The sequence below is a fragment of the Pseudomonas sp. LS.1a genome (assembly GCF_022533585.1).
Classification (GTDB): domain Bacteria; phylum Pseudomonadota; class Gammaproteobacteria; order Pseudomonadales; family Pseudomonadaceae; genus Aquipseudomonas.
Genome location: NZ_CP092827.1, coordinates 2,084,484 through 2,312,653, shown reverse-complemented (window position 1 = coordinate 2,312,653; position 228,170 = coordinate 2,084,484). Strand labels below are relative to the sequence as shown.

At 63.4% G+C, this 228,170-nt stretch carries 199 protein-coding genes and 4 pseudogenes (2 of these 203 cut by a window edge); 110 read left to right on the top strand and 93 right to left on the bottom strand.

What is annotated here, in order from left to right; translation table 11 throughout:
• Window positions 1-146, bottom strand: partial view of a MocR-like pyridoxine biosynthesis transcription factor PdxR gene (gene pdxR, locus MKK04_RS10590; protein WP_241106566.1) — the start only. The gene continues 1,354 nt to the left of window position 1, outside the view; only the first 146 of its 1,500 coding nucleotides appear in the window; its start codon is at window positions 144-146; the stop codon falls past the left edge of the window.
• Between the two features lie 78 nt (window positions 147-224).
• Between pdxR (MKK04_RS10590) and MKK04_RS10585 the strand changes: the two genes are divergently transcribed.
• Complete coding sequence (locus tag MKK04_RS10585) at window positions 225-1,913, top strand: M24 family metallopeptidase (protein ID WP_241106565.1); 1,689 nt, start codon at window positions 225-227, stop codon at window positions 1,911-1,913.
• A gap of 8 nt (window positions 1,914-1,921) precedes the next feature.
• Here the strand turns inward: MKK04_RS10585 and MKK04_RS10580 are convergent, their stop codons facing one another.
• On the bottom strand, window positions 1,922-2,533 hold the full coding sequence (locus tag MKK04_RS10580; RefSeq protein WP_207830642.1) for an alpha/beta fold hydrolase: 612 nt from the start codon (window positions 2,531-2,533) through the stop codon (window positions 1,922-1,924).
• A 68-nt stretch (window positions 2,534-2,601) separates the two neighbouring features.
• Here MKK04_RS10580 and MKK04_RS10575 point away from each other — a divergent pair, with 68 nt between their 5' ends.
• On the top strand, window positions 2,602-3,078 hold the full coding sequence (locus MKK04_RS10575; RefSeq protein ID WP_241106564.1) for a GNAT family N-acetyltransferase: 477 nt from the start codon (window positions 2,602-2,604) through the stop codon (window positions 3,076-3,078).
• Here MKK04_RS10575 and dapA read toward each other — a convergent pair.
• The 10 genes from dapA to MKK04_RS10525 form a co-directional block, all read right to left on the bottom strand.
• Window positions 3,064-3,930, bottom strand: coding sequence for a 4-hydroxy-tetrahydrodipicolinate synthase (dapA, locus tag MKK04_RS10570; protein WP_241106563.1), 867 nt, complete (start codon window positions 3,928-3,930; stop codon window positions 3,064-3,066). The genes MKK04_RS10575 and dapA overlap by 15 nt on opposite strands.
• A 416-nt stretch (window positions 3,931-4,346) precedes the next feature.
• A complete protein-coding gene (gene bcsC, locus MKK04_RS10565) occupies window positions 4,347-7,865 on the bottom strand; it encodes a cellulose synthase complex outer membrane protein BcsC (RefSeq protein WP_241106562.1) in 3,519 nt (1,172 codons plus the stop codon).
• Window positions 7,853-8,968, bottom strand: a complete 1,116-nt coding sequence (gene bcsZ, locus MKK04_RS10560) for a cellulose synthase complex periplasmic endoglucanase BcsZ (RefSeq protein ID WP_207830429.1) — start codon at window positions 8,966-8,968, stop codon at window positions 7,853-7,855. The genes bcsC and bcsZ overlap by 13 nt, the downstream gene beginning before the upstream one ends.
• Complete coding sequence (gene bcsB, locus MKK04_RS10555) at window positions 8,968-11,247, bottom strand: cellulose biosynthesis cyclic di-GMP-binding regulatory protein BcsB (protein WP_402801018.1); 2,280 nt, start codon at window positions 11,245-11,247, stop codon at window positions 8,968-8,970. The genes bcsZ and bcsB overlap by 1 nt, the downstream gene beginning before the upstream one ends.
• Window positions 11,247-13,856 (bottom strand): UDP-forming cellulose synthase catalytic subunit, encoded by a 2,610-nt coding sequence (gene bcsA / locus MKK04_RS10550; protein ID WP_241106561.1) that lies wholly within the window; start codon window positions 13,854-13,856, stop codon window positions 11,247-11,249. Before bcsA ends, bcsB begins: the two co-directional genes overlap by 1 nt.
• On the bottom strand, window positions 13,853-14,560 hold the full coding sequence (gene bcsQ / locus MKK04_RS10545; RefSeq protein ID WP_241106560.1) for a cellulose biosynthesis protein BcsQ: 708 nt from the start codon (window positions 14,558-14,560) through the stop codon (window positions 13,853-13,855). Before bcsQ ends, bcsA begins: the two co-directional genes overlap by 4 nt.
• Complete coding sequence (gene bcsR / locus MKK04_RS10540; RefSeq protein WP_063913611.1) at window positions 14,557-14,775, bottom strand: cellulose biosynthesis protein BcsR; 219 nt, start codon at window positions 14,773-14,775, stop codon at window positions 14,557-14,559. Before bcsR ends, bcsQ begins: the two co-directional genes overlap by 4 nt.
• Complete coding sequence (bcsG, locus tag MKK04_RS10535; protein WP_241106559.1) at window positions 14,772-16,391, bottom strand: cellulose biosynthesis protein BcsG; 1,620 nt, start codon at window positions 16,389-16,391, stop codon at window positions 14,772-14,774. Before bcsG ends, bcsR begins: the two co-directional genes overlap by 4 nt.
• Window positions 16,384-16,569, bottom strand: a complete 186-nt coding sequence (gene bcsF / locus MKK04_RS10530; RefSeq protein ID WP_207830441.1) for a cellulose biosynthesis protein BcsF — start codon at window positions 16,567-16,569, stop codon at window positions 16,384-16,386. Before bcsF ends, bcsG begins: the two co-directional genes overlap by 8 nt.
• Window positions 16,566-18,056 (bottom strand): BcsE family c-di-GMP-binding protein, encoded by a 1,491-nt coding sequence (locus MKK04_RS10525; RefSeq protein WP_241106558.1) that lies wholly within the window; start codon window positions 18,054-18,056, stop codon window positions 16,566-16,568. Before MKK04_RS10525 ends, bcsF begins: the two co-directional genes overlap by 4 nt.
• Before the next feature lie 347 nt (window positions 18,057-18,403).
• Between MKK04_RS10525 and MKK04_RS10520 the strand changes: the two genes are divergently transcribed.
• The gene (locus tag MKK04_RS10520; RefSeq protein WP_207830444.1) at window positions 18,404-20,257 is read left to right on the top strand and encodes an ABC transporter ATP-binding protein; all 1,854 of its coding nucleotides are present in this window, start codon (window positions 18,404-18,406) and stop codon (window positions 20,255-20,257) included.
• A gap of 1,132 nt (window positions 20,258-21,389) precedes the next feature.
• Here the strand turns inward: MKK04_RS10520 and MKK04_RS10515 are convergent.
• Window positions 21,390-22,217 carry an IclR family transcriptional regulator gene (locus MKK04_RS10515; protein WP_207830446.1) on the bottom strand — a complete coding sequence of 276 codons (828 nt, stop codon included), beginning with the start codon at window positions 22,215-22,217 and terminating at the stop codon, window positions 21,390-21,392.
• Window positions 22,218-22,465: 248 nt separating this feature from the next.
• Between MKK04_RS10515 and MKK04_RS10510 the strand changes: the two genes are divergently transcribed.
• Genes MKK04_RS10510 through MKK04_RS10480 form a run of 7 tightly spaced genes read left to right on the top strand, consistent with a single transcriptional unit; the run spans window position 22,466 to window position 28,980 of the window.
• Window positions 22,466-23,485, top strand: coding sequence for an ABC transporter ATP-binding protein (locus MKK04_RS10510; protein ID WP_207830448.1), 1,020 nt, complete (start codon window positions 22,466-22,468; stop codon window positions 23,483-23,485).
• A complete protein-coding gene (locus MKK04_RS10505) occupies window positions 23,482-24,351 on the top strand; it encodes an ABC transporter permease (protein ID WP_207830450.1) in 870 nt (289 codons plus the stop codon). The genes MKK04_RS10510 and MKK04_RS10505 overlap by 4 nt, the downstream gene beginning before the upstream one ends.
• A 4-nt stretch (window positions 24,352-24,355) precedes the next feature.
• Window positions 24,356-25,150 (top strand): ABC transporter permease, encoded by a 795-nt coding sequence (locus MKK04_RS10500; protein WP_025339622.1) that lies wholly within the window; start codon window positions 24,356-24,358, stop codon window positions 25,148-25,150.
• Between the two features lie 14 nt (window positions 25,151-25,164).
• Window positions 25,165-25,455 carry a (2Fe-2S)-binding protein gene (locus MKK04_RS10495; RefSeq protein WP_207830453.1) on the top strand — a complete coding sequence of 97 codons (291 nt, stop codon included), beginning with the start codon at window positions 25,165-25,167 and terminating at the stop codon, window positions 25,453-25,455.
• Window positions 25,452-26,810: an FAD/NAD(P)-dependent oxidoreductase gene (locus MKK04_RS10490; protein ID WP_241106557.1), complete on the top strand. Its 1,359-nt coding sequence runs from the start codon at window positions 25,452-25,454 to the stop codon at window positions 26,808-26,810. Before MKK04_RS10495 ends, MKK04_RS10490 begins: the two co-directional genes overlap by 4 nt.
• The gene (locus tag MKK04_RS10485; protein ID WP_233694914.1) at window positions 26,807-27,940 is read left to right on the top strand and encodes an NAD(P)/FAD-dependent oxidoreductase; all 1,134 of its coding nucleotides are present in this window, start codon (window positions 26,807-26,809) and stop codon (window positions 27,938-27,940) included. Before MKK04_RS10490 ends, MKK04_RS10485 begins: the two co-directional genes overlap by 4 nt.
• Window positions 27,937-28,980 carry a polyamine ABC transporter substrate-binding protein gene (locus MKK04_RS10480; protein WP_063913622.1) on the top strand — a complete coding sequence of 348 codons (1,044 nt, stop codon included), beginning with the start codon at window positions 27,937-27,939 and terminating at the stop codon, window positions 28,978-28,980. Before MKK04_RS10485 ends, MKK04_RS10480 begins: the two co-directional genes overlap by 4 nt.
• Window positions 28,981-29,166: 186 nt before the next feature.
• Here MKK04_RS10480 and MKK04_RS10475 read toward each other — a convergent pair whose 3' ends face one another.
• Window positions 29,167-29,937: an IclR family transcriptional regulator gene (locus tag MKK04_RS10475; RefSeq protein WP_207830463.1), complete on the bottom strand. Its 771-nt coding sequence runs from the start codon at window positions 29,935-29,937 to the stop codon at window positions 29,167-29,169.
• 154 nt (window positions 29,938-30,091) lie between these two features.
• Here MKK04_RS10475 and MKK04_RS10470 point away from each other — a divergent pair, with 154 nt between their 5' ends.
• The 4 genes from MKK04_RS10470 to MKK04_RS10455 are packed head-to-tail and all read left to right on the top strand — an operon-like array spanning window position 30,092 to window position 34,657.
• A complete protein-coding gene (locus tag MKK04_RS10470) occupies window positions 30,092-30,901 on the top strand; it encodes a shikimate dehydrogenase family protein (RefSeq protein WP_207830465.1) in 810 nt (269 codons plus the stop codon).
• 4 nt (window positions 30,902-30,905) lie between these two features.
• Window positions 30,906-32,639 (top strand): FAD-dependent oxidoreductase, encoded by a 1,734-nt coding sequence (locus MKK04_RS10465; protein ID WP_207830467.1) that lies wholly within the window; start codon window positions 30,906-30,908, stop codon window positions 32,637-32,639.
• Complete coding sequence (locus tag MKK04_RS10460; protein WP_063913626.1) at window positions 32,624-32,944, top strand: NIPSNAP family protein; 321 nt, start codon at window positions 32,624-32,626, stop codon at window positions 32,942-32,944. The genes MKK04_RS10465 and MKK04_RS10460 overlap by 16 nt, the downstream gene beginning before the upstream one ends.
• A 33-nt stretch (window positions 32,945-32,977) precedes the next feature.
• Complete coding sequence (locus tag MKK04_RS10455; RefSeq protein ID WP_241106556.1) at window positions 32,978-34,657, top strand: FAD-dependent oxidoreductase; 1,680 nt, start codon at window positions 32,978-32,980, stop codon at window positions 34,655-34,657.
• A gap of 3 nt (window positions 34,658-34,660) precedes the next feature.
• On the opposite strand, the gene tssM is transcribed toward MKK04_RS10455, so the two are convergent.
• The 3 genes from tssM to vasI are packed head-to-tail and all read right to left on the bottom strand — an operon-like array spanning window position 34,661 to window position 40,346.
• Window positions 34,661-38,287, bottom strand: coding sequence for a type VI secretion system membrane subunit TssM (tssM, locus tag MKK04_RS10450; protein ID WP_241106555.1), 3,627 nt, complete (start codon window positions 38,285-38,287; stop codon window positions 34,661-34,663).
• The gene (tssA, locus tag MKK04_RS10445; protein WP_241106554.1) at window positions 38,284-39,750 is read right to left on the bottom strand and encodes a type VI secretion system protein TssA; all 1,467 of its coding nucleotides are present in this window, start codon (window positions 39,748-39,750) and stop codon (window positions 38,284-38,286) included. Before tssA ends, tssM begins: the two co-directional genes overlap by 4 nt.
• Window positions 39,738-40,346: a type VI secretion system-associated protein VasI gene (vasI, locus tag MKK04_RS10440; protein WP_233688270.1), complete on the bottom strand. Its 609-nt coding sequence runs from the start codon at window positions 40,344-40,346 to the stop codon at window positions 39,738-39,740. Before vasI ends, tssA begins: the two co-directional genes overlap by 13 nt.
• Before the next feature lie 351 nt (window positions 40,347-40,697).
• Here vasI and tssB point away from each other — a divergent pair, with 351 nt between their 5' ends.
• The 23 genes and pseudogenes from tssB (at window position 40,698) to MKK04_RS10325 (ending at window position 69,339) form a co-directional block, all read left to right on the top strand.
• On the top strand, window positions 40,698-41,201 hold the full coding sequence (tssB, locus tag MKK04_RS10435) for a type VI secretion system contractile sheath small subunit (RefSeq protein ID WP_241106553.1): 504 nt from the start codon (window positions 40,698-40,700) through the stop codon (window positions 41,199-41,201).
• A gap of 17 nt (window positions 41,202-41,218) precedes the next feature.
• Window positions 41,219-42,709, top strand: a complete 1,491-nt coding sequence (gene tssC, locus MKK04_RS10430; RefSeq protein WP_233688261.1) for a type VI secretion system contractile sheath large subunit — start codon at window positions 41,219-41,221, stop codon at window positions 42,707-42,709.
• Window positions 42,706-43,116, top strand: a complete 411-nt coding sequence (gene tssE / locus MKK04_RS10425) for a type VI secretion system baseplate subunit TssE (RefSeq protein WP_241106552.1) — start codon at window positions 42,706-42,708, stop codon at window positions 43,114-43,116. Before tssC ends, tssE begins: the two co-directional genes overlap by 4 nt.
• 3 nt (window positions 43,117-43,119) lie before the next feature.
• Window positions 43,120-44,886, top strand: coding sequence for a type VI secretion system baseplate subunit TssF (gene tssF, locus MKK04_RS10420; protein WP_241106551.1), 1,767 nt, complete (start codon window positions 43,120-43,122; stop codon window positions 44,884-44,886).
• Window positions 44,850-45,866, top strand: coding sequence for a type VI secretion system baseplate subunit TssG (gene tssG / locus MKK04_RS10415; protein ID WP_233688264.1), 1,017 nt, complete (start codon window positions 44,850-44,852; stop codon window positions 45,864-45,866). Before tssF ends, tssG begins: the two co-directional genes overlap by 37 nt.
• Complete coding sequence (locus MKK04_RS10410; RefSeq protein WP_233688265.1) at window positions 45,863-46,426, top strand: FHA domain-containing protein; 564 nt, start codon at window positions 45,863-45,865, stop codon at window positions 46,424-46,426. The genes tssG and MKK04_RS10410 overlap by 4 nt, the downstream gene beginning before the upstream one ends.
• Entirely contained in the window at window positions 46,423-47,217 is a 795-nt protein-coding gene (tssJ, locus tag MKK04_RS10405) for a type VI secretion system lipoprotein TssJ (protein ID WP_207830491.1), read from the top strand. The genes MKK04_RS10410 and tssJ overlap by 4 nt, the downstream gene beginning before the upstream one ends.
• 52 nt (window positions 47,218-47,269) lie before the next feature.
• Complete coding sequence (gene tssK / locus MKK04_RS10400) at window positions 47,270-48,607, top strand: type VI secretion system baseplate subunit TssK (protein WP_207830495.1); 1,338 nt, start codon at window positions 47,270-47,272, stop codon at window positions 48,605-48,607.
• Between the two features lies 1 nt (window position 48,608).
• Window positions 48,609-49,484, top strand: a complete 876-nt coding sequence (gene icmH / locus MKK04_RS10395) for a type IVB secretion system protein IcmH/DotU (protein WP_207830499.1) — start codon at window positions 48,609-48,611, stop codon at window positions 49,482-49,484.
• Window positions 49,485-49,614: 130 nt separating this feature from the next.
• Window positions 49,615-50,124 (top strand): Hcp family type VI secretion system effector, encoded by a 510-nt coding sequence (locus MKK04_RS10390; protein ID WP_087500852.1) that lies wholly within the window; start codon window positions 49,615-49,617, stop codon window positions 50,122-50,124.
• Between the two features lie 91 nt (window positions 50,125-50,215).
• Window positions 50,216-52,384, top strand: coding sequence for a type VI secretion system Vgr family protein (locus tag MKK04_RS10385; protein WP_241106550.1), 2,169 nt, complete (start codon window positions 50,216-50,218; stop codon window positions 52,382-52,384).
• The gene (locus tag MKK04_RS10380) at window positions 52,381-53,313 is read left to right on the top strand and encodes a DUF4123 domain-containing protein (protein ID WP_207830507.1); all 933 of its coding nucleotides are present in this window, start codon (window positions 52,381-52,383) and stop codon (window positions 53,311-53,313) included. Before MKK04_RS10385 ends, MKK04_RS10380 begins: the two co-directional genes overlap by 4 nt.
• Entirely contained in the window at window positions 53,306-56,296 is a 2,991-nt protein-coding gene (locus MKK04_RS10375; RefSeq protein ID WP_241106549.1) for a T6SS effector BTH_I2691 family protein, read from the top strand. The genes MKK04_RS10380 and MKK04_RS10375 overlap by 8 nt, the downstream gene beginning before the upstream one ends.
• A gap of 2 nt (window positions 56,297-56,298) precedes the next feature.
• Window positions 56,299-57,192 carry a DUF6708 domain-containing protein gene (locus MKK04_RS10370; protein ID WP_241106548.1) on the top strand — a complete coding sequence of 298 codons (894 nt, stop codon included), beginning with the start codon at window positions 56,299-56,301 and terminating at the stop codon, window positions 57,190-57,192.
• On the top strand, window positions 57,189-60,179 hold the full coding sequence (locus MKK04_RS10365) for a T6SS effector BTH_I2691 family protein (protein ID WP_241106547.1): 2,991 nt from the start codon (window positions 57,189-57,191) through the stop codon (window positions 60,177-60,179). Before MKK04_RS10370 ends, MKK04_RS10365 begins: the two co-directional genes overlap by 4 nt.
• A 2-nt stretch (window positions 60,180-60,181) precedes the next feature.
• A complete protein-coding gene (locus MKK04_RS10360) occupies window positions 60,182-61,078 on the top strand; it encodes a DUF6708 domain-containing protein (RefSeq protein ID WP_241106546.1) in 897 nt (298 codons plus the stop codon).
• Window positions 61,075-61,599, top strand: a pseudogene (locus MKK04_RS26645) (toxin VasX); the annotation flags it as partial. The gene MKK04_RS10360 and the pseudogene MKK04_RS26645, both read left to right, overlap by 4 nt.
• Before the next feature lie 359 nt (window positions 61,600-61,958).
• Window positions 61,959-62,852, top strand: a complete 894-nt coding sequence (locus tag MKK04_RS10350) for a DUF6708 domain-containing protein (protein WP_241106544.1) — start codon at window positions 61,959-61,961, stop codon at window positions 62,850-62,852.
• Entirely contained in the window at window positions 62,849-65,839 is a 2,991-nt protein-coding gene (locus MKK04_RS10345) for a T6SS effector BTH_I2691 family protein (RefSeq protein WP_241106543.1), read from the top strand. The genes MKK04_RS10350 and MKK04_RS10345 overlap by 4 nt, the downstream gene beginning before the upstream one ends.
• Window positions 65,840-65,843: 4 nt before the next feature.
• A complete protein-coding gene (locus MKK04_RS10340) occupies window positions 65,844-66,737 on the top strand; it encodes a DUF6708 domain-containing protein (protein WP_241106542.1) in 894 nt (297 codons plus the stop codon).
• Window positions 66,734-66,991 (top strand): PAAR domain-containing protein, encoded by a 258-nt coding sequence (locus MKK04_RS10335; RefSeq protein ID WP_082888413.1) that lies wholly within the window; start codon window positions 66,734-66,736, stop codon window positions 66,989-66,991. The genes MKK04_RS10340 and MKK04_RS10335 overlap by 4 nt, the downstream gene beginning before the upstream one ends.
• Window positions 66,992-67,332: 341 nt before the next feature.
• Window positions 67,333-67,710, top strand: coding sequence for a histone-like nucleoid-structuring protein, MvaT/MvaU family (locus tag MKK04_RS10330; RefSeq protein WP_207830514.1), 378 nt, complete (start codon window positions 67,333-67,335; stop codon window positions 67,708-67,710).
• 303 nt (window positions 67,711-68,013) lie between these two features.
• Entirely contained in the window at window positions 68,014-69,339 is a 1,326-nt protein-coding gene (locus MKK04_RS10325; protein ID WP_207830516.1) for an MFS transporter, read from the top strand.
• 200 nt (window positions 69,340-69,539) lie between these two features.
• Here MKK04_RS10325 and MKK04_RS10320 read toward each other — a convergent pair whose 3' ends face one another.
• From MKK04_RS10320 to MKK04_RS10310, 3 genes are all read right to left on the bottom strand, one after another.
• Window positions 69,540-70,355 carry a sugar phosphate isomerase/epimerase family protein gene (locus MKK04_RS10320; RefSeq protein ID WP_207830518.1) on the bottom strand — a complete coding sequence of 272 codons (816 nt, stop codon included), beginning with the start codon at window positions 70,353-70,355 and terminating at the stop codon, window positions 69,540-69,542.
• Between the two features lie 17 nt (window positions 70,356-70,372).
• Window positions 70,373-71,425: a Gfo/Idh/MocA family protein gene (locus MKK04_RS10315; protein WP_207830520.1), complete on the bottom strand. Its 1,053-nt coding sequence runs from the start codon at window positions 71,423-71,425 to the stop codon at window positions 70,373-70,375.
• Window positions 71,426-71,565: 140 nt separating this feature from the next.
• On the bottom strand, window positions 71,566-72,342 hold the full coding sequence (locus MKK04_RS10310; protein WP_063914978.1) for an IclR family transcriptional regulator: 777 nt from the start codon (window positions 72,340-72,342) through the stop codon (window positions 71,566-71,568).
• Window positions 72,343-72,538: 196 nt separating this feature from the next.
• On the opposite strand from MKK04_RS10310, the gene MKK04_RS10305 reads away from it, so the two are divergent.
• Entirely contained in the window at window positions 72,539-74,251 is a 1,713-nt protein-coding gene (locus MKK04_RS10305) for an FAD-dependent oxidoreductase (protein WP_207830523.1), read from the top strand.
• Between the two features lie 179 nt (window positions 74,252-74,430).
• Here MKK04_RS10305 and MKK04_RS10300 read toward each other — a convergent pair whose 3' ends face one another.
• The 4 genes from MKK04_RS10300 to MKK04_RS10285 form a co-directional block, all read right to left on the bottom strand.
• Window positions 74,431-77,316 (bottom strand): HD domain-containing phosphohydrolase, encoded by a 2,886-nt coding sequence (locus MKK04_RS10300; protein ID WP_207830525.1) that lies wholly within the window; start codon window positions 77,314-77,316, stop codon window positions 74,431-74,433.
• 317 nt (window positions 77,317-77,633) lie between these two features.
• A complete protein-coding gene (locus MKK04_RS10295; protein ID WP_241106541.1) occupies window positions 77,634-79,127 on the bottom strand; it encodes an aldehyde dehydrogenase in 1,494 nt (497 codons plus the stop codon).
• 161 nt (window positions 79,128-79,288) lie between these two features.
• Window positions 79,289-80,671: an aspartate aminotransferase family protein gene (locus tag MKK04_RS10290; protein WP_207830529.1), complete on the bottom strand. Its 1,383-nt coding sequence runs from the start codon at window positions 80,669-80,671 to the stop codon at window positions 79,289-79,291.
• Window positions 80,672-80,712: 41 nt separating this feature from the next.
• Window positions 80,713-81,555 (bottom strand): helix-turn-helix transcriptional regulator, encoded by an 843-nt coding sequence (locus MKK04_RS10285; protein ID WP_207830531.1) that lies wholly within the window; start codon window positions 81,553-81,555, stop codon window positions 80,713-80,715.
• Window positions 81,556-81,837: 282 nt separating this feature from the next.
• On the opposite strand from MKK04_RS10285, the gene MKK04_RS10280 reads away from it, so the two are divergent.
• From MKK04_RS10280 to MKK04_RS10270, 3 genes are all read left to right on the top strand, one after another.
• Complete coding sequence (locus MKK04_RS10280; RefSeq protein WP_207830533.1) at window positions 81,838-83,241, top strand: APC family permease; 1,404 nt, start codon at window positions 81,838-81,840, stop codon at window positions 83,239-83,241.
• Window positions 83,242-83,502: 261 nt separating this feature from the next.
• Entirely contained in the window at window positions 83,503-85,083 is a 1,581-nt protein-coding gene (locus tag MKK04_RS10275; RefSeq protein WP_241106540.1) for an aldehyde dehydrogenase (NADP(+)), read from the top strand.
• 224 nt (window positions 85,084-85,307) lie between these two features.
• Complete coding sequence (locus MKK04_RS10270; RefSeq protein WP_207830539.1) at window positions 85,308-86,681, top strand: 8-oxoguanine deaminase; 1,374 nt, start codon at window positions 85,308-85,310, stop codon at window positions 86,679-86,681.
• A gap of 106 nt (window positions 86,682-86,787) precedes the next feature.
• Here MKK04_RS10270 and MKK04_RS10265 read toward each other — a convergent pair whose 3' ends face one another.
• Window positions 86,788-87,279 (bottom strand): GNAT family N-acetyltransferase, encoded by a 492-nt coding sequence (locus MKK04_RS10265; RefSeq protein ID WP_207830542.1) that lies wholly within the window; start codon window positions 87,277-87,279, stop codon window positions 86,788-86,790.
• A 120-nt stretch (window positions 87,280-87,399) separates the two neighbouring features.
• Window positions 87,400-89,646: a catalase/peroxidase HPI gene (gene katG, locus MKK04_RS10260; RefSeq protein ID WP_241106539.1), complete on the bottom strand. Its 2,247-nt coding sequence runs from the start codon at window positions 89,644-89,646 to the stop codon at window positions 87,400-87,402.
• 447 nt (window positions 89,647-90,093) lie between these two features.
• Here katG and MKK04_RS10255 point away from each other — a divergent pair, with 447 nt between their 5' ends.
• Window positions 90,094-90,999 (top strand): LysR family transcriptional regulator, encoded by a 906-nt coding sequence (locus MKK04_RS10255; protein ID WP_207830548.1) that lies wholly within the window; start codon window positions 90,094-90,096, stop codon window positions 90,997-90,999.
• A gap of 99 nt (window positions 91,000-91,098) precedes the next feature.
• Complete coding sequence (locus MKK04_RS10250) at window positions 91,099-91,695, top strand: ATPase (RefSeq protein WP_241106538.1); 597 nt, start codon at window positions 91,099-91,101, stop codon at window positions 91,693-91,695.
• A 106-nt stretch (window positions 91,696-91,801) separates the two neighbouring features.
• On the opposite strand, the gene MKK04_RS10245 is transcribed toward MKK04_RS10250, so the two are convergent.
• On the bottom strand, window positions 91,802-92,680 hold the full coding sequence (locus tag MKK04_RS10245) for a DMT family transporter (RefSeq protein WP_063914965.1): 879 nt from the start codon (window positions 92,678-92,680) through the stop codon (window positions 91,802-91,804).
• Window positions 92,681-92,927: 247 nt separating this feature from the next.
• On the opposite strand from MKK04_RS10245, the gene MKK04_RS10240 reads away from it, so the two are divergent.
• The gene (locus MKK04_RS10240) at window positions 92,928-93,752 is read left to right on the top strand and encodes an aldo/keto reductase (RefSeq protein ID WP_063914964.1); all 825 of its coding nucleotides are present in this window, start codon (window positions 92,928-92,930) and stop codon (window positions 93,750-93,752) included.
• 81 nt (window positions 93,753-93,833) lie between these two features.
• On the opposite strand, the gene MKK04_RS10235 is transcribed toward MKK04_RS10240, so the two are convergent.
• The 4 genes from MKK04_RS10235 to MKK04_RS10220 all read right to left on the bottom strand — a co-directional run bounded on the left by MKK04_RS10235 (window position 93,834) and on the right by MKK04_RS10220 (window position 97,001).
• Window positions 93,834-94,343: a GNAT family N-acetyltransferase gene (locus tag MKK04_RS10235; protein WP_233687695.1), complete on the bottom strand. Its 510-nt coding sequence runs from the start codon at window positions 94,341-94,343 to the stop codon at window positions 93,834-93,836.
• A gap of 116 nt (window positions 94,344-94,459) precedes the next feature.
• On the bottom strand, window positions 94,460-95,395 hold the full coding sequence (catA, locus tag MKK04_RS10230) for a catechol 1,2-dioxygenase (protein WP_087501315.1): 936 nt from the start codon (window positions 95,393-95,395) through the stop codon (window positions 94,460-94,462).
• 43 nt (window positions 95,396-95,438) lie between these two features.
• Complete coding sequence (gene catC, locus MKK04_RS10225) at window positions 95,439-95,729, bottom strand: muconolactone Delta-isomerase (protein WP_207830558.1); 291 nt, start codon at window positions 95,727-95,729, stop codon at window positions 95,439-95,441.
• A gap of 150 nt (window positions 95,730-95,879) precedes the next feature.
• Window positions 95,880-97,001 carry a muconate cycloisomerase family protein gene (locus MKK04_RS10220; RefSeq protein WP_207830561.1) on the bottom strand — a complete coding sequence of 374 codons (1,122 nt, stop codon included), beginning with the start codon at window positions 96,999-97,001 and terminating at the stop codon, window positions 95,880-95,882.
• A 135-nt stretch (window positions 97,002-97,136) separates the two neighbouring features.
• On the opposite strand from MKK04_RS10220, the gene catR reads away from it, so the two are divergent.
• Together catR and MKK04_RS10210 are read left to right on the top strand one after the other, a co-directional pair.
• Window positions 97,137-98,009: an HTH-type transcriptional regulator CatR gene (catR, locus tag MKK04_RS10215; RefSeq protein ID WP_207830564.1), complete on the top strand. Its 873-nt coding sequence runs from the start codon at window positions 97,137-97,139 to the stop codon at window positions 98,007-98,009.
• Window positions 98,010-98,209: 200 nt separating this feature from the next.
• Window positions 98,210-99,544 (top strand): D-serine ammonia-lyase, encoded by a 1,335-nt coding sequence (locus MKK04_RS10210; protein ID WP_241106537.1) that lies wholly within the window; start codon window positions 98,210-98,212, stop codon window positions 99,542-99,544.
• Between the two features lie 160 nt (window positions 99,545-99,704).
• Here MKK04_RS10210 and MKK04_RS10205 read toward each other — a convergent pair whose 3' ends face one another.
• The 16 genes from MKK04_RS10205 to MKK04_RS10130 all read right to left on the bottom strand — a co-directional run bounded on the left by MKK04_RS10205 (window position 99,705) and on the right by MKK04_RS10130 (window position 120,098).
• Window positions 99,705-100,538 carry a helix-turn-helix transcriptional regulator gene (locus MKK04_RS10205; protein ID WP_233694361.1) on the bottom strand — a complete coding sequence of 278 codons (834 nt, stop codon included), beginning with the start codon at window positions 100,536-100,538 and terminating at the stop codon, window positions 99,705-99,707.
• A 53-nt stretch (window positions 100,539-100,591) separates the two neighbouring features.
• Window positions 100,592-102,004 carry an aminotransferase gene (locus tag MKK04_RS10200; protein ID WP_207830571.1) on the bottom strand — a complete coding sequence of 471 codons (1,413 nt, stop codon included), beginning with the start codon at window positions 102,002-102,004 and terminating at the stop codon, window positions 100,592-100,594.
• A 34-nt stretch (window positions 102,005-102,038) separates the two neighbouring features.
• Window positions 102,039-103,142 (bottom strand): polyamine ABC transporter substrate-binding protein, encoded by a 1,104-nt coding sequence (locus MKK04_RS10195; protein ID WP_241106536.1) that lies wholly within the window; start codon window positions 103,140-103,142, stop codon window positions 102,039-102,041.
• A gap of 280 nt (window positions 103,143-103,422) precedes the next feature.
• Window positions 103,423-104,124, bottom strand: a complete 702-nt coding sequence (locus MKK04_RS10190) for an NAD(P)H-dependent oxidoreductase (RefSeq protein WP_207830575.1) — start codon at window positions 104,122-104,124, stop codon at window positions 103,423-103,425.
• A 43-nt stretch (window positions 104,125-104,167) separates the two neighbouring features.
• On the bottom strand, window positions 104,168-105,583 hold the full coding sequence (locus MKK04_RS10185; protein ID WP_241106535.1) for an aldehyde dehydrogenase family protein: 1,416 nt from the start codon (window positions 105,581-105,583) through the stop codon (window positions 104,168-104,170).
• A complete protein-coding gene (locus MKK04_RS10180; RefSeq protein ID WP_241106534.1) occupies window positions 105,576-106,766 on the bottom strand; it encodes a pyridoxal phosphate-dependent aminotransferase in 1,191 nt (396 codons plus the stop codon). The genes MKK04_RS10185 and MKK04_RS10180 overlap by 8 nt, the downstream gene beginning before the upstream one ends.
• A gap of 24 nt (window positions 106,767-106,790) precedes the next feature.
• Entirely contained in the window at window positions 106,791-108,020 is a 1,230-nt protein-coding gene (gene alr / locus MKK04_RS10175) for an alanine racemase (protein ID WP_207830582.1), read from the bottom strand.
• A 34-nt stretch (window positions 108,021-108,054) separates the two neighbouring features.
• Window positions 108,055-109,662, bottom strand: a complete 1,608-nt coding sequence (locus MKK04_RS10170; RefSeq protein WP_207830585.1) for a 5-guanidino-2-oxopentanoate decarboxylase — start codon at window positions 109,660-109,662, stop codon at window positions 108,055-108,057.
• Window positions 109,655-111,772 carry an acetate--CoA ligase family protein gene (locus tag MKK04_RS10165; protein WP_207830587.1) on the bottom strand — a complete coding sequence of 706 codons (2,118 nt, stop codon included), beginning with the start codon at window positions 111,770-111,772 and terminating at the stop codon, window positions 109,655-109,657. The genes MKK04_RS10170 and MKK04_RS10165 overlap by 8 nt, the downstream gene beginning before the upstream one ends.
• Before the next feature lie 17 nt (window positions 111,773-111,789).
• A complete protein-coding gene (locus MKK04_RS10160; RefSeq protein WP_063914949.1) occupies window positions 111,790-112,950 on the bottom strand; it encodes an acyl-CoA dehydrogenase family protein in 1,161 nt (386 codons plus the stop codon).
• A gap of 33 nt (window positions 112,951-112,983) precedes the next feature.
• Window positions 112,984-113,775 (bottom strand): enoyl-CoA hydratase/isomerase family protein, encoded by a 792-nt coding sequence (locus tag MKK04_RS10155; RefSeq protein ID WP_207830593.1) that lies wholly within the window; start codon window positions 113,773-113,775, stop codon window positions 112,984-112,986.
• A gap of 240 nt (window positions 113,776-114,015) precedes the next feature.
• Window positions 114,016-115,422 (bottom strand): amino acid permease, encoded by a 1,407-nt coding sequence (locus tag MKK04_RS10150; protein WP_207830596.1) that lies wholly within the window; start codon window positions 115,420-115,422, stop codon window positions 114,016-114,018.
• A 217-nt stretch (window positions 115,423-115,639) separates the two neighbouring features.
• On the bottom strand, window positions 115,640-117,892 hold the full coding sequence (locus MKK04_RS10145) for an ATP-binding protein (protein ID WP_241106533.1): 2,253 nt from the start codon (window positions 117,890-117,892) through the stop codon (window positions 115,640-115,642).
• Window positions 117,889-118,665, bottom strand: coding sequence for a substrate-binding periplasmic protein (locus MKK04_RS10140; RefSeq protein ID WP_241106532.1), 777 nt, complete (start codon window positions 118,663-118,665; stop codon window positions 117,889-117,891). Before MKK04_RS10140 ends, MKK04_RS10145 begins: the two co-directional genes overlap by 4 nt.
• Window positions 118,662-119,378: a response regulator gene (locus MKK04_RS10135; RefSeq protein ID WP_012271826.1), complete on the bottom strand. Its 717-nt coding sequence runs from the start codon at window positions 119,376-119,378 to the stop codon at window positions 118,662-118,664. Before MKK04_RS10135 ends, MKK04_RS10140 begins: the two co-directional genes overlap by 4 nt.
• A 75-nt stretch (window positions 119,379-119,453) precedes the next feature.
• Entirely contained in the window at window positions 119,454-120,098 is a 645-nt protein-coding gene (locus MKK04_RS10130) for a TetR family transcriptional regulator C-terminal domain-containing protein (protein ID WP_061551687.1), read from the bottom strand.
• Between the two features lie 102 nt (window positions 120,099-120,200).
• On the opposite strand from MKK04_RS10130, the gene MKK04_RS10125 reads away from it, so the two are divergent.
• Window positions 120,201-120,947, top strand: coding sequence for an enoyl-CoA hydratase (locus MKK04_RS10125; protein ID WP_233687702.1), 747 nt, complete (start codon window positions 120,201-120,203; stop codon window positions 120,945-120,947).
• A 165-nt stretch (window positions 120,948-121,112) separates the two neighbouring features.
• On the opposite strand, the gene MKK04_RS10120 is transcribed toward MKK04_RS10125, so the two are convergent.
• Genes MKK04_RS10120 through MKK04_RS10110 form a run of 3 tightly spaced genes read right to left on the bottom strand, consistent with a single transcriptional unit; the run spans window position 121,113 to window position 125,285 of the window.
• The gene (locus MKK04_RS10120; protein ID WP_207830609.1) at window positions 121,113-122,168 is read right to left on the bottom strand and encodes a lipocalin-like domain-containing protein; all 1,056 of its coding nucleotides are present in this window, start codon (window positions 122,166-122,168) and stop codon (window positions 121,113-121,115) included.
• A complete protein-coding gene (locus tag MKK04_RS10115) occupies window positions 122,158-124,620 on the bottom strand; it encodes an ABC transporter permease (RefSeq protein WP_241106531.1) in 2,463 nt (820 codons plus the stop codon). The genes MKK04_RS10120 and MKK04_RS10115 overlap by 11 nt, the downstream gene beginning before the upstream one ends.
• Window positions 124,617-125,285 (bottom strand): ABC transporter ATP-binding protein, encoded by a 669-nt coding sequence (locus MKK04_RS10110; RefSeq protein WP_241106530.1) that lies wholly within the window; start codon window positions 125,283-125,285, stop codon window positions 124,617-124,619. The genes MKK04_RS10115 and MKK04_RS10110 overlap by 4 nt, the downstream gene beginning before the upstream one ends.
• Window positions 125,286-125,495: 210 nt before the next feature.
• On the opposite strand from MKK04_RS10110, the gene MKK04_RS10105 reads away from it, so the two are divergent.
• On the top strand, window positions 125,496-126,563 hold the full coding sequence (locus tag MKK04_RS10105) for an aromatic ring-hydroxylating oxygenase subunit alpha (protein WP_241106529.1): 1,068 nt from the start codon (window positions 125,496-125,498) through the stop codon (window positions 126,561-126,563).
• A gap of 12 nt (window positions 126,564-126,575) precedes the next feature.
• Entirely contained in the window at window positions 126,576-127,526 is a 951-nt protein-coding gene (locus tag MKK04_RS10100) for a PDR/VanB family oxidoreductase (RefSeq protein ID WP_241106528.1), read from the top strand.
• 6 nt (window positions 127,527-127,532) lie between these two features.
• On the opposite strand, the gene MKK04_RS10095 is transcribed toward MKK04_RS10100, so the two are convergent.
• The 3 genes from MKK04_RS10095 to MKK04_RS10085 all read right to left on the bottom strand — a co-directional run bounded on the left by MKK04_RS10095 (window position 127,533) and on the right by MKK04_RS10085 (window position 131,149).
• The gene (locus MKK04_RS10095) at window positions 127,533-128,246 is read right to left on the bottom strand and encodes a GntR family transcriptional regulator (protein ID WP_207830620.1); all 714 of its coding nucleotides are present in this window, start codon (window positions 128,244-128,246) and stop codon (window positions 127,533-127,535) included.
• 205 nt (window positions 128,247-128,451) lie between these two features.
• Complete coding sequence (locus tag MKK04_RS10090; RefSeq protein ID WP_241106527.1) at window positions 128,452-129,705, bottom strand: OprD family porin; 1,254 nt, start codon at window positions 129,703-129,705, stop codon at window positions 128,452-128,454.
• Window positions 129,706-129,808: 103 nt separating this feature from the next.
• Window positions 129,809-131,149, bottom strand: a complete 1,341-nt coding sequence (locus tag MKK04_RS10085; RefSeq protein ID WP_207830625.1) for an MFS transporter — start codon at window positions 131,147-131,149, stop codon at window positions 129,809-129,811.
• Window positions 131,150-131,708: 559 nt separating this feature from the next.
• Between MKK04_RS10085 and mrdA the strand changes: the two genes are divergently transcribed.
• From mrdA to sfnR, 4 genes are all read left to right on the top strand, one after another.
• Window positions 131,709-133,604 (top strand): penicillin-binding protein 2, encoded by a 1,896-nt coding sequence (gene mrdA / locus MKK04_RS10080; protein ID WP_241106526.1) that lies wholly within the window; start codon window positions 131,709-131,711, stop codon window positions 133,602-133,604.
• A gap of 482 nt (window positions 133,605-134,086) precedes the next feature.
• Window positions 134,087-134,647: an FMN reductase gene (msuE, locus tag MKK04_RS10075; RefSeq protein WP_207830630.1), complete on the top strand. Its 561-nt coding sequence runs from the start codon at window positions 134,087-134,089 to the stop codon at window positions 134,645-134,647.
• A gap of 9 nt (window positions 134,648-134,656) precedes the next feature.
• Window positions 134,657-135,844 carry an acyl-CoA dehydrogenase family protein gene (locus MKK04_RS10070; RefSeq protein WP_063914933.1) on the top strand — a complete coding sequence of 396 codons (1,188 nt, stop codon included), beginning with the start codon at window positions 134,657-134,659 and terminating at the stop codon, window positions 135,842-135,844.
• A 9-nt stretch (window positions 135,845-135,853) separates the two neighbouring features.
• Entirely contained in the window at window positions 135,854-136,954 is a 1,101-nt protein-coding gene (sfnR, locus tag MKK04_RS10065) for a sigma54-dependent transcriptional activator SfnR (protein WP_063914932.1), read from the top strand.
• Between the two features lie 197 nt (window positions 136,955-137,151).
• Here sfnR and MKK04_RS10060 read toward each other — a convergent pair whose 3' ends face one another.
• On the bottom strand, window positions 137,152-137,466 hold the full coding sequence (locus MKK04_RS10060; protein WP_233687709.1) for a hypothetical protein: 315 nt from the start codon (window positions 137,464-137,466) through the stop codon (window positions 137,152-137,154).
• A gap of 376 nt (window positions 137,467-137,842) precedes the next feature.
• A complete protein-coding gene (locus MKK04_RS10055) occupies window positions 137,843-138,469 on the bottom strand; it encodes a glutathione S-transferase family protein (protein ID WP_207837700.1) in 627 nt (208 codons plus the stop codon).
• Window positions 138,470-138,648: 179 nt separating this feature from the next.
• Between MKK04_RS10055 and MKK04_RS10050 the strand changes: the two genes are divergently transcribed.
• Window positions 138,649-138,966 (top strand): DUF2388 domain-containing protein, encoded by a 318-nt coding sequence (locus MKK04_RS10050; RefSeq protein ID WP_207837698.1) that lies wholly within the window; start codon window positions 138,649-138,651, stop codon window positions 138,964-138,966.
• A 128-nt stretch (window positions 138,967-139,094) separates the two neighbouring features.
• On the opposite strand, the gene glcC is transcribed toward MKK04_RS10050, so the two are convergent.
• Window positions 139,095-139,859: a transcriptional regulator GlcC gene (gene glcC, locus MKK04_RS10045; RefSeq protein WP_207837696.1), complete on the bottom strand. Its 765-nt coding sequence runs from the start codon at window positions 139,857-139,859 to the stop codon at window positions 139,095-139,097.
• Window positions 139,860-140,054: 195 nt separating this feature from the next.
• On the opposite strand from glcC, the gene glcD reads away from it, so the two are divergent.
• From glcD to MKK04_RS10020, 5 genes are all read left to right on the top strand, one after another.
• On the top strand, window positions 140,055-141,554 hold the full coding sequence (gene glcD, locus MKK04_RS10040) for a glycolate oxidase subunit GlcD (RefSeq protein WP_207837694.1): 1,500 nt from the start codon (window positions 140,055-140,057) through the stop codon (window positions 141,552-141,554).
• Window positions 141,554-142,606, top strand: a complete 1,053-nt coding sequence (glcE, locus tag MKK04_RS10035; protein ID WP_207837692.1) for a glycolate oxidase subunit GlcE — start codon at window positions 141,554-141,556, stop codon at window positions 142,604-142,606. The genes glcD and glcE overlap by 1 nt, the downstream gene beginning before the upstream one ends.
• 9 nt (window positions 142,607-142,615) lie before the next feature.
• Window positions 142,616-143,851 carry a glycolate oxidase subunit GlcF gene (gene glcF / locus MKK04_RS10030; RefSeq protein WP_207837690.1) on the top strand — a complete coding sequence of 412 codons (1,236 nt, stop codon included), beginning with the start codon at window positions 142,616-142,618 and terminating at the stop codon, window positions 143,849-143,851.
• The gene (locus MKK04_RS10025; RefSeq protein ID WP_233687711.1) at window positions 143,844-144,242 is read left to right on the top strand and encodes a heme-binding protein; all 399 of its coding nucleotides are present in this window, start codon (window positions 143,844-143,846) and stop codon (window positions 144,240-144,242) included. The genes glcF and MKK04_RS10025 overlap by 8 nt, the downstream gene beginning before the upstream one ends.
• 152 nt (window positions 144,243-144,394) lie before the next feature.
• Complete coding sequence (locus MKK04_RS10020) at window positions 144,395-146,566, top strand: malate synthase G (protein WP_241106525.1); 2,172 nt, start codon at window positions 144,395-144,397, stop codon at window positions 146,564-146,566.
• 126 nt (window positions 146,567-146,692) lie between these two features.
• On the opposite strand, the gene MKK04_RS10015 is transcribed toward MKK04_RS10020, so the two are convergent.
• On the bottom strand, window positions 146,693-147,274 hold the full coding sequence (locus tag MKK04_RS10015) for a flavin reductase family protein (RefSeq protein WP_241106524.1): 582 nt from the start codon (window positions 147,272-147,274) through the stop codon (window positions 146,693-146,695).
• 195 nt (window positions 147,275-147,469) lie between these two features.
• Here MKK04_RS10015 and MKK04_RS10010 point away from each other — a divergent pair, with 195 nt between their 5' ends.
• A complete protein-coding gene (locus tag MKK04_RS10010; RefSeq protein ID WP_207837681.1) occupies window positions 147,470-147,808 on the top strand; it encodes a hypothetical protein in 339 nt (112 codons plus the stop codon).
• Window positions 147,809-148,001: 193 nt separating this feature from the next.
• Window positions 148,002-149,435: a MocR-like pyridoxine biosynthesis transcription factor PdxR gene (gene pdxR, locus MKK04_RS10005; RefSeq protein WP_233694337.1), complete on the top strand. Its 1,434-nt coding sequence runs from the start codon at window positions 148,002-148,004 to the stop codon at window positions 149,433-149,435.
• Here the strand turns inward: pdxR (MKK04_RS10005) and MKK04_RS10000 are convergent.
• Together MKK04_RS10000 and MKK04_RS09995 are read right to left on the bottom strand one after the other, a co-directional pair.
• Window positions 149,428-150,624, bottom strand: coding sequence for a cyanate transporter (locus MKK04_RS10000; protein WP_241106523.1), 1,197 nt, complete (start codon window positions 150,622-150,624; stop codon window positions 149,428-149,430). The two genes, pdxR (MKK04_RS10005) and MKK04_RS10000, sit on opposite strands and share 8 nt — an antisense overlap.
• Entirely contained in the window at window positions 150,621-151,079 is a 459-nt protein-coding gene (locus MKK04_RS09995) for a nucleoside deaminase (protein WP_063914918.1), read from the bottom strand. The genes MKK04_RS10000 and MKK04_RS09995 overlap by 4 nt, the downstream gene beginning before the upstream one ends.
• A gap of 197 nt (window positions 151,080-151,276) precedes the next feature.
• Between MKK04_RS09995 and MKK04_RS09990 the strand changes: the two genes are divergently transcribed.
• A complete protein-coding gene (locus MKK04_RS09990; protein WP_207837676.1) occupies window positions 151,277-151,714 on the top strand; it encodes a carboxymuconolactone decarboxylase family protein in 438 nt (145 codons plus the stop codon).
• Between the two features lie 130 nt (window positions 151,715-151,844).
• Here MKK04_RS09990 and MKK04_RS09985 read toward each other — a convergent pair whose 3' ends face one another.
• Window positions 151,845-152,855 carry an AraC family transcriptional regulator gene (locus MKK04_RS09985; protein WP_207837674.1) on the bottom strand — a complete coding sequence of 337 codons (1,011 nt, stop codon included), beginning with the start codon at window positions 152,853-152,855 and terminating at the stop codon, window positions 151,845-151,847.
• A 168-nt stretch (window positions 152,856-153,023) separates the two neighbouring features.
• On the opposite strand from MKK04_RS09985, the gene MKK04_RS09980 reads away from it, so the two are divergent.
• From MKK04_RS09980 to MKK04_RS09970, 3 genes are read left to right on the top strand one after another with little or no spacing between them, the layout of a single operon-like run.
• Entirely contained in the window at window positions 153,024-154,208 is a 1,185-nt protein-coding gene (locus MKK04_RS09980; protein ID WP_241106522.1) for an acetyl-CoA C-acyltransferase family protein, read from the top strand.
• Window positions 154,209-154,221: 13 nt separating this feature from the next.
• Window positions 154,222-155,070 (top strand): 3-hydroxybutyryl-CoA dehydrogenase, encoded by an 849-nt coding sequence (locus tag MKK04_RS09975; RefSeq protein WP_241106521.1) that lies wholly within the window; start codon window positions 154,222-154,224, stop codon window positions 155,068-155,070.
• 12 nt (window positions 155,071-155,082) lie between these two features.
• The gene (locus MKK04_RS09970; protein WP_207837669.1) at window positions 155,083-155,664 is read left to right on the top strand and encodes a TetR/AcrR family transcriptional regulator; all 582 of its coding nucleotides are present in this window, start codon (window positions 155,083-155,085) and stop codon (window positions 155,662-155,664) included.
• Between the two features lie 110 nt (window positions 155,665-155,774).
• Here MKK04_RS09970 and MKK04_RS09965 read toward each other — a convergent pair whose 3' ends face one another.
• The 5 genes from MKK04_RS09965 to MKK04_RS09945 are packed head-to-tail and all read right to left on the bottom strand — an operon-like array spanning window position 155,775 to window position 162,273.
• Window positions 155,775-156,152, bottom strand: a complete 378-nt coding sequence (locus MKK04_RS09965) for a response regulator (protein WP_009686481.1) — start codon at window positions 156,150-156,152, stop codon at window positions 155,775-155,777.
• Between the two features lie 43 nt (window positions 156,153-156,195).
• A complete protein-coding gene (locus MKK04_RS09960) occupies window positions 156,196-157,422 on the bottom strand; it encodes a hybrid sensor histidine kinase/response regulator (RefSeq protein WP_207837666.1) in 1,227 nt (408 codons plus the stop codon).
• Window positions 157,392-157,991 carry a chemotaxis protein CheB gene (locus tag MKK04_RS09955; protein WP_063914912.1) on the bottom strand — a complete coding sequence of 200 codons (600 nt, stop codon included), beginning with the start codon at window positions 157,989-157,991 and terminating at the stop codon, window positions 157,392-157,394. The genes MKK04_RS09960 and MKK04_RS09955 overlap by 31 nt, the downstream gene beginning before the upstream one ends.
• A complete protein-coding gene (locus MKK04_RS09950) occupies window positions 157,988-158,809 on the bottom strand; it encodes a CheR family methyltransferase (protein ID WP_207837664.1) in 822 nt (273 codons plus the stop codon). The genes MKK04_RS09955 and MKK04_RS09950 overlap by 4 nt, the downstream gene beginning before the upstream one ends.
• Window positions 158,806-162,273: a response regulator gene (locus MKK04_RS09945; RefSeq protein ID WP_207837662.1), complete on the bottom strand. Its 3,468-nt coding sequence runs from the start codon at window positions 162,271-162,273 to the stop codon at window positions 158,806-158,808. The genes MKK04_RS09950 and MKK04_RS09945 overlap by 4 nt, the downstream gene beginning before the upstream one ends.
• 252 nt (window positions 162,274-162,525) lie before the next feature.
• Between MKK04_RS09945 and MKK04_RS09940 the strand changes: the two genes are divergently transcribed.
• Complete coding sequence (locus MKK04_RS09940; RefSeq protein WP_207837660.1) at window positions 162,526-162,876, top strand: response regulator; 351 nt, start codon at window positions 162,526-162,528, stop codon at window positions 162,874-162,876.
• Between the two features lie 75 nt (window positions 162,877-162,951).
• On the opposite strand, the gene cobF is transcribed toward MKK04_RS09940, so the two are convergent.
• Together cobF and MKK04_RS09930 are read right to left on the bottom strand one after the other, a co-directional pair.
• Window positions 162,952-163,701, bottom strand: a complete 750-nt coding sequence (cobF, locus tag MKK04_RS09935) for a precorrin-6A synthase (deacetylating) (protein WP_241106520.1) — start codon at window positions 163,699-163,701, stop codon at window positions 162,952-162,954.
• 67 nt (window positions 163,702-163,768) lie between these two features.
• Entirely contained in the window at window positions 163,769-165,058 is a 1,290-nt protein-coding gene (locus MKK04_RS09930; RefSeq protein WP_241106519.1) for an OprD family porin, read from the bottom strand.
• Window positions 165,059-165,419: 361 nt separating this feature from the next.
• Between MKK04_RS09930 and MKK04_RS09925 the strand changes: the two genes are divergently transcribed.
• The 3 genes from MKK04_RS09925 to MKK04_RS09915 all read left to right on the top strand — a co-directional run bounded on the left by MKK04_RS09925 (window position 165,420) and on the right by MKK04_RS09915 (window position 166,872).
• Window positions 165,420-165,779 carry a histone-like nucleoid-structuring protein, MvaT/MvaU family gene (locus MKK04_RS09925; RefSeq protein WP_241106518.1) on the top strand — a complete coding sequence of 120 codons (360 nt, stop codon included), beginning with the start codon at window positions 165,420-165,422 and terminating at the stop codon, window positions 165,777-165,779.
• 225 nt (window positions 165,780-166,004) lie between these two features.
• Window positions 166,005-166,532, top strand: a complete 528-nt coding sequence (gene gloA, locus MKK04_RS09920; protein WP_063914905.1) for a lactoylglutathione lyase — start codon at window positions 166,005-166,007, stop codon at window positions 166,530-166,532.
• A 97-nt stretch (window positions 166,533-166,629) separates the two neighbouring features.
• Entirely contained in the window at window positions 166,630-166,872 is a 243-nt protein-coding gene (locus MKK04_RS09915) for a hypothetical protein (RefSeq protein WP_063914904.1), read from the top strand.
• A gap of 126 nt (window positions 166,873-166,998) precedes the next feature.
• On the opposite strand, the gene MKK04_RS09910 is transcribed toward MKK04_RS09915, so the two are convergent.
• Window positions 166,999-167,820: a shikimate 5-dehydrogenase gene (locus MKK04_RS09910; protein WP_241106517.1), complete on the bottom strand. Its 822-nt coding sequence runs from the start codon at window positions 167,818-167,820 to the stop codon at window positions 166,999-167,001.
• A 162-nt stretch (window positions 167,821-167,982) separates the two neighbouring features.
• On the opposite strand from MKK04_RS09910, the gene MKK04_RS09905 reads away from it, so the two are divergent.
• Window positions 167,983-168,333 (top strand): hypothetical protein, encoded by a 351-nt coding sequence (locus MKK04_RS09905; protein WP_207837646.1) that lies wholly within the window; start codon window positions 167,983-167,985, stop codon window positions 168,331-168,333.
• Between the two features lie 93 nt (window positions 168,334-168,426).
• The gene (locus tag MKK04_RS09900; RefSeq protein WP_028613209.1) at window positions 168,427-168,609 is read left to right on the top strand and encodes a hypothetical protein; all 183 of its coding nucleotides are present in this window, start codon (window positions 168,427-168,429) and stop codon (window positions 168,607-168,609) included.
• Window positions 168,610-168,726: 117 nt separating this feature from the next.
• Here MKK04_RS09900 and MKK04_RS09895 read toward each other — a convergent pair.
• A pseudogene (locus tag MKK04_RS09895) lies at window positions 168,727-168,867 on the bottom strand (chemotaxis protein); the annotation flags it as partial.
• Between the two features lie 141 nt (window positions 168,868-169,008).
• Between MKK04_RS09895 and MKK04_RS09890 the strand changes: the two are divergent.
• Window positions 169,009-169,833: a S24 family peptidase gene (locus tag MKK04_RS09890; protein ID WP_207837644.1), complete on the top strand. Its 825-nt coding sequence runs from the start codon at window positions 169,009-169,011 to the stop codon at window positions 169,831-169,833.
• 267 nt (window positions 169,834-170,100) lie between these two features.
• On the opposite strand, the gene MKK04_RS09885 is transcribed toward MKK04_RS09890, so the two are convergent.
• The gene (locus tag MKK04_RS09885) at window positions 170,101-170,424 is read right to left on the bottom strand and encodes a DUF1654 domain-containing protein (protein ID WP_241106516.1); all 324 of its coding nucleotides are present in this window, start codon (window positions 170,422-170,424) and stop codon (window positions 170,101-170,103) included.
• A 235-nt stretch (window positions 170,425-170,659) separates the two neighbouring features.
• Between MKK04_RS09885 and MKK04_RS09880 the strand changes: the two genes are divergently transcribed.
• On the top strand, window positions 170,660-171,334 hold the full coding sequence (locus MKK04_RS09880) for a polysaccharide lyase family 7 protein (protein WP_207837641.1): 675 nt from the start codon (window positions 170,660-170,662) through the stop codon (window positions 171,332-171,334).
• A gap of 428 nt (window positions 171,335-171,762) precedes the next feature.
• Here MKK04_RS09880 and MKK04_RS09875 read toward each other — a convergent pair whose 3' ends face one another.
• The 3 genes from MKK04_RS09875 to MKK04_RS09865 all read right to left on the bottom strand — a co-directional run bounded on the left by MKK04_RS09875 (window position 171,763) and on the right by MKK04_RS09865 (window position 173,334).
• Window positions 171,763-171,936 carry a hypothetical protein gene (locus tag MKK04_RS09875; protein ID WP_241106515.1) on the bottom strand — a complete coding sequence of 58 codons (174 nt, stop codon included), beginning with the start codon at window positions 171,934-171,936 and terminating at the stop codon, window positions 171,763-171,765.
• Window positions 171,937-172,321: 385 nt separating this feature from the next.
• The gene (locus tag MKK04_RS09870) at window positions 172,322-172,600 is read right to left on the bottom strand and encodes a GNAT family N-acetyltransferase (RefSeq protein ID WP_336247161.1); all 279 of its coding nucleotides are present in this window, start codon (window positions 172,598-172,600) and stop codon (window positions 172,322-172,324) included.
• 299 nt (window positions 172,601-172,899) lie between these two features.
• Complete coding sequence (locus MKK04_RS09865; protein ID WP_207837634.1) at window positions 172,900-173,334, bottom strand: MarR family winged helix-turn-helix transcriptional regulator; 435 nt, start codon at window positions 173,332-173,334, stop codon at window positions 172,900-172,902.
• Between the two features lie 360 nt (window positions 173,335-173,694).
• On the opposite strand from MKK04_RS09865, the gene MKK04_RS09860 reads away from it, so the two are divergent.
• From MKK04_RS09860 to MKK04_RS09845, 3 genes and pseudogenes are all read left to right on the top strand, one after another.
• Window positions 173,695-174,348: an HAD hydrolase-like protein gene (locus MKK04_RS09860; RefSeq protein ID WP_241106514.1), complete on the top strand. Its 654-nt coding sequence runs from the start codon at window positions 173,695-173,697 to the stop codon at window positions 174,346-174,348.
• A gap of 756 nt (window positions 174,349-175,104) precedes the next feature.
• Window positions 175,105-175,647 (top strand): annotated as a pseudogene (locus MKK04_RS09850) (integrase core domain-containing protein); the annotation flags it as partial.
• Window positions 175,648-175,797: 150 nt separating this feature from the next.
• Window positions 175,798-176,592: a substrate-binding domain-containing protein gene (locus MKK04_RS09845; protein WP_207837630.1), complete on the top strand. Its 795-nt coding sequence runs from the start codon at window positions 175,798-175,800 to the stop codon at window positions 176,590-176,592.
• Between the two features lie 314 nt (window positions 176,593-176,906).
• Here MKK04_RS09845 and MKK04_RS09840 read toward each other — a convergent pair whose 3' ends face one another.
• A complete protein-coding gene (locus tag MKK04_RS09840) occupies window positions 176,907-177,122 on the bottom strand; it encodes a hypothetical protein (RefSeq protein ID WP_402801185.1) in 216 nt (71 codons plus the stop codon).
• 306 nt (window positions 177,123-177,428) lie between these two features.
• Here MKK04_RS09840 and MKK04_RS09835 point away from each other — a divergent pair, with 306 nt between their 5' ends.
• The 3 genes from MKK04_RS09835 to pbpG all read left to right on the top strand — a co-directional run bounded on the left by MKK04_RS09835 (window position 177,429) and on the right by pbpG (window position 180,526).
• Window positions 177,429-177,764, top strand: a complete 336-nt coding sequence (locus tag MKK04_RS09835; protein WP_241106513.1) for a hypothetical protein — start codon at window positions 177,429-177,431, stop codon at window positions 177,762-177,764.
• Window positions 177,757-178,731, top strand: a complete 975-nt coding sequence (locus MKK04_RS09830; protein WP_241106512.1) for a fimbrial protein — start codon at window positions 177,757-177,759, stop codon at window positions 178,729-178,731. The genes MKK04_RS09835 and MKK04_RS09830 overlap by 8 nt, the downstream gene beginning before the upstream one ends.
• Before the next feature lie 868 nt (window positions 178,732-179,599).
• Window positions 179,600-180,526 (top strand): D-alanyl-D-alanine endopeptidase, encoded by a 927-nt coding sequence (gene pbpG, locus MKK04_RS09820; RefSeq protein ID WP_063915020.1) that lies wholly within the window; start codon window positions 179,600-179,602, stop codon window positions 180,524-180,526.
• A 53-nt stretch (window positions 180,527-180,579) separates the two neighbouring features.
• Here the strand turns inward: pbpG and MKK04_RS09815 are convergent, their stop codons facing one another.
• The gene (locus MKK04_RS09815) at window positions 180,580-181,026 is read right to left on the bottom strand and encodes a hypothetical protein (protein ID WP_063915091.1); all 447 of its coding nucleotides are present in this window, start codon (window positions 181,024-181,026) and stop codon (window positions 180,580-180,582) included.
• Between the two features lie 175 nt (window positions 181,027-181,201).
• Here MKK04_RS09815 and MKK04_RS09810 point away from each other — a divergent pair, with 175 nt between their 5' ends.
• The 9 genes from MKK04_RS09810 to MKK04_RS09770 all read left to right on the top strand — a co-directional run bounded on the left by MKK04_RS09810 (window position 181,202) and on the right by MKK04_RS09770 (window position 188,884).
• On the top strand, window positions 181,202-182,536 hold the full coding sequence (locus MKK04_RS09810; protein ID WP_241106511.1) for a lysine N(6)-hydroxylase/L-ornithine N(5)-oxygenase family protein: 1,335 nt from the start codon (window positions 181,202-181,204) through the stop codon (window positions 182,534-182,536).
• A gap of 314 nt (window positions 182,537-182,850) precedes the next feature.
• Window positions 182,851-184,044: a PepSY-associated TM helix domain-containing protein gene (locus MKK04_RS09805; protein WP_233694294.1), complete on the top strand. Its 1,194-nt coding sequence runs from the start codon at window positions 182,851-182,853 to the stop codon at window positions 184,042-184,044.
• A complete protein-coding gene (locus MKK04_RS09800) occupies window positions 184,041-184,580 on the top strand; it encodes a thiamine pyrophosphate-binding protein (protein WP_241106510.1) in 540 nt (179 codons plus the stop codon). The genes MKK04_RS09805 and MKK04_RS09800 overlap by 4 nt, the downstream gene beginning before the upstream one ends.
• On the top strand, window positions 184,577-184,897 hold the full coding sequence (locus MKK04_RS09795) for a hypothetical protein (RefSeq protein WP_063915024.1): 321 nt from the start codon (window positions 184,577-184,579) through the stop codon (window positions 184,895-184,897). The genes MKK04_RS09800 and MKK04_RS09795 overlap by 4 nt, the downstream gene beginning before the upstream one ends.
• Window positions 184,894-185,463 carry a DUF6162 family protein gene (locus MKK04_RS09790; RefSeq protein WP_241106509.1) on the top strand — a complete coding sequence of 190 codons (570 nt, stop codon included), beginning with the start codon at window positions 184,894-184,896 and terminating at the stop codon, window positions 185,461-185,463. The genes MKK04_RS09795 and MKK04_RS09790 overlap by 4 nt, the downstream gene beginning before the upstream one ends.
• A gap of 16 nt (window positions 185,464-185,479) precedes the next feature.
• Entirely contained in the window at window positions 185,480-186,382 is a 903-nt protein-coding gene (locus MKK04_RS09785; RefSeq protein ID WP_241106508.1) for a metal ABC transporter substrate-binding protein, read from the top strand.
• Complete coding sequence (locus MKK04_RS09780; protein ID WP_207833723.1) at window positions 186,379-187,125, top strand: metal ABC transporter ATP-binding protein; 747 nt, start codon at window positions 186,379-186,381, stop codon at window positions 187,123-187,125. The genes MKK04_RS09785 and MKK04_RS09780 overlap by 4 nt, the downstream gene beginning before the upstream one ends.
• Window positions 187,125-188,024: a metal ABC transporter permease gene (locus MKK04_RS09775; RefSeq protein ID WP_063915028.1), complete on the top strand. Its 900-nt coding sequence runs from the start codon at window positions 187,125-187,127 to the stop codon at window positions 188,022-188,024. Before MKK04_RS09780 ends, MKK04_RS09775 begins: the two co-directional genes overlap by 1 nt.
• Window positions 188,021-188,884, top strand: coding sequence for a metal ABC transporter substrate-binding protein (locus MKK04_RS09770; protein ID WP_233687756.1), 864 nt, complete (start codon window positions 188,021-188,023; stop codon window positions 188,882-188,884). Before MKK04_RS09775 ends, MKK04_RS09770 begins: the two co-directional genes overlap by 4 nt.
• 125 nt (window positions 188,885-189,009) lie before the next feature.
• Here the strand turns inward: MKK04_RS09770 and MKK04_RS09765 are convergent, their stop codons facing one another.
• The 5 genes from MKK04_RS09765 to MKK04_RS09745 form a co-directional block, all read right to left on the bottom strand.
• Window positions 189,010-190,062, bottom strand: a complete 1,053-nt coding sequence (locus tag MKK04_RS09765) for a DUF1615 domain-containing protein (protein WP_233687757.1) — start codon at window positions 190,060-190,062, stop codon at window positions 189,010-189,012.
• A 26-nt stretch (window positions 190,063-190,088) separates the two neighbouring features.
• On the bottom strand, window positions 190,089-190,640 hold the full coding sequence (locus MKK04_RS09760) for a hydrolase (protein ID WP_043199084.1): 552 nt from the start codon (window positions 190,638-190,640) through the stop codon (window positions 190,089-190,091).
• A gap of 57 nt (window positions 190,641-190,697) precedes the next feature.
• Complete coding sequence (locus tag MKK04_RS09755) at window positions 190,698-191,417, bottom strand: thioesterase II family protein (RefSeq protein WP_063915032.1); 720 nt, start codon at window positions 191,415-191,417, stop codon at window positions 190,698-190,700.
• Window positions 191,414-191,635, bottom strand: a complete 222-nt coding sequence (locus tag MKK04_RS09750) for an MbtH family protein (RefSeq protein WP_003256222.1) — start codon at window positions 191,633-191,635, stop codon at window positions 191,414-191,416. The genes MKK04_RS09755 and MKK04_RS09750 overlap by 4 nt, the downstream gene beginning before the upstream one ends.
• Before the next feature lie 119 nt (window positions 191,636-191,754).
• Window positions 191,755-192,156 carry a hypothetical protein gene (locus tag MKK04_RS09745; protein ID WP_063915033.1) on the bottom strand — a complete coding sequence of 134 codons (402 nt, stop codon included), beginning with the start codon at window positions 192,154-192,156 and terminating at the stop codon, window positions 191,755-191,757.
• A 264-nt stretch (window positions 192,157-192,420) separates the two neighbouring features.
• On the opposite strand from MKK04_RS09745, the gene purU reads away from it, so the two are divergent.
• Genes purU through MKK04_RS09715 form a run of 6 tightly spaced genes read left to right on the top strand, consistent with a single transcriptional unit; the run spans window position 192,421 to window position 199,244 of the window.
• Entirely contained in the window at window positions 192,421-193,287 is an 867-nt protein-coding gene (gene purU, locus MKK04_RS09740; protein WP_233694291.1) for a formyltetrahydrofolate deformylase, read from the top strand.
• Window positions 193,284-194,195 carry a bifunctional methylenetetrahydrofolate dehydrogenase/methenyltetrahydrofolate cyclohydrolase FolD gene (gene folD, locus MKK04_RS09735; protein WP_241106507.1) on the top strand — a complete coding sequence of 304 codons (912 nt, stop codon included), beginning with the start codon at window positions 193,284-193,286 and terminating at the stop codon, window positions 194,193-194,195. Before purU ends, folD begins: the two co-directional genes overlap by 4 nt.
• Window positions 194,177-195,418: an FAD-dependent oxidoreductase gene (locus MKK04_RS09730; RefSeq protein WP_241106506.1), complete on the top strand. Its 1,242-nt coding sequence runs from the start codon at window positions 194,177-194,179 to the stop codon at window positions 195,416-195,418. The genes folD and MKK04_RS09730 overlap by 19 nt, the downstream gene beginning before the upstream one ends.
• Window positions 195,419-195,429: 11 nt before the next feature.
• On the top strand, window positions 195,430-195,735 hold the full coding sequence (locus MKK04_RS09725; protein WP_233694289.1) for a sarcosine oxidase subunit delta: 306 nt from the start codon (window positions 195,430-195,432) through the stop codon (window positions 195,733-195,735).
• Window positions 195,732-198,635, top strand: a complete 2,904-nt coding sequence (locus MKK04_RS09720) for a 2Fe-2S iron-sulfur cluster-binding protein (protein WP_241106505.1) — start codon at window positions 195,732-195,734, stop codon at window positions 198,633-198,635. Before MKK04_RS09725 ends, MKK04_RS09720 begins: the two co-directional genes overlap by 4 nt.
• A 3-nt stretch (window positions 198,636-198,638) precedes the next feature.
• Window positions 198,639-199,244, top strand: coding sequence for a sarcosine oxidase (locus MKK04_RS09715; protein ID WP_241106504.1), 606 nt, complete (start codon window positions 198,639-198,641; stop codon window positions 199,242-199,244).
• A 356-nt stretch (window positions 199,245-199,600) separates the two neighbouring features.
• Here MKK04_RS09715 and MKK04_RS09710 read toward each other — a convergent pair whose 3' ends face one another.
• Complete coding sequence (locus MKK04_RS09710) at window positions 199,601-200,485, bottom strand: LysR family transcriptional regulator (RefSeq protein ID WP_207833806.1); 885 nt, start codon at window positions 200,483-200,485, stop codon at window positions 199,601-199,603.
• 146 nt (window positions 200,486-200,631) lie between these two features.
• Between MKK04_RS09710 and MKK04_RS09705 the strand changes: the two genes are divergently transcribed.
• Both MKK04_RS09705 and MKK04_RS09700 read left to right on the top strand, forming a co-directional pair.
• Window positions 200,632-201,651, top strand: coding sequence for an alpha/beta hydrolase (locus MKK04_RS09705; RefSeq protein WP_207833808.1), 1,020 nt, complete (start codon window positions 200,632-200,634; stop codon window positions 201,649-201,651).
• Window positions 201,652-201,705: 54 nt separating this feature from the next.
• Window positions 201,706-202,428, top strand: coding sequence for a pirin family protein (locus MKK04_RS09700; protein ID WP_233687761.1), 723 nt, complete (start codon window positions 201,706-201,708; stop codon window positions 202,426-202,428).
• 114 nt (window positions 202,429-202,542) lie between these two features.
• Here the strand turns inward: MKK04_RS09700 and MKK04_RS09695 are convergent, their stop codons facing one another.
• The gene (locus MKK04_RS09695) at window positions 202,543-202,836 is read right to left on the bottom strand and encodes a DUF1330 domain-containing protein (RefSeq protein WP_233687762.1); all 294 of its coding nucleotides are present in this window, start codon (window positions 202,834-202,836) and stop codon (window positions 202,543-202,545) included.
• A gap of 78 nt (window positions 202,837-202,914) precedes the next feature.
• Here MKK04_RS09695 and ribBA point away from each other — a divergent pair, with 78 nt between their 5' ends.
• The 7 genes from ribBA to MKK04_RS09660 all read left to right on the top strand — a co-directional run bounded on the left by ribBA (window position 202,915) and on the right by MKK04_RS09660 (window position 211,214).
• The gene (gene ribBA / locus MKK04_RS09690; protein ID WP_241106503.1) at window positions 202,915-204,036 is read left to right on the top strand and encodes a bifunctional 3,4-dihydroxy-2-butanone-4-phosphate synthase/GTP cyclohydrolase II; all 1,122 of its coding nucleotides are present in this window, start codon (window positions 202,915-202,917) and stop codon (window positions 204,034-204,036) included.
• Window positions 204,037-204,364: 328 nt separating this feature from the next.
• Window positions 204,365-205,390 carry an ABC transporter substrate-binding protein gene (locus MKK04_RS09685; RefSeq protein WP_063915047.1) on the top strand — a complete coding sequence of 342 codons (1,026 nt, stop codon included), beginning with the start codon at window positions 204,365-204,367 and terminating at the stop codon, window positions 205,388-205,390.
• Window positions 205,387-206,304, top strand: a complete 918-nt coding sequence (locus MKK04_RS09680; RefSeq protein ID WP_063915048.1) for an ABC transporter permease — start codon at window positions 205,387-205,389, stop codon at window positions 206,302-206,304. Before MKK04_RS09685 ends, MKK04_RS09680 begins: the two co-directional genes overlap by 4 nt.
• Window positions 206,305-206,310: 6 nt before the next feature.
• Window positions 206,311-207,120: an ABC transporter permease gene (locus tag MKK04_RS09675; protein ID WP_015270845.1), complete on the top strand. Its 810-nt coding sequence runs from the start codon at window positions 206,311-206,313 to the stop codon at window positions 207,118-207,120.
• Window positions 207,121-207,139: 19 nt separating this feature from the next.
• Window positions 207,140-208,288 carry an ABC transporter ATP-binding protein gene (locus tag MKK04_RS09670; RefSeq protein ID WP_207833817.1) on the top strand — a complete coding sequence of 383 codons (1,149 nt, stop codon included), beginning with the start codon at window positions 207,140-207,142 and terminating at the stop codon, window positions 208,286-208,288.
• A gap of 157 nt (window positions 208,289-208,445) precedes the next feature.
• On the top strand, window positions 208,446-209,753 hold the full coding sequence (locus MKK04_RS09665) for a substrate-binding domain-containing protein (protein ID WP_233687766.1): 1,308 nt from the start codon (window positions 208,446-208,448) through the stop codon (window positions 209,751-209,753).
• A gap of 396 nt (window positions 209,754-210,149) precedes the next feature.
• A complete protein-coding gene (locus MKK04_RS09660; RefSeq protein WP_207833822.1) occupies window positions 210,150-211,214 on the top strand; it encodes a TerC family protein in 1,065 nt (354 codons plus the stop codon).
• Between the two features lie 393 nt (window positions 211,215-211,607).
• Here the strand turns inward: MKK04_RS09660 and MKK04_RS09655 are convergent.
• The 4 genes and pseudogenes from MKK04_RS09655 to MKK04_RS09640 all read right to left on the bottom strand — a co-directional run.
• Window positions 211,608-212,104: pseudogene (locus MKK04_RS09655) on the bottom strand (hypothetical protein); the annotation flags it as partial.
• A gap of 124 nt (window positions 212,105-212,228) precedes the next feature.
• Window positions 212,229-212,618 carry a hypothetical protein gene (locus MKK04_RS09650; protein ID WP_241106502.1) on the bottom strand — a complete coding sequence of 130 codons (390 nt, stop codon included), beginning with the start codon at window positions 212,616-212,618 and terminating at the stop codon, window positions 212,229-212,231.
• Entirely contained in the window at window positions 212,611-214,011 is a 1,401-nt protein-coding gene (locus MKK04_RS09645) for a PAAR domain-containing protein (RefSeq protein ID WP_241106501.1), read from the bottom strand. The genes MKK04_RS09650 and MKK04_RS09645 overlap by 8 nt, the downstream gene beginning before the upstream one ends.
• A 294-nt stretch (window positions 214,012-214,305) precedes the next feature.
• Window positions 214,306-215,535 (bottom strand): acyl-CoA dehydrogenase, encoded by a 1,230-nt coding sequence (locus MKK04_RS09640; protein WP_063915055.1) that lies wholly within the window; start codon window positions 215,533-215,535, stop codon window positions 214,306-214,308.
• A 140-nt stretch (window positions 215,536-215,675) separates the two neighbouring features.
• Between MKK04_RS09640 and MKK04_RS09635 the strand changes: the two genes are divergently transcribed.
• Both MKK04_RS09635 and MKK04_RS09630 read left to right on the top strand, forming a co-directional pair.
• Window positions 215,676-216,602: a LysR family transcriptional regulator gene (locus tag MKK04_RS09635; protein ID WP_063915056.1), complete on the top strand. Its 927-nt coding sequence runs from the start codon at window positions 215,676-215,678 to the stop codon at window positions 216,600-216,602.
• A gap of 195 nt (window positions 216,603-216,797) precedes the next feature.
• Window positions 216,798-217,952, top strand: a complete 1,155-nt coding sequence (locus MKK04_RS09630; RefSeq protein ID WP_207833826.1) for a cysteine desulfurase family protein — start codon at window positions 216,798-216,800, stop codon at window positions 217,950-217,952.
• Window positions 217,953-217,959: 7 nt separating this feature from the next.
• Here MKK04_RS09630 and MKK04_RS09625 read toward each other — a convergent pair whose 3' ends face one another.
• From MKK04_RS09625 to nfsB, 3 genes are all read right to left on the bottom strand, one after another.
• Entirely contained in the window at window positions 217,960-218,397 is a 438-nt protein-coding gene (locus MKK04_RS09625) for an RES family NAD+ phosphorylase (RefSeq protein ID WP_063915058.1), read from the bottom strand.
• Entirely contained in the window at window positions 218,394-218,843 is a 450-nt protein-coding gene (locus tag MKK04_RS09620; protein WP_063915059.1) for an antitoxin Xre/MbcA/ParS toxin-binding domain-containing protein, read from the bottom strand. The genes MKK04_RS09625 and MKK04_RS09620 overlap by 4 nt, the downstream gene beginning before the upstream one ends.
• Window positions 218,844-218,942: 99 nt before the next feature.
• On the bottom strand, window positions 218,943-219,596 hold the full coding sequence (gene nfsB / locus MKK04_RS09615; RefSeq protein WP_063915060.1) for an oxygen-insensitive NAD(P)H nitroreductase: 654 nt from the start codon (window positions 219,594-219,596) through the stop codon (window positions 218,943-218,945).
• A gap of 103 nt (window positions 219,597-219,699) precedes the next feature.
• Between nfsB and MKK04_RS09610 the strand changes: the two genes are divergently transcribed.
• Entirely contained in the window at window positions 219,700-220,623 is a 924-nt protein-coding gene (locus MKK04_RS09610) for a LysR family transcriptional regulator (protein WP_207833828.1), read from the top strand.
• A gap of 155 nt (window positions 220,624-220,778) precedes the next feature.
• Here the strand turns inward: MKK04_RS09610 and MKK04_RS09605 are convergent, their stop codons facing one another.
• The gene (locus MKK04_RS09605; protein WP_207833836.1) at window positions 220,779-221,993 is read right to left on the bottom strand and encodes a sugar transporter; all 1,215 of its coding nucleotides are present in this window, start codon (window positions 221,991-221,993) and stop codon (window positions 220,779-220,781) included.
• Window positions 221,994-222,201: 208 nt separating this feature from the next.
• Here MKK04_RS09605 and MKK04_RS09600 point away from each other — a divergent pair, with 208 nt between their 5' ends.
• Window positions 222,202-223,518: a hypothetical protein gene (locus tag MKK04_RS09600; RefSeq protein WP_207833838.1), complete on the top strand. Its 1,317-nt coding sequence runs from the start codon at window positions 222,202-222,204 to the stop codon at window positions 223,516-223,518.
• Between the two features lie 139 nt (window positions 223,519-223,657).
• Here MKK04_RS09600 and calA read toward each other — a convergent pair whose 3' ends face one another.
• On the bottom strand, window positions 223,658-224,710 hold the full coding sequence (gene calA, locus MKK04_RS09595; RefSeq protein ID WP_241106500.1) for a vanillin reductase: 1,053 nt from the start codon (window positions 224,708-224,710) through the stop codon (window positions 223,658-223,660).
• Window positions 224,711-224,890: 180 nt separating this feature from the next.
• Here calA and MKK04_RS09590 point away from each other — a divergent pair, with 180 nt between their 5' ends.
• Window positions 224,891-225,796: an AraC family transcriptional regulator gene (locus MKK04_RS09590; RefSeq protein WP_063915064.1), complete on the top strand. Its 906-nt coding sequence runs from the start codon at window positions 224,891-224,893 to the stop codon at window positions 225,794-225,796.
• Between the two features lie 48 nt (window positions 225,797-225,844).
• Here the strand turns inward: MKK04_RS09590 and MKK04_RS09585 are convergent, their stop codons facing one another.
• A complete protein-coding gene (locus tag MKK04_RS09585; RefSeq protein WP_207833842.1) occupies window positions 225,845-226,441 on the bottom strand; it encodes a TetR/AcrR family transcriptional regulator in 597 nt (198 codons plus the stop codon).
• Between the two features lie 93 nt (window positions 226,442-226,534).
• Between MKK04_RS09585 and MKK04_RS09580 the strand changes: the two genes are divergently transcribed.
• Complete coding sequence (locus MKK04_RS09580) at window positions 226,535-227,131, top strand: NAD(P)H-dependent oxidoreductase (RefSeq protein WP_207833843.1); 597 nt, start codon at window positions 226,535-226,537, stop codon at window positions 227,129-227,131.
• A gap of 1 nt (window position 227,132) precedes the next feature.
• On the opposite strand, the gene thpR is transcribed toward MKK04_RS09580, so the two are convergent.
• Window positions 227,133-227,678: an RNA 2',3'-cyclic phosphodiesterase gene (gene thpR / locus MKK04_RS09575; RefSeq protein WP_241106499.1), complete on the bottom strand. Its 546-nt coding sequence runs from the start codon at window positions 227,676-227,678 to the stop codon at window positions 227,133-227,135.
• A gap of 158 nt (window positions 227,679-227,836) precedes the next feature.
• Between thpR and lpxO the strand changes: the two genes are divergently transcribed.
• A protein-coding gene (gene lpxO, locus MKK04_RS09570; protein WP_241106498.1) for a lipid A hydroxylase LpxO crosses the window boundary here: on the top strand, window positions 227,837-228,170 show its beginning. Its footprint extends 566 nt past the window's final position; only the first 334 of its 900 coding nucleotides appear in the window; it begins with the start codon at window positions 227,837-227,839; its stop codon lies off the right edge, out of view.

The following is a 228,170-nucleotide window of genomic DNA, read 5'->3' as shown; positions in this document are numbered from 1 at the left end:
TCCCGCGTGCCGGGTAACGGCGTGCCGGGGCGCAGGCGGCCCTCGGTGATCGCGGCGACCAGGCCCTCGACAATCTGCCTGTACGAAGCCTGCGGCTGCGCCCCGTCGAGCTTGAGCAGCGGCTGCCATTTGCGAAGCTGGACCATGTGAATTAACCAAAACTGGAGGTTCTACTGGTCCTGGACTATAGCAACAATCGAACCTCCATTTGCCCCGAGGTGCTCATGCAAAACCGCCATGTCATTGAATTGTCGCCCTCGGGCAAAACCTTCGACGCCAGCCAGGAGTTGCTGCTCGATGCCATGCTCGCCAGCGGCCTGCCGGTACCCTTCTCCTGCCGCCGCGGCGCCTGTGGATCGTGCAAGGTCAAGGTGGTGTCGGGGCAGTATCGGGACAAGCAGCGGGCAGCAGACACGCCCGCGCCCTGCTACCCCCTGGCAGCCGACGAAATGTTGCTGTGCCAGAGCCACGCCTGCAGTGATATGTGCCTGGAAATTCCCGGCTGGTCCCTGGAAACCCCGGCACTGGAACTCCAGGCACAGGTCCGCGGCAAACGCGAACTGAGCGCCGATATCGTCGAACTGGTGCTGCAGCCTGCACAGCCATTGGTGGTACGGGCTGGCCAGTACGTACGCTTTCGGCTCGACAACGGCGACAGCCGCTGTTTTTCCATCGCCAACCTGCCCGCCCAGGACCAGGGGCAACTGGTGTTTCACATCCGCAAGGTCAGTGGCGGCCTGTTTACCGAACACCTGCTGCCAACCCTGCAAGCAGGTGACACCTTGAAGCTTGAAGGACCGGTGGGTGCCTGCACCTGGCAGCATGAGGACCAACGCCCCCTGGTGCTGTTCGCCACCGGTACAGGTTACGCCGGCATCAAGCCATTGCTGCTGACCGCCCTGGCAGGTGATGCCGAGGTCACGTTGTACTGGGGCGGCAGATCGAACGCAGACTTCTATGACCGTGAATTTCTCGACCAGGCCTGCCGTGCACACGCTCACTTTCACTGGCACCCGGTGCTGTCGGACCAGGCGCGGGTGCAGCAGGTGGCGCTGGCCCAGGCCCATCGCTGGGCCGACACCCAGGTCTATGCCTGCGGTAATGCCGCGATGATCAGCCAGGCTCGCGAGCAGTGCCTCGCGGCAGGCCTGCAGCCCCATCGCTTTGTCGCCGAGGCTTTCGTTGCCAGCGGCGCACTGGTGCCCGAGGCTTCAACGACCAACCCATTGCACCCGGTGCTGGAAAAAGTCGGCTCGCGCTACTCGCTGGACGGCATGCTCGCGGCCCGCGAGCAATCGGTACGGGCCGTGGCGGCGATCGCCAGCCAGCTACAAGTCGGGATGACCACTGCCCAGGCGCTGGAGATGGCCGCACAGACCTTGCAGGCGATGGGCGCATCGCACACCTGGCACCCGACCTACATCCGTTTTGGCGACGACACCGTGCGCACGCCGCGCCAAGGTATTGATCTGCAACGCGTATTACGTACCACGGATATCGTCGTGGTCGATGTCGGCCCGGTATGGGATGGCTATGAAGGCGACTATGGCGACACCTTCGTGTTTGGCCAGCACGACCTGCACCACGCCTGCGTCAAGGCACTGCATGAAGTGTTCGACGAAACCCGCCAGGCCTGGGGGCGTGGCCTGACCGGGCGCGAGCTGTATGACTTCGCCGAGCGCAGTGCCCAGGCGAAAGGCTGGCAGCTGGAACGCAACCTGGCTGGGCATCGCATCGCCGACTTCCCGCATGTACTGTATGGGCAGGACAAACTGGCCGAGGTGGAAATCGTCCCGAGCGAGGTGGTGTGGGTGCTGGAGATTCAGTTGTGCCACCCTACCGAGCCGGTCGGAGCGTTTTTCGAGGATATCCTGATCGGCGAGGCCAGGCCGGTCGTGGCTACGGCAGCTTGAAACGACCGTCAGGAAGCAAGGTGCGCGTCAATCAGGCGCGCGACCGCTTCGGCATGGCTATGGCCAAGGTCATGGCCGGCATCGGCAAACACCTGCAGGCTGGCGTTTGGTATCAACTGCATCAAGCACTCGCCAACAGCGACAGGGCTGATCGGGTCTGAACCTCCCCATAACAGCAGTACAGGCATGCGCAGCTCGCAGAGGCGCGCCGTCAGATCAGTGCGGTCATCGAGAAACCAGCGCGGCAGCTTGGGGTTCTCCGCTTCGAATTCTGCACGCCAGTCAGCAGCACCAAAGGCAGAAAGGTCCATGCCGCCTGAAGTCACGCTCAGGACCAGGTGCGTAATCAACGCTGGGCGCTCCAGCGCAAGGAGCACCGCAACCACCCCACCCATGGACTGCGCCACCAAGGCCGTGGGCCTGTCGACTTCGCCAAGGGCAAGGGCTGCGAGGTGCTGCAGGCAGGAAACATTCGGGTTGGCTGGTACGTTGCCGAAACCGGGCCAGCCCAGGTGCCGGACGATTGCTGGCGTACTCATCGCCGCGGCGGCCGGGTGCCAGAAGGCAACGTTGCCAGAGGCGCCGGGCAGGAAAAGGATCTTTTCCGGTGAAGTCGTCATGGCTCTCTCCTTGATCCAGTAACAGGCTAAAGTTGGCAACAGGACAATACCAGACACGGACGACTGCCATGCAAATACGCAAACTCACCCCTGACGACCTCACCCATGCCAGCGCCGTGTGCCTGGATGCCTTCATGCAGGCGGTCGCGCCCTCGCTGTCGGCACAAGGCATCGAAACCTTCACCAGGGTGGCCGCGCCCCTGGCGTTTGCCGAGCGCATGCAGGGCGACAACCTGATACTGGTGTGCATCGTGGACGGTGTCATCACGGGGTTGATCGAACTCAAGGAAGGCCGCCACGTGGCGATGCTGTTCATTGCACCAAGGTGCCAACGTCAAGGCATCGGCGCGCGCCTCATGAGCGCCGCGCTTGAGCATGCCAGGGCTGAAATCGTCACCGTCAGGGCATCGTTGTCTTCGGTGCCGGCCTACCAGCGCTACGGTTTCAACCTGGCAGGTGAAGTGGGCGAGTTCGCCGGACTGACCTACCAGCCGATGGAAATGCCCTTGCGGCCACGTGCTGCAGCCGCCTCAGGCGCCGAGTGAGTCCAGCACGCCTTGCAGCTTGCCCCGGGTGGTTTCCGTGCAGGCCTGCATGGGCTCGCGCAGCTCGTCAGCAATCAGGTCTTGCATCTGCAATGCTGCCTTGATCACGGCCGGGTTAGGCTCGGCAAAGGCCATTTTCATCCACGGCAGCAACTGGTAAAACGTCCCTCGCGCGGCTAGCCAGTCGCCATGGTCGACCTGCTGCAACATGCGCACGTACAGGTCAGCCCGCACATGCGCCGAAGCCGAAATGGCCCCCGCACCGCCCAGGCACAGGTTGTTGAAGATCTGAACGTCCTCACCGGCCAGCACCTGGGCGTGGCCGTCCTGGATCAGGGCCATGGTGGTCTCGCTATCACCGCTGCAGTCCTTCACCGCTGCAATGCGCGGGTGGCGCACGATGCGGCGCAGGGTTTCACGCTCGATGCGTACCCCGGTACGGTAGGGAATGTCGTAGACGATCACCGGCACGCTGGCGGCATCCGCCACGGTGCTGAAGAACGCCTCGATGCCGGCCTGCGAAGGCCGGATGTAGCACGGTGCAGGGACCAGAAGCCCGCCAATTTCACGCTGCTGGATTTCAGCCTGGAAGGCCAACAGTTCGCACAGGTTGTAACCCGACAGGCCCATCACCACCCTGCCCGGTTCCACCCAGGCCAGCACAGCGTCCAGCACGGCCAGTTGCTCGGCCTTGGACAGCGCCGCCGCTTCGCCCGTGGTGCCACATACCACAAAACCGGCGACACCCTCTTCGAGCAGCTTCTTCACCAGTTTTTCCAGGCCAGTAAAGTCGATTTCATTGGCGCGCAATGGCGTGACGAGGGCGACCCAGATACCACGGAAATTCGACATGCAAAAACTCCTGATGTTGACCGAAAGTCAGCGTCAGCAGGGCGAAGAGTGGAAGTGGTCTGGCAGGGATACCTGGCGCCTTCTGTCTCGTCAGCCCACCTGACGAGACAGCGCGCCTCGGTCAGATGAGCGGCTGTTTCTTGGATTTCTTGGCAACGGCAACGCACGCGCCTGCCTGGGCGATGAAGCCCGAAGCGGAAATGGCGTGGTTGGAGATGGACATGCAGGGAAGCCCGTTGCGTGGATATGGCTGGATAATGGGGCGGCGGCGTACCCGGTGTCAACACCGGGATAGCAAACCCGTTGGGGCTGCGCTGTCGCGTAGAGAACTGAATTCGCAAGCGATACGCGTACCCTGCGGGAGCGGCTTTAACCGCTCCCACAGGGCCCCCGCTCCTAAAGGTGACACATCTTCGTCAACGCCACTCGCTGTAGGGTTCCAGCGGTGTCACCGGCAGCGCCAGGTTGCCCCGCCACGGCTCGAACAGGTAGCGCAGGTAGAGCATGCCATGGCTAGGCGCATAGTCATCACTGTGCTGCCAGTCGAAGCCGGCGCCCAACACCCAATGGTCGCTCAGGCGCCGCTCGAACAGCCCACGCAGGCGGTAGCCCAGCCCGCTGCTGTCGCTGGCGTCGTTCATGGCGTCGAGGTTGGAGTCAACGTCATACTGCGCCAGTACCTTGCGGTTGACGTGCGCGTCCGGGTACAGGCGGCTGCGGCCGCTGTGGGCCTGGGACCAGCTGACGGAGCCTTCCAGCAGCACCGACCAGTCGTAGTTGCGCCAGGCATAACTGACCGGCACGCCAATCGATGTGTAGCGCTCCGGGCTGTAGTAGCCGCCCTGCCCCAGGCTGTAGCCACCCAGGTCCTTGTCGTGACGCCAGTGCATCAGCGTCAGGCCCACGCGCACACGCTCATCGGCTTTTTCCACCACGCGGTGGTAATAGCCGGCCATGGCCCGGGTGCGCTGGTTGTCGGCGACGTTCTCGCCATACAGCCAGTGGTGCCCCAGGCTGGCCCAGACCCCGTTATCACCGCCCTGGTCCCAGCTCAGGCCGAGCGTGGCGCCATTGGCCGTGACCCCACCCCAGCGCACGCCCGTCGGGCGGTCACGTACTCCCGCAAAGGATAACAGCGAGTTGCTCATCGGCCGTCGCGAAGCGGTCAGCGACCAGCCGACCTGGCCAAGGTCACCGTTGACCGTGGCGCCCCCCAACCAGTTGTTGATCGCGTAGCCCTGGGTGGTCCCCAGGTCGAAGGCCCAGCGCTTGCCCTGCCAACCCAGCGCCAGCACGCTACCGTCCGCCGTTTGCGAACCACCCTCGCACGCAGGGAGCGACTTCCCGTCAGCGGTGCGGCCCACAAACTGGCAGCTACCGAAGTCCGGGGTATAGCGCCTTTGGTCGTTCTGCTCGAATGAGCCCGCATCCATGCCGATGCGCTCCACCCGCGCAAAGGCAGTGCCGTCCTGCCAAGGGGTATCGACATGCAGCAAGGTCGACTGGGTACTCAGTTCAGATGTGCCCGGCGTACCATCGTCCTCGCGCCAACCGTAGTCGTGCATCAACGTCACATGGGTATTGCGCTGGCGATACAGTGCATCGACGTCGCTGCGCAGGCTGCGTGCCAGCCAGTCGTCGTCATCCTGCTCACGGCTGGCCAGCGTCAGTGCACGGTCATCCCGTGGCGACACGGCGGCACGCTCGAGCAACTGCGCATCTGCCATTGCTGCGGCGTAAAGGTCCAGCGCCCGTTGCGGGTCATCCTGCGCCACCAGGCGGGCAGCGTCACGCCGCAACAAGGGGTCGGGGCGAGGCTGCTGCGCTGCGATCTGGTCGAGCATTCTGGCCGCCTGGTCGTGTTCGCCCAAGGCGACCCAGACAGCTGCCAGGCGCCGCTGGGCGTTGCTGTCATCAGCAGCCAGTTGTGGCACCTGCACAGCCAGCATGTGCCGGGCCTGTGCCAGGTTGCCTTCGGCCACCGCGCTTTCGATCAGGCCAAGGCGCGCTTGCGGTTGCCCAGGCTGCGCAGCAAGCACGCGCTGGTAATAGCCGCGCGCTTTACCAGGCTCACCGTTCGCCGCCGCCCAGTCAGCCAACAGCATCAGGTCGTCGGTGCTGCCTTCACCACGCGCCAGGCTGGCCTCGAGCAGGCTGGTCGCTTCAGCCGTGCGGCCTTGCGCTTGCAGTTGCTGCGCCGAGGCCAGGGTCATGCGACGGCGTATACGCTGCTCCAGTGCATGCATGTCAGCACTCCAGGCCGTCTGCGGTACGGCGCCCAGGCTGTCCAGGGCCAGCGCATCGCGGTCGCTGGACTCCAGGAACAGGCCGTGGGCATAGCGGGTAGAGGCATCGCCCGGCTGGCGCTGCACGATCCTGGCGAATGCCGCGTCGGCCTCGGCGGTACGCCCCAGATGGCGCAGGCTGTTGGCCAACTGGTAGACCAGCCATGGCTCGTCGGGCGCCAAGGCCGTGGCCTGGCCCAGCGCCTGGCTGGCCGCCGCCCAGTCTTGGCGCTGCAAAGCTTGGTCACCTTGCTGGCGCAGGCGGGCGAGTTCCAGGCTGCGGCGCAGGCTGGCGAACTGCGCTTGCTGCCGAGGCGGCAGGCTCTCCAGGTACGCCCGCGCCTTGTCGGGCGATTGCGCCTGATACACGCGCACCAGGCCGCGCACGGCACTTTCGTTATCCGGTGCCATGCGCCGAACCTGCAGGAATTGCCGCTCGGCGGCCGCTGTATCGCCCTCGGCCAGCGAGACATCCGCCAGGCCCAGCAAGGCATACTCCTCTTTCGGGCGCTGCTGTCGTGCCTGCTGGTAGAAGGCGCGCGCACCGCGCATGTCTTTCGCCTGCAGGGCCCGCTCACCTTTGTTGAGCAGGGCCCAATACTGGCTGGACGACTCCAGGTCCTTCCACTGGCTGATCCAGTAGGTGTCCTGCTCCTTGGCACTTGCCGCCCGGAACGCCGCATTGGCCTCCTCATAGCGGCTTTGCCGCATCAGCGCATACCCCAGGGAGCCGTGCAAGCGGGCATCGTCCGGGTACTGGCGCAGCGCCCGGCGCAACTGCGCCTCGGCTTCAGCGTTACGGCCCTTGTCGAGCAATGCCATGCCCCGCTGGCCAGCCTGCCAGGATGGGTCGGCCAGCAGCTTGCGTTGCTGCTGCAGGGTCTCGCTGGCTTGCGCCTGCAAGGGTGAGGCCGGGTAGCGCTGGAGAAACGCTTGCCAGGCCGCCGCGCTGGCGGCACTCACCGCTTGCCCGGACAGGTAGTCGAACTCACGCTGGGCTGCGGCATCCCGTGCGCCAGGGTCGCGTGCCAGCTGATCGAGCAAGGCCAAGGCTTCGCGGTCGCGATTTTCGGCGAACAGCCAACCCGCCAGGGTCTGGCGCAACCCGGCACTGCCCGGGTACTGCCGGTCCAGTTGCTGCAACTGGCTGATCGCTTCAGGGCGCTGGCCTGGCAGGTTGCCGCGCACGCGCCAGTAGTCCAGGGCCAGTTCAAGGCTTGGTGGCTCGCCAGCGAACAGCTGTTCATAGGCCGCCAGCGCCTCTTCATTGCGCCCGGTGACAGCCAGCAGGCGGGCCTGCTGCAATTGCCGCGCGCGCTCCGGTTGCTGCAGCTCAAGCAGACGCCTGGCCTGGCGTGCCTGCAAGCTGCCGGGCGCAATGGCACTGATCCGGGCACTCAACTGCTCGGCCTCGATGCTGTTCTTTTCGCGCAATGCCAGACTCAAGGCTGCCAGCAACACGTCCGGGTTGCGCGGCTCGAGCAGTTGCAGCCGCCCCAGTGCGTCGCGCACCAAGTCGTCACGATGCAGCGCCTCGCCGCGACGCACCTGGTCCAACAGCCATTGGCGCTGTTCGCCGGCATCTTTGGGTTGCGCGGTGGCCTGGCAGGTCACCGCTGCTAGCATCAGCACACCAATCATTCGCTGCATGGCGTGCTCCAGACCGGCAACAGGCGGCCGTGCGGGTCAAAACGGTAACGGCCTTGGTCCCAACCCTGGCCAAACAGCGCCAGCACCTGGCTGTAATAGGCCTTGGCTTCGACTGGCTGCTCGCGCAAGCGCTGACGCTGGGCCGCCAGGCCTGCGACGTGCTCCGGCGATGCCGCCAGCAACGGCAGCAACGCCGCAGAGAAACCTGTCGGGCCATGGCCACTGGCAACACCGCTGTGCGCATCCACATGCTCTGGCGGCAGCCCCTGGCGCGCGGTCAATGCCGCCATCGGGGCATAGTGGGCCACCAGCTCGGCACGCTGTGCCGCGTCCTTGGCCAGCATGCCCACCCACAGGTAGACGCGAATGGCGTCGTAGTCACCTTCACTGCCATGTTGCGGGTCCGCTGCCAATTCACCGGCTGGCGTCCACAGCAGCCAGTCCGGGGCAAAGCCCTTTGGTGACGAAGCCAGCCACAAACGCCGTGTGTTGGCCGCCAGTTCGCCCCACAACGGGTCAACCAGGTTGAAGCGATCGAACAACTGCAGCGGCAAATAGCTGGGGTTCAGGCGGGCGCCGCGGGCGTCCTCGAAACCGTAGTCCCCCGGCAGCAGCATCAGCCCGAGGCCCGGCAGCTTGCGCACGGTCTGCGCGGCGATACGCCACAGCAAACGCTGGCCCAGCTGCGTGTAGGCCGGCTCGTCCCACAGCCGCCCGGCTTCCAGCAGGCTGTAGGCAATCCACAGGTCGGCATCGCTGGCGTTGTTGGCATCCAGTACCTGCCACTGCTGCTGGCCATTACGGCCCCACAGCCAGGCGGGCAGATGCCGGGCCAGGTCGCCCTCTGCCAGGTTGTTGCTGGTCCAGCGCAACACCTGCGCGAAGGTTTGCCGGTCATTGCCCACCAAGGCGAAGAACAGCGCATAGCTCTGCCCTTCCGAGGTGGTGATCAGGCGCTCATCGCTCGGGTCGATGACCCGACCGTCGACGCTCACCAGCTCAGCCTTGAAGCGGTCCCAGGCGGGCCATGGACAGGCCGGCGCGGCGTTGACGAAAACGGGCAGGCCCAAGGTGACCAGCCCTACCAGCAACCGACGCATCATCACCCCGCCTCACCCAGGCGACGCTTGCCTGCCCAGCGCAGTGCCCGCCACAACAGGAAGGCGAACAACACCACGCAAATGGCCGCGATCGCCGCCAGCAGCACCGGGTGTTCGGACAGGTGGAACCACAGCAGCAGCCACCACGGCAGCGCGCCAACAAAGTAGTGCTCGCCTACGAACTGGCTGGTGACGCCGCTGCTGCGCACCAGCGTCACCGAACCGGCCACTGCATCAAGCTTGCCGACATCGCCGAGCACATCGCGCAGCAACGCATAGTCGCTATCGCTGTTGGCCAACAGGGCGACAACGCTGCGCTGCTCGTGGAACGGCGACTTCAGCCCGGTAATGGCCGCAATCGGCGCCTGCGCGCTGACGGCCACACGGCTGCTCGCGGCCACCGGCGCAGTATCGAAGCGCTGGCTGCCCGGCAGACCCGCGCTACGGCCTTGCAGCAGCCAGTCCCGCTGGGCGCTGAGCAGCAGGCCAAGGTTGGGCGCATCGCCCAGCGCCTCGGGCAGGCTGCCAAGCAGCAGCAAGTCGGCGTCGGCCGCTGCAGCCTGCTTCCAGTCATCGACCAGCTGCAGGCCAAGCGACGGGTAGCCGATCTGCCCGGCCAGCCCACCGACCGCATCGAGCAAGGTACCCACCTGCATCGTCGTGGGCTTGGCCGGCATGATGACCAGCGTTTCGGAAAGGTCGGCCATGCGGCTGAACGGGAAGCCGCTGCGGGCGAATGCGCGCAGGTCGGGCATGGCGATGTAGTGGTGGTAACCGGACAGGTCGATCGTGGAGTTGTCGTCGATCGCCGCACGCACATCCACCGGCAACGAGGTCTGGCAGCGGTCGCGCTGGGCGCTGCCCAGGGTGCTGGCAAAGCTGAAATCGAAACGCAGGCGGTTGCGGTCGCCGATCTTCAACGCCGGTACCAGCGACTTCTCGGTCAATGCGGTGTTGTCACCGGACAGCACCGCCAGGCGCATTTCCTCCAGTGTGCCGCCGCGCCGGTCATTGCCCACCAGCGGCATGCTGGTGATGTACTGGTCGTTGACGCTGATGCTCAGCCGCGATTCGTCGGTCACTGCCGGGGCCGTGTAGCGGTACAGCGTACGCAGCGGAATGCCCTGGTTGCGCCAGACGAACAGGTCGGGCGGCAGGTTCAATTCCAGCGTCACCGGCCGCGGTTGCAGGCCGCTGACCTGCAGCTGCTCGGGGTAATCGAGCAGCTCGGCGAAGCGTACCGGGCGATCGGTGCGTGTCCAGTTCGGCGCATCGTAGGGCTGGCGCGGTTGCAGTGCCGTCATCTGCTCGACTTTCACCCGGGCACCGCGGAACAGGTTGTTGCCAACCGCCAGCGCCGAGGCGGCCTTGACCAGGTCATCGTCGTTGCGGCCCAGCACCAGCAGCACTTTGCTGAAGCGGTCGTCCGGGTGGTCGATCATTTGCAGTACCGGGCCGTCGACCGGCGGGAACTGCTGCAGGTCGGCGAGGAAGGCCGGGCGACGGTCGTTGCTGGCAAACACGATGCTCGGCGTGGGTTTATCGCCACGGGCCGGCAGGCTGTTGTACAGCACCGGGAAACTGGCCTTGCGCCAGCCGGCCTGGCTGCCGAAGTAGGACGCCAGGATCGCCGCCGCACGCTGCTCTCCCAGGCTCGGCACGCCGCTGAACACCACCGGCAGCGTTACCTTGCCGGTGTCGCGCACGTCAAAGAACGGCAGCGGGAAGTACGCCAGGTCGTTGTCCAGGGCCAGGGCCTGTTCGTGCAGCTGCACCTGGCTCTTGCGGTTCAGGTTTAGCCACAGGCCGCTGTGCGCCGGGTCTTCGCAGATGTCGGTGTAATGCCCGACGAACTCCAGGCGAACCCGGTTGAAGTCGCTGAGCAGCTTAGGGTCCAGTGGCAGCTGGCGGCGCACACGCTGGCCAAGCTGGTCTTTCTCCACTGGCACCACACCCATCAACTCGTCATTGAGATACACGCGCAGGTGCGACAGGTTCGGCAACAGCGCGGGCGAAGGTGTGTAGTCCAGCTGCAGGCTGGCGTCGGTGGCCAGGCGATCGCGCCGCAGGCCGAATTCGATATGCTCGCTGTTGCGTACCCCCAGCAGCAGGCTGTCGGACGCATGCCCGAGCTGCTCGAAGGTTTTCGCAACCGGCCAGTTCGGTACCGTGGGTACGGCCGGCTCGGCAAGCGGGGCTACGGAGGCGGCAGCGGCGCTCTGCGACAAGGCAGCAAGCAGCGCCATCGCCAGGCCCCAGGTACGCGCGGGATAACCAGTCATCATGCGTCTCGATCAACAGGGTTCATGGAAAGGACAGGCCGTGGTGTGCGGGGCCTGTAGCTGGCCAGCCAGTGCGCCAGCGTGCGCAGTGGGCGCAGCCACGCCCGCAGCCATGGCGGCAGGTGCTCGACCAGGCGCAGGTAACCGACACCGCCCAGCTTCAGCACGTCGACCAGGCTGCGCAGCGGGCGATCGACCTCGTGCTGCTCGTTCCAGCCAAGCCAGGCATCGGCGCGGGCAAAGGTGCAATGGACCAGGTCGATACGCTGTTGCTGGCTGAGGTCTTGGAACACCAGGCCCACGTGTTGCCCGACAGTACGGGTGACACAGGCCTGGAAGGCGAACTCGCGCTGGCCACGGTTGAGCAGCAGGCGCACCTGCTCCCCCGCTTTCAACTCAAGGCCCTGGTGCAAATGCAGGCCGACACCGCCGTCGGAGTAGTCGACCAGGGTGCAGGGGTAGGCGTGACCGCTGGCCAGCACCAGCCCCGCCGGCAAGCGCATCTGCACCCGGTGGGCACGGCGCACCTGGCGCACTTCGGCGGCAACGGCAACGGCGGCGCCGATGATCAGCAGGTTGTAGATCACCCACAGCGAGCTGACGATCACCGTGCCGATTTCCGCCGCCGGGCCGGTGAACAGGCGCCACACGGCAAAGCCCAGGCCGGCGACGTTGAGCGCCGCCAGCCACAGGTAGGGTTGGGCGATACGCCAGTCGAACTGTTCCTGCTCCATCAGGCCGCCCTTGGCGGTGACGTTGAACTTGCCCTTCTTCGGCGCGAACAGCGCGACCGTGGTCGGGCGGGCGATATACCAGGCCAGCACGGTCTCGTACACCTCCCCCCAGAAGGTCTGCCGGTACTTGCCCTGCATGCGCGAGTTGGTCAGGCTGGCGTGGATCATGTGCGGCAGCACGTACAGCAGGATCATCAACGCCGGTGCATAGATGATGTAGGCATGCAGCAACAGGAACGCCAGGGGCGCGGTCAGGAACACCAGCCTTGGCAGGCCGGCCAGGAAGTGCAGCATCGCGTTGGCATAGCACACCCGCTGGAACAGGCTCAGTCCACGGCCGAGCAGCGGGTTGTCGGTGCGGAAGATCTGCACCATGCCACGGGCCCAGCGAATGCGTTGGCCGATGTGCGCCGACAGGCTCTCGGTGGCCAGGCCGGCCGCCTGCGGAATGCTCAGATAGGCCGATGACCAACCCTGGCGGTGCATGCGCAAGGCAGTATGGGCATCTTCGGTCACGGTTTCGACGGCAAAGCCGCCGATGCTCTCCAGCGCGGTACGTCGCAGCACGGCACACGAGCCGCAGAAGAACGCCGCGTTCCACATGTCGTTGCCGTCCTGGATCAGGCCGTAGAACAGCTCGCCTTCATTGGGGCGACGGCGGAACGAGCCCAGGTTGCGCTCGAACGGGTCGGGCGAGAAGAAATGGTGCGGCGTCTGCACCAGCGCCAGCTTCGGGTCCTTGAGGAACCAGCCCACGGTCATTTGCAGGAAGGAACGCACCGGCACGTGGTCGCAGTCGAAAATGGCGATCAGCTCGCTGTCAGCCACGCCCAGCGCATGGTTGAGGTTGCCGGCCTTGGCGTGCTTGCTGTCCGGCCGCACGATGTAGCCCACCCCCACTTCGTCGGCGAACGCACGGAACGCGTCGCGCCGGCCGTCGTCGAGGATATAGATGCGCAGGCACTCGCGCGGCCAGTCCAGGCCAAGGGCCGCCAGCACCGTGGTGCGCACCACCGACAAGTCTTCGTTGTAGGTGGGGATCATCAGGTCGACGGTCGGCCAGTGCGCCGGATTTGCCGGCAGGTTCGCCGGCTTGCGCTGCAACGGCCAGCTGGTCTGGATGTAGCCCAGGATCAGCACGAACCATGAATAGGTTTCTGCCGCCAGCAGGATCACCCCGCACACCAGGCCGGTGGTGTCGTTCCAGTTCAGGGTCGAGGTGTAGCGCCACCACAGGTAGCGGCAGGAGATGAGGGTCGATAGCACGATCAACATCAGAGTCGGGAAGCGGCCCGGAATGTGCCGCACCAGCATGGCGATGCCCAGTAGCAGGAAGATGAACACCAGCTGCGCCAGGTAGCCGAACGGTTCGGTCACGCACAGCACGGCCAGGCCGATGGCGCCCAGGGTCAGTACGCTGTAGAACGCCCACCGGGCGAACACGCTCAAGCCGCGCAAGCGTGCCGAAGCCTCCTGCTTGAAAGCACTGGCGTTGTAGCGCGCAGGCAGCTGCTGCAGGCGGGCGATCAGCAGGCTACGGTAGTGGCGCAGCACCTGCAGCACGCCGCGCAGCTGCGTACGCACCGCGCCCCAGGCTCGGCGGGCAACCCCCGGTTCGCGTGGTAGCGGTTGGCGCCGGACCAGCAGCCACAGGCTCTGGATCAGCAGGCGTAGCGGGTCGCCCAGGCTTGGGCGCTTGCCCGCCAGTTGCGGGTACAGGCGCTGCCGCTCGGCCAACAGAGCCTGCCAGGCGGGCGACTCCAGACGCAGGAACAGGAAGGCCAGCCACACGCCAAGGGTAAACAGCCAGGCGACCGGCTGCCGCGCGCCACGCGTGCTGAACCAGCTATAGGCAGACAAGGGGTTCAGGGTCACGACCGGCGCCTCGTCAGGCAGCGCACCGCCAGGCTCTGCACGTCCCGGCAAGCCAGGCTCTGCGGCGCGTAGTGGCCAAGCGGTGCCTTGCACGCCAGGGCCTCGAGAAAGGCCTCGTCACGGTGCACCACCTGGATTGGCAAACGATCACGGAACAGGTCGCGCCACACCATCAGCAGGTCGCTCTGCAAGCGGCTGGCCGGGTCGTAGCGGTTGACGAGCAGCAGGTCGTACTGCTCGACCGGCCGGCGCCCGAGCAGCAGATGGCTGGCCATCTCGGCCTCAGCCACCAATACCCGCACGTCGGTCTCGATGCTCTGGCCAGCAACATCAGCCGGCAGTTGCGGCAGGTCGAACAGCAACCAGTCGAAGTGTTCGGCCAACTCGACCTGGCGAGCGCGCCAGGCTTCAGCGTCGGGCAACGGCTGCCGCGTGCCGGCAGGCAGATTGCCGAACGGCATCAGGCTCAGGCCATCGAGCACCTCGTACAGGGCATCGCTGAACGGCCGCCCTTCCCACTCGGCAAGCGCCCATCCCTCGCGCATGTCGAGGGGCAGGTTGAAGTGCAGCCCAAGCAGATTGCTTGGGCACAGGTCGACCAGCAGGACCCGCTCCCCTGCCCCCTGCAACGCATAGCCCAGCGCGGCCAGCAAGGCACTGCGCCCCAGGCCACCGCGCACCCCGTGCAACGCCAGGCTGGTCATGGCGACAGCACCTCACGCCGCGGCGCCGTCGTGTACAACGTGCCCTGGGCGCTGGCCCGGCAGCTTTCGCCCAGCAGCGGCCAGCGCTGCAGGGCCTGCTGGACACCCACCAGCAAAGAGATGTCCTGATAGTTCAGGTCCGGCATGTCCAGGTGCTGGCGCAACTGGGCGATATCGTCGCTGCGGTCGGCAGGGTCTGCCTTGCCAGTGATCATGGGCGCTCCTTCGGGATAGGCTGCCAGTCGGGCTGGCCTTGCAGGCGCATGTAGGCGCGCCCCTGGTAGTTCAGTATCTGCGCACCTGCGGTTTCCGCGACCGGTTCGGTGGTCGGCAGGTCGCTCAACAGGCTGGGCACATCCAGCACCTGCTGCTCGCCCAGGCCCGCATACACGCGCGAGATCAGCTCGGACAGCGCCAGGTAGCTGGTGGGTGCCGAAACATGCAGCGGCTCGCTGCGGGCAGGCTGGCCCATGCCGATGAACTTCAGGCCCACCGGCACATGGGTAATCGACGGTGTGGGGATTTCACGCATGCCCGACAGCTGCATGCGGTCGCCATGCAGCGCGGCGCCATGTTCCGGGACAAAGGCCACGACCACGCGACGGCCGCTGCGCTCCAGTTCATCGAGGAAGCTGCCCAGCTCGCCGAACAGGCGGGTGGCGCGGGTGGTGTAATCGGCCACACGGGTACCGCCGTCGGCGGTGACGATACGGTTGCCGTCATGCAGGCTGATGCTGTTGTAGAACAGCGACACATGCTCGGCCGACGCGCCTTGGCGCTGCCCCCACCAGCGGCGCAACACCTCGAGGTCGCTGGCGATCGGCGAGCCGTCGAAGCCGACCAGTGCCCGCGGGAAGTCGGTGTTGCGCAGGCCAGGTTGTGGCATGTGCTGCTGGGTGATGTCGCCGATGAAGTTGTCGAAGCGGCCGCTGTGGTTGAGCAAGGTGTTGCTCTGGAAGCCGAGCCTGGCCAGGTTCTGGAACAACAGGCATTGCTCCGGGGCGGCCTGGTAAAGGCCGGCGTGGGACGACTGCCCGCAGCTGGCTCGCAGCACGCGGATGGCAGCCGGCCCGCTGTAGGACGTGGCCGAGTTGAACTGGTCAAAGATCACGTCCAGGCGCGAGAACAGCGGGTTGTCTCGCAACCCGACGGCGGACAGGTCATCCCAGGCCAGCGAACAGATGTTGATTACCAGCAGGTCAAACGGCTGCTCATCGGCCTTCATGGCCGGGAATGCTGTCACCCGTTCACGCTCACTGGCGAAGAACCGCTCGAGCCAGCTGTCGAGCGTGGCGTTGTCGGCAACCGCGGTGGCCTGCGCCTGCTCGGCGGGGCTGGCAGCCGCGGCGCCAGGTGCCTGGCCCGCGTTGAACCCCAGCGATGGCAGGCCGCCAACGGCCAACCACGCCAGACCCAGCAGGCTCAGGGTACTCAGCCGCAGCCAATGGCGCAGGTACAGGTAGCCCACCAGCAACAACGCCAGCGCACCCAGCAGGTTCCAGTTGATGAACCGGCCGAGCAGTTCGAGCAGGTAGTCCCACGAAAAATCGAACACCCCCGGCTGCGCCAGCAGGCGGCTGAAGGGCGGCAGCCAGGTGTCCTGGTAGAACAACGCGATGCCAATCGGTACTGCGGCCAGCTGCCGCGCAATACGCAGCCACTTGCCCGGCAACGGCACCAGTAGAAACGCGGCGAACAGCAGGTTCGGCAGCGCCTGGAAGTCGAGCATGCCAAGGGCGACCAGCAGGAACTTGGCCAGGAAATAGAGGTTCCACCCTCCCAGCCCAGGCCAGCGGGCCAGTACCGGGAACGTGGCGGATGTATTAGTCATTACGGGGTTCCTGGCGTGCAGCGCGGTGGCGTACACCCCGCGGTTTCAGGTAACGGGGTGGAAGGCGGCGGCGCAGCCAGTCGCGCAGCGTGGCACGCAGGCGCAACAGCAGCAGGGCCAGCGCCAAGGTGACCAGCGCCGTAATGCCGATCACTTGCAGCAGTTGCACGAAGTTCATGCGGTACCCCGCTTGCCCAAGGCAACCCGGCGCGGCGCCAGGGCCGGCCGTGCCTGGGCAGACAGGTGCGCTGCCGCGTCGAGCCGGGGTGGCCGTGGCACACTGTCGTCGAGGAAGGCAGGGCTGGCCAGGCTATCGACACCGGCAAGCACCTCCTGGCTGATGAACAGCTCTTTCCACGACAACTGGAAGATGTGGTCAAGCGCTTGTTCGACGCCTTCGGAGCGGCAGGCGAACAGGAACAGGAACAGCACTTCGCCCACCACGCAGGCGATGTCACCGTCGCGGCGAAACACCGTACGCGAGCAAGCTTGCAGCGGGGTCAGGCCAGGGGCCGGGCGCAACACCAGCAACTGGTGGACGATTTCGCCGTTGCGCACCCCGTGCCACATGGTCTGCACGGCTTCGGCGAACGCGCTCGGCGCCACCAGCCCGCAAATGGCCAGCGGCCGCAGGCGTGCGAGCAAGGCATCGAAATCGCTTGGCAGGTGCCGGCGCCAGAGGTATCCCTGGATGCTCTCGACCATGGTCAGGAAGCGAGACAGGCTGGCACCGAACGGCACGATCTGGCTGGCCCCGCAGGCCAGCAACAGCTGTTCGTCCTGGTAGCGCAGGGTCGGCGCCATCTCGCGCACCACCAGCTTCAGAGCACTGCCACGCAACTGGCGCAAGCGGTGCAGCTGGCGCGCCAGGCTATCCAGCCGCTGCCCGCCATCCATGGCAAAGATGACCGTGGCGGAAACCGCCCGGCTGGCTTTGGCGCCCAGTTCCTCAAGGCTCTCGCAGACCTGCCAGTGCTCGGAGAAGGCTGGCGCACCTTCCAGCACCGGGCGCTGGGCCAGGCACAACAGCTCGTCGCCACCGGTGTCGCTGGGTGCCTGCGGCGCCCCGGCAGCGGCAAAGCCCGCGTCAAGCCGCGTAAGTTCCACATCACGCGTACCGGTTTTGCCGAGCGGGTTGCTCCAGAAATGCTGCAGGTAGCGTACCCCGCCTTTGCCGCGGTACACCTGGGCCAGCCCATCGACACTCTGGTTGAACACGCGCAGGCGCTCTACCAACCCGGCGCTCTGGCCGCTACTGATGACCAGCAATAGCGCGGCCTCGGCCAACAACACCGGGCGCAGCGTATTGCACCAGCGTTCAACGTTGCCGGTACCCCAGGCGTCGGCGGACCCCAGCAGCACCAGCACACGCCCGGCAGCGTCGATACGCGGCAGGTCATCGACCAGGTGCTGGACGGCTTGCGGGTCAGCTTCGTACAGCGCCAGTTCGGCAGGGCCCTGCGCGGCATCGAGCGCACCCAGCACGTCACCCATGGCTTGCGCATCGGCGACCAAGGCTGCCCGAACGGGCTTGAGCAGCCCCCCGAGCACCTGGCGGCATAGCAAGGTGGCGTCTTCTGTGCTGTCACAGGCCAACCAATACAGTCCTTGTACATGAAGCTGACTGCTTTCGGCGCCTAAGCCGGAAATAGCCAACAACGGCATTCCATTCGTCAAAACACTGGCTCTGCAAAATTAGATTGAACGGTTTGGAAGGCAACGGTAGCTCATCTGCAACTGGGGCATCATGACATACGTCAAAAAAACGACAAGTAGATGAGAGACAGCCTAAAACGTCAATTCTACAGCACATAGGAAAAACGAGATAAAGCAGAAATGTAATAAATTGCAAAGTTTTGTTAACAACCGCCGTAGGGCCAGTGTCAGTCAGTTAAGGTTTGCCGGTTTGACCAGGGCTGCTTTGCAGCCCACGCCCGGCTTGTCGACAGGCGAATGCCTCGCTGTGCGTTATGGTTACCGGCTAAGCGAAAACGGACTTTCCGGAGACAAGCATGCTTCGTATCTTTGAGCGCTGGCTCGACCCCTTCCCACCCGACGAGGTGCCACCGCCGCCGATGGGCCTGTTGCGCTTCATGTGGGCCTGTACCCGCGGCGCCCGTGGCTACATCCTGGCACTGGCATTGCTCAGTGCCGGGGTCTCGATCTACGAAGCCTGGCTGTTTGCCTTCCTCGGCCAGGTGGTCGACCTGCTCGCGGCATGGCAAGCCGGCGGCGCCGTTGGCCCTGAAGAAAAGCGAGTGCTGTGGGGCATCGGCATCGTCCTGCTGGTCAGCATCGGACTGGTGGCGCTGCGTACCATGGTTCAACATCAGGTACTGGCGATCAACTTGCCGCTGCGACTGCGCTGGGACTTTCACCGGCTGATGCTGCGCCAGAGCTTGTCGTTCTTCTCTGACGAGTTTTCCGGCCGGGTCACCACCAAGGTGATGCAGACGGCACTGGCAGTACGCGATGTGTTGTTCACCCTCATCGAAATCCTGCCCGGGATCGGCGTGTACTTCATCGCGATCATTGCCCTGGCCGGTGGCTTTGCCCTGAAGCTGATGCTGCCATTCATTGCCTGGGTCGTGCTGTTCGGCCTGGCCATGCTGTATTTCGTACCACGCCTGGGCAAGGTCGGCCAGGAGCAGGCCAATGCCCGATCGTCGATGACCGGGCGGGTTTCTGATGCCTACACCAATATCACCACGGTGAAATTGTTCTCGCACGCCAATCGCGAAGCGCACTTCGCGCGCGCCGCCATGGAGGACTTCAAGCAGACCGGCTTTCGCCAGATGCGTCTGGTCAGCCAGTTCGAAATCGTCAACCAGGCGCTGGTGGTGGGCTTGATCATTGCGGCTGGCGGCTATGCGTTGTGGTTGTGGCACCAAGGCCAGGTCGGCACCGGGGCGGTGGCGGCGATCACCGCCATGGCCTTGCGTATCAACGGCATGTCGCACTGGATCATGTGGGAGATCACCTCGCTGTTCGAAAACATCGGCACCGTGCAGGACGGCATGGCCACCCTCACCCGCGGCCCCAAGGTAAAGGATGCGCCGGATGCTGTGGAGCTGGTAACCACGGGGGGCGCGGTGAGTTTTGACAAGGTCAGCTTCAACTACAACGGCGAGCGTCAGGTGCTCAACGACCTGAGCCTGCACATCCGCCCGGGCGAAAAAGTCGGCCTGGTCGGCCGCTCCGGCGCCGGCAAGTCCACCTTGATCAACCTGCTACTGCGCTTCTACGACGTGGATCGTGGTGAAATCCGCATCGACGGGCAGAACGTGGCCAAGGTCACTCAGGACAGTCTGCGCGGCGCCATCGGCATGGTCACCCAGGACACCTCGCTGCTGCACCGTTCGATTCGCGACAACATCGCCTATGGCCGCCCCGATGCGACCGAGGCGCAGATCCGCGCCGCTGCGGCCAACGCCCAGGCCGATGGCTTCATCAGCCAGCTCAGCGACCGCCAGGGCAACATCGGTTACGACACCCTGGTGGGTGAGCGCGGCATCAAGTTGTCAGGTGGTCAGCGCCAGCGCATCGCGATTGCCCGGGTGATGCTGAAGAACGCGCCGATCCTGCTGCTGGACGAAGCCACCAGTGCGCTGGACTCGGAAGTGGAAGTGGCCATCCAGGAGAGCCTGGATGAAATGATGCAAGGCAAGACCGTCATCGCCATCGCCCACCGGTTGTCGACGATTGCTGCCATGGACCGGCTGATCGTGATGGATGAAGGGCGCATCATCGAGCAAGGCACCCATGCGCAACTGCTGGCGAAGAATGGCACTTATGCGCGGTTGTGGCAGCACCAGAGCGGCGGGTTCCTGGGTGAAGACCAGGGCGTGGCCGAGGCGACGGAGTAGGCAGGTATGCGAAGCCGGTGCCATCCACCGCGTTGCCTGCTTCGCGGGTGAACCCGCTCCCACAGGGACAGCATCCGGCCCAGGCCTGCTCCGTACCGGCAGAAACAACTGCCCTGACCAGCACCTCGAACGTTTGCTCGGTTCAGTGTGGGAGCGGGTTCACCCGCGAACACCGGCGAAGCCGGTGCCATCCACCGCGTTGCCTGCTTCGCGGGTGAACCCGCTCCCACAGGGACAGCATCCGGCCCAGGCCTGCTCCCTACCGGCAGAAACAACTGCCCTGACCAGCACCTCGAACGTTTGCTCGGTTCAGTGTGGGAGCGGGTTCACCCGCGAACACCGGCGAAGCCGGTGCCATCCACCGCGTTGCCTGCTTCGCGGGTGAACCCGCTCCCACAGGGACAGCATCCGGCCCAGGCCTGCTCCCTACCGGCAGAAACAACTGCCCTGACCAGCACCTCGAACGTTTGCTCGGTTCAGTGTGGGAGCGGGTTCACCCGCGAACACCGGCGAAGCCGGTGCCATCCACCGCGTTGCCTGCTTCGCGGGTGAACCCGCTCCCACAGGGACAGCATCCGGCCCAGGCCTGCTCCCTACCGGCAGAAACAACTGCCCTGACCAGCACCTCGAACGTTTGCTCGGTTCAGTGTGGGAGCGGGTTCACCCGCGAACACCGGCGAAGCCGGTGCCATCCACCGCGTTGCCTGCTTCGCGGGTGAACCCGCTCCCACAGGGACAGCATCCGGCCCAGGCCTGCTCCCTACCGGCAGAAACAACTGCCCTGACCAGCACCTCGAACGTTTGCTCGGTTCAGTGTGGGAGCGGGTTCACCCGCGAACACCGGCGAAGCCGGTGCCATCCACCGCGTTGCCTGCTTCGCGGGTGAACCCGCTCCCACAGGGACAGCATCCGGCCCAGGCCTGCTCCCTACCGGCAGAAACAACTGCCCTGACCAGCACCTCGAACGTTTGCTCGGTTCAGTGTGGGAGCGGGTTCACCCGCGAACACCGGCGAAGCCGGTGCCATCCACCGCGTTGCCTGCTTCGCGGGTGAACCCGCTCCCACAGGGACAGCATCCGGCCCTGGGCTTGCCCCGTACCGGCAGAAACAACTGCCCTGAGCAAAATGGCCCTCAACCAAACACATGCGAAGGCCGGCGCAGCACCGGGTCGAACGGGTTGATCCGCTCGCCAATCGCCGCCGCCTCACGCTTGAGCAGCGCCACCACGGTCGGCATGCGGTTGGGCCCCAGGCGGTCGCTGATGGTCGCCACGCTCAGGGCCGCCACCGCATGGCCGTTGCGATCGAGGATCGGCACCGCCAGGCCGGCCATGCCATCGAGCACACCGGTGTTGCGCCCCGCATAGCCGAGGCTGCGCACATTGTCGATTTCGGCGCGCAACATGACTTCGTCGTAATGGTGGAAATCCTTCAGCCGCGGCAGGTTGTAACGGATCACCTCGTCACGCTCCTCCTCTGGCAGGAAAGCCAGGATAGCCAGGCTGCCCTGCCCCACGCCCAAGGCCACCCGGCCGCCAATATCGCCAGTGAAGGTACGGATCGGGTATGGCCCTTCGCTACGGTCCAGGCACACCGCATCAAACCCCGAACGCGCCAGCAGAAACAGCGAATCACCCAGCGAGGCCGACAGCCGCAGCAGGCTCGGGCGCACCACATCGCGCAGGTTGCCCGCTTGCCCGGCCTTGGCCGCCAGGGCAAAGAAGTCCAGGCTCAGGCGGTAGCGCTTGCTGGTCGCGCACTGGTCGACCATGCCTTCTTCAATCAGGCTGCGCAACAGACGGTGGGTGGTGGGTTGCGCCAGGCCCACCCGCTGTGCCAGCTGGCTGACCTTCTCACCCTCGCCGCCGCAATCGCCCAGCGCTCGCAACACGGCGAACAAACGGGACACCGCACTGACACCCACTTCCCTGGCCTGTTCGTTTCGTTTATCGGAATCCATTTTTCGCTAAACCCCTGCAAATTTCAGTCAGTGGAATAATTTCAAAATAGCTGTCACTGAGTGAAATTACCCTTTGTCGACATCCTAATCATTGCCCTACTCTCCGGTCCATAGGGCGATATCACAACATCGGCCGCCGCCACAGCAGCGAGCGCCAACGTCCGTAAAGCTTTGCTTTTCGCCGCTGGCGCTCTGCCCACCCTGAAACTGCCGGTTGACCCCGGTTCCGTTTGCGATGGAGCACAGCCATGACCTTTCTGTTGATCGACAAGCTTTGCAAGCGCTATGGCGCCACGGAGGCAGTGGCCAGCTCGTCACTCGCCATCGAAAAAGGCGAGTTCGTCTCCCTGCTAGGCCCTTCCGGCTGCGGCAAGACCACCACCCTGCAAATGATTGCCGGCTTCGTCGAGGTCACCAGCGGCCGCATCGTCCTCGACGGCCGCGACATTACCCACGCCAAGCCGGCCAGCCGAGGCCTGGGCGTGGTGTTCCAGAGCTACGCACTGTTCCCGCACATGACCGTGCGCGACAACGTCGCCTTCGGCCTGCGCATGCGCAAGGTGGCCAGCGCCGACATCGCCCGCCGGGTCGACCAGGCCCTGGCGCTGGTGCGCCTGGACAAGCATGCCGAGCGCTACCCACGCGAGCTCTCCGGCGGCCAGCGCCAGCGTGTGGCCCTGGCCCGCGCACTGGTGATCGAACCACCGGTGCTGCTACTGGACGAGCCGCTGTCCAACCTGGACGCGCACCTGCGTGAAGAAATGCAGTTCGAGATCTGCCGCATCCAGAACGAGGTCGGCATTACGACCTTGATGGTCACCCACGACCAGGCCGAGGCCTTGTCGATCAGCGACCGGGTGGTGGTGATGGAGGCCGGGCGCATCACCCAGGTCGATGACCCCTACCGCCTCTACGAACACCCAGGCACACCCTTCATTTCCGACTTTGTCGGCAAGGCCAACCGCCTGCGCGGCGTAACCGGACCCGGCGGGCAACCACAGGCGAATGCCCAGGGCCCACTGACCCTCAGCCTGCGCCCGGAGAAGATCAGCCTCGGCCCGGCCGGCAGCGGCAAGCTCGCAGGCCGCATCAGCTGCCGCTACTTCCTCGGCAGCCAATGGCTGTACAGGGTCGACACCGCCCTGGGCAACCTGGCCGTGGTTCGTGCCAACGACGGCAGCACACCGCTGGATGAAGGCACACAGGTCGGCCTGGACTGGAACGATGCCCTGCTGCGGGTGCTGAACGCTGGCGAGGTGGCGGCATGAGCGCGGCAAAGCTGCACAGCAGCGCCTGGGGCTACGGCCTGAGCAGCCCGGCCCTGCTGTTGTTCCTGGCCTTGCTGGTGGTGCCACTGGGGCTGACCCTGCTGCTTTCGTTCAACGTGTTCGACTACAGCAGCGGCATCCAGGCTGGCCAGTACACCCTCGGCCATTACCTGAGCCTGGTGACCGACACCTACTACTACGAGATCTTTCTGCGCACCTTCTGGGTCAGCGCCCTGGTCACCCTGCTGTGCGTGCTGATCGGCATTCCCGAAGCCTTGGTGCTCAGCCGCATGGGCGCGCCGTGGCGCTCGATCTTCCTGATCCTGGTACTGACGCCGCTGCTGATTTCGGTGGTGGTGCGAGCCTTTGGCTGGAGCCTGCTGCTGGGCGCCGATGGTCTGGTCAACCAGGGCATCACCGCCCTCGGCGGGCAGCCAGTGAAGCTGCTGTATACGCCCTTTGCGGTGATCATCGGCCTGGTCCACGTGATGCTCCCGTTCATGATCATCCCGGTGTGGACCTCGCTGCAGAAGCTCGACCCGGCCGCCGAGCAGGCCGCGCTGTCGCTGGGCGCCAGCCAGTGGACGGTGTTCCGCCGCATCGTGCTGCCACAGATCATGCCCGGCGTGCTGTCAGGCACGCTGATCGTGTTCGGCCTGGCCGCCAGCTCGTTCGCCATCCCCGGCCTGCTGGGCGGGCGCCGGCTGAAAATGGTCGCCACCCTGATCTACGACCAGTACCTGGCCGAACTGAACTGGCCGATGGGTGCCACCATCGCCGTGGCCCTGCTGCTGATCAACCTGCTGGTGATGCTCAGCTGGAACCGGCTGGTCGAACGCCGCTACAAACGCGCACTTGGAGTCTGAACCCATGACCCGTAACGGCCCGCTGGCCCTGTCTTTTCACGCCCTGGTGATGCTGTTCATGCTCGCCCCGCTGGTGGTGGTGTGCCTGGTGGCATTCACCCCGGAAAACACCCTGAGCCTGCCCACCGCCGGCTTCTCGCTGCGCTGGTTCAGCGCCGTGTTCGAGCGTGCCGATTTCCTCGATGCGTTCTACAACAGCCTGAAGCTCGCGGCCCTGGCTGCCTCGCTGGCCACCCTGATCGCCGTACCGGCGGGCCTGGCGATCACCCGCTACAGCTTCCCCGGCCAAGGTTTCCTCAACGGCCTGCTGCTGTCGCCGATCATCATCCCGCACCTGGTGCTGGGTGTGGCCCTGCTGCGGCTGTTCGCCCTGCTGGGGGTCAATGGCAGCTTCGCCTGGCTGGTGTTCGCCCATGTGGTGGTGATCACCCCTTACGTACTGCGCCTGGTACTGGCCGCAGCCATCGGCATCGACCGCAGCGCCGAACAGGCCGCGCAAAGCCTGGGGGCTGGCCGGGTGACGCTGTTCTGCAAGGTCACCCTGCCGATGATCCTGCCCGGCGTGGCCGGCGGCTGGCTGCTGGCGTTCATCAACAGCTTCGACGAAGTGACCCTGTCGATCTTCGTCACCTCGCCCGCCACCCAGACACTGCCAGTGCGCATGTACGTATATGCCACCGAATCCATCGACCCGATGATGGCCGCCGTCTCTGCGCTGGTGATCGCCGTCACCGCCCTGACCATGGTCGCCCTGGACCGGGTATATGGCCTGGACCGCGTGCTGGTGGGCAAGCAATGACAAGGAATGCCCCTATGCCCCTGTTCAAGCGCGTGGCCGAACACGACCGCGAGCCACTGCCCTTCCTGCTCGACGGCCAACCGGCCAACGGCATGAACGGCGATACCCTGCTGACGGCGATCCTGACCAATGCCGGGCACCTGCGCGGCAGCGACTTCAGCGCCGAACCACGCGCCGGCTTCTGCCTGATGGGCGCCTGCCAGGACTGCTGGGTACGCCTGCAGGATGGCCGTCGGGTACGTGCCTGCTCGACCTTCCTGGAACCGGGCCATTGCGTGACCCGCGACCCGGGGCGCCAGCCATGAGTGCGATCGTGATCATCGGCGCCGGCCCGGCCGGCATCCGCGCCGCGCAAACCCTGGTGGCCCAAGGCATACGCCCGATACTGCTGGACGAGGCCAGCCGTGGCGGCGGGCAGATCTACCGCCAGCAGCCAGCCAACTTTCGCCGTCCGGCCAAAGCCTTGTATGGCTTCGAGGCTGACAAGGCCCAGGCCCTGCACAGCACCCTCGAACAATTGCGCGAGCAGATCGACTACCGCCCCGAAACCCTGGTGTGGAACGCCGAGGAGCAGGTGCTGGATACCCTGCAGCAGGGGCAGTTGGCCGACCGCCTGGCGTTCGACCGGGTGATCGTCGCCACTGGTGCTACCGACCGGGTGTTGCCGATACCCGGCTGGACCCTGCCCGGGGTCTATACCTTGGGCGCTGCGCAAATCGCCCTGAAGTTCCAGGGCTGCGCGATCGGTGAACGGGTGGTGCTGGCCGGCAGCGGCCCGCTGCTGTACCTGGTGGCGTACCAGTACGCCAAGGCCGGCGCTACGGTCAGCGCGGTGCTCGACACCTCGCCGTTCAGCGCCCAGGTACGTGCCCTGCCACGCCTGCTTCTGCAACCGGGCACCTTTGCCAAGGGCCTTTACTACCGCGCCTGGCTGGCCCGCCAGGGTGTACCGGTGCACCAGGGCGTGGCCCTGCTGGGTATCGACGGCGAACAACGGGCCAGCGGTATACGCTGGTCGCACAATGGCCAGCAACATGAACTGGCGTGCGACGCCGTGGCATTCGCCCACGCCCTGCGCAGTGAAACCCAACTGGCCGACCTGTTGGGTTGCCAGTTCGCCTGGAGCGCGCTCAACCGCGCCTGGCTGCCAGTACGTGATGCCCAGGGCCGGGCCAGCAGCCCCGGGGTGTACCTGGCGGGCGACGGTGCTGGCATCCTCGGTGCCGACGGTGCCGAGATGACCGGTGAACTGGCCGCCCTGACACTGCTGGCCGACCTCGGCAAGCCCGGCAATCCGCAACGCCAGCAGCACCTGGAAAAGCGCCTGGCCACCCTGCTGCGCTTCCGCCAGGGGCTGGAGCAGGCCTTTCCATTTCCCGAGCAATGGGCCCGGCAGGCCCCGGACCAGCTCACCGTGTGCCGCTGCGAGCAGATCAGCGCCGGGGAAATCCGCGCCACCGTGCGTGCCGGGCACTGGGAAATCAACCGGGTCAAGGCCATGTGCCGGGTCGGCATGGGCCGCTGCCAGGGGCGGGTGTGCGGTGCCGCTGCCGCTGAGCTGATCGCTTGCGAAAGCGGTCGGGCCATTGACCAGGTCGGGCGCCTGCGCGGCCAGGCACCGGTCAAACCCCTGCCCTTCGGCCTGGAGATAAAACCATGAAGCTGATCGAAGTGGACGCCATCATCATCGGCGGCGGCATCATCGGCAGCAGCGCGGCCTTGACCCTGGCCCGCGCTGACCAGCAAGTGGCATTGCTGGAGCGCGACTTCTGCGGCTCGCATTCCAGCGGGGTGAACTACGGCGGCGTGCGCCGCCAGGGCCGCTCGTTGGCCCAGCTGCCGTTGTCGATGCGTGCCCATGCCATCTGGGGGCAGTTGCGCGCGTGGATCGGCATCGACGGCGAATACGCCCGCAGTGGCCACCTGAAGCTGGCACGCAGCGAAACCGACTTCGATGCCTTGAAGGCCTATGCGCGGCGTACCCAGGCTTTTGACCTGCGCTTGCAACTGCTTGAACGACACGAACTGCGCCAGCGCTTCCCCTGGGTAGGCGATATCGCCGTCGGCGCCTCGTACTGCCCCGAAGATGGCCATGCCAACCCACGGCTGGTGTCACCGGCCTTCGCCCAGGCGGCCAGGCGCAACGGCGCCCAGGTGCATGAGCAGTGCAAGGTACTGCAGGTGGGCCACGACGGCCACCGCTTCAGCGTACACACCAGCAGCGGCGAGTGTTTCAAGGCACCCTGGCTGTTGAATTGCGCCGGTGCCTGGTCGGCGCAACTGGCCGAGCAGTTCGGCGAGCCAGTGCCGCTGACCGCCGCCCACCCGGCCATGCTGGTCACCGAGCCGCTGCCGCTGTTCATGACCGCCAGCACCGGGGTCGAAGGCGGCGGCATCTACGCCCGCCAGGTGACGCGTGGTAACTGCGTGCTGGGCGGCGGGCGCGGTTTTGCCCTGACCCCGACCACCGCACGCCCAGGCCAGGCCGCAGTACTCGACATCCTGCGCAATGCCACCGAGCTGTACCCGGCATTGGCCGGCGCCCAGGCCATTCGCACCTGGAGCGGCACCGAGGGCTACCTGCCCGATGACGAACCGGTGCTCGGCCCCAGCCTGTCCCAACCCGGGCTGCTGCATGGCTTCGGCTTTGCCGGTGCCGGCTTCCAGATTGGCCCGGCCGCTGGTGAAGCATTGGCGCAATGCATCCTGCACGGCGCGCCGGCACTCAGCCTGGCGGCCTTTTCCATCAAGCGTTTCCAGCCCCACCACCACAAGGAAAACCTGTCATGACGCACAAGCAACGTTTGCTCGCCCTGTTCTGCACCGTGCCCGGCCTGTTCGCCTGCCTGCCCGCCATGGCCCAACCCACGCTGTACCTGGGCATGAACGGCGGCACCATGGAGCGGCTGTTCAGCGACGACATCCTGCCAAGGTTCGAGCAGGCCAACGGGGTAAAGGTGGTGATCGTCCCCGGCACCTCGGCCGACATTCTGGCCAAGGTCCAGGCCACCCCGAACAAGCCGTCGATCCATGTGATGGTGCTGGATGACGGCATCATGTACCGCGCCATCGGCATGGGCCTGTGCAGCACGCTCAAACCCAACCCGACCTTGGCCCAGTTGCCGGAAAAGGCCCTGATCAAGGACAAGGCCGCGGCCGTCAGCCTGGGCGTGACCGGGCTTGCCTACAACAGCCGCCTGTTCAAGGCCAAAGGCTGGGCTGCGCCCACCTCGTGGAACGACCTGGCCGACCCGCGCTTCAAGGACAAGGTGGTGTTCCAGTCGATGGCATCGTCCACCTTCGGCCTGCATGGTTTCCTGATGTACAACCGCCTGCACGGCGGCAGCGATACCGACGTCAACCCGGGCTTCACGGCCTGGCAGAAGAACGTGGGCCCGAACGTGCTGGAGTACATCCCCAACTCGGCCAAGCTCTCGGAAATGGTGCAAACCGACGAAGCCGCGCTGTTCCCGCTTACCCCCACCCAGGTGACGGCGCTGAAACTCAAAGGCATCCCGGTGGAGTACGCCGCGCCCAAGGAAGGTGCCGTGGTGCTCAACCAGGCAGAATGCGTCACGGCCAACAACGACCAGCCGGAGCTTGCGCAGAAGCTCGCCGAGTTCCTGCTCAGCCCCGAGGCGCAGTCGCCGGCCCTGGAGCTGGGTGACCAGATCCCGTCCAACCCCAACACCCCAACCAGCGACAAGACCCGTGGCCAGGTCGAGGCCATGCAGACCTACCTGCAGACTGCCGTGACCATTGACTGGGATCAGGTCAACACCCAGCGCCCGGAATGGAACGCCCGCTGGAATCGCCAGATCGAGAGATAAGCCGAGGCCCTTGGCCCGCTCCCACAGGTACCGCGCATATCCGCACCAAAGCGCGCTCCCTGTGGGAGATACCCAGCCCTTTGGGCTGCGCTTTCAGGTAGAGAACTGAATTCACAAGCGGTCCGCGTACCCTGTGGGAGCGGCTTTAGCCGCGAAGAAGGCAACACGCACCCAAACCCTGACGCCTCAATCCAGCACCGGCCGCAACAGCGCCTGCGCCTCGTACAGGGTCGGCAGATACCGCAAACGTATTTCATCCACACTCAACCGCGAAGCATGGGTGGTGATGGTCAACGTCGCTTTCAGCCGGCCAGCCCGGTCCAGCAGTGGCACACCCAGCACGCGCATGCCGATTTCATACTCCTGGTCCACGATACAGAACCCCTGTCCCTTCACCCGCAGCAACTCCGCCTCCAGCTGCACCCGGTCCGTCTGCGTATAAGGCGTCAGCCCCCTCAGCGGGTTACGCGCAAAGTACCCATCCCGCTCCCCCTCATCCAGCCAGGCCAGCCAGACACGCCCGCCGGCGGTGCAATACATCGGCACCCGCGATCCCGGCCTGATCGACAACGAGGCCACATGGCTGTAGCGGCTGCGCACCAGGTGGATGATCTCGTCACCATCACGGGTGCCCACCGACACATGCTCCTGGGTCTGCCGCGCCACCTGCTCGACGATCGGCCGCAGCATGCGCGGCAGCTGCGCCGAGTCTACATACGCCTGGCCGAGGCGCAGCGCCTTGGGCGTCAGCCAGTACTCACGGCTATCGGTTTCGGCAAAGCCCTCATGCACCAAGGTCAATAGAAACCGCCGCGCGGCACTGGGGGTAAGGCCGGACAACCTGGCCGCCTGCGGCACGCTCAGGCGCGGCTGCTCGGCGCTGAACAGCTGCATCAGCGCCAGGCCTTTCTGCAAGCCGGCGATCAGGTCACGGGGGTGGATAGTGGGCGTGTTCATTTATTCGACTCGCAAGCAGGGGTATTTCAGCCGATTAACGCGATAACCGGATCAACAATGCGATTATCGCACTAAATACCCGATCAGCGCATTGTTGCCCATGCCCCCTTGCCTCACCCTTGCCCTCCATAACAACGCCAAAAAGGAGGTCAGCATGATTCGTGGTTCTACTGAACTGGTCGCCATCGTCGGTTCGCCCATTGCCCAGGTGAAGTCCCCCGAAAACTTCAACACCTGGTTCGCCAACAACAACTGCAACCTCGCCATGCTGCCCATCGACCTGCAGGAGGCCGCGCTGGAGACCTTTGCCGGCACCCTGCGCGGCTGGCAGAACCTGCGCGGTTGCGTGGTCACCGTGCCGTACAAGCAGGCCCTGGCCAGCCGCCTGGACGGCCTGAGCGAGCGCGCAGCCGCCCTCGGCTCGGTCAATGTCATTCGCCGTGAGCATGACGGCCGCCTGATGGGCGACAACGTGGACGGCGCCGGCTTCCTCGGTGCTGCGCGCAAACATGGCTTCGAGCCGGCAGGCAAGCATGCATTGGTGATCGGTTGCGGCGGGGTCGGCAGTGCCATCGCCTATGCGCTGGGCGAGGCCGGCATCGCCAGCATCACCCTCAGCGACCCCAGCACAGCGCGCATGGGCGCTGTGTGCGAACTGCTCGGCAATGCCTTCCCCACGGTCGAAATCGCCACCCGGGTCGACGGGCTGGAAGGCTTCGATCTGCTGGTCAACGCCTCCCCGGTCGGCATGGGCGGCAGCGCGGAGCTGCCGCTGCCTGCCGCACTGCTCGCCACCTTGCAAGCCGAAACCCTGGTCGCCGACGTGGTCACCTCGCCCGAGATTACCCCGCTGCTGAACCGGGCACGCCAGGTTGGCTGCGCGGTGCAGACCGGCCCGGAAATGGCCTTCGCCCAACTCGGCCACCTGGGCGCCTTCATGGGCGTCACGCCGCTGGAGATCTGAAGCCATGCCGACGCTTGAACACGCGCAACACAGTTTTGACCTGGTCGTGCTGGGTAGCGGCGCCGGAGGCTTTGCCGCTGCCGCCACGGCCGCCCGCCGTGGGTTGAAAGTGCTGGTGGTGGAAAAGGCCGAGCACTTTGGCGGCACCTCGGCGATTTCCGGCGGGGCGGTGTGGCTCTATGGTACCGATCAAGCCCGCGCTGCAGGTGCGGTGGACTCCCCCGAGGCCATCCGCACCTACCTCAAGCAGGTCATTGGCGACGGCTACGACCCCGCCCTGGTCGACGCCTTCATCGAGCATGGCCACCAGGCGCTGCGCTGGCTGGAGCAGAACACCGAACTGCGCTACGCCCTGCGCCCGCACTCGCCGGACTACTACCCGGACGCACCTGGCGCCACTCAGTTTGGCCGGGCGCTGGAGATGGTCGAGTACGACGGCAAGCAGCTCGGCCCGCACTTCAAGAACCTGAAGATGCCGCCGCCCGGCATGTTGCTGTTCGGCGGCATGATGGTCAACCGCGTGGATATCCAGCATTTTCTCAGTATTCGCCGCTCGCCCAGGTCGCTGTGGCATTGCCTCAAGCTGATGGCGCGTTACGCACGGGACCGCTTGCACCACCCACGCGGCACGCGGCTTACCACCGGCAACGCCTTGATCGCCCGCCTGGCCAGCAGCGCCTTCGCCCATGGCACGCAGCTGTGGCTGCGCAGCGAAGCCGTGGAGCTGATCGTCGAACGCGGCGTGGTCGCCGGCGTGGTGGTGCAACGCGAAGGGCGCCGTGAACGGGTGCTGGCCCGTGGCGGTGTGGTGTGCGCCATGGGCGGGTTCGCTGCAGGCGCACTCGCCGACAGCTACCGGCCCGCCCAGCCGACGCCGCACCTGAGCATGTCACCGCCCACCAATGACGGTGCTGCCCTGCGCCTTGGCCAAGCCGTGGCCGCAGCCCAGGGTGAGGGCCTGGCGGCCAACTTCTTCTGGGCGCCGGTTTCCGAACTGCGCCATGCCAGTGGCGAGCGTGAGCGCTTCCCGCACCTGGTCACCGACCGCGCCAAACCGGGCGTGATCGCGGTGAACCCGGACGGGCGACGCTTCGTCAACGAGTCCGACTCCTACCACCACTTCGTGCAGACCATGTTCGCCAACGGCATTGCCAGCTGCTGGCTGGTCTGCGATGCCGAGGCAATGAACCGCTACGGCCTGGGCCTGGCGCGGCCAAAGCCGGTGGACAACCAGGCATTGATCGACGCTGGCTACCTGCACCGCGCCGCAACCGCGCAGGCCCTGGCCCAGGCCATCGGCGTGGACCCACAGGTGTTCATGCAGACCCTGGAACAGTTCAACACCGACGCCCGTAACGGCATCGACCGCGCGTTCGGCAAAGGCGGCAACAGCTACAACCGCTACATGGGCGACCCACAACACATGCCCAACCCCTGCCTGGCGCCGCTGACCCGCGGACCGTTCTACGCCATCCGCCTCCACACCGGCGACCTCGGCTCGGCTTGCGGGCTGGTAACCAATGCCGATGCCAATGTGCTGAACCGCAACGGTCACCCCATTACCGGGCTGTATGCAGTCGGCAACGACATGAACTCATTGATGAAAGGCACCTACCCCGGACCCGGTATCACCCTGGGCCCTGCCCTCACCTTCGGCTGGCTCGCTGCCAACCACATCGCCGCGCGCCTGCAGGCGCCGACCACCCACATGGAGACCCCAGCATGTACTACGAACTGAGAACCTACACCCTCGACCCACTGAAAATGGCCGACTGGCTGAGCCTGTATCAAAGCCACGCGCTGGAGGTGCAAAGCGAGCACCTGGGTAACCTGGTCGGCTTTTTCACCAGCGAGTTCGGCGAGGTCAACCAAGTGGTGCATATCTGGGGCTATGCCAGCCTCGACGAGCGCATGGCACGCCGTACAGCCATGGCAGCGGACCCGCGTTGGGCAGAGTTCTCACGGCGTAACCGCGAGCTGGGCGCGGTGCTGCGCTTGCAGTCGCGACTGCTGCGGCCCACCGGTTTTTCACCGCTGCAGTAAAACCTTCCTCCAACACCTGAGCGGAACCCCACCATGCACCCCCTCGAATGTGACGTACTCGTCATCGGCGCCGGCGCCTCTGGCCTGGCTGCCGCCGTTACTGCCGCACATCACGGCCTGCAGGTGATCGTCGCGGAAAAAGCCAGCCAGCTGGGCGGCACCAGCGCCTGGTCGGGGGGATGGCTGTGGATACCGCGCAACCCGTTGGCCATCGCCGAAGGCATCGTCGAGCGCGACGATGCCCCGGAGCGCTACCTGCGCGCGCAAACCCACGTCAGCGACCTGGACCCGCGCCAGCTCGCCTTCCTGCGTCACGGCCCGGAGATGGTAGCGTTCTTTCAGCAGCACACTGCCGTCCAGTTCCAGTCCGGCAGCCGCATGCCCGACATGCGCGAAGGCGACGGCAGCGCACGCGGTGGCCGTTCGCTGTGTGCACTGCCATATGACGGGCGCCTGCTCGGGCCCTGGCTGCACAAGCTGCGCCCACCGCTGGACATCGTCAGCCTGGCCGGCATGGGCATTGCCGGCGGCGCCGACATGGCCGCCTTCTTCAACGCCACGCGCTCGCCCAAGGCGGCGCTGCATGTGGGCAAGCGCCTGCTGCGCCATGCCCGCGACCTGCTGCTGCACCGGCGCGGGCTGCAACTGGTCAATGGCAACGCGCTGGTGGCACGCCTGCTGCGCAGCGCCCTGGACCTTGGCGTGACGCTACTGACCGACAAGCCGGCCAGCCGCCTGCTGGGCGAAGGCCGGGTCAGGGGCGCGCAGTTTGCCGACGGCCAGGTGATCCATGCCCGCCGCGGTGTGGTGCTGGCCTGCGGTGGCTTTGCGCATGATCGCCAGCGCATCGCGCAAGTGATGCCCCATGCGCCGGACGGTACCCAGCATTACTCCGCAGCACCCAGGGAAAACAGCGGTGACGGCTTGCGCCTGGGCGAACAGGTTGGTGGCCTGGTCCAGTCGACTACGGCCCATGCGGGTGCTTGGGCGCCTGTGTCACGGGTACCGCGCAGCGATGGCAGTTTCGGCCATTTCCCGCACTTGATCGACCGCGCCAAGCCCGGCTTCATCGCCGTGCGCCGCGATGGCCGGCGCTTCGTCAACGAGGCCGATTGCTACCACGACTTCATGAACGCGCTGTTCGCCGCCACGCCGCAGGGGGAAGCGCCGGAAGCCTGGCTGATCTGCGACCACGCCGCGCAACGTCGCTATGGTATCGGCTGGGCCAAGCCCTTCCCTTTCTCCACCCGCCACTATCAGCGCTGCGGTTACCTGCACAGCGGTCGCACACTGGCGCAACTGGCGCAGCGCTGCGGGATCGATGCCGAGCAGTTGCAGCGCACGGTGGACGGTTTCAACCGCCATGCAGCCCGGGGTAAAGATCCGCTTTTCCAGCGTGGCGTATCGGCTTACAACCGGGCCCAGGGCGAGCCGTTGCAGGTACCCAATCCATCGCTGCGACCATTGCTGGACGGGCCGTATCACGCCGTGAAACTGTTGCCGGGCAGCCTGGGTACCTTTGCCGGCCTGGCAACAGACAGTACCGCCCGCGTGCTGGACCATGCAATGCAGCCGATTCCTGGGCTGTATGCGGTGGGCAACGACATGCACAGCGTGATGGGCGGGTATTACCCGAGTGGCGGTATTACCTTGGGGCCGGGGATGACGTTCGGTTACCTGGCTGGTAGAGCGTTGAGTTTGTACCGGCCCTGATCTTCATAACAGCGCCTCATCCGACTGCCTCCCCTGCGCCACCTTGGGTGGCTGTTGCAACAAACCTCGTGGCAATCGGAAGCCCTTGAAAGGCTCCTGGGTAATCGGGTTAAAGGCTTTCTCGGCATTCAACCGGTAGCGCATCACCCCGTCACCCGCTCTGAAGCTCAAATCCACACTGGTTGCCGTCCTCCCATTGAGCGAGCCACGGCTGAGCAGGCGGAACATCGACCAAGGGCCGCGGTACTCCAGGCTGCTGCTATTGCCGTTCTGCCTGAGCAAGGTAAGGTTGCTGCGCACTTGCTGCCCTTGGGTATTGGGCCAGACGATACCGGCGATCTGGCTTGGGCCATGAGTGTAGGAAATCAACTGGCCATCCAGATCCAGCAAGCTGGTGCGTTGATTCGCACTCAGCCCCAACGGCTCAATACTGAACTGCACGCTCAGGTTGCCGCGCTGGTCGAAGAAGGTTTCGCGGATGCGTTCAGCCAGCTCCAACTGCTCGATCACATCATCGCGAATCAGCGACTGATCGTGCTGACCGGACTGCAGGGCTTCGAGGTTTTCCTTCAGGAAGATCTTCAGGTACTGATCATTGAACTGTTGCAGACGCCCCTTTGGCCCGAAGAATGCCTCAAAGTCATCCAGGGAGGCATCGGGCGCCCTCACCACAAAGGGGTAGCGGCCTGCCAGGCGCTGCTGGAAGAAACTGTAAACCTCAGCATCCCAGCGGCGCTCCAACTCGCGCAGCGCTTCAACGTTCAGCACTTGCGCAGTCTGATCCGCCACCTTTCGGACTTGGTGGTTGACGGGTTCCGGCAAGCCCGTCGCCACTCGTTGCAAGGTACTGATCGGGTCGTGCCCTGTCATCGAGAAGCGCTGATGCACGGCTTGCAGAGCGGCCTTGCCTCGGTCCGGGCTGTCCTGCACTGCCTTGGCGTAGTCATGTACGGCCACGATGGCGGCTAGAGTCTCATCGTAGTAGCTCGGTTTTTCACCTGCTGCCTGCAACATGGCACTCAGGCCCGAAAATGCCCGGTGGATGGCCAACGCTTGCTGCATCTCGGGCTTGCTGCTTGCTGGTCGAAGCGCTTCTGCCTCGCTCGGTATATCAAGGCCCACTGGCAATGAAAGCGCAGTGTTGTCCCTCACCGTATCCAGTAGCCGATGCAGCGGAGCAGCGGGCCCGGTCAACTGCTCCAGGATGGCGACACCATGGTCCAGATCACGGAAATCAGCCACCGAAATGGCATTCAAGGCACGCCGCCAGCTGTCAATGTAATCGGTGCTGTACAGGCTGCGCAGGCGTTCTGTCAGCACATCACGGTCGGTGTCCGAGTAATCGAGCTGACCTCGCTCGCCCAACGCCCACTGGTCGATCATCGCCATCTCGGCGAACCGCTGGCTACGCGGTTCAAAGTATTCCTTGAAGCCTCTGGCAGTGAGCATGGGCGCAAGCAAGACACCATCATCACCCAGCCTGGAGCCAGAAGCCTGCTGATAGACCACATCGAATGCTGGCCCCACCTGATGACGCAGGTCCAAGCCTGTATGCAGCTGCTCCTGGGCCTGTTGTTTGAGGCTTGCATAGACCCGCTCCGCCAGCGGCACCTTGCGCAAGGTCTGCTGCACGTCGGCGACACGCTGGCGGTACTGTGGCAGATCGGTATCGGCATAGGCCAAGGCGTATTTCAGATGCTGCATGAGGTTGCGCTGCAGTTGCCCCTGGCCCGGGAAAGCCTGTTGCCACTGGCGGGCCATCCAGTCCTCAACCCATCCTGGCCGGCGGTTCTGGCGATCTTCGAGCATCCGGTACACCCTGAGCGTGGCCATCTGCTGCTCACTGCCTGGGGAAGCCGCGTTCATGGCGTCGATCACGCCACTGGCCAAGGCCGGCAAGAAGCGCTTGGAGAGCAAGCTCAGGTAGGCCTCATCGATCGAGGGGCCAATGGTGCGCCCCTGGTACAGGCCAAATTCAGCAACACCCGGCCAGGCCGCTCGATAATCGCCAAATACCACTACTGCATCACGGATCTGGTCCAGTGGCTCCAGCAAGTTGCGCCCGGTCGGGTCCAGGCGCTGGTCCACCTGGTGACGGCTGTACTCCCGACTCTTGGCAAGCACGCTGGCTGCCTTGGTGCCGTTGATATCGAAATAGCGCTGCCAGGTGGCAATGACGACACAGAACGCCAGGACCCCTACACCGGAACCCATCCATAACAACTGGCGCTTGTTACGTGCCACCCTGACATTGTCGCCAGCGAGGCCGGCCTCCTGGTAGATGACTCTTCGGAAGGCCTGCTGAATGAAGTAGACCAATGACTTGCCTTGCGCCTTGCCTTCACGTAGGGGGAGCTTTGTCTCGTAGGGTTGTGCCGCCTCACGAACGAATGCATTGAGCATGTCGCCTTGCTGCACGACCGACGAAAAATAGACGCCACGTACCAATGCAGGCGTGGTGAACCGATCGCTCGCCAACGTTTCACGCAGGAAACCCAGCAATATCGGGCGCAGGCCAACCAGTTGCGCATGCAAGGAGAACAGCCGCGCCCGGAGCGGTGCACTGCCCAGACCGTCAAGTTGGTCAAATACCTGCTCGAACAGCCCCCTGACCAAGCGACCGTAGTATTCATCGTATTCGTCCAACCAGGCGTCGAACGAATCGACCGCATCCAGTTTGAACGTGAACCCCAGCAGTTTCTCCCGCCGGGAGACCGAGAGCTTGCTATAGAGCTGGTCGAAGCCATCCAGCAGATCGAATTTGGATAGCACCACATACAATGGCAGGCGCGAACCTAGCTGACTACTCACCTCGTACAGACGTGCGCGCAGGAGGTGGGCCAAAGCGATACGTTGCTCGGACGTGCCATGAACCAGTGCCGGCAGGTCGATGACCAGCACTAATCCATTGAGGGCTCTCTGACTTCGATTTTGCAATAGCCATTCCAGCAGGTGGTTCCACAGTTTGGCTGGAGTTCCGGGCGGCAGGGAAGATTCAGGGGTTTTCAAGTGCTCGGATAACGAGCCTGCCGATGCTTCCTGGCGGATGAAAACACCAGGTGGGTCGATAATCACCGCGTCATTGCTGACCCACCAGCCTACCGGGTAGGCAAGCACTTCAACTTGGTGGCCGCGCGCCTGGGCGCGGTCGATGCGGGACAGGGAAAAATTCTGGTCGGTACGCTCAACGAAGCTGCTCTTGCCGGAGTGTTCATCACCCAACACCAGGTACCACGGCAACCGGTACAAGGCTCTGCGCCCGCCGGCACTGTCGAGATATCGCGCAAGCCCCTGGTTCAATGCCTTCTCTTGGGCGTGGACAAGCGGTAACGCGCGATCCAGTTCGACGGCCACCGCCTCCTTGCGTTCCGCTTGCAGCTGACGAAAGCGCATGCTTAATACAATAAGCCCGCAAAGTAGCGGTACCACCACAAGCACCAGGCTCGCCACGATGCGATGAGCCACATCGGCTAGCGGCTGTTGCTCACCCCACGTCCATTGCGGCCCGAGCCACCAGATGGCGATCAGCATCAGCACGGCGCCAAGCCCGAGTAGCAACGGCATCGCCAGGCCAATGCGGGTAACCAGGGGCAAGCCCCAGCGTTTGAGTTGTTTCCATAGTGTATTCATGAGGGCTCCGGATCCTTGTTCTGATCTGCCAATGCTGAAGATGTCGCATAGTGCTGGAGCCCTTGGAAAACCTCGGGTTCCCAGGCAGCAGCAGTGGTTTGCTGCATCGTCCGGGCTACTCCGACGCACAATTCCCGGGCCAACCAGGAAACGCCTCGCGTCGTCAGCAAATCGGCGGCGATGAGCGTGGTGTGGGAGCGTTCACGAGGGGAATGGAGATCTGCTTGCATCCCTTGCAGCCTCAAGAGAACCTGCTCTACACCGATACCCTCCAGCTGAGAGATGAGTTCCTCCCGCAGACTGCGGAACTCTTGAAAGGCAGCGCCTTGGTCAGCCACTCTTTCTCTGCCTTTGAGCCAAGCCAGACATTGGCCATCGACGAACACCGTGCCATCGCTGAAGCACAGTTGCTGTAACGAAGGAAGGCGCTGTACAAACCGCGCGGTCGTGCTACGAATGGCCTCGCTGACCTCGGTCATCGCCAACTGTGACGCTACAGTCGCAGCCAGGAAGCTCCCGCGGATCCAGTAAGGGGCCGCCGTGATGCTTTTCTCGATCCGATGCAGTAACGCAACATCAATCGAAGTGCCAGCTGCAGCATTTTCGTAACCAGCGACAACTTCCGGCGGTACCGCTATCAGTCCCGTGCAGTGCCGCTGTTTGACTGCAGGCGCGGTCTGGATATGGGCCCATAAGCCGAAGCGACGCAGTTGGTAGCCAACCGGGTCGTAGGGATCCTGTTGATTGATGAGCTCGGCCATATTCAACACGGCACGCCGCATTTCGCGCTCGTTGCCAATTGAAGCCCGGGGCACTGGCCTTGCAATGACATCGGCCAGCGACGCTGGCTGGCTGCTTGCAATCGGGGAGATGGGCGCAGCAGCCTCGCCAACACCATTGGCAAGGTCCGTGTGTTCAAGTAACAGCCGCTCCAGCCTGCTCAGAACAGCCGCATCCAGTTGTGCGCCGTCTTGTTGCTGCATCAAACGCGTCAACGCATCCTGTGCGGCCATTCCATGAGCAGGGCTGTACGTGAAACGGTCAAGGCGCGGCAGCGCTTCGATCAAGCGATTAAGCACAAGGCCAACCAGCTTGCGTTTGCCCAGGAAGCCTTTGGGCCCCGGTTTTGGATGAGCGGCTTCCCAATAGCGCTCCACCATCCCGGCAAGTAACGCCAAGGTGACGTTCCAGCGCTCCCAACAACCGCTGCGCAGCCACACGACACTCAGGTGTGCGACGATCCGCAAGTGCTTGCACTGCTGGCCCAGATACTGACAGGACGCCTCTTCGATGTAGCTCCAGTCGATTGAAGCCTCCTGTAGCCCGCCCAGCTTGACCATCTCCTGGTCAATGGCCTGGTAGGTTTCGTCCTCCATATCGAACAGGCCAGCCGGTACTGCCGGATCGATCGGCATAAGCAACCGGGTAAGTTGCTCTTCCCCCCACCCAGTTACCAGCGACATGTGCTACGCGCCTTGCTGATCAATGGGTCCAGCCCCTGGGCATCGAACACAAGGCCATCAACCTCGGGGTTATCACTGAGCAGCCGTATGCGTTCAGCCCCGATCAACTTCTTGATCTGCTCGATGGCTGGCAGGCCTCGCCCCGCATCTAGCACCTGGCCGTTCTCCATCACCTGCCAGGGCCTTGCAACCGTGGATCCACGCATCCCCTGCAACTGCACCTTCACCCATCTCGCGTCCAGGGGCTGGGCGCTGATCAACTGCAGCCTGGAGATGCCCTCCACGCAGCTGATAGCCAGGTACGGGCGTAGGTCAGCCGATGCAATTGCCGGTGCTGATATCACCAGCCCGTGCAACCGCCAATCCCCCTCATCCGTACTTGCGAGGAAGGTCAGGTCATCTGGCCCTCGCGCGGTTTCGTTTGCCATTACTCGTAGCACACTGGGTGCCTCTTGCTCGGGTGCTGACCACTGCCGCTTTGTTACATATGCAGGCGTATTCGCTGCTTCATCAAAGCAAGCCAGACGCTCCACGTTAGACACAATTCTAGGGCAGTCCCGCACTGGGCTCGCCAACACCGGCGGCAGACCAAACATCAACGAGAGAACAATGCCACAGGAATAGCGGGCAATCATCTTGAGTCCACTCTCTTTTTGAAATAGTAAACACATCCCACATGATAAGTCGCACTTTCCTACAAAATCAGCCAACCACACCGAACAAAGTGCAAAACACCAAACCGAACGATATCGACCGGAGCCTAGTACATCACCAAGAGATAACACAAACAAATATTTTCTTACATCTTTTCACTCGACTCCCGCCACACTCAAAGCGCATGGTTTTTATGCACCAACAGACTTAAGCAAGGGCACATGTTTATTATTACACACGAATTTGTAGGACACTTCCTACATATAAGCTGAAACATTCAAGGATATCAGTCAATGAGCAAGTCCTCCGGCTCCGTTGCGCCCCAAGAGCGCATCAACATCAAATACGTACCGGCCACCAGTGGGGAACAAGCCGAAGTAGAGCTACCTCACAAGATGCTTGTTTTGGGCGACTTCGGCCTGGATGACAACCGCGCCCTGGAAGACCGTACGGTCATGCGTATTGACAAACACACCTTCAACAATGTGCTGAGCGATGCCGAGGTGCGCCTGGATATGTCGGTGCCATCCATGCTCGGCGCAGCGCAGGATACGGAACTGGCGGTCAATCTGCAGTTCAAGTCGATCAACGACTTCGGGCCCGATTGCATCGCTCGCCAGGTGCCGGAGCTGAACAAACTGATTCAACTGCGAGAGGCGTTAGTCGCCCTGAAAGGCCCGCTGGGCAACGTGCCAACTTTCCGCAAGCAACTGCAACATCTGTTGAACAACGAGCAAGCCCGCAAACAACTCGCGAAAGAACTCGACCTGGTGCTCGAGGCGCCAAAAGAAGACTGAGACAACGGAGCGTCCCAATGCCAAAGCCAAGCAACACTAGCGTCGCCGCTGAAGCAACTACCGAGACAATGAGCAATACCACCTTGCTCGACCAGATCATGGCAGGAACCAAGTTGGTGCCCGCTCAAGAGGGCTATCAGGTTGCTCGCCAGGGTGTATCTGCGTTCATTGCCAAAATTCTCATGAGCAATGACCCAGATCAACTAATCAACAAGCATCGCGTCGACCAGATGATTGCAGAGCTGGATCGGGTACTCAGCAAACAGATGGATGCCATTCTTCATCAGCCCGAGTTCCAACAGCTTGAATCGTCGTGGCGTAGCCTCAAACTTCTGGTGGACCGCACGGACTTCCGCGAGAACATAAAGCTTGAGGTGTTGCATGTTTGCAAGGAAGACCTGCTCGATGACTTCGAGAACGCGGCCGACATCACCTGCAGTGGCATTTACAAACACGTCTACACCGCAGGTTACGGCCAATTTGGTGGTGAACCAGTTGCAGCTATGGTCGGCAACTACAACTTCGGCCCTTCCTCCCCGGACATCAAGCTACTGAGCTACATGGCCTCTGTCGGTGCCATGTCGCATGCGCCGTTCCTGGCGGCACCTTCTCCGGAGTTCTTCAACCTCAGCAGCTTTGAGGAGTTGCCGAACCTCAAGGAGATCAAGGACATCTTCGCCGGCCCACGGCATGCCAAATGGCGTGCTTTCCGGGAAAGTGAAGATGCCCGTCACACTGCACTGACCGGGCCGCGCTTCATGCTCCGCTCCGCCTACCACCACCAGGAGAAATCGATCGAGAGCTTCAACTACGACGAGGACATCGCCGGCCGGCATGACAACTACTTGTGGGGCAACTCCGCCTTCCTGCTGGCCAGCTGCATCAACGACAGCTTTGCCCGCTACCGCTGGTGCCCGAACATAATCGGCCCGCAGTCAGGCGGCGCTGTCGAAGATCTGCCGGTGCATCTGTACGAATCCCTGGGTCAGATGCAGGCCAAAATCCCTACTGAGGTGCTGATTTCCGACCGAAAAGAGTTCGAACTGGCCGAAGAGGGCTTCATCGCCCTGACCATGCGCAAGGACAGCGACAACGCCGCTTTCTTCTCGGCCAATTCGGTGCAGAAACCGAAGAACTTCCCCAAGACACCCGAAGGCCTGCAGGCCCAGACCAACTACAAGCTCGGCACTCAGTTGCCCTACCTGTTCATCGTCAACCGGCTGGCCCACTACATCAAGGTGCTGCAGCGCGAGCAGATCGGCAGCTGGAAAGAACGGCGCGACCTTGAGTGCGAGCTCAACAAATGGATCAAGCAGTATGTCGCCGATCAGGAGAACCCTTCTGCCGATGTACGCAGCCGCCGGCCGCTACGCGCTGCCAGCGTTGAAGTTTCAGACGTTGCCGGTGATCCAGGCTGGTACCAGGTCTCGCTCGCCGTACGCCCGCACTTCAAATACATGGGTGCGAACTTCGAAATCTCCCTGGTCGGGCGGCTCGACAGGCAATGAGAGGCTTTTTTGATCGCTTGATAGCGGATCAGTCTGCCAATCGGGAGCCATCTCGGCAGGAGAACGCCTCCCACAAGTTCTCCGCCATCAAGCGCCATCTCGAAACACTGCTCAACGCCCGCCAAGGTTGCTCACAGAGCAGCCCTGAGCTGGGCCTGCGCGACTTCAACGGGCACGACACGAGCAGCGGCGATCTGCTTAAGCAAGTGAGCATTGATATTCGCCGCACCATCCAGCGCTTTGAACCACGCATACAGGTGCATGCGCTCAAAGCAGTGCCCGATTGTTACTCCCCGCTGGAGTTGCATTTCAGGCTGGACTGCCAGGTACAGGTCAATGACCACACGGAGCAGTTGCAACTGGAGCTGCTGGTCAACGGGCACAACCGCTATACCCGAGTGAGGTGACCCATGTCACTGAAGGACCGATTCAACGAAGAACTGCGCTACCTGCATGAGTTGGGAAGCGACTTCGCCAAGGACAACCCACAGCTGGCTCGGCTGCTTGGCAACGGCGGTAGCGACCCCGATGTCGAACGCCTGATGGAAGCCTTTGCGTTCCTGACGGCCAAGCTACGACTGAAGCTGGAAGACGACTTGCCAGAACTGACGCACCCTATGCTGCAGTTGCTGTGGCCCAACTACCTTCGGCCGCTGCCCAGCGTAACGATCATCCAGTTCACGCCACGCAAGCAATCGCTCAGCCAGTCACAACAGATCCCCAAGGGTTCAAGGTTGTTCTCAAAACCCGTGGACGGTGTCGCCTGTGAATTTCGCACCTGCACAGCTGTAAACATTCATCCGTTCGAAATCGACGCGGTAGGCGCAACCCAAACCCTCGACAACTCCGTGGTTCACATCGATCTTCAAACCCTGGTGAAGCGGCCGTTGAATACCTTGGGCTGTGCCAGCCTCGATTTCCACCTCAGCGGTGATCACCGCACCGCCCGCACGCTCTATTTATGGATCTCTCAATATCTCGAACATGTCAGCGTAACCATCAATGGCGAGGTTCGCCGATTGCCGGCCAGCAGCATCGCCTTTCCGGGTTTCAACCCTGATGAAGCCCTGCTGCCCTATCCGCAGAACGTCTTCGATGGCTACCGGATCCTGCAGGAGTACTTCATCTTCCCACAGCGCTTTCACTTCTTCGCTGTCAGCGGACTGGAACGCCTGTGGCCCGCAGAACAAAGCGCCAAGGTACGTATCAAGCTGCACTTCACCCGCCAGCTTCCCGACTCGCTGCGTGTCGGCAAAGCAGACTTCAGGCTGTTCTGCACAACTGCAGTCAACCTGTTCAAGCACAGCGCCGAACCTATCGACCTGTCCAGCGACGTTGCTCAGGTCGAGCTGAAGCCTAAAGGCGCAGAGCGCTACGCTTACGAGATCTTCAGCATCGATGAGGTGATCAGTACCCGCACCACGACTGACGGCAGTACCGGCGAACACCTGAGAACCTTCCGCCCATTCGAATCGTTCGCCCATGAAATCGAGCATGTACAAGGGCGCACGGCGTTGTATTACCGCTACCAGCTCGAAGAATCCCTGCGCGGCGATGGCGTCACGCATCGCATCGCTTTCGTGCGCGCCGATGCCAACACCTACATTGGCGAGCTGGAAACGGCGTCCATCGACCTGACCTGCACCAATCGCGACCTGCCACTGGCGTTGGGCATCGATGACATCAACGTGCTCACCGAAATCACGCCACCCCTGGCTACCTACACCAACATCTGCGCCCCCACCCGCCCGTACAGGCCGGTGCTGGATGGCCAGTTGCAGTGGGCCTTGATCTCCAACATGTCGCTCAACTACCTGTCGCTGCTCTCGGTCGACCCACTGAAAGCGGTCATTCGCGCCTATGACTTCGCCGCGTTGCACGACATCCAGCAAACACGCACCACCCGCAAGCGCCTCGATGGCATCCGCGATGTTCACACAACACCCTTGGATTGGCTTATCAAGGGGCAACCCATTCGTGGCCTGCACACCCGGCTGAAGCTGGACCAGGCCGCCTTCCTCTGCGAAGGCGACTTGTACCTGTTCAGTTGCGTGCTCGCGCACTTCTTCGCGCTGTACGCCAGCATCAATTCCTTCCATCAACTGGAAGTAATCAACACCACCAATAACGAGCACTACACATGGCCAATCCAGACCGGCAAACAACCGCTGATCTAGCCGACAAGCTGCTCGCCGAGGCGCACCAGTACAACTTCTTCCAGTTGCTGGAGCGCTTGCACGGCCTGCATGGTGATGACCTTGAACCACGCTGGCCGAGCGAGGCCACCCGGTTACGTGTGCGCCTTGCCAGCGACCCGCGGCTGACCTTCCCCGTTTCGGACGTATACAAAGCCGAACGGATGCCCGGCGAGGAACAGCGCTATCGCGTGTGCGCCACTTTCATGGGTTTGCACGGTACTGACTCGCCTTTGCCCACCTATTACCTGGAACAGGTGGCATACGAGCATGCACAGGGTATTGGTGTGCGGCCGGCTTTCTTCGATTTCTTCAACCACTACCTGCTCAGCCTGCTGCATCGAATCTGGCGTAAATATCGCTACTACATCCGCTTTCAGCCGGGAGCCACCGATGGGTTCTCACAGTACGTCTTTGCGCTGCTTGGTTTGAACGACAAACAGCTGCGAGGGGACACGGCACTGCCCTGGAGTCGGCTGCTCAGTTTTGCCGGTGTCATTGCCAGCCGCAGCCGTGCACCGGGAACCGTGGCCGGCATCATTGCCCACTGTTTCGACCTCAAGCATGTGCAGATCCGCGAGTTCGAAACCCGCTCGGTCCCCACTACTGCCAAACAGCTTGTTAGCCTCGGGCGCAGCAATGGCGAGCTGGGCAGCACGTTCATGGTCGGCAGCCGCACGCGCACGCGGAGCAGCAAGTTCACCATCGTGATCAGCGAACTGGAACAAACGCAATTGCGCGACTTGCTCCCCAGCGGCATCAACTTCGGCCGCTTGCGCGCGCTAATCGACTTTTTACTGCGTGATGGCTTGGCCTACGACCTGGAACTGCGCCTGAAGCAAAACGCGCTGTCATCTTTCTGTCTGCACCGCAGCCGAGGCGCCTATCTGGGCTGGACCAGCTTTGTCGATGACCGCCACGGCCAGATCAGCCCCGTCGTCCGGTTCCGGGGGCGCTCATGAATACATTGACCTTGAACATTACCAATCTCGATCAATTGCAGCACACCGTCACCGCGCGGTATCGGTTCGATTGCACGGGCGGCACCATCGGCAGCAAGGCAGCCACCTGGCTGATCAATGACCGTGACCAGACCGTTGCACCAATTCACTGCGAAATCCGCTGGATCGAGGGCAGCTTCTGTGTGATCGATCACTGCAATCGCACCTATCTGAACGACAGCATCGTCAGCCTGGGAGAGATAACTGCGAGACGGCTTCTTGAGGGTGATCAGCTTCATGTCGGCGCTTATCGGCTGTTGGTTCAGTACTCACAAACCGATGCGCGCTCGCTTGAGGATCTGTTCAACCCTGGCCATAGGGTACTCGACCAGCTGATCGCCGAAATGCCGACCGAGACTTGGCAACCAAAGCCTCCAACTGCCCGGGCTACCACTGAGATCTGCTCGGTCTTCGAGCTGGACGTGGGGAATGATCCCTTGGCGGCATTGGATGCAGTGACAGTAAAGGGGTTATCGCACGAAACCCCACTGCAACGCCTGATTGCAGGAGGACACTCATGACGCGACATCCGCTCGCAGTCACCCTGTTGACCATGTTGATCGGGCTGTCAGGCTGCACTTCCCTGAGCAGAGTGAGCCAAGTGGTCATGGACCCTTCGCTGCCCATTGGACCGCCCAAGGATCACCCAACCGAGGTCGCGTTCAGCATCAATGCCAGCCCTACCCTCAATGTCAACCCGAACAGCCTGGATATCGCAACTGAACATGTAAGCGTCCTGGAGCCTAGCCCCTACGCCGTGAGCCTGAGTGCAGGAGACCCCTACGCACTGACCGAAAAAGTAGGAACGTTGTTCGAATATCTCCAGGAGCAATTTCCCGCTGTATCGCCGGTCGTCATGGACGAGGACGAAAGCAATGACCTGGCTTATTCGCCACTGGAGGAAAGCACACCCGGTAGTTACGACGACCCGACAGTGGTGCTTACCTTGCCGCGCACTACAACCCTGCCCACAGAGCCGGTCGCTACGCCCATTGCCATCAAGATCCTGCAGTTAAGCGACGACTCTCTGCTACGCAACAGCGTGTATCAACTGCTGGACAAGGACCCGGCCAAGGTTCTGCGCAGCACCTACATTCGTGATGATGATTACCTGCTGCGCCCTGGCCAGTTCAAGTTCATCCCCTTTGCGCCCATCGAGCCCGAGACCCGCTTCGTAGCGGTAATTGGCGACTACCGAAGCCAGGAAAACGCAACCTGGCGCCAAGTGCTGCGCATTCCTCCACGCGGACACCAGATCATTCTGTCGGTGTTGGTCAACGACACGCAGATCCTGCTCAAGGAAGAAGACTGATGGCGCTACCTGTCCTGTCCTTTTCGCTTACTCACGCTGACATGGAGCGCACATGAGTTCACGTAATCCCGTCCTTTGGCCTGAGGGCCTGTTCGTCAAACCACAGCATTTCCAGCAGGCGGCCCGGGCTAGCGAAGCAGCCTTGCACCAACGCCTTGGTAGCCTAAATGCAGCCTTTTACGGTTTCAGCGAACTTCAGCTTAATGACGAGTACCTCACCCTGGGCAAAATCGCCATTACCCGGGCCCGGGGTATCATGCCAGACGGCACGGTGTTCGATATCCCCGCGGATCTTCCACCACCACCGCCGCTGGAAATCGAAGATGACGCTTCGAAGGACAGCGAAGTGTATCTATGCCTGCCCCTGCGCACCGATGGTGGCCGTGAAGTGAGCTGGCCAGACAATACCGTCGACTCCCGTTACATCGCCCAGGCACAGGAAATCAAGGATACCCATAGCGCTGACGGCGACCTGGTGCAGGTCGACCTGGCCGTCCCCAACCTGCAGCTCAAACGCAAGGCCGAAGACAGCAACGCCTACACCCGCCTGGCCTTGGCACGCATTCTGGAGCGCCGTCCCGATGGCAGCCTGCAGCTGGATGAAGCGTTCTACCCCACCTGCGTGGCAGTGCGGGCAATACCGGCGCTGCAACGTTTTCTTGAAGAAATTACCAACACCATGCGCGAACGGGGGCGCAACCTCGCAGCACGCATTGGCGGAGCAGGCCAGTCTGGCATCGCCGATATTCGCGACTTCAATCTGCTGCAAGCCATGAACCGCTGGTGGCCCTGCTTCCAGCACCTGGCCAGGCAAGCCCAGACACACCCCGAACAGCTCTACCTGAGCATGAGCCAGGCCTGTGGCGAATTCGTGACCTTTACCGATGAAAATCGGCTGCCACAGGAATACCCCGCCTATCACCACACAGCACTGCGCACCTCGTTCAAGCCGCTGGAAGACACGTTACGCCGAGCACTAGGTACTGTCCTGCAACCGCGCGCCGTGTCGTTAGCACTGAAGACACTGGACTATGGCGTGATGACGACCACGCTGGAGGATCGCCGGCTGATCGATGAGGCTGACTTCATCCTTGCGGTGCGCGCCCACCTGCCCCCTCAGGTGTTGCGCCAGATGTTCGTGCAGAAAGTCAAAGTCACTTCACTCGAATCACTGAACGAGCTGGTGCCATTGCAACTACCAGGTATCCCGTTGACCCCATTACCGGTGGCGCCTCGCGACCTGCCTTTCCATGCAGGCTTCAACTATTTCGAACTGGATCGGCGTGACCCGGCGTGGGCACGCATGAAGACCGCGAGCGGCTTCGGTATCCACATTGCGGGGGACTTCCCCGGCCTTGAACTGCAATTTTGGGCAATCAGGAGTGAATGAGATGGAAGAGAAAAGCAATGCCCCCATCGAAACCACAAATGTCGAAGGCACACGGCTGTACTCGAGGCTCAAGACGCCATTGCCCAGTAACCCACCCACCTCGACAACGTCTGAAGCCGACGAGCAGAAGCCAAAGTCAGAGCCAGAGCCCGTTCATGAAGGCTACCCGGCTGATCCAGACTTCCAGCTACGTGGCGGCTACGACAATCTGATGCTGGATGCAGCTGCACCGCTGTTCGGCCTGGTCATACGCCTGCGCACACTGGATGAATTGCCAAACATCAAAGATGTACACCAGAAAGTGCGCAAGCAGATCGAGAACATCCAGGAAGAAATGCGCCAACACGGCTACGAGCCCGCCCAAACGCTGGCGTATTCGTACGCTCTGTGTCTGTACATCGATGAAGCGGTGATGGAACGGCCCTGGGGCAAGAACAGCTGCTGGAGCCAGGAACCACTGCTCAGCATCTTCCACGACGAAACCTGGGGCGGGGAGAAATTTTTTACGGTGCTGTCCCGCCTGATGCAGGAGCCCGCTCGCTACCAGGACGTACTGGAGTTCATGTACTTCGCGTTGTGCCTTGGCCTGAGGGGCAAGTACGCCATTGCGCCAAAGGGCGAAGAAACGCTGAACGCACTCATCCACCAACTTCACGGGATGCTACGTGAATTGCGTGGGCCTACCCCGGAAGAAGTATGTGACCCCTACACCCATGTGGCTCCGCGCAACTTTCGTATGAACCGGCAATTTCCGTGGTGGAGCCCTTTGGTGATTTCCGTCCTTGCCATGGCCGTGGCCTATGGAATCTATAGCTATCGCCTGCACCTGATTACTACCGAGGTGCTGGAATCACTCAACGGAATTTTACAGCAGTAAATAGCTGAAATTCGAAACCCCTGACTTCAACGATATGGCGAGGCTCCGCCTCGTTAACAAGTCCATCGTTTCCGATGGCCACGCCTTTATAAATATTGGCGTGTACACCTACTGAAATTGGGAGCACATCATGGCATCACCAGCTTATTTAAAAATCAACGGCAAGGTACAAGGCAACATCAGTGAGGGCGCCAGCACTTCCGAGTCGATTGGTAATATTTATCAATCGGAGTTCGCCGATGAGATCATGGTGCAAAAAATCGAGCACGAGATAAACACCCCAATCGACCCACAGAACGGCCAGCCCTCGGGAAAGCGCGTCCATGGCCCTTACAAAGTCACCTTCACAACCAACAAATCAAAGCCCTTGCTGCTGGAATCGATCTGCAAGGCCGAGTTGCTCCCAGAAGTTGTAATCACGCAATACAGAGCAACCAGCGAAGATCCAAATGAGCTGTATTACAGAACCACACTTACGGACGCGACCATCATCAAACTGAGAACCGAGCAGCCCCACGCACAAGAAGACACACCGACGCCCCGACACCAAGAGGTTGAAGTCTGGTTCTCCTACCGGAAAATCACTGAATGCCATGAGGTCTGCGGTACCGAAGGATCCGATGACTGGCAAAAGACTTGAAACACCAACACTCCACTGAGGCATTGAGTGTTCCGGGCAGATTTGCTGCCTGGACACCCTCAAACTATCAGACGGCAGATAAGGAATTCTTATGCCTAGCCAATCTGGACTGCATTACAGCTTTCGACCTCTCGCTAGCCGATTAGAGTTCGAGGTGGTTTCCTTTACCCTCAAGGAAGGTATTAGCACTAATTTCCAATTAGAGCTTGAATTGATCAGCCATGAAAACGATTTAGACTTCGGTCAATTGCTCGACAAACCTGCACTGTTCACCATCTCCCGTGCAAACTGCCCTTTGCGACATGTCCATGGTCTGATCAGCAGGTTCAACCAAGGCGATAGTGGCCCTCATCGCACACGCTATAGCGCGGTAGTCGAACCGCAACTGGCGCGCGCCAACCTGCGCTCGAACTGGCGTATTTTCCAACACAAGACCGTTCCGCAAATTCTTGAATTGATGCTCAAGCGCCAAGGCATCGCACAGTACGAACTGCGGGCAAGCATGGACCACCAGATTCGCGAATTCTGCGTTCAGGCCGGCGAGACAGACCTTGAGTTCATCGCTCGCCTGGCTGCTGAAGAAGGCTTCGTCTACCGCTTCGAGCACAGTGAAAAACTTCACAAACTGATCATCACTGACCGGCTGCAATCGCTTGGCCTGATCAGCCATGGGGTCAAAAAGGCCAAGGATGAAGACGAGAGCTTTCTCGAAGTGGATGGACTGCTCGATCCCAATACAGTCCTCTATCAAGCCAATAGCGGTGGTGCCCAGGCGAAACCCTGCCTGCGGCGCTTGCGCTACAGCGAACAGGTGCGCACGGCACGTCAGGTTCAGCGCGACTACACCTTCACCAACCCGGCCTATCGCCAGGAACACAGAGCCACCGGCCCCTTCCTGGAACATCAATCCAGCGAGTACGAATGCTTCGATTACCCTGGCCGCTACAAGCGCGATGCCGTAGGCAAACCGTTCACTGAAAACCGCATTACCGCACTGCGACACGATGTACGTGTTGCCGAAGTCGGGGGTGATGATGTACGCCTGCAGCCCGGCCTCGGTTTTACACTTGCGGGCCACCCCCGCGCTGACTTCAACGTGCATTGGCGAGTAACTGCGGTCACTCATGAAGGTAGCCAGTTCACCAGCCTGCAAGAAGAAGCCGCCGGCGTCGACCAAAGCACACGCTACGAGCAAATCGCACAGCTCGTCCCCGGCAGAACGGAGTGGCGCCCTGCTCCGCTGGATAAACCTCGCGTCGATGGGCCGCACATGGCGACCGTCGTGGGCCCGCGCGGTGAAGAGATCTATTGCGATGAATGGGGCAGAGTCAAGGTCAGCTTCCCTTGGGACCGTGAAAGCCAGGACAACGAATTCAGCTCCTGCTGGGTGCGGGTATCCCAAGGCTGGGCCGGTGGCAGTTGGGGCTCGATGGCCATTCCACGTATTGGTCAGGACGTGATCATCCAGTACGTCAATGGCGACCCCGACCAGCCAATGATCACCGGGCGCACCTACTGCGGTAATCAGTTGCCGCCCTACGACCTGCCCCGACACAAAACACGCATGACGATCAAAAGCCAGACGCATAAGGGCGATGGCTTCAACGAACTTCGTTTTGAAGATGAACTGGGCCAGGAAGAGGTCTTCATCCACGCACAGAAAGACCAGAACATTGTGGTCAAGCACGATGAGACGACACAGGTCGGCAACGACCGAAAGGAACAGGTCAATAACGACGAATCGATTCTGATTGGCCGTGACCGCACTGAAACGGTTGGCAATGATGAGCGCGTCACCATTGGGCATGACGCTGCTCTCGACATCGGTCGAAACCAGACAATCAAGATAGCCAAGGATCGTATTGAAGCCATCGGCAATCACCGCCACGACCAGATCGCAGCCAATCACCACACCAGTATCGGCGGCAACCTCGAGCAGCGGGTCGAGGGGCATGCCGAACTTGAAGCCCGGGGCGAAATCCGCAGGCGTACCCGCCGCTATGAGCTTCGCACAGCAGAAGCCGTGATCATCCAGGGCCCTGGGGGCTCCATTCAGATCGATGAGACAGGCATCACCCTGGACAGCCCGACAATACGCATCAACGGCCAGATGCTGAAATCGGCAGATGGGGCAACCAACCTGTTTTCCATCAGCGGTGCGCCGGTCAATGGCAACCCGCTGGATCGTCAGTGCGGGCGCCGCCCCGATGGTTCCTGCCCGTTGCCCGACTGCCGCTGCACCAGAGGGCCAGGTCGATGAAAACAGCGCCCTCAAACACGCTGCCAAGCGTGCATTTCGGGAGCAATGCGCGCTTTCTGTTGCTCATGACCATTGTGCTCGAGCACTCGGCCTACCGGCCAATATCCCAGATACTCCCGAATGGCGAGCTGGTCCCGGCCTATGCCCCTTCGGTACTTGAACTTATCAATGAAGTCAGCCGCAACACCCAGCATGCGTGGCTGTGGCGGGGTAGTGCTGTGGATGACCGCCATGACTTTGGGCCGTTGCTGGTAAACGTGTCAGACGCGCCCGAACTGCTTGCCCATGCCATATCTACCTGGATGCCCATTGGCGGTGCCATCGCGCTGAATGCCGATATTGGCTTTACCGAGCTGGTAGACCATTTCTCCAGCCTTGTACAGATCTCGCTTCCGGGTCAGGGGCTGGCCACTTTCCAGTTCAGGCCAGACCACCTTGCAGCCTGGCTGGATGCGCTGGATGACGACCATCGGACTACCTGGCTTGGGCCTGTGTGTTCGCTGGCCTGGCGAATCAACTGGGGGCCGGCTCACGAGTGGAAAACACTTGAACGCAGCCCGACCACTGCCCGTTCTTTTGCGCAAGCCCCACTCTCCCTGCGCAAGCTTGAACTTGAGCGGCTGCAAGCAGGCATGCATGAACACTTCGTGCTCACGTTGGCACACGAGGTGTTAGCCCTGCCACAACACGACCTCCACACACTGGCCGACATCAGGCACTGGATTGAAAGCCTGCTGCCGCAACTGAAAGCCCTCAACTTTCGTGACGAGGAAGTCGCCGGGCAGTTCATCAGGCTGATTGCCAGGCACATGTGGCTCATGAGCAACGATGAGGCAGGGAAGATCTACACCAACCTCGAGGAGTCACCCCAGAGCCGCCTTCGCGAACTGCACGCATTGATCGAGAGCAAGGAGCCCGTCCATGAATGACGCCAGTGTCAGCAGCGCCACCTCCGGCCCTGCCTGTAGCGCACGCATTCCCATCCTGCCGGTGCGCTATGCCATCGTGCCACGCACCGGCGATATGCCCGCCTGCCGCTATGCCGATGCAGGCTTCAACCTCGAACAAGGCTTCGGGCCACTGCAACACTCCGCCTACACCCTGCGCGCGCTGCGCCCGGGCTATGTCTACGTGTTCATGCAAGGCACCCTGGGCCAGAAACTGGTCATTCACGAGTACGTCGGCGCGGGCCTTTACAAGGAACTGCGCTACCGTGGGCTGGACGACTACCACCGGCGTGATCGCTACCTGTCCAGCCGCACCCTGGGCTGGGTGTGGGCCGATACCTGCCCCGATACCGCCAGGGAAGTGTGGATCGGCTACAGTCCGCACCTGTGGACCAACGCCATGACCGCCCGCATCACCAGTTCAGCCGCCTTGCGCCAACGGCACATGCGCCAGCTGGACATGGCCGAACTGGTAGCCGGCAACCAGGTACCCTCAACCCAACGCCATGTCTTGCCGGTCAGTGCCCTGCAAACCTGGGTCGAAGACTTCAAGCCCACCGAGCGGCGCATGCCCCTGACCTGGAGCAGCGACCCGATCACCGAAACCTTGCCCATCGGCAACCTCGTTGCCATCGGCCGGCACTACCCCTACACCCAGCCGAAAGTACCGGTAGTGGTGGCGCTCACCGATGCCGAAGGCATGGCCCTGGACCTGAGCCTGACGGTGTCGGCCTACCAGCATCAACTGCGCGACCTGATGCCCGCCGAACAGCTGGAGCACATGAAGCCGGCACAAGGGCCCGAGCAGGAACGCGTACCGGCGTGCTACAAACTGGATGCCGAACAGCTGAGCGTGCAAAGCCACGATTTCCACCACCGCAACCTGGTGGCCATGCTGCTGAACAAGACGCTGGAAAGCCTGTACCCGGCGGATGCCCCTTCACCGGAACTGGCCGAGTTCCGGCTTGGCACCGAGCGCCGCGGCCCCGCCCTGTCGCCGTCCGAGTCACGTTTTCAGGCCCTCACCCACGAAGACTACTCACCCAACGGCGCCCGCCTGGCACAGCGCCTCGACCTCGCCAAGTACCGGCACTTCCTCACCGAGCGCGATGAACTGGAACGCCGGATCATCGCGTTGCGCAACCAGGCCTTGCAGGCCAGCCACGACCATGACGCCTGGCTCGGGACCGCCGAACCCGAGCATGTCGATAACCCCTACAGCCTGGCTGCGGCCCTGGCCTGCTACGACCGCGACGAAATCACTTCCGCCCGCGGCCTGGAAATATCCTTGGCGCTGCTGATTCAGTCGATGGGCCAGCCAGCGCCCGGCACTGAAGAACTGGACCCGCGACTCAAACGTCTCGAACAGTGGCTGGACCAGCACGACAGCCCGCTGTACACCGCCCTGGCGCCATTCAACCCGTTCAAGGACAAGGCGGATTCGATCGGCAGCCTGTTCGGCGCCAGCGACAACGTGATCGAAGGGTTGGCCGGTCGCTTTCCGGCCATGGCCGACATCACCGACCTTACCGCCCAGTCGGTCACCACCGTGGTGCTCAAGCGCCTGCGTGGGCAGACCCGCTGGGATGCCAGTCATGGCCTGCGTCGGCAAGTGTTGTTGGCGGCGAGCGAGGCCAATGCCGAGAAAGCGCTGGGACTGCTGGCAGCGCGTTACCAGATCACAGAGCAGGCTATTCGGGACAATCCTTTCAGTCAGGAGGTGGAGAAGTACCTGAAGAACGGCATGGCGCAAGTTGAAGAGATGAAAGAGCTACGCATCTCGGGAAGCCGGACGGTGTCAATCGAACTGACCACCACCGCGCGAGCTAAACCCAACTTTCTCGGGTTACTCACGACGGGCGGTGGCGGTGGATTGAATGCGGGAATGCTGTGGTTCAACGTGATTTCGCTCAAGACCACCTACCACAGCCTGCAGCAGAGCGATGCACCGGAATACACCATGGGGTTCGCTTCATCGATTTTCGGGGTGATTGGTGCGGCATCGGCGACATTAGTCAGCGTGCGGGCAACGCAGAAAGCAGTGATGCTCAGGCTAAGTTCAACCGCCTCTGGGATGGCCTTTGGAAATGGGATTATAAAATTCTTAAGCAGTAATCTCTATGCGCGTTTGACAGGATACCCAGCGATAGCATTTAGCCTGTTCTCTGATTTCGCCAAGGCGTGGCGCCAGAACGAGAACGGAAACCAAGGTGCCGCTGCATACACGCTGACAGGTGGAATAACCATGGCACTTGGATCTGCTGTCGTCCTTGAGGCTGGACTTGCAATTGCTGGCGTTACAACGCTAGTGCCCTTTGCCGGATGGGCCGCAGCTGCGCTGGTACTTGTAGGAACCGTAATCATTGCAGGAGGCCTCTACCTTCACGCGAAGGCACATGAACGTCTTCACAGCCCAATTGAGCTTTGGGCAGCGCGTAGCATCTTCGGCAATCGCATTAACGATGGAGAAGTCCGCGCTGAGCTCTCCTTGGACCATGATGAGAAACTACTTGCATTCCCCACAGTGCACGCAGAAATCAAAGCTTGGCACGATGAGCACTATGGGCCAAAACTACTGTCAGCTGAACAGGCCTTATCACTCGGTGTAAGCAAAGTCGATACCCTATGGCACGATAACAATCACTGGTCACCGCCGAACTGGACAGCTATCACTCATAACGAAGTGGCCACATCTCAACCGACCGTTGAGTTCGCAGTACTTCTACCGGGTTTCGTGATCGGGACAAGCCAGTGGTCAGGAAGTTTAAGCGCCTTCCGTGAGGGCCTAGCAATGGACGTATTTCCAATCGCCCCAACCGGTCAAATTGTCGGCGCCGGGTTGGTTCTACATTTCGAAAAAACGTTACACAACCAAAGCCACCTCTCACTGCATCTATCCTACAGCGCCAACCAAGGGCTAGACGAAGACAATGAGATCCATTCAACTTTCCGTCTTGAGCGCTGATCATGGCAACCATTTGGCTATTCAACACAACATCCGACTCAGGTCATAAACCTGCTATTAACGGACAGCTATTAAGCTTTTCCGAAAATACTTTATACCTACGAAATCCTTGGATAATAGACTCTGTATTCATGGGAAAGCTGTACTGTGCATTGATCCTCGCATTGATGATCGGATTCTACCCGGTCCTACTATCCGATAAAGCCTGGAAGCCATCTACCTTCAACCCTATCTTGATCACCGGAACAGCGCTTGGGCCGTTCACCTTCCTTCCATTCCTAATTTATCGAATATATTTCATAAAACGATTGTCAAATTTATGCCTTAACCGGAAAACTCAAAAAATCTACTATCAACGCTTGAGCAAAGTAATAATTTTTGATTGGAATAATATCGGCGGAGGTATTTTTAAACGTACTGAATTTGGTGGCTCATCATTCAGCACCAGCTATGCCCTCGCCTTCGCCCCTCGCCGAGAGGACGGCAGCCTTCACCAAAAGGATTGCCTCTGGGTCGACAGCAACGAACCTACCGAACCCGGCGTCAAACACGTCGCCGAAGTCTGGGAATACCTCCGCCACTTCATGGACCACGGCCCGGACAAACTTCCCCCACCTGGCGAACCCAACTGGTGGCACAAGCCACTGCACGCGATCTGCCTGACCCCGGCAGAAGCCTGGCGCCACTACGTCCCTTGGCGAACCGGCGAACCCGGCGAAATGCAAGGCAAGAAGAACTGGCAACTGCCGTTCTGGGCCGTGCTGTTCCCCTACAACATCACGCTTGCCATCTGCTGGTACGGCATCTGCCGGCTGTTCAATGTTCGAGCAGCCCCACCGCCCGCAGAAGCGTTTGAGGAAGCCCCGGCACATTTAGTCAAAAGGAAGCGTACATGAACGACGCCTCCGTCAGCAGCGCCACCTCCGGCCCGGCCTGTAGCGCACGCATCCCCATCCTGCCGGTGCGCTATGCCATCGTGCCACGCACCGGCGATATGCCCGCCTGCCGCTATGCCGATGCAGGCTTCAACCTCGAACAAGGCTTCGGGCCACTACAACACTCTGCCTACACCCTGCGCGCGCTGCGCCCGGGCTATGTCTACGTGTTCATGCAAGGCGCCCTGGGCCAGAAACTGGTCATTCACGAGTACGTCGGCGCGGGCCTTTACAAGGAACTGCGCTACCGCGGGCTGGACGACTACCACCGGCGTGATCGCTACCTGTCCAGCCGCACCCTGGGCTGGGTGTGGGCCGATACCTGCCCCGATACCGCCAGGGAAGTGTGGATCGGCTACAGCCCGCACCTGTGGACCAACGCCATGACCGCCCGCATCACCAGTTCAGCCGCCTTGCGCCAACGGCACATGCGCCAGCTGGACATGGCCGAACTGATAGCCGGCAACCAGGCACCCTCAACCCAACGCCATGTCTTGCCGGTCAGTGCCCTGCAAACCTGGGTCGAAGACTTCAAGCCCACCGAGCGGCGCATGCCCCTGACCTGGAGCAGCGACCCGATCACCGAAACCTTGCCCATCGGCAACCTCGTTGCCATCGGCCGGCACTACCCCTACACCCAGCCGAAAGTACCGGTAGTGGTGGCGCTCACCGATGCCGAAGGCATGGCCCTGGACCTGAGCCTGACGGTGTCGGCCTACCAGCATCAACTGCGCGACCTGATGCCCGCCGAACAGCTGGAGCACATGAAGCCGGCACAAGGGCCCGAGCAGGAACGCGTACCGGCGTGCTACAAACTGGATGCCGAACAGCTGAGCGTGCAAAGCCACGATTTCCACCACCGCAACCTGGTGGCCATGCTGCTGAACAAGACGCTGGAAAGCCTGTACCCGGCGGATGCCCCTTCACCGGAACTGGCCGAGTTCCGGCTTGGCACCGAGCGCCGCGGCCCCGCCCTGTCGCCGTCCGAGTCACGTTTTCAGGCCCTCACCCACGAAGACTACTCACCCAACGGCGCCCGCCTGGCACAGCGCCTCGACCTCGCCAAGTACCGGCACTTCCTCACCGAGCGCGATGAACTGGAACGCCGGATCATCGCGTTGCGCAACCAGGCCTTGCAGGCCAGCCACGACCATGACGCCTGGCTCGGGACCGCCGAACCCGAGCATGTCGATAACCCCTACAGCCTGGCTGCGGCCCTGGCCTGCTACGACCGCGACGAAATCACTTCCGCCCGCGGCCTGGAAATATCCTTGGCGCTGCTGATTCAGTCGATGGGCCAGCCAGCGCCCGGCACTGAAGAACTGGACCCGCGACTCAAACGTCTCGAACAGTGGCTGGACCAGCACGACAGCCCGCTGTACACCGCCCTGGCGCCATTCAACCCGTTCAAGGACAAGGCGGATTCGATCGGCAGCCTGTTCGGCGCCAGCGACAACGTGATCGAAGGGTTGGCCGGTCGCTTTCCGGCCATGGCCGACATCACCGACCTTACCGCCCAGTCGGTCACCACCGTGGTGCTCAAGCGCCTGCGTGGGCAGACCCGCTGGGATGCCAGTCATGGCCTGCGTCGGCAAGTGTTGTTGGCGGCGAGCGAGGCCAATGCCGAGAAAGCGCTGGGGCTGCTGGCAGCGCGCTACCAGCTCACCGGGCAAGCCATTCGGGACAATCCGTTCAGCCAGGAGGTGGAGAAGTACCTGAAGAACGGCATGGCGCAAGTTGAAGAGATGAAGGAGCTACGCATCTCGGGAAGCCGGACTGTGTCAATCGAACTGACCACCACCGCGCGAGTAAAACCTAACTTTCTCGGGTTACTCACATCGGGCGGCGGCGGTGGATTGAATGCGGGAATGCTGTGGTTCAACGTGATTTCGCTCAAGACCGCCTACCACAGCCTGCAGCAGAGCGATGCACCGGAATACACCATGGGGTTCGCTTCATCGATTTTAGGGGTGATCGGTGCGGCGGCGGCGACATTGGTCAGCGTACGCGCAACGCAAAAGGCCGTCATGCTGAGGTTGAGCTCAACGGCGCCTGGCATGGCCTTTGGCAATGGGATTATAAAATTCTTGAGCAGTAATCTGTTTGCGCGTTTAGCGGGATACCCGGCAATAATAACAGGACTAATTTCTGATGTACTTAAGGCACAGCGTCAGCGCAACAATGGTAACCAAATGGCAGCCAGGTATACAGCGGTTGGCGGGGCAACCATGGCTGCTGGCTCCATTGTCATACTTGAAGCAGGACTTGCAGTTGCTGGCGCTACGTCGTTGGTGCCCTTTGCTGGATGGGCTGCAGCTGCGCTTGTCCTTGTAGGTGCAGCAATCCTCGCAGGAGGCTTCTATCTTCACGCCAAAGCACATGAGCAACTTCACAGCCCAATTGAGCTTTGGGCAGCACGCAGCATCTTCGGCAATCGTACTAACGATGGAGAGGTCCATCCTGAAATCACCTTGGACTATGAAAAAAAACTGCCTGCATTCCCATCGCTGCACGCGGAAATCGAAGCTTGGCACAATGAGCATTTTGGGCCAAAACTACTTTCAGCTGAGCAGGCAATATCACTCGGTGTAGCTAAAGTCGACACCCGATGGCATCAGAACGATCACTGGACGCCGCCAAACTGGACAGCCATAACACATAACGAAGTAGCCACTGCTCAGCCAACCGCTGAGTTCACAGTGCTTCTGCCAAGCTTCGTGTTAGGGGTAAGCGAATGGTCAGGAAGCCTAAGTAGCTTTCGTGACAATGGGGGGCTGGATGTTTTCCCAATCGCGCCCTCTGCCCACCTTGTAGCTGCGGGTTTGGTTCTGCATTTCGAGAACACGCTATCCAACCAACACCATGTCTCACTACATTTAGCCTACAGTGCCAATCAAGGGTTGGAAAAAGGCAATTGCATCCATTCAATTTTCCGTCTTGGGCGCTGATCATGGCTACCATCTGGCTATTCAACACGACATCCGACTCAGGCCATAAACCGGCTATTGGCGGACAGATATTGACCTTATCCAAAAATACTTTATGCCTTCGAAACCCCTGGATTACAGACTCAGTTTTCATGGGAAAACTTTACTGCGCATCAATAATGATAACAATGATCAGCATCTACCCTTCCTCTTTTTTCTCAAGCGATGCCTGGAACCCCTATACATTTGACCTAGCGCTGATGATCGGATTTTCACTTACCCCCTTCATATTCCTCCCCTTCCTCGCCTATCGAATCTACCTTATAAAAAGTTTATCTAGTCTCTGCCTCAACCGGTCAACTCGAAAGATTTACTATCAACGCTTGAGCAAGGTATTAGTTTTTGATTGGAATAATACCGGAGGGGGGATTTTCAAACGCACCGAATACGGCGGCTCATCCTTCAGCACCAGCTATGCCCTCGCTTTCGCCCCTCGTCGAGAGGACGGCAGCCTCCACCAAAAGGATTGCCTCTGGGTCGACAGCAACGAACCCACCGAACCCGGCGTCAAGCACGTCGCCGAAGTCTGGGAATACCTCCGCCACTTCATGGACCACGGCCCGGACAAACTCCCCCCACCCGGCGAACCCAACTGGTGGCACAAGCCACTGCACGCGATCTGCCTGACCCCGGCAGAAGCCTGGCGCCACTACGCCCCCTGGCGAACCGGCGAACCCGGCGAGATGCAAGGCAAGAAGAACTGGCAACTGCCGTTCTGGGCCGTGCTCTTCCCCTACAACATCACGCTTGCCATCTGCTGGTACGGCATCTGCCGCCTGTTCAATGTCCGAGCAGCCCCACCGCCCCCAGAAGCTTTTGAGGAAGCCCCGGTATATTCAGTCAAAAGGAAGCGGCCATGACCGAGGCCTCCGTCAGCAGCGCCACCTCCGGCCCTGCCTGTAGCGCACGCATCCCCATCCTGCCGGTGCGCTATGCCATCGTGCCACGCACCGGCGATATGCCCGCCTGCCGCTATGCCGATGCAGGCTTCAACCTCGAACAAGGCTTCGGGCCACTACAACACTCTGCCTACACCCTGCGCGCGCTGCGCCCGGGCTATGTCTACGTGTTCATGCAAGGCGCCCTGGGCCAGAAACTGGTCATTCACGAGTACGTCGGCGCGGGCCTTTACAAGGAACTGCGCTACCGCGGGCTGGACGACTACCACCGGCGTGATCGCTACCTGTCCAGCCGCACCCTGGGCTGGGTATGGGCCGATACCTGCCCCGATACCGCCAGGGAAGTATGGATCGGCTACAGCCCGCACCTGTGGACCAACGCCATGACCGCCCGCATCACCAGTTCAGCCGTCTTGCGCCAACGGCAAATGCGCCAGCTGGACATGGCCGAACTGATAGTCGGCAACCAGGCACCCTCAACCACTAAAGTCGACACCAGATGGCATCATAACAATCACTGGTCTCCGCCAAGCTGGACAGCAATCACTCGCAACGAAGTAGCCACACCTCAACCAAACGTTGAGTTCACAGTGCTGCTGCCTGGCTTCGTGCTTGGAGTAAGTGAATGGTCAGGAAGCTTGAGCGCACTCCGTAACGACCAAGGAATTGACGTTTTTCCAATCGCCCCGACCGGCCACATTGCAGGTGCTGGCTTAGTTCTTCATTTCGAGAACACGTTAGGCACCCAAAATCATGTCTCACTGCATCTAGCCTACAACGTCAATCAACGGTTGGATGAGGACAATGAGATCCTGTCAACTTTCCGTCTTGAGCGCTGATCATGGCAACCATCTGGCTATTTAACACAACATCACACTCAGGACATAAACCTGCTATTGGCGGACAGCTACTCAGTTTATCCAAAAACATTTTATACCTGCGAAACCCCTGGGTTACAGATTCAGTTTTCATGGGAAAATTGTACTGCGCAATGATTATCGTATTAATGATTGGCCTATACCCCGACCTACTATCCTACGAAGCCTGGAGCCCATATACCTTTAGCCCTATCCTGATCATTGGAACAGTGATTGGACCATTTATTTTTCTTCCGTTTCTTGCTTATCGAATATATTTCATAAAACGTCTATCAAGCATCTGTCTCAACCGAACCTCCAAAAAAATCTACTATCAACGATTAAGCAAGACATTAGTCTTTGATTGGAGTAATACCGGAGGGGGGATTTTCAAGCGCACTGAGTTTGGCGGTTCATCGTTCAGCACCAGCTATGCCCTCGCTTTCGCCCCTCGCCGAGAGGACGGCAGCCTTCACCAAAAGGATTGCCTCTGGGTCGACAGCAACGAACCTACCGAACCCGGTGTCAAACACGTCGCCGAAGTCTGGGAATACCTCCGCCACTTCATGGACCACGGCCCGGACAAACTCCCCCCACCCGGCGAACCCAACTGGTGGCACAAGCCACTGCACGCGATCTGCCTGACCCCGGCAGAAGCCTGGCGCCACTACGTCCCTTGGCGAACCGGCGAACCCGGCGAAATGCAAGGCAAGAAGAACTGGCAACTGCCGTTCTGGGCCGTGCTGTTCCCCTACAACATCACGCTTGCCATCTGCTGGTACGGCATCTGCCGGCTGTTCAATGTTCGAGCAGCCCCACCGCCCGCAGAAGCGTTTGAGGAAGCCCCGGCACATTCAGTCAAAAGGAAGCGTACATGAACGACGCCTCCGTCAGCAGCGCCACCTCCGGCCCTGCCTGTAGCGCACGCATCCCCATCCTGCCGGTGCGCTATGCCATCGTGCCACGCACCGGCGATATGCCCGCCTGCCGCTATGCCGATGCAGGCTTCAACCTCGAACAAGGCTTCGGGCCACTACAACACTCTGCCTACACCCTGCGCGCGCTGCGCCCGGGCTATGTCTACGTGTTCATGCAAGGCGCCCTGGGCCAGAAACTGGTCATTCACGAGTACGTCGGCGCGGGCCTTTACAAGGAACTGCGCTACCGCGGGCTGGACGACTACCACCGGCGTGATCGCTACCTGTCCAGCCGCACCCTGGGCTGGGTGTGGGCCGATACCTGCCCCGATACCGCCAGGGAAGTGTGGATCGGCTACAGCCCGCACCTGTGGACCAACGCCATGACCGCCCGCATCACCAGTTCAGCCGCCTTGCGCCAACGGCACATGCGCCAGCTGGACATGGCCGAACTGATAGCCGGCAACCAGGTACCCTCAACCCAACGCCATGTCTTGCCGGTCAGTGCCCTGCAAACCTGGGTCGAAGACTTCAAGCCCACCGAGCGGCGCATGCCCCTGACCTGGAGCAGCGACCCGATCACCGAAACCTTGCCCATCGGCAACCTCGTTGCCATCGGCCGGCACTACCCCTACACCCAGCCGAAAGTACCGGTAGTGGTGGCGCTCACCGATGCCGAAGGCATGGCCCTGGACCTGAGCCTGACGGTGTCGGCCTACCAGCATCAACTGCGCGACCTGATGCCCGCCGAACAGCTGGAGCACATGAAGCCGGCACAAGGGCCCGAGCAGGAACGCGTACCGGCGTGCTACAAACTGGATGCCGAACAGCTGAGCGTGCAAAGCCACGATTTCCACCACCGCAACCTGGTGGCCATGCTGCTGAACAAGACGCTGGAAAGCCTGTACCCGGCGGATGCCCCTTCACCGGAACTGGCCGAGTTCCGGCTTGGCACCGAGCGCCGCGGCCCCGCCCTGTCGCCGTCCGAGTCACGTTTTCAGGCCCTCACCCACGAAGACTACTCACCCAACGGCGCCCGCCTGGCACAGCGCCTCGACCTCGCCAAGTACCGGCACTTCCTCACCGAGCGCGATGAACTGGAACGCCGGATCATCGCGTTGCGCAACCAGGCCTTGCAGGCCAGCCACGACCATGACGCCTGGCTCGGGACCGCCGAACCCGAGCATGTCGATAACCCCTACAGCCTGGCTGCGGCCCTGGCCTGCTACGACCGCGACGAAATCACTTCCGCCCGCGGCCTGGAAATATCCTTGGCGTTGCTGATTCAGTCGATGGGCCAGCCGGCGCCCGGCACTGAAGAACTGGACCCGCGGCTCAAACGTCTCGAACAGTGGCTGGACCAGCACGACAGCCCGCTGTACACCGCCCTGGCGCCATTCAACCCGTTCAAGGACAAGGCGGATTCGATCGGCAGCCTGTTCGGCGCCAGCGACAACGTGATCGAAGGGTTGGCGGGTCGCTTTCCGGCCATGGCCGACATCACCGACCTTACCGCCCAGTCGGTCACCACCGTGGTGCTCAAGCGCCTGCGTGGGCAGACCCGCTGGGATGCCAGTCATGGCCTGCGTCAGCAAGTGTTGTTGGCGGCGCGCGAGGCCAATGCCGAGAAAGCGCTGGGACTGCTGGCAGCGCGTTACCAGATCACCGAGCAGGCCATTCGGGACAATCCTTTCAGTCAGGAGGTGGAGAAGTACCTGAAGAACGGCATGGCGCAAGTTGAAGAGATGAAAGAGCTACGCATCTCGGGAAGCCGGACGGTATCAATCGAACTGACCACCACCGCGCGAGCTAAACCCAACTTTCTCGGGTTACTCACATCGGGCGGCGGCGGTGGATTGAATGCGGGAATGCTGTGGTTCAACGTGATCTCGCTCAAGACCGCCTACCACAGCCTGCAGCAGAGCGGTGCACCGGAATACACCATGGGGTTCGCTTCATCGATTTTCGGGGTGATCGGTGCGGCGGCGGCGACATTGGTCAGCGTGCGGGCAACGCAAAAAGCCGCAACAATGAAGTTAAGTTTTACGGCTCCTGGCTTCGCGTTTGGCAATGGAATTATAAAGCACTTAGGAGGCAATATATTCGCACGCACTTCTGGCTACCCCGCAATTATACTGGGATTAACTTCAGACATATTAAAAGGATATCGACAGTCACAAAACGGCAGCGCCATATCAGGTGCTTATACTGCTGCTGGTGGATTCACATCTGCCGCAGGGGCCGCTCTTATGTTAGAAGCTAGCCTCGCCATCGCTGGCCCAACGTTTTTAATTCCCTTTGCGGGTTGGGCTGCAGCAAGCCTGGTGCTTGTCGGTGCCACCGTGCTTGCCGGGGGGGGTTACCTACACTCCAAAGCGCATGAGCGCCTCCATAGTCCGATAGAACTATGGGCCAGCAGAAGTATTTTTGGCACAAAAGAAAACGATGGAGAGGTCCGCTCCGATATGAAGTTAGACTACCAAGGTTTTCTCCCAGGCTTCGCCACTATCAATGAAGAGCTTGAATCCTGGCATGCTCAAGTCTACACCCCCATTGCACTGACGGCTGAACAAACAGCACTCCTGAATCTTGAAGGGCTTACCACAGAATTGAGTTCAGACAATCACTGGCCAACACCTGATTGGGCAACAATCATCCATAGTCATGTAAACGAAGGCATGACCACTATAGAGTTCACCGTACTTCTGAAAGACTTCCTTATAGGGCAAAGCCAATGGCGCGGCACCTTGAAAGCCTTTGACTTCGGACACACTTCAATCCCATTACAAGCGGAGCCGACCTGCCACTTAACTACCGCAGGACTTATTTTACATTACAAGATCGATAGAACCAAAACAAAAAGCGCCACACTATCAATAAAGTACCACCCAAATCAAGGCTTATCCCCCAACGCTAATTCAACCTCAAGCCTATATATCGAGATATAACACCATGGCAACAACATGGCTATTTAGCCCACGCAAAAAAACTGATATAAGTCCAAAAATCCACGGACAGATTTCTAATTTAACCGACACACTAGCACAATTGAGAAACCCATGGATTTCCGATTCAGTTTTTATGGCCAAGATGTATACCGCTACAATTTTAACCATAGCGCTTGTATCCTACGTAGGATTCATGAAGTACCCGATCAATTACGAACTGGAAGGTGCACCTGCACTTATTGCAATACAACTACTTGGGCCATTTATTTTTACACCATTCTTAGCCTACCGAATCTTTTTCATAAAAAATCTTTCTGACATATGCTTCAATAGATCCACCAAGAAAATCTATTACAAACGAATAAATAAACTCATAGTCTTTGATTGGAATAACACTGGAGGTGGTGTATTCAAACGCACCGAATTCGGTGGCTCTTCTTTCAGCACTAGCTATGCCCTCGCTTTCGCCCCTCGCCGAGAGGACGGCAGCCTCCACCAGAAAGACTGCCTGTGGGTCGACAGCAACGAACCCACCGAACCCGGCGTCAAGCACGTCGCTGAAGTCTGGGAATACCTCCGCCACTTCATGGACCACGGCCCGGACAAACTCCCCCCACCCGGCGAACCCAACTGGTGGCACAAGCCACTGCACGCGATCTGCCTGACCCCGGCAGAAGCCTGGCGCCACTACGCCCCCTGGCGAACCGGCGAACCCGGCGAAATGCAAGGCAAGAAGAACTGGCAACTGCCGTTCTGGGCCGTGCTGTTCCCCTACAACATCACGCTTGCCATCTGCTGGTACGGCGTCTGTCGGCTGTTCAACGTCCGAGCAGCCCCACCGCCCCCAGAAGCCTTCGAAGAGGCCCTTGTCCGACCAAGCAAAAGGAAGCGCAAATGAAACCCATCGTACTCGTAGGTCATCGTCATAGCTGCCCAATCCATGGTGTAGGTACCGTGAAAACCGGTGCTAGCGCAACATTCGTCGATGGCAGGGCCGTCGCACGTGTGGGTGATCGCATCAGTTGCGGTGCCGTCATCGAAACTGGCGCTGCCTGCACGATCATCGAGGGACAACCAGCGGCCAGGGAAGGAGACACAACCAGCCACGGAGGGACTCTGATTGAGGGAGATCCAGGCTGGCTCATTGATTGAAAGCATAAGCCAGCCACTTCGACGATAGCGGTTGAACAGCCGCAATCAATTCCCGGATAGAAACAGGCCCATAGGCTGAAGCCTGACAGTCGAGCTTTCTGGGCCGCCCTGCGGCCCATCACCGGCGAGCCAACTCCCACCAGCATGCCCATACCAACTTGCTCTATTTCAAAAAATATCGCCGGGTAGGAATATACTTACACTGGCATCTAAAAACCAAACAGACCCAACAACGGCAGCACCACCATAGGCACCTAAAAACATTTCACAAATTATTTCATTGCTTGCATTCCCACTTAATACCCACTAACACTACATCCATCAACCGATGGAGAAACGACATGTCCAGACTTGCTGAATTTCGTGCGCTCGAGCGCCTTCTTGCTGCCAAAAAGTCCGAGCTCTCCTTCATAAAAATCAACCCCCACCTAAAACGCGAGTTCGAATTCGAAAGCAAACTCCACGCGCTGCTTGATGAATACCAATTCGACTTATCTCATGTCCTGGCCATTAGTGAATGTGAAAGCTACAAGACTCAACACCCGTGGTTACCACTTCCACCACTCCCACACTTCAGGTCGCGGCAAAGCAAGTACTACGTAAACCCGTACACCGGCGAGAAGGTAGAAGCGAAAAGCACCTTGCACAAAACCCTTCAAATGTGGATTCAGCAGTATGGCCGCGCGGAGGTCGAACGCTGGGCAACGGTATGGTTCTGATTGCTCCAGAAACAGTTCATGCCCAGCCTGGAACACGACCGCCCTTCCCTCCCACCAGCACCTCACCAGCCTGCGGTATTGAGCAACGAGTGGCCACGCCGTCTACCCTCAATATACGTTGACCCGTTGCCTCACCCGCAGGCCAACGCAACCGTTCGATAACCGAACACTAGCCCCTCCCTTGAATTGACGCTGCCGCCTTCACTGCTCACCATGCACCGGCCTTGCGTGTCCCCCTGCCTGGGAACCGGTCACGCACCCGTAGCACCGCAGCTGAATACAATTTCAAGAAACGAGCAGTTTATGAACCACTCCAGGATCACCCCCGCCGCCCCCCGGATGCCCCAGGGCTCGATCGGCGACAAGCTTCGCGGCGCCTTCGGCGTCGGCAAGACCCGTTGGGGCATGCTTGCCCTGGTGTTCTTCGCCACCACCCTGAACTACATCGACCGTGCCGCGCTCGGCATCATGCAGCCCGTCCTGGCCAAGGAAATGAGCTGGACGGCGATGGACTACGCCAACATCAACTTCTGGTTCCAGGTCGGCTATGCGGTCGGCTTCCTGCTGCAGGGCCGGCTGATCGACAAGGTCGGGGTAAAACGCGCGTTCTTCTTCGCCGTGCTGCTGTGGAGCCTGGCCACCGGCGCCCATGGCCTGGCCACTTCGGCCGCCGGCTTCATGGTCTGCCGCTTCATCCTCGGCCTGACCGAGGCCGCCAACTACCCGGCCTGCGTGAAGACCGTGCGCCTGTGGTTCCCGGCTGGCGAGCGGGCCATCGCCACCGGCCTGTTCAATGCCGGCACCAACGTCGGCGCCATGGTCACGCCGGCCCTGCTGCCGCTGATTCTGGCCGTATGGGGCTGGCAGGCCGCGTTCATCGCCATGGGCAGCCTTGGCCTGGTGTGGGTGGTGCTGTGGCTGCTGAAGTACTACAACCCTGAAGATCACCCACGCGTACGCCAGAGCGAGGTGGCATACATCCAGCAGGACGACGAGCCCGAGCCGACCCGCGTACCGTTCAGCCGCATCCTGCGCCTGCGTGGCACCTGGGCGTTCGCGGTGGCTTACGCGATAACCGCGCCGGTGTTCTGGTTCTACCTGTACTGGCTGCCACCGTTCCTCAACCAGCAGTACAGCCTGGGCATCAACGTGACCCAGATGGGCATCCCGCTGATCATCATCTGGCTGACAGCGGACTTCGGTAGCATCGGCGGCGGCATCCTGTCTTCCTGGCTGATCGGCCGCGGCGTGCGCGCCACCACGGCGCGGCTGGTGTCGATGTTGATCTTCGCCTGCACCATGGTCAGCGTCACGCTTGCCGCCAACGCCAGTGGCCTGTGGGTCGCGGTGGCGGCCATCTCGCTGGCAGTGGGTGCACATCAGGCGTGGACGGCGAATATCTGGAGCCTGGTGATGGACTACACGCCCAAGCACCTGGTGAGTACCGTGTTCGGTTTCGGCAGCATGTGCGCGGCGATTGGCGGGATGTTCATGACGCAGATCGTCGGTAGCGTACTGACCGCTACCAATAACAACTATGCCGTGTTGTTCACCATGATACCGGCGATGTACTTCCTGGCGCTGGTATGGATGTACTTCATGGCGCCGCGCAAGGTCGAGCGCGCCTGAGCGCGCTAGCCACTTTCCTCTACGGGGCCCTTGCGGGCCCTTTTTTTGGCCAGTCGGCAAACAGCAATTCTTGCCTGCCTCGGCCACATCGCCGGCAAGCCAGCTCCCACAGGGGCAGCGGCTTGCGCAGTCCACCCTGTGGGAGCGGGCGCGCCCGCAAACACGGGCGATAGCCCGTGCCATGCGCCGCGTTCTATCAATCAGACTCTGGCCAGCACTGCCATGGCCTTCTCCAACGCCATGCGCGCACGCTGTTCGCCACTTATGCCCTGCTCCAGCAACTGCCGCGTGGGGATCTCCAGGCTCAACGGCACACTTGGCGGCAAGCCGCGCAGCAAGCCGACCAGGTCGGCATCGCCCTCGCCCGGGAAGCGCCGTTCATTGCGCGCCTGGCGCAGGATCTCGTCCATGTCGGCCGGTACCGGGCCAGCAACGTCGCACAACTGGGCATAGCGCATGCGCTGCGGCGCCAGTTGCGCCAGGTCGTCCAGTGAGGCGCCGGAGCGGTTGAAGTGGAAGGCATCCACCAGCACACAGCCATTGGCGCGGTCGGCGTTGGCCACCACCCGCATGGCCTGGCGCAGGTCACGCACCTCGGTCCAGGGCATGAACTCCAGATGCGGATAAATGCCAAACCCTATCGCCAGGTCACACAACGCGGCAAAGCGCTCGGTCAGCCGCGCTTCATCCGGGTCGTTGCCAGCCACCAGCAGCTCCGTGCCGCCCAACTCGGCACCCACCGCCAGAATCGGCTCGAAATCGGCCACGCAGGTTTCCGGCTTCAGCCGCAGGATTTCCAGGTCGAGCACCTTGATACCGGTGTCGCGCAGGCGCGCCTGGGTTTGTCGGCGCAGGCCGGCATCGGCCACCAGCGGGAAATGCTGTTCCTGCTCGGTGGCGGGCACCAGGCGCAGGCCTACATGGCTGTAACCGGCGCGGGCTGCTGCCTCGACCATGTCCGGCGGGGACAGCTCGAGCACCGTCAGGGCTGCCAGGGAGAAAATTCGATCAGTCATTATCGTCACCAAACACGTTAAGCAATGTGCTCGGGCGCACAGGCCCGGCCAGTTTCCGCTGCCTTGCGGATCGCCTCGATCAGCGCCAGGGTACGACCACCGTCGGCGGCATCGATCAGCGGCGCCTGCTCACCCCGGGCAACCCGCACGAAGTGTTGCAGCTGCAAGGTCAATGCTTCGCCGACAGGGATGCTTTCCTCGCTCTGCAACAACGGCGTGTGCCAGCCCGATCCGGCCTCGGCATAGTGCCAGCGCTTGAGTTGCGGAATGCTCAGCGCCCCTTGGGTGCCGGCCAGCAGGTAGCACGGCTGGCCATCCTGGCGTGGGTACACCGGGCTTTCGCCGGAATCCAGCTCCCAGCTCCACGGTGCGGCCACCGCGTCGGAGCCAGTCAGGCTGCCCAATGCACCATTGGCGAATTGCAGTAGCACCGCTGCGCTGTCTTCGTTGGCAAAACCGCGCACATCGTTGCGGGTGAACGCCTGCACCTGCACCACTTCGCCGCACAGGTGGCGCAGCAGGTCGAGGTCATGGATCAGGTTGGTCAGCAAGAAGCCAGCGCCCGGCTCGCGGCGCCAGGGGGTTTCGAAATAGCTGTCGGGCTTTTGCAACTGCCAGAGCGCGGTGACGTTGATCAGCCGGCCCAGCTTGCCGTCGGCAATCACCTGGTGGGCCTTGGCGATAAGCGGGTTGTGCCGACGGTGGTGGCCAACCAGCACAGGTACCCCCCGGCGTCGCGAGGCCTCCACCAGCGCGCGGACTTCATCCAGATGCACGCCCACCGGTTTTTCGACCAGCACCGGTACGCCAGCCTCGACGCAATCCAGGGCGGTGGCGACATGCAGGTTGTTCGGGTTGGCGACGATCACTGCCTCGGGGCGCACGTGCTCCAGCATCTGGCGGTGGTCGGCAAAACAGGGCACGCCGCATTCGGCCGCGAAGGCCTCGGCCTGCGGGCCCGGGTCGGCCACGGCGCACAACTGGGCCTGCGGCACATTGAGCAGATGCTGGTAATGCTGGCGGCCCATGTTGCCGGCGCCGATCAAGGCAATACGAAGGGGTGCGTTCAACAGCCTGTCCTCTTGTCATTGTTGTCATATGAATTCTGAAACGAGGTTCCACAATCCACACTCGACAATTTAGAACCATGTTCAGCTTTTCAGAAGAACCGGCAGAACAGACTGTGCGGTAATCGACCGGAAATGCACCGTCAGGCGAACAGCTCGCTGGCCCGACTGGCCGCCGACAGCTCTTCTGCCGCCGCCAGCAACAGCGGCGCCAGCTCTGCCAGACGGGTTTGCGCCAGGCGGGCACTGGGCCCGGCGATGCTCAGTACACCGATCACCTCGTCACTTTGCGGGCGGCGCACCACCGCAGCCAAGGCCGAGGTGCCAATGGCCGAGGTTTCCTCGACCCAGGCATAGCCGCGCTCGCGGGCGCGGTGCAGGTAAGTGAGCAGCTCGTCGGTGGAGCGTGGCGCATTCGGGCCGAACTGCGCCGGGTCGGCAATGCCCTGGCGCAACACCATCTGCAGCGCCTGCTCATCGTCCAGGCTGGCCAGCCAGGCATGCCCGGACGCGGTATAGAACAGCGGTGCGTCGCGGCCCATGTCCGGGTCGTAGCGCAAACCGGAGCGAGCGCCCTGGGACTTGGCGATCCAGGTCTGGCGGGTACCGTCGATTACGCCAAGGCGCACCAGTTCGCCGCTGTCCTGGGCCAGGCGGTCGAGTATCGGCTGGATGATGTCGGCACCGCTGCTGGCCAGGTAACGAAAGCCCAGCGCCACCAGCTTGGCCGACAGCTGGTAGCGGTTGTTGTCACGGTTCTGCCGCACATAGCCCAGCCGCACCAGCTCGGTGAGCATGCGATGGGCGGCGCTTTTGGGGATGTCCAGGCGCTCGGCCAGGGTTTGCAACGGCAGCCCCTGTGGCTCGCCGGTAAGGCTTTCTACAAGACTGAAGGCGCGTTCGATCTGACTACCAGCCATGACACAGGTCCCTGAAAATTTTTTGCGAATTCTAGAAGATGATTCCACATCGCCGATAGACGCCGCAGCCTCAGCTTCGCGAACTGTCCGGTTATCGCCCATTACTTGCCCGGCGTGGTCGCCACACCCTTGCGGGACGATTCGCTGCCAATAAGAATATGGAACCTTGTTCCAATAACAATACAGGAATCCCGCAATGCCTTCCGCTCCCTTCGAAACCGAATGCGATGTACTGGTCATAGGCTCTGGTGCCGCCGGGCTGGCTGCTGCGGTGACGGCTGCCTGGCATGGGCAGAAGGTGATCGTGGTGGAGAAGGAGCCAGTGTTCGGCGGTGCCACCGCCTGGTCCGGCGGTTGGGCCTGGGTGCCGCGCAATCCGCTGGCACGCCGGGCCGGCATCGAGGAAGACATCGACCAGCCGCGCAGCTACCTGCGCAATGAACTGGGGGCCTATTACAACGCCGAACGCGTCGACGCCTTTCTCGAAGCGTGCCCGCACATGGTGGCGTTTTTCGAAAAGCACACGGCGCTGCAGTTTGCCGACGGCAACGGCATTCCCGACATGCATGGCGACACACCGGGCGCTGCCGAGGGCGGGCATCAGGTGATCGCCGCCCCCTATGATGCCCGTGAGGTCGGCGCACTGTTGCCACGCCTGCGCAAGACCCTGCGCGAAACTTCGTTCATGGGTATGCCGATCATGGCCGGTGCCGACCTTGCCGCCTTCCTCAACATGACCCGTTCGCCCGCGGCCCTGCTGCATGTGTGCAAACGCTTTGGCCGCCACTTGTACCACCTGGCCCGGTATGGCCGGGCGATGCACCTGGTCAACGGTGTGGCGCTGGTGGCCCGCCTGGCCAAATCGGCCCAGGACCTGGGCGTGCGCCTGCAGGAATCGGCGCCGGCCAAACGCCTGCTGCTCGACAATGGCCAGGTACGTGGGGCACTGGTAGCAACGCCGCAGGGCGAGCAACTGATCCGTGCCAAGGCCGTGGTGCTCGCGGCGGGTGGCTTCCCCAACGACAACGCCCGGCGCCGGCAACTGTTCCCGCGTGATGCCAGCGGCCATGACAACCTGGCCCTGCCCCCCAAGGGCTGTTCGGGCGACGGCCTGCGCCTGGGCGAATCGGCCGGCGGCGTGGTCGCCACCGACCTGAAGTCACCGGTGGCCTGGGCGCCGGTTTCGCAAGTGCCGCACCGCGACGGCAGTGTTGGCCACTTTCCGCACATCATCGAACGCGGCAAACCGGGCATCATCGGTGTATTGGCCAACGGCAAGCGTTTCGTCAACGAAGCACACGGCTACTACGACTATGTGTCAGCCATGATCGCAGCGGTGCCACAGAATGAAGAGGTGTGCTCGTGGCTGATCTGCGACCATCGTTTCCTGCGTCGCTATGGCCTGGGCCATGCCCGCCCGGCGCCGCTGCCGGTGTGGCCGCACGTGCGCAGCGGCTATCTCAAGCAAGGCGCCACCCTGGAACAGCTGGCCTTGGCCTGCGGCATCGACCCAGTAGGGTTGCGCGCCACGATCAGCGACTTCAACAGCCATGCCCGCAACGGCCAGGACCCGGCGTTTGGCCGTGGCTCCACACCGTTCAACCGCAAGCAGGGCGACCCGCAGCACAAAGGGCCCAACCCTTGTGTGGCGCCCATCGAGCATGGGCCGTTCTATGCGGTGAAGGTACAGCCCGGTTGCTTTGGCACCTTTGCCGGGTTGCGCACCGACGGCAGTGCCCGGGTGCTGGATGAGGCCGGGCAGCCGATTGCTGGCCTGTATGCGGCGGGTACCGACATGGCCAGCGTGTTTGGCGGCTGGTACCCGTCGGGTGGCATCAACCTGGGCCCGGCGCTGACCTTTGGCTATGTGGCCGGGCGGCATATTGCCGGGGTGCGGGAGTATGAGTGATTGGTCCTGTATGCCGAAAGGAATGCAGCGCCTGTAGGACCGCGCGCCGCCCGCGCGGCAAGCCCGCTCCCACAGGTACTGTGCAAGTCTTGAAGCTTGTGATGAACCTGTAGGAGCGGGTTCACCCGCGAAGAGGCCGGAAACGGCCTACAAGGAAGGGGCTAAATCTGATTTTTCGTTCAGGCCGGGCAACGCATCTGTTCCAACCAGTAGGCCACATCCACCTCGTCGATCTGCTCGGCACGCAGGAACCGCTCGGCATACTGGCGATACACCCCGCTGCTGAGAAACAGCTGCAGCAGCTGCCCGTCGATGTGCCCGTCGCGGGCCATGCCCACCAGGATCTTCACCGACTCGGACAAAGTCTTCGGCGCCTTGTAAGGCCGGTCGGCCGCGGTCAGCGCCTCGAAGATGTCGGCAATCGCCATCACCCGTTCGGCAATGCCCAGGTCCTGCTCGCCCAGCCGGCGCGGGTAGCCGCTGCCGTCCATTTTCTCGTGGTGGTTGCCGGCGATGTCCGGAACCCGCTTGAGCTGGCGCGGGAACGGCAAGGAACTGAGCATGATGATGGTCTGCACGATGTGTTCGTTGATCTTGAAGCGCTCCTCATCATTCAGCGTGCCGCGACGGATCGCCAGGTTGTACAGCTCGCCGTAATTGCTGGCGTAGGCCGGCAGGCGCATGTCGAAGCCCCAGCGGTTGCGTGGGTCGTCCTTGGCCACCGGTGGCTTGCGGGGGCCCCAGGGCACGCAATGCTCAGGCCGGTCCGCCAGCAGTGGTTCGTCAACCGGCAGCGCAGGCGCTGGCAGGTCGGCAAAACGCTCCGCCTCGTTGCGGGAAATGCCCAGGCGGTTGTCGAAGTGGCGCTGCCAGCGTTGCTGGCCAATCTGCCGCAGGCGCTCGATGTCGGCGTCCTGCATGAACTCGCCGCCGATGTTGGCCTGGGCCACGAAGGCAAAGTCGTCCTGCAACCGAGCCTGGCTGCGCGCCAGGGTGGCTTGCAGCGCCTGCGGGTCGGCACCGCTGGCCAGGCCTTGCCAATAGGCCAGCTCGGCATCGCGCCACAGCACTTCGAAGCGCATGCGTACCTCGTGGATACGGTTGTACAAGGTTTCCAGCTTGGTCGCCTTGTCCACCACATACTCGGGGCTGGTGACCTTGCCACAATCGTGTAGCCAGGCCGCCACGCGGAACTCGTAGCGTTCAGCCGCACTCATGCTGAAGCTGGCGTACGGGCCGGTTTCGGCCGCCACCGCCTGGTCCAGCAGCATCTGCGCCAGTTGTGGCACCCGCTCGCAGTGGCCGCCGGTATAGGGGCTCTTGGCATCGATGGCGTCGGCCAGCAGCTTGATCATGGCATCCAGCAGGTGTTGCTGGGCTTCGGCCAGCTGACGCGTCTCGATAGCCACCGCCGCCGCCCCGGACAGTTCCTCGACAAAGCGCCGGAACGGTTGGCCCACCTGCTCGTTTGCATATTCATCGTCCAGTTGCAGAACCAGGATGCCCAACAGCGCCTGGCTACGGTCATTCAACACCACGGCCAGGCTGCGCTCGTCCAGGCCAAGGGTCTGAATCACCGCCGCAGCCAACTGCTGCCGGGCCGTCTCATCCACGGCTAGCTCGCCCGGGTACTGCTCGCCGCGGCAGGCAGCGGCCAGGCGCAGCAAGGCGTGCTCGGCATCGAACAGGTACACCACGCCGGCATTGACCCCGGCAGCCTCCACCAGATGGGTCAGCACACTGTCGAGCATGCGCTCCAGGTTGCGCTCGCGGCTGAGTGTGAGGGTAATCGCCTGGAAGCTGTGGATGGTGCCGGACATTCGGCGCAATACGCGGCTCAATTCACGCACCTCGGACACCCGCGAGCGCACCCCGACGTCTCGGCTGAAATCAAAGCCGGCCAGACCTTGCACCTGTTCGGCCAGCAGCCGCAGCGGGCGGCCGATACGCCGCCCGAGCACACCACCGAGCACCAGCAGCACGGCCATCAGCGCTGCGGTCCAGAGCAGCTGCTCGAACAGTACATTGCGCGCGCCGCTCAGCAATTCGTGGCCTGGCACGGCAATCAGCACCTGCAGGTCCTGCCCGGCCAGGTTGGTCAGTTGCACACGCATGCCATACCAGGTCTGGCCGTCCACCTGATAAGGCTGCGGCCGGGTGCCTTGCGGCAAGTCAGCGTAAAGGTGCTCCAGGCTGGGAATGCCCAGTTCGTCGATGCGCGACAGGCGCACGGCCTGCCCTTCGTGCACGATCATCCGCTGCGGGTCCGGGTAGCCCACCACATTGCCCTGGTCGTCGACCACGACGATCTCGGTGCCGGGGGTCATGCGCAGGTCCTGGGTCTCGCTGGCCAGGTCGTCGACCGAAACGTCCATGCCGATCACCGCCCCACCGTCAACGCTGCGCTGGGCCATGGTCAGGCCGATCTCACGGGTAGTGAAGAACACATAGGGGTGGGTCAGCACGGTGGTGGGCTGGGCGCTGGCCTCGATAAACCACGGGCGTGTGCGCGGATCGTAGCGGTACTTGGGTCTGGCCTGGACCTGCAGCAGGTTCAGCGCGCGGTCATAGAAGCGCCACTCACCCTGCACCGCACCGCCCTCACGGCTGACGCTCTGCACCAGGAACGCCGTGCCCGGCGGCGCGGCGAAGCGTTGCAGCAACTGCGGCTCGCGCAAGCGGCGCACCAGCAGGAACTCACCGTTGGGGTAACCCATGTAGGCAGCGCTGAGCATGCGGTTGGCATCTAGCGTCTCGACCAGTTGCGGCAGCCGCTCCAGGCGCTGCGCGGGGGTTTGCGCGGCCGGGTTGTGGGCGAGCAGGCGGATGCTGCTGTGCACCGGATCGATCAGGCGCCGGGCGCGCTCGTCGATGGTCTTGCCAATTTGCTGGGCAGAATCACCCGCCGCAGCCACCAGGGTCTGGCGAATGCCGCGATAGCCCTGCCAGGCCAAGGCGGCACCGAGCAGCAGCATGCCCAGCACGATGGCCAGCGCCACCAGCCACTGCAGCGAAATGCCACGTCCGGCGTTGCCAGCAGCACGACCATTCGACACGCAGCCCATTCCAGGTACTCCATGCATGGCGGTTTGACGGGGCAGCCAGGACGATCATGCAGGCCGAAGCCATTCGCAGGCAGCAAGATGGGACGCCGGGTAGCGCATAGCCCTGCCCCATCTTGGCAGCAGTGTAGAGCGGGCCCGAGCGTTCTGCCGGGTTGGCGAAGAAAATTAACGGAACGCCATGAATGATCCGGCTACCGCGTCGCCTGTTTCGCGGGCTTGCCCGCTCCCACAGGTACCGCGCAGCACCTGAGGCAGTGCAGTACCTGTGGGAGCGGGCAAGCCCGCGAAACAGGCGACGCGGTACAAGATCGGATGTATCAGGCGCGCAACTGGTACCAGGTGGTCTTGAGCTGCGAATACTTGTCGAACGAATGCAGCGACAGGTCACGGCCAAACCCCGACTGCCTGCCACCGCCGAACGGCACCGTGACGTCCAGCGCATCGACCGTGTTCACCGACACGGTACCGGCCTTCAACGCCCGCGCCACGCGGTGCACCTGGTTGAAGTCATCGCTCCACACCGATGCCGCCAGCCCATAGATACTGTCGTTGGCCAGGCGCACGGCCTGCTCTTCACTATCGAAGGCGCTGACCGCCAGCACCGGCCCGAACACCTCCTCCTGCGCCAGGCTCATTCGGCCATCGACACCGGCGAAAATGGTCGGCTCGATGTAATTGTCCGAACCGTCGATAGTCAGGCGCCGACCACCACACACCAACCGCGCCCCGTCCTGCCCGGCACGGGCGATGGCGGCTTCGATCCGGCCAGTCTGCCCGGCATCGACAATCGCACCGGCTCGGCTCGCCGGGTCCAGCGGGTTGCCTGGCAGCCACTGGCGGGCCTTGGCCTGCAGGCGCTCGATGAACTCGTCATGGATGGAGCGTTGCACGTACAGCCGTGAGTTGGCCGAGCACACCTCGCCCTGGTTGAAGAAGATGCCGAATGCCGCCTTTTCCGCAGCCAGGTCCAGGTCCTGGCAGTTTTCGAACACCAGGTTGGGGCTCTTGCCACCACACTCCAGCCATACCTGCTTGAGGTTCGACTGTGCCGAGTACTGCATGAAGTACTTGCCCACCTGGGTGGAGCCGGTGAACACCAGGCAATCCACGTCCGGGTGCAGGCCCAACGCCTGCCCGGCCTGCTCGCCCAGGCCCGGCACCACGTTCAGCACACCTTCCGGCACACCGGCCTGCAGCGCCAGCTGGGCCAGGCGCAGGGCCGAGAACGGTGATTGCTCGGCGGGCTTGAGCACCACGCTGTTGCCGGCAGCCAGCGCCGGGGCGAGCTTCCAGGCAGCCATGTCGAGCGGGAAGTTCCACGGCACTACGGCGGCGACCACGCCCAGGGCTTCGCGGGTGATGGTGGCCAGTGCGTTGGGCGCGGTGGGCGCCACCTGGTCGTACAACTTGTCCAGTGCCTCGCCATACCAGGCGAACACCTGCGCCGAGCCTGGCACGTCGATGTTGTAGGCATCCATGACCGGCTTGCCCATGTTCAGCGAGTCCAGCAGGGCCAGTTCTTCGCGATGGGCCATGATCAGCTCGGCCAGGCGCAGCAGCACTTTCTTGCGCTCGCCCGGGGTCATGCGCGGCCACGGGCCATGCTCGAAGGCCTTGCGGGCGCTGGCGACGGCCAGGTCGACCTCGGCCTGGCCGCAGGCGGTGACCTGGGCCAATACGCCGTTGGTGGCGGGGTTGATGGCGGCGAAGGTGGCGCCGTCCTGGGCGTTGACGGGTTTGCCGTCGATCAGTGCATTGGCCGGGAGGTAGAGGTCCGAGGTACGTTGTTGCCAGAATTCGAGGGTGTACATTTGTACTCCTGGTGGCTGTTGGAGCAATTTTCATAGGGGCTATGCGGTTCCTGTGGGAGCGCGTGCCCGCGAATCAGGCGACACGGTGGATGGCACCGGCTTCGCCGGTGTTCGCGGGCGTGCCCGCTCCCACAGGGAAATGCGTTACCCTTGTCGGCGGTTCAGAGTTTGCCGACCAGGCGCGCCGTGCGGTCCACGGCAATGCGGGTCTTCTCCACCAGCTCATCCAGCTCGCTGTGGTTGGCGATCAGCGCCGGCGCCATGATCATCCGGCCCAGGGTGGAGCGAATGATCACCCCTTCCTCGAAACCGAAGGTGCGGCACTGCCAGGCCAGGTCGTTCTCGTTGGCGAAGCGCTTGCGCGTCGGCTTGTGCTCGGCAAACTGCAGCGCCGCCACCAGCCCGGCGCCCTGCACCTGGCCGATCAACGGGTGGTCGGCGAACACCTCGCGCAGGATGCGCTGCAGGTACGGCCCGGTGTCGTCCTTCACCTGGCGCACGATACCTTCGTCACGCAGCGCCTTCAGGTTGGCGATGGCCACCGCCGCCGCCACCGGGTGGCCGGAATAGGTCAGGCCGTGGGCGAACACCCCGCCCCGCTCCACCAGCGCCTCGGCAATGCGCTTGCTCAGCACCAGCCCGCCCATGGGCACGTAGCCGCTGGTCAGGCCCTTGGCGATCGACAGGGTGTCGGGCTCGAAGCCGAAGTATTCGTGGGCGAACCATTCGCCAGTGCGGCCAAAGCCGCCGATCACTTCATCGGCACACAGCAGCACGTCGTACTGGCGGCAGATGCGCTGGATCTCGGGCCAGTAGCTTTCCGGCGGGAAGATCATGCCACCCGCGCCCTGGAACGGCTCGGCGATAAAGCCGGCGACGTTCTCGGCACCCAGTTCGAGGATCTTTTCCTCCAGTTGCAGGGCGCAGCGGCGGCCGAACTCGGCCGGGGTCAACTCACCGCCCTCGGCGTACCAGTAAGGTTCGTCGATGTGCGCCACATCCGGGATCAGCCCGCCCATTTCGTGCATGAACTTCATGCCACCCAACGCCGTGGCCGCCAGGGTCGAGCCGTGGTAACCGTTCCAGCGGCCGATCATGACCTTCTTGCTCGGCTGGCCGACCACCTGCCAGTAGCGGCGCACGGTACGGATCAGCACCTCGTTGGCCTCGGAGCCGGAGTTGGTGTAGATCGCGTGGCTGTAGTGCCCCGGCAGCAGGCTGAACAGCAGCTCGGACAGTTCGATCACCGCCGGGTGGGTGGTGTGGAAGAACATGTTGTAGTAGGCCAGCTGGTCCATCTGCGCGGCAGCGGCAGCGGTCAGGTCGCGGCGGCCGTAGCCGAGCTGGGTGCACCACAGGCCGGACATGCCGTCCAGGTAGCGCTTGCCCTCGCTGTCCCACAGGTGCAGGCGTTCGCCACCGACGATCACCCGCGGCCCTTCGGCGTTCAGCGCCTTCTGGTCGAGGAAGGCATGGATGTGGTGCGCGGCATCGGAGGCCTGATAGTCGCGGGTCTGGCGTTGCGGGGCGAAAGGCGCATTCATTGTTGGTTTTCCTTTGCGGTGGGTTGCAGGGCTGCTGGCATTCAGCGCAGCTTGCCCATGTAGCTTTCCAGCGGGTCCTTGCCCAGCACGCCTTGGGCATTGGCCAGCGCGTCGATGAACAGGGAGAACAGCTCGGACTGGGTGCCGATGTCGAGCTTGGCGTAGACGTTCTTGCGGTGAGACTTGATGGTGTCCTCCGACACCCCCAGGCGCTCGGCCAGCGACTTGGTCGAGTGGCCACGCAGGATCAGCTGGGCGATACGGCATTCACGCTCGGTCAGCAACGAGCTGCCGAAGTTGTTCAGGGCCGCGTGGATGCGCTGCTCGAGGATGTTCTCGAAGCGCCCGGCGCGGCTGTCCAGCCCGGCAAAGTGCTTGCTGAGCACCGCCAGCACCCAGGGTGTGATACGCCCGAACAGCGCGCGGGTTTGACCATCGAGCTTGTCAGTGAACGCCAGCGATACCGCCAGGCTCTGCCCGGGTGCGACCTGCAGGATGTAGTTGAGCTCATCCTCCAGGTGCGAGTGCCGATAGAACGACTGGTAGTACTCGCTGACCTCGAAATGGTCGGGGGCCACCTCGAACAGGCCGTAGCAACCGGACTCGACCTGCTCCACACAGGCACCGTAGAACGGGTCGAGCAGGTAGAAGCCGGACAGGTAGCGGCTGACATTGCCCTCGGGCTGCCAGGGCGCCTTGTCGTCCTGCTCGAACAGCGCGCACGGCATGCCGTCGTGCGGGTACAGGTACACCGTGGTCGCCTGTATCGGCCGGATCACGCCAAGTGCAGCAAACAGGGTGGCGGCAAAGCCCGGCCGGCCGATCGCCTCGGTGACCTTGGCCAGGTGCTCGAACCACTGTTGCGAAAGCAATTGATTAGTCACTGTGGGCCTGCCGTATCAAGTAAAGGCTCCGCTGCCAGTGCGGTGCGTTGTTGGCCAGATACTCCCATGGCACTGCAAACACCGAAATCACCCTTTGGGGTGAGCAGGTACAGCCGCCTCCCGGCTCACCCCAAAGGGTGATTCCGGCTACTTGCGGGGTGTGGGAGCATCACCCCGCCCCAGCGCTGCGAGCCAACCGCTCGACCTCCTTGCACAACACCCACCGGTATCGAGCCCCGCTCGCATACCGCGGCGTCCTGCATCCCTTTCCAGGAGTTAGCAATGCATACAACAACAAGTACAGCCCATAGCCCTGCACATAGCCCTTCGAATAGCCCCGAGCATGCCCCGTCGCACCCCACCGCCAGCAACGGCCGTTTCCGCAAGTCCATGGGGATGACCGCCCTGGTGCTGTTCGGCCTGGCCTACATGGTCCCCCTTGCAGTATTCACCACCTACGGACTGGTCACCCAGATGACCAAAGGGCACCTGCCCACCGCCTACCTGCTGACCCTCGCCGCCATGCTGCTGACCGCCTACAGCTACGGACGCATGGTCCAGGCCCACCCCTACTCCGGCTCGGTCTACACCTATACACGCAAGGCCTTCGGCAGCCACATCGGCTTCATCGCCGGCTGGACCCTGCTGCTCGACTACATCTTCCTGCCGCTGCTCAGCTACCTGCTGATCGGCATCTACATGTCGGAATACTTCCCGGCCATCCACGCCTGGGTGTGGGTGGCGGGCTCCATTGCCCTGGTCACCTTCCTCAACCTGATCGGCATCGAGTCGATTACCCGGGTCAACTGGATCCTGGTGGTGGTGCAACTGGTGTTCATCATCGTGTTCGTCGCCCTGTCCATCCACAACCTCAGCGGCCAGGCGCAGCCGGTGTCGCTGCTGGCGCCCTTCCACCACGAAGGCTTCAGCGTGCCGTTGATCATGACCGGCGCCGCCGTACTGTGCCTGTCGTTCCTGGGCTTCGATGCGGTCTCGACCATGGCCGAGGAAACCAGCAACCCGACCTACCGCATTCCTGTGGCGATCCTTGCCGTGTCGCTGATCGGCGGCATGTTGTTCCTGGTGGTGTCGTACTGCGCACAGATGGTGTTCCCTGACTGGGGCAGCTTCGCCGACCCGGACTCGGCGTCGGTGGACGTGATGCGCCGGGTTGGCGGCGAGTTGCTGGTGACCGCCTTCACCGCCACCTATGTGGCCGGCTGCTTCGCCTCGGCCATGGTGTCCCAGGCCAGCGTGTCGCGGGTGCTGTTTGCCATGGGGCGCGACGGTGCGTTGCCCCGTGCGTTCGGCCAACTGGTGACGAAAAAGCGCGTCCCGGCCACGGCCATCCTGCTGGTCAGCCTGCTGTCGCTGATTGCCCTGGTGATCACCCTCGACACGGTGGCCAACATGATCAGCTTTGGCGCGCTGTTCGCCTTCTCGGCGGTGAACCTGGCCGTGGTCAAACACTACCTGATCGACCACAAGCTGCGTGGTGCTCGCAACTACCTGCTGTATGGCGCCATTCCCGGCCTGGGCTTCCTCAGCACGCTGTGGCTGTGGAGCAGCCTGACCAGCCTGTCGTTCACCATCGGTTTGTGCTGGATGGGCATGGGCCTTGTGGTGCTGCTGGGGCTGACCCGGGCGTTCCGGGTGAAGCTGCCGGAGTTGCAGATGGCCGAGTGACACACGCGCTGTAGCATTTGCGCGGTCCCTGTGGGAGCGGGTTTACCCGCGAACACCGGCGAAGCCGGTGCCATACACCGAGTCGCCTGCTTCGCGGGTGAACCCGCTCCCACAGGGGGCCGTGCATACGATGGAAACTTTTTGGAGAAGGCCGTTGCGATAACGATCCGTTATCACCTGATCCGCATTAATCATTATTCAGCACGCATTTCGCCCCCTACAGTCCCAGCCCAACGACTGTCATTGCCAACGGGAAACGAAATGTCCATCGAACATCGCCTGAACCACATCGCCGGCCAGCTCAGCGGCAACGGTGACGTGCTGCTGAACAGCGTCGACGCCCACACCGGCGAGCCATTGCCATACGCCTTCCATCAGGCGACCGGCGACGAAGTCGAAGCCGCCGTGCTGGCCGCCGAGGCCGCTTACCCGGCCTACCGCAGCACCAGCCCGGCACAGCGCGCCGCCTTCCTCGACGCCATCGCCAACGAACTCGACGCACTGGGCGATGACTTCGTCCAGCATGTGATGCGCGAAACCGCGCTGCCCGAAGCACGCATCCGCGGTGAGCGCGCCCGTACCAGCAACCAGCTGCGCCTGTTCGCCAATGTGGTGCGCCGTGGCGACTTCCTCGGCGCGCGCATCGACCGTGCCCTGCCCGAGCGCACCCCGCTGCCGCGCCCGGACCTGCGCCAGTATCGCATCGGCGTCGGCCCGGTGGCCGTATTCGGCGCCAGCAACTTCCCGCTGGCGTTCTCCACCGCCGGCGGTGACACCGCCTCGGCGCTGGCCGCCGGCTGTCCGGTGGTGTTCAAGGCCCACAGCGGGCACATGCTGACCGCCGCCCATGTGGCCGCGGCGATTGACCGCGCGGTGGCCGGCAGCGGCATGCCAGCAGGCGTGTTCAACATGATCTATGGCGCCGGCGTGGGCGAGGCACTGGTCAAGCACCCGGCCATCCAGGCGGTCGGCTTCACCGGTTCGCTGCGTGGTGGCCGCGCCCTGTGCGACATGGCTGCTGCACGCCCGCAGCCGATCCCGGTGTTCGCCGAAATGAGCAGCATCAACCCGGTAATCGTCCTGCCCCAGGCCCTGCAAGCCCGTGGCGAGCAAGTAGCCGGCGAGCTGGCCGCCTCGGTAGTGCTGGGTTGCGGGCAGTTCTGTACCAACCCGGGCCTGGTGGTGGGCATCAAGTCGCCACAGTTCGAACGCTTCGTGCACACGCTGGTGGCGCGCATGGCCGACCAGGGGCCGCAGACCATGCTCAACGCCGGCACCCTGCGCAGCTACCAGAACGGTGTGCAGCACCTGCTGGCGCACCCGGGCATCCAGCACCTGGCCGGGCAGCCCCAAACCGGCAACCAGGCCCAACCGCAACTGTTCAAGGCGGACGTGAGCCTGCTGCTGAACAGCGACCCGCTGCTGCAGGAAGAAGTATTCGGCCCAACCACCGTACTGGTGGAGGTGGCCGATGCCCCGCAACTGGTCGAAGCGCTGCGCCACCTGCAAGGCCAGTTGACCGCCACCCTGATTGCCGAGCCAGACGACCTGCGCGCCTTTGCCACGCTGGTGCCGCTGCTGGAGCGCAAGGCCGGGCGCCTGCTGCTGAACGGCTACCCGACCGGCGTCGAGGTAGCCGACGCGATGGTGCATGGTGGGCCATACCCGGCCACCTCCGATGCCCGTGGCACTTCGGTCGGCACCTTGGCCATCGACCGCTTCCTGCGCCCGGTGTGCTTCCAGAACTACCCGGATGCGCTGCTGCCGGATGCGTTGAAAAGTGCCAACCCGCTGGGGATTGCGCGGTTGGTGGATGGTGTCGCCAGCCGCGGGGCGGCGTGATCTGCTGTTGAGGTAACCTGCACCGGCCTCTTCGCGGGCACGCCCGCTCCCACAGGTACTACACAGAATTCATGAGCTGTGCAGTAGCTGTGGGAGCGGGTTTACCCGCGAAGAGGCCAGTACAGGATCACCAGCCCTGTATACAATCTGCAAATACCTTGCTTACAATGCCCTGCGCCTATGACATCGGTAATCGCCGATGCGTATTGCGACAGGCTTAAGCCATGTCATCTACAAATGCTCCAAAAACGTTACTGCTCAAAAACGCCGAACTGCTGGTCACCATGGACGGCGAACGCCGCGAGATCAAGAACGGCGGAATGTTCATCGAAGGCAACCTGATCCGTCAGGTCGGCCCCAGCGATACCCTGCCGCAGCACGCCGACGTGGTGCTGGACATGGCCGGCAAAGTGGTCATCCCTGGCCTGGTCAACACCCACCACCACATGTACCAGAGCCTCACCCGCGTGGTGCCGGCGGCCCAGGATGGCGAGCTGTTCAACTGGCTGACCAACCTGTACCCGATCTGGGCGCGCCTGACCCCCGAGATGATCGCGGTGTCGACCCAGACCGCCATGGCCGAACTGATCCTGTCCGGCTGCACCACCTCCAGCGACCACCTGTACATCTACCCCAACGGCTGCAAGCTCGACGACAGCATCCATGCCGCCGACGAGATCGGCATGCGCTTCCACGCCGCACGCGGCAGCATGAGCGTGGGCCGCAGCCAGGGTGGTCTGCCGCCTGATTCGGTGGTGGAGAAGGAAGCCGACATCCTCAAGGAATCCCAGCGCCTGATCGAGGACTACCACGATGCCAGCCACGGCTCGATGCGCCGCATCGTGGTGGCGCCCTGCTCGCCGTTCTCGGTCAGCCGCGACCTGATGCGCGAAGCAGCCATGCTGGCGCGCCAGTATGGGGTGTCGTTGCACACCCACCTGGCCGAGAACGTCAACGACATCGCCTACAGCCGCGAAAAATTCGGCATGACCCCTGCCGAATATGCCGAAGACCTCGGCTGGGTCGGCCACGACGTGTGGCACGCCCACTGCGTGCAGCTCGACCAGCATGGCATCGAGCTGTTCGCCCGCACCGGCACCGGTGTCGCCCACTGCCCCTGCTCGAACATGCGCCTGGCCTCGGGCATCGCCCCGGTGCGCAAGATGCGCGACCATGGAGTCCCGGTGGGCCTGGGGGTCGACGGTTCGGCATCCAACGACGGCGCCAGCATGATCGGTGAAGTGCGCCAGGCCCTGTTGCTGCAACGGGTGGGCTTCGGCCCCGACGCGATGACCGCACGCGAGGCGCTGGAAATTGCAACGCTCGGCGGCGCGAAGGTGCTCAACCGCAATGACATCGGCGCCCTGGCCCCAGGCATGGTGGCCGACTTCGTTGCCTTCGACCTCGGCCACGTGGCCTATGCCGGTGGTCACCACGACCCGCTGGCAGCATTGGTGTTCTGCACCCCGACCCAGGTACACACCAGCGTCATCAATGGCCGTGTGGTAGTGAAGGACGGCCAGCTGGCCACGGTCGACCTGCCACGGGTGCTGGAGCGTCACAACCAGCTGGCCCGCCAGTTGGTCAGCGGCGAATAAGCAGCCATTCGGGCCGCCTTGCGGCCCATCGCCGGCAAGCCGGCTCACACAGAATTCAATTCGCTACGCGACAGCGCAGCCCAAAGGGCCAGGCAATCTTGCGAAATCAGAGGACCATGACCATTTCATGCCAGGCCATACCGCCGTGGTCCGACGGCGACGGTCTCACGTACTGATACCCCAGCTTCTGGTACAACGCCACATGCTGTTCCTTGCACATCAGGTGAATGGTCAGCTTGCCCGCCGCCTTCATGCGGGCGATGAATTCATCCATCAACCGCTTGGCGTAGCCTTTGCCCTGGTGCGCCGGGTCCACCACCACCGACATGATCACCACGTTTGGCGCTGCCGGGTCATGCCCGACCAGCTCCTTGAATGCCTCGTCGGACATCACCACGTCGTGGGCACAGCCGCTGTTGATGAAACCGACGATCTCGCCCGCGCTCTCCAACACCAGGAAGCCTTGCGGATACTGCGCGATGCGGGTACGGATCTTCTCCAGCGTGGCCGCCTCATCGCCTTCATAGGCACCGATTTCGATGGCGTAGCAACGTTCGGCGTCGGCGGTTGTGGGGGTGCGGAACTGAGGGGCGCTCATGGCAGGTTTCCTTGGCAATGGCTAAAAACAGCCGCCATGGTAAATGAGCGCTGCCACCACAGGTACAGCATGCACTCAAAACCTGCGCTGTACCTGGGTAGAGCGCCCCCGAAAACACCGCTACTTCAAATCAAACCTGTCCAGCTCCATTACCTTCTGCCAGGCTGCCACAAAGTCCCGCACGAACTTGCCAGCGCCATCAGCGCTGCCATACACCTCGCTCAACGCCCGCAACTGGGCATGGGAACCGAACACCAGGTCAACCCGGCTACCGGTCCACTTCACCTGCCCGGTCTTGCGGTCGCGGCCTTCGAAGGTTTCGTTATCCGCCGAGGTCGGCTTCCATTCCACGCCCATGTCCAGCAGGTTGCGGAAGAAGTCGTTGCTCAGGGTACCGACCTTGTCGGTGAACACGCCCTGCTGGCTGCCGCCATGGTTGGCGCCGAGCACACGCAGGCCGCCGATCAGCACGGTCATTTCAGGCGCGGTGAGGGTCAACAACTGGGCCTTGTCCAGCAGCAGCTTCTCGGCCTTGACGCTGTAGCGGGCCTTGGTGAAGTTGCGGAAGCCATCGGCCAGCGGCTCCAGCACGGCGAACGACTCGACGTCGGTCTGCGCCTGAGAGGCATCGGTACGCCCCGGGCGGAACGCCACGCTGACGTCGTGCCCGGCGTCCTTGGCAGCCTTTTCCACTGCGGCGGCGCCGGCGAGAACGATCAGGTCGGCCAGGGAGATTTTCTTGCCACCGGCATTGAACTCGGCCTGGATCTTCTCCAGGGCCGCCAGCACCTTGCCCGTGCCCTGGTTCGCCGGCCAGTCCTTCTGCGGCGCCAGGCGCAGGCGACCACCGTTGGCCCCGCCACGCTTGTCCGAACCGCGGAAGGTCGACGCCGCCGCCCAGGCAGTGGCCACCAGCTCGCCAACGCTCAGGCCCGACGCCAGCACCTTGGCCTTGAGCGCGGCAATGTCCTGCTCGCCCACCAACGGGTGGTCGACTTTCGGGATCGGGTCTTGCCACAGCAACTCTTCGTTGGGCATTTCCGGGCCCAGGTAGCGCGCCAGCGGGCCCATGTCGCGGTGGATCAGCTTGTACCAGGCACGGGCGAACGCGTCGGCCAGCTGATCAGGGTTGTCCTTGAAGCGACGGGCGATCGGCTCGTAGATCGGGTCGAAGCGCAGCGCCAGGTCGGACGTGAGCATGGATGGCGCATGGCGCTTGGCCGGGTCGTGGGCATCCGGCACGGTGCCTGCCCCTTTGCCCTCTTTCGGCCGCCACTGGTGGGCACCGGCCGGGCTCTTGGTCAGTTCCCAGTCGAAGTTGAACAGGTTATTGAGGTACTCGTTGCTCCACCGGGTGGGGGTCGAAGTCCAGGTCACTTCCAGGCCACTGGTGATGGTATCGCCACCCTTGCCGCTGCCGAACTTGTTGGCCCAACCCAGCCCCTGCAGTTCCAGGCCTGCGGCTTCCGGTTCGGGACCGACGTTGTCGGCAGGGCCGGCACCGTGGGTCTTGCCGAAGGCGTGGCCGCCAGCGATCAGCGCCACGGTTTCTTCATCGTTCATCGCCATGCGGCCGAAGGTGTCACGGATATCCTTGCCCGAAGCCACCGGGTCGGGGATACCTTCCGGGCCTTCCGGGTTCACGTAGATCAGGCCCATCTGCACGGCAGCCAGCGGGTTCTCCAGGTTGCGCTCGCCCTGCAAGGTCCGGCTTTGCTCCTCCGGACGCTTGGCCGGCTCCGCCACCAGGTCGCCCTGGCCGGGCGGCTGGGCCTTGCCGTAGCGGGTGTCACCGCCCAGCCAGACCTTTTCCGAACCCCAGTACACATCTTCGTCCGGCTCCCACACATCGGCACGCCCGCCGGAAAAGCCGAAGGTCTTGAAGCCCATGGATTCGAGTGCGACGTTGCCGGTGAGCACGATCAGGTCGGCCCAGGAGATCTTGTTGCCGTACTTCTGCTTGATCGGCCACAGCAGGCGCCGGGCCTTGTCCAGGCTGACGTTGTCCGGCCAGCTGTTGAGTGGGGCGAAGCGCTGCTGGCCAGAGCCTGCACCACCCCGGCCATCGCCGATACGGTAGGTCCCGGCGCTGTGCCAGGCCATGCGGATGAACAGCGGGCCGTAGTGGCCGAAGTCGGCGGGCCACCAGTCCTGGGAGTCGGTCATCAAGGCGGTCAGGTCTTTCTTCAGGGCCTGGAAGTCGAGGCTCTTGAACGCCTTGGCATAGTCGAAACCCGGGTCCATCGGGTCGGACTTGGAGGAATGTTGGTGAAGAATTCTCAGGTTGAGCTGGTCAGGCCACCAGTCACGGTTGGTGGTGCCGCCACCTGCGGTTTGATGGAACGGGCATTTCGATTCGTTCGACATCTGCGGGTACCTTTGGGTCGGTTATCCAGATTTCCGGTCTGTGCCAGGTGTTCTTTCAGCCGAGCGCGTGGGCTCGTGCTACCCCTCATAAGGTCTACACGGGGCTTGCGAAGCTGTCACGACGGGGTTGGCGGGGTCTTGCACGCAAGTGCTGACATGCCGCCCGTTCGCGGAATTCGCGGGGCCCGAGGAAAGACTAGCCGAGCTTGGGCAGACTTCTAATAGAGTGGCTATTGAGGGGTGATAGCCTGGCTCTGTCAGCTTTCCTGTGGCGGCCTCTTCGCGGGTAAACCCGCTCCCACAGGTACTGTACAGCCCTCAAGACCTGTGGTGATCCTGTGGGAGCGGGTTTACCCGCGAGGAGGCCGGCACATCCATACAAGGCAATCAGGCTGCCCACATGCTTCAATACACCGCCACCCCCTCTACTCCGGAACCCGCCACCTCATGAACCGCAACGACCTGCGCCGCGTCGACATGAACCTGCTGGTACTGTTCGAAGCCCTGATGATCGAACGCAACCTGACCCGGGTCGGCGAAAAGCTGTTCATCACCCAGCCCACCGTCAGCGCCGCCCTCGCCCGCCTGCGCGAACTGTTCGACGACCCGCTGCTGATCCGCAACGGCCGGGCCATGGAGCCCACGCCACGGGCCATGCAGATCTTCGCCGAGCTGGGGCCGGCGATGGACGTGATTTCCACCGCCATCAGCCGCGCCCGTGAGTTCGACCCGGCCAACAGCTGCAACGTGTTCCGCCTGGGCCTGTCGGACGATGCCGAATTCGGCCTGTTCCCTGCCCTGTTACAGGCCCTGCGCGAAGAGGCCCCGAACATCAGCGTGGTGGTGCGCCGGGCCAACTTCCTGCTGATGCCGGGGCTGCTGGCCAGCGGCGAGATCTCGGTGGGCGTGAGCTACACCACAGACCTGCCGGCCACCGCCAAGCGCCGCAAGCTGCGCGACATCGGCGTGCGGGTGCTGCGCGCCGATGACCGCCCGGGCCCGCTGACCCTCGACGAATACTGCGCCCGCCCGCATGTGATGGTGTCGTTCTCCGGCGACATGAGCGGCAATATCGACCTTGACCTGGCGCGCATCGGCCGCTGCCGCAAGGTGGTGCTGGCGGTGCCGCAGTTCGGCAGCCTGCGCGCCCTGCTGCGCAACACCGAGATGATCGCCACGGTGCCGGACTACGCCGCCTGCGCCCTGGCCGACGACGGCAGCCTGCGCGCCGACCCGGCACCGTTCGAGATCACCGAAGCCGAACTGTCGATGGTCTGGAGCGGCGCCCAGGACAACGACCCGGCCGAGCGCTGGCTGCGCGAACGCATCCTGCAGTTCATGGCCACGCGGTGATGCATCGACCTCATCGATAGCCACCATGAATGCCATCAAGTTCCGCTGCTGCCAGCCCGGGCGGAAGATGGCGGCATTCACTGATTGATGAGGCCTCCCATGAAAACCGGCATGATCGCTGCCCTGCTCGCCTTGCTGGCCGCCCTTGGCGGTTGTGCCAGCCCGGCCGCTACCGACACGCTGCCCTATGGGCACTTCTATTCGGCCACGGCCATTTCCAGCGTCGCCCTGGCCCCCGGCCAACGGGTGGCGGTGCTGCTGGGGCGTGACACCACAGCGACCCTCGAATACCTCGATAGCCATCGCACCCAGGCCGCCGCCAAGGCCCAGGGCAAGCGCGTCCCGGTGGCGACCTTGAGCAGCGAGAGCCAGGCGTATGACTGGCTGGCGCGGTCACTGGCACAGCAGTTCGCCGACGTGACTTTCTATGACGACCTCGACACGCTGCTGGGCGACCACCCGGATGTGATCGTGCTGCTGGACACCGAAAGCCGTTTGGCCAGTGCCGATATCGAAAGCCGGGTGGTGGCGCGTTTTTTCGATGACCAGCTGACCTATATCGGCCGGGCTGAAGGGCGGGCTAGCAAGCGCCTGGGCGATGTGGCACGGGTGGTCGAGGATGAGCGTGCGGTACAGGCGGATGCACTGCGGGACTTTGACGATTCGTTGCAGGCTCTATTGAAGAGGCGCGTTTGAAGGCCCTTTCGCGGGTAAACCCGCTCCCCCAGGCACATCGCAACCCTCGGCCAGGGCGCTGGACCTGTGGGAGCGGGTTTACCCGCGAAGAGGCCATTACAGGTTGTCACTTGCCCCGCTGCATCCACGCCGCCCCCAGCCCGCTCAGGCAGATCACCGAGATGCCCACCAGGCTCAGGGTATCCGGCACCTGGCTGTAGACAACCAACCCAAGCAACCCGGCAAACACGATCTGGCAATAGCTGAACGGTGCCAGCAACGCCGGTGCCGCATGGCGGAAGGCCTGGGTCAGCAGCAGGTGCGCAGTCATGCCAAAGCCACCCAGCGCCAGCATCAGCAGCGCATGGTCCCAACGCGGCATCTCCCAGAAGAACGGCACCAGCGCACTCATCGCCAGGGTGTTGCACAACCCCGCATAGAAGTTGCTGGTGGTCGGACTGTCATGCGCAGCCAGGATCCGCGTCAGCAACTGATAGAAGCAGAAGCCCAGCGCCGAACCGAACGGATACAGGATGGCTGGGGTAAACATCGCCCCGCCCGGGTGCACCACCACCAGCACGCCGATGAAGCCCATCACCACCGCCACCCACTGCCCCACCGTCACCCGCTCCTTCAGCAGCGGCGCCGACAGCGCGGTGACCAGCACCGGGGCGAGGAAGTTGACCGCCGTGGCCTCGGCCAGCGGCAGGTACTGCAGACCGGTGGTGAACAGCAGGCTGGTACTCAGCAGGCTCAGGGCACGTAACGTCTGCAACAACGGCCGGCGGGTGCGCAGCACGTTGAGCCCGGCCTTGGGCAGGAAAATGCTGGCCATCAGCAACGTGTGCACCACATACCGCGCCCACACCACCATGATGATCGGGTACAGGCCGCCGAGGAACTTGGACAGGGCATCGTGACTGGCGAACAGGAACGTCGCCACCACCACCAGGGCGATGCCGCGCAGGGGTTGGTTGACTCCGGACAGCGGTGTGCTGGAACTCATGGCACTCTCGATGACGGCGCGGCTGGATGCGGCGCCCAGGGAAGGCCGCGCAGGCGTTGCCTGGCGGATGCATCAGATCGGATTCTAGAAGAGATACCGAAGCATAAGGAAGTTCAATTGCCGCTTGTCCAGGTCGGCTGCAGTTTCTGTTCGCTGATCGACCACTTTCCGCTCCACGCGCATGGCCCGTGCCGTGCTGATCGCCGACCATCAAGTGCGAACCCTGCACACCCTACAAGGAATTTACATGCAAAGGCTCACCACCCGTAACGGCCTGAACCTGCCCGCGATCGGCCTGGGCACCTGGCCAATGACTGGCAGCGAGTGCACCCAGGCCGTGCGCCAGGCGCTTGAAGTGGGTTACCGGCACATCGACACCGCCACTGCCTATGACAATGAAGCCGCCGTCGGCCAGGCCCTGCGCGACAGCGACGTGCCACGCGAGCAGATTCACCTGACCACCAAGGTGTGGTGGGATCGCCTGGCGCCCAAGGCCATGCGCCAGTCGCTGGAGGACAGCCTGCGCGCGCTGGGGACCGAGCAGGTCGACCTGTTCTACATCCACTGGCCCGGCCAGGACTGGGACCTGGCCCGCAGCATCGAAACCCTGGTAGCACTGCGTGACGAGGGCAAGGCGCGCAGCATCGGCGTGGCCAACTTCCCGCTGGGGTTGCTGCGCCAGGTGGTGGAAACCCTGGGCGCGCCATTGTCGGCGATCCAGGTGGAATACCACGTGCTACTCGGCCAGCAACCGCTGCTGGACTATGCCCGCCGCCACGACCTGCTGCTCACCGCCTACACCCCGCTGGCCCGTGGGCAGGCGGCGGCGCAGCCGGTGATCCAGGCGATTGCCCGCAAACATGGCGTACTGCCCAGCCAGGTGGCGCTGAAGTGGTTGCTGGACCAGGACGGCGTGGCGGTGATCCCCAAGGCCGGCAGCCGCGAGAACCAGCTGGCCAACCTGGCGGCGTTGAACGTGCAACTGGATGACGAGGACCGCATGGCGATTGCCGGGTTGCCGAAGGACCAGCGGGTGGTGAGCCCGGCGTTTGCGCCAGACTGGAACAGCTGAGCGCTGCTCAATATCTGAAAGCTGGCACGATCTCTGTGGGAGCGGCCCGCGCAAACCGTTATGCCGGCGTCATGACCTGCTTCAACCGCTCGTTCGCCGGTGCCGCCCGCCCGTCACCAGGAAATTGAGCAAGGCCGGTTCGTCATCCAGGGCTATCGCCTGCGCCGGGCGCGATAGCCCGGCCAATACGGCCTTGCAGAAGGCCACGGCAGGCGCGTCCTGTGCGTAACAGCGCAACAGCCAGTCGCCCTCGCCGCCCAGCAGCTGCAACGCCACCGCCCGGCCGATGCCCTGGCGGCGGTACTTTTTCAGGATGAACAGATCGGCCAGTTCGAACGCGTCGATACCCGGCAGCTCGCTGCGTTCAACCAGTACGAAGCCGGCGATGAAGCCATCTGCCAACACCAGGTACGCGCCCCAGCCATCGGCCTGCCAGTAACGTTGCAGGTGTTCGTCATGGATATAGAAGCGGCCGTCCACTTCCACGTCTTCCTGTTCCCAGTCGGAGGACTCGTAGGCGTAGAACTGGTAGAGGTTGCGAATCAGCGGAGCCTGGTCGGCGGTGGTCGCCAGCAGTTCGATGGGCAGCATGGTGGTGGGCTCGGGCAAAAGGCGGATTCTAGATTACCAGCCCCTGGCAGCAAAAAGCCCGGGCCCTCCCCGCACGGAAAGGCCCGGGCAAAAACCCGTCATCGATTGGTAAGGGATCAGCTGTTTTGCAACGCACGCGGGCGGTGGCTGCGCGCCTCGGCGTCCGGCGCCTTGGCCGCCTGCAGGTGAAAGTCGAACGCCAGCTCGGCAAAGCGCTCGCCCTGTACGCCGCGATCACGCGCCGCCGCAGCATCCTCGACAAAGCGCAGCTCGCCGATCAGCCCGTCACGGGTGGCATAGGCAAAGTCATCCCACAGGTACTGGTCACCGGCAAAGTTGATCTGCGTGGTCAAATGGCGGTGCCCCGGCGCCGAGATGAAGAAGTGCACGTGCGCCGGGCGCTGGCCGTGGCGGCCGAGCAGGTCCAGGCACTCCTGGGTTGGCCCCTGCGGGTCGCAGCCGTACCCCGACGGCACGATGGAACGCGCGCGGTAGCGCCCTTCGGCATCGGTGATGATGCGCCGGCGCAGGTTGTACTCGGACTGGGTCGAGTCGAAGTATGAATAGGTGCCCTGGGTGTTGGCGTGCCACAGGTCGACAGTGGCGCCGGCCAACGGCTTGCCGTCGGCGTCGAACACCTGGCCCTGGAGGAACATCACCACGCCCGGGTCGCTGCCGTCGTCCATGCGCACTTCGCCTTGCGCCAGCGGCGCCCCCGCCACATACAGCGGGCCTTCGATGGTGCGCGGGGTACCGCCGCTCAGCCCGGCCTCGGCGTCCTTGGCGTCCTGCAGCAGGTCGAGGAAGTGCTCGATGCCCAGGCCCGCAGCCAGCAGGCCGGCTTCGTTACGGGCACCCAGGCGGTTGAGGTAGTCGACGGCATGCCAGAACTCATCCTCGGTGATTTCCAGGTCTTCGATCAACCGCGCAGTGTCCTGCAGCACACGCAGGACGATCTGCTTGAAGCGTGGGTTGCCTTCGGCATGGCCCAGGCCGGCCACTTCCTTGAAGAACGCCTGAACATCGGCAGTGTGGGAAATTTTCACGGTCATCGTGCTTACCTCATCTTGTTCTTGTCAGGTAGACAGGTGCGACTCAGCGGTCGTCGCTGTGGATCGACGAGGGGTGCCGGCACAGGCCGTTGACCTCGATGTCCATGTACGGGAACAGTGGCAGCTGCATCAGGGTGTCGTGCAGCGCCTCGACGCTGGGTACATCGAACACGCTGTAGTTGGCGTAGTGCCCGGCAATGCGCCACAGGTGGCGCCAGATGCCTTCGCGCTGCAGGCGCTGGGCCAGTTCCTTTTCGTCGGCTTTGAGCTTGGCGGCCTTGGCCGGGTCCATGTCGACCGGCAGTTTCACGGTCATCTTCACGTGGAACAGCATGCTGGTATCTCCTTTCTCTTATTTGGCGCGAACACTGTGGGAGCGGGCGAGCCCGCGAACACGGGCGAAGCCCGTGCCATCCACCGCGTCGCCTGCTTCGCGGCCAAAGCCGCTCCCACAGGGGTTGTGTGTGTTTTCAGCCCTCGCGATTCAGCGACGGGCGAAGCGCGCCAGGCGCTGTTCGTCCAGGGTCAGACCCAGGCCCGGGGTGCGTGGAACATGCAACTGGAAATCGTGGTACTGCGGTGGCTCGTTGACGATTTCTTCGGTCAGCAGCAGCGGCCCGAACAGCTCGGTGCCCCAGGTAAGCTGACGCAGCGTAAGAAAGGCATGAGCCGAGGCCAGGGTGCCGATCGAGCCTTCGAGCATGGTCCCGCCATACAGGGCGATGCCGGCAGCCTCGGCAATTTGCGCGGTGCGCAATACGGCGCGGGGGCCGCCGTTCTTGGCTATTTTCAGGGCGAAGATGCTGGCCGCGCCGTCGGCGGCCAGGCTGAAGGCGTCTTCGACGCTTTCGATCGATTCATCGGCCATGATCGGCGCCGGGCTGCGCTGGTTCAGGCGCACCTGGCCGCTGCGGTTGATGCGCGAAATCGGTTGCTCGATCAGATCGATACCGTTGTCGCCGAGCACCTGGCAGGCATGGATGGCCTGCGACTCGTCCCAGTACTGGTTGACGTCTACCCGCACGCTGGCGCTGTCGCCCAGCTCGCGCTTGATCGCGACCACGTGCTTGAGGTCCTGATGCAACGGGTTGGCGCCGATCTTCAGCTTGAACACCCGATGCCGGCGAATCTCCAACATGTGCACGGCTTCGGCAATGTCGCGGGCGGTGTCGCCGCTGGCCAGGGTCCAGGCCACTTCCAGGCTGTCGCGCACGCGGCCACCCAGCAGTTCGCTGACCGGCAGGCCCAGGCGCTTGCCCTGGGCGTCGAGCAAGGCACTCTCGATACCCGACTTGGCAAAGGTGTTGCCCTTGGCCAGCTTGTCCAGCTTGAGCATGGCGGCATTGATGTTGTCTGCCGGCTGGCCGATCAGCGCCGGCGCCAGGTGCGCATCGATGTTGGCCTTGATGCCCTCGGGGCTTTCGTAGCCATAGGCCAGGCCGCCGATGGTGGTGGCTTCGCCGATGCCTTCCACACCATCGCTGCAGCGAACACGCAATACCACCAGGGTCTGCTGCTGCATGGTGTGCATCGCCAGCTTGTGCGGGCGAATCGTCGGCAGGTCGACGATAATTGCCTCAATACGTTCAATCAGCGCGCTTGTCATTGTTGCCAGGTCCCGTTATATCGGGCTGCCAACCGCAGGCCCGAGTGGTGCATTTACTTGCTTGTTCAAGCATTGCGCGAGACCCTGATAGCCGTCCAATATCGAATGAATCTCCCACCATACCCTGGAGGTCTGATGGAGCTGCGCCACCTGCGGTACTTCAAGGTCCTGGCCGAAACCCTGAACTTCACACGCGCCGCCGAGCTGCTGCACATTGCCCAGCCACCGCTGAGCCGACAGATCAGCCAACTCGAAGACCAGCTCGGCACGTTGCTGGTGGTGCGCGAGCGCCCGCTGCGGCTGACCGAGGCGGGTCGCTTTTTCTATGAACAGAGCTGCACCGTGCTGCAGCAGCTGGAGAACATCAGCGACAACACCCGCCGCATCGGCCAGGGCCAGCGCCAGTGGCTGGGGATCGGCTTCGCTCCCTCGACCCTGTACACGGTGCTGCCGGAGCTGATCCGCGAGCTGCGCCAGGACAGCGAACTGGAACTGGGCCTGAACGAGATGACCACGCTGCAGCAGGTGGAGGCGCTGAAAAGCGGGCGCATCGACATCGCCTTCGGGCGCATTCGCATCGATGACCCGGCCATACATCAGCAAGTGCTGCGCGAGGACCCGCTGGTGGCCGTGCTGCCCAAGGGCCACCCGCTGGCCAGCAGCCCGCTTACGCTTGCCCAGCTGGCTGGCGAGGCGTTCATCCTCTACCCGGCCAACCCAAGGCCCAGCTATGCCGACCATGTGCTGGCGCTGTTCGCCCACCACGGCATGAGCATCCGCGTCAGCCAGTGGGCCAATGAACTGCAGACCGCCATTGGCCTGGTGGCCGTTGGTGTGGGCGTGACCCTGGTGCCGGCGTCGGTGCAGCAGCAACACCGCACCGATATCGAATATGTCAGCCTGCTCGACAGTGGCGCCGTCAGCCCGATCATCCTCAGCCGGCGCAAGGGCGACGTGAGCCCGATCGTGCAGCGTTGCCTGGCATTGATTGCGCAGCAGGCCGAATGAGCACGCGCTCCTGGAATCAACGGTCTGGCTAAACACCTGACCCTGTGGGAGCGGGTTCACCCGCGAACACGGGCGAAGCCCGTGCCATGCACCGAGTTGCATTCTTCGCGGGTAAACCCGCTCCCACAGGGCCCGCGTCTGTCTGTAGGCGCATTTTTGTGTCACACCCCGGCCATCATCAACCAACAGGAATACCCAGCATGATTCACGGCAAGACACTGCAAGCATGGTGCAGCACCCACCCCCTGATCGATGACCTGGTGACCTTGCGCGAAACCCGCTGGTTCAACCCGAGCATCGCCCCTGCCGCCCAGGCCCTGGCCGATGTCGGCCTGAGCGCCGCCGACGTCAGTGCCGCCAGTGCCCGGCTGACACGCTTTGCCCCGTACCTGGCCGGCGTGTTCCCGGATACCGCCGCCGCCGGCGGCATCATCGAGTCGCCATTGCGCCCGCTGCCCACCCTGCACGCCACCTTGCTGCAGGCGGCGGGCCTGCCGGCCAGCGGTTCGCTCTGGCTCAAGGCCGACAGCGAGCTGCCGATCTCCGGTTCGATCAAGGCCCGCGGCGGTATTCATGAAGTACTCAAGCATGCCGAGGACCTGGCCCTGGCGGCCGGCCTGATCAGCCTCGACAGCGATTACCGGGTACTGGCCAGCGACCAGGCGCGGCAATTCTTCAGCCAGTACAAGGTTGCGGTCGGCTCGACCGGCAACCTCGGCCTGTCGATCGGCATCATGAGCGCCAGGCTGGGCTTCCAGGCCACCGTGCACATGTCGGCCGACGCCCGCCAGTGGAAGAAGGACAAGCTGCGCGCCCATGGCGTGAGCGTGGTCGAGTACGAAAGCGACTACAGCGTAGCAGTGGAGCAAGGGCGACAGCAGGCGGCGGCGGACCCGAGCTGCTACTTCGTCGACGACGAGAACTCGCCACACCTGTTCCTCGGCTATGCCGTGGCGGCCGAGCGGCTGGCGGGCCAGTTCGAGGCCGCGGGTATCAGGGTGGATGCCGAGCACCCGTTGTTCGTCTACCTGCCCTGCGGGGTCGGCGGTGGCCCGGGTGGCGTAGCGTTCGGCCTGAAGCTGATCTGGGGCGACCATGTGCACTGCATCTTCGCCGAGCCCACCCACTCGCCCTGCATGTTCCTGGGGGTGTATAGCGGTTTGCATGACGCCACCAGCGTGCAGGATTTTGGCATCGACAACCTGACCGCCGCCGACGGCCTGGCAGTGGGCCGCCCTTCCGGCTTTGTCGGCAAGGCGATGCAGCGTTTGCTCGATGGCTATTACACGGTCAGCGACGAGACGCTGTATCGGCTATTGGTGCTGGCCCATGACCAGGAGAATGCACGCCTGGAACCTTCGGCGCTGGCGGGGATGCCGGGCATGGCCAAGGTGCTTGAATCGCCTGAGTACCTGGCACGCATGGGCCTGTCGGCCGGGCGCATGGACCTGGCTACGCATCTGGTGTGGGGGACCGGTGGCAGCATGGTGCCGGACGCGGAGTTTGCGGCCTATCTGGCTAAAGGCAGGGGCTGAGAATTATTGGGGGGCAGCGCTGTACCTGTGGGAGCGGGTTCACCCGCGAACACGGGCGAAGCCCGTGCCAGCCACCGCGGTGTCTGCTTCGCGGGTGAACTCGCTCCCACAGGGATCGCGCCAGCTTTCAGATTTGAGTAAGGTTGTTGCTCATTTGCTGCTAGGCCGGCAGGTGATCGCCGCGCAGCCAATCGATGAACCGCGCAAACAACTCCGACTGCGAGTTGATCTCCAGCTTCAGGTACAGATTCTTGCGGTGCATGCGCACGGTTTCCGGCGAGATGCCCAGCTCCAGCGCGGTGGACTTCACCGAATGCCCGCGCAAAATCATGTGCGCCACCTCCCGCTCACGGTCGGTCAGCACCTGGCAGCCGAAACTGTCGAACGCCGCCTGCAGGCTGCCACGCTCGGCCGGTGCCGGGTCGGGCTCCAGATGATGCCTGGCATAGCGCCCCAGCAGTTCACGCACCATCGGCTCCAGCGCCCGCAGCAGGTCGATCTGCCCGGCGCTCAGGCGTGTGCCGCTGCAGCCCTGGAACAGGCTCAGCGACAATTTGCGGCCAGCGCTGAGGTCGACGATGTAGTAGCTGTCTTCACTGCAACCGGTACCCAGGTAATAGGCCTTGTAGTAGTCACTGTCGAAGAAGTTGTCCGGGGCGATTTCCTGCAGGTGGTAGAAGCCCTCGGCCAGGCCGCTCTGCACGGCCAGGCAGAACGGGTCGAGCAGGTAGCCGGCACTGAAGTAGCGCTCCAGCACGGCGGCGCGGTGCAGGTCGGGGATGCCTTGCTGGTACAGCAGCTGTGGCGCCCGCCCCTGGCACTCGAGGCTGATCATCATCGACTCCACCTGCACCAGCTGGCCGATGGCAGCCGCCACATGCGCCAGCGCCTCGGGCGTTTCGCTGTGGGCCAGCGCGCGCTGTAGCGCCGCATGCCATTGCTGCAGCGCGCCCAGTGAAAGGGTAAGCGGAGTGTCGGGAGAGGCCTGGGTCATGCCCGGCAGTCTAGCCTGCCAGGCACGCCCACGCACAGCCCTTTGCGCCAGGTTCATCGGCCCTGATACAGGCCAAGCGCCGTGAGTTCGCGCGCAGTTTCGATGATGCACTGGCGCAGGGTTTCGACGATCTCGTCCACTTGCGCATGGGTGATGATCAACGGCGGCGACATCACGTTCAGGTGCATGATCGGCCGCACCAGCAACCCTTTGGCCTGGGCCTTGCTGTGAATGCGTTCACCGATGTTCACCTCATCCGCGAACAGCGCCTTGCTGGCCTTGTCGGCAACGAACTCGACGCAGGCCATCAGCTTCATGCAGCGCACATCCCCCACCAGCGGCAGCTCGCGCAGGCTTTGCAGGCGTTGCTCCAGGTAGCCGCCGACGTCCTTGACGTGCTCCAGCAACTGCTCGCGCTCGATGATCTCGATGTTCTTCAAGGCCGCAGTGCAGCACACCGGGTGCCCGCTGTAGGTGAAGCCGTGGGTGAAGCAGCGGCCCTTGCCCGGCTCGGCGATCACCTGCCAGATGCGTGCGGAGAAAATGCACGCCCCCAGCGGCAGGTAGGCCGAGGTCAGGCCCTTGGCGGTGGTGATGATGTCGGGGGTGACGCCGAACAATTCCTCACTGGCAAAGAAGGTGCCCAGGCGCCCGAACGAAGTCACCACTTCGTCGGCGACGAACAGGATGTCGTAGGTCTGGCACAGCTGCCACATGCGCTGGAAGTAGCCCTTGGGCGGAATGATCACCCCGCCCGAGCCCATGATCGGCTCGGCGAAGAACGCCGCCACGTTGTCGGCCCCCAGCGAGAGGATCTTGTCCTCGAACTCGGCCACCAGGAAGTCGAGGAACTCGGCCTCGTCCATGTCGTGCGGGGCGCGATACGGGTTGGGGTTGGACACGTGGTGGATCAGGTCGTGGTGATAATCGAACTCCGGCACCCGGTCAGCAGCCTTGTTGCCGATCGACATGGTCAGGGTGGTGGAGCCGTGGTAGGCGTTGTAGCGGGCGATGATGTGCTTCTTGTGCGGTTTGCCACGGCAGTTCTGGTAGTACTGGATCAGCCGGTAGGCGGTGTCGACCGCGGTCGAGCCGCCGGTAGTGAGGAACACATGGTTCAGGTCGCCCGGCGCCAGCTGCGCGAGCTTCTGGCACAGCTCGATGGCCACATCGTTGGCCATGTCGGAAAACGGGTTGGAATAGGCCAGCTGGCGTACCTGATCGGCGATGGCCAGGGCCATTTCCTCGCGGCCCAGGCCAATGTTGGTGCACCACATGCCGCCGACGGCATCGAGGAAGCGGTTGCCGTGGGTATCGCGGATGTAGGCGCCCTCGCCGGCAACGATGTTCAGCGCACCTTGCTCGCGGTGCTCGTCGAACACATGGTAGCCGTGCATGTAGTGGGCCTTGTCGGCGTCCACCAGCGGGTCGTGGGCAATGGCGAATGCTTTGCTTGGGGTGGCCATGGGCAGCTCCTTGGCAGTGATCGTTGGGCAGTGTTCAGAAACCGGTCTTGACCGTGCTCCAGACCCGGGTGATGGCGCGCATGTCCTTCGGGCTCTGGGTTTTCTGCGCGAACAGGCGCTCGCGGGTTTGCGCGTCGGGGTAGATGGCCGGGTCATGGCGGATCTCGTCGCGCACCAGCGCAGTGGCGGCGGCGTTGCTGTTGGCGTAGTGGATGTAGTCGGTGACCTTGGCCATGGTCTGCGGCTGCAGCAGGAACTCGATGAAGCGGTGGGCGTTGGCCGCGTGCGGCGCATCCTTTGGGATGTACAGGTTGTCGAACCAGATCAGCGAGCCTTCCTCGGGGATGAAGAACGACAGCTTGATGTCCTTCTTCGCTTCCACCGCGCGGGCCTGGGCGGTGGCGTAGTCACCGGACCAGGTCAGGGCCAGGCAGACATCGCCGTTGGGCAGGCTGGTGAGGTAGTTGACCGAGTCGAACTTGCGAATGTACGGGCGAATGCCCAGCAGCAGTTGTTCAGCCGCCTTGAGGTCGGCCGGCGATGCACTGCGTGGGTCCTTGCCCAGGTACTGCAGGGCCAGCGGGATGACTTCGGTCGGCGCGTCCATCAGGGTGACGCCACAGTCGGCGAAGCGCGAGACGATCTGAGGGTCGAACAGCATGGCCAGCGAGCCGATGGGGGCATCGGGCATGCGCGCGGTGATCTTGTCGACGTTGTAGGTCACCCCCGAGCTGCCCCAGGTGTAGGGCGCCGAGTATTTCAGGCCGGGGTCATAGCCTTGCAGGTTGTTCACCACCTGCTGGTCGAGGTTGTGCCAGCTGGGCAATTGCTGCTTGTCCAGCGCCTGGAACACACCGGCGCTGATCAGCGGGGGTACCAGGGAAGCGTTGAGCATGACCAGGTCGTAGCCGGAGCGGCCGGTGAGCAGTTTGGTCTGGACTGTTTCGTAGCCATCGAAGGTGTCGTAGATGACCTTGATGCCGGTGGCCTTCTCGAAGTCGGCCAGGGTGGTTTCGCCGATGTAGTCGGTCCAGTTGTACAACCGCAACGTGTTACCGCTGTCCACCTCTGCCGCCTGGGCCAGACTGGCGCCAGACGCCAGCAGCAGACCGCCAATCACCTTCAGTACCTTGCGCATGGCAACTCCATCGTGTGAATGCTCGGGATCGAGCCGATGGGGGCACTATCGAGGGATTTGCCGAAGGGGGACATACCCCGAATGTGTGGGTGGTCGTTTTTTGGCAGGTGGATCTCAACAGCCTGCCGAATCTTTGGGGGCTGCTTTGCAGCCCTTTCGCGACACAAGGCCGCTCCCACAGGTTCACTGCCAGCTTCGAAGGCTGCGCAGTCCTTGTGGGAGCGGCCTTGTGTCGCGAAAGGGCCGCAACGCGGCCCCAGTGGCTGGCACAGGAGAAAGGTCAGGTCAGCGGGTAAAGCGCCTCGTCGAACTGCTCCAGGCGCGGGAACACCAGTGGCTGGTCGTCCGAAAGCTGCTCCAGGCGCTGCCGGTACTGCTGTAGAAAGCCCTGCCGCGCCTCGTCACTGATGTACGGCACATGCCAGGCCACGAACGGTGGCAATACCTCGAACCCGACATAGGCCAGCGTGCCGCGCAAGATCGGCCGCAACATGTCCTCCAGCGGCCCGTGGATCGCCCCGTCGCCAAACATGTGCTCGCGCCCGCCCAGGGTCACGGTCACCAGCGCCTTCTTGCCCGCCAACCCGCCCTGGTCGTAGAAGCGCTTGCCGCCATAGCACACCCCCGACACCAGCACCCGGTCGATCCAGCCCTTGAGCATGGCCGGCGCCGAGAACCAGAAAACCGGGAAGTTCAACACCAGCAAGTCGGCCCACAGCAGCTTGTCCAGCTCTTGCTGGATATCCGCGGCAATGGCGCCGCGCTTGACCCCCTGGCGCTGCTCCAGGGCATACACCAGATACTCGGGGTTCTCGCGCTGGGTGAAGTCATCGGCACTGGCCACCGGGTTCCAGCCCATGGCGTACAGGTCGCTGACTTGCACCTGATGGCCCTGGGCGCGGAAGGTTTCTACGGCCTGGTCACGCAGGGCAGCAGTGAACGATTGCGGCTCGGGGTGAGCGTGGACGATCAGTACATTCACAAACATTCTCCTCACACAAAACAGGTTGTCTTCCAGCTGTGGCTCAGCACTGCACCGCTTTCACCTCGACGAACTCCGCCAGGCCTTCCTCGCCCCACTCGCGCCCGTTGCCCGACTGCTTGTAGCCACCGAACGGTGCCTGGTAGTTGAACCCGCCACCGTTGATGAAGCATTGCCCGGCGCGTATCTGCCGCGCCAGGGCCAGGCCGTGCTCGCGACTGCCGGCCCACACCGCGCTGGACAGGCCGAACGGCGAATCATTGGCCAGGGCCAACGCCTGGGCCTCGTCGGCATAGGGGATCAGGCACAGCACCGGGCCGAAGATTTCCTCCTGGGCGATACGCATGCGGTTGTCGACGTCAGCGAACAACGTCGGCGCCACGTAGAAGCCGCGTGCGAAGCCGGCTGGCGTGTCGCCGCCGCACAGCAGGCGCGCCCCCTCCTCCTGCCCCAGGCGAATGTAGTCGAGCACGGTGCGCCGCTGGCCTGCCGAACACATCGGCCCGAGGAAGCTGGCCGGGTCACGCGGGTCGCCCATGACCAACGCGCGGGTCTCGGCCTCGGCAATCTCAAGCGCTTCGGCGTAGCGGCTGGCCGGTAGCAGCATGCGGGTCAGGGCCGTGCAGGTCTGCCCCGAATTGATCATCACGTCCTGCACGCCATGGCGCACCGCCGCGTGCAGGTCGGCGTCCGCGGTAATCAGCAGCGGCGATTTGCCGCCCAGCTCCAGGCACACCCGCTTCACCGTGGGCGCGGCCGCCTGGGCCACGCGCACCCCGGCGCCGGTGGAGCCGGTGAACGACACCATGTCCACCTGCGGGTGCCGGGCCAGGGCCTCGCCGACCTTGGCCCCCGGCCCGCTGACCAGGTTGAACACCCCGGCCGGCAGGCCGATGGCCTCGATCATCTCGGCCAGCATGAACGCATGCAGCGGCGTTTCCTGGCTGGGCTTGACCACCACCGTGCAGCCGGCGGCCAAGGCCGGCGCCAGCTTGCCGATCATCTGGTGCAGCGGGTAGTTCCATGGGTTGATGAACGCGCACACGCCAACGGCCTCGCGGTACACCAGTGAGTTACCGACTTCGCGCACCTCATCCATCAGCCCGGCCAGTTCGGCGTACTGCTCCAGCCCGGCGATCGGGCCCTCTACCTGCACCGCCTGGCACCACTGCACCGGCATGCCCAGCTCGTCGGTGATGACCGAGGCCATTTCCGCCGCGCGGCTTTTCAGCTGTGCGGCCAACGCCGTTATGTACCCGGCCCGTACGCTGGACGGCGTGCGTGACCAACCATCAAAGGCCCGCCGCGCGGCCATCACCGCCCGTTCGACATCGGCCTCGGCGCCCAACGGCACGCGGCCGATGGCCTGTTCGGTGGCCGGGTCGATCACCTCGGCCATGCCCTGCCCGCTCGATACCTGCCAGGCGCCGTCGATGTACAGCCGCGCATACTCACGCATGGGCCTGCCCCTGCATCAGTGCGGCGGCGCAGCGGGCGATGCGCTGGCAAGCGTCGGACAAGGCCTCGTTACCCAGTACCAGGCCCAGGCGGATATGCCCGGCAGCGCTGGGGCCGAAGGCTTCGCCGGCGAGCACCGACACACCCTGGCTGTCGAGCAGGCGATCGGCGAAGGCCTGGGCGCTGAGGCCGGTCTCGCGGATATCGACCATCACGAACATGCCGCCATCGGGCTTGAGCACCTTGATGCCCGGGCAACCGGACAACTGCTCGCACACCAGGTCGCGGCGCTGGCGATAGGCCTCGCGCATGGTATCGAGCTCGGGCAATTGCTGCTCCAGTGCTACCACGGCGGCGTCCTGGATGAAGTCCGGTGAACCGTACAACATGCACAGGGCAAGGTTTTCCAGGTGAGCGGCCAGCTCGGTCGAACCCACCACCCAGCCCACCCGCCAGCCGGTCATGGCATGCGACTTCGACAGGCTGTTGAGGGTGGCGGTGCGCTCGGCCATGCCCGGCAGGCTGCCGGGGCTGACATGCTCGCCGTCGTACAGCAGCTCGCTGTAGACCTCGTCGGAGATCAGCCACAAATCGTGGGCGATGCACAGTTCGGCCAGCGCTTCCCAGGTGGCGCGCGGCAGGCTCGCCCCCGAGGGGTTGTGCGGGCTGTTCAGGGCCAGGGCGCGGGTGCGCGGGGTGATGCGCGCGGCCACGTCACGCGGGCACACGCGAAAGCCGTTCTCCGGCTTGACCGGCACCGGAACCACCTTGGCGCCACAGGCACCAAACACCGCCTCGTAGGTCACGTACATGGGCTCGGCGACAATCACCTCGTCACCCGGGTCGAGCACGCACTGGGCCACGCAGTACAGCGCACACTGGGCCCCGGCCAGCACCGTCACCTGGTCGGCATTGACGGCCTGGCCGCTGCGCTGGCGGTGGCGATTGGCGATGGCCTGGCGCAGCGCCAGCTTGCCGCGCACATCGGCGTAATGGGTGTGGCCCGCACGCAGGCTGTCGATGGCCGCCTCGACGATCGGCGCGGGGGTGTCGAAGTCCGGGTCACCCACCGACAGCAGCAGGATATCCTTGCCCTCGGCCTGCAGCGCCAGGGCGCGGTAGTGGATGTCCCAGGCTGCAGCCCCGTCGCCGGCGATGCGTTGAGTGAGCTTGGCGTAGCGCATGGCAATCTCCCTTCATTGGCGGTTTCAGTCGACGAGAATCTTCGGGTTGGAACTGCCCCATACGGTGTACAAGTCGGCGAGCAACGCACCGTTGATTTCTTCCATCTCGGCCTGGGTGATCTCACCCCCGGCCTGTTTGCCAAACAGCACCACTTCGTTGCCACCCTTCACATCGGGGAAGTCGGTGACATCGACCATCAACGTGTTCATCGACACCTTGCCCACCACCGGCACACGGTGGCCGTTGATCAGCACATGGCCCTTGTTGGTGAACGCCCGGCGGTAGCCATCGGAGTAGCCGACGGTGATGTTGGCCAGGCGCGAATCACGCGCCAGGGTGAAGGTGCGGTCGTAGCCGACAGTGTTGCCTGCCGGGTAGCTGTGCACCGCCGCCACGCGCGACTTGAACTGCATGACACGCTGGTATTCGGTATGCGTCGGCACGGTGTCGCCGAACAGCGCGCCGCCGGTGCGCACCATGTCCAGGCGCGCTTCCGGCACTTCCAGCGTAGCGAAGGAGTTGGCGGCGTGCAGGGTGAGCTTGCTGCGATCAAGCTTCGCGTGCTTGATCAGCCAGTCGGTCTGCTCGTTGAACGCTGCCAGGCCTTTGCGCACATCGTCCTTGTCTTCCACGGCGAAGTGGGTCATCAGCGCGACCAGCTTGAGGTGCTTCTGGTCGGTGATCTGCAGCGCTTCGCCACGGCCGGACCAGGTGGCCATTTCCACGCCGTTGCGGCTCATGCCGCTGGAATTGAGCGCCAGATGAATGCGCAAGGTCTTGCCGTGGCGTTCGGCGAGGGCATCGAGTTGGCGGGCGAACTCGGCGCTGCCGACCAGCTCTTCCATGTCGTACTGCAGGGCATCTTCCACTTCGCTGACGCTGGCCAGGCGTACCCGTACCAGTTGCCCGGTGAAGCCGCTGGCGCGGACCACGCGGGCCTCCTCGTTGCTGGCCACCGCCACGCAGGGCACGCCCTGGGCGATGATCGAAGGCATCACCAGGCCGACACCGTGGCCATAGGCGTCGGCCTTGAGCACGGCGCACAGCTTGGACTTGCCGCCCAGCTCGGCCTGCAAGGTACGGATGTTGTGTTGCAGCGCGCCGGCACTGATTTCGACCCAGGCGTTGCTGTTCTGCACGGTCAGGGCCGTGGTGCCGTTGTCCATCGACAGCGGCGGTGCGGCATACAGCGGGGCCTGGCCAGTGATCAGCAGCGCCAGGGATGCAGCCAGGAGGGTACGGCGAAATGGCATGGTGTCTTCTCTTGTTGTTCGTGGTGTCTGCGGTTTAGCAGACGCAGGTGTGTTTAAGTTCGATAAAGGTGACGCCGGGGGTGGCGAAACCGCTGGCCAGATCGGCCTGCAGCGCGTCCAGGTCACGCGGCTGGCGCACCGTGCAACCGAAGGCACGGGCCAGACCGATGAAATCCGGGTTGCGCGGCAGAACGCCGACCGGCTCGATATCCAGCCCGAGCATGTCGTCGCGGATCTGGCCAAGGGCGTCATTGTTCCACAACAACACGACCAACGGTCGCTCCAGTTCCTCGACTGCCGTGGCCAGCTCCTGGGCGGTGTAGAGGAAGCCGCCGTCGCCCACCAGCACCAGGCCTGGGCGGTGGTCGCTGGCGAACATGCCGCCGATGCCGGCCGGCAGGCCGTAGCCGAGGGTGCCGTAGCCGGTGGGGTGCAGCCAGCTGCGCGGCGCCCGGCTGGCGAAAGCGTAGTTGCCGGTGTAGGCCAATTGGGTCATGTCACTGCTGATGAAGGCATCGTCGGGCAGCACGGCGGCAATGCGGTCGAGGATTGCCTGGTGCACGGCCTGCAATGGCGCATGCCCGCTGCGAATGGCCTGGCGCAGGTTGGCCACTGCTTCGCTGGCCTGGGCCGGGTCACGGTGCAGCACTGGCAGGTGTTCGAGCAGGCCGGCCAGGGTTTGCCGGGCATCGCCGTGCAGGGCCATGGCACAGGGGTAGAAGTCGTTGAACTTGCGCGGGTCGATGTCCACGCGCAGCAGCTGGCCAGTGATCGGCAGGCGCTCGCGCCAGAAGTCGGTGTCGGCCATTTCGGTCCCCACGGCCAGCACCACATCGGCCTGGCTGATCAGCTGCCAGCCGGGTTCGACGCACAGGCTGGCGCCGGCATTCAGTGGCGCATCCGCTGGCAGCAGGCCCTTGCCAGCCACGCTGGTGAACAGTGGGGCTGCCAGCCGGGTGCTCAGCTCCTGCAGCTGCTCGGCCGCGTGCAATGCCCCACCGCCGGCAATGATCATCGGGCGCTTGGCGGCTGCCAGCTTCACGGCAGCCTGGTCGAGGATGTCGCGGCACGGCTGGCCACGCCCGGGGCGGCGCACCACCTCATCGCTCCAGTCACGGCTGACCGGTGCGGCCAGCACGTCCAGCGGCACCGAGATATGCACCGGGCGCGGCCGTTCGCTGTCGAACACGGCCCAGGCGCGGGCAATCAGTTCGGGCAGGTCGTCGCCGCGCAGGGCCACGGCAGAGAAGGCGGTAATCGGCGCGGTCATGGCGCGCTGGTCCTGGGTTTCGTGCAGGCAGCCCCAGCCCTTGCCCAGGCTGGCGGTGTGGTTGACGCTGGAAATCACCAGCATCGGGATGGAGTCGGCATAGGCCTGGCCGATGGCAGTGGCGGCATTGGTCACGCCCGGGCCGGTGATGACGAAGCACACCCCCGGTTTGCCACTGACCCGGGCATAGCCGTCGGCCATGAAGCCGGCGCCCTGCTCGTGGCGGGTCAGTACATGGCGGATGCCGCTGCCCGGCAGCCCACGATACAGCTCCAGGGTGTGCACGCCAGGGATGCCGAATACCGTTTCCACGCCGTAGTTGGCCAGCAGGCGCACTAACGCCTGGCCGGCAGTCCGGGTGTGCTTATTCATGTCGTTCTCCTTGCGCCTGGCCGAGGCGGATCAGCGCGTCGACCGCGGTGGTGCCATGGGCACCGACCATCAATGGGTTCACATCCAGCTCCAGCAGTTGCCCGGCGTTCTCGCAGGCGTAGTCGGCCACCGCACGGATGGCTGCGACCAGCGCGTCGAGGTCGGCGGCCGGGCGGCCACGAAAGCCTTGCAGCAGGCTGGCGCTGCGCAGGCTGAGCAGCGCGGCGCGGATGGCGTTGTCAGTGGTCGGTAGCAACAGGCTGACGCTGTCCTTGAGCAACTCGACCAGCACGCCACCGGCGCCGATCACCAGGGCCAGGGCGAAGTCGTGCTCGCGCTTGATGCCGACGATCAGCTCGGCCAGCGGCGGCTCGGCCATGGGTTCGAGCAGCACCTGGTCGAACGCTACCTGGGGGGCGTAGGCGGCGATGCGCTGGCGCATCTGCACCAGCGCGATCTCGAGGGCAGCGGCATCACGCAGGTTCAGCGCCACCGCACCGGCTTCGGTCTTGTGCGGCAACTGCGCGCTGACCGCCTTCAGTACCAGCGGATAACCGACGCGGGCGGCGTCTGCCACGGCGCGTTCGGGTGTGCTCAGCACCCCGGCCGGTACCGGCAGGCCAAAGGCACGCAGGGCTTGCTTGGATTGCCATTCGTCCAACAGGCGACTCTCGCCCGCGTAAGCCTGTGGGCACAGCGGCACCCGCGTGGCCTCACCCTGTTCCAGCAGCCGCTGGCGGTTGCGCTGGTAGGCGACGATGCGGCCCCAGGCTGCCAGGCCATCCTCCACGCCCTGCAGGGCGGCGATGCCACGTGCGTGCAAGCGCTCGCGCGCGCAGGCGGGCAACAGTTCCGGGAACGCCGAAGTGACGAAGCCGATCTTGCCGTGGCGTTCCAGCGCATCGCAGTACAGCGCCAGCAGCAGGTCGCATTCCTTGCGTTCGCCGGTGAACGCCGCCGGGTAGTCCAGCACCAGCATGGCCGCGTCGGCAGCGCCGCTCAGGGTGCTGTCGAGCATACGTTGCAGGGCCGCTGCATCACCCCAGATGGCCGTGGTGAAATCCAGCGGGTTGACCAGGTTGGCATAGGCCGGCAGTACCTCGGCCAACTGCGCCACCTGCCCTTGTTCAAGCTTCGGCAGAACCAGCTGGTTGCGCTCTGCATAGTCGGCGATCAAGCCGGCATCGCCACCGGAACAGGCCAGGGCGATCAGCTCGCCATTCACCGGCAGGCGGCCACAGGCGGCGGCCTTGAGGGTTTCAACGAAGCTCACCGGGCCACTGACGCGGATCACGCCCAGGCGCTGGAACAGGCTGTCGTACAAGGCATCGGAGCCGGACAACGAGCTGGTGTGGCTGAGCGCCAGTTCGGCGCCAATCTGCGACACGCCGGTCTTCAAGGCAATGATCGGCGTGCCCTGCTGCAACGCCTTGCAGGCGGCCCGGGCGAAGCCGGGCACGTTCTTCAGGCCTTCCAGGTGCAGGCCGATGGCGGTCACCCGGGGGTCGTCGAGCAGCACGTCCATCAGCTCGGCCACGCCCAGTTGTGCCTGATTGCCGACCGAGGCCATGTAGGCCACCGGCAGCGAGCGGTCGCTCATGGACAGGTTGTAGGCAAAGTTGCCGCTCTGGGTGAGGATCGCCACGCCCTTCTCCACCTGCTGGCCACCATGGGCCACCGGCCACAGGGCAGCACCGTGCAGGTAGTCGAGCAGGCCGTAGCAGTTGGGGCCGAGCAAGGCCATGTTGCCAGCGGCAGCGAGCAGGCGTTGCTGCAGCTGGCGGCCTTCCTCGCCGCTTTCGGCAAAGCCCGAGGCGTAGCAGATGACACCGCCTGCGCCGCGTGCGGCCAGCTCGGCAACGCACTGCAAGGTCAGCTCACGGTTGGTGGCGATGAACACCGCGTCCGGGGCATAGGGCAAGTCGGCCACCCGCGCCACACAGGGGATGCCTTCAAGGCTGTCATGCTGCGGGTTGACCAGCCACAGCTCGCCGCCAAAGCCACCTTCAGCACAGCGCTTGAGCGCCCGCGCCATGCTGCGCCCGCCGACGAAGGCCAGGTGCCGGGGTGCCAGCAGGCGCTTGAGGTTGTCACGAATCGTATGCGACATGGGTGTTCTCCTGGCGCTCAGCGCAGCAGCGGGCGCAGCAGTTCGCGGGCGATGATGTGCCGCTGGATTTCCGAGGTGCCCTCCCAGATGCGCTCGATGCGTGCATTGCGCCAGATGCGCTCGACCGGCCCTTCGTCCATCAGGCCCATGCCGCCGAAGATCTGCACGGCTTCGTCGGCGACCTTGCCCAGCACCTCACTGGCGAACAGCTTGGCCATGCCGGCCTCGCCATCGGTCATGCTGCCCTGGTCCATCTTCCAGGCGGTGTGCAGGGTGAGCATTTCCGCAGCGCGAATCTGCGTGGCCATGTCGGCCAGCTTGAACGACACGCCCTGGTAGCTACCGATGGCCTGGCCGAACTGCTTGCGATCGGCGGCCCATTGCAGCGACAGGTCGAGGGCACGCTGGGCCTGGCCCACGCAGTTGGCGGCGACCATCACCCGGCCGGCGGTGAGCCAGGCGTTGGCCACCTCCCAGCCCTTGCCGACCTCGCCCAGCACCTTGCTGGCCGGTACCCGGCAGTCGTCGAAGAACAGCTCGTAGGTGTGGTAGCCACGGTTGCTCACACACTTGGGGCCGCGGCGAATGGTCATGCCCGGGGTGCCACGGTCGACCAGCAAGGCGGTTACCGCATTGCGCTTGCGCCCGTTGTGCTCGTAGGTATCGGTGACGGCAAAGACGATGGCGAAATCGGCGTGGCCGGCATGGCTGATGAAGTGCTTGCTGCCGTTGATGACGAAGTCGTCACCCTGGCGCACGGCGCGGGTCTTGATGGCGTTGGCATCGGAGCCGGCGCCCGGCTCGGTGAGGGCGAAGCAGTCGATTTTTTCGCCCTGCACGCACGGCAACAGGTAGTCGTTGACCTGCTCGTCCTTGCAGGCCATGAGGATTTTCGACGGCCGCGCAACGAACACGTGCAAGGCCCAGGACACTTTGGACAGCTCGCGCTCGATCAGCGCCTGTGACAGGTAGTCCAGGCCACCGCCGCCGACTTCCTCGGGCATGTTGAAGGCATAGAACCCGGCGGCGATAGCCTTGCCGCGGATCTGCGCAGCCAGTTCGGGCGACACGGCGTCGGCGCGATCCACCGCCTCCTCATGGGGCAGCAGCTCCTTGGCGACAAAGCTGCGTACCGCTTCCACCAACATTTCTTGTTCTTGGGTCAGTTGGAAATTCATCTGCGAAGGTCCTGGTGAGGGTCGGTTATCGGGTTACTGGCCGGTGAAACGGGGGGCGCGGCGTTCCACCGAGGCTTGCAGCGCCTCGGCACCGTCGTGGCTGCGGCCGCACAGCAGGCCGGCCTGGCGCTCGGCTTCAAGCTGCTCGGCCAGGGTGCGCCGGGCGCCGTCGCGGATCAGCCGCTTGGTCTGCGCGTAGGCGAAGGTGGGGCCGTTGGCCAGGCGCCCGGCCAGCTCGGCGGCCACGGCGGGCAGTTGCTCGTCGGCGCACACTTCGCTGACCAGCCCGGCCGCCAGGGCACGTTCGGCCCCCCACAGCTCATCGAGGAACAACAGGCGCTTGGCCTGCTCGCTGCCGATCAGTCGGGGCAGGTGCCAGCTGGCGCCGGCATCGGGGCTGTAGCCCATGCTGGTGTAACCGGCCTTGAAGCGCGCCGAGGCCGCGGCGATGCGCAGGTCGCAGCACAGGCTGAGGTCCATGCCACCGCCCACGGCGGTGCCGTTGATGGCAGCGATGGTGGGCTTGTCGAGGCTGTGCAGGCGTAACATCAGGGTGTGGGCAGTTTCGGTCCAGCCGTAGCTTTCCAGGGTGCCCTGGGCCTCGGCCGCGGCCCATTCGGCCAGGTCGGCACCGGCGCAGAAGCTGCGGCCGCTGCCGGTCAGCACCACCACGCGCACGGCCGGGTCGGTGTTGCAGGCTTCCAGCAGGGCGTGCAGTTGCTTGAGGGTGGGGATGTCCAGCGCGTTGCGCTGCTCGGGGCGGTTGAGGGTGATCCAGGCAACGCCGGCTTCGACCTTGCTCAGCAGTGACGACGGGGTGGTCATGGGGGCCTCGGTGTTGTTGTGATGGTTTTGGGAGGGCTTGATGAGGGAGATACTAAACGAGTGTTCAACAAGGCGGGATGGGCTGTTACAACTTCGCACAACTCGGTTTTTGCTGTTACGCGGTTTGCTTTCGGCATGGCATTTTCGTTGCCCGTGAGATCGAGCGCCGCGCGGGCGGCGCTCGATCTCACAGGCAATAAAAATGCTTCGACGAACACTTACAACCAACGAACCACGGCATCAAACCCCCGGCGCGCTAGGCTCGAAAGCCCCCTGCCGACGGCGGTTGACGAAGAAGTACGCCGCATAGCACAGGGCAATGAAGCCAAAGCCCCAGTACAACGACGGCCGCTGGGTTTCATCCAGCGCCAGGAACACGAACAGCGAACTGCACAGGGTGATGCACAGCAGTGGCACCAGCGGGTACAGCGGCGCCCTGTACTTCAGGTCCTGCAGTTGCCCACCGTCACGCAGGTAGGCCTTGCGGAAGCGGTATTGCGCCAGGGCGATAACGATCCAGGTCACGGTGCCAGACATGCCGCTCACCGCCATCAGCACCATGAACAGGGTGTCGGCAGCAATGAAACTGGTCATCAGCGAGATCAGCGCAAAGCACAGGGTGATGCTCAGCGCCCGCAACGGCACGCCACGCTTGCTCAGCGGCGACAGGCTTTTCGGCGCCATGCCGCTCTTGGACATGGCCCAGAGGATGCGTGTGGAGGCATACAGCCCGGAGTTGCCCACCGAGAGGATGGCAGTGAGGATGACGAAGTTCATCAGGTCGGCGGCAAAGGGAATGCCGACCATGTCGAACACCTGCACGAACGGGCTCTCCATCAACCCGGCCTGCTCGAACGGCACGATGGCCGAAAGCACGGCAATCGCCAGCACGTAGAAGATCAGCACACGGAACACCACGTTGCGCACGGCCCGTGGGATGCTCTTTTCCGGGTGCTCGGTCTCGCCGGCCGCCACCCCCATGATTTCGCAGCCCTGGAAGGCATAGACCACGGTCATCATCACCGCGAACACCGCCGACAGGCCATGGGGAAACAGCGACTCGCCCACCAGGTTGTCCAGCATCGGTGCCGGCGCCCCGCTGCTCAGCGGGATGGCGCCGAAAATCACCAGCACGCCGATGATGATGAAGCCGAGGATGGTCGCCACCTTGATCCCCGAAAACCAGTACTCCGCCTCACCAAAGGCGCGGGTGGCCAGGGCGTTGAGGCCGAACAGCACGACCACGAACAGCGCCGACCAGTACCAGATCGGCACCTCCGGGAACCAGCGGGTCATCAGCATGCCGGCGGCAGTGAACTCCAGGCCCACAGTGGTGGCCCAGCTCATCCAGTACACCCAGCCGATCATGAAGCCGGTGGCCGGGCCGATGAACTGGGTGGCGTGAGCCTGGAACGAGCCGGACACCGGCATCTGCACCGACAGCTCACCCAGGCAGACCATCACCAGGTACATCAGCAAACCTGCGACCAGGTAGGCCAGGATCGCGCCGACCGGGCCGCCCTGGTTGATGGTCACGCCCGAGCCCATGAACAGCCCGGTGCCGATCACCCCGCCCAGCGACAGCATGAAGATGTGCCGGCTTTTCAGCGCGCGGGTGAGCTGGATCTTTTCGCGGATGTCAGTCATGGCGCACCTCGCCTTGGCGGCCGGTGCCTGGCCACGCGGGGGTGCCGCGCGGGGTGGTAGGAAGGAGGGGCTGAGCGCTACGGCATGTCATTATTCTTGTCTCCAATAAGCCTCATGGACCGCGTGCAACACGGTTGCCATGGATTATTGGAAACGGATGTAAGGTGCCGTTGTACGAACGGATCGAAGATGTAAAAAGTCGTAAGTTTTTTGTACGTCAGCTCTGGATCAGCTGTTCCAGGGTGGCGCGGGCCTGGGCAAGCTCGGTGGCCAACGGCTCGCAGAGCGCTTTCAATGCCTGTTCGTCATGCTGCCGGGCAGCGCCCTCAAGGCGTCGGAGCAGCGCAGCCAGGCCAGAAAAGCCCAGGGAATCGCAACTGCCGGCCAGCCGGTGGGCCAGGTGCAGCACTTCGGTAAAGTCCTGGGCCGGCAGCGCCTCGGCCAACGCCGTGGCGTGCTGCTCCAGCGACTGGCGCAGCACCTTCAACAGGCCTTGCAGCTTCTGTTCACCCAGCAGCGAGCGGTGAGTGTCCAGCAATGACCAGTCCATTGTCGCGTCGGCGCCAGCCACTTCAGTGGGCGCCGCTTCGGCCAGCGCCTGGCGCAGGTTGTCCAGCCGCAGGGGCTTGGCCAGCACTCCCTGCATGCCGGCGGCCAGGTAACCCGGCACTTGCCCCGGTTGCACGCCGGCCGTCAGCGCCAGGATCCGGCTGTGGCGGTTCGGCCCGGGGGTGGCACGAATCTGCCGGCACAGTTCCACCCCGCTCATGCCGGGCAGGTGCACGTCGAGCAGGATCAGGTCGAAGCGCCGCTGTGCGCAGGCCAGCAGGGCCTGCCCGGCGTCTTCGGCAAAGCTCACCCGGTGGCCATCGCGCAGCAGCAGCCCACCGGCCACCTCGCGGTTCAACGCCACATCCTCGACCACCAGGATATCCAGGCTGGCCAGGGGCGAAGGGGCTGGTGCACTGGCCAGCACTGGCTGCCCGCTGGCCATGTCGAGCTCGAACCAGAAGCAACTGCCCTGCCCTTGCACGCTGTCCAGGCCAATGCAGCCCCCCAGCTTTTCCACCAGGTGCTTGCAGATCGCCAGGCCCAGGCCGGTGCCGCCGTAGCGCCGGGCCACCGCCTCGCTGGCCTGGACGAAGCGGTCGAAGACCCTGGCCTGTACCGCCGGCTCGATGCCGATGCCATTGTCACTGACCGACACCCGCACTCGCTGCGAGCCCTGGTCACTGGCCAGTACCTGCACCGCAAGCCGCACCTGGCCGTGTTCGGTGAACTTGATGGCATTGGCCAGCAGGTTGCTGAGCACCTGGCGCAGGTACTGTTCGGCACCGTGCTGGTACTCGGCCAATTGCTCGTCGATGTCCAGCTGCAGTGCGTCGCCGTTGTCCCTGGCCATGGGTTCGAGCAGCGCCAGCACTTCCTGGCACAACTGGCGTAGCGAGAAACCGACCAGCTCGGCGCGGCTCTCGCCCTCTTCGAGCCGGGCGAAATACAGCACTTCATTGAGAATCGCCAACAGCCCTTCGCCGGCCTTGTACAAGGCCTCGACGCGCAGGCGGTCGGCCGCCTCCAGCCGGCCGCCGCGCAGCAGCTCGGCCATGCCGAGAATGCCGTTGAGCGGTGTGCGCAGCTCATGGCTCATGGTCGCCAGGAAGCGTGACTTGGCCAGGTTGGCGGCTTCGGCCTCGTCCTTGGCCCGGGCCAGGCTGGCGGTGCGCCGCTCGACCATGGCCTGCAGCTCGTCGCGCTTGTCCTGCAGCGCCAGGCGGTCGCGCTCGCGGCGCTCGATATCGCTGAGGATGGCGCGGCGCATGTCATCCAGGGCATTGGCCACGGTGTCGATCTCGTCCGGGCGTGTCGACGGGCGGCGCCCCAGGCGCAACGGTTCCTGCCACTGGCCGGCGCCAATACGCCGGGCGAACTCGGCCATCACTTGCAGGTGACGGGTGACCAGGCGGTAGAACAGCCCCGACAACGCCACCGCCAGGCCACACAGGAACACGCCCATCCACAGCAGGCTGGCAAGGCCCGTGGCATACAGCCGCCGGTGCACCGCGCCCAGGTCGATGCTCACTTCCAGCTCGCCCAGGTGCCTGGCCGGCCCCGAGGGCGGCTGGTAATCGAGAGGGAAGCGTTCGATGCGCAGCGGCCCCTTGGGCTCGGCGGCACCGCGCAGCAGCTGGAAGTCGTCGCTGAGCAAGCGCACCCGGGCGACATCGGAAAAGTCCACCAGGCCGCGCAGTTGCGTATCCAGCTGTGCCTCGTCCAGGTCCCACAGGCTGCGCTCCAGGCTGGCCAGGTAGCCGGCGCGGATCAATGCCATGCGCGCCTCGATATCGCGCATTTCGCGACGGTATTCGAAGTACAGCTGCACCGAGCTGGCCAGCACGGTGAAGCACAGGCTGAACAGCAGGATGAACAGCAGCAGGCGGCGCAGCAGGCCATCGGTGCGCAGGCGGATCATCGAGTGTCCGCCGGCAGGTTGACCATGTCGCGGTAGGTCACTTCGCTCTGCTCCAGCCAGCGCTCGATCTCGCCGGCCTGGTTCATGCGCAGCAGCTGCGCGTCGATTTCGTCCATATGCTGGCTCAGGGGCGATAGCCGTGATACCGCAACGCGCAGGTAGTCCACGCTCAGGGCCGTGGGCAATACACGGATGTCCTGCGCCCCGGGCAGGTTTTCGATGAACAGCTGACCGGTGCGCCGCTCCTGGATCACGTAGTCGATGCGCCCACGGATCAGCTTGCCGAAGTTCTGCTGGCTGGACGACACCCGTTCGATGTTCTGGTGGCGAGCGACGAAACGGTCGAACTCGGCGCCGTAGCTTTCGCCGTACAGCAGGCCGCCGCGGTAGCCCGCCAGGTCCTCCAGGCGCTGGAACTGTACCGGCCGCAGGCGGTTGTAGAACACCGCCACTTCCTCGCGCACCACCGGCACCGTGGAAAAGCGCATGCGCTGGTCACGCTGGTCGCTGTTGTAGGCCAGCACCACGTCCACCCGCCCGGCGGCGGCGTCCATCAGGCAGCGCTTCCAGTTGCCCAGCACCACGGTCTGCACCTCATGACCCATGCGCCCGAACAGCTCTCGCACCACGGTGGGTGCCAGGCCGCGCACCTGGTGGCCGTCACTCCAGGAAATCGGCGGGTACACCGGGTAGTCGCAATAGCGCACCGGTTGCCCTGCGCGGGCTTGCACGGCGAACAATGCCAAGGCCAGCACCCAGGCGCTGCGGGTCATGCCGCCACGCTGGCGGTGAACAGGTAGCCGGTGCCGTGGATGGTGATGATCAGCTGGGGCTCGGCCGGGTCGTCGTGCAGCTTGCGCCGCAGGCGGCCGACCAGCACGTCGATGGAGCGGTCGTTGGGCACCCATTCGCGATTGCGGATCTGGTCCATCAGCTGGTCGCGGCTCAGGGTGTGGCCGCTGTTGCGCAGGAACACGCTGAGCAGTTGGAACTCGCCATGGGTCAGCAGGGTTTGCCCGCCACGGGCGTCGATCAGGCGCCGGCGGTCGGTGTCCAGTGCCCAGTCGGCGAACTGCTTCAGCGATTGCGCGCAGGCCGGCGCCGGGTGCACCTCGCGGGCATGGCGCACGCGGCGGATCAGGTTCTTGGCACGGGATACCAGCTCGCGAGGGTTGAGCGGTTTGATCACGTAGTCGTCGGCGCCGCATTCCAGGCCGACGATGCGGTCGATGTCGTCGTTGCGCCCCGTGATGAGGATGATGCCCACCTCCGAACGTACCCGCAGCTCGCGGGTCAGGGTGAGGCCGTCCTTGCCGGGCAGGCGGATGTCCAGCAACACCAGGTCGACATCCTGGCTGCCGAGCAGGGCTTCGGCCTTTTCCGCGGTGTCGGCGCAGTGCACGTCATAGCCTTCCTGGGACAGATAGGCCTGCAGCAAGTCACGAATAAGCGGATCGTCATCGACGATCAATACCCGAGGCGTCATTGCGTGTCGTCTCTTTTATTATTGGTGTTGTTCTACACACTCGCGACAGCAGCGTACTCGTTACTGAACAGGCGATCAACAGCCCTCCGGCGGGCTGAAGCGGCGCCGGCCACCGGCCTGCAGGCCATCGACCCAGGCCTCGCAGATCAGCACGCCCTGTTCGGGGGTGAAGGTACCGGGGTTGAGCCCCGACTCCAGCCACAGGCCGTCGAGCAAGGCACTCAGGCTGATGGCCGCGAGGTCGGCATCGAAGCCCTGCCAGCCCTCCTCCCCGGCCAGCGTGGCCAGCAGCCCGCTCAGTTCATTGCGGTATTCGCCATAGGAATGGTCATGCACCTGGTTGATCGCATCGGCGGTCTTCACCGCGCCCCAGAACGCCAGCCAGGCGTCGAGCAATTGCGGGTCGAGCAACTCGGCGCAGAACGAGGCGCGGAAAAACGCCGACAACCGCTCGCGGGCATTGGGCGCGGCCTGGGCCATGGCCTCGCGCAGCAGGCCCATCACCCGGCCGGTGACCGCCATGTAGGCTTCGGCCACCAGTTCATCCTTGCCGGCGTAGTGATGGCTGATCAACCCGACCGAAACCCCGGCCTCGGCCGAAATCTTGCGGATCGACGCGCCCTGGAAGCCATGGCGCTTGAGGCATACCAGGGTCGCCTCGACCAGGTTGGCTTTGCGCAATTCCGGCAGCATGCGGTGGTAGCGGGCTTCCTGGTTCATCGACGGCTCTCGGGCTAGGGGCTGGACTGAACGACTGTACAACAAGCCGGACTGCGTGATAAACCCTTGGCACCGATGCCCACAACAACAAAAGCGGCTGCCATGAACGACCTGATCACACGTGACCTGGACCAGGGCCTGCTGACCCTGGCCTTCAACCGCCCCGACAAGCTCAACGCCTTGAACACTGCCATGTACCAACAGCTGGGCGACCTGCTACTGGCGGCAGGTGAAGACCCTGATGTCGAAGCCATCATCATCACCGGAGGGCCGCACTGCTTTACTGCCGGCAATGACTTGCGCGACTTCCTCGACAACCCGCCCGCCGACCTGGACAGCCCGGTGTTTCGCCTGATGCGGGTGGTGATGGGCCTGGAGAAGCCGCTGATTGCCGCGGTCAGTGGCGCGGCGATAGGTATTGGTGCCACCTTGCTGTTGCATTGCGACCAGGTACTGGTCAGCCGTACGACCAAGCTGCGCGTCCCCTTCGCGCCGTTGGGGGTGTGCCCGGAGTTTGGCTCCAGCCTGCTGCTGCCACGCCTGCTAGGCCATGCCCGAGCGGCTCGCCTGCTGCTGGCAAACGAGTTGCTCGACGGCGAACGGATGGTGGCGTGGGGGCTGGCGAATGAACTGCATGAAGACGGTGAACAGTGCCTTGCCGCTGCAAGGCGACTGGCGCGGCAACTGCAAGGCTACCCACAGGCGGCACTGCGCATCAGCAAGCGGCTGCTCAAGGACAGCCAACGGGCCGAACTGGAGGCGACAGTGGCGCGGGAAAGCCGGTTGTTCATCGAGTGCCTGCGCACTGAAGAAGCGCGGGCGGTGCTGCGGGGATTGATCAAGGACTGACTGGGTTGACGCTGTCTCCTGTGGGAGCGGCCTTGTGTCGCGAAAGGGGTGCGAAGCGCCCCCAGGATCTTCGCATCACCGCAAAATTGCCGGGGCCGCTTTGCGGCCCTTTCGCGACACAAGGCCGCTCCCACAGGGACCGCGTCATGGATGGGCTATGAGGTGCTAATAGCCGGTCATCTCCAGATACCCACGCCCACCCGCACTCCCGCTCAAGCGCACCGGCCCCTCCCAATACGGGAACCGCGTCTCCATCCAGGCCTGCGGCTCCACCGCGTCGACCTGCACATCCACCCCATGCCCCGGTACCTGCACCCGCCATCGCGTCGGCACTTGCTTGCCGTTCTTCTGCCGGGCCCAGGCCAGCGCCTGCAACTGGATCTGCGCCCCCTGCAGCGCCACCACCTCACCCTGCGGGCCAACCCAGGTCCCGGCGCGATAGGCCTCCCCTTGCACCTCGCGCACCTGGAACAGCATCAGCCTGGCACCACTGCCCAGGTGCAGCGAAAACCAGTCCCACCCCGTCTGCCCGGCAGCCAGCGGCTGGCTGCTCCATTCCCGGTCCAGCCAGGCCTGGCCGGTGACAGCGATGCACTGGCCGTCACGCTGCACTTCCCCGCTCACCCGATAAAACGGTTGACTGTAATAGTACGAAGCCTGCCCCTTGCCGGACTTCTCGCTGTAACCCTGATCCCCGTGCAGCACCAAGGGCCGATCACTGTGCAGTTGCAGGTCATAGCGAAAGCCTTCACCACCGGCAACCATTTGCAGATCCTCGATGCCACTGCTGCCCTGCAACGACCAGTCATTGATCCACGCCCGGAACGGCCGGGCCTGCACGCCCGCCTGGCCGATCCCCCCACGCGCCAGGGTTTCGGCAGACTGATGAGCACCCGGCCCGGTCAGCGCCGCGTGCCCCATCCACAGGTTCGGGCTGTTCCAGCCGGCAGTCTCGGGGCCGGGGCGCAGGGCCGAGCGAAACAGCGTCCACTGCGCGCCCCAGTCCCGCCCTTGGGCGTCCTGGAGGTTGGCGGTGACATACCACCACTCGATGCGAAAGCCATCATGGGCACCGTGGTCACGCGGAAATTCCAGGCGATGGCCGCGGCTTACCTGGCTGAATTCGCCCGCCTGCTGCCCGAGCCCGGCATAGCTTTGTTCGGCCGGCTGATCACAGCCGCCCAGCAACCCACACAGCAACAGCCAGGCGTTACGTTTCATCGGCAAACGGCCTCAACAGTTCACGCGGCTGGCGACGCGCCAGCTGCCACAGTGGCCAGGCGCTGGCCAACAGGCTGGTAAGCATGCCCAGCACGGCCAGGTGCAGCAGTTGCGCAGGGAACACGTAGAGCGGCAAACGCCAGCCGAATGCCTGCACGTTCACCACCGCGACCAGGCACCAGGCCAGCAGGATGCCCAGCGGGATCGCCAGCAGCACGGTAAGGCTGCTCAGCAGCAATGTCTGCCCAAGGCTTAGCCACACCAGATGCGTGCGCCGCACGCCCAGTGCCCACAGCGGTGCCAACTGGCCCAGGCGGGTCTGGCCCAGGGTCAGCAGGTTGATGAACAGTGCTACACCAGCCACGCCAAGGGTAAGGCTGTTGAGCGCGGCGGTGGCGGCGAAGGTGCGGTTGAACACGTCGGTCGACCAGCGCTTGAGACGTGCCTGCTCGACCACGCGGCTATCATCCAGGGCAAAGCGCTGTTGCAAGGCGGCCTTGAGCGCCGACACCTGCTCGACCGCCAGATTGACACTCAACCCGGTCAGGGTTGCCTGTGGCCAGTGCCCGCGCAGCCAGTCGGCATTGACCAGCATGTGCCCTTTGGGGTTGCCGTAATCGGCGTAGATCCCCACAACCCTCAGGGCTGGCGAAGTGTCTGCGGGTTGCCTCAGGTGATCGCCCAGTTGCAGCTTCAGTCGCCTGGCCAGCTGTTCACTGAGCATCACCGCCTGCCCACTGGCCAGTTGCTGCCAGGCCTGCTCTTGCTGCGCCAGCAGCGGCCAGCGTGTGCGATAGACGGGATCATCGACGATGCCCTGAACCTGCACCGGCCAACCCTGCAGCTGCGTTTCCACACGCCAGCCGGGCAACACCACACCAACTGGAGGCTGCTGCCCGAGCCACTCGGCTATCTGCAAGCCCTGGGCGGTGTCCCTTGGGCTGACATACAGGTCGGCGGACAGGCGCAGGTCAAGCCAGCCGACAAAGGTCTTGCGAAAGCCCTCGGTCATGCTGCCCACGCCAATACTGGCGGCCAGCGCCAGCAACAGTGCCATCAACGCCAGGCTCAGGGCCGGCAGTTGCTGGCGGCTGTCGGCGACGAACCATTGCGACAAAGGCCGCCGGCAACGGCGCGCCAACCAGGCCAGCACCCGGTCGAGCAAGGCCGGCAGCAGCAGCGCCGCCGCCAACAGCAAGGCTGCCAGCAGGCCGAACGCGCTGGGCAAGCTGTCGCCCAGCACACCACAGCCCAGTGCCAGCAACAGCAACAGGCCGGCCACCAGGGCCTGACGCCGCAACCACGGCCCCTGCGCCAACCGCCACGCCTGAGGTTGCGCCAGCGCCAGCAACGGTAACCGAGCCGCACGCATTACGCTGCCCAAGCCCGCCAGCAGTGCCCCCAGTACGCTCACCAGCACGCCCATCAGCCACCACCCTGCGGGCAGGCTCAGCGTCCCGGCGACTTGCGCGCCATACAGGCCACGCAAGCTGGCGGCCACATCGGGCAACAACCACGCAGCCAGCCCGTAACCACTGGCCACGCCGGCCAGACCGCCCAGCACCGCTAACAGCCCCAGTTCCAGCACCAAGGCGCACAGCAGAGTTTGCAGGCCGATGCCACAGGCGCGCAGGTTGCGGATCAGGCCGCGCCGCTGTTCCAGTGCCAAACCGATTGCGGCATGGGCAATGAACAGGCCGACGACGAACGCCAGCAGGCCGAGGGCGCTCAGGTTGAGGTGGAAACTGTCGGTCAGCCGCTGCAAACCGCCATCATCCTGCTGGGGTTGCAGCTCAAGGTAAGGCGCGATATCCGCCGGTAACGGTCCCGGCGTGGCGGCCACCAGCAAGCGCGACAACTGCCCGGGCGCGTGCAGCAACGCCTGGGCATGGCCGATATCGACCACGATCACCCCCGGCGCCAGCGCTGGTTGCAGAACCAACGGCGGCAGCAGTTGCCCTTCACTGCCACGGACTGACGCCCCGGGGCCTGCATTCAGCTGACGCAAGGTGTCTGGCCCAACCCAGGCTTGCCCGGGCATGCCGATGAAGGCTTGCAGATCGAACGTTCGAGGCTGCACACCCGCGATGCTGCTGGCCGGCGGCAGGCTCAACGGCTCGATGCCGACCAACCGCACGCTGCGCCCCGGCTCCCCGGGCAAGCGCAAGCGCCCTTCCAGTACCGGCGTTACCGCCCAGCCCAGCCTGCGCAACTGCACATACAGCGCCTGGTCGAAGCGCTCGCCACGGCGTGGCACCAGTTGCGCCTGCAGCGGCCCGGCCAGCACCGCGCTGGCCCGGGCATAGTCGCTGCGTGCCTGGCTGTTCAGCGCCTGCACGCCAGTCCACAGCGCCGTGGCCAGCCACAGGCCGGTGAAGATGCTGACAAACTGCACGCGATGGCGCCGCCAGTGGCTGAGCAGCGCCAGCAGGGCTAGCAATAGAAGCCTCATCCGCCCTGCTCAGGCCGCACACGGCCGGCTTGCAGGTAACAACGCTGCTGCAAGCGCGCCGCCAGCCGCGGGCTGTGGGTCACCATCAGCACCCCACTGCCCGCCTCGGCGACCAGTTGCAACAGCAGGCTCAGCACTTCATCGCTGCTGGCTTCGTCGAGGCTGCCGGTGGGTTCGTCGGCCAGCAACCAGGCCGGGCGCCCGGCCAGGGCGCGGCCGATGGCGACCCGCTGTTGCTGGCCGCCAGACAGTTGCTCCGGGTAACGCGCCAGCAAATCCGCCAAACCCAGGCACTGCGCCAGGTAGGCCAGCCAAAGGGGATCATGCCGACCGGCCAGCCGGGCCTGGAACGCAAGGTTTGCCCCCACGTCCAGGCTGCTGATCAGGTTGTACTGCTGGAACACCAGGCCAATGCCCTCCCGCCGCCACAGCGCCAGCGACGCCTCGGAACGGCTGTCGAGCGGTGCGTCGTCGATCAGGATGCGGCCACTGTCGGCACGGTCCAGGCCGGCCACCAGGTGCAGCAAGGTGCTCTTGCCGCTGCCCGACTCCCCCATCAGCGCCAGGCTGCTGCCGCGGGCCAGGCGCAGGTCGACGCCCTGCAAAACCGGGATTGGGCCTTGGGGCGTAGGGAATGATTTGTAGAGGTTTTCGATGACCAGCATCGAGAGGCCTTGGTGGGTGAGGTCTGTTTAGTAATAGCAGGTCAAGCGCTGCTGGAGCATGAAAGTACCTATATTCACCACAAATGGATCCACTAATAATCCGATAACCGCACAAAACCCTTAAATAACGGGCTCTTTATATTGACCATGCGTACTCGTACGGCTCTAATGGATCCATTAAATAAAAACAAAACCCCGGAGAGCCTACCCATGTACCCCAAGAACACTTGGTACGTTGCCTGCACACCCGACGAAATCGCCACCAAGCCCCTGGGCCGACAGATCTGCGGGGAGAAGATCGTGTTCTACCGTGCCCGCGAGAACCGCGTAGCGGCCGTCGAGGACTTCTGTCCGCACCGCGGCGCGCCGTTGTCGCTGGGCTATGTCGAGGACGGCAATCTGGTATGTGGCTACCACGGCCTGGTCATGGGTTGCGACGGCAAGACCGTGTCGATGCCGGGCCAGCGGGTACGGGGCTTCCCCTGCAACAAGACCTTTGCTGCAGTCGAGCGCTATGGCTTCATCTGGGTCTGGCCGGGCGATCAGGCGCAAGCCGACCCGGCGCTGATCCCGCACCTGGAGTGGGCGGTGAGTGATGAGTGGGCCTATGGAGGTGGGCTTTTCCACATCGGCTGCGACTACCGCCTGATGATCGACAACCTGATGGACCTGACCCACGAAACCTACGTGCACGCCTCCAGCATCGGCCAGAAAGAAATCGACGAGGCGCCACCGGTCACCACCGTCACCGGCGACGAAGTAGTCACCGCCCGACACATGGAAAACATCATGGCCCCGCCCTTCTGGCGCATGGCCCTGCGCGGCAACGGCCTGGCCGACGATGTGCCAGTGGACCGCTGGCAGATTTGCCGTTTCACCCCGCCCAGCCATGTGCTGATCGAAGTCGGCGTGGCGCATGCTGGCAAAGGTGGCTACCACGCCGAGGCGCAGCACAAGGCGTCGAGCATCGTGGTCGACTTCATCACCCCGGAAAGCGATACCTCGATCTGGTACTTCTGGGGCATGGCGCGCAATTTCGCGGCACACGACCAGACCCTAACAGACAACATTCGCGAGGGCCAGGGCAAGATTTTCAGCGAAGACCTGGAGATGCTCGAACGCCAGCAACAGAACCTGCTGGCCAACCCCGAGCGCAACCTTCTGAAGCTGAACATTGATGCCGGCGGCGTGCAGTCGCGCAAGGTGCTGGAGCGGCTCATCGCCAAAGAACGTGCACCCCAGCCGCAACTGATCGCTACCAGCGCCACCCCTGCCTGAGGAACTGCCAACATGATCGATGCCGTAGTGGTATCCCGTAACGATGAAGCGCAGGGTATCTGCAGTTTCGAGCTGGCGGCGGCAGATGGCAGCCTGCTGCCGGCGTTCAGCGCTGGCGCGCACATCGATGTGCACCTGCCCGATGGGCTGGTGCGCCAGTATTCGCTGTGCAATCACCCCGAAGAGCGCCACCGCTACCTGATCGGCGTGCTCAATGACCCGGCCTCGCGGGGCGGGTCACGCAGCCTGCACGAGCAGGTGCAGGCCGGTGCCCGGCTGCGTATCAGCGCGCCGCGCAACCTGTTCCCGCTGGCCGAGGATGCACGGCGCAGTTTGCTGTTTGCCGGAGGCATCGGCATTACCCCGATCCTGTGCATGGCCGAGCAGTTGTCCCACAATGGCCATGATTTCGAACTGCACTACTGCGCCCGCTCCAGCGAGCGTGCGGCGTTTGTCGAGCGTATTCGCAATGCGCCGTTTGCCGATAGGCTGGTCATGCATTTTGACGAGCAGCCGGAAACCGCTTTGGACATTGCTCGAGTGCTGGGTAACCCACAAGGCGATATGCACCTGTATGTGTGCGGGCCAGGTGGCTTCATGCAGCATGTGCTCAAGAATGCCAAGGAGCTGGGCTGGCAGGAAGCCAACCTGCACCGCGAGTACTTTGCAGCTGCGCCAGTGGATGCCAGTAACGACGGTAGTTTCTCGGTGCAGGTCAACAGTACCGGGCAAGTGTTCGAGGTGCCGGCCGACCAGACCGTGGTGCAGGTGCTTGAACAGAACGGCATCGAGATCGCGATGTCGTGCGAGCAAGGTATTTGCGGTACCTGCCTGACCCGTGTGCTACAGGGTACGCCCGACCATCGCGACATGTTCCTCACCGAGGAGGAGCAAGCCCTGAACGATCAGTTCACGCCTTGTTGCTCGCGGTCGAAAACGCCGTTGCTGGTGCTGGATATCTGAGCCGGCTCACGAAGTCGGCAGGATGACCTTCATGCCTGGGTCTGGAGCAGCGCCGCCGAAGGTCTCGGCGTAACGAAGGGTGGCATTGGCATGCTCGCGCATGATCGCTTCGGCGCGGGCACCCTGGCGGTTGATCAAGGCATCGAACACCGCATGGTGCTGCATGTGGGCGAAGTTGAAGCGCCGGTATTCGCGGGCCAGGTTATGGCGGTCCACAGCCAGCGCGGTGACCGAAGCGAACGGCAGGTGATCGTTACGCGCCAGTGCTACGGCAATGGCCGGGTTGTGGCTGGCCTCGGTGATCACCTGGTGAAAGCGCATGTTGAGATCGTGGTAGGCCTGCAGGTCTGCTTCGGTCACGAAGCCCTTGTCGAACAGCTGGTCGCCATCAACCAGGCATTGTTGCAAGGCCGCGCAAGCTTGCGCGGACAAGCCACGTTCGGCGGCCTGGCGCGCAGCCAATCCTTCCAGCACGCCTCGCACCTCGACAGCTCCGGCGATCTCATCGGCGCTGACAGAACGCACCTGGAACCCTCGGCCACCAAAGCGTACCAGCAAGCCTTCCTGCTCGAGGGTACGGAACGCAATGCGCACCGGCATGCGTGAGACACCGAACAATTCTGCGGTGGGGACTTCCATCAAGCGCTCGCCGGCCGCCAGCTCGCCCGAGGCGATCATCTTGCGCAACGCGACAAGCACCATTTGACCGGGTTTGCTCATCCAGGCAACTTCCAGAGACATGAGCGGGTATCTTAGCGCAAGCCGAGAGGTTGTTGCTGACCTGTTCGGGCTGACGGGTTGCATGACAGCGCCCCCGCCTCAAGCCATGCGCTTTAGATGCAGGAGCGGGTTTGGCCGCAAAGTGGACGACGCGGAGCATGCGACCGGTTTTGTCCCCCACCGCAACCTCAAGGATACGACGCGCTTACAACGTCAGCGGATAGGTGATGATCAACCGTGTCTGATCAAAGTCACCATTGAATCTACGCCGGTTGGTCGCGTTGTTAAGCCGGATGTTGAGGTCCTTCAATGTCCCGCTCTGGAAGGTGTAGTTGACCTCGGTATCGCGCTCCCACTCCTTGCCATTGCTGCCTGCCGCCGTGGTCGCGTTCTCGCCGTGCCCGTAACGCACCATGGCCAGCAGGCCTGGCACGCCCAACGCGACAAAGTTGTAGTCGTAACGCACTTGCCATGAGCGCTCGTCAGCATTGCTGAAGTTGCCGTTGAACATGTCGTTGCCCAAGGTCCGTCCGCTACTGCCGTACACCGACATCCACTGGCTATCACCACTCACCTTCTGCAGCCCTAGGTACAACGTGTGGCCACTGCGCGCGGCAGACAGCAAGGTGTAGCCTGTACGGCTCTGGATACCGCCGATGCGCGCCTGGCCATCGTCCCGGTCGATGAAGTAACCGAGGTTGGCACCCAGCGTCCAATACCCTACTCGCTGACTATGCAGCAGGTTGAAGTAGCTCTGCTGGTAGATGTCCTCCAGTTGCGAATGCCAGACGCCGATCAGCGTACGCTGCTGGTTGAAACGGTACTCGGCACCGGCGTAGTTGAAACCGTCCGCAGTCACCCCTGGCGCAGCCCAGGCAGAAAGATCCTGCATGTCCGACGAGTTGCGCAGGCTAACCTCACGGTACTGGCCAGCCTGCAAGCTCAGACCTTCGATTTCGCGTGAGTCGAACATTGCGCCGCGGAAGGTCTGCGGCAACAGACGGCCATCGTCGTAGCGCAGCAATGGAATGTCCGGCAGCAGTTCACCTACCTTCAACTCGGTGGCCGAAATGCGCAGCTTCGCCGCCAACCCGGCGCGCCCATAGTCGTCAGCCGCGCGCCCCTCATCATGCACCGGCAGCAGTTCGGAGCCGCTTGTACCGCGGCCACTGTCCAGCTTTGCGCCGAACATGCCGATGCCGTCCAGGCCCAAACCGATCAATCCTGGGGTGTAGCCTGAACTGAACTTGAAGATGAACCCTTGGGCCCATTCTTCAACCTTGCTCTTGGCCGCCCCTGGGTCGCGAAAATCACGGTTGAAATAGTAGTTGCGCAGTGTCAACCCGGCCTTGGCATCCTCGAAGAAGCCCCCTTCCCCGGCCCAGGCCGGCAACCCCAGGCCTAGCGCCAGCGAAACCGCCAGGGCCGAACGGTTCAGTGTACAAGTCGTGTGCATCATTATTATTGTTCTCCGCTTTTCGTAGGCACAGCCGACCACCCCGTGCCGGCATGGGCACAGGGAGACAAGCTGCATTCAGGTGCCCGACCTGGCCGGGCAGTACTCAGTGGCTCAGTGCATCGCCAGCCAAGCCTGGCGTCGGCCTTGTTCCGCTCCGCAGCAACAGCAGGCAACCTGCGGCCAGCACGAACACGCTGGCGAATACCCCGTACAGGTGCAACGGTTGCCAGCCGCCATCGAGCAGCACACCAGCCACGGTCGGCGACAGGATCGCGCCCATGCGACCGATGCCTATGCCCCAGCCCACACCAGTGGCGCGCACCGAAGCGCCATAGACCACGGGCGACAAGGCATACAACCCGGCCACGCAGCCGTTGGAGAACAGCCCGATCAACAACCCCAATACCAACGCCGCGCTGACCGAGGCGCCATTGGCCACGAACAGCACCAGCAGCGCTGCGGTGATGAGCATGAACAGCGCCAGCACGCGGGTCAGTGGCCAGCGCGAGGCCAGGCCGCCGATCAGCGCCGCACCAAGGATGCCCCCAACGCTCAGCAGTACCCCGCCAGTAATGCCCTGCTCGGCCGAAAGCCCAGCGGCCACCAGCAGCTTCGGCGTCCAACTCATGACGAAGTAGAAGCCGAACATGACCAGGAAGAACAACAACCAGATCACCAGCGTGGTGCGGCGCATGACCGGTGTCAGCAGCTGCTTGAAACCGCTGGCTGCGCCCTGCTCCCTTGCCGCCATTGCTGGCAGTTGCACCAGTGTCGGCTGGCCGAGGCGCGCCGCCAGGCGGTTGACCCGCGCCAGGGCATTGGCTGGCCGGCGTGCCAGCAGGAAGTCCAATGACTCCGGCAACCACAACAGCACCAGCGGAATCACCAGGACGGTGACGATGCCGCCGAACAGGAACACCGAGCGCCAGCCCCAGTGCCCCAGCAGCCATACTGCCAGCAAACCGCCCAAGGTCGCGCCCAGCGCATAGCCGGTGGACTGCAGGCTGACCGCCAGGCCACGCCAGCGCTTGCTGGCGTACTCGCTGGCAATCACGTTGCTACTGGCCAGGATGCCGCCGATCCCCAAACCGGTCAGTCCACGCAATGTTGCCAGTTGCAGCGGGCTTTGGCTCAGCGACGAGAGCAACATGCCAATACCGGACAGCGCCAGGCACAACAGGATCAGCGGGCGACGACCAAGGCGATCGGCCCATGGCGCGATGAACAGCGACCCCGCCGCCATGCCGAACAAACCGGCGCTGAGCAGCAACCCCACCTGCGCCCCGTTCAGGCTCCACTCAGCAGACACCGAGGCAGCAGTGAAGGCCATGACCAATACGTCGAAGCCGTCGATCATGTTGAGAATGATGCAGATACCAATGGCCAGGCACTGGAAGCGCCCCATCGGGTCGGCGTCCAGGCGTTGCTTGAGGTTGGAATTCATGGGCTCACCTGCCGGTTCACAGGTGAGAGAAGAGATGCGCACGTGCAGGCAAAGCGCAAGGAACCCTCGCGGTTCCACACCCTTGAAAAGCCATTCATGACTGGGCCCTTTTTGTAATTGTTGTCGCATACGGCCGGAGGTTCCCGGCCGTTGTCAGGCGCTAATCAACCAGATAATGGATCCATAAACAATCATCGTGAACTCAAGAACGTAGGGTTTCGTTTAGCAATACGCCACTACATGCTTGAGATAAACAAAATAAATCTAGATTTTTCAAGGTGTTATTAGCTTAAATAAATCAAGAATTACTGTTCGTTTATCGAACAAACAAATTTTATGGATCCATAAAGGCAAAAAAACCTCCATTAAACCTTCACGGAGGGTCAGCCATGAACAAATCTTCATATAGCCCGCCAGCGCCCTGATCACGGGGCTCACAGCCGATGCCACGCTATCGCCAGATGGCACTCGCCTTGAGGCGGCATAGCGGGTTGCGTAGCATCACCCGCCCATTCGCGCGCCCGCACGGCCAAGGCGACCCCGTAGAAAAGAGCCCCTGATGCCGCAACCCATCCCCCTCAAGGACCACGAAAAGGAAAAGCACCTGGTCAACCGCCGGCTTCTGGCCTGCGCCGCCATGGTCTTCTGCCTGGTCGCCGTCCTGGTGGGCCGGCTCTATGTGCTGCAGGTGCTGCAGCACGACCAGCAGACCGCCGTGTCGGAAAACAACCGCGTGCACGTACTGCCCATCGCCCCCGAGCGCGGGCTGATCTATGACCGCAATGGCGTGGTGCTGGCCGACAACAAGCCCAGCTTCGACCTGACCATGACCCGCGAGCGGGCCGGTGGCGACACGGCCAAGGTGCTCGATACCCTGGCGCAGGTGCTGAGCCTGAGCGACGACGACCGCAAGCAGTTCGACAAGGACCTGCGCCGTGGCCGCAAGCCGTTCGAGCCGGTGACCCTGATGGTCGGCCTGAGCGAAGAGCAGATCGCCCTGGTGGCGGTGAACCAGTTCCGCCTGCCCGGCCTGGAGGTGGAACCACAGTTCATCCGCGAGTACCCGCTGGCCGAGCATTTCGCCCACTCGGTGGGCTATGTGGGGCGCATCAACGAGAAAGAAGCCAAGGCCCTCGACAGCACCGAATACCGGGGCACCCAGTCGATCGGCAAGACCGGCATCGAGCACTTCTACGAAAGCCAGTTGCACGGCCACGTGGGCTATGAGGAGGTCGAGACCAACGCCCAGGGCCGGGTGATGCGTGTGCTCAACCACAAGGCCCCGACCCCGGGCCAGGACATCGTCCTGACCCTGGACGCCCACCTGCAACTGGCCGCGGAAAAGGCCCTGGGCGACCGCCGCGGTTCGGTGGTGGTGCTCGACCCGGCCAATGGCGACGTGCTGGCGATGGTCAGCAACCCCAGCTTCGACCCCAACCTGTTCGTCAAGGGCATCAGCTTCAAACAGTACGCCGCCCTGCGCGACTCCATCGACCGCCCGCTGTTCAACCGCGTGCTGCGCGGCCTGTATGCCCCCGGTTCGACGGTGAAGCCGGAGGTGGCCATCGCCGGCCTCGACAGCGGCGTGATCACCCCGGGCAGCCGGGTGTTCGACCCGGGCTACTACGAGCTGCCCAACTACGACCACAAGTACCGCAACTGGAACCGCAGCGGCGATGGCTGGGTGGATATGTACACCGCCATCATGCGTTCCAACGACACCTACTTCTACGACCTGGCACACAAGCTGGGCATCGACCGCCTGCACGACTACATGGCCGAGTTCGGCCTGGGCCAGAAGGTGTCGCTGGACATGTTCGAGGAGGCGCCCGGGCTGATGCCGTCAGCTGAGTGGAAGCGCGCCACCCGGCGCCAGGCCTGGTTCCCGGGCGAGACGCTGATCCTGGGCATCGGCCAGGGCTACATGCAGGTCACCCCGCTGCAGCTGGCCCAGGCCACCAGCCTGCTGGCGAGCAAGGGCGTGTGGCACCGCCCGCACCTGGCCATGACCGTGGGCGGCGATGCGCCGGTCGACCCCCACCCGATGCCCGATATCGTGCTGCACGACAGGCACGCCTGGGACCAGGTCAACCAGGGCATGCAGATGGTCATGCACGACCCGCGCGGCATCGCCCGCGCGGCCGCGGCCGGTGCGCAGTACCGGATTGCCGGCAAGAGCGGTACCGCGCAGGTGGTGGCGATCAAGCAGGGCGAACGCTACAACCGCGACAAGACCCTGGAGCGGCACCGCGACAACGCCCTGTTCGTCGGCTTTGCCCCGGCTGATCACCCAAGTGTGGTGGTGGCGGTGATGATCGAGAACGGCGAGGCCGGTGGACGGGTGGCGGGGCCGGTGGTGCGGGAGGTGATGGATGCCTATCTGCTGGATGAGCAGGGGCATCTGAAGCCGGAGTATGCGGGCGGGGTAGCGCCTCGCAGCGTGCCGCATACTTGAGAATTTTGGGGCCGCTTCGCAGCCCTTTCGCGACGCAAGGCCGCTCCCACAAGTTCAGTGTTGCGTCACAGGCAGCGCGGCGCTCGATCTCACTGGCGCAGAAAGAATCAAGGCATGCTCTATGCACCACCTCAACCCCCCCAGCCATGCACTGGGCAGCTATGTGCAGCACCCGTGGGCCTTGTGTCGCGATGGGGCGCGAAACGGCCCCAGCATATTAAAATAAAAGTTGGGAATAAGAATATAAAATCTTATTCCTTTTTCATCATTCCGTAATCCTCTATAAATCCCCCAACTGCACAGCCGCCAACACCCGGCCAACTGTCTGCAGCGCAACACCCGATCAACAGGAAACGCCCGCAAGGCAACAGCGCCGCAGGCATCAGAAACGCGCTAACTGTTTGATGTAAAACAACATTAAATTTCGGCACGACGATTGCTCAAGCAAAGTCCCCCGCTCAACCCGAACCGGAGACCTGGCCATGAGCACCCCACTGAACGTCGTCGCCCTGTCCGGCGGCACTTCCCGCCCTTCGCGCACCCTGGCCCTGACCGAGGCAATCCTCGCCGAACTGGCCCAGCACCTGCACATCAAGCCGCACCTGATCGAGCTGGGCGAGATCGCCCGCCCGCTGGGCAGCGCCCTGTGGCGCAGCGAACTGCCCGAGGCCGTCGAACAGCAACTGCGCCTGGTGGAAAAAGCCGACCTGCTGGTGGTGACAACGCCGGTGTACCGCGGCAGCTTCACTGGCCACTTCAAGCACCTGTTCGACCTGATCGGCCAGGACGCACTGGTCGACACACCGGTGCTGCTCGCCGCCACCGGCGGCAGCGAACGCCACGCGCTGGTGCTCGACCACCAGCTGCGCCCACTGTTCAGCTTCCTGCAAGCCCTGACCCTGCCCATCGGCGTGTTCGCCAGCCAGGCAGAAATGGCCGACTACCGGGTATCCAGCGCAGCCCTCGCCGCCCGTATCCGCCTGGCCGCCGAGCGCGCCGTGCCGCTGTTCGGCGCCCATCACGCGCTGCGCAAGAGCGCCTGAGGAGCGGCCATGAATGCACCTGTGAATACGCCCCCGCGCCCTGCCCTGGCCATCGCCCGCGAACTGGCCGGGCAGTTTGCCCAGACCGCCGTCGAGCGCGATGAGCGCGGCGGCACGCCAAAAGCCGAGCGCGACGCCCTGCGTGACAGCGGCCTGCTGTCGCTGGTGATCCCGCAGGCCTTCGGCGGCCAGGGCGCCAGCTGGCACGACACCTTCGCGGTTGTGCGCGAATTCGCCCGGGTCGACAGCTCCATCGCCCACGTATTCGGCTTCCATCACCTGATGCTGGCCACCGTGCGCCTGTTCTCACGCCCGGACCAATGGCAGCCGTGGTTCGAGCAGACCGCCCGCAAGCAGTGGTTCTGGGGCAATGCCCTGAACCCGCTGGACACCCGCACCGTGGTCAAGCACTTCGATGGCTGGTGCGAGTTCTCCGGCAAGAAAAGCTTCTGCTCCGGCGCCAGCGACTCGGAAATGCTCATCGCCTCGGCGGTGGACGAACGTGCTGGCGGCAAGCTGCTGATCGCCGCCATCCCCAGTGGCCGTACCGGCATCAGCCTGCACAACGACTGGAACAACATCGGCCAGCGCCAGACCGACAGCGGCAGCGCCACCTTCGAGCGGGTACGGGTGGAGCACAACGAACTGCTGCTCGACCCAGGCCCCTTGAGCACGCCGTTCGCTGCCCTGCGCCCGCTGATTGCCCAGTTGCACTTCGCCAACCTGTTCCTCGGCATTGCCGAGGGGGCGTTCGAGGAGGCCCGCCAGTACACCCTCAAGGAAAGCCGGCCGTGGTTCCGCTCCAGCGCCGCCAGCAGCGCCGAAGACCCCTACGTGCTGCGCCATTACGGCGAGTTCTGGGTCGGCCTGGAAAGCGTGCGCCTGCTGATCGAACGGGCCGCGCGCCAGCTCGATGCCGCCTGGGCCAAGGAACACGCCCTCACGGCGCAAGAGCGCGGCGACCTGGCCCTGGCCATCGGCACCGCCAAGGTCGCCGCCAGCCGCCATGGTCTGGACATCTGCAACCGGCTGTTCGAGGTCACCGGCGCCCGCGCCACCCATGCCTCACTGCGCTTCGACCGCCACTGGCGCAACCTGCGTACACAAACCCTGCACGACCCGGTGGACTACCGCATCCACGAACTCGGCGAGTGGGCCCTCAACGACAAGCGCCCTGCCCCATCCTTCTATTCCTGAGGATTGCCCATGCAACTGCTGACCCTCCCCCCGTCCCCGACACTGGCCACCTCGATCCGGGCGACCGCACAGGTCTTCGAAGACCCCAGGTCGCAGGCGCTGCTCGCCCACCTGCAACAGGTCGCCCCCAGCGAAGCCAGCGTGCTGATCATCGGCGAAACCGGCACGGGCAAGGAGCTGGTCGCACGCCACATCCACAACCTCAGTGGTCGGCGCAACGGCCCGTTCGTCGCGGTCAACTGCGGTGCGTTCTCCGAGTCGCTGGTCGAGGCGGAGCTGTTCGGCCATGAAAAAGGCGCCTTCACCGGTGCCCTGGCGGCCAAGGCTGGCTGGTTCGAGGAGGCCAACGGCGGCACGTTGTTCCTCGACGAAATCGGCGACCTGCCGTTGCCGATCCAGGTCAAGCTGCTGCGTGTTTTGCAGGAGCGCGAAGTGGTGCGGCTGGGGTCGCGCAAGAGCATCCCGATCAATGTGCGGGTGCTGGCGGCGACCAACGTGCAGCTGGAAAAGGCGATTAACGCCGGACATTTTCGCGAAGACCTGTACTACCGGCTGAACGTGGTGACCTTGCAGTTGCACCCCTTGCGCGACCGCCCGGGTGACATCCTGCCGCTGGCCCGGCACTTCATCCGCAGCTACAGCGACCGGCTGGGCTACGGGCCGGTGGAGCTGAGCGCCAAGGCCCAGGCCAAGCTGGTGGAATACAGCTGGCCGGGCAACATCCGCGAGCTGGAGAACGTGATTCACCACAGCTTGCTGACCTGCGGCGACGGTATGGTGCAGGCGCAGGACCTGCGCCTGTCCAACCTGCGTATCGAACGGCAGGAGGAAGAGCCGGCGGGCAATGGTGTGGAGGATTTGCTGCAGCGGGCGTTCAGCCGCTTGTACGAGGAGCAGTCTGGCGACCTGTACGAGAAGGTGGAAAATGCCCTGCTGCGGTCGGCGTATCGGTTCTGCCATTACAACCAGGTGCATACCGCACAGTTGCTGGGGTTGTCGCGCAACATCACCCGTACCCGGCTGATTGCGATCGGCGAGTTGGTGGTGAACAAGCGGCGCGGGCAGGAACAGCAGGTGCTGGATAACCGGGTGGTGCGGTTGTCGATCTGATTGCTTGTAAACCTGTGCCGGCCCTTTCGCGGGTAAACCCGCTCCCACAGGGACCGTGCCGAGCTCAAGCTTGGCGCGGTCCCTGTGGGAGCGGGTTTACCCGCGAAGGGGCCGACACAGACACCCAAGTTGCTAGTTCTGATCGCCTCCGCGATCATCCCCAACATCATGGTCAGCCCCATCATCAGCACCATGCCCTACACCGTGGGGCTCGCCCACGTCGTGATTCGCTTCGTGATTCGCCTCATGGTTGGCTTCGTGATCAGCTTCGTGGTTGGCGCCATCATCAGCACCATTGCGCCCGCGGCCATCATGGCCTGGGCCGCCATGGCCACCGCCATCGCCGCTGTGCCCGCTGCCACTACCGCCGTGGCCACCACCCGAGCCACCGCCGCCGCTTCCACCACCTCCGCCATGACCACCGCCACCACCGCTACCACCTCCTCCGCCGCCATGGCCACCGCCACCGCCGCTTCCACCACCACCGCCACCATGGCCACCACCACCACCACCGCTACCATCCTTCGCATACGCGCTGGAGGTACCGCCAATGGAGTCAGGCACCAACACAGCCGAAGCCGACAGCACAGCACCGATAGCCAAAGCCAGCAAGCATTTCCTGAGCATGATGAGCCTCCGCTTGGAGTAGCACAGGGTTGCATGACGCACCCTGTGATTTCCGGCCCCCCCATGGGGCGACCTGCAAACCAGCGCGACCTTCCATCTGCAGCGGTTGAACGAGATCCTTCAGGGCCTGCTGGCCAAATATTTCAGAATGTTTCTTGATTTTTTTGAGCGTAGCCACCCCGCTGCGCTTGTCACCGACCGATCATCAGAATGGTTGGCTCGCCAAAGGCTACTGCACCATGGCCCGGCGAGCCGGATTGGTCAGGAGGCCGCGCGTGGCATCAGCTCATACGGGTGCTTCCACCCTGGCAACCCCTGGATCCGCGCCTTCCATGCCTCGATGTGGGTGAACTGCGCCAACGCAATGCCAGTGTCCTCCGGCATGAACACATACCCCGCCAGCGACAGGTCAGCGATAGTCAGCCGGCCACCGACCATGAACGGCGTCTTCGCCAAGTGCGCGTCGACAATACGGTAGGCCGCCGTGGCACGTTCACGCAGGAACCGGGTCACGTCCGTTTCGCCGGTTTTCTTCAGGCAGAAAAGAAAGCGCAGCGCTGCGTAGTAGCTGGTGAACTTGTGGTTGTCGAACAGCATCCAGCGCCAGATCTCGCGCTTTTCGTCTTCGTCGCGGGGGCCGAACTGCCCGGTTTTTTCTGCGAGGTAGTCAAGGATCAGGGCAGACTGGGTGATGGACTTGCCGGCGTGTTCCAGCACCGGCACCTCGCCTTGCTCGTTCACCTCTTCGCGCCAGGCTTGTTCGCGGGTTTGGCCATTGAAGAAGTCGACGAACACCGGCTGCCAGTCCTGGCCGGTGAGTTCAAGCATGAGCGCGGCCTTGTAGGCGTTTCCGGATTCGGCGAAACAGTGCAGCTTGTAGTCGGGCATGGGCGAGAACCTTCAGTGTCCTTTGAATGATTGGGCCATCAGCCCGAGCAAATCACGCCTGACTCGACATGGTCAATGCCTGTTTCCCGGGACTAACAAGGGAACTACCACCCCACCTGCGCTTTCTTAAACACTGAGTGGTTCAATTACTTGGGCTTCATGCTACTGGAGAACACACCATGCGCCACCTACTCCTCGCCCCTGCGCTGCTGCTCCTGCTGCCTGCCGGTGCTGCCCTGGCTGACGTCGACGCAGGCGACGTCGCAACCTCGGCCGGTGTTTCCGCCTCGCTTTACTCGACCTTCAAGGACGACAAACGGATCATCCCGGCGCGTGACGAACTTTCGGCCTACGTCGCCAGCGGTGGTGCAATCCGTGGCGCCTATGTGGAGTCGGCGCTGGAACAAGCCCGCAAGGACCACCCTGGCCTGCAGGCCAATGATGAAGAGCTGGCCCGGGCCATCCTCTCGCAGGATGACCGCATAGCCGATCATTGATTAAGGTAATCCTGCACCGGCCTCTTCGCGGGTAAACCCGCTCCCACAGGAACCGCACCGACTTCAAACCCAGTGTGGTCCCCTGTAGGAGCGGGTTTACCCGCGAAAGGGCCGGCACAGGCAAAACCTCAACCCCAGCCATCCATGCGCATCGTCGCCCTTACCAACCGCTGCTCTTCCTGCTCGATCTCACGCAAGCTGTCGCGGATCCCGTTGATATGCTCACGCGCCGCGCGCTGCGCCTGCTCGGGCAGTTGCTCCATCACGGCGTGATACAACCGCGCATGCTGGCGGTCGATCTGGCGCTTCTGTGCCGGACGGCAATACAGGTTGTTGACCGAGGCGAACACCGTGCTCAAGGTCAGGTCACTGAGCGATTGCAAGGTATGCACCAGCACCGGGTTGTGCGACGCCTCGCTGATCGCCCGGTGAAAGGCATGGTCGCGGCGGGCATGTTCACGGGCATCGATCGCTTCGGGGGCATCGTGCGCAGCCAGCATTTCTTCATAACGCCGACGAATCAGCAAACGGTCGACCTCGGTGGCCCGCAACGCCGCCAGGCGCGCCGATTCGGCCTCCAGCAACGCCCGTACTTCCAGCAGGTCGAACAGCGTGCGCGGCTGTGAGCTGAACAAGTGCATCAAAGGCGTGGCACCCGCCTGGCCCGTCAGGTCTGCAACGAACGAGCCGCGCCCCTGCTCGGTGTCGATGATGCCGCGCCCGCGCAGGATGCGCAGACCTTCTCGCAGCGCCGAGCGCGAGCAACCCAGCTTGTCCACCAGGCGTCGCTCCGACGGCAGCGCCTGGCCCACCTTCAGCACGCCTTCCACGATCAGCCGCTCGACCCGTTCGGCCACCTGGTCGGCGACCTTGGCCTTGCCTTCAGTACCCACTGCGCACCCTCCTACTGGTAGGACCACTTCGAACACCTGCCTCAATCTAGCCGGGCAAAGCTGTCAATAGCCAGTACCCGTAGCAAAAACTGGTAGGACCAGTTCACCCCGTGCTCGACCCCGGCCGCTGCCACGCGCAGGCTGCAAGGGAGAACGCTTTGCCAACAACAACAAAAACCGTTGCCGAGTGAGCCGATGAATATCCTGTACGACGAACGCGTCGATGGCGCACTGCCCGACATAGACCGGGGCACGCTGCTGCAGGCGCTGCGCGCTGCCCTGCCGGACCTCGAGATCCTGCACCGCGAGGAAGACCTCAAGCCCTATGAATGCGACGGCCTCTCGGCCTACCGCACGGTGCCGCTGCTGGTGGTGCTACCCGAGCGCCTGGAACAGGTGCAGGCGCTGCTCAGGCTCTGCCACCAGCGTGGCGTACCGGTGGTGGCACGCGGTGCCGGTACCGGCCTGTCGGGCGGCGCCCTGCCGCTGGCCAAAGGCATTCTGCTGGTGATGGCGCGCTTCAACCGCATTCTCGAAGTCAACCCGCAGGGCCGCTTCGCCCGTGTGCAGCCTGGCGTGCGCAACCTGGCCATCTCTCAGGCTGCCGCACCCCACGGCCTGTACTATGCGCCGGACCCGTCCTCGCAAATCGCCTGCTCCATCGGCGGTAATGTCGCCGAAAACGCCGGTGGCGTGCATTGCCTGAAGTACGGCCTGACCGTGCACAACCTGCTCAAGGTGGACATCCTCACCGTCGAGGGCGAGCACCTGACCCTCGGCAGCGATGCCCTGGACAGCCCGGGTTTCGACCTGCTGGCGCTGTTCACCGGTTCCGAAGGCATGCTCGGCATCGTCACCGAAGTCACCGTCAAGCTGTTGCCCAAGCCCCAGGTCGCACGGGTGCTGCTCGCCAGTTTCGACAGCGTCGAGGACGCCGGCCGGGCGGTAGCCGAAATCATCGCTGCCGGGATCATCCCCGGCGGCCTTGAGATGATGGACAACCTGGCCATTCGCGCTGCCGAAGACTTCATCCACGCCGGCTACCCGGTGGATGCCGCGGCCATCCTGCTGTGCGAGCTGGATGGCGTCGAGGCCGATGTGCACGACGACTGCGAACGGGTCGCCGCCGTGCTGGCGCAAGCCGGCGCGCGTGATGTACGGCTGGCCTGCGACGAGGCCGAGCGCGTGCGCTTCTGGGCAGGGCGCAAGAACGCCTTCCCGGCGGTGGGGCGCATTTCCCCGGACTACTACTGCATGGACGGCACCATCCCGCGCCGCGAACTACCGCGCGTGCTCAAGGGCATCAGCGAACTGTCCAGCGAATACGGTCTGCGCGTGGCCAACGTATTCCACGCTGGCGATGGCAACATGCACCCGCTGATCCTGTTCGATGCCAACCTGCCGGGCGAGCTGGAACGTGCCGAAGCCATCGGCGGCAAGATCCTCGAACTGTGTGTGGCCGTGGGCGGCAGCATCACCGGCGAGCACGGCGTGGGGCGCGAGAAGATCAACCAGATGTGCGCACAGTTCAACAGCGACGAAATCACCCTGTTCCATGCGGTCAAGGCCGCCTTCGATCCACAGGGCCTGCTCAACCCCGGCAAGAACATCCCCACCCTGCACCGCTGCGCCGAGTTCGGCGCCATGCATGTGCACCATGGGCAACTGCCCTTCCCCGAACTGGAGCGCTTCTGATGAGCATGGACCGCGACATCAGCCAGGCCCTGCTGGAGCAGGTCAACCAGGCGCTGAACCAGGCCACGCCGCTGCGTATCCAGGGCGGCAACAGCAAGGCCATGCTCGGCTGCCCGGTGGACGGCGAGGTGCTGGACACCCGCAGCCACCGGGGCATCGTCAGCTACGACCCGACCGAACTGGTGCTCACCGCCCGCGCCGGCACGCCACTGCGCGAGATCGAGGCGGCGCTACACGAAGCTGGCCAGATGCTGCCTTGCGAACCACCACACCTTGGCCCCGACGCCACCCTGGGTGGCATGGTCGCGGCCGGGCTGTCAGGCCCACGGCGGCCGTGGGCCGGGTCAGTGCGCGACTATGTGTTGGGCACGCGGGTGATCACCGGCCACGGCAAGCTGCTGCGCTTTGGTGGCGAAGTGATGAAGAACGTCGCCGGCTATGACGTGTCGCGGCTGATGGCGGGCAGCTTCGGCTGCCTCGGGTTGCTGACCGAAGTGTCGCTGAAAGTACTGCCCCGCCCACGCCAATGCCTCAGCCTGCGCCTGCCGATGGGCCGCCACCAGGCGCTGGCGGCGCTGGCCGAGTGGGGCCAGCAGCCGCTGCCGATCAGCGCGGCGTGCCATGACGGCGACGCGCTGTACCTGCGCCTGGAAGGCGGAGAAGGCTCGGTGCAGTCGGCGCGCCAACGCCTGGGCGGCGAAGCACTGGACAGCCGCTTCTGGAGCGACCTGCGCGAGCAGCGCCTGGCATTCTTTGCCGACCCCGCGCCGCTGTGGCGCCTGTCCGTGCCCAACGCCACCGGCGACCTGGACCTGCCCGGCCAGCAGCTGATCGACTGGGGTGGAGCCCAGCGCTGGCTCAAGTCCACGGCACCGGCACAGGACATCCGCCGGCAGGTGGCCAAGGTCGGTGGCCATGCCACCTGCCATGCCCCTGGCGCTGCCAGCAGCCCACCGCTGCCCGCTGCGCTGATGCGCTACCACCGTGCGCTCAAGCAGCAACTCGACCCCCAGGGGGTGTTCAACCCTGGCCGCCTGTACCCGGACCTGTGAGGCCAGACCATGCAAACCAACCTGAGTGAAACCGCCCGGCGCCTGGCCCGCGCCGACGAGGCCGAAAGCATCCTGCGCTCCTGCGTGCACTGTGGCTTCTGCACCGCCACGTGCCCCACCTACCAGCTGCTGGGCGATGAACTGGACGGCCCACGCGGGCGCATCTACCTGATCAAGCAGATGCTCGAAGGCGCGCCGATCACCGCCAGCACCCAGTTGCACCTGGATCGCTGCCTGACCTGCCGCAACTGTGAAACCACCTGTCCTTCCGGGGTGAAGTACCACGACCTGCTGGACATCGGCCGCGCCGTGGTCGAACAGCAGGTGCCGCGCCCGCTCGGCCAGCGCCTGCTGCGCCAGGGCCTGCGTGCAGTGGTGCCACGCCCGGCGCTGTTCAAGGCCCTGACCCGCGGCGGCCAGGCCCTGCGCCCGCTGCTGCCGGCCACGCTCAAGCGCAAGCTGCCGGCGCGAGTCACCGCCCCCGGCCAACGCCCCGCGCCGCGCCATGCGCGTCGGGTGCTGATGCTCGAAGGCTGCGTGCAACCGGCGCTGTCGCCCAATACCAATGCTGCTGCCGCACGCCTGCTGGATCGCCTGGGCATCAGCGTGGTACCGATCCAGCAGGCCGGCTGCTGTGGCGCGGTGGACTATCACCTCAATGCCCAGGAACAAGGCTTGCAGCGGGCGCGGCGCAATATCGATGCCTGGTGGCCAGCCATCGAGGCAGGCGCCGAGGCTATCGTGCAAACCGCCAGCGGCTGCGGCGCGTTCGTGCGCGACTACGGCCACCTGCTGGAAAAGGACCCACGCTACGCCGCCAAGGCCGCACGGGTCAGCGCCCTGTCCCGCGATCTGGTGGAGGTGCTGCGCGACGAGCCGGTCGAGCAACTGGGCCTGTGCGCCGAACAGCGCCTGGCCTTCCATTGCCCGTGCACCCTGCAGCACGCGCTGAAGCTGGGCGGTGCGGTGGAGGCGTTGCTGACACGCCTGGGCTTCACCTTGACCCCGGTACCGGACGGCCACCTGTGCTGCGGCTCGGCCGGCACCTATTCGCTGACCCAGCCTGAGCTGTCACTGCAACTGCGTGACAACCGCCTCAACGCCCTGGAAAGCGGCAAACCGCAAGTCATCGCCACCGCCAACATTGGCTGCCAGGCCCACCTCGACGGGGCCGGGCGCACACCAGTGCGACACTGGATCGAAATCGTCGAAGCAGCCTTGAACCCGGAGAACCACCATGCATAGCAAGTCCGTGATCGGCCAGGCCGAAGTCACCCGCGTGCTGACCGCCGCCCGCCAGGAAGCCCAGGCGCAACAATGGAACGTGACCATTGCCGTGGTCGACGACGGCGGCCACCCGCTGGCCCTGGAGCGCCTGGACGGCTGCGCGCCGGCCAGCGCCTATATCGCGATGGAAAAGGCCCGCACTGCCGCGCTGGGGCGCAAGGAGACGCGGGATTACGAGGAGATGGTCAATGGTGGCCGTACTGCTTTCGTCACGGCACCGCTGCTGACCAGCCTGGAAGGTGGCGTGCCGCTGCGGGTGGATGGGCAGGTGGTAGGGGCGATCGGCGTATCCGGGGTCAAGGCCGAGCAGGATGCCCAAGTGGCCAAGGCCGGGGCGGCTGCCCTCTGAATCCTGTGCCGGCCTCTTCGCGGGCTTGCCCGCTCCTACAGGGTTTTCACAAGACCTGAGACCTGTGCAGTACCTGTGGGAGCGGGTTCACCCGCGAAGAGGCCGGCACAGGCAACAACTTTCCAGAAGCCTGAACATAGAGCGAACAGACAATGCCAAACCATCCACTCCAGATCGCCCCCACCCTGCAGCGCTTCATCGAAGACGAAGTGCTCCCCGGCACCGGCATCGAAGCCCACGCCTTCTGGCAAGGCTTCAGCACCCTGGTCCATGACCTCGCCCCGCAAAACCGCGCCCTGCTCGCCGAACGCGAGCGCCTGCAGACCGAACTGGACAACTGGCACCGCCAGCACCCCGGCCCGATCCGTGACATGGCCGCCTACCAGCATTTCCTGCAGGGCATCGGCTACCTCGTGGAGGCACCCGCAAGCGTGCAGGTCAGCACCTGCAACGTAGACCGCGAGATTGCCGTACAGGCCGGCCCGCAACTGGTGGTGCCGCTGAGCAACGCCCGCTACGCCCTGAATGCTGCCAACGCCCGCTGGGGCTCGCTCTACGATGCCCTGTACGGCACCGATGCCATCGCCGAAACCGGTGGCGCCGAACGTGGCCAGGGCTACAACCCGCAACGCGGCGCCAAGGTGATCGCCTATGGCCGACAGTTCCTCGATACCTCTGCCCCGCTCGACGGTGCGTCGCACAACGACGCCAAGGCCTACGCGATCAACCAGGGCATGCTGCAGGTAACCCTGGCCGATGGCCGCCAGGTCGGCCTCAGGCAGCCCGCGCAACTGCGTGGCTACCAAGGTGAGCCGAACACGCCAACAGCGATCCTGTTGCAGCACCACCAACTGCATTTCGAAATCCAGGTCGACCCGGCCAACGCGATCGGCCAGCAGGACCCGGCCGGGGTCAAGGACATCCTCCTGGAAGCCGCGCTCACCACCATCATCGACTGCGAGGACTCGGTAGCTGCCGTGGACGCCGACGACAAGGTCAACGTCTACCGCAACTGGCTGGGCCTGATGAAAGGCGACCTCAGCGAGCAGGTCAGCAAGGGCGGCAAAACCTTCAACCGCACCCTGGCCGAAGACCGCCACTACCGCGGCGCTAACGGCCAGCCACTGACCCTGCCGGGCCGCTCTCTGCTGTTTATCCGCAACGTCGGCCACCTGATGACCAACCCGGCCATCCACGACCGCGATGGCCGGGAAATCCCGGAAGGCATCCTCGATGCCGTGGTCACCAGCCTGATCGGCCTGCATGACCTCAAGCGCCGCGGCAACTCCCGCGAGGGCAGCCTGTATATCGTCAAGCCAAAGATGCACGGGCCGGCCGAAGTGGCCTTTGCCGACCAGTTGTTCAGCCGCGTCGAATCGCTGTTGGGCCTGCCTGCGCATACCCTGAAGATGGGCATCATGGACGAGGAGCGGCGTACCAGCGTCAACCTGAAGGCCTGCATCGCCAGCGCCGCGTCACGTGTGGTGTTCATCAACACCGGCTTCCTCGACCGCACCGGTGACGAGATGCACACGGCCATGGAAGCCGGCGCCATGCTGCGCAAGGGCGACATGAAGGGCAGCGCCTGGATCCAGGCCTACGAGCGCAGCAACGTACTGGTGGGGCTGGCCTGTGGCCTGCGCGGCAAGGCGCAGATCGGCAAGGGCATGTGGGCCATGCCCGACCTGATGGCGGCCATGCTCGAACAGAAAATCGCCCAGCCCAAGGCCGGAGCCAACACAGCCTGGGTGCCCTCACCCACCGCCGCAACACTGCATGCGCTGCACTACCACCAGGTAGATGTGGCGGCCGTGCAGCAAACGCTGGAACAGATTGACCTGAATGCCCAGCGCGCGGAGTTGCTGCATGACCTGCTCAGCGTCCCGGTCAGCCCCGAGCGGCCCTGGAGCGCAGCCGACATCCAGGCCGAACTGGACAACAACTGCCAAGGTATCCTCGGTTACGTGGTGCGCTGGGTCGAGCAAGGGGTCGGCTGCTCCAAGGTGCCGGATATCCATGATGTGGGCCTGATGGAAGACCGCGCGACCCTGCGGATTTCGGCGCAACACATTGCCAACTGGCTGCACCATGGGGTGGTCGATGCCGACCAGGTCGAGGCGACCTTGCAACGCATGGCCCGCGTGGTCGACCAGCAGAATGCCGGGGACCCGGCGTACCGGCCGATGGCGGCCGGTTTCGAGGTATCGCATGCCTTCCGCGCTGCGCGTGAGCTGGTGTTCAAGGGGCGGCAGCAGCCCAGTGGCTATACCGAACCGTTGCTGCATGGCTGGCGCTTGCGCTTCAAGCAGGATGTCGGGCGCTGATGCTGACAGGGGCCGCCATGCGGCCCGATCGCCAGCAAGCCAGCGCCCACAGGACCACACAGGCTTCAGGCCTGGGGGATACCTGTGGGAGCCGGCTTGCCGGCGATGAGGCCGGTGCCGGTGTAATCAATTTTGCGAATCGACCACCACCGGCTCGCCAATCGCATAAAAATGCCCACCCGCCACATAGTGCAAACTGCGCCACTGCGGGTCGGCATGCTCGTAGGCCCAGTGGCCATCGCGGAACACCCGGTCATCGGCCCAGGCCGCCACCACCTCGCCAATGAACAGGTCGTAAGTATTCTGGTTGTGCGGCTCGTCGATCACCCGACACATCAACCAGGCCGAACAGCCCTCCACCAACGGCGCCGCATGCCCCTCGACCCGCGCCAGCTGCACACCAATGCTGGCGAGCTTGTCAGGCTGGTCGAACAGGCTGCGGGTACCCACCTGATGGGTCAGTTGCGCCTGCGCCGCGGTTGGCACCTGAATGACGAACCAGCCACTGCCCTCCACCAACTGCCGGGTGCGGGCGCTCTTGTCGAGCACCACGGTCACCTTGGGTGGATCGAAATCCAGCGCACAGGCCCAGGCAGCTGCCATGACATTGTCCACCCCTTCGTGGCTGGCCGACACCAGCACCGTCGGGCCGTGGTTCAGCAGGCGATAGGCCTTTTTCAGGTCGACGGCTTGGAAATGGCTGTTCATGGCAATCCTCGGCAAGGCAGGTAGCGGGCGGCAGATTGTGCCGCAGGCACCGTCCTCTCGCCAGCTTGGGGGGCATCCCGGTCGCTTCAGAAATTTCCTACAAGACGCTCGGAAGCGTCCTAATTGTGGGCCCTGCCCACTGAAAACATGATCGGCACTGGATGACGCAAGGTCGCGATCCAGAGGAGCTTATGCATGCACCCGTACGCCCGCCCCACCGCCGAATTGCGCAGCACCCTGCGCGAACTGCTGGCCCATGACATGAACAACCCGGATGAAGACCCCCACCTGTCGGGGGTGATGTTCTTCTGCGCCACCGATGAACGCTCCCGCCAACTGATCGAGCGTATCGAGTTGCTGGCCAGCGAGGTGTTCTTCGACCCGAACGGGCGGGTCATTTCCGAGCATATGAAAGCGGCGGCGGTGGAAGGCGTGCGCATCAAACGCAACCGCAAGGCGCCGGCGGACGAGACGGTGATACGCATTGCGCTGGCGGACAAGGGCTACATCACGGTGAGCACTGCCCGGATCTGAGTTTGCGTTGGCTTTCCGGGGGGGCTTCGCACCCCATCGCGACACAAGGCCGCTCCCACAGGTACAGCGCTGCATTCAAAGTCTGTGATGTTACTGTGGGAGCGGCCTTGTGTCGCGATGGGCCGCAAAGCGGCCCCCTGCCCTTCCCCAGCCAATCCGCTATCCTGAGCAATCCCCTGCTCCGGACCACACCATGGAACTGCACATTCGCCTGGAAGGCCGCAAAGGCCTGGCAGACCAGCTTTACCAGCAACTGCGTGCCGGCATCGACAGCGGCCATCTGGCCGCCGGCACTCAACTGCCGCCAAGCCGCCTGCTGGCAGTGCAGTTGGGCGTATCGCGCAAGACCGTTGCCGAGGCCTATTCCCGGCTGACCTACGACAATCTGCTAAGCGGCGTGGTCGGCCGTGGCACCTTCATCACCCCGCGCCAGCCGCTGCGCAACAGCGAATCAAGCGCCATTCCCCTGGCCGGTGCCGCCTCGCTCGAACGCTGGCAGCAACGCGCCACCGTGCTGAGCCAACGTCAGTTGGAGGCACCCTCGCGCTATGACTTTATCGGCGGGGCGTCGAGCAAGGCGCAGTTCCCGTTCGACCAGTGGCGCAGTTGCCTGAACTATGCCCTGCGCCGCAGCCAGCGTCACCCCGAGCGACAGTTCGCGGCCCAGGGCCTGCCAGAGCTGCGCGAGGCCATCGCCCACCATGTCGCCTACGCCCGCGGCGTGCACTGCAGCGCCGCCGACCTGCTGGTGTGCAACGGCGCCCAGCAGGCACTGGACCTGATCGCCCGGGTGCTGGTCGAGCCAGGTTGCCAGGTGGCCATGGAAGACCCCGGCTACCCGCCGGCGCGGCAACTGTTCCTGGCCCTGGGCGCACGCCTGCAATCGGTACCGGTGGACGATGAAGGCCTGTGCGTGGAGCAGATCGCCGACGGCACCCGGCTGATCTATGTGACGCCCTCGCACCAGTTCCCGCTGGGCATGCCGATGAGCGAGCCACGCCGGCACGCCCTGCTGGCACGGGCCGCCGAGCTGGGTGCACTGATCATCGAAGACGACTACGACTGCGAATTCCGCTACCACGGCCCCGCCGCGGATGCTTTGCAGCGCCTCGACCGCCATGGCCTGGTGGCCTATGTGGGGACCTTTTCCAAGACCTTGCTGCCCGAGCTGCGCCTGGGCTACGCCGTACTACCGCCCGCCGTGTTGAAGGCCGCCTGCGTGGCCAAGCACCTCAGCGACTGGCACAGCCCGACCCTGTTGCAGTGGGCACTGGCGCGGTTTCTCGGCGAAGGCCACCTGAACAAGCACATACGCCGTTGCCACGAGGTCTACAGCGCCCGCCGCGAACGCATCCTCGCGCGCCTGGGCGGTGACCTGGCGCCGTGGTTCAGCGCCATCCCCGCCAGCGCCGGTTTCCACCTCAGCGCGCTGGCCAAACCTGGGGTCGATGTAGAACTGCTGGCCAACCTCGCGCGCAAGGTGGAGGTCGGCCTGTACTCGCTGGCACCGTTCTTCAGCGAAGCGCCAGTGCGCCCGGGGCTGTTGCTGGGCTTCGGCGCCATCGAGCTGCTGGACATCGACCCGGCGCTGGACAGGGTGCGCGACACCCTGCAGCGCCTCAGTTGACTGGCGCGGCCTTGCCCCCGACAACCGGGCGGGCAATGGCAGCGGCATAACCGCGTGGGTTGAAGCACGCGGTTACCAGCAGCATCGCCACCACAGTCACGGTCAGCAGCGTCCACGAGGCCTGGAAATCACCGCTCATATCGCGCAACCAGCCGGTGACGTACGGCACGATGCCGGTGATGATGAAGCCGATACCCTGCACGAACGCCGCCAGGCTGCCAGCCTCGGCAGGCGTCTTCAGGTGTTCCAGGGTCAGCGTCAGGCTCTGGCTGAAGCAGGCCCCCAGGCCGAAACCGATCATCGCCACCCACAGCCCCGAGGCCAGTGTTGGTGCCAGCAGCAGGCCGAGGAAACCCACCAGCTGGATCGCCAATGCCAGGCACAGGCCCGGGCGCCGGTCTGCCCAGCGTCGCAGCAACAGTGGCAGGCCCAGTGCACCGGCCACCTGGAAGATGGTCATCAGGCCAACCAGGTCGGCGCCGCCCTGGGCGCTGCCGCCGTGCTCGATGTGATAGGCCGGCAACCAGGCCACCATGCTGGTGTAGCCGCCGTTGATCAAGCCGAAATACAGCGCCAGCAACCAGGCCCGGCGCGTACCGAACCAGTGCCCGCCGGGGGCACCGGCCAGCTTCGGCGCCTCCTGGCGTGGCCGCAGCGCGGCCCAGGCCAGCACCGCCAGTACGGCCGGGATCGCCCACAGGCCCAGGCCGGCCTGCCAGCGGCCGAAGTAGCCACTGATATGCGGCCCGAGCACGGCAGCCAGGCCGCCGCCACTCATCAGTGCTGCCGAATACAGGCCCATCGCTCCCGCCAGGCGCCCGGGGAACCAGCGGTTGACCAGCCCCGGCATCATGCCCTGCACTACCGCCACCCCCAGGCCGGCGACCACCGCACTGGCAAGCAGCGCCCAGGCGCTGTCCAGTTGCAGGCGCCACAGGCAGGCCAGAGCGATGGCAGCCAGGCCAGCGAGCATGCCGCCATGTTCGCTGATCCAGCGCCGCAACCAGGGTTGCAGCAAGGGCACCAGGCCCATGCACAGCACCGGCAACGCCGTCAGCAAGGCTGCCTGCTGGTAACCCAGGCCGGTGCTGGCGCGCATGGGTTCGAGCAACGGGCCGATACTGGTCAGGATCGGCCGCAGGTTCAGTGCCAGCAGGATGACCAGCAACAGGTTCAATGCCGCTCTCATTGTGCGTTGGCCTGTTTCCATTCAAGGTACAGACCGGCTTCGCCGCTGGGCTTCAGTGCGCGCAGCGGCAGGCTCTGCTGCTGGGGCGGGCGAGCCATCTGCGCGTATACCGCCGCGGTGGACAAACCGTAGGCTTCGCCCTCGGCGTTGTCGTAGGCAAACCAGGCCCGCTCGATGCCACACAGGTGCATGGCCGCCAGGCACATCGGGCACGGGTGGCCGCTGGCGTAGATTTCGGCGCCGTCCAGGCGCGCCTGGCCCAGGGCATGGCTGGCCTTGCGGATGGCCTGCATCTCGGCGTGGGCGGTCGGGTCCTGGGTGCTGTGGATCTCGTTGACCGCACGCGCCAGCACCTGCCCCTGGTACACGAGCACGGCGCCGAAGGGCCGGCCACCGGCCTGAATATTGGCGCGGGCCAGGTCGAGGGCTTCGCGCATGTAGCGTTCTTCGGACATGAATCGGTCCTCCTGTTGCAAGACCTGGTCATTATCCGGGCTTGAGCGGCCTGGCAGAAATGAAGAGATTGGATGCCTGTCAGTGGCCTCCCAAATGGCCGATTGGCCTCCCGCTTATGCGCGTGATTGGCTATCGGGCGGGCCAACGGGCGACGCTACAGTAGCGCCATCCCTCCCCTCACCCTTTGGAGACAGCCATGCATAACCGTATCGAATGGGCCAAGCACGCCCCCGAAGCCTACAAAGCCATGGTCGGCCTGGAGCAGGCCCTGGCCAAGAGCGGCCTGGAGAATTCCCTGCTGGAGCTGGTGCGCCTGCGGGCTTCGCAGATCAACGGCTGCGCCTACTGCGTCAACCTGCACGCCAACGATGCGCGCAAGGCCGGTGAGACCGAGGCACGCCTGCAGACCTTGTGCGTCTGGCAGGAAACCGCCTACTTCACCCCGCGCGAACGTGCCGCCCTGGCCTGGGTGGAGAGCCTGACCCGGCTGCCCGAGCATGGCGCGCCGCAGGCAGAATATGAGGCCTTGCAGCAACACTTCGAGCCGGCCGAGGTGGCCAGCCTGACCTTGGCAATTGCCACCATCAATGCCTGGAACCGCTTCGGGGTCGGGTTTGCCATGGTGCCGGCCTGATCATTGATCGGAGCCTGTACCAGCCTCTTCGCGGGCTTGCCCGCTCCCACAGGGATCTCACGGAATCTGAAAGTTGCGCCGTACCTGTGGGAGCGGGTTTACCCGCGAAGAGGCCGGCACAGGCAACATCTCAACGTCCGGCCAATCGCGCCCGGTAGCTCCCGGGGCTCTGCCCGGTCCACTTCTTGAACGCCCGGTGAAACGCACTGGGCTCCTGGAACCCCGTCTGCTCGGCAATCTCGGCAATGCTCAACTCCCCTTCGCGCAACCGCTCGAAGGCCGTTGCCCGGCGCACCTCATCCTTGATCTGCTGGTACGAACGCCCCTCCCGCTCCAGTTGCCGACGGAAGGTACTGGCACTGACCCCCTGCTGCTGCGCCAGCGCCGCCAGCGTCGGCCACTGCCCATAGCGCCGCGCCCGCAGGTGCCGATACACCTCGGCCACCAGCCCGTTCTGGTTGCGAAAGCGAATCACCAGCCCCTGCGGCGCGCTGCGCAGGAAGGTTTTCAGGGCCGCCAGGTCCTGCACCACTGGCAGGCGCAGGTAGGCGCTGTCGAACTCCACTTCGGTGCGCCCGCTGCCCAGGCGCAGGTCCGGCCCCCACAGCAGCAGGTCGTCCTCCTGGGCCGGGCGCGACACCGCCAGCTCGGTGCGGTCGATGGCGATGCGCCGCCCGGCCAGCCAGCACAGCATGCCGATCATCAGCACCAGGTAGGTTTCCTCGGCATACACCCGGGTCAGCGGGTCGGCAATGCTCGACTGCACGCTGATCAACGCCCGCCCGCCGCGCACCGTCAGGCTGCCGCGCAAGTCACGCAGGAACAGGCCGAAACCAGCCATGCACTGGCGCAAGGCTTTCTCCAGGTTCGGCTCCAGGATCAGGCCTCGGCAGATCAGGGCGAAGCTGCCCGGCGGCATGCCGTGGCTGTCGAGACGGAAGAACTCGTCGTCCAGGCGCTGGATCAGCGCCAGCCACAGCTGGGCGAAAGCCTTGGCCGGTACACGGGCCTGGGGCTGCTCGAGCAGTTGCGGGTCGATGCCCACCGCACGCAGCTGCGCATCGCGTTCGGCGGGGCAATCGCGCAGGGCGTGGAGCATGGCATTGAGGAAGTACACGGCGACCGAATCGCTATCGCGCATGGCGGTTTTCGCTGTCTATGCTGAGTGGCAAAAAGTGCCAGGTTGTTTGAACAGTTCCGGCATAGGCTGCAACAGAGCCTTTGCCTAGACTCGGACCCACTCCGGGATCGCCGGCCATTCTCGCAGAGCCTGGCCCCGTCCCGCCATGCCTTCGCAATCGGAGCCCCTATGAGCAGCGCAGAAATCTACGTCGTCAGTGCCGTCCGTTCAGCCATTGGTGGCTTTGGCGGTTCCCTCAAGGACCTGCCGCTGGCCGACCTGGCCAGCGCGATCACCCGTGCCGCCATCGAGCGCTCGGGCGTGGCCGCCGAGCAAGTCGGCCACCTGGTGATGGGCACGGTGATCCCCACCGAACCGCGCGACGCCTACCTGGCCCGTGTAGCGGCAATGAACGCCGGCATCCCCAAGGAAACCCCGGCATTCAACGTCAACCGCCTGTGCGGCTCGGGCCTGCAGGCCATCGTCTCGGCGGCCCAATGCCTGCTGCTGGGCGACACCGACGTGGCCGTGGCGGCCGGCGCCGAATCCATGAGCCGTGGCCCGTACCTGCTGCCGCAGGCACGCTGGGGCGCACGCATGGGTGACCTGCAAGGCATCGACTACACCGTCGGCGTGCTGCAGGACCCGTTCGAACACTTCCATATGGGCATCACTGCCGAGAACGTTGCGGCCAAGCACGGCATTACCCGCGAAATGCAGGACGAACTGGCCCTGACCAGCCAGCGCCGCGCCGCGCGCGCCATTGCCGAAGGCCGCTTCGCCAGCCAGATCGTCCCGCTGGAACTGAAAACCCGCAAGGGCAGCGTGCAATTCAGCACCGACGAGCATGTGCGTGGCGAGGTGACCGCCGAGCAACTGGCGGGGATGAAGACGGTATTCAAAAAGGACGGCACCGTTACCGCCGGCAACGCCAGTGGCATCAACGACGGCGCTGGCGGCCTGGTACTGGCCAGTGGTGATGCGGTACGCCGCCTGGGCCTGAAGCCGCTGGCACGCCTGGTGGGCTACGCCCATGCCGGCGTCGAGCCTGAACTGATGGGCCTTGGCCCGATCCCGGCCACCCGCAAGGTGCTGGATCAGACCGGCCTGAAGGTGCAGGACCTGGATGTGATCGAGTCCAACGAAGCTTTCGCCGCCCAGGCCTGCGCCGTGGCCCGCGAACTGGGCTTCGACCCGGAAAAGGTCAACCCCAACGGCTCGGGTATTTCCCTCGGCCACCCGGTGGGTGCCACCGGCGCGATCATCGCCACCAAAGCCATCCATGAGCTGCAACGCATCCAGGGCCGCTATGCCCTGGCCACCATGTGCATCGGCGGTGGCCAAGGCATCGCCGTGGTCTTCGAGCGCGTCTGAGGGAGCCTGACACATGAGCATTGAACAGATCGCCGTGATCGGCGCCGGCACCATGGGCAACGGCATTGCCCAGGTGTGTGCGGTGGCCGGCTACCAGGTGCTGCTGGTGGACGTTTCCGACGCAGCGCTGGAGCGCGGCGTGGCCACCTTGAGCAAGAACCTCGAGCGCCAGGTCAGCAAAGGCACCCTCGACGCCGACAAGGCGGCAGCCGCCCGGACCCGCATTCGCACCAGCACCGACTACACCCAGCTGAGCGGCGCGCAGCTGGTGATCGAGGCCGCCACCGAGAACCTGCAGCTCAAGCAGCGCATCCTGCAGCAGGTGGCCGCCAACGTCGCCGCCGACTGCCTGATCGCCACCAACACCTCGTCGCTGTCGGTCACCCAGCTGGCAGCCAGCATCGAGCACCCCGAGCGTTTCATTGGCGTGCACTTCTTCAACCCGGTGCCGATGATGGCGCTGGTCGAGATCATTCGCGGCCTGCAGACCAGCGACGGCACCTACGCCCAGGCGCTGGTGGTGACCGAAAAGGTCGGCAAGACCCCGATAACCGCCGGCAACCGCCCGGGCTTCGTGGTCAACCGCATCCTGGTGCCGATGATCAACGAAGCGATCTTCGTGTGCCAGGAAGGCCTGGCCAGTGCCGAGGACATCGACACCGGCATGCGCCTGGGCTGCAACCAGCCAATCGGCCCGCTGGCCCTGGCCGACCTGATCGGCCTGGACACCCTGCTGGCGATCATGGAGGCCTTCCATGAAGGCTTCAACGACAGCAAGTACCGCCCTGCCCCGTTGCTCAAGGAAATGGTCGCGGCCGGTTGGCTGGGGCGCAAGAGCGGCCGCGGTTTCTTCACCTACTGAGGAGCGAACGCCATGCCCCCGGTCAATGCCGCGATGCGCTGTGCCAACTTTGAAGAGCGACGTGACCGGGCCATGGCGCTGTTTGCCGAAAAGGGCTTTGGCCAGGTCAGCATGCGCGAGCTGGCGGCCCACGTGGGGCTGACCGCGGGCTCGCTGTACCATCACTTCCCCAGCAAGCAGGACTTGTTGTACGACCTGATCGAGGAGTTGTACGAGGAGTTGCAGGCCACCCTGGACCAAGGGCGCAGGGCCATGGCTCGCGGGGCGTCGGCGTTGAGCTGCCTGATTGCCGCGCACTGGCAGCTGCATGCCGAGCGGCCCATGCAGTTTCGCCTGGCGGAGCGGGACTTCTGTTGCCTGAACGACGACCAGCAGGCGCGTCTGGCCTTGTTGCGCAAGCGCTATGAGGCAGGGTTGCTGAGGTTGATCGCACCGCAGGCGAAGTTGCAGGGGCAGGCTCTGGTGGCCACGGCGCATGTGGTGGCGACGCTGCTGAACCAGTTGCCGGGGATGTTGAAGGCCTTGCCCGAAGAACAGGGGCTGGGGCTGATGGAAAGCATGCTGGTGGGTGGGCTGGAGCGGACCCTGCGCTAGCCTGTTCCGGCCCTTTCGCGGGTAAACCCGCTCCCACAGGAACTGTGCAAATCCAAAGACCTGCACAGTTCCTGTGGGAGCGGGTTTACCCGCGAAAGGGCCTGTGCGGGCTAGCGCAGGAGTGCCTGGATCTGCTCGTGCAAGGTATCCAGGTCGAACGGCTTGGCCAGGATCGGTGCCTTGCGGGTGATCGGGCTGCCTGACTCGAGAATCTCCGCCGGGTAGCCGCTGATGAAGATCACCTTCAGGTCCGGCCGCAATTTCACCGCCGGCTCGGCAATCTCCACCCCGGAAATCCCGCCCGGCAAGCGGAAGTCCGTCACCATCAAGTCGAGGTGCGGCTTGCTCGCCAGGATCGCGAACGCCTGCTCGCCATCCTCGGCCACCAGCACGTGGTAGCCCTCGCCTGCCAGGTAATCACGCAGAATCATGCGAATCGCTGGTTCGTCCTCGACGACCAGCACCACATCTTGTGCATCTTCACTCATGTCAACGCCTTGAATACTTACACCTGGCCATCAGACCCCAGGCTCAGGCAGAGGTTGCCCGTGCCTGATCGTTTTGTTGTTCGTAGGTTGCCAGTGGCAATTGCAAGGTGAAGGTGGCGCCTTTGCCCTCTTCACTCTCGACCAATATGCGCCCGCCGTGGGCCTGAACGATCTGTTCCGATATGTAGAGCCCCAGGCCCAACCCACCACTGGCCCGCTGGGTGGCGACCCGCTCGAACTGCTGGAAGATGCGTTGCTGGTTGGCTGCGCAGATGCCGATGCCATGGTCCTGCACCTGCACGCACGCCAGGCCGTCCTGCTCGAACACCCGCACCTGCACCGGCTTGCGCTCGCCATAACGCAAGGCATTGGACAACAGATTGGCCAGCACCTGCTCGATGCGAAACTCGTCCCACTCGCCCTGCAGCGGCTCGCAGCGTTGCAACTCTATATGGGTGCCCAATGCGGTGGCCTGGGCAGCAAAGTTCTCCACCAGGCCACGCACCAACTGGCCCAGGTCGAACGCTTTGGGCCGCAGCGACAGTTTGCCGGTACGGATACGCGACACATCGAGCATGTCTTCGACCAGGCGGATAAGGCTGTTGATCTGCCGCTCGTCGCGCTCGACCATGGCCTGCAACTTGTCGCCACTGAAGGCGGCCAAGTTGCCACGCTTCAGGTGCAGCTTGCGCAGCTGGGTTTCCAGGATCAGGCCATTGAGCGGGGTGCGCACCTCGTGGGACACGATCGACATGAAATCATCACGCATGCGCACGGCATGCTCCAGTTCACCCCGCGCCTTTTGCAGCTGGGCCAGCAGCAGTTCCTGCTCCTGGCGGCTGCGTTCGAGGGCCTGCAACTGGCGGTCGAGCACCTTGCGCTGGCGGTACAGGTCGACGAACACCGACACCTTGCTTTTTACCGCCAGGATGTCGAGCGGCTTGTGCAAAAAGTCCACTGCACCGCTTTCATACCCCTTGAACGCGTAATTCATCTCGCGCCCGGCGGCGGTGACGAACACGATGGGGATGTTGCGGGTCTTTTCCGTGCCGCGCATCAGCTCGGCCAGCTCGAAACCGTTCATGCCCGGCATCTGCACGTCGAGGATGGCCAGGGCGAACTCGTGCTCGAGCAACAGCGACAACGCTGCCTCGGCCGACTGGGCTTGGTGCACCTCACGGCCTTCGCCCTGGATCAGGGCGTCGAGGGCCAGCAGGTTATCTGGCAGGTCGTCGACGATCAGCAGTTTGGCGATGGTGTGGCTTGGCATGCGCTGGGTTCCAGGGCGGCGAGCAACCGCTCGATGCCACTCAGAGTAAGAATATGGTCGGGCTGGTGCAGGGCCAGAGCGGCCTCCGGCATCAGCGCCACCTGTGCGTCACAAGGGTCCTGGACCACAGTCCGGCCCCCATTGTGCTTGATATAGGCCAGGCCTTCGGCACCATCCTCATTGGCACCGGTGAGCAGCATGCCCAGCAGGCCGGCACCGTAGGCATCGGCCGCCGACATGAACAGGTAATCGATCGCCGGCCGGGAAAAATGCACCGGCGGCTCCTGGCTCAGCGACAGGGTCAGGTCACGCTCCACCGACAGGTGGTAACCTGGCCCGGCAACGTATATTTGCCCGGCGAGCAGCGGCTGCTTGTCACGGGCCTCGCACACCGGCCGCTGCAGGCGGCGCTGCAGCACCTCGGCCAGTTGGCTGTGGCGGCCATCCGGCAGGTGCAGCACGCATACCACCGGGATGGTGACGCTGGCCGGCAACGCGCCCAGCACGGTGAGCAGCGCCGTCACGCCGCCCGCCGAGGCGCCGATCACCACCGCGCGCACGCCGTTCATGCTTTGCGGTAGATCCGTTCGGGCTTGACCAGCGGCTCGAAGCGCTCGCTGTAGGCGGAAAAGTCCACCGATTCCTTGCTGCCAAGCACCAGGAAGCCGCGGTGGCACAGGGACTCATGGAACAGGCCCAGGGCTCGGTCCTGCAGTTCCTTGTTGAAGTAGATAAGCACGTTGCGGCACGACACCAGCTGGGTTTCGGAAAACACGCTGTCGGTGGCCAGGCTGTGGTCAGCGAACGTCACATTGTCGCGCAGGGTGCTGTCCATGATGGCATTGCCGTAGGCCGCCGTGTAGTACTCGGCAAAGTCGCGCCGGCCGCCGGCGATGCGATAATTTTCGGCGTACTCGCGCATGTTCTTCATTGAGTAGATGCCCTGCTTGGCCTTGTCCAGCGAATGCGGGTTGATGTCGGTGGCGTAGATGATGGTACGTTCCAGCAGACCTTCCTCGCGCAGCAGAATGGCCATCGAATACACCTCCTCGCCCGTGCTGCAGCCGGCAATCCATACCTTGATCGACGGCCAGGTGCGCAGCAGCGGCACCACTTCGTTGCGCAGCGCCACGTAGTGCCCCGGGTCGCGGAACATCTCGCTGACCGGGATCGTCAGGTACTGCAGCAACTGCATGAACATGCCGGGGTCGTGCAGCACCCGCTCCTGCAACGCCGACACCGTCAGGCAGTCGAACTGGCGCAGCGCATGCAGGATCCGGCGCTTGATCGAGGCGCCGGAATAGTTGCGGAAATCGTAGCTGTACTTGAGGTAGATGGCCTCGATCAGCAAGCGGATTTCGATATCGGTGTTACGTTCGCTAGTCAAATTCGCTCCAGTTGCGGCAGCCACACACGGATCAGCGAGAACAAGCGGTCCAGGTCGATCGGCTTGGCCAGGTAATCGTTGGCGCCGGCCTGCAGGCAACGCTGCTGGTCATCCTTCATCGCCTTGGCGGTCACGGCAATGATCGGCAGCTTGCGCCAGCGCGGTTGCTGGCGGATCAACCGGGTGGCCTCGAAGCCGTCCATTTCCGGCATCATCACATCCATCAGCACCAGGTCGATGTCGTCATGCTGCTCCAGGCGCTCGATGGCCTCGCGGCCGTTGCGGCCGATTTCGACGATCGCGCCCTTGTGCTCCAGCGCGCTGGTCAGGGCGAAAATGTTGCGCACGTCATCGTCCACCAGCAGCACCTTGCGGCCTTCGAACACCTTGTCGCGGCTGCGCGCGGTCTTGAGCATGCGCTGGCGTTCGTTGGAAAGTTGCGACTCGACCTTGTGCAGGAACAGCGTCACTTCATCGAGCAGGCGCTCCGGCGAGCGGGCGCCCTTGATGATGATCGAGCGCGAGTACTTGAGCAGGTCGGCTTCTTCTTCGCGGGTCAGGTTGCGCCCGGTATACACGATCACCGGCGGGAAGGCGCGGATGTCCTCGGCGGTCATGCGCTTGAGCAGTTCGTTGCCGAGCATGTCCGGCAGCTTGAGGTCGATGATCATGCAGTCGTAAATGTTATCGCGCAGCAACGCCAGGGCATCCTGGGCCATGGCCACGGCGGTGATCTCGACATCGTCGTCGCCGATCAGGCGGGCAATGCTCTCGCGCTGCAGGTCGTCGTCCTCCACCAGCAGGATGTGCTTGAGCTTCTGGGTCAGCTTGGCCTCCAGGCGGGCGAACACTTCCTTGAGTTGTTCGCGGCTGGTGGGCTTGACCGCGTAGCCGACAGCGCCCATGTGCATGGCCGCCTCGACCCGGTCTTCCACGGAAATGATATGCACCGGGATGTGCCGGGTGCTGGCCTGCTCCTTCAGGCGTTGCAGCACGGTCAGGCCGGAATGGTCGGGCAGGCGCATGTCCAGCAGGATGGCATCGGGGATGTACTGCGCGGCCAGCTCGAAGCCCTCGTCGGCGCCCTGCGCCACCAGGCAGCTGTAACCCAGCTCGTGGGCCAGGTCGAAGAGGATGCGGGCGAAGTTCGGTTCGTCCTCGATCACCAGAATGCAGCGGTTGCCGAACGGCGCGCGCTCGCGGTCGTCGGCGAACGCTGGTGCCGGGCGTTTCGGCGCCGCGGGCACCGGTGCCTGCGGCGCGGGTGGCAGGCTATCGACCGCCGGGCGCAGGCTGACCGCCTGGATATCCTGCGCCACGCGCTCATAGCGCTCCGGCAGGATCAGGCTGAACACGCTGCCCTGGCCGGGGCTGCTGTCGACGCTGATCTGCCCGCCCAGCAGGTGCGCCAGGTCGCGGGAAATGGACAGGCCCAGGCCGGTGCCGCCATAACGGCGGTTGCTGGTGCCATCGACCTGGTGGAAGGCGCCGAAGATCGCCTGCTGCTGGTCGGCGGCGATGCCAATACCGGTATCGCGTACGGCAAAGACGATGCCGGTGCCGGGCTGATAACCGATGTTCAGGCTGACCTGGCCGCGCTCGGTGAACTTGATGGCGTTGGACAGCAGGTTCTTGAGGATCTGCTCCAGGCGCTGGCGGTCGGTGAACAGTGTGGCCGGCACTTGCGCCTCGGTAGTCACCTCGAAGGCCAGGCCCTTTTGCCCGGCCAACGGCTCGAACAGGCCGCGCAGGCCTTCGACCAAGCGCTCCACCTGGGTGCTTTCGGGGCGCACTTCGAGCTTGCCGGCCTCCACCTTGGCGATATCGAGAATGTCATTGATCAGGCTGAGCAGGTCGTTGCCGGCCGAGTAGATGGATTCGGCGAACTTGACCTGCTCGTCGCTGAGATTGCCCTCGCCGTTCTCCGCCAGCAGTTTGGCCAGGATCAGCGAGCTGTTCAGCGGTGTGCGCAACTCGTGGGACATGTTGGCGAGGAACTCGGACTTGTACTTGCTCGAACGCTGCAGTTCCTCGGCGCGTGCCTGCAGCTCGTCCTGGGCCTGGAGCAGTTCGTCGTTCTTGCGGTCCAGCGCCTCGGTGCGCTCGCACAGCTGCTCGTTGGTCTGCTCCAGCTCCGCCTGCTGGGTTTCCAGGTGAGCCTGGGACTCCTTCAGCACGCGGGATTGTTCCTCCAGTTCTTCGTTGGCGGTTTTCAGTTCTTCCTGCTGCACTTGCAGCTCTTCGTTCAGTTGCTGGGTCTCGGCCAGCACTTCCTGCAGGCGCTGCCGGTAGCGAGCGCTTTCGATGGAGATGCCAAGGTTGCCAGCGACCCGTTGCAGCAGTTCCTCGTCACGCGCCTGCAACGGCCGCAGGAAGCCCAGCTCCAGCACGCCGTTGACCTGCCCGTCGTTGCTCGCTGGCATCAGCAGGGCACTGCGCGGCAGGCCGCGGCCCAGGCCGGAGCTGAGGTGGAAATAGTCTTCGGGCAAGTCTTCCAGGCGCAGCACCCGCGCTTCGCGCACGGCCTGGGCCAGCAGGCCTTCGTGATCGCCCAGCACCTGCTCGCGGGCCTGTTCCTGCGCATCAAGGCCATAGCTGGCCATACGCACCAGGCGGCCATGCTCGTCGCGTACGTACATGGCGCCCACCACACAGCCCAGGTAACTGGCGAAGAAACGCAGGATGTTGTCACCGAGCATGGGCAGGGTCAGTTGGCCCAGCACCTGCTCGGCCAGTTGGGTCTGCCCGTTGCGCAGCCAGGCCTGGTGCTCCAGGCGCTCGGCCGAGCGCTGCTGGGCCTTGAGGTTTTCGTCATAGGTAGCCGACAACGCCAGCAGGTCGCGCCGCCCGAGGTAGGCCAGCAAGGCGCTGAGGCCGACGATGAACAGCACGAAGGACGATATGACCGTGATGGTTACATTGCTGACCTTCTGGTTACGTGCCATACGCAGCTGTTGTTCGCTGCCGATCAGGCTGTCGAACTCCTTGCGGATCTCATCGGTCAGGCGCTTGCCGCGGCCACTGCCGATCGAGGCGCGGTAGTCACCCTGGCCGCGGCGCTGGGCGATCATCTCGTTGGCGAAGGCGTTCCAGGCCTGTTGCAGGGCAATCAGCCGGTCGATGCGTTCGACCTGTTGCGGGTTGTCCTCGACCATGCCGCGCAGGCTCTGCAGGCTGCCGAGGATGCGCGGCCTGGCCACTTCGTAGGGGTCGAGGAAACGCTCCTCGCCGGTGAGAAGGAAGCCACGCATGCCGGTCTCCATGTCGATCGACAGCTTGACCGTTTCGTTGGCATTGCCGATCACCTGGTCGGTGTGCTCGACCCACTGCATGGCCGAAAGCAGGTAGTTGATCACCGCGACAAAGGCCACGGCCCCCAGCAGGCCCACCCCCAGGGGTAGGCCGACGTTGCGGCTCAACAACTTGCGGAAGCTTCGCTGGTCCATCAAGGCTGCTTGCATCATGTGAGAACGCCCGAGCTAGAAAAGTCCATTAAAAGGTGTGGCGGATCAGTCGTTGTCGTCATCTGCCACTGTGTCGTCCCTGTCAAGCGAGTCTAACCAGCTTTGCCGGGTCTGGCAGGGCATTTAGCCAGTATTTGAAGGCGGCGTGCGCCAATCGTTCCATCTGATTGCCGGGCCCGGTATTCTCGGGAACTTCTGCTGCCGTCCGGTGCACAGATTAAAGACATACATTTTTTGCACAGGATCCTGACCATGCACCTTCTGGTAGTCGAAGACGACGACATCGTACGCATGTTGATGGTCGAAGTGCTCGACGAGCTGGGCTACGCGGTCATCGAGGCGGAGCATGCCAGCGCGGCGCTGCGCATTCTCGAGGACCCGGGCCAGGAGCTGGCGCTGATGATGACCGATGTGGGGCTGCCGGACATGCGCGGCGAAGAGTTGGCAGCCAAGGCGCGCGAACTGCGGCCGCTGTTGCCGGTGCTGTTCGCCAGTGGCTATGCCGACAGCGTCGACGTGCCGGAGGGCATGCACCTGATCGGCAAGCCGTTCGGTATCGACCAGTTGCGGGAGAAAGTGCAGGCCATTCTGGGTAACCCTTGAGAACTGCGGCGCCTGCTTCGCGGGCTTGCCCGCTCCCACAGGGTCACCACAGGTGCTGAGTGCAGATGTAGCTGACTACAGCTCCCTGCGCAACAGGTAGGTATCCATGATCCACCCCTTTCGCGCCCGCTCCCGCTCACGCACTTCCAGTATCTGCACCTTCACCGCCTGCAACGGCCCGGCAATCAGCACCTCATCCTCGGTCCCCAGGTACGCGCCCCAGTAGATCATCAGCGCCGGGTCATCGAGCCGGGCAAACGCGCACTGCCCATCTAGCATCACCAGCACATTGTCGATCTGCCCCTGCCCGGCCAGGCGCCGCCCTGGCAACACGGTCAACGGCTCACCGATACGGTTGAGCGGCACCTGATGACGCGCCGCCAACGCCTGCACGCTGCTGATGCCCGGAATTACCTGCAACCGCAGCGCCACACCGCGCTCACGGACCAAGTCAAGAATGCGCAGTGTGCTGTCGTACAGCGTCGGCTCGCCCCACAGTAGAAAGGCACCGGTTTCCCCAACGCCAATCTCCTGCTCGATCAGCTGGGCATACAGCGCCGCACGCTGCCGGTGCCAGTCCTGCACCGCGCCCAGGTAGTCATCCGCCTGGCCATCGCGTGCAGGGTCGGCCACCTGCACCAGGCGGTAGCCGCCCTCGGGGCGGTAGCGTTGCAGGATGGCCTTGCGCAGGCGCACCAGCTCGTTCTTGTCGCTGCCTTTGCAGAGCACGAAGAACACACTGGCCTGACGCAGCGCATCGACCGCCTCATAGGTGACCTGGCGCGGGTCACCCGGGCCGATGCCGATCAACAACAGGTCTTTCATTGCCCAGCCCTTTGTGGGAACCAGCAGCCATTGTCAGGTGGCTGCCGGTATTTGGCAAAGCGACCCGTTAGAAGATGGAGAAGTTGTAGCTGACAATGACCCGCGTCTCGTCCATGTCACGCGCCCACTTTTCATAGTTGCTGCGGTAAGTGGAATTGCGCAGGCGCACGCTGACGTCCTTGAATGCGCCACTTTGCACCTGGTACTTGAACTCGGTGTCGCGTTCCCACTCTTTGCCTTCGGCCGTGCTGCCTGGCACCTTGATATTGTCACCGTTGATGTAACGGGTGAAGAAGGTCAGGCCGGGCACACCCAAGGCCTTGAAGTCATAGTCATAACGCACCTGCCAGGAGCGTTCCTGGGCGGCGGCAAAGTCGTTGACCTGGGCATAGTTGACCAGGTACGGGTTGGTGCCATCCAGGTAGGGCATGGCACTGTCGCCATACATGCGCTGCCAGCCGGCACTGAGTTTGTGGCCACCCAGGCTGTAGCCGAGCATGCCGCTGAACGCGCGATGGTCGATTTCGCCGGCGCGGGCATTGCCGATGTCATCACTCTTGATCAAGCGCAGGTCGGCCGACAGGCTACCCAATGCCAACGGCTGGCTGGCCACCAGGCCGAGGAAGTGCTGGCGGTAGATGTTCTCCAGCTTGGCCACCTGGTACTGGGCACTGAACCGCTCGTTGAAACGGTAATCGACACCGGCCAGGTCAAAATGGTCAGCCTCGATATCGCAGGCATAGCGCTTGTTCTTGCAATGCACGCGAATGTCCTGGCGGTCGGTGGAATCCCGTGCGGTGTACTTGTCCAGACGGGCCAGGGTGAACTTCAGGTCGCGCACTTCTTCGGAGGTGAGCATGGCGCCATGGAACATGGTTGGCAGCAGGCGGCCATCGTTGTACTTGAGCAACGGCACATCCGGCATCATCGAACCGTACTTGAGCACGGTATTGGAAACCTTGACCTTGGCCGCCAGGCCCATCTTCGCGTACTGGTCCGCCGAGTGCCGCGGGTCGTGACCGGAAGACGGCAGCAGGCCGCTGTTACTGTCAGCCGGGCTGGAGTCAAGTTTGAAGCCGAACATGCCCAGCGCATCCACGCCAAAACCTACCGGCCCCTGGGTATAACCCGACTGCACATTGAGGATGAAGCCTTGTGCCCATTCTTCGCGTTTGGACGCACCCTGGCTGGAACTGCTGTGGCCGTCACGAAAATCCCGGTTGAAATAGACATTGCGTGCTTCGACCTTGGCACTGCTGTCTTCAAGAAAACCGGCGGCCTGGGCATTGACGCCGGCACACAACAGGAACAGGCCGGCAACACGACGCCCGGGGGCGAGGGGAAAAGGGGCAAACATGCGAGAAAACATCCAGAATCAAGGCGGGTAAACAACCTGTGGCACGTGCTGGCCACGGTACTGCGAGGGGACCGAACAATAGCCGGCCATCATCTGATGATGATCGCGCAAAGGCTCTGGCACGAGCCATTGGACCATGGTCTAGGCGCGCAACCAGGAAACCGCGAAAAAACAGGGAAATACCGCACGCGAAACTAGGAAAGTTCCCGGCTTACTTACAAAAAGTTTGCAGTTTACCCAGTACCCACGAATGACTACACTCGATATCAGCGAACAGCGGAACCCACCCGCGTGGCCGGCGTTTTATTCTTCTTCAATGTTCGTCACGCCTTGCCACGATCGACGTACAGGAGTGATTACAGTGTCCAGACTTGCAGAGTTTCGTGCTGCCGAAAAAGCGCTCCAGGAACAGATGGCGCAACTGGAAGCGTTGAAAAAGGATGCCGGCCTCAAACGCGAAATCGAATTCGAGCAGAAACTAGTCGGCCTGATGAAAAGCTATGACAAGAGCCTGCGCGATATCATCGCCATCCTCGACCCGAAGGCCGTGGCCCGGGGTTCCAGTGCAGCACCCAAGCAACAGCGCCGCCCGCGCGTGGTGAAGGTTTACACCAACCCGCACACCGGCGAGCGGATCGAGACCAAAGGCGGCAACCACCGCGGCCTCAAGGCCTGGAAGGAACAGTACGGAGCCGCCACGGTAGAAAGCTGGGTACGCTGATGAAACGTCCACACGCACTTCACACTTTTTTCACAAGGGCTGGCTCAGTATCGAGACAGCTAAAGGACTAGCGACCCCATCACGCGCCCGCACATGCGGGCCTCTAATTCCGGCGCCCTGCCTCGTGCAGGGCGCTTTCATTTGCGCAATCGGCGCACTGCCGTATCATGGCCAGCCTGTCTGTTTTGCCGGCGTCCTGCGCCCGGCCCCGTCTCAGGAGTTCCCATGAGCCTGCACGATCTGCAAACCCTGCCTGGCGTCACCGCACAACCGGATGCCGCCACCGCCCAGTTCGTCTTCAACCACACCATGCTGCGGGTCAAGGACATCGAGAAGTCCCTGGACTTCTACACCCGCGTGCTGGGCTTCCGCCTGGTGGACAAGCGCGACTTCCCCGAAGCTGCCTTCAGCCTGTACTTCCTGGCCCTGGTCGACCCTGCGCAGATCCCTGCCGATGACGGCGAACGCCACCAGTGGATGAAGTCGATCCCCGGCGTGCTGGAACTGACCCACAACCACGGCACCGAAAACGATGCCGAGTTCGCCTACCATAATGGCAACACCGACCCGCGCGGCTTCGGCCACATCTGCGTCTCGGTACCGGACGTACGCGCCGCCTGCGCGCGCTTCGAGGCACTGGACGTGCCCTTCCAGAAACGCCTGCAGGACGGGCGCATGAACTACCTGGCCTTCATCAAGGACCCGGACGGTTACTGGATCGAAGTCATCCAGCCGACCGAGCTCAAAGGCTAAGCGTTTATCGCGATTCGCTCGTCGGGCCGGGAACTCCCGGCCCCTTGCTGTGGTATATGAAGGTAACTGCTTCACATGCCACAGCGAGGTAAGGACGATGCAATCTCTTCACTGTGAATACCGCAAGCACACCATCACCGCCAGCGTGATGCCCCACCCCGACTCCCCCCTGCCCTATGCCGCCGGGTGCCTGATCACCGACCCCGACGGGCACACCAGCAAGCGCATGTCGATGCCGATGAAGTTCTTCTCCGACCTTGAGAATGCGCAGCATGTGTCGCTGGCCCATGGCCGGGCGCTGGTCGACCAGCAGCTGGATGAAGGGCACAAGGTGTTCTGACCTTGTCAATCCCTGTGCCGACCTCTTCGCGGGCTTGCCCGCTCCCACAGGTACCGCACAGGGCCTGAAATCTGTGCAGTACCTGTGGGAGCGGGCAAGCCCGCGAAAGGGCCGGTACAGGAGTAATCAGATATCTCGGGCGTACGCCACCGCCGCCTTCACCTGCGCCTGGGTCGGCCGCACCCCGGTGTACAGCACGAACTGCTCCAGCGCCTGCAGCGCAATCACCTCCAGCCCGGTGATCACCGGTTTGCCCAACGCCCGCGCCCGTCTGATCAACGGTGTGCTCTCCGGCATCGCCACCACATCGAACACCCGCTCCGCCGCAGCGATGGCGTTCTCGGAAAATGCCAGCGCCTCGGCCTCCGGCCCGCCCGCCATGCCGATCGGCGTCACGTTGACCAACATGGGTGGGCACAGGTCCCCCAGCTCCGGCACCCAGCGATAACCGCACATATCCGCGAGCTGCCGCCCGGCCTGCTCATTACGCGCAACGATGATGCCTTCGGCGAACCCGGCATCGCGCAAGGCACTGGCCACGGTCTTGGCCATGCCGCCACTGCCGCGCAAGGCAAACGCCGTTGTCGGGTCGATCTGGTGCTGTTCCAGCAACTGGCGCACGGCCAGGTAATCGGTGTTGTAGGCCTTGAGGTGGCCATTGGTATTGACCAGGGTATTGACCGACTCGATGGCCGCCGCCGACGGATCGATCTCGTCGACCAGGGCCATGCAGGCTTCCTTGTACGGCATCGACACCCCGCAACCACGGATCCCCAAAGCGCGGATACCCGCCACCGCCGCCGGCAGGTCATCGGTGCGCATGGCCTTGTAGTAGAAGTCCAGGCCCAACTGCTGGTACAGGTGGTTATGGAACCGCACACCGAAGGTGCCAGGGCGGCCCGCCAGGGAGATGCACAGCACGGTATCTCTGCTGGGAGTTGTCGACATAACCTGCTCCTTTGTCATAACTGAAACGTTTGTGCAGCGTAACAGAGGCAACCACTGGTCGTCCCTTACACAACCTTTACCGTTCCCCTGTGCTCAGCTGACAGAGAGTGGAGTCATAGTAATAGGACCCCACACTTGGGGTGTTCTTGCGAGGGTTGCTTCATGAACCGTCACATTCCCGGAATCGCCCTGCTGGTCGGTGCCCTGGCCATCAGCGGGTCCGCTGTCGCCCACGGCGGCCATGGTCATGGCCATGGTGGTTGGTATGGCCCGGGCCCGCTGCTGGGTGCGGCCGTGGTTGGTGCCGTGTTCGGGGCGACGGTTTATGGCGGGCGCGACCGTACCGTGTACGTCGAGCGCCAGCCAGTCTATTACGCGCCACCGCCGGTGTACGTGCAACCACCGCCACCACCGGTGTACTACCAGCCGTACTACGTGCCGGCGCCACCGCCCCCGGGCTACCGCACCTACTATGGCCCGCCTCCGGTGTATTACGGCCCGCCGCGCTGGTAAATGTTGATGGAACCAATGACCACTATCGAGGAAGTTAATTTCAAACCGCCCCGGCTGCTGCGTAAGGTAGGGCCATGTTTACAGGAGGTCCACATGGCCACTATCCAGATCATGTCCGTTGTCGGCAGTGCCGTCCCCACCTCACTGCGTGAGCAGGGCCTGCTGGCTTGCTGGTACCTGGTGCGCAACGGCGAAGCCGTAAGCGGCCCGATGCCGACCCTGGCCTCGGCCCAGGCCCTGGTCGAACAGTTGCAACCAGGCACCCTGGTCGCCTGACCCGTATTTGTTGTGCGTTGCTCCCTACGCCCTTCTGGCCCGCCTACCTGGCGGGTCTTTTTTTTGCTTGCCGAGAGTTCTGTGGCGCCTGTGAGATCGAGCGCCCCCCGCAGCCACGCCAATATCAGCAGTGTCCATGACACGGTCGGCCGCATCCCTGGACAGCCACTTGCGCAGCCAGAGGAATGCGCCCAGCAACACGGTGCCTGTTCCGCCCAGCCAGGTGACGGTGCCTGGGCCGAGGTCAGTAGGATCCATGAAAACCTCATTACGGATGGTGATGTCGTAAGCGCTTCCCTTGTCCGCACAATGGATTTAGCTTGCGACTAATATCACGACAAGATAAATTTAGCTTTTCGCACATTTAGCAGTAAGCTAAACACTGGCATGCTTCGCCTCATGGACATCTATGAAATTCGCAAGCACAACCTGGTCAAGCTGATCGGCAACCAGAGAAAGGGATCCTGCGCAGAGCGCTGGGGGATGGCGCCTGCGCACCTGAGCCAGATCCTTTCGGACAAGACAGCGAAGAACCTGGGCGATGACGTGGCCCGCAGAATCGAGGGCATCGAAGGCTTGCCGCGGGGTTGGTTCGATGCAATGGCAGCGGGCGACTTGGCGCAGGCGCCAGTCGAGCCTGGCGACAGCAAGCTTTCCGCTGCCGACCTGGTCAAGCAGATGCTTGCCAGAAGCGGCAAAGGCATCCCCGAAGAAACCCGGCAAAGGCTATTGGCCGCCGCCGAGGAGCCGGCAGACTCGACGCTGCTAAAGGCTGAACCTGATCGGCGAGGCCTTGTGGGCGACGAAGTGTGGATTGCCCACTATGACGTCCGGGCGGCCATGGGCGGCGGGCAGATCCCCCACGACTACCCCGAAATGTTCAAGGATGTTCGCGTCAGCCCAAGCCACCTGCGCGAGCTGGGCGTGGAGTTCAGCGAGCACCACCACCTGAAGATGGTGACCGGCTGGGGCCAGTCGATGGAACCGACCATCAAGCACCGCGACCCACTGATCGTGGACGTCAGCATCCGCGAGTTCGTCGGCGATGGAATCTACTTCTTCTCCTGGGGTGATCACATCTACATCAAGCGGCTGCAGATCGCTGACGAGGACCACTTCGAGATGATTTCCGACAACTCGCGGCACAAGGACCGCATGATTCGTCGGGAAGAGACCTACATCCAGGCCAGGGTGCTGCTGGTGTGGAATGCGCACCTTGTGTAAAGCGAAACCCATCACGACGACGTAAGCCGTTCACTCACCCAATTTGGCCGTCTTGTGGCCTTTGGCGGGCAAGCCCGGTCCTCATGCACATGACTCATTGAATCAGCAGCCCCCCCTGTGGGAGCGGCTTTAGCCGCGAACACCGGCGTAGCCGATGCCATGCATCGCGTTGGATTCTTCGCGGCTGAAGCCGCTCCCACAGGGTACGCGGACCGTTCTCTGCTTGAGGCTTGCGCCGTACCTGTTGGAGCGAGCTTTTTCCGATACTCAGAAAGGTGCCGCCTTCTCAATCTGCTGTTCGCTGTCCTGCTCGACGACAAAGTCGTCGCGTTCCTCCACGCTGCTGCGCTCCCAGCGCACCGTCACACTCTCGTCGTCGTTGAAGGTCAGCGCCAGCTCGGGCGTCTCGGCCAGCAGGCCCATCACCTCCTCCCACTCGGTATCACCGTCGGTATCCAGACGATGCACTGTCACCCAGCGCTGCGTCTGCGCGAGCGGGTGGTTGATCATCGCTGACACCCGCAAGCTCAGCCGCTCTATTCCGCTCATTTCCTGGCGCTGATGGGGCGTCGAATTCACGTGCTTAGACATATTCTTATCCTGAAGGCTGTATATTCGTACAGTATTCAAGGAAAGCTTATCCCACCGCCAAATCAAGCGTAAAGCCCCGCTGCGGAAAATTTTCGCCAACAGGTAATTTGTCGCCAAGCGAAATGAATTTAGCCTACAGCTATTGACCGACATTTAGCGAAGGGCTAAATTCCACTTCGACAGCCGCCACCGTGCTGCTGCAGCACAAACCGCCATTTTTATTCAGGAGCCTCCCATGAGCGTAAATATCAGCAACCTCACCCTCGCCGTTCCTGTAGCCGAGTCGTCGATCAGCCCCGTAGCGATCGAACTCACCGGCACTGAAGCAATTGCTCAATACCCGAGCTATGTGACAGTGCTCAGCGATGGTTCGATTCAGTTGTTTGCCCCCACCAAAGGCGCTTCGAGCAAAAGCACCCACAGGACCCGTTGCGAGTGGTCAGAACCGGAATACTGGACCCTGAACAGCGCCCAGGATCACTGGAACCGCCAGACAATGACGCTGACCAAAGTCAACTGGGCGCAGAAGGTGGTCATCGCGCAGATGCACGTCTTCGGAGACGACAGCCCGCCCGTGAAGGTGTTCTGGAAGAAAGGCGAAATCACCCTGGGGTTTCGGCGGACCTACAACCAGACTGACCCGATAAACTCGACGGTGCTGAAGGGTGTCCCGCTGGGGGCAAAGTTCGAGGTGAGCATCCACGCTACCTCGGCAGGCGTGGTCACCGTTACGGCCAAGTGCAACGGGGTGACCGGTTCGTCCGGCGATCTACGGTTCGACAGCACCTGGGCTTCGCGGCTATTCGAGTTCCACGGCGGGGTCTACAACCAGGTGGACTACACCGATACGACGCCCGCCGATGACGGCTCGATCTGCATCATCAGCGACCTTGCGCTGATCCATGCCTGAGCCGAGGGAGCCGGCAAGACATCCCGATGCCCTGTATCCAAAGCGCAGGCCGCATCGGGATAGCGGTGAATTGCTTCACCTGATGGCTGCGTTTTTTCTTGAATCAGGTGCCGCTTGGCGGTGAGCCGCCGCCAGGTGCTGCATACAAGCTACGTTCAATGTTCGGGCGGGTTCTCGATGGCCTTGGCACCGTGCACATACATGTCGCTCCAGCGATCCATACCACCGGGCCAGCATTGGCCCAGAAGAGGATGCACCCATGGCGACAATCGACACTCGGTCGCTTGCACAAAGATTCCAGAATCACAGCTTGCAATCCGGGCTCTTGATGATGGGTTAAATTCAGATGCTCCTGGAAATGCCCAGCCTGTAGCCGGGCATTTCCATGGAGGCATGATTCAGCTGCGTTTCGGTGTAGATTGCATGCCTCATGCCTTTGCAGTGCGCTCGCTTGCCCATGAGTTCTTCGGCTTGAGTGCTGATGTTCCGCTCACGCCAGCGGAAATCTGTTCGATATTGCCACCGCCACGAATGAACAGCTCAATTTGCTCGCTCAAGCGCTGATGTGCACGCTGCGTTTCTGGAGAAAAGGTCGGGTGCATGGTTGTTACCTCGGTCCAGGGCCAGGAAAAAGGCCCGAATCCCACTATACACGCTTTGGAAATTTTCCTTCGAAATGCTCGCCTGATCCCGTAATTTGAAAGCACGTTTCGACCTTACTTTCACGGCCAGATAGCAGTCCCCCGGACCAACCGGCTGATGCTTTCGAGGGATACCAGGCCGGCGCCGTCACGCGTCCGAACAGACTGTTCGGGCCTGTTGATCAGGGGTGGGCACTTTTGCCGTGTCGTGGATGCGTGCCGACGGCATCAAAACTATGAAGACCCGGGCATGACAGAACGGTTACATCATCAAGCCGATCGACTGGTGCGCGCCCCCGAGACACCGGTACGCGCTACCCGCCTCTTCCGCGAACTTTCGACGATATCAGGGGTAGTGCTTCACAAAAATTATCTCGGGGTCGCCCTCATCCAGATTCTCGACATAACCGCTCTCTATGAAGCCGAACTTTCCGAGCAGTTTTTTCATCGGTTGATTGGAGGCATTTGTCGACGTGAACAATTTTGCGGCCCCGCACTGGGATTGCAGGGTGCGGAGGATGGCGGAACCGACGCCATGACGGCGCTGCGAGTCCCTCACCATGATGAGGGGGATGAATGCGTGTCCAAAGAACGAAAAGTCAAGAACACCATACCCCAGCACCATCGACGCATCGCGAGCTTCCGCGGCGATCCAGCATTGGCCGGCAGTGACAGCCTGCGCAATGAACGCTCGGCGCATTGGTTCTCGCTTGGCGATTGAATCCAGATCGACCAACCTGCCGATATCGCTGTTCGAGGCAAGCCGCACAGTTAACTGTGACGTCATTGTTATACCGTGAAATGGGCCTGATTTCGCAGTGTAATCGTTCTGATCAGCACGATGTCACCTGCCTCCATCAGTCACCAGCAACATGTGGCACCAGGATGACAATCTTGCCTTTGGCAAACACCTCCAGAAGCCCTTCAGCCTTGGCACGCGGCTTTATGAAAGAACGCTGTGTCGAACGCTTCAACAACCGGCATCGCGATGCGCAACCGAGCAAGCCCCTCCTTGCTGAGTGATAGCAGGTTCGCGCGGTGATCTTGAGGGTCTATCCGTTTCTCGACAAGCCCATCTTTTTCCAAGCGAGATACGATCTGCGAGATGTGCATACGGTCCATGCCGGTGAATCTCGCGATACCCTGTTGAGTAATCTGCTCACTATTGCGCGTCAACCAACCGCACACAGCCAGAATCGCGAACTGTGGCTGAGTGAGCCCCAGTGGATTCAACAGCGCATTGAGCTGTCGCTGCCAATCCAGGAATTCGCGCCAGAGTCGGAACCCCGGGCTGCTGCTCGGCCCTGAGTAGGCAGATCCACTCCACTTTTCATCAGTATCCAGACGGCCTGCACTCATGGTGCGCTCACTCGGGCTTCGCTGGCACGCTTGAGACCTAGCATCGTGTTAGGCAACGAAGCCTGAATCGACCTGCCAACCAAATATCGAAACAAAGAGCTCAGAGGGCCTTTGAAACGGCTGCGGTGCGCCCATCGGGATCTTCGATCAAGGCGACCTGATCGCCCAGCTCAGCCAGCCAGGCTTGCGGTAGCCCCCGACTTGCCAGTACTCCCTAAGAATTCTCCGTTCAAGCGCCCGTACTGCCTTGATCGGAGATGCCGGGGCAAGAATAATGCGACCGCCAATCGGGTGAGTTGAACACCCTGCACAGGCAGGCCCCTTGATACGGCTGCCTGCACTCCAGGAAGGAATCCTTACATGTCATACCGGCTTGCAATTTTCGACTTTGACGGCACACTCGCAGACTCCTTTCCATTCTTCGTTTCCGTATTCAATCAAATTGCTGACAAGCACTCCTTCAACCGGATCCAACCAGAAGAGCTGGACTCTCTACGCAAGCAGGGGGCTCGGGAGATCATGTCTCATATCGGAATGCCTCGCTGGAAGCTACCTCTAGTGGCGCGAACTTTTATGGGGCTGATGAAGAAGCATCGAGGCTCAATCCAGCTGTTTGAGGATATCGCCAATACGTTGAGCCATCTTGATGAGAAGGGATTGATACTCGCAGTAGTGTCTTCCAACTCCAGAGAGAATGTCACGCAGGTTCTGGGTTCCAGCTGTCGACATATCCGGGCCTTCGAGTGCGGGGCTTCCATTTTCGGTAAGGCATCGCGCTTGCGCCGGGTCATGCGAAAATTTTGCGTGGCAAAAGAAGAGGTTATCTATATAGGCGATCAACCTACGGATGGTGAAGCAGCATCAACTGCCGGCATCGCCTTCGGCGCGGTTGCGTGGGGATACGGGACATATGAAGCATTTCAAAACCTTCAATCCCATGCGTGGTTCGCCGATGTAAACGAACTACGGCGACTGGCAGATAGCCATGACCATCTGGACTCCTCCCCAAGTTAGTTAACTGCTCGCGTTGATATTGCTGACGTCGGTCCATGATTAACTGTTGCCTCACGTCGACCACCAACACCAAACCCGTTGAAAACGGAGCGTGCGGGGAACAAGCCCTACGGCAAGCATCATCATCCCAGGGTTTTGGTGTCATTGCGCAGGACGGAGTACAGCCGGGACGCGACCAGCAGAAGCCGAGCAGCTTGCTGTACTTGAGTACGACGTTGCCAAGTGGCGGGCAAATTTTTCGTCCCAGAGAATCAGGAAGCAGCTGAACCCAACCATAATGAGTATTCCATGCCGCGTGGAGAATCTCGCCGCTTCTGTGCCAGGCTTCTCCCTATTGGCTACTTCGTACTTGGCTGCTTGTGAATCTCCAGGCGCTGTGCATCCCTGGCAAACCATACACCAACCGCAATCACCATCAGGCATATGAACACAACGTCCCATGCTCTGTGCTCAATGGCCGCCAAGATCGCGAAAAACTGCAGGGCGCCAGCCCACCATAAAAACGGTCTGATTTTCGAGTAGCGCATAGCTCACCTCACCACAGCCAACTACTCAGATTTTAGTCGACTTCGACGAGGTCCCCCATGCCTACAGAGACCCGCCCCAGCAGATGAAACCAGATCTTTACTGCATCCTTTTCAATTGCAGGCACACAAAGGCAACGATGTGCCCAATGGCAGGCATGAATCCAGCCGTCATTGCAGGCTTGGTCGGGCACTCTGTAGTGGTCTACTAACCCCGGGCACTTTCACCCCCGAATTCAAGCGCGAGGCAGCCGGCCTGGTGCTCGACCAGGGCTATAGCCTTACTGAAGCCGCCCGGTCGCTCGACTTGGTTGAATCGGCGCTTCGCCGCTCGGTGAATCAACTCCAGTCAGAACGGGGCGGTGCTACGCCAGCGAGCAAGGCGCTGTCCCCCGAGCAGCAGAAGATCCAAGAGTTGGCGCTGGATATGGCGTAAGAGCACCGTGGGCGGCCGCAGAATGTGCTGTTTCATAGTGACCAGGGTAGCCAGTATGGCAGCCGAGTTTTTCGTCAGCGGTTGTGGCGTTACCGCTTCAGGCAGAGCATGAGCCGCAGAGGTAATTGCCTGGACAATGCGCCCATGGAACGTTTGTTCCGCAGCCTGAAAACGGAGTGGGTGCCGAGTGTGGGCTACATGAGTGCTGCGCAGGCACAGCAGGACATTGGCAGGTTTCTGATGCAGCGCTACAACTGGGAGCGACCGCATCAGTTCAACGGTGGATTACCGCCGGCGATGGCCGAGGAAAAACTCAATCCGGTGCCCGGGATGAGTTGACCACTACAAAAACGGTCAGGCGCGGCCTGCTTTCGCCCCATACATGCCAATTGCGGGTAAAAAAGTAAAACATTCTTAATCGTTGATTAATCAAAAGCTTGAGCTTCGCCCCGGTAAGATTCCGCGCCTTTACTAGTGGAGAAAGCTCCGATGCTTCGAATGCTGTTCTGTGCCACCCTCTTAACCACCTCATTCGTCTGCTCGGCTGCTGACGTTGTACAAGGTGGTGAGGAAACGCTGACCGTTCTTAGTTCCGGCGGTATCATGGGCGCTATCCGGGAAGTGGCGCCAGCTTATGAGAAGACATACGGCGTGAAGCTGGAAGTTCTAGCCGCGCCTTCGATGGGGGAAACCCCACAGGCCGTCCCGAATAGGCTCGCCCGCGGTGAGCAGGCGGATGTAGTTCTGATGGTAGGTTCGGCGCTCGACAACCTGGTCGCCAGCGGTCTAGCCGATAAGACCAGCCGAATTGATCTCGGAAAGTCTTTCATTGCCATGGCCGTTCGCAAAGGCGAATCGAAGCCGGACATAGGCACCATGCAGGCCTTGCGCACAGTGCTGCAAAACAGCAGCTCTGTCGCGTACTCCGACAGCGCAAGCGGCGTCTATCTTTCCAGGACCCTGTTCCCTCGCCTGCAGCTCGGTGACCAGTTCGTGGCCAAGGCTCACATGATACCTGCCGAGCCTGTCGGCGCGGTGATCGCTCGCGGCGAAGCACAGATCGGCTTCCAACAGCTCAGTGAACTTAAGCCAGTAAAGGGGATCGACATCGTTGGTCTGATCCCGGCTGAAGCGCAGAAAATGACGATGTATTCTGGCGCTGTCGTCACCAAGAGCCAGCATCATGCCGCAGCCCAGGCGCTCCTCGACTATCTGGCATCGCCACAAGCCGACGCAGCGATCAAAGATAGTGGCTTGACGCCGCTACCTCATGCAGCAAGCTGACTGCGAGCACCGACATCGAAACTGGGCTCGGCAAAACACGAAGATCTTGCCGCAGTCTTCGCTTTGCGAGCGTCTGCAATGGGTCGAAAGCGGCCGCTCGCAGAGGCCAATCGAGCCGCCCAACAGGTGCGGCCCAGGCGTAGGTCTGCTCAATGGTTTTCAAGACCGCGTGATAAACCTCCACTCCATGTTGCCTGCAAGGCAAAATCGAATCCAAAACAACGACGAAACGGCACGGCTACAGGCCGCATACTGCAAGGGTCGCCATTTCAATTTTGGAATTGATTTTCGCACTCCTCCGGCGCTCTGCCGACCTACTCCCACACCCTCCAAGATTCGGCAAGCGCCCACAACCTGGCCGTCTCGACGATCTCCAGCATGTCGACCACGTCCTCATCATCAACCTCTCGACGCCGGCGCGCAGCGTAGGCCATTTCACTGAGCACGGCCGGGCGTCCATCGGGATCCTCGCGCAGGGCAGCCTGGTCATCCAGTTCGGACACCCAGGGCTGTGGCAGTCCTGCCATCATTCCTTCCTACACCACCACGATTGCACTTACAGCACGCCGTCGATCTCTTCGATCCCGTTTATGTTGATGCCGAGCAGGGCCCCGCATGTTGGAAGGTAGGGGCAGAATCGAGGCATATACGACACGGGTAGCCAGTCAACGCCTGCAAAGCCGATTCAGCAAAACAACCGCTCCTGGTAGAGATCTTCCTATCATCTGGGCGCTATGTAGCTATCAGAATTGTCTGATTAAACCTCCAGCCATTCCGGGGGTAACTTGGTGCACTCACTTACCGGGCATGCACCATGCAAGATACAAGGCAAACTTATGACCAAGCAAGCAAGCAAGCAAGCAAGCAAGCAAGCAAGCAAGCAAGCAAGCAAGCAAGCAAGCAAGCAAGCAAGCAAGCAAGCAAGCAAGCAAGCAAGCAAGCAAGCAAGCAAGCAAGCAAGCAAGCAAGCAAGCAAGCATTATAATGGCTGGAATATAGTTATATCAAGTATATTCTTTACTATTTCTGCGTGCGCTTCATCATCTCATCACACTTTAAACAAACCATCTAGTGAGGCAGAGAGCACCCGTTTAAACGAGGCTTATCATCGCTTAACGACCGAGCACCCCGAGTTCAACTGGAAATTCGTTGAGGGGCTTAGCAATGATTAAACCTATCACATCACTGGCAATTTGTATTTTTATCGCTGCACCTTCGCTCTCGTTTGCAGCTTGCAAGTTTTACGACGGACATTCACAAAAACAGATAAATATAAGTATACCTTCCACGCTTTCCATCCCCAGAGACGCAGCAGTCAACACCGTGATTTACGAATCCCCGGTTATGACCTTTAATGGCGACGCGTCGTACGAATGCTCGACCACATTCACGAACGGGATTAAAAACAACGCGGGCGCGGATTCAACGTCAACTTATTTCCCAATAGGTAATACGGGGCTTTCGTGGCAGTGGATTTATCAGGGAAATGCATATATCGGATTTGGCGGTGGAACACCTCGACAACCTGGCGGATACGGATTCAATACCACTACAAACGCCCTACGCATAGTTAAAACGGGAGAAATCTCACCAGGCACAACCATACCAGCCGGAGTCCTAGGGTATATACAAATAGAATCGGCAAGCGTAAGACCTTTAGCAATGGCAACTGATAATAGCTCAGCCATTATACTTCAGTCGTGCGAAACTCCAAACATCGCCGTTACAATGGGCGAATACAACCTAAGCATATTTTCAAAAAATGGAAATTCCACTCCACCAAAAGCGTTCAATATACAATTGAATAACTGCCCGAGTGGAATCCAGAAAGTGAGCTATAGCTTATCTTCCACGTCAGGCTCCCCGGCGGTGGACAGTGCACTCGGCATTATCGAATTAAACAAAAGCTCGACAGCGAAAGGTATAGCACTGCAATTACTTGACCGCAATCAGGCCCCCATACAACTCGACAAAACTTATGTCTTCAACGAATACTCCACAGGCGGAGGAAACTTCTCGATACCCTTGAACGCCAAGTATATCCGTACCTTACCGACTGGTAATAATGGCCAATATGATGAAGGGATGGGTGCTGGCTCCGCCAACAGCGAAGTGACCTTCGTTATGAATTATCTGTGACTACTGCCTGGAACGTGGCGGCTTTCCGATAGCTGTGAACGCCTGTGAACGCCTGTGGACGTCGTACCCACGTTCATATTGCTGACCAGCTATCGAGGTGGGCCATACTGTCACCAGCTCCCGCTCTAGCATCAGCCCGTGCTAGCAGCTTGAAGATGGCGACGCGTATCGCTGTTTGGTCTGAATACAGCTGTGGTTCAGCCATAAGCGCAGCCTAGTGCAGCGGAGCCAGATCCTTCCCCCGCGCCTTGGCGACAGCGCGCGACTGCCAGTCGGAGACCGCTTGGAATAGCGACTCGGCCAATAGCCGCAGGCGCTCGATTTCTTCAGGCGGCGCGCCACGGTCCTGGGCCTAGTGGTACTCCCGCATGGCGTCGACGGCCTTCTGAATCAGCGGCTCGCCTGCTTCGATCAACCCTTTACAGCTGCGCTTTTCCACTTCCCTGCTCCGTGCCAGCCAGCAGGCTCGTCGCCACACATCACCGTACCCGAGACCTCCGGCAAACACTTCAACCAGGCGGTCGAAGCGAAGGGCTTCAAGCATCGCCCTCAGTACAACTGCCGGCACACTTATGCCACGATGTGCCTCATGTCAGGGATGAACCCGGCTTTCATTGCAGGGCAGCTTGGGCACTCGGTTCAGGTGCTCCTTTCCACCTACGCGAAATGGCTGAATTCGGCTAACGACTGGACCAAACTGGCGAAGCTGGAAGCGAACGTAATTGGTACAGGATTAAATTTCGTTCACGTTGCGCCCTTTGGATATAAGGCATTCGACAGGCGTTCAGCCATACTCCAGAATGCAGCGGTTTTTAGGGGGAAAACCCTTGCACAGCCAACGACATACCAACTTTTAGTGAGCCTCAACGTGAAAACATCCCTGTCCATCCTCAGCCTGCTGCTGTTGCTCACAGGTACTGCGACCCTTCCGTCGACCGCTGCTGCACAACCCCCGGCCCAGGTTCAACGCGACCCGTCCAAGCTGCACCTTGCCTCTGGCAGCGCCCTGCTGATCGACCTGAACACTAACCAGGAGCTGTATTCGAGCCACGCCGACCGCGTGGTGCCGATTGCCTCGGTGACCAAACTGATGACGGCGATGGTAGTGCTGGATGCCAAGCAGCCCATGGATGAGATGCTCACCATGACCATTGCCAACAACCCGGAAATGAAAGGCGTGTATTCGCGTGTGCGCCTAGGCAGCCAGCTCGACCGCCGCGAAACATTGCTGATTACCCTGATGTCTTCGGAAAACCGTGCGGCCAACACCTTGGCCAACCATTACCCCGGCGGCTACCCGGCGTTCATCAAGGCAATGAATGCCAAGGCCCGCAGCCTGGGCATGGCGCATACCCGCTACGTCGAGCCGACCGGCCTGTCGACGCAGAACGTATCCAGCGCCCGCGACCTGGCCAAGCTGCTTATGGCCTCGCGCAAGTACCCGATGCTGAGTGAACTGTCGACCACCCGCGAGAAGACCGTGGCCTTCCGCAAGCCCAACTACACCCTGGGCTTCCGCAACACCGACCACCTGGTGAACAAGAGCAACTGGGACATCAAGCTGACCAAGACCGGCTTCACCAATGAAGCCGGGCACTGCCTGGTGCTGCTGACCCGCATGGACAACCGCCCGGTGGCCATGGTCATTCTCGATGCCTTTGGCAAGTACACCCACTTCGCCGATGCCAGCCGCATGCGCCAGTGGCTGGAAACCGGTGCCGCCAAGCCGGCACCGGCGGTGGCCATGCAGTACAAGGCGGAGCGGCAGAACAAGGGGCGCCTGGCGGCCGAGTGAGCTGAGCCAGAAATGATAGGGCCCTGAACGGGCCCTATCGCAGCCCCAAGGTTTCAAGCCGTGGCGCTGACCATCCCGCCCGCACTGCTGCCGCCCTCTTGCTGCAACAGCTCCAGCAACTGCGCCGTGGCCGCCATGATCTGCCCGTTGATGGTGGCAATGCTCGCCTGCTTGGCCCCCACTGCAGCCGCCTTGGCAGCCTCGTCCATCTTGCTGTTCTGCAACGCAGCCAACTGCTTCTGCTCCTCGGCCAGTTGCTTCTGCAGATCCTTGATCAGTTGACGCAGCTCGGTCACCGCCTGCGAGTCGCCACTGTCTTCACTGTCGGTGGATTGCGCCTGGCTACCCGCTGAGACCTTCATGCTGTCACTGCTGATACTCAACGGGCCCAGTGCCTCACCGGCCTGTTTTGCCTGTTCGCGTTCAGTAGCTGCGTTCGCGCTCAGCGTCTGCGCTGAGACGCCATTGATCATCAGGTTGCTTGCCGTAATTCCGCTCATGTCGATTCCCTGCCAGAAAGATCGGTCCTTGCCGTAACCCCCCCTATCGGCCGCCTCACGCAGTTCTTTAGCCCGCTTAAATTCCCCCTCGTCTGGCTCGTTCCAACTCATGTACTTGCGCAGGAGCCGGAGCCCCGGCGGGCGTCCAAATTCGACCATTCAGGGAATCGCAGCCATGAGCCAGCCCTCACAGCAGGAAACCATCAAAGATCTGATCGGCGTGGGCTTCGGCCCTTCCAACCTGGCCCTGGCCATCGCCCTGGAAGAACTCGCCGAGTCCCAGGGCCATGCCCTCGACGCGCTGTTCATCGACAAACAGCAGGACTACCGCTGGCACGGCGAAACCCTGGCCACCCAGAGCGAGTTGCAGATCTCGTTCCTCAAGGACCTGGTGTCGCTGCGTAACCCCACCAGCCCCTACAGCTTCGTCAACTACCTGCACCAGAAGCAGCGCCTGGCCGACTTCATCAACCTCGGCACCTTCTACCCCTGCCGCCTCGAGTACAACGACTACCTGCGCTGGGCCGCCGAGCACTTCGCCACCCAGGCGGTATATGGCGAGGAGGTGCTGCGCATCGAGCCGGAAGTGCACGCGGGTCGGGTCGAGCACTTGCGCCTGGTCTCGCGCGACGCACAAGGCCGCGAATACAGCCGCCGCACCCGTTCGGTGGTGGTCGGCAGCGGCGGCACGCCGAAAATCCCGGAAAAGTTCGGCGCCTTCAAGGACGACCCGCGGGTATTCCATCACTCCCAGTACCTGAGCAGCCTGAACAAGCTGCCGTGCACCGCCGGCAAGCCGATGCGCATTGCCGTGATCGGTTCCGGCCAGAGTGCCGCCGAGGCGTTCATCGACCTCAATGACAGCTATCCGTCGGTCAAGGTCGACATGATTCTGCGCGGTTCGGCCCTCAAGCCTGCCGACGACAGCCCGTTCGTCAACGAGATCTTCTCGCCGGACTACACCGACCTGGTCTACAACGAACCGGCCGACCAGCGCAGCAAGCTCCTGGGCGAATACCACAACACCAACTATTCGGTGGTCGACCTCAACCTGATCGAACGCATCTACGGCATCCTCTACCGGCAGAAGGTCGCCCACCAGTACCGCCACAACGTGCTGTGCCGGCGCCAGGTCGAAGCCGTGGTGGCCACTCGCGAAGGCCTGGAACTGACCTTGCGCGACCTCGCCACCGGCCAGCAGCAAACCCACCGCTACGACGCAGTGATCCTCGCCACCGGCTACGAACGCCGCTCGCACCGTGATCTGCTGGCGCCCCTGGCCGGCTACCTGGACGATTTCAACGTCGACCGAAACTACCGCGTGCTGGCCAGTCCCGACCTGCAGGCCTCGGTGTACCTGCAGGGTTTCTGCGAGAACAGCCACGGCCTGAGCGACACCTTGCTCTCGGTGCTGCCGGCACGCGCCGCAGAAATTGGCCGCGCGCTGTACCAGGACCTGGGGCAGTTGCACGGCAAGCCGCAACCGGCAGTGGCCCTGACCCGCGCCTGATCCCTCCTGCCTCATGCCTTCCAGGCCGCCCTTGGCCTGAATCGATTGGGGCCGCTTTGCGGCCCATCGCCGGCAAGCCGGGCTCCCACAGGTACAGCACAGACCTCAAGGTTGCGCGTTCCCTGTGGGAGCCCGGCTTGCCGGCGATGGGCTGCGCAGCAGCCCCAATGACAGTGACTGACAGGCATTGGCCTCGACCTTGAAACATTTGCTTGCATTTAAAGCGGCAGGTTTTCGATTCTCATTCGTCTTTATCAGTACAGCCCCTCTTTGGCTGGGCACACGCTCGACTCCCCATTGCAGAAGACCGTCAGATGGCCAAATCACCGAAAAAATCCAAATCCAGGCTGTGGTTCCTGGTCCACAGCTGGCTCGCCTTGCCGATCTGGTTCTTTGTCCTGATCGTCTGCTTCACCGGCATGCTCGCCGTGGTCAGCCAGGAAATCGTCTGGCTGGCCGACCCGGCCGTGCGCGCCAACAAGCCCGGCGCCGACGTCGAGCGCCTGAGCTTCCAGCAACTCCTGGAAGCCCTGCACAAGGCCGAGCCGGACATGGTAGTGGAGCGGCTCAACCAGCCCGACGGTTCGCACTTTGCGGTCAAAGCCAATGTCACCTTGCCTGACGGAACCAGCCCGACACTGTATGTAAACCCCTACACCGGGGCCATCCAGGGCAAGACCCCGGACTTCAACTTCGAAGCCTTCACCCGCGCTCTGCACGGCTGGTGGCTGGTGCCGTTCACCAACGGTTTCAGTTGGGGCTGGTACCTGGTGTCGCTGCTCGGCCTGCCCATGCTGGCTTCGCTGGTCACCGGCCTGGTGGTGTACAAGAAGTTCTGGAAGGGCTTCTTCAAGCCGGTGCGCACCGGCCATGGTTCGCGGATTTTCTGGGGCGACCTGCACCGCCTGGCCGGGGTCTGGTCGATCTGGTTCATTGCGGTCATTTCCATCACCGGTACCTGGTTCCTGATCCAGGCGATCCTGGCCGACAACCACATCACCATTTCCAGCCGGCCCGTCGTGCCGGTGATCGCCCGTGAGGACGTGCCGCAAACCCCGACTGGCAGCCCGGCACCGCGCATCGACCTGGATGAAGCGGCACGCATTGCCGGCCTGGCGATCCCGGGGCTGGAAATCAACTTCATCTCGCTACCGGCCACCGCCTACAGCCACGTCACCCTGGCCGGGCCGGGCTGGTACCCGCTGATGTTCCAGAGCGCTTCGGTAAACCCCTACACGCGCAATGTCGACAGCCAGTTCCTGATCAGCGACCGCTCGGCGCTGGAGTTCGTCACCGAGTCCATGCGCCCGCTGCACACCGGTGATTTCGGCGGCCTGCCGATCAAGCTGGTGTGGTTCTTCTTCGGCCTGGTCCTCACCCTGATGGTGTTCAGCGGCTTGCTGATCTGGACCAAGCGCACCGCCCAGGCCACCGCCGCCGCCCTCAAGCGCAGCGAGCGCACGCCGCGCATGACGCGCAATGAAACCCCCGTGGAGATCCGCCCATGAGCCGGGCCCAAGCCGTGCCCGCCAGCCCGCTGAAGCAACGATGGCTGAAGTGGCGTTTTCACCTGAACATCCTGCTGATCCTCATCCCGCTGGGCTTCATGCCCAAGTACTTCGCCGACGCCAAGCTGTTCCGCGGCGAAGCGGGCCTCGGCGCCAATGTGATCAGCGACATCCAGGTCGGCCCCTATACCCTGGACCTGGCCGAACTGCGTGACGAGCCCCCCCGCGCCGACGGCCCGGCCGGCCACTTCAAGGTCTTCAATGCATCGCTGTGCAAGGCCTGCATCAACGGCGTCAAGGCAGCCTACCTGCGCATCGGCAAGCCGCGCAGCCTGCGCGCCGCCGGCACCATTTTCTTCGGTGCACCGTACAACATGGGCACCTCGTTACCGATCCCGCCACGCACCAAGCCCGATGCCCAGATCTGGATCACCCTGGAAGGCTGGGACGGCAGCATGCACCAGGCGTCGGTCCCGCTGGCCAAGGCATCGCCAGCCACCGTGGCCTGGCTCGAGAAACAAGGAGGCAAGAAATGAAGCACGTGATGCGCACCCTCACCCTGCCCTTGCTGGTGCTGGCCGCTGGCCCGGCCCTGGCGCACAACCCGATGTGCGAATGCGAAGAACTGGCCAGCGGCCAGGTCAAGTGCACCGGCGGTTTCTCGGACGGCAGCGGTGCCCCCGGGGTAACCCTGGATGTGATCGGCTACGACGAACAGGTGCTGGTCGGCGGCAAGCTCGGTGATGACTCGACCCTCACCTTCAAGCGCCCGGACGGCGAATTCTACGTGCTGTTCGATGCCGGCCCCGGGCACGTGGTTGAAGTCGACTATGCCGATATCGCCCAGCCATGAGCCGCGCCCAAGTGATCCGCCCGGCCGGTGCCGGGCACGAAACCCTTTACGTGCTGCTGGTCAGCCTGCTGATCGTGGTACTCGCTGCCAGCGTGGTGGTGCTGCGCGGCGAACGTGAGGACGAACAGGCCATTGCCAGCCACCAGATCGACGCCCGTCGCGACCTCACCGCCGCCGAGCAAGGCCTGTACACCGACCTGCGGGTGGCCTTCGACGAGATCCTGCTGCTACGTGAAGAAAACGCCGCCGCGCCCAGCGTACAGGCCCTGGCCGAGGAGGGCCTGCCGCCGTTCGTGGTCGATGCCGGCAGCCAGAGCCGCGGCAGCCACCAATGGTCATGGCTGGAACCCGGGGCCTACCTGGGCCGCAGCCAGGCCCCGGAAGTGGCCGGCAGCCTGCTGCTGATCCTGCCGGCCGACAGCACCGGCCAGGCCGATGTCTGGCTGCGCCGGGACAGCGCCGCCCTGCCCCCGGACGACCTCGGCCAGGCCGCCCTGATCGCCGCCGGCTGGCAGCAGGTGGTCAGCCACTACGACGCCGGGGTCACCCGCGAACACCGTCACTGAACCCAAGGACTCCCCCATGCTCCGCTCCGCCCTCGCCCTGCTCCTGGCCCTTGCCCTGCCGGCACTGGCCCTGGCCGATAACGGCAAGCCGCTGCGCATCGGCATCACCCTGCACCCCTACTACAGCTACGTGAGCAACATCGTCGGCGACAAGGCCGAAGTGGTGCCGCTGATTCCGGCAGGTTTCAACCCCCATGCCTACGAACCACGGGCCGAGGACATCAAACGCATCGGCACACTGGATGTGGTGGTGCTCAATGGCGTCGGCCATGACGATTTCGCCGACCGCATGATCGCCGCCAGCGAAAAGCCCGGCATCAACACCATCGAGGCCAACCAGAACGTACCGTTGCTGGCAGCCACCGGCATTGCTGCCCGCGGCGCCGGCAAGGTGGTCAACCCGCACACCTTCCTGTCGATCAGCACCACCATCGCCCAGGTCAACAACATTGCCCGCGAACTGGGCAAGCTCGACCCGGACAATGCCAGGCTGTACACGCAAAACGCCCGTGCCTATGCCAAGCGCCTGAGCACATTGCGTGCCGACGCACTGGCCAAGGTCACCGAGGCCCCCAGCGCCACCTTCCGCGTCGCCACCATTCATGCTGCCTACGACTACCTGGTGCGCGACTTCGGCCTGGAGGTGACCGCGGTGGTCGAGCCAGCCCATGGCATCGAACCCAGTCCGGCCCAGCTGAAGAAGACCATCGACCAGCTCAAGGCGCTGGACGTGCGGGTGATCTTCTCGGAAATGGACTTTCCATCGGCCTATGTCGAAACCATCCAGCGTGAATCCGGCGTGCGCCTGTACCCACTGACGCACATTTCCTACGGCGAATACACCAAGGACAAGTACGAGGTGGAGATGAAGCGCAACCTCGACACCGTGGTCCGCGCCATTCAGGAGAACCGCGCATGACCGCCGCCGCCAACCTGGTGGCAGCCTGCGGGCCGCGCATCGAGTTCGCCGGCATCGACCTGACCCTGGGCCGCACCCGCATCCTCGAACAGGTCAGCTTCAACGTCGCCGCTGGCAGCGTGCATGCCATCGTCGGCCCCAACGGCGGCGGCAAGAGCTCGCTGATCAAGACCCTGCTCGGGCAAATGCCGCACCAGGGCCAGCTGACCCTGCACTGGCCCGGAGAACGCGAAGTGATCGGCTATGTGCCGCAGGCACTGGAGTTCGACCGTGGCCTGCCGATGACCGTGGACGACTTCATGGCTGCCATGTGCCAGCGCCGCCCCGCCTTCCTCGGCCTGTCGCGCCGTGTGCAGCCGGCCATCGACGCGGCCCTGGCACAGGTCGGCATGCTGGACAAGCGCAAACGGCGCATGGGCGCGCTGTCTGGCGGCGAACGCCAGCGTGTGCTGCTGGCCCAGGGCCTGATCCCCGAGCCGCAACTGCTGGTGCTGGACGAGCCGATGTCGGCCCTTGATGAAGCCGGCATCCAGGTGTTCGAGCAACTGCTGCTGGGCTGGCGCCAGGCCGGCACCACCGTGCTGTGGATCGAGCACGATCTGGAGGCCGTGCTGCGCCTGGCCGACCGGGTTACCGGCCTGAGCCGCCAGGTACTGTTCGACGCCCCACCCGCCCAGGCCCTGACCCCGGAGCGCCTGCTTGGCCTGTTCTCCGTTCACCCGCGTAGCGAGAGCCTTGCCTGATGAGTTTTGAAACCTTTCGCCAAACGGTCCAGGACTGGGCCACTGCCGGCTACCTGCCCGAGGCGCTGGCCTACGGCTTCGTGGTCAACGCTCTGCTGGCCGGCCTGATGATCGGCCCGGTGCTGGGCGGCCTGGGCACCCTGGTGGTGGTCAAGCGCTTTGCCTTCTTCTCCGAGGCAGTCGGCCATGCCGCGCTGACCGGCGTGGCCATCGGCATCCTGCTGGGCGAGCCCTACACCGGCCCCTATGGCAGCCTGTTCGGCTACTGCCTGCTGTTCGGCATCTTGCTCAACTTCCTGCGCAATCGCACCGGGCTGTCGCCGGACACCCTGATCGGCGTGTTCCTGTCGGTGTCACTGGCGCTGGGCGCCAGCCTGCTGCTGATGCTGGCAGGCAAGATCAACGTGCACATCCTCGAGAACGTGCTGTTCGGCTCGGTGCTGACCGTGAGCGGCCAGGACCTGGTGGTGCTGGGCATCGTCGCGGCGCTGGTGCTGGTGCTGGCCGTGCCGCTGTACAACCGTATCATGCTGGCCAGTTTCAACCCGCAACTGGCGGCCGTGCGCGGCGTGGCGGTGAAAACCCTGGACTACCTGTTCGTGGTACTGGTGACCCTGGTCACCGTGGCCTCGGTGAAGGTGATCGGGGCGATCCTGGTCGGGGCGCTGCTGGTAATTCCCGCTGCCGCCGCACGCTTGGTCAGCCAGTCGCTGAAGGGCTTTTTCTTCCTGTCGGTGCTGATCGCCACGCTGAGCACGCTGCTCGGCATCCTGCTGCCGATCGTTTTCGACCTGCCGGTGCCGTCCGGCGCCGCGATCATCCTGGTGGCCGGCATCTGCTTCGCCCTCGCGGCGCTGGCCCGCGCCCTCGTCCCCCGCCTGCAAGGAAACCCGGCATGAACCTGAAACGCCTGACTCTGGTACTGGCCCTGGCCGGCCTGCCGTCGTTGTGTTTCGCCACGCAAGTGCTGACCACCCTGCCCGTCACCCACAGCCTGGCCAGCGCCCTGCTCGACGGCACAGCGGTGCAGCTCACACGTGCAGCGCCCGCCAACCTGCCGGCCAGCCGCCAGCCGTCCTATTTCAGCGGGCGCGGTGGTGCCGGCCTGCACAAGGCCGCGCAGCAGGCCGACGCGGTGATCGGCGTGCGCTCGATCTGGCGTGACGACCCGCTGTACCCGATGGCCCGGCGCAGCAATATCCGGATCGTCGAGATCGACGCCGCCCGGCCGTTGGATGGCGCGCTGCCGGGTATTGCGGTGAACGGTGACGAGGCCTATGGCGCCTACCCCTGGCTCAACCCGAGCAACTTCGGGCGCATGGCCGATGTGGTGGCCAATGACCTGGAACGGTTGGCACCAGACGACAAGGCGAAGATCCAGGGCAACCTGGCGGGGCTCAAGCGCCAGTTGCTGGAGCTGTCAGCCAGCAGCCAGACGCGATTGGCCAAAGTCGACAATCTGACGGTGGTGAGCTTGTCGGAGCGGCTGGGTTATCTGGCCAGCGGGTTGAACCTCGACGTGGTCGAGCAACCGTTGCCGGCCGAGTGGGATGCGGCTGCGCTGAAAGCACTGGGTGACAATCTGAAGGCGCAGGATGTGGCACTGGTGCTGGACCACCGGCAGCCGGAGGCGGCTGTGGCCGAGGTGATCAAGGCAGCCGGGGCGAAGCTGGTGGTGGTGGAAAGTGACCCTGAGGATGCACTTGCCGGATTGAAGGCCAGTGTGGATCAGGTGGTTGGGGCATTGGCCGAAAGCTGATAGCGCCTATGCCGGCCTCTTCGCGGGCTTGCCCGCTCCCACAGGTACCTCACTGCTCTCTGGCCCTGTGCTATCCCTGTGGGAGCGGGCAAGCCCGCGAAGAGGCCGGTGCAAAACGTAGACAGCTAACGCTTCATGCACCGCTGATAGCGCTCATCCACCCGCCCGGCAAACCACGCCGTGGTCAGCTTGCGGGTGATCTTCGGGCTTTTCAGCTGGATCCCCGGCAGCACCGCCCGTGGCAGCGGCTTGCCGGCCGCGGCCTCCGCCAGCGCAAACACCCCGTTGTACAGCTTGCTGTCCTCGAAGGCCAAGCTATCGCCCTCCTCCAGCTGGCTGCGAATCTGCGGGTTGCGCAACCCAAGCTTCGCCCCCAGCTTGCGCGCTGCCTGTTCGGTAGTGCCCGGCATGATCGAGCCCGGCGCTACCAGATCGCCGTCCAGCGCCAGCGTCACCCCCGTCGCCTTGCTCAGTGCCGCCTGAAATGCCGCATTGCGACTGGCGTACCAGCCCGCGTTGAAATCGGCAAAGCGATACAGCTGGCGATCGTAGTTGGCCGAATAGCCTAGCAAGTGGGCGATACCGAAATACATGCCGCCGCGCCGGGTGAACACTTCCTGGCGAATGCTGCCGTCGTGGCTGTAGGGGTAATCCCGCGCATGCTTTTCGGCGAAGTCGATGCTGACCTGCATCGGCCCACCGGTATGCACCGGGTTCAGCCCGCCCAACAAGGTCTTGCCCAGCGGCACGCGAGCGATGACCTCATCGTACAGTTCGCTCAACTGCTTCTCGCTGCGCACCGCCTGCAAGCGTTGCTGGTAGCTCTTGCCGTTACCCGACGGCGTCTTCAGTGCACCGTCGACCAGCAGCTTGGGGATATGCAGGCGCGCGGCGCGGCGGTCGATTTCCTCACGGGCGATACGCCCCAGGTTGGGCACCTGCGGGTCGGCGCTGAAGGTCGACTCCTGCTCGGTCACCGCCAGCACCGCGCACAGGTTGCTCTTGCCGGGGGCAATGCGCTGGGCCTCGAACGCCACCTGAATGTCCCGGGCCCAGCCCTCCCGGTCCTTGGCCTGGGCGGGCAACAGCCGCAGCAGTTGGGCGCGGACCTTGGCCGGGTCCGCCTCGGGCGCTTCCTCACGGCGCCCGGCGCAGCCTTGCAGCAGCGCCAGGGCCATCAACCCGGCAGCCAGTAACCGGCCGTTCAGGGCTGTTCACCGACCAGATAGGTCTTGCTGATGTGGCGGAACAGCGGGTGGCCGGCACTGCCCATAAGCTCGAACAGGACCATTTCGCGGGTCACCACCTGCGCCCCCGCCGCCCGCATGCGCGCCAGGCCTGCGGCCTTGCTCGCCGGGGTACGGCTGTCACAGGCATCCTCGACCACGAACACCTGCTTGCCCAGTGCCAGCAGGCCGAGCACGGTCTGCAGCACACAGACGTGGGTTTCCATGCCGCAGACAATCACTTGCTCCCGGGCCATCAGACTTGCTGGCAGGCACTCGGCGGCCACGCAGGAAAAATGGCTTTTCTCCACCACCTCTGCGGCCGGCGCTGCGGCCAGCAGCTCGGCCAGGGTATGGCCCAGACCCTTGGGGTACTGCTCGGAAATCACCGTCGGCAGTTCCAGCTCGGCCGTCGCCGCCAGCAACCAGCGGGCTCGCGCGCGGGTGCCTTCAGGGTCGCTCATGGCGCCGATGAGTTTTTCCTGGATGTCGACGACCAGCAGCGTGGCCTTGTGGGGATCGATCAGCATTGTCTGCCTCTTGCCTGGGAAAAGGCCTAGCCTCCCCCAGGCAAGCGGTAACGTCAATCAGGCGGACAGCCGAAGCGGTTGCAGCGACGCGGCCAGCGCAGCGAGCACCCGGTCCTCATGTTCATGGATGAAGAAGTGACCGCCGGGGAACATCTGCAGCGAGAACGCGCCGTGGGTTTCCTTGCGCCAGGCCTGCAACTGCTCGTCACTGGCCCGGTCCTGCATACCGCCCAACACGTGCAGCGGGCACTGCAACGCCGGCCGCTGGCGGTAGGCGTAGGTACCACAGAGCAGGAAGTCGGCGCGCAGGGTGGGCAAGGTCAGGCTCATCAGCTCGGCGTTGGCCAGCACTTCCTCGGGCGTGCCCTGAAGCTCGCGCAACTCGCCGATCAACTCGGCGTCGCTCTTGGGCTCGCGCCAGTTCTTGCCGTCGTAGTCCTCACGGCGGGTCGGCGCTGCGGTGCCGCAGGCGAACAAGGCCAGTGGCGGCGGGCAGCCCAGCGCTTGCAGCTCATGGGCCAGTTCGAAGGCCAGCAATGCGCCCAGGCTATGGCCGAGCAGCGCGTAGGGAGTGCTGGCCGCCAGGCGCTGTTCGGCGGCCAGTTGCCGGGCCAGGGCCTGCATGTCGGTGTGCAGTGGCTCGGCCATGCGCGCACCACGCCCGGGTAGCTCCACCGGGCGTACCTGCAGCCACGCCGGCAGCTTGCGCCGCCAGCGGCTGTAGACCATGGCGCTGGCCCCGGAATACGGCAGGCACAGCAGGTTCAACGCAGTCACTGGGCGGCGGCTTCGGCCATTTTCTGGCGCAGGCTCAGCGGGCGCATGTCGGTCCAGACCTCGTCGATGTAGGCCAGGCAATCCTTCTTCAGGCCGCTCTTGCCGACGGCACGCCAGCCATTGGGGATGGCTTTGTAATCGGGCCAGATCGAGTATTGCTCTTCGTGGTTGACCACTACCTGGAACTGGATATCGTCGCGGTCGAAAACGGAAGTCATTGCCTGTCTCCTTGAGTGATGAATGCCGCTGCGCGCCTGGCGCAGGGGGGCTTTCAAGTAGACGTAGCGTGCGGCGGAAAAATTAGTGGGGCCTGACGCTCCCACGCCGGGATGAAAGATCAGGTATCACGCAGCAGGTCGTGGGTATCGAGCAACCGGAAGGCAACCTGCGGGTTGCGCTCCAGCCCACGACGGATTGCCGCCGGGATCGACTGCCGGGTCTTGCGACACAGCCCGGGCTGGTCGTCCAGTTCGATGACGATGCCGCGCATGGTCCGCACTTCATTGAAGCCAGGGGCGATGTGCACGCGGATGCCAAGGTTTTCGTACATCCGTTGCTGCAGGCGCTGCAGGTCTTCCAGGTCCTTGAGGTTTTCCAGGCGTTCGAGCAGGCGCTTTTCTTCCTGGCGGGTCAGCAGGAGGATGCGCTGGGCTGTCTGCGGGTGGTTGGCCAGGTGTTCGCGGCCACAGTCGCAGGCGCCAGGCGGACAGGGTTGGCGCAGGGGGGGAGAACTGGTCATTGGGCAAGCATAGCCAGTTTTTGTGCCTCTTGTGCGGGCCCTATTGCTGGCAAGCCGGTCCCCCCAGGAGCTGCGATGGCCTGAAAAAAGTTTCCTGAGAGGATAAAAAATTTCACAAACCTCTAGACCGCCAACCCTGACTTCGCCTATAAATCGCCTAAAGGAAATTTATATTCCTACAAAGAAACAACCCTTCGCCTCCTCGCGAAGCTTCTTTTGCCCTTGTGCCCGATCTGCCCCACTCCATCACGAGGCCTATCCGACATGCACCCCGCTCCCGATCACTTCATCCTGCGCGTCAGCTGCCCGGCCGTGTCCGGCATCGTCGCCGCAGTGACCACCTACCTGGCCGAGCACGGTTGCTACATCAGCGAGATGGCGCAGTTCGACGACGAGGACAACGGGCGCTTCTTCATGCGCGCGGTGTTCCGCTACAACACCGGTGTCACGGGCGACACGCCGCAGCTGGAGGCCGGCTTTGCCGATGTCGCCCAGCGTTTCGACATGCAGTGGAGCCTGCACAGCAGCGCCCGGCCAATGCGCGTGCTGCTGATGGTGAGCAAGTTCGACCACTGCCTGTCCGACCTGCTGTACCGCCATGCCAAGGGCGAACTGGACATGCAGATCACCGCCGTGGTCTCCAACCACCTGGACCTGCGCCCGATGGCCGAGCGCCAGGGCATCCGTTTCGTCTACCTGCCGGTCAGCAAGGACACCAAGGCCGAACAGGAAGCCGCGCTGCTGCGCATCGTCGAGGACACCGGCACCGAACTGGTGGTGCTGGCGCGCTACATGCAGATCCTCTCCGACGACCTGTGCCACCAGCTGTCGGGCCGGGCGATCAACATCCACCATTCGTTCCTGCCCGGTTTCAAGGGCGCCAAGCCATATCACCAGGCCTACCAGCGCGGGGTGAAGCTGATCGGCGCCACTGCCCACTACGTTACCAGCGACCTGGACGAAGGCCCGATCATCGAGCAGGAAGTACAACGCGTGGACCATGCCTATGCACCGGACGACCTGGTGGCCATCGGCCGCGACACCGAGACCATCGCCCTGTCCCGCGCCGTGAAGTACCACCTGGAGCACCGGGTGTTCCTGAACCACGACCGCACGGTGATCTTCAAATGAGCGCCATTCCCGGTGTCAAGCTGATCGACGGCAAGGCCACCGCGACGCGGGTGCTGGCCGAGGTGCGCGAGCAGGTTCGGGAACTGCGCCAGGGCGGCGTGCAACCGGGCCTGGCCGTGGTGCTGGCAGGCACCGATGCCGCCAGCCAGGTGTATGTGCGCAACAAGGTGCTGCGTGCTGAGGAGGTGGGCATCCGCTCGCTGGAGCATCGCCTGCCCGCCGACACCAGTCAGGCCCAGCTGCTGGCGCTGATCGAGCGCCTGAACCGCGACCCCGAGGTCAACGGCATCCTGGTGCAACTGCCGTTGCCGGCCCATATCGACGAACACCGCATTCTCCAGGCGATCAGCCCACTGAAGGATGTGGACGGCTTCCACAGCGAGAACGTCGGCGGCCTGGCCCAGGGCCGCGATGTGCTCACCCCGTGCACGCCCAGCGGCTGCATGCGCCTGCTGCGCGATGCCTGTGGCGAGCTGCGCGGCAAGCATGCGGTAGTGGTCGGCCGCTCGAACATCGTTGGCAAGCCCATGGCCGCCCTGCTACTGCAGGCGGACTGCACGGTGACCGTGGTGCACTCGCGCAGCCGCGACCTGCCGGCGTTGTGTCGCCAGGCCGACATCCTGGTGGCCGCAGTGGGCAAGCCGAGGCTGATCGGTGCCGACTGGCTCAAGCCCGGCGCGGTGGTGATCGATGTCGGTATCAACCGCATCGATGAAGGCGGCCACAGCCGCCTGGTCGGCGATGTCGACTTCGCCGCTGCGTTGCCCCGGGTGGCGGGTATCACTCCGGTGCCCGGCGGCGTCGGCCCGATGACCATCGCCTACCTGATGAAAAACACCCTGCTCGCCCTCGACCTGCAGCAACAGGCCGCCCACCAGGAGCGCACCGCATGCCTTTCGCCCTGCTGAAATACGGCCTGAGCGCCGACTACCCGGTGGAGGTCGACCTGCCGCCACCGTGCGAACTCAAGCCACGCTATGACGTGGTGATCATCGGCGGCGGTGGCCACGGCCTGGCAATCGCCTACTACCTGGCCAAATACCACGGTGTCACCAATGTCGCCGTGCTGGAAAAGGCCTATCTGGGCGGCGGCAACACTGCGCGCAACACAGCGGTGATCCGCTCCAACTATCTCACCAGCGAAGGTGTGCGCTTCTACGCAGAATCGGTGCGCATGTTCCAGAACCTGTCGAACGAGTTCGACTTCAACATCATGTACTCCGAGCGCGGCCAGCTCACCCTGGCGCACACCGACGCCACCGTGCGTGCCTTCCGCCAGCGTGCCGAAGTCAACAAGCACTTCGGTGGCCGTACCGAAATGATCGACCGCCAGCAGATCCGCGAACTGGTTCCCAGCCTGAACCTGGATCCCGGCCACCTACCGGTGCTGGCCGGCCTGTGGCATATCGACGGCGCCACCGCACGCCACGACGCGGTGGCATGGGGCTACGCCAGGCAGGCAGCCAAGCGCGGCGTGGAAATCCACCAGCTGACCGAAGTGCAGGACCTGCTGATTCGCAATGGCCGCATCGAGGCGGTGAAGACCAATCGCGGCACCGTGCAGTGTGGCTGCGTGGTGCAGGCGGTGGCCGGGGCCAGCTCGCTGCTGATGGCCAAGGCCGGCATCCGCGCGCCGATCCACACCTACCCGCTACAGGCCATGGTCACCCAGCCGTTCAAGCCATTCCTCGATCCGCTGGTCAGCTCGTCGGCGCTGCACTGCTACGTGCAGCAGACCAGCCGTGGCGAGATCGTTTTTGGTGGAGGCTCCGACCCTTACCCGCTGTACAACACCCGCTCCACCCTCGACCTCAAGGAAAGCCTGCTGGCCCACGCCATCGAGATGTTCCCGTTCATGGCCAACGCCAAGCTGATGCGCCAGTGGGCCGGGATGACCGACATGACCCCGGACTACAGCCCGATCATGGGCCTGTCGCCGGTGCACAACTATTACCTGGACGCCGGCTGGGGCACCTGGGGTTTCAAGGCCACGCCAATCTGCGGCAAGACCATGGCCGAGTTGGTCGCCAGCGGCGGCAAGGTACCGGAGCTGATCGCCCCCTTCGCCCTGGAGCGCTTCAGCCGCTTCCAGCAAGTCAACGAAATGGGCGCCACTGCGGCCAGCCATTAGGAGCGACGACGATGAAGATCCTGACCTGCCCCTTGAACGGCCCGCGCAATATCAGCGAGTTCACCTACGGCGGCGAGTTCAAGCACATGCCCGACCCGGCCACCTGCAGCGACGCCGAATGGGCCGACTATGTGTTCAACAGCGACAACCTGGCCGGGGTGGTGATCGAGTGGTGGCTGCACAACGCCTCCAGCTACTGGTTCCTGGCCGAACGCCACACGGTAAGCGACCAGGTGCTGCGCACCTTCGACCCGAAACAACTGTTCGACCGCCGCGTCGACTTCGCCCCCGCCGCCACCCCGGAGATTGCCGGATGAACAGCCACACTCGCCTCCCCGCGCCCATGGGCCTGCTGATCGACCGCGAGCGGCCCCTGCGCTTCCAGTTCGACGGCCAGGCCTGCCAGGGCTTTGCCGGTGACAGCATCGCCAGTGCCCTGCTCGGCAGCGGCCGCTGGCTGCTGTCGCGCTCGTTCAAGTATCACCGCCCGCGCGGCCCGCTGAGCATGGCCGGGCAGGACGCCAACACCCTGGTGCAACTGCCGGACGAGCCCAACGTGCTGGCCGACCTGGAAGCCGTTCGCGACGGCCTGGTGGTCGAAGGGCAGAACTTCAACGGCAGCCTGGAGCACGACCGCGACGCGTACCTGGGCAAGTTCTCGCGCTTCATGCCGGTGGGCTTCTATTACCGTTCCTTCTACAAGCCCAAGGGCATGTGGAAGGTGTGGGAGCCGCTGATCCGCAAGAAGGCCGGCCTGGGCGTGCTCGACCTCGGCTTCAAACCGCAGTATCACGACAAGGCCTATCTGTTCGTTGACCTGGCCGTAATCGGTGCCGGCCCGGCGGGCCTGCGTGCGGCACTGGACGCGGCCGATGCCGGGGCCAAGGTGTTGCTGATCGAGCAACAGCCGGTGCTTGGTGGCTCGCTCACCTACGCCCGCTTCGACATCGCCGGCACCCGCGCCGCCAGCCTGCGCCAGGAACTGCTGGCTGCCGTCGAGGGCCACCCGAACATCCAGGTGCTGCTGGAAGCCACCTGCAATGGCTGGTTCACCGACAACTACCTGCCGGTGATCCAGCACAAACGCCTGTACAAGGTGCGCGCCAGCCGCTGCCTGGTGGCGGCCGGCTCGTTCGACCAGCCGGTGGTGTTCCGCAACAACGACCTGCCGGGGGTCATGCTGACCAGCGCCGCGCAGCGGCTGATGAAGCTGTACGCGGTAAAGCCTGGCCAGCGCGCGGTAATCCTCACCGGCCACGATGACGGTTACCTCGCCGCCCTCGACCTGCAGGAGCAAGGCGTGGCCGTGGCCGCGGTGGTCGACATGCGCGCCGCGCCAGCCGATGCCGCACTGGCCGCCGAACTGAAGCGCCGCGATATACCCGTGCACCTGGGCAGCACCGTGTACGAGGCCCTGCACGAAGCAGGCATGCGCCACGTGAGTGGCGTGGACATTCGCCCGATCACCGGCCAGGGCAAGGTCGGCCCGCATGGCCTGCGTCTGGCCTGCGACCTGCTGTGCATGTCGGCAGGCTACATGCCGGTTTACCAGTTGCTGTGCCAGGCCGGTGGCAAGCTGGCTTACGACGTCAACCGCGACGAGTTCGCCATCAGCAACCTGCCGGCCGGGCTGGATATCGCCGGCTCGGTGAACGGCTGTCACGCACTGGGCAATGTACTGGCCGACGCCACTCGCGGGGCTGCCGAAGCGCTGGCAGCGCTGGGCCTGGAATCGCCGACGCAGCCAGTGTTCAGCGCCGAAGCCAAGGTCAACTTCCCCTGGCCGATCTTCCCCCACCCCAAAGGCAAGGATTTCGTCGACTTCGACGAAGACCTGCAAGTGCGCGACATCGTCAACGCCACCCGCAGCGGCTACCGCGACGTGCAGTTGGTCAAGCGCTTCTCCACGGTCGGCATGGGCCCCTCCCAGGGCCGCCATTCGGCGCTGCCGACCGCCCGCCTGGTGGCCCACGCCACCGGGCGCAGCATCAGCGAGACCGGGGTGACCACCGCTCGTCCACCGTTCCAGGCAGAAAAACTGGCCCATGTCGCTGGCCGCGCCTTCGACCCGTACCGGCAAACGCCGATGCACCGCCGCCACCTGGAAGCCGGGGCGAAGATGATGCCCGCCGGCACCTGGCAGCGCCCGGCCTATTATGGCAAGCCCGAGGAACGTGAACGCTGCATGCAGGAGGAAGCGCGCCACGTGCGCGAGAAGGTCGGCCTGATCGACGTTTCCACCCTCGGCGGCCTGGACGTGCGCGGCCCCGACGCCGCCGAACTGCTTGAGCGCCTGTACACCTTCGGCTTCGCCAAGCTGGCCATCGGCCGCACCCGCTACGCGCTGATGACCAACGAGCACGGCGTGGTGATCGACGATGGCGTGTGCGCTCGACTGGCCGAGCAGCACTTCTACGTCACCGCCACCACCAGCGGCGTCGACCGCATCTACCAGCAGATGCTTAAGTGGAACGCGCAGTGGCGCCTGGACGTGGACATCACCAACGTCACCGCCGCCCTGGCCGCGGTCAACCTGGCCGGGCCGCTGTCACGCCAGGTGCTGGCCAAGCTGTGTGACGAGGTGGACCTGTCGGCCGAGGCCTTCCCTTACCTCGGCGTACGCCAGGGCAAGGTGGCTGGCATTGCCGCGCGCATCCTGCGGGTCGGCTTTGTTGGTGAACTGGGCTACGAAGTGCACGTGCCGGCGCGGCACGCCGAGCGCCTGTGGGACGCCTTGATGCAAGCCGGCGCGGGGTTGGGCATTCGCCCGTTCGGTGTCGAGACCCAGCGCCTGCTGCGCCTGGAAAAGGGCCATGTGATCATCAGCCAGGACACCGACGGCATGACCCACCCGGCGGAGATCGACATGCAGTGGGCCATCGGCCGAAAGAAGCCATTCTTCGTCGGCAAGCGCTCGATCGAGATCCTCGAAGCGCAGCCGCTCAAGCGCAAACTGGTCGGCTTCACCCTGCCCAAGGGCAGCCCGCAACCGCTGGAGGGGCATCTGGTGCTGGACGGCCCGGACATCAGCGGCAACGTCACATCCTGCGAATACTCGCAAACCCTGGGGCAAATCATCGGACTGGCTTACGCCGGCGCCCATCAGGCTACGCCTGGCATGCATATCCCGATCCGCGTGGAGGGTGGCGTGATGGTCAATGCCAAGGTGGTGCCCCTGCCCTTCCACGATCCCGACAACCTGCGCCAGGAGCTCTGAGCCATGACCAGTTTGCAAGCCGAAGCTTTTGTTCCACACAGCCCGCGGGCCGAGCTGTTGCACACCTGCGCGTTGACTGACCTGACCGATCTGGCACGGGTCGGGTTTCGTGGGGGCGACAGTGCCGCTTATCTGCAGGCGCGTGGCTACCACTTGCCGTCGCTGCCCAACCAGGCCGTGCGTCAGGAGGACGGTGGCTGGGTAGCACGCTTGTCGCAGAGCGAGTACCTGCTGCTGGGCAGCCTGGCCGACGACGGTGTACGGGTGGCTGCCGAAGAGGCCGGGTGGGTGCAGGAAGCCCAGCGCAACTACCTGCTGCCGCGCCAGGACAGCCATGCCTGGTTACAGCTGTCGGGGCTGTACTGCAGCGCGGTGATGGCCAAGTTGTGCGGGGTGGACTTGCGTGCCCAGGCGTTTCCCGTTGGCGCGGTAGCGCAGACCTCGGCGGCGCGGATCAACGTGATCGTGCTGAATGTGGGGAGTGATGAGAGGCCAGCATTGCAGTTGCTGTTTGATCGGGCTTCGCTGGCGTATTTCCGTGAAGCGGTGCTGGATGCCATGGACGAGTTCGAGGGTGGTTGGGTCGGGGTGGAGGAGTTGATGCAATAACCTGTACCGGCCTCTTCGCGGGTAAACCCGCTCCCACAGGCTCATCACAAGGTTTGGGGGCTGTGGAGTACCTGTGGGAGCGGGTTCACCCGCGAAGAAGTCAACGCGGTGGCTGGCACCGGCTGCGCCGGTGTTCGCGGGCACGCCCGCTCCCACAGGCTCATCACAAGGTTTGGGGGCTGTGGAGTACCTGTGGGAGCGGGTTCACCCGCGAAGAAGTCAACGCGGTGGCTGGCACCGGCTGCGCCGGTGTTCGCGGGCATGCCCGCTGCCACAGGGTCATCACAAGGCTTGGGGGCTGTGGAGTACCTGTGGGAGCGGGCGTGCCCGCGAAGAAGCTCACTCAATACCGAAGGTCAGAGCTGCACCAACCGCTCACGCAGGAAGTTCACAAACCCCTGCACCGGCCGCGCCACCTGTCGGTGCTGCGGGTACACCGCCGACAGCTGCAGCGCCGGCGGTCGCCACTCATCCAGCACCGTCACCAGCCGCCCATCTGCCAGTGCCTGGCCCACGATGAAGGTTGGCAGATAAGTCACCCCCATTCCGGCAATCGCCGCATCCCTTAGCAGCTCGCCATTGTTCGCCCGCATCCGCCCGGCCACCTGGATCGCCTGTGCCTTGCCGCCCTGACTGAACTGCCACTGCACCTGCCGCGAATGCCCATAGGGCAGGCAGTCATGCCCAGCCAACTGCTCCGGCCTGGCCGGCACGCCCCGCGCTTCCAGGTACACCGGGCTCGCACAATACACCCGCTCGACACTGGCAATACGCCGGGCAATCAGGCTGGAATCCTCCAGCGCACCAATCCGCAGCGCCAGGTCATAACCCTCGCCAATCAGGTCCACGGCGCGGTCGCTCAAATCCACTTCCACATCCACCTGCGGGTGCAACTGCAGAAACTCGGTCAGCAGGCAGCCCAGGTGCGCCATGGCGAACGACAGCGGCGCGCTCAGGCGCAAGGTGCCGCGCAAGGCCTGTGCCTGGCCACTGATGTCGTGCTCCACCTGCTGCACTTCGCCGAGCAGGCGCAGCGCCGACTGGTAGTAGTGCTGGCCCAGCGGCGTGGCGTCCAGGCGCCGGGTGGAGCGATTGAGCAGGCGCACGCCCAGGCGCTCCTCAAGCTGCATCAGGCGCCGGCTGACCGATTGCTTGGACATGCCCAGGCGGTCGGCAGCGGCGGTGAAACTGCCGGCCTCCATCACCTGGGCAAAGATGCGCATGTCTTCGTAAGGGTTCATTGTCTTGCTCACAGTGACAGTCAAACGCTTTATAGCGGCTTTTTCCCATCGATGCATCTCCCTAATCTACGCACAAGTCGCAGCGATGGCCCTGAAGGCCAGGCAAGACGCCCACTACCAACACTTGCACAGAAAAGGATTCGCTCATGAACATTGTCCACAAAACCCTTACCGCCTCCCTGCTGGCCCTGTCCGTTTCCAGCGCCTTCGCCGCTGGCAGCCCGGGCGTCGAACAGCACACCCAGGCCTTCCTCGAAGCCCTGGAGCAAGGCGGCGGCAAGCCGCTGGAACAGCTCAGCCCGAAAGACGCCCGCGCCGTGCTGACCGGCGCCCAGGCTTCGGTCAAGGTCGACCTCTCTGGTATCGAAGTGAAGGAACGCACCATCCAGGCCAACGGCGAGTCGATCAAGCTGCAAGTGGTACGCCCGGCCAATGTGAAGGGTGACCTGCCGGTGTTCATGTTCTTCCACGGTGGCGGCTGGGTACTCGGCGACTTCCCGACCCACCAGCGGCTGATCCGCGATCTGGTGGTTGGCTCTGGTGCGGTGGCGGTCTATGTGGACTACACCCCGTCGCCGGAAGCGCATTACCCGACGGCGATCAACCAGGCCTACGCCGCCACCCAATGGGTGGCCGAGCATGGCAAGGAAATCGGCGTGGACGGCAAGCGCCTGGCTGTGGCCGGCAACAGCGTCGGCGGCAACATGGCGGCAGTAGTTGCCTTGAAAGCCAAAGAGGCCGGCACCCCGGCCCTGCGCTTCCAGCTGCTGCTGTGGCCGGTGACCGATGCCAGCTTCGAGACCGCGTCGTACAAGCAGTTTGCCGAGGGACACTTCCTCACCACCGGCATGATGAAATGGTTCTGGGACAACTACACCACCGATGCCAAGGCACGGGAACAGATTTACGCCTCGCCGCTGCGCGCCAGCAGCGAACAGCTCAAGGGCCTGCCGCCAGCACTGGTGCAGACGGCCGAGTTCGACGTGCTGCGCGACGAAGGTGAAGCGTATGCCCGCAAGTTGAATGCGGCAGGTGTGACGGTGACCTCGGTGCGCTACAACGGGATGATTCATGACTATGGGCTGCTCAACCCGTTGAACCAGGTGCCGGCTGTGAAGGCGGCGATGCGACAGGCTGCCGGTGAATTGAAAGTGCACCTGCAATAACCTCATCCACCCATGCGGCAGGGCCTGGTGCCCTGCCCGTTCAGGAGACCTGTCATGCTGACCGTACGCAACGCCCAAGACCGCGGCCTGGCCTTCCATGGTTGGCTGAAGTCCTTCCACACCTTCTCCTTCGGCCATTACCGCAACCCGGACGAGCAAGGTTTCTCCGACCTGCTGGTGATCAACGACGACCGCGTCATCCCCGGCAAGGGCTTTGGCGAACACCCGCACCGCGACATGGAGATTTTCTCCTACGTGCTGGAAGGCGCGCTGGAGCACAAGGACACGCTGGGCACCGGCTCGGTGATCCGCCCGGGCGATGTGCAGCTGATGAGCGCTGGCCACGGCGTGGCCCACAGCGAGTTCAACCACAGCCAGGTGCAGCCGGTGCACTTCCTGCAGATCTGGATCGTGCCGAACGTGCAAGGGGCAACACCGCGTTACCAGCAACAGCATTTCAGTGCCGAGGAAAAGCGCGGCAAGCTGCGCCTGATCATCTCGCCGGATGGCGCCGAAGGGTCGTTGCAGGTGCGGCAGAATGCGCGGGTGTATGCCGGTCTGTTCGACGGTGACGAACGCGCCACCCTGACCTTGCCGGAAAACCGCCATGCCTATGTGCATGTGGCCCGGGGCAGCATCGAGCTCAATGGGCAAGTGCTGAATGAAGGGGATGGGGTGCGGGTGAGGCAGGAACAGGTGCTGGAACTGGGCAACGGGGTGGATGCCGAGGTGCTGGTGTTCGACCTGCGGCCGCATGAATTGCCTGGCATGCCATAAGGCAGGTCCGGCCCTTTCGCGGGTAAACCCGCTCCCACAGGTACGCCACAGTCTTCGAAATCTGTGGCGTACTTGTGGGAGCGGGTTTACCCGCGAAGAGGCCGCAAGTTCAACTCAAGGCTCGAACCCTTCGACGATGATCACCTCAGCCTTCGCCACTCCCTGACGATGTCTGCAAGCCTCCTGGTACAGCTCGGACCGATAACACGCCAGCGCCCGCTCATACGAATCGAACTCGATCACCACGCTACGCTGAGGGGTGGGCCGCCCTTCCATCGCCTCGCTACGCCCGCCACGGGCCAGGAAGCGGCCGCCGAATGCCTCGAAGGCAGCCGGGGCGCGCTGGGTGTACTGCTGGTATTGCTCGGGGTCGGTCACGTCCACATGGGCGATCCAATAGGCCTTCATGCGCTGCTCTCCTGTTACGGCGATATTTGTGTATGATGGTATACCATAATAATCACCCCACCACAGTGAGCGTGCAACATGGCTTTCAACACCATCGAAGAACTTCTCGAGGACTACCGGCAAGGCAAGATGGTCCTGCTGGTGGATGACGAGGACCGGGAAAACGAAGGCGACCTGCTGATCGCCGCCGAGCGTTGCGACGCCCAGGCCATCAACTTCATGGCCCGTGAAGCGCGCGGGCTGATCTGCCTGACCCTGACCGACGAACACTGCCAACGCCTGGGCCTGGAGCAGATGGTGCCAGCCAACGGCAGCGTGTTCAGCACTGCCTTCACCGTGTCGAACGAGGCGGCCACGGGCGTTACCACAGGTATTTCCGCCGCCGACCGGGCGCGCACCGTGGCGGTAGCCATGGCCCCCAACGCCCGCCCCGAAGACCTGGTGCAACCCGGGCACATCTTCCCCCTGCGCGCCCGCGAAGGCGGTGTGCTGACCCGTGCCGGCCACACCGAAGCCGGCTGCGACCTGGCGCGCCTGGCGGGCTTCACCCCGGCCTCGGTGATCGTCGAAGTGCTCAACGACGACGGTACCATGGCCCGCCGCCCGGACCTGGAAGTGTTCGCTGCCCGGCATGGCATCAAGATCGGCACCATTGCTGACCTCATCCACTACCGCCTGAGCACCGAGCAGACCATCAAGCGCATCGGCGAACGCGAACTGCCGACCGTGCATGGCACCTTCCGCCTGGTCACCTACGAAGACCGCATCGAAGGTGGCGTGCACATGGCCATGGTCATGGGCGATATCCGCCGCCAGCAGCCGACCCTGGTGCGGGTGCACGTGATCGACCCACTGCGTGATCTGGTCGGTGCCGAATACGCCGGGCCGGCCAACTGGACGCTATGGGCGGCGCTGCAGAAGGTGGCCGAGGAAGGCGCTGGCGTGGTGGTGATCCTCGCCAACCATGAGTCCTCGCAGGCACTGCTGGAACGCGTGCCGCAGCTGACCCAGCCGGTGCGGCCTTACCAGCGTGGGCAGTCGAAAGTGTATTCGGAGGTGGGCACCGGGGCGCAGATTCTGCAGGACCTGGGCGTGGGCAAGCTGCGCCATCTGGGCCCACCGCTGAAATATGCGGGGCTGGCCGGGTATGAGCTGGAGGTGGTGCAGAGCATACCGTTCGAGCCAGACATGGTCGGCTAAAGCACATAAGCAACTGACCTGGCAGGGCTCTGTGGGAGCGGGTTCACCCGCGAATACGATGGTGAAGCCACCAACGCATTCGCGGGTGAACCCGCTCCCACAGGGTCCGCGCTGTTTCTGAAAGGACGGAGTGATGGCCGGTCGCCTCATACCTCTTGCCAAAAGTTTGGAATACCATAATATGATATCCCGTAGACCTTAAATCTGCAGGCCGGCACCTACAACCACAAACGGCCACTAGACACTTTGTTTTAGCTGCTCCCCGAACACTGTTGGCGGGCGCACCACAAGCCCCGCCTCGAATAACAAAAGCAACGAGGGCGTAACCATGCTGTTGAGCAAACGTGTAACCGCAGTGCTGTCCGCCAGCCTGCTGACCCTGGCATGTCAGGCCGCCCAGGCCGCCGACAGCCTGAACTTCGTCAGCTGGGGCGGTACCACCCAGGACGCCCAGAAAGAAGCGTGGGCCGCACCCTTCACCAAAGCCACCGACATCAAAGTCGTCCAGGACGGCCCCACCGACTACGGCAAGCTCAAGGCCATGGTCGAGAGCGGCAACGTGCAGTGGGACGTGGTCGACGTCGAAGCCGACTTCGCCCTGCGTGCCGCCAGCGAAGGCCTGCTCGAACCCCTCGATTTCAACCAGATCAAGCGCGACAAGATCGACCCACGCTTCGTCTCCGACCATGGCGTCGGCTCGTTCTTCTTCTCCTTCGTGCTCGGCTACAACGAAGGCAAGCTCGGTGCCAACAAACCAGTGGACTGGACCGCACTGTTCGATACCAAGGCCTACCCCGGCAAGCGTGCCCTGTACAAATGGCCCAGCCCTGGCGTACTGGAGCTGGCCCTGCTGGCCGACGGCGTAGCTCCCGACAAGCTGTACCCGCTGGACCTGGACCGCGCCTTCAAGAAGCTCGACACCATCAAGAAAGACATTGTCTGGTGGGGCGGTGGCGCCCAGTCGCAGCAACTGCTGGCCTCCGGTGAAGCCTCGCTCGGCCAGTTCTGGAACGGCCGCGTCTATGCCTTGCAGCAGGACGGTGCACCGGTGGGCGTGAGCTGGAAGCAGAACCTGGTAATGGCCGATTTCCTGGTCATCCCCAAAGGCGCCAAGAACAAGGACGCCGCCATGAAGTTCCTGGCCAACGCCAGCAGCGCCGAAGGCCAGGCCGAATTCGCCAACAAGACCGCCTACGCGCCGGTGAACGTCGACAGCGTGGCCAAACTCGACAAAGACCTCGCACAGAACCTGCCGACCGCCTATGCCCAGGACCAGGTCACCCTCGACTTCGCCTACTGGGCCAAGAACGGCCAGGCCATTGCAGCCCGCTGGAATGAGTGGTTGGTCAAATGAAAGTCGCCATCAACGCCCTGCATAACGCGCAAGGTGCCCCCACGGGCACCGGCGCCCCGGGAACGGCCCCCCGCCGCGTCAGCCTGAGCCAGCGCTGGAAAGGCAGCCGCAACCTGCTGCCGGCCCTGCTGTTCCTTGGCCTGTTCTTCTTCGCCCCGCTGGCCGGCCTGTTGCTGCGCGGGGTGCTGGAGCCAACGCCGGGCCTGGGCAACTACGAGCAGCTGTTCGCCAACTCGGCTTATGCGCGGGTACTGTTCAACACCTTCTCGGTGGCCGGCGTGGTCACCCTGATCAGCGTGCTGCTGGGCTTCCCGCTGGCCTGGGCAATAACCCTGGTGCCCAAGGGCTGGGGCCGCTGGCTGTTGAACATCGTGCTGCTGTCGATGTGGACCAGCCTGCTGGCGCGCACCTACTCGTGGCTGGTGCTGCTACAGAGCTCGGGGGTGATCAACAAGGCGTTGATGGCCATGGGTATCATCGATGCTCCGCTGGAAATGGTGCACAACCTGACCGGCGTGGTGATCGGCATGAGCTACATCATGATCCCGTTCATCGTGCTGCCGCTGCAGGCGACCATGCATGCCATCGACCCGATGGTGCTGCAGGCCGGCTCTATCTGCGGCGCCAGCCCGTGGACCAATTTCTGCAAGGTGTTCCTGCCGCTGTGCCGCTCGGGGCTGTTCTCCGGGGCGCTGATGGTGTTCGTGATGTCGCTCGGTTACTACGTCACCCCGGCCCTGCTGGGCGGTGCGCAAAACATGATGCTGCCCGAATTCATCATCCAGCAGGTGCAGTCGTTCCTCAACTGGGGCCTGGCCAGCGCCGCCGCCGCACTGCTGGTGGTGATCACCCTGGTGCTTTTCTACCTGTACCTGAAGCTGCAGCCGGAATCCCCGGTTGGCAACGCGAGGTAAACCACCATGCTCCTGTCTCCCAATGCCATGGGCCGCCCGCTGCGTACAGGCCTGTACCTGACCACCGGGGTCATCGCGGCCTTCCTGCTGCTGCCAGTGGTGTTCATCGTGTTGCTGTCGTTCGGCTCATCGCAGTGGCTGGTGTTCCCGCCACCGGGCTGGACCTTCAAGTGGTACGGCCAGTTCTTCTCCAACCCGGAGTGGATGGACGCCGCGCTGGCCAGCCTGAAGGTGGCCGTGCTGACCACCATCGCCGCCGTGCTGCTCGGCCTGCCCACCGCATTCGCCCTGGTGCGTGGCCGCTTCCCCGGCCGCGAGCTGCTGTACGGGCTGTTCACCATGCCGATGATCGTGCCGCTGGTGATCATTGCCGTGGCGGTGTACGCGCTGTTCCTCAAGCTTGGCTACACCGGCACGCTGTTCGCCTTCGTGGTCAGCCACGTGATCGTCGCCCTGCCCTTCACCATCATCTCGATCATCAACTCGCTGAAGCTGTTCGACCAGTCGATCGAGGATGCCGCGGTGATCTGTGGCGCCTCGCGCCTGCAGGCGATCTTCAAGGTGACCTTCCCGGCGATTCGCCCGGGGATGATCGCCGGCGGCCTGTTCGCCTTTCTGGTGTCGTGGGATGAAGTGGTGCTGAGCGTGATGATGGCCAGCCCCGACCTGCAGACCCTGCCGGTGAAGATGTGGACCACCCTGCGCCAGGACCTCAGCCCGGTCATCGCCGTGGCCTCGACCTTGCTGATCGGCCTGTCGCTGCTTGTCATGTTCATTGCCGCCGCCTTGCGCCGGCGCACCGAAGCCAACGCCTGAGCGCGCGGAGAAAACAACAATGAGTGCAGTGATCAAAGACAACGCGCACGGCAAGACCCTGGTCAGCCTGCGCGGCCTCAACAAGCACTACGGCGACTTCACCGCCGTGGACAACCTCGACCTGGAAATCCAGGACGGCGAGTTCCTGACCTTTCTCGGCTCCAGCGGCTCGGGCAAGTCCACCACCCTGTCAATGCTGGCCGGCTTCGAAACGCCGAGCAGCGGCGAGATCCTGGTCGATGGCCAGTCGCTGGTCAACGTGCCACCGCACAAGCGCGACATCGGCATGGTGTTCCAGCGCTATTCACTGTTCCCGCACCTGAACGTGCGCGACAACATCGGCTTCCCGCTGGCCATCCGCAAGCTCGGCGCCAGCGAAACCAGCAAGCGCGTCGATGCCATGCTCAAGCTGGTGCAGCTGGAGAAGTTCGCCCACCGCAAGCCGTCGCAGATGTCCGGTGGCCAGCAGCAGCGCGTGGCGATTGCCCGGGCGCTGGTGTACGAGCCGCGCATCCTGCTGATGGACGAACCGCTCGGTGCGCTGGACAAGAAGCTGCGCGAAGACCTGCAGGACGAACTGCGCCAGTTGCACCGGCGCCTGGGCATCACCATCGTCTACGTCACCCACGACCAGGAAGAAGCCATGCGCCTGTCCCAGCGCATCGCCATCTTCAGCCACGGCAGGATCGTCGGCCTGGGCACCGGTTACGACCTGTATCAGAACCCGCCGAATGCCTTCGTCGCCTCGTTCCTGGGTAACTCCAACTTCCTGCGGATCAAGGCCAGCAGCAATGGCGCGGGCAGCTTCGAGGGCCAGCCGGTGGCCATCCGCCTGACCCCGGGCCTGGCCGCCTCGCAGGATGCCCTGATCATGGTACGCCCGGAAAAGGCCCTGGCCCTGACCACCGAACAGGCCACGCGCGAGCCGCTGCCGGCGGGCTGGAACGAGGTCAGCGCCAAGGTTGGCGAAGTATTGTTCCTGGGCGAGAGCCAGACCTGCCATGTGGTGACCGCGGGCGGCACCGAGCTGACGGTGAAGGCGCTGTCGGCCGCGGGCATGCCGATGCAGCCGGGGGATACCGTGAAGGTGCGCTGGGCGGTGGCGGATGCGTGCATTTATACCGAGTGGGCAGAGAGTGACCTGAGCAAGTCCGCCGGGGCGCATTAACATCTTGAGTGCTGCAACGCCTGGTAGACCGAGCGCCGCGCGGGCGGCGCTCGGTCTACCAGGCGTTGCACAACTCAAGATGTGAACAACACCGTCACATTATCATCACGCCACTGTCGTAATCTGCCGGCCAACCCTATGCCATAGGCCTCCCGGCATGCCCCGCCTGCTTGTCTTGCTGCTCACCCTGCTACCGCTGGCGACCCTGGCCGAGCCCGCGCCCCTGCGCGTGCAAGGCTCCAACACCATTGGCGCGGCCTTGCTGCCGGCGCTGGTGCAAGGGCAGTTGCGCGCACAGCAAGCTACTGCCATCGAACAACACCCGGGCGAGTTGGCCAACGAGACCGTTATCACCGCACGTGACGCGCACGGCCAGCCTTTGCGCATCGATATCGCCGCCCACGGTTCCAGCACCGGCTTCTTCGCCCTGGGCCATGGCGACGCCGACCTGGCCGCCGCCTCGCGGCCGATCAACGACAGCGAAGCACGCCAACTGCAGGCTTTGGGCGACCTGCGCGCCGCTGCCGCCGAACAAGTCATCGGCCTGGATGGCGTTGCAGTCATCGTTCACCCTGACAACCCGTTGCCGCAGCTCACTACCCGGCAACTGGCGCAGGTTTTCTCGGGGCAGATCCAGCGCTGGGAGCAACTGGGCGTCAGTGGCGGGGCCATCCACCTGTACGCCCGTGACGACCGCTCCGGTACCTTTGAGACCTTCAAGGCACTGGTGCTGGAACCCCAGCACGGCGGGCTTTCGCCCAAGGCCCAACGCTTCGAGTCCAGCGACGAGCTGGCCGCGCGAGTGAGCACCGACCGCCAGGCCATCGGCTTCAGCAGCCTGGCAGCAATACACGGGGCCAAGGTGCTGGCGGTGGCCGAGGGCGACGCACCTGCCATGTTGCCGGAGCGCGCGCTGGTGGCCAGCGAAGACTACCCATTGTCACGGCGCTTGTACTTCTATTTGCCGGCCAACCCCAAGCCCCAGGCCAGGGCCCTGGCTGACTTTGCCCAGAGCCCGGCCGGCCAGGCGATCGTCGCCCGGCAGGGCTTCGTTTCGCAGCAGATCAAGGCCCAACCTGTAGCGCCCCTGGCGAACATGCCGCCGCGCTATCGCACCCTGGCCCAGCAGGCGCAGCGGCTGAGCGTCAACTTCCGCTTCCAGGAAGGCAGCGCCAGCCTCGACAACAAGGCCCTGCGTGATGTACAGCGGGTGGCCGAGTACCTGCGCAACGCCGGCAAGCTGCAGCGTAAAGCGGTGCTGGTGGGCTTTGGCGACCCCAAGGAGACACCCGGTCGCGCCGCCCTGCTCTCCCGCCTGCGGGCCCAGGCCGTGCGCCGTGAGCTGGCGCGCGATGGCGTGGAGGTGCTTGAAGTGACGGGTATGGGGGATGAACTGCCGGTGGCAGGAAACGAGCTGGAGCAAGGGCGACTGCGTAATCGTCGGGTGGAAGTGTGGGTGTATTGATCTGAAAGCAGCGCACATCCCTGTAGGAGATTTCCCAGCCCTTTGGGCTGCGCTGTCGCTTGGAGAGCTGAATTCGCAAGCGGTCCGCGTACCCTGTGGGAGCGGCTTTAGCCGCGAAGAATCCAACGCGGTGCATGGCACCGGCTGCGCCGGTGTTCGCGGCTAAAGCCGCTCCCACAGGGTCCCTGCTAATTCAATGAGTTATGTGCTGCTCCTAAAGGGTGCGTGCGTACACTGTGTGCCTGCCTGGCAAAGAAATGTAACAGCTCCCCATTCGGCATCACCGGCAAACGGGTCTAGGCTCAAGCCCATGTGATACCGGGCCCCTCTGACGGCTGCCAGGCCGCCATGTCGGATCACTGTTGCCATGCAACGTCGACATTCAAGGAGGGGCTCATGACAGCTCTACAGGTATTCCTCACCACCCCGTTCCTCGGTACCAGCACCTGGTTGTGGCTGGTGTTCATGGCCATCGTCATCGGTTTGCTGGTACTCGACCTGGGTGTGCTGCACCGCCACGACCGGGAAATCGAAATGCGTGAAAGCCTGCTGCTGTATTCGGGCTATTTCAGCGTCGGCGTGCTGTTCGGCGCCGGGGTCTGGTACCAGCTGGGTGCGCAGTCGGCGCTGGAGTTCTACACCGGGTTCCTGGTCGAGCAGTCGCTGTCGATGGACAACGTGTTCGTCATGGCGATGATCTTTGGCTACTTCGCCATCCCCCGCCGCTACCAGCACCGCGTGCTGTTCTGGGGCATCCTCGGGGTGGTGTTCCTGCGGGCGATCATGATCGGCGTGGGCGCGGCGCTGGTGCAGAACTTCGCCTGGGTGCTGTATATCTTCGGTGCCTTCCTGCTGTTTACCGGGGTGAAGATGGCGCTGTCGAAAGAAGACAGCCGTCCGGACCTGGCCAACAACCCGATCCTGAAGTTCGTGCGCCGGCACATGCGGGTCACCGAGCAGATCCACGGCTCGCACTTCTTCGTGCACCAGACCCCGCCCGGGGAGCACAAGGCAGTGCGCTATGCCACCCCGCTGTTCATGGCACTTGTACTGATCGAATTGGCCGACCTGGTGTTCGCCGTCGACAGCGTGCCGGCAATCTTCGCCATCACCCAGGACCCGTTCATTGTCTACACCTCGAACATCTTCGCTATCCTCGGCTTGCGCTCGCTGTATTTTGCGCTGGCGGCGTTGATGCACCGGTTTGTGTACCTCAAGTACGCGTTGGCGCTGGTGTTGATCTTCATTGGCTGCAAAATCTTCTATCACGGCATGGTGGGTAAGGTGCCGGCGTTGCTGTCGTTGGGGGTGACGTTCGGGTTGTTGCTGGGTGGGGTGGTGGTTTCGTTGCTCAAGACTCGGAGGGAGAAGCCGGAAAGCAAGGAGGCTCAATCCAGACAGCCTTCAAATGCCGATAGTACAGCCAGCCAGAAAGAGGAAGACCCGCAGATGCGGGTCTGATCCCCGCTCTACTTGAATTTAAATAGTGCCCATACAACCACCATCCAGATGAAACCAGTCATGATTAGCCACGCGGATATCTTCAACCTACGCTTAAGCTTCCGCGGAAACGCATTTAACTCACCGACATCCAGTTGCCCCATACGCAGTACTAGCCACGGAAATGCAACTAGTCCACTCACCGTACAAAGGGTCATCCAGCGCCACTTAAATGATCCAGAACCCCATGCACGCTTAATGCTTTCGAAATAGGGATTGCTCGTAATGGCCGAGCAAGCGATGCCATAATCTTTTGTCAACGTCGAGACAGCACTAAGGACTAGCCCTGGCATGCCGATAACAAAAGGGCTGAGTAGAATTACCAATTTGGCAAGTGGTTGCCAGCCAGTAATGTCAATCACTGGTCGCCTCGTAAATAACTTCGCCTACCGACTCACCAAGCATCCCGCCCAGCGCTCCTCCAGCCATACCGCTGGCTCCCACCAGCACATGCCGCACACTGGCGCGGCCAGACCTGCAGAGCCCATAGTAATAACGGCACATATTGTTCCAGATACAAGGGTTGCTCCTGAGGAACCAAGCATGGCTCCGGCGGTCCCAACAGCAAAACCTCCTGTCTCGGTCAGCCTGACCTTTTTACAAGCTTCAGTCTCACCAGCTCGACAAACCTCTTGCACTTTCAGATAAGACGAAGTCCCACCCAACCCAATTGCAGCATACCCACCATATTCAAGGTACTTGCTGAGCCGCGCCACTTTGTCCAGATGCGTCCCATACCCCGGAATCTGCCCCGGCCCGCCCGCTTTCGACCAATGGTGCACAAGGCTTTTGGTCAAAATGTTCAAGCTCTTCTTCAGCCGCTCATAGCTGCTCAGGTTCAGCTGTTTGTTAAATTGGCAATGTGGCATCATGCTCGGCCAATTGCAGCAGCACCTGTGCGGCTGCAAGTCTCTGATAGTAGGAACAAGGCTGGGCAAAAAAAGGAAGACTCGCAAATGCGGGCCTGAGGTATCGTTAGACTTTAATCATAACGTAACCAATCAATGCCCAAAGCAGCGAAATAGATATCAGCCACACTGCTATAATCATTTTTCGCTTCAAGAACGGTGGAAAGTCCTTAAGTTCCTGCTCATCAAGCCAGCCCATATATAGATGCAGCCTGGGAAACGCGACCAAAGCGCTCACCGTGCTTAACAACAAGCAGCGAGACCTCAGGTTTACTCCTCCCCAAACAAGCTTCATTTGCTCCAAGTAAGGGTTGCTTGTGATAGCTGACAAAGCGACTTTATAATCACGAGACATCGCGATTTGCACGTTTATAGCAAGACCTGACATCCCAATGGCAAACGGACCAATCAGGAATGCTAGCTTAAATAGTGGCGGCCAACTTTCAAAGTCAATCATCTGCCACCTCATAAAGCACTTCACCGGCCTTCTCTCCTAGAGCGCCAATGCCCTCAGCCCCTACTGCAGAGCCGGCACCAACGATGACAATCCCGCATACCGGAACGCCAAGCCCACCAGTACCGACTGAGAAAACCCCGCATAGGGCAGTCGCAACAGCACCTCCCGCCCAAGCGCCAAGCATGCCTCCTCCCAAGCCCCCCGCGAAGCTACCCGTTTCAGTGAATCGAACCTTTTTACAATCACCAGTTTCACCGGCCCGACACACTTCCTGCACTTTTAGATATGAAGAACCTCCACCCAGCCCAATCGCAGCATACCCACCATATTCAAGGTACTTGCTGAGCCGCGCCACCTTGTCCAGGTGCGTCGCATACCCCGGAATCTGCCCCGGCCCGCCCGCTTTCGACCAATGGTGCACAAGGCTCTTGGTCGAAATGTTCAAGCTCTTCTTCAGCCGCTCATAGCTGCCCAGGTTCAGCTGTTTGTTGAGGTACGCCGCTTTCAACTGTCCATCCAGTTGCTGCAGCAGCTGTCGCCGTTCGGCAAAAAAGCCCGGGCTGTTCAAGTGGCCATGGCGCATGAACTCGCGCTGATGCAGTTGCTCGATACTGGTCAGCGTATTACTGACCTGCTTCAAACCTTGTTCCAGCATGTCCTTGCCCACGCCCATGGACTGGCTGGCATTGCTGAGCAAGCCGGCGATTTCGGCCTGGTGCTCCATCATGAAGTCCGCTTCGGCGAAATCGAGCACCGCCAGCGCGCGGCGTGCGTGCTGCGCCGCCGCCATCAACTGCCCCTCCTCGCGGGTGCAGGCATCACCATTGTCAGGGTCACCGATAACGAAGATTTCCCCTGCCTTGAAGCCTTGCTCGAACGTCGGGTTAAGCCGTTGCAGCCGGGAGATTGGCAACGTGGCATCGTGCTCGGCCAATTGCAGCAGCACCTGTGCGAATGACATGCGCCGAGGCACTACATAGAACCCGGGCTCCAGGGTTCCGGGCAACGCACTTACTATGGGTTGGGAGAAACGCCCGGGGTAGATCGCGGCTGATGGCGCGGCAGAGTGGCTATTCGCGCGCCCTCCAAGGGAACGCAGGGGCGGAAATGCTTCACCCAACGGTGCGACCACCCGATTGCTGCCCGGTGGACAGCCACAGACTACCAGCGCACCGTCCATGGCCACCCGGCGGCCATCGGAAATGAAGTGGTCCACCCCTTCAGCGACCATCCCCTCCTGCCCGCAGAGGGGGCATGGCGTGGTGCGATCACCTTCGCGCAGCACCATTCGGCCCTCGTCAAGATAGCTGGCGTCCGTGGCAATGCAGACAGCCCCCGTAGTGGTGACATCGCTATCTACTGCCTGACCTTTTCCCTCCAGACTGACACGCATATGCAAACTCCCTGTGCATGGTTGAGGTTGAAAACCTAACATCAGCAAGGGAGGCTCAAGTGGCTTGGGTCGAAATTCAGAAGTTTCTTACAAAGTTTGAGATGAGCAAGCCCATGAGTCTGCTGGCGACGAAGGCGGCCAAGGATCGGGGGGGGGACCTGAAGACACAGTGAACCGTCAAGGGCCCCCTTCGCGGGCTTGCCCGCCCCCACAGGTACTGCGCGCAGCTCGGAGGCGGCACGGTACCTGTGGGAGCGGGCAGGCCCGCGAAGAGGCCGGAACAGGCCGGCAAAATCACCGCCCGCTACGCAACATCTCCGCCGGCACGTACTTGCCGATCTCATACTTGCCAATTGCTGCCCGGTGCACTTCATCCGGCCCGTCGGCCAGGCGCAGGGTGCGCTGCATGGCATACATGTAGGCCAGCGGGAAGTCGCCACTCACCCCTGCCCCGCCATGAATCTGGATCGCCCGGTCGATCACCTTCAGTGCCACGTTCGGTGCCACGACCTTGATCTGCGCAATCTCGCTGCGGGCCACCTTGTTGCCGACCGTGTCCATCATGTAGGCCGCCTTCAGTGTCAGCAGCCGGGCCATGTCGATCTCCATGCGCGAGTCGGCGATCTTGTCGACGTTGCCGCCCAGGCGCGCCAATGGCCGGCCGAAAGCCGTACGCTCCACCGAGCGCTTGCACATCAGTTCCAGCGCCCGCTCGGCCATGCCGATCGAACGCATGCAGTGGTGGATACGCCCCGGCCCCAGGCGCCCCTGGGCAATCTCGAAGCCACGGCCCTCACCCAGGATCACGTTCTCATACGGCACCCGCACGTTCTCGAAAAGCACCTCGGCGTGGCCATGGGGGGCATCGTCATAGCCGAACACCGGCAGCGGGCGGACGATCTTCACCCCGGGCGTATCGGTGGGCACCAGCACCATCGAGTGCTGCTGGTGGCGCGGCCCTTCAGGGTCGGACAGGCCCATGAAGATCATCACCTTGCAGCGTGGGTCGCAAGCGCCGGAAGTCCACCACTTGCGCCCGTTGATTACCCATTGGTCACCATCACGCACCGCGGTGGCAGCCATGTTGGTGGCATCCGAGGAGGCCACGTCCGGTTCGGTCATGGCGAACGCCGAGCGGATCTCGCCACGCAGCAGCGGCTCCAGCCACTGGCGCTTCTGCGCCTCGCTGCCATAGCGCACCAGCACTTCCATGTTGCCGGTGTCCGGCGCCGAGCAATTGAACGGCTCCGGGCCGAGCAACGAGCGGCCCATGATTTCCGCCAGCGGGGCATATTCCAGGTTGCTCAGGCCGGCGCCGTATTCAGATTCGGGCAGGAACAGGTTCCACAACCCTTCGGCGCGGGCCTTGGCCTTGAGCTCCTCCATGATCGCGGTGGGCTGCCAGCGGTCGCCCTCGGCGACCTGGCGCTCGAACACCGCCTCGGCGGGGTAGACATAGGCGTCCATGAACGCGCTGACGCGCTCGCGCAGTGCCTGGACCTTGGGCGAATAGGCGAAATCCATCGGGGCTACCTTCACGGTTCGGAGTACATGGGCCAGAGCCTAGAGCAGCATGGGCCCATCCATCTAGTCTATTTTCCACGTGTATAAACATTCATAACCGATATATGATCGCCCCATAATTCCAACAAAGAGCGGCGCCCATGAACCTCAGCAAGGTCGACCTCAACCTGTTCATCGTGTTCGATGCGATCTACACCGAAGCCAACCTGACCCGCGCCGGGCAGATCGTCGGCATCACCCAGCCGGCAGTGTCCAACGCCCTGTCGCGGCTGCGTGAAACCTTCAACGACCCGCTGTTCGTGCGCACTGCGCAAGGCATGGTGCCCACGCCCATGGCGCAGAACATCATCGGCCCGGTGCGCAATGCCCTGGCGCTGCTGCGCACGTCAGTGCAGGAAAGCCGCATCTTCAACCCGCAACAGGCCAACAAGACCTTCCGCATCAGCATGACCGACCTGACCGAAGCGGTGATCCTGCCGCCTCTGTTCCAGCGTTTGCGCCGCCTGGCGCCGGCGGTGCTGATCGAGAGCTTCCTGTGCAAGCGCCGCGAGACCACCAAGGAACTCGCCGCCGGCCGCCTGGACTTCGCCATCGACGCACCGTTGAACACCGACCCGCAGGTACGCCACGTCAAACTGATGCAAGACCGCTATGTCTGCGCCCTGCGCCAGGGCCACCCACTGGCAGACCGCAAGCTGACGCTGGACAACTACCTGGGCATGACCCACATCCATATCTCCAGCCGCCGCAATGGCCTGGGCTACGTCGACCTGGCCCTGGGCAAGATGGGCGTGCAACGCAAGGTTGCCTTGCGCTCGCAGCATTACCTGATGGCCTCGCAGGTGTTGCAGCAGACCGACATGGCGATGACCGTCCCCGAGCGCTTTGCCCGCCGCCATCAGTTGCGCTACCAAGCACTGCCGGTGGAGGTACCAGCGCTGGAAACGCACCTGTACTGGCATGAAAGCACCGATCAGGACCCGGCCAACCGCTGGATGCGCGAGCAGATCACCGAGTTGTGCGAACGCGTGGTGGCCGAGGAAGAGAAGGCTGTGGAGTCGGCCTGAAGAGGGCTACCGAGGGGCCTTTGGTGAGCCCCTCCCGGCCAAGAGAAAAAAATTCTATGTATAACTTATTAGAGAGAAATTTTTTTCAACAATCTTGAGAACAGAGTCGCTGGAAGCGAAAAATGTCTCTCCAGCAGTGGGTACGCTTGCTTCAACGATCGCCGATTTCACGGCAACAGACACGGACCCGCCCCAATGCCTAGCGCCCCGCTCTACTTCGATTACGCCGCCACCACTCCGGTCGACGACCGGGTCATCGAAACCATGCTCGCCAGCCTTGGCAGCCAGGCCAACTTCGGCAACCCGGCGTCCAGTGGCCATGCCTTCGGCCAGGCCGCCCGCCGCGCCGTGGAGCAAGCCCGCCAGCAAGTGGCCGAACGGGTCGGCGCACAGGCCGATGCACTGGTCTGGACCTCGGGTGCAACCGAGTCCAATAACCTGGCGCTCAAGGGCATTGCCCAAGGCCTCGGCCAGCCCGGGCACCTGATCACCAGCCAGCTGGAACACAAGGCCGTGCTCGACACCGTGGCCGAACTGGAGCGCCAGGGCTGGGCCATTACCCGCCTGACACCGGATGCCGCCGGCCTGATTCAGCCCGCAGCGGTGCAGGCAGCGTTACGCACCGACACCCGCCTGGTGTCGCTGATGGCGGTCAACAATGAACTGGGTACGATCACCGACTTTGCCGCAATTGGCGAACAGGTGCGTGCCCACGGTGCCCTGCTGCACGTGGATGCGGCGCAGGCGGTGGGCAAACTGGCCATCGACCTGAGCGTAATGGCCGTGGACCTGATGTCGTTCTCGGCGCACAAGGTGTATGGCCCCAAGGGCATCGGTGCACTCTACGTCGGGCCGCGCGCCCGTACGCTGATGCGCGCGCAGATGCACGGTGGCGGCCATGAGCAGGGCCTGCGTTCCGGCACCCTGGCGACCCACCAGATTGCCGGCATGGGCAGCGCCTTTGCCTTGGCCGGCCAGCCCGGCGACAGCGAACACCTGCGCCTAGAGCAACTGGCCAGGCGCCTGCGCGAAGGCCTGCTGGCCCTGCCCGGCGTCACCCTCAACGGCTGCGCCAACCAGCGCATTCCCCACACGCTGAACCTGTGTATCGACAACAAGGGCTTCAACAGTGCGGCGCTGGCCAGCGAGCTGGCGTTGTCGACTACCTCGGCCTGCAACTCGGCGAGCAATGCAGCCTCGCATGTGCTGCTGGCGTTGGGGCTGGATGAGCGCCAGGCACGCAACAGCGTGCGCCTGAGCATCGGGCGTTTCAGCAACGAGGCTGAAGTGGACAAGGCGCTAGAAGTGTTTGGCCGGGTGCTGACAGCGGCATCAGCAGCGCTTTGGTGAAGCTGCCCTAGAAAAGCCGGCTGTCCGGGGTGAAGTCCTCGACCTCGAGCCTGGCGCTGTTTGCCTGTGGATGGCGCGGGTTGAACAGGTAATTGGTGGTGCTGGGCATGATCGCGCTCGGCACCGGCAACAGCAATGCCGAACACTCATCCAGAAAGCGGTTGCCCAGGCCCCGGGTCAGTTCGGTCTGGCTCGACCAGCCAGGCTGCAATACGGGCAACTGCGCTTGCGAAACGGTATCGGGCAATTCGATGCGAAGCAGCCTCATGGTGGAGGGGAAATCCTCAGGGTCGATCTCCAGGTGCACCAGCACCTCGAGCATCGCCCCGGCCGGACTGGTGGCGGCATACACCACTGGCCGGCCCGCCTGGTGCCAGCGGCCGCTGATACGCAAGCCGCCCGTTCCGCTCAAATCTGCATAGGCGCTGATACGCCACAGAATCACAGGCCAAAACCCTCGGCGATCTGCAGCAACATCTCTTCGACCTGGGTGGTGCCTTGCTGGGTGGTGAGCATCTGCATGGGGGTCAGCCCCGAGAAGCGCTCCTTGGGCTTGGACAGCCAGCGCTTGGCCTTGCCCGCTTCGCCGAAGACGGCTTCGGCCATGGCGGTGATATGGGCCGAGCGGAACAGCCGGTCGCTTTCTTCCACGGTCAGTGGCTGGTCGCGTTCGATGCGGGATTTCAGGGTACGCAGGGGAATGATCTGGTCACGCTCCACGGGGGTGAACACACCGAGTTCGGTCAGTTTCACCAGCCAGGTGGCGGCAAAGCCATGGGTGATGCGGGTGTGGATTTCGAAATCACTGGCGAGTTCGGGGATTTCCAGCAGTGCATGCAGGCGCGCCCGGTACTCGTGGTAACCGTTGTCGCGAAGCACTTCGGCAAGCATGGCGCTCTCCCTTCCGGCGTTTACCGAGAAGTATGCGGCATATGCCGGATTTTGCAAGCCGACCGGGAAGACGGGGCCGCAGAGCGGCCCCCCCCAATCTCACAGGAAGGTGAACACCTGCGAAGCCGGCAACCGCGACTTGTTCAGCCCGGCATTGAAGTCCGTCTCGCTGCGATAGCCCAGGCTGAGAACCACCACGCTGGTGAAGCCACGTTCGCGCAGGCCCAGTTCGGCATCGAGAATCTTGCTGTCGAAGCCCTCGATCGGCGTGGCATCCAGCCCATGTGCAGCAGCCCCCAGCAAGGCAGTACCCAACGCCAGGTAGGTCTGCTTTTCCATCCAGTGCTGCACGTCTTTCTGGTCAAAGCGGTGCAGGTCGACGTAGTGCCGGCGGCTCTGGTTCTGCGCGGCACGCGCCTGCTCATCACGGAAGCGGCCATCGGCAGCTTCCTGGTCGAGCACGGCATTCAGGTGCGCTTCGCTCATCTCGGTACGGGTGCAGAACACGATCACATGCGAGGCATCGAGGATCTTCGGCGAATTGTAGGCATAGCGCTCTGCGGTGCTCTTGGCCAGGCGGGCCTTGCCTTCGGCACTGTCGGCAACGATAAAATGCCACGGCTGCGAGTTGACCGAGGACGGACTGTGGCGCAGTTGCTCGAGCAGGGCATCGACAGTGGCCTGGGGAATACGGCGCGAGGCATCGTAGGCTTTGGTGGTGTAGCGGCGCTTGGCCAGCGAGACGGTATCCATGCAAAACTCCGGGAATGAACGGGGGATTTGCCGGGCATCTTATCTTTCCTGCAGAAAAGAAAAACCGGCACAATGCAGCAACACTTTCATCCCAGGAGTGAAAATGCTGCGCATCGCCGACCTCGAACTGTTCGTCCGCAGCAGCGTGCTGGGCAGCTTTACCGCCGCCGCTCACGAGGCACAGCTGCTGCCGGGCCAGGTGGCCGCCGCGATCAAGCGCCTGGAGCGCGAACTCGACGTGCGCCTGTTCGCCCGCACCACCCGCAGCCTGCGCCTGACCGCTGAAGGCGAGTTGTACCTGCCTACCGCCCTGAATGTGCTGGAGAGCCTGCGCCAGGGCCGTGAGGACCTGCATGGCAACCCCAGCTCCCTGCGCGGCACCCTGCAAGTGTCGGCACCGTCCGACCTGGGCCGCAACATGCTGCTGCCCTGGCTGAGCGCCTTCCGCCGCGAACACCCGGCCCTGCACCTGCGTTTCTTCCTGTCCGACCAGATCGCCGACCTCAACCGCGACCCGGTGGACGTAGCGATCCGCTATGGCCTCAACCAGGACGCCAACTACATTGCCCTGCCGCTGGCCGACTGGAACCGCCGGGTGCTGGTCGCCGCGCCCGACTACCTGGCCCGCCACGGCCACCCGCTCACGCCCGACGCCCTGCAGCAGCACGCCTGCCTGCTGTACATGCAGCACAACCGGGTCTATGACAAATGGCGGGTGGGCAACCGTACCGTGCAGGTGCGCGGGCCGCTGGTCAGCGACGATGCCGACGTGATCCGCCGCCTGGCCTTGCAGGGTGAAGGTATCGTCTACAAGTCGTGGCTGGACGTAAGCGCCAACATCGTGGCCGGCGAACTGGAAATCGTCCTGCCCGAATACCTCGGTGAACCCGCCCCGGTCACCCTGGTGTGCCCGCACCGCAAGCAACTCACGCCCGCAGTGGCACAACTGCACCTGTGGCTGCGCGAACGCTTCGAGGCACTGCGCAACCGGGCGCTGACCAACGGCTGCACAATCGTTCCAGACTGAACAGCGGGCATGGGCTGCAGTACTGGTTTGAGCCTTCTATTGCCAGTACCGGCCTCTTCGCGGGCACGCCCGCTCCCACAGGTACTGCATCAACGTCAGAAGCGATGCAGTACCTGGGGGAGCGGGCGTGCCCGCGAAAAAACCGGCACGGTCATTCAGGAATGCCCAGGCACCCCGCCCAGCGCCTCGCGGAACCGCCGGGTGCTGACAACGGCCAGCAGCAACCCGACCACCGCCACGCTACCGCCCACCAGGCCGATATCCGCCACGTCCAGCTGGCTGCTGACGATACTGCCCAGCAACGCGCCGCCGCCGATACCGATGTTGTAGATACCCGAGAACAGCGCCATGGCCACATCGGTGGCATCGGATGCCAGTTTCAGGGTCTTGGACTGCAAGGACAGGCTGAAACTGAGGATCGCCACCCCCCAGAACATGCTCAACGCGGCGAACACATGGAAGTTGCCCGACAGCGGCAACAGCAGCAACAGGCATGCCGCCAGCAGGCCGATCGAACCCACCAGGAAGCCATGCGGAAAGCGCTCGCTGTAACGGCTGAACAGCAACGAGCCGAACACCCCGGCACCGCCGAACAGCAGCAGCAACAGCGTGGTGCGCTCACCGCCGATCTGCGCCACGTGCAGGGCGAACGGCTCGATGTAGCTGTAGGCGGTGAACTGTGCGGTAATCACCAGCGTTACCAGCACATAGGTGATCACCAGCGCCGGGCGCTTGAACAGGACCGGCAGGCTGCGCAGCGAGCCCGAGTTCTGGCTGGGCAGCAGCGGCAGCGACTTCATCAGGCACAGCATGGTCGCCAGCGCCACCCCGGCAATGCTCAGGAAGGTGATGCGCCAGCCCAGCGCTTCGCCCACCACACGGCCCAACGGGATGCCCAGGACCATGGCCAGGGTGGTGCCGGTGGCCAGCAGGCCCAGCGCCTTGGCCTGCTGGCCGGGCGGTGCCACGCGCACCGCCAGGGAGGCAGTGATGGCCCAGAACACCGCATGTGCCAGGGCAATGCCGATGCGGCTGACCAGCAACATGGCAAAGCTCTGTGACAACCACGACAGCAAGTGGCTGACGATGAACACCAGGAACACGAACAGCAACAGGCGCCGCCGCTCGATGTTGCGGGTCAGCAGCATCATCGGCAGCGAGGCCAGCGCCACCACCCAGGCATAGATGGTCAGCATCAGGCCGACCTGGGCAGTACTCATGTCGAAGCTGCGGCCAATGTCGCTGAGCAGCGCCACCGGGACGAACTCGGTAGTGTTGAAGATAAAGGCCGCCAGGGCCAGAGCAATGACGCTCAGCCAGCTGCCGCTACCCGCCGTGGGTGGCATGTTGGTAGGTGTGGGTCCGTTCATGGGGTGGAAACCGGTTCTCCGCAGACAAGGCAACAGGACGCACGCCAGCCACCCGCTTGCCGGGGTGTCGACGCACGCTTTGTTATTGGAAGGAATGCCGGCATGGTACGCGTCACGCCGGGGCCTCACAACCGCGAGGCGGGTAGAAGGAGTACCATGCGCGCTTTGTATGAAACGCGTATGCAGCAACAAGGAGCCCGATCCGCTCATGGACCAGCAGCCCCCACAGCAGCAGTGGCAGCAGGCGGTCACCGCCTACGCCCAGGCTGTCAACGACTATGTCGCGCAGGGCCGCGCGCAAGGCTGGGATGACCTCGAAGAACCCCTGCCGCAAGCCACCGAACACTTGCTCGATGCCTGGCTCGAAGCCCTGCAAGCCGCCAACCGGCCTGGTGTCGAAGCCTTCGAGCAGCAAGCCTTCCGCGAAGCCTGGCCGCCCGCCCACCACCCATTGCTGGCGCTGATCAAGGAGAACGGACAAGGCATCTGCAACGTCCTGCTGCTGGACGACGGCAGCCTGCTGGCACGTATCGGCATGCCGCATGACAAAGGCCAGGTGGTGCGCATCGACCGTCACGGGGTGACCCCGGTGATCGGCGTCGATCATTTCGGCCGCTGCCCGGCCCGCCGCTACTTCGCCCTGGCCAATGCCGAGGGCGTGCGCGTGACCGATGGCTGGGGCGGCCCGCAAGTGCTGCGTCTGGCCTGGCCCACGGGGCTGGAGGGGTTGCCGCCGGGTTACCCGTTCGAACCGTTCGACCTGCCGCCCACGCCGACCGCGCTGATCCCCTTCCCGGATGGCCAGCGTGTGCTGCTGGTGAGTGCCGAGGGTATCTTCCTGCTGACCCGCCACGGCGCGACCCGCCTGCTGCCACACCAGGCGCGGGTGCTCGACGAGCTGGACGAAGGCACCGACCCGGACGACATCTACCTGGGGCTGAGCATGGAGCACGGTGCGGTGTCGGCAGATGGCCAGTTGATCGTGGTCGGCGAGCAAGGCAGCCGTCACCTGGTGCTGGACGAGCAGCTCAGGCCCGTGGCAGCAATCGGCCCGGCCAGCGAGTACCCGCACTTCGCGCTGTTCAACCGCGCGGGAGACCAGTTGATACTCAATGCCTGCCATTTCTACAGTGGCGCCACGCTGGCAGTCAGGGTGGCCGACTTGCCGGGGCTGGATACCGATTACTACAGCCAGGACCCGCGCACCCCGCTGGTGCAGGATGGCGCGCGGGTGTATGCCGGTGTGGCACGCGACGGCGAATATATCGTGGGGGATGCCTATGGTTACCTGCGGGCGTTTGGCGAAGATGGCGTGGAGCATTGGCAGCATTACCTGGGGTCGACCATCAGTGCGCTGGATATCAGTGCCGACGGGCGTACGCTGGTGGCGGCGAGCCATGCCGGGTTTGTTTCGGTGATTGCCCTGGACAGCGGGCGGCCGGCCTGGCAGATCGGTACCGGGGCACATGGCGAGGTACGGCGGTGGTTGTTCTGGAAAGGCTGGGACAGGGCATTGGCCTGGTAACAGATCCAGTATTCATTACCTGTCTCGGCCTCTTCGCGGGCTCGCCCGCTCCCACAGGTACTGCACAGACTTCGGAAGCTGTGATTTACCAGTGGGAGCGGGTTCACCCGCGAAGAGGCCAGCACAGGCAACCCATCAGTCAGCCCTGCAAAGTGGCCATATCGATCACGAACCGGTACTTCACATCCCCGGCAATCATCCGCTCATACGCCTGGTTGATGTTGCAAATATCCAGCAGCTCGATATCACAACGAATGGCGTGCTCGGCACAGAAGTCCAGCACTTCCTGTGTCTGGGCAATACCACCGATCAACGACCCCGCCAGCACCCGACGCTTCATCACCAGATTGGCCGCATGCACCGCCGGGTCGATCGGCTCGATCAGGCCGACCAGGATGTGCACGCCATCGAACTTGAGGGTTTCCAGGTACGGATTGAGGTCGTGCTGCACCGGGATGGTGTCGAGCAGGAAGTCGAAGCGACCCGCCGCAGCGCGCATCTGCTCGGCATCGGTAGACACGATCACATGGTCGGCACCCTGGCGGCGGGCCTCCTCGGCCTTGGCCTGGGAGCGGGTGAACAGGGTCACTTCGGCGCCCAGGGCCTTGGCCAGCTTGATACCCATGTGGCCCAGGCCGCCCATGCCAAGGATGCCGATCTTGTGACCGGGGCCGACACCGTGGTGCTTGAGCGGCGAATAGGTGGTGATGCCGGCGCAGAGGATCGGCGCGGCGCTGGGCAGGTCCATGCCGGCCGGAATGCGCACCACGAAGTGCTCGCTGACCACGATGCTGCTGGAGTAACCGCCCATGGTGTTGCTGCCGTCGACCCGGTCCGGGGTGGCATAGGTCATGGTCGGCCCTTCCAGGCAGTATTGCTCCAGGTCCTTGGCACAGGCTTCGCAGTGGCGGCACGAATCGACCATGCAGCCCACGCCGACCAGGTCGCCGACTTTGTGCGCGGTCACTTTGTCGCCCACTGCGGTGACCCGGCCGATGATCTCGTGGCCAGGCATCAGGGGGTACACGGCAATGCCCCATTCGTTGCGCGCCTGGTGGATGTCGGAGTGGCACACACCGCAGTACAGGATCTCGATGGCGACGTCGTCCGGGCGCGGGCTGCGGCGCTCGAAGGTCATGGGGGTCAAGGGGCTGGTAGGGGTCTGGGCGGCGTAACCGATGGCGGTGTACATGCAGGGCCTCGCTAAGAAGTGAAACGATTCAGGCGGCGCATTCTGCGCGCCATGCGCCGCCTCGCCCACAGCTGATTCTCCGGCATCCATGCCTGATTCTCCGAAGATGCCATGCAGTGCCTGGCGCCGGGCCGTCATTCTGCGATGATTAGACTGTCCGATTCTCTGCCCAGGTCCATCATGCAACTGACCCGCCATGTCGACGCCAATGCGCCGCTTTGCGCACTGATCCGCAGCCTCGCCACGCGCCCGGGCTTCGTGCCCACGCACCTGCCCCAGGTGCAGGTGCTGAGCTGGGAGCACTATGTGGCCAGCAGCCCGCAGATCTACGAACCCAGCCTGATGATCCTGGCCCAGGGCAGCAAGCTGGCGCGCCTGGGGCCGCGTACCCTGGAGTACGGTGCCGGGCATTACCTGGTGCAGGCATTGTCGGTGCCGTTCATGTGCGAAACCTTCGCCACCCCCGAAGCGCCGTTGCTGGGCGTGGCGGTGGACATCGACCGCGGCGTGCTGGGTGAACTGGTGCAAAGCATGGCCTTGGCGCCGGATGCCGCGGTGCAGGCGCAAACCCCGCAGTCGATGACCTCGGCGGCACTCGATGCTCCGATGCGCGAATGCGTGGAACGGCTGCTGCGCTGCCTGCAGGACCCAATGGACGCCAAGGTGCTGGGCCCGGCGCGGGTACGCGAAGTGCTGTACACCGCCCTGCGCGGCCCACAGGCCGGCGTGTTGCGGGCATTGGTGGAGCAACAGGGGCACTTCGCCCGCATCGGCGCCGCCCTTGCCCACCTGCGCGAGCACTACACCGAGCCGCTGAGCGTGGAAGCGCTGGCCGCGCGCGCCAACATGAGCGTTTCGACCTTCCACGAGCACTTCAAGCGCTGCACCGACATGGCACCGATGCAGTACCTCAAGCGCCTGCGGCTGCTGAAAGCCCAGCAAATGCTGATCGGCGAAGGCCTGGGGGTGGCGCAGGTCGCGCACCGGGTGGGGTACCAGAGCACCTCGCAGTTCAGCCGCGAGTACAAGCGTCAGTTCGCCCGCAGCCCGGGGGATGAGTTGCCGCATCAGAGCCTGCCGGTGTAATCGCCTGCCGGCGATGGGCTGCAGAGCAGCCCGGGCACTCTCAAGGCTTCATTGCCGCTCGACCATCGCCACTATTGCTGCCTGCAATTCGGCCTTGGCCTGCCCGGCGTCCAGCTCCCCCGCCGCAGCTGCCTGCGACAAGGCATCCGCCGCCCCCACCATCAGGCGCATGCCCGCCAGCCCAATGTTGCCACTGGGCGAAAACCCGACCAACGCCTCGCGGCACTTGTCCAGAAACGGCTGCTCATACGCCCGCTTGAGCGCTTCCATTTCCGGCGAGCCGGCCAATGCCGCCGACACTCCCGGTATCTCACGCCCCTGGCTCATCACACAGTCCACGTAGGCCTCGGCAATTACCCCGGCGCGGCTGGCCAGGCTGGCATCACAGCGCACCAGCGCCTGCTCCAGCATTCGCGTCTGGCGTGCGTCGTATTGCTGATACAGCGCCACCAGCAGCCCGGTGCGGGTCTCGAAGTGGTCGTACACCACCGGCTTCGTCACCCCCGCCTGCTCGGCCAAACGGCCGAGGCTCAGGGCATCGGTGCCCTCCTCCCGCACCAACTGCCAGGCCACATCGAGCAACTGCCGACGGCGCTCGTCGCGGCTCAGGCGCTTGCGCGAGTGGGCTTGATCATCGCTTGACATCTATAACCTACCAAAAGTAACTTACCAAACGTAACTTACCTTGAGTATATAGCGCTCCGGGTAATCCTGCATCCCTGTCTTGGAGAGACCACCATGCACGCCCTGATCGTCGTCGGCCATCACGACCCGCAATCCCTCACCCATGCCCTGGCCCGGCAGATCGCCAACGGCCTGGCCAACGCCGGCCACGGCAGCGAAATCGCCGACCTGGCCAGTGAAGGTTTCGACCCGCGTTTCGGCCTGGCCGACCATGCGGTGCACCGCCGGCTCGCAGCCCCGCCGGCGGATGTACTCAAGGAGCAGGCACGCATCGAGCGCGCCGATACGCTGGTGCTGGTCTACCCCATCTATTGGTGGTCGCTGCCGGCCTTGCTCAAAGGCTGGGTCGAGCGGGTGTTCAGCAATGGCTGGGCGTTCGACTATGAAGGGGGGATCACCGTCAAGAAGCTGCGCGGCATGAAGGTGCACCTGGTCGGTGTCGCCGGTGCCGATGGCGGCACCTTCGAACGGCATGGCTATGGCGAGGCGATGCGCGTGCAGATCGAGCACGGCATTTTCGACTACTGCGGCGCCGAGGTACTTAGTTCCACCCTGCTTGACGAAAGCGAAGACGCGGACCCGGCACCGCACCTGCACACGGCACGCAGGCTGGGTGAGCGGATGTTCGCAGACTGCGAGGCCACGGCCTGAATCAGCTCGACAGCGGCCACTGCGCCAACGGCCAGTAAGCGCCCTTGCGCGACTCGTACAGTGTGAAATGGCGGGCGGCGAGGTAGAAATCCGGCGCGCTGCTGGCCTCTGGCGGCTGGCCGCGGTAATCCCTGGCCAGCGTCAGGTGCGGGCGATACTCACGGTCGGCCGCTTCCACCCCCAACGGCAGCAGTGCCTGCTGCAAGCTGTAAACCAGTTGCAACAGGGCCGCTGGCGTCTGCTGCGCCTCCAGCACCAGGGCGCTGGCCCGCTGCCATACCTGCAAGCGGTCCAGTAACAGCCGTGGTGCCGTGGCCGGTAGCGCCAGCTGGTCGACTGCCGCACAAATTGCAGGCACCTGGGCGGTATCCACATCGCCGAGGAACAGCAGTGTTACATGGAAGTTGGCGGCCGGCACCGGCTTGCCGCTGCGCAGGCTCAGGCCACGTCGCCACTGAGCCAGCGCGCGGCGCTGGGCATCGCTGACCGACAAGGCGAAGAACAGCCGCTTGAAGGGGGTACCGCTGGGGCGTACGTCCTGAATCATACGAACTCCTGAACATGAAACGTTTGCGCAAGGCTGCAGGGCATTAAACCTAAGTCGCCCCGTCATTGCGTAACAATAAGTACAAACTACCCCCATGATTGTTTATGCTGGCGGGCTCATGCCATGGCGCATGGCCATTTTTCGACAAGTAAACGTCCATGAAAATTGCACTCGTACTCATCTTCGTCCTCTCGATCGCCTATGTTCACCTGCGCGGTCGGGTTCGCCACAAGCTGACCCGTCAGCTGGGCGACCACTCCAGCTTCCTGGCACCGGTCAACAGCTTCCTGTACCTGTTTTCCAGGCATCCGGCCAAGCCTTACCTGCCGGTGGAGGCCTTCCCCGAGCTGCAGACACTGCAGGACCACTGGCAGGAAATCCGCGAAGAGGCCCGCCAGCTGCTGCATGTGGGCGAAATCAAGAAGTCCGACAATTACGATGATGTCGGTTTCAACTCATTCTTCAAGACCGGCTGGAAGCGCTTCTACCTGA

Excerpts from the sequence above, each read along its gene's own strand:
- MKK04_RS10335 (WP_082888413.1), top strand. The coding sequence starts at position 66,734 with ATGAAACCCATCGTACTCGTAGGTCATCGTCATAGCTGCCCAATCCAT.
- MKK04_RS09610 (WP_207833828.1), top strand. The coding sequence starts at position 219,700 with ATGCTGCGCATCGCCGACCTCGAACTGTTCGTCCGCAGCAGCGTGCTG.
- MKK04_RS10195 (WP_241106536.1), bottom strand. The coding sequence starts at position 103,142 with ATGCGCAAGGTACTGAAGGTGATTGGCGGTCTGCTGCTGGCGTCTGGC.
- MKK04_RS09675 (WP_015270845.1), top strand. The coding sequence starts at position 206,311 with ATGCTCCTGTCTCCCAATGCCATGGGCCGCCCGCTGCGTACAGGCCTG.
- MKK04_RS10490 (WP_241106557.1), top strand. The coding sequence starts at position 25,452 with ATGAGTGCGATCGTGATCATCGGCGCCGGCCCGGCCGGCATCCGCGCC.
- MKK04_RS09700 (WP_233687761.1), top strand. The coding sequence starts at position 201,706 with ATGCTGACCGTACGCAACGCCCAAGACCGCGGCCTGGCCTTCCATGGT.
- MKK04_RS10325 (WP_207830516.1), top strand. The coding sequence starts at position 68,014 with ATGAACCACTCCAGGATCACCCCCGCCGCCCCCCGGATGCCCCAGGGC.
- bcsF (WP_207830441.1), bottom strand. The coding sequence starts at position 16,569 with ATGAACTTCGTGCAACTGCTGCAAGTGATCGGCATTACGGCGCTGGTC.
- MKK04_RS09770 (WP_233687756.1), top strand. The coding sequence starts at position 188,021 with ATGAACCTGAAACGCCTGACTCTGGTACTGGCCCTGGCCGGCCTGCCG.
- MKK04_RS10330 (WP_207830514.1), top strand. The coding sequence starts at position 67,333 with ATGTCCAGACTTGCTGAATTTCGTGCGCTCGAGCGCCTTCTTGCTGCC.
- MKK04_RS09830 (WP_241106512.1), top strand. The coding sequence starts at position 177,757 with ATGATTAAACCTATCACATCACTGGCAATTTGTATTTTTATCGCTGCA.
- MKK04_RS09815 (WP_063915091.1), bottom strand. The coding sequence starts at position 181,026 with ATGAGCGGAATTACGGCAAGCAACCTGATGATCAATGGCGTCTCAGCG.
- MKK04_RS10210 (WP_241106537.1), top strand. The coding sequence starts at position 98,210 with ATGATTCACGGCAAGACACTGCAAGCATGGTGCAGCACCCACCCCCTG.
- tssC (WP_233688261.1), top strand. The coding sequence starts at position 41,219 with ATGCCAAAGCCAAGCAACACTAGCGTCGCCGCTGAAGCAACTACCGAG.
- MKK04_RS10500 (WP_025339622.1), top strand. The coding sequence starts at position 24,356 with ATGACCCGTAACGGCCCGCTGGCCCTGTCTTTTCACGCCCTGGTGATG.
- bcsG (WP_241106559.1), bottom strand. The coding sequence starts at position 16,391 with ATGACTAATACATCCGCCACGTTCCCGGTACTGGCCCGCTGGCCTGGG.
- MKK04_RS09990 (WP_207837676.1), top strand. The coding sequence starts at position 151,277 with ATGCATAACCGTATCGAATGGGCCAAGCACGCCCCCGAAGCCTACAAA.
- MKK04_RS10390 (WP_087500852.1), top strand. The coding sequence starts at position 49,615 with ATGGCATCACCAGCTTATTTAAAAATCAACGGCAAGGTACAAGGCAAC.
- MKK04_RS09600 (WP_207833838.1), top strand. The coding sequence starts at position 222,202 with ATGGACCAGCAGCCCCCACAGCAGCAGTGGCAGCAGGCGGTCACCGCC.
- MKK04_RS10070 (WP_063914933.1), top strand. The coding sequence starts at position 134,657 with ATGAATGCACCTGTGAATACGCCCCCGCGCCCTGCCCTGGCCATCGCC.
- MKK04_RS10090 (WP_241106527.1), bottom strand. The coding sequence starts at position 129,705 with ATGATGCACACGACTTGTACACTGAACCGTTCGGCCCTGGCGGTTTCG.
- glcE (WP_207837692.1), top strand. The coding sequence starts at position 141,554 with ATGAGCATGGACCGCGACATCAGCCAGGCCCTGCTGGAGCAGGTCAAC.
- MKK04_RS10575 (WP_241106564.1), top strand. The coding sequence starts at position 2,602 with ATGCAAATACGCAAACTCACCCCTGACGACCTCACCCATGCCAGCGCC.
- MKK04_RS09660 (WP_207833822.1), top strand. The coding sequence starts at position 210,150 with ATGACAGCTCTACAGGTATTCCTCACCACCCCGTTCCTCGGTACCAGC.
- MKK04_RS10365 (WP_241106547.1), top strand. The coding sequence starts at position 57,189 with ATGAACGACGCCTCCGTCAGCAGCGCCACCTCCGGCCCGGCCTGTAGC.
- MKK04_RS09665 (WP_233687766.1), top strand. The coding sequence starts at position 208,446 with ATGCCCCGCCTGCTTGTCTTGCTGCTCACCCTGCTACCGCTGGCGACC.
- MKK04_RS10305 (WP_207830523.1), top strand. The coding sequence starts at position 72,539 with ATGCCTTCCGCTCCCTTCGAAACCGAATGCGATGTACTGGTCATAGGC.
- MKK04_RS10145 (WP_241106533.1), bottom strand. The coding sequence starts at position 117,892 with ATGATCCGCCTGCGCACCGATGGCCTGCTGCGCCGCCTGCTGCTGTTC.
- MKK04_RS10255 (WP_207830548.1), top strand. The coding sequence starts at position 90,094 with ATGAACCGCAACGACCTGCGCCGCGTCGACATGAACCTGCTGGTACTG.
- tssK (WP_207830495.1), top strand. The coding sequence starts at position 47,270 with ATGAGTTCACGTAATCCCGTCCTTTGGCCTGAGGGCCTGTTCGTCAAA.
- MKK04_RS09805 (WP_233694294.1), top strand. The coding sequence starts at position 182,851 with ATGGCCAAATCACCGAAAAAATCCAAATCCAGGCTGTGGTTCCTGGTC.
- MKK04_RS09760 (WP_043199084.1), bottom strand. The coding sequence starts at position 190,640 with ATGCTGATCGATCCCCACAAGGCCACGCTGCTGGTCGTCGACATCCAG.
- MKK04_RS09910 (WP_241106517.1), bottom strand. The coding sequence starts at position 167,820 with ATGTCGACAACTCCCAGCAGAGATACCGTGCTGTGCATCTCCCTGGCG.
- MKK04_RS09720 (WP_241106505.1), top strand. The coding sequence starts at position 195,732 with ATGAACAGCCACACTCGCCTCCCCGCGCCCATGGGCCTGCTGATCGAC.
- MKK04_RS10110 (WP_241106530.1), bottom strand. The coding sequence starts at position 125,285 with ATGCTGGTCATCGAAAACCTCTACAAATCATTCCCTACGCCCCAAGGC.
- MKK04_RS09705 (WP_207833808.1), top strand. The coding sequence starts at position 200,632 with ATGAACATTGTCCACAAAACCCTTACCGCCTCCCTGCTGGCCCTGTCC.
- MKK04_RS09880 (WP_207837641.1), top strand. The coding sequence starts at position 170,660 with ATGAGCGTAAATATCAGCAACCTCACCCTCGCCGTTCCTGTAGCCGAG.
- MKK04_RS10515 (WP_207830446.1), bottom strand. The coding sequence starts at position 22,217 with ATGGATTCCGATAAACGAAACGAACAGGCCAGGGAAGTGGGTGTCAGT.
- MKK04_RS10310 (WP_063914978.1), bottom strand. The coding sequence starts at position 72,342 with ATGGCTGGTAGTCAGATCGAACGCGCCTTCAGTCTTGTAGAAAGCCTT.
- cobF (WP_241106520.1), bottom strand. The coding sequence starts at position 163,701 with ATGAAAGACCTGTTGTTGATCGGCATCGGCCCGGGTGACCCGCGCCAG.
- MKK04_RS10385 (WP_241106550.1), top strand. The coding sequence starts at position 50,216 with ATGCCTAGCCAATCTGGACTGCATTACAGCTTTCGACCTCTCGCTAGC.
- MKK04_RS09650 (WP_241106502.1), bottom strand. The coding sequence starts at position 212,618 with ATGATTGACTTTGAAAGTTGGCCGCCACTATTTAAGCTAGCATTCCTG.
- MKK04_RS10480 (WP_063913622.1), top strand. The coding sequence starts at position 27,937 with ATGACGCACAAGCAACGTTTGCTCGCCCTGTTCTGCACCGTGCCCGGC.
- MKK04_RS10105 (WP_241106529.1), top strand. The coding sequence starts at position 125,496 with ATGTACCCCAAGAACACTTGGTACGTTGCCTGCACACCCGACGAAATC.
- MKK04_RS10015 (WP_241106524.1), bottom strand. The coding sequence starts at position 147,274 with ATGAACAGCCATTTCCAAGCCGTCGACCTGAAAAAGGCCTATCGCCTG.
- vasI (WP_233688270.1), bottom strand. The coding sequence starts at position 40,346 with ATGTTTGGTCTGCCGCCGGTGTTGGCGAGCCCAGTGCGGGACTGCCCT.
- MKK04_RS09680 (WP_063915048.1), top strand. The coding sequence starts at position 205,387 with ATGAAAGTCGCCATCAACGCCCTGCATAACGCGCAAGGTGCCCCCACG.
- MKK04_RS09945 (WP_207837662.1), bottom strand. The coding sequence starts at position 162,273 with ATGATGCAAGCAGCCTTGATGGACCAGCGAAGCTTCCGCAAGTTGTTG.
- MKK04_RS10095 (WP_207830620.1), bottom strand. The coding sequence starts at position 128,246 with ATGAGCAAACCCGGTCAAATGGTGCTTGTCGCGTTGCGCAAGATGATC.
- folD (WP_241106507.1), top strand. The coding sequence starts at position 193,284 with ATGAGCGCCATTCCCGGTGTCAAGCTGATCGACGGCAAGGCCACCGCG.
- MKK04_RS09975 (WP_241106521.1), top strand. The coding sequence starts at position 154,222 with ATGAGCATTGAACAGATCGCCGTGATCGGCGCCGGCACCATGGGCAAC.
- MKK04_RS09640 (WP_063915055.1), bottom strand. The coding sequence starts at position 215,535 with ATGGATTTCGCCTATTCGCCCAAGGTCCAGGCACTGCGCGAGCGCGTC.
- MKK04_RS09790 (WP_241106509.1), top strand. The coding sequence starts at position 184,894 with ATGAGCCGCGCCCAAGTGATCCGCCCGGCCGGTGCCGGGCACGAAACC.
- tssA (WP_241106554.1), bottom strand. The coding sequence starts at position 39,750 with ATGTCGCTGGTAACTGGGTGGGGGGAAGAGCAACTTACCCGGTTGCTT.
- MKK04_RS09800 (WP_241106510.1), top strand. The coding sequence starts at position 184,041 with ATGAGCCGGGCCCAAGCCGTGCCCGCCAGCCCGCTGAAGCAACGATGG.
- MKK04_RS09695 (WP_233687762.1), bottom strand. The coding sequence starts at position 202,836 with ATGAAGGCCTATTGGATCGCCCATGTGGACGTGACCGACCCCGAGCAA.
- MKK04_RS09900 (WP_028613209.1), top strand. The coding sequence starts at position 168,427 with ATGGCCACTATCCAGATCATGTCCGTTGTCGGCAGTGCCGTCCCCACC.
- alr (WP_207830582.1), bottom strand. The coding sequence starts at position 108,020 with ATGCCATTTCGCCGTACCCTCCTGGCTGCATCCCTGGCGCTGCTGATC.
- MKK04_RS10000 (WP_241106523.1), bottom strand. The coding sequence starts at position 150,624 with ATGAGAGCGGCATTGAACCTGTTGCTGGTCATCCTGCTGGCACTGAAC.
- MKK04_RS10235 (WP_233687695.1), bottom strand. The coding sequence starts at position 94,343 with ATGCTGCCCATCGAACTGCTGGCGACCACCGCCGACCAGGCTCCGCTG.
- MKK04_RS10375 (WP_241106549.1), top strand. The coding sequence starts at position 53,306 with ATGAATGACGCCAGTGTCAGCAGCGCCACCTCCGGCCCTGCCTGTAGC.
- MKK04_RS09985 (WP_207837674.1), bottom strand. The coding sequence starts at position 152,855 with ATGCGCGATAGCGATTCGGTCGCCGTGTACTTCCTCAATGCCATGCTC.
- catR (WP_207830564.1), top strand. The coding sequence starts at position 97,137 with ATGGAGCTGCGCCACCTGCGGTACTTCAAGGTCCTGGCCGAAACCCTG.
- MKK04_RS10055 (WP_207837700.1), bottom strand. The coding sequence starts at position 138,469 with ATGCCCGACTACAAGCTGCACTGTTTCGCCGAATCCGGAAACGCCTAC.
- dapA (WP_241106563.1), bottom strand. The coding sequence starts at position 3,930 with ATGTCGAATTTCCGTGGTATCTGGGTCGCCCTCGTCACGCCATTGCGC.
- tssE (WP_241106552.1), top strand. The coding sequence starts at position 42,706 with ATGAGAGGCTTTTTTGATCGCTTGATAGCGGATCAGTCTGCCAATCGG.
- MKK04_RS10485 (WP_233694914.1), top strand. The coding sequence starts at position 26,807 with ATGAAGCTGATCGAAGTGGACGCCATCATCATCGGCGGCGGCATCATC.
- MKK04_RS10460 (WP_063913626.1), top strand. The coding sequence starts at position 32,624 with ATGTACTACGAACTGAGAACCTACACCCTCGACCCACTGAAAATGGCC.
- MKK04_RS10250 (WP_241106538.1), top strand. The coding sequence starts at position 91,099 with ATGAAAACCGGCATGATCGCTGCCCTGCTCGCCTTGCTGGCCGCCCTT.
- bcsQ (WP_241106560.1), bottom strand. The coding sequence starts at position 14,560 with ATGACCAGCCTGGCGTTGCACGGGGTGCGCGGTGGCCTGGGGCGCAGT.
- bcsZ (WP_207830429.1), bottom strand. The coding sequence starts at position 8,968 with ATGATGCGTCGGTTGCTGGTAGGGCTGGTCACCTTGGGCCTGCCCGTT.
- MKK04_RS10360 (WP_241106546.1), top strand. The coding sequence starts at position 60,182 with ATGGCTACCATCTGGCTATTCAACACGACATCCGACTCAGGCCATAAA.
- MKK04_RS10085 (WP_207830625.1), bottom strand. The coding sequence starts at position 131,149 with ATGAATTCCAACCTCAAGCAACGCCTGGACGCCGACCCGATGGGGCGC.
- pdxR (WP_233694337.1), top strand. The coding sequence starts at position 148,002 with ATGGAACTGCACATTCGCCTGGAAGGCCGCAAAGGCCTGGCAGACCAG.
- MKK04_RS09960 (WP_207837666.1), bottom strand. The coding sequence starts at position 157,422 with ATGCCAAGCCACACCATCGCCAAACTGCTGATCGTCGACGACCTGCCA.
- MKK04_RS09890 (WP_207837644.1), top strand. The coding sequence starts at position 169,009 with ATGGACATCTATGAAATTCGCAAGCACAACCTGGTCAAGCTGATCGGC.
- catA (WP_087501315.1), bottom strand. The coding sequence starts at position 95,395 with ATGACCGTGAAAATTTCCCACACTGCCGATGTTCAGGCGTTCTTCAAG.
- MKK04_RS10265 (WP_207830542.1), bottom strand. The coding sequence starts at position 87,279 with ATGAGCGCCCCTCAGTTCCGCACCCCCACAACCGCCGACGCCGAACGT.
- thpR (WP_241106499.1), bottom strand. The coding sequence starts at position 227,678 with ATGATTCAGGACGTACGCCCCAGCGGTACCCCCTTCAAGCGGCTGTTC.
- MKK04_RS09630 (WP_207833826.1), top strand. The coding sequence starts at position 216,798 with ATGCCTAGCGCCCCGCTCTACTTCGATTACGCCGCCACCACTCCGGTC.
- MKK04_RS10170 (WP_207830585.1), bottom strand. The coding sequence starts at position 109,662 with ATGAATAAGCACACCCGGACTGCCGGCCAGGCGTTAGTGCGCCTGCTG.
- MKK04_RS09750 (WP_003256222.1), bottom strand. The coding sequence starts at position 191,635 with ATGACTTCCGTTTTCGACCGCGACGATATCCAGTTCCAGGTAGTGGTC.
- MKK04_RS09780 (WP_207833723.1), top strand. The coding sequence starts at position 186,379 with ATGACCGCCGCCGCCAACCTGGTGGCAGCCTGCGGGCCGCGCATCGAG.
- MKK04_RS09710 (WP_207833806.1), bottom strand. The coding sequence starts at position 200,485 with ATGAACCCTTACGAAGACATGCGCATCTTTGCCCAGGTGATGGAGGCC.
- MKK04_RS10270 (WP_207830539.1), top strand. The coding sequence starts at position 85,308 with ATGTCATCTACAAATGCTCCAAAAACGTTACTGCTCAAAAACGCCGAA.
- sfnR (WP_063914932.1), top strand. The coding sequence starts at position 135,854 with ATGCAACTGCTGACCCTCCCCCCGTCCCCGACACTGGCCACCTCGATC.
- MKK04_RS10455 (WP_241106556.1), top strand. The coding sequence starts at position 32,978 with ATGCACCCCCTCGAATGTGACGTACTCGTCATCGGCGCCGGCGCCTCT.
- MKK04_RS10155 (WP_207830593.1), bottom strand. The coding sequence starts at position 113,775 with ATGACCACCCCGTCGTCACTGCTGAGCAAGGTCGAAGCCGGCGTTGCC.
- MKK04_RS10245 (WP_063914965.1), bottom strand. The coding sequence starts at position 92,680 with ATGAGTTCCAGCACACCGCTGTCCGGAGTCAACCAACCCCTGCGCGGC.
- katG (WP_241106539.1), bottom strand. The coding sequence starts at position 89,646 with ATGTCGAACGAATCGAAATGCCCGTTCCATCAAACCGCAGGTGGCGGC.
- nfsB (WP_063915060.1), bottom strand. The coding sequence starts at position 219,596 with ATGGATACCGTCTCGCTGGCCAAGCGCCGCTACACCACCAAAGCCTAC.
- MKK04_RS10520 (WP_207830444.1), top strand. The coding sequence starts at position 18,404 with ATGCTTCGTATCTTTGAGCGCTGGCTCGACCCCTTCCCACCCGACGAG.
- MKK04_RS10010 (WP_207837681.1), top strand. The coding sequence starts at position 147,470 with ATGCACCCGTACGCCCGCCCCACCGCCGAATTGCGCAGCACCCTGCGC.
- bcsC (WP_241106562.1), bottom strand. The coding sequence starts at position 7,865 with ATGCAGCGAATGATTGGTGTGCTGATGCTAGCAGCGGTGACCTGCCAG.
- MKK04_RS09905 (WP_207837646.1), top strand. The coding sequence starts at position 167,983 with ATGAACCGTCACATTCCCGGAATCGCCCTGCTGGTCGGTGCCCTGGCC.
- MKK04_RS10320 (WP_207830518.1), bottom strand. The coding sequence starts at position 70,355 with ATGACTGATCGAATTTTCTCCCTGGCAGCCCTGACGGTGCTCGAGCTG.
- mrdA (WP_241106526.1), top strand. The coding sequence starts at position 131,709 with ATGCCGCAACCCATCCCCCTCAAGGACCACGAAAAGGAAAAGCACCTG.
- glcD (WP_207837694.1), top strand. The coding sequence starts at position 140,055 with ATGAATATCCTGTACGACGAACGCGTCGATGGCGCACTGCCCGACATA.
- tssJ (WP_207830491.1), top strand. The coding sequence starts at position 46,423 with ATGACGCGACATCCGCTCGCAGTCACCCTGTTGACCATGTTGATCGGG.
- MKK04_RS10130 (WP_061551687.1), bottom strand. The coding sequence starts at position 120,098 with ATGAACCAGGAAGCCCGCTACCACCGCATGCTGCCGGAATTGCGCAAA.
- gloA (WP_063914905.1), top strand. The coding sequence starts at position 166,005 with ATGAGCCTGCACGATCTGCAAACCCTGCCTGGCGTCACCGCACAACCG.
- MKK04_RS09685 (WP_063915047.1), top strand. The coding sequence starts at position 204,365 with ATGCTGTTGAGCAAACGTGTAACCGCAGTGCTGTCCGCCAGCCTGCTG.
- MKK04_RS10240 (WP_063914964.1), top strand. The coding sequence starts at position 92,928 with ATGCAAAGGCTCACCACCCGTAACGGCCTGAACCTGCCCGCGATCGGC.
- MKK04_RS10580 (WP_207830642.1), bottom strand. The coding sequence starts at position 2,533 with ATGACGACTTCACCGGAAAAGATCCTTTTCCTGCCCGGCGCCTCTGGC.
- tssM (WP_241106555.1), bottom strand. The coding sequence starts at position 38,287 with ATGAATACACTATGGAAACAACTCAAACGCTGGGGCTTGCCCCTGGTT.
- MKK04_RS10135 (WP_012271826.1), bottom strand. The coding sequence starts at position 119,378 with ATGACGCCTCGGGTATTGATCGTCGATGACGATCCGCTTATTCGTGAC.
- MKK04_RS09795 (WP_063915024.1), top strand. The coding sequence starts at position 184,577 with ATGAAGCACGTGATGCGCACCCTCACCCTGCCCTTGCTGGTGCTGGCC.
- MKK04_RS09715 (WP_241106504.1), top strand. The coding sequence starts at position 198,639 with ATGACCAGTTTGCAAGCCGAAGCTTTTGTTCCACACAGCCCGCGGGCC.
- icmH (WP_207830499.1), top strand. The coding sequence starts at position 48,609 with ATGGAAGAGAAAAGCAATGCCCCCATCGAAACCACAAATGTCGAAGGC.
- MKK04_RS10205 (WP_233694361.1), bottom strand. The coding sequence starts at position 100,538 with ATGACCCAGGCCTCTCCCGACACTCCGCTTACCCTTTCACTGGGCGCG.
- MKK04_RS09775 (WP_063915028.1), top strand. The coding sequence starts at position 187,125 with ATGAGTTTTGAAACCTTTCGCCAAACGGTCCAGGACTGGGCCACTGCC.
- MKK04_RS10345 (WP_241106543.1), top strand. The coding sequence starts at position 62,849 with ATGAACGACGCCTCCGTCAGCAGCGCCACCTCCGGCCCTGCCTGTAGC.
- MKK04_RS10275 (WP_241106540.1), top strand. The coding sequence starts at position 83,503 with ATGTCCATCGAACATCGCCTGAACCACATCGCCGGCCAGCTCAGCGGC.
- MKK04_RS09955 (WP_063914912.1), bottom strand. The coding sequence starts at position 157,991 with ATGAACGGCGTGCGCGCGGTGGTGATCGGCGCCTCGGCGGGCGGCGTG.
- MKK04_RS09840 (WP_402801185.1), bottom strand. The coding sequence starts at position 177,122 with ATGATGGCAGGACTGCCACAGCCCTGGGTGTCCGAACTGGATGACCAG.
- MKK04_RS09845 (WP_207837630.1), top strand. The coding sequence starts at position 175,798 with ATGCTTCGAATGCTGTTCTGTGCCACCCTCTTAACCACCTCATTCGTC.
- MKK04_RS09605 (WP_207833836.1), bottom strand. The coding sequence starts at position 221,993 with ATGAACGGACCCACACCTACCAACATGCCACCCACGGCGGGTAGCGGC.
- MKK04_RS09670 (WP_207833817.1), top strand. The coding sequence starts at position 207,140 with ATGAGTGCAGTGATCAAAGACAACGCGCACGGCAAGACCCTGGTCAGC.
- MKK04_RS09875 (WP_241106515.1), bottom strand. The coding sequence starts at position 171,936 with ATGCACCCGACCTTTTCTCCAGAAACGCAGCGTGCACATCAGCGCTTG.
- MKK04_RS10160 (WP_063914949.1), bottom strand. The coding sequence starts at position 112,950 with ATGAATTTCCAACTGACCCAAGAACAAGAAATGTTGGTGGAAGCGGTA.
- MKK04_RS09970 (WP_207837669.1), top strand. The coding sequence starts at position 155,083 with ATGCCCCCGGTCAATGCCGCGATGCGCTGTGCCAACTTTGAAGAGCGA.
- MKK04_RS09745 (WP_063915033.1), bottom strand. The coding sequence starts at position 192,156 with ATGACCAGTTCTCCCCCCCTGCGCCAACCCTGTCCGCCTGGCGCCTGC.
- MKK04_RS10050 (WP_207837698.1), top strand. The coding sequence starts at position 138,649 with ATGCGCCACCTACTCCTCGCCCCTGCGCTGCTGCTCCTGCTGCCTGCC.
- MKK04_RS10020 (WP_241106525.1), top strand. The coding sequence starts at position 144,395 with ATGCCAAACCATCCACTCCAGATCGCCCCCACCCTGCAGCGCTTCATC.
- MKK04_RS09765 (WP_233687757.1), bottom strand. The coding sequence starts at position 190,062 with ATGGCCCTGGCGCTGCTGCAAGGCTGCGCCGGGCGCCGTGAGGAAGCG.
- MKK04_RS09835 (WP_241106513.1), top strand. The coding sequence starts at position 177,429 with ATGACCAAGCAAGCAAGCAAGCAAGCAAGCAAGCAAGCAAGCAAGCAA.
- MKK04_RS10025 (WP_233687711.1), top strand. The coding sequence starts at position 143,844 with ATGCATAGCAAGTCCGTGATCGGCCAGGCCGAAGTCACCCGCGTGCTG.
- MKK04_RS10380 (WP_207830507.1), top strand. The coding sequence starts at position 52,381 with ATGAAAACAGCGCCCTCAAACACGCTGCCAAGCGTGCATTTCGGGAGC.
- MKK04_RS09870 (WP_336247161.1), bottom strand. The coding sequence starts at position 172,600 with ATGGTGCTGGGGTATGGTGTTCTTGACTTTTCGTTCTTTGGACACGCA.
- calA (WP_241106500.1), bottom strand. The coding sequence starts at position 224,710 with ATGTACACCGCCATCGGTTACGCCGCCCAGACCCCTACCAGCCCCTTG.
- MKK04_RS09585 (WP_207833842.1), bottom strand. The coding sequence starts at position 226,441 with ATGTCAAGCGATGATCAAGCCCACTCGCGCAAGCGCCTGAGCCGCGAC.
- catC (WP_207830558.1), bottom strand. The coding sequence starts at position 95,729 with ATGCTGTTCCACGTGAAGATGACCGTGAAACTGCCGGTCGACATGGAC.
- MKK04_RS09730 (WP_241106506.1), top strand. The coding sequence starts at position 194,177 with ATGCCTTTCGCCCTGCTGAAATACGGCCTGAGCGCCGACTACCCGGTG.
- MKK04_RS10465 (WP_207830467.1), top strand. The coding sequence starts at position 30,906 with ATGCCGACGCTTGAACACGCGCAACACAGTTTTGACCTGGTCGTGCTG.
- MKK04_RS10280 (WP_207830533.1), top strand. The coding sequence starts at position 81,838 with ATGCATACAACAACAAGTACAGCCCATAGCCCTGCACATAGCCCTTCG.
- MKK04_RS10140 (WP_241106532.1), bottom strand. The coding sequence starts at position 118,665 with ATGACCCGCAGCGCCTGGGTGCTGGCCTTGGCATTGTTCGCCGTGCAA.
- MKK04_RS10470 (WP_207830465.1), top strand. The coding sequence starts at position 30,092 with ATGATTCGTGGTTCTACTGAACTGGTCGCCATCGTCGGTTCGCCCATT.
- bcsR (WP_063913611.1), bottom strand. The coding sequence starts at position 14,775 with ATGATCACTGGCAAGGCAGACCCTGCCGACCGCAGCGACGATATCGCC.
- MKK04_RS10220 (WP_207830561.1), bottom strand. The coding sequence starts at position 97,001 with ATGACAAGCGCGCTGATTGAACGTATTGAGGCAATTATCGTCGACCTG.
- tssG (WP_233688264.1), top strand. The coding sequence starts at position 44,850 with ATGGCCAATCCAGACCGGCAAACAACCGCTGATCTAGCCGACAAGCTG.
- MKK04_RS09930 (WP_241106519.1), bottom strand. The coding sequence starts at position 165,058 with ATGTTTGCCCCTTTTCCCCTCGCCCCCGGGCGTCGTGTTGCCGGCCTG.
- MKK04_RS09860 (WP_241106514.1), top strand. The coding sequence starts at position 173,695 with ATGTCATACCGGCTTGCAATTTTCGACTTTGACGGCACACTCGCAGAC.
- MKK04_RS09965 (WP_009686481.1), bottom strand. The coding sequence starts at position 156,152 with ATGAGTGAAGATGCACAAGATGTGGTGCTGGTCGTCGAGGACGAACCA.
- MKK04_RS10495 (WP_207830453.1), top strand. The coding sequence starts at position 25,165 with ATGCCCCTGTTCAAGCGCGTGGCCGAACACGACCGCGAGCCACTGCCC.
- MKK04_RS09590 (WP_063915064.1), top strand. The coding sequence starts at position 224,891 with ATGCAACTGACCCGCCATGTCGACGCCAATGCGCCGCTTTGCGCACTG.
- MKK04_RS09785 (WP_241106508.1), top strand. The coding sequence starts at position 185,480 with ATGCTCCGCTCCGCCCTCGCCCTGCTCCTGGCCCTTGCCCTGCCGGCA.
- bcsB (WP_402801018.1), bottom strand. The coding sequence starts at position 11,247 with ATGACTGGTTATCCCGCGCGTACCTGGGGCCTGGCGATGGCGCTGCTT.
- MKK04_RS10475 (WP_207830463.1), bottom strand. The coding sequence starts at position 29,937 with ATGAACACGCCCACTATCCACCCCCGTGACCTGATCGCCGGCTTGCAG.
- MKK04_RS10200 (WP_207830571.1), bottom strand. The coding sequence starts at position 102,004 with ATGGCCACCCCAAGCAAAGCATTCGCCATTGCCCACGACCCGCTGGTG.
- MKK04_RS09620 (WP_063915059.1), bottom strand. The coding sequence starts at position 218,843 with ATGCTTGCCGAAGTGCTTCGCGACAACGGTTACCACGAGTACCGGGCG.
- MKK04_RS09645 (WP_241106501.1), bottom strand. The coding sequence starts at position 214,011 with ATGCGTGTCAGTCTGGAGGGAAAAGGTCAGGCAGTAGATAGCGATGTC.
- MKK04_RS09980 (WP_241106522.1), top strand. The coding sequence starts at position 153,024 with ATGAGCAGCGCAGAAATCTACGTCGTCAGTGCCGTCCGTTCAGCCATT.
- MKK04_RS10125 (WP_233687702.1), top strand. The coding sequence starts at position 120,201 with ATGAACGACCTGATCACACGTGACCTGGACCAGGGCCTGCTGACCCTG.
- MKK04_RS09940 (WP_207837660.1), top strand. The coding sequence starts at position 162,526 with ATGCACCTTCTGGTAGTCGAAGACGACGACATCGTACGCATGTTGATG.
- msuE (WP_207830630.1), top strand. The coding sequence starts at position 134,087 with ATGAGCACCCCACTGAACGTCGTCGCCCTGTCCGGCGGCACTTCCCGC.
- MKK04_RS09580 (WP_207833843.1), top strand. The coding sequence starts at position 226,535 with ATGCACGCCCTGATCGTCGTCGGCCATCACGACCCGCAATCCCTCACC.
- MKK04_RS09725 (WP_233694289.1), top strand. The coding sequence starts at position 195,430 with ATGAAGATCCTGACCTGCCCCTTGAACGGCCCGCGCAATATCAGCGAG.
- MKK04_RS10150 (WP_207830596.1), bottom strand. The coding sequence starts at position 115,422 with ATGACTGACATCCGCGAAAAGATCCAGCTCACCCGCGCGCTGAAAAGC.
- tssB (WP_241106553.1), top strand. The coding sequence starts at position 40,698 with ATGAGCAAGTCCTCCGGCTCCGTTGCGCCCCAAGAGCGCATCAACATC.
- MKK04_RS10350 (WP_241106544.1), top strand. The coding sequence starts at position 61,959 with ATGGCAACCATCTGGCTATTTAACACAACATCACACTCAGGACATAAA.
- MKK04_RS10525 (WP_241106558.1), bottom strand. The coding sequence starts at position 18,056 with ATGCCGTTGTTGGCTATTTCCGGCTTAGGCGCCGAAAGCAGTCAGCTT.
- MKK04_RS10295 (WP_241106541.1), bottom strand. The coding sequence starts at position 79,127 with ATGTACACCCTCGAATTCTGGCAACAACGTACCTCGGACCTCTACCTC.
- MKK04_RS10505 (WP_207830450.1), top strand. The coding sequence starts at position 23,482 with ATGAGCGCGGCAAAGCTGCACAGCAGCGCCTGGGGCTACGGCCTGAGC.
- MKK04_RS10120 (WP_207830609.1), bottom strand. The coding sequence starts at position 122,168 with ATGAAACGTAACGCCTGGCTGTTGCTGTGTGGGTTGCTGGGCGGCTGT.
- MKK04_RS10510 (WP_207830448.1), top strand. The coding sequence starts at position 22,466 with ATGACCTTTCTGTTGATCGACAAGCTTTGCAAGCGCTATGGCGCCACG.
- MKK04_RS10180 (WP_241106534.1), bottom strand. The coding sequence starts at position 106,766 with ATGCGCTACGCCAAGCTCACTCAACGCATCGCCGGCGACGGGGCTGCA.
- ribBA (WP_241106503.1), top strand. The coding sequence starts at position 202,915 with ATGGCTTTCAACACCATCGAAGAACTTCTCGAGGACTACCGGCAAGGC.
- MKK04_RS09995 (WP_063914918.1), bottom strand. The coding sequence starts at position 151,079 with ATGTCCGAAGAACGCTACATGCGCGAAGCCCTCGACCTGGCCCGCGCC.
- MKK04_RS09915 (WP_063914904.1), top strand. The coding sequence starts at position 166,630 with ATGCAATCTCTTCACTGTGAATACCGCAAGCACACCATCACCGCCAGC.
- MKK04_RS10410 (WP_233688265.1), top strand. The coding sequence starts at position 45,863 with ATGAATACATTGACCTTGAACATTACCAATCTCGATCAATTGCAGCAC.
- glcF (WP_207837690.1), top strand. The coding sequence starts at position 142,616 with ATGCAAACCAACCTGAGTGAAACCGCCCGGCGCCTGGCCCGCGCCGAC.
- MKK04_RS10300 (WP_207830525.1), bottom strand. The coding sequence starts at position 77,316 with ATGGGCTGCGTGTCGAATGGTCGTGCTGCTGGCAACGCCGGACGTGGC.
- MKK04_RS09885 (WP_241106516.1), bottom strand. The coding sequence starts at position 170,424 with ATGTCTAAGCACGTGAATTCGACGCCCCATCAGCGCCAGGAAATGAGC.
- MKK04_RS10370 (WP_241106548.1), top strand. The coding sequence starts at position 56,299 with ATGGCAACCATTTGGCTATTCAACACAACATCCGACTCAGGTCATAAA.
- MKK04_RS10100 (WP_241106528.1), top strand. The coding sequence starts at position 126,576 with ATGATCGATGCCGTAGTGGTATCCCGTAACGATGAAGCGCAGGGTATC.
- MKK04_RS10290 (WP_207830529.1), bottom strand. The coding sequence starts at position 80,671 with ATGAATGCGCCTTTCGCCCCGCAACGCCAGACCCGCGACTATCAGGCC.
- MKK04_RS09865 (WP_207837634.1), bottom strand. The coding sequence starts at position 173,334 with ATGAGTGCAGGCCGTCTGGATACTGATGAAAAGTGGAGTGGATCTGCC.
- MKK04_RS10115 (WP_241106531.1), bottom strand. The coding sequence starts at position 124,620 with ATGAGGCTTCTATTGCTAGCCCTGCTGGCGCTGCTCAGCCACTGGCGG.
- MKK04_RS09810 (WP_241106511.1), top strand. The coding sequence starts at position 181,202 with ATGAGCCAGCCCTCACAGCAGGAAACCATCAAAGATCTGATCGGCGTG.
- MKK04_RS10585 (WP_241106565.1), top strand. The coding sequence starts at position 225 with ATGCAAAACCGCCATGTCATTGAATTGTCGCCCTCGGGCAAAACCTTC.
- purU (WP_233694291.1), top strand. The coding sequence starts at position 192,421 with ATGCACCCCGCTCCCGATCACTTCATCCTGCGCGTCAGCTGCCCGGCC.
- MKK04_RS10185 (WP_241106535.1), bottom strand. The coding sequence starts at position 105,583 with ATGCGTGAGTATGCGCGGCTGTACATCGACGGCGCCTGGCAGGTATCG.
- MKK04_RS10340 (WP_241106542.1), top strand. The coding sequence starts at position 65,844 with ATGGCAACAACATGGCTATTTAGCCCACGCAAAAAAACTGATATAAGT.
- tssF (WP_241106551.1), top strand. The coding sequence starts at position 43,120 with ATGTCACTGAAGGACCGATTCAACGAAGAACTGCGCTACCTGCATGAG.
- MKK04_RS09635 (WP_063915056.1), top strand. The coding sequence starts at position 215,676 with ATGAACCTCAGCAAGGTCGACCTCAACCTGTTCATCGTGTTCGATGCG.
- MKK04_RS10165 (WP_207830587.1), bottom strand. The coding sequence starts at position 111,772 with ATGTCGCATACGATTCGTGACAACCTCAAGCGCCTGCTGGCACCCCGG.